Genomic DNA, 224,987 nt, shown 5'->3' with positions numbered 1-224,987 from the left:
CTTCTCGACGTCGAAGTCGTAGTAGAAGCCGTCCTTGACCGGCGGGCCGATGCCCAGCTTGGCCTCGGGGAAGAGCTCCTGCACGGCCTGGGCCATGACGTGCGCGGTGGAGTGGCGCAGGATGTTCAGGCCGTCCTCGGAGGAGATCTCGACGCCCTCGACCTCGTCGCCCTCGCGGAGCGGGTACGACAGGTCCCTCAGCTCTCCGGCCACCCGCGCGGCGACGATGGAGCGCTCGCCGGCGAAGAGGTCGGCGGCCGTGGTGCCCGTCGTCACCGTGCGCTCTTCCCGCTCGGAATCGCGTTGGATGATCACACGGACGTCTGACACCGGTCTCTCCTGACTGAAGGGGGTGCGGCGCCATACCGTGAGCGCGCGCAGGAGCCGATCGTACCGACCCGCACCCGCCGACCGCGAAATCATTCCCGCGGCTCATCCCCTCCGCAGGTCTCGTCGAAGACGTCGGCGCCCTCTGCGTTCCCCAGCCTCGACTTCATCAGCCGGTCCCGCTCGGCGTCGTCCACCTGCACGGGGACGACCTCGCGGGCGCCGGTGAGCCTGCGGAACCCGCCCCGGCTCTCCAGCCGGCCCCGCACCCGCACCGGCAGTCCGCACAGATGGGCCTCCCCGGCGACGCGGTAGGCCTCCTCGTCGAGGGTGAGCCGCAGGTGCGGGATCTCCGCGCCGGCCAGCACCCGCAGCCGTACGCTGCCCTCGCCGCGTGGTCCCGACCTGCGCAGGCGGACCACGGTGCCGGTGATCCGCACGGTCACGGAGGGCTCCTCGCGCAGATAGCGGGCGCCCGCCTCGCGCAGCACGGACAGGTCGCCCGGCGAGAACTCCACGGGCTCCCCGCCGGCGGCGCAGTCCGCGGGGACGCCGGCCGCGGGCGACCACTCGACGGCGATCCGGGCGCCCTGGGCGCCGCGCACGAGAGCGATCAGCGCCTCGGTGAGCTCGCGGCTGGCGCCGGCCTCCACCGCGCCGTCGAAGGCGTCCATGCCGCCGGTGGCCCGCTGGTAGTCGACGGCCTCGCGGACCGCGTAGAGGGCCTGGTGGAGACGGACGGCGAGGGAGCGGGCGCCGGCGACCGGCACGAGGGCGGTCAGCCGGCGTCCGCCGGTCGCGGAGCCGACCAGGACGTTCTCCAGCGTCGCCAGGGCGGCGCGTCGGTGCCGTGCGCCGTGGTAGCCCGCACGCGCCCGGGTGGCGAGCGCGCCGGCCAGCAGCATCTGACGGGCGGCGGCGCGCAGTTGCTCCTCGACGGCCCAGGAGGCGGCCCCGGCGGGCCCGGTCGGCGAGTCCCGCCACCAGCGGATCTCGTCGCTGGGCACCGCGAGGCCGACGAGCACCTCGCGCGCGGAGGGCGTGCCGCTGCGGGCGAGCGCCAGGAGCGCCTCGCCGAGCAGGTCGTCGCTGTCGGGAAAGGCGCGGCTCTCCGGCACGAGGAGGCTGGTCCCGGCGCCGCCGGGGCCGGGCGGGGTCCACCGGCCGTAGCGTCCGGCCGCCCCGCCGCGCCGCTGCCAGCCGTGACGGCGCAGCAGGGCGCCGAGGACGGCGGGGTCCACCTCGGTGGGGTCGGGGCGCCGGTTCCAGGGGGTCTCGGGGTGCGGCCGTACCGGCCGCAGCGGCTCGTCGAGGGGGCGGTGGGTCACGGTCTGCCTCCCGTCCCGGCCCGCGTCATGATCTCGCACAGCGCCCGGTCGTCGAAGATGCGTGTGGTCGGTATCCGCACGGTGGTCCGGGTCCGGCCGGTGATCGGGTGGCCGGCGAGATTGACCCAGTAGCAGCAGTGCCGCAGGTCGAGGCGGTCGTGACCGGCCCGCAGCCACTGGTCCTGCGACCGGGGGACGATCATCACGACGAGGATCTTGTGCACCGACACCGGGGTGCGGGCGAGCTTGCGCAGATGGTCGTTGTCGAGGGTGAAGGAGAAGAAGCGGCCCGGCGGGTCGGGGCGCACCTGGTAGGTCGCCTTGAGCTGCACCTTGATGGTGACCTCGTCGTCGACGGTGTGTCCGGGTGCGCTGTGGCTGACGTGCCAGTCGATGCCGTTGTCGGGGAACGGCTGGGAGAGCGAGCAGCCCGCGGCCGCCGCGACGGCGTGCAGATAGCCCACCTGCAGTGTCTCCATGCAGGCGGTGGTGGCGAGTGTGCCGCGGTGAACGCCCGCGCGCTCAGGCAGCAGCCCGCCCCGCTCGGGCTGCGCAATCGCCATGGCCAACAGCCTTCCCACCAGAGCCGGTCCCCGTGACGGGCCGCTGAACTGCAAAGACCCGTACTCGTGTTGTGTCCTTGCGGCGTACGGCGCAAACAGCCCGGGTATCACCGAACAGGCAGAAGACGGGACATCAGCTGCCGTGGGTGAACGAGGGGTTGAGAAGGTATGACGCACTGGTACGAGGGCCCTCTGGCCGCATTTGACACGGAGACGACGGGCGTCGACGTGGAGACCGACCGGATCGTGTCGGCCGCCCTCGTCGTCCAGGACGCGCCGGGCGCGAGGCCGCGGGTGAGCCGGTGGCTGGTGAACCCGGGCGTCCCGGTGCCCGCCGGGGCGACGGAGGTGCACGGGCTGACGGACGACCACCTGCAGCGCAACGGACGCTGGCCGTCGCCGGTGATGTCCGAGATAGCCGAACTGCTCGCCGAACAGGCGGCTGCCGCACGCCCGTTGGTGGTCATGAACGCGCCCTTCGACCTGACGCTGCTCGACCGCGAGCTGCGCAGGCACCGCGCCTCGTCGCTGGGCGACCGGCTGGGCTCGGCGCCGCTGCGGGTGCTGGACCCGCGGGTGCTGGACAAGCACCTGGACCGCTACCGCAAGGGGCGGCGCACGCTCACCGACCTGTGCGCGCACTACGAGGTGACGCTCGCGGAGGCGCACGACGCGGCGGCGGACGCGCTGGCCGCGCTGGAGGTCGTCCGGGCGCTGGGCCGCCGGTTCGCGGCCCGGCTGGAGCGGTTGTCGCCCGCCGAGCTGCACACCCTGCAGACGACCTGGCACGCGGCGCAGGCGCGGGGGCTGCAGGCGTGGTTCGCCCGCAGCGGCACGCCGGAGACGGTGGACACCTCGTGGCCCCTGCGGCCGGCGCTGCCGGCGGCGGCTTAGGACGCCCGCCCGGCGGACACGAAGAAGCCGGTCCGCTCGACGCGGACCGGCTTTTCCCGGTGGGCGATACTGGGTTCGAACCAGTGACCTCTTCGGTGTGAACGAAGCGCTCTCCCACTGAGCTAATCGCCCGGGAACGCACTGAACCATACAGGTCCCCGCACGCTTCCTTCAAACCGCTTCCAGGTATGCCGCCAGACCGCGCCGTCCGGCACGCATCATCAGCCGGTGGTTGAGGCGGAACAGCGGCCGTCCCGGCACGGCGAACCGCCTCAGGAGCGGTTTGTCCACGCGGACGGCCTGGTCGTAGCGGGCGACGGCGCCGGAGCCGTCGGCGGTGACCGTCCAGCGCGCCCAGCCCTCGAGATCCCCCGACAGCGCGATCTCCAGGACCCCGGCCGCCGGATCGCTGAGCACCGCGCGCACGGTGAAGGTCAGGTCGTACGGGAGGACGGAGCGGACGCGGACGACGCCGGCCGTGCCGTCGACGCGGCTCACCTCGCGCACCTGGGGCCACCAGCGCGGGTAGTCCTCGGCCCGCCCCAGCGCCTCGTACACGCGGTCGGGCGGCGCGGGCAGGGCCCACAGGCTGTGGAAGCGGTAACGGGTCCAGTCCATGGGCGGAGTGTGCCCACGCCCGGCCCGGGCAGTGCGGTGAGTACGTCATGAGTACGTGCGCTCATGCCGGCGGGCGTGAGGCGGGGCCACACTCCGGGGCATGACCCATTTTCCGTCCCCGGCCGAGGAACTGCGGTTCCTCGACGCCGAACTGCGCCGACTGGACGCCGCCCGGGCCCACTTGCTGGCCCGCCGCGCCTGGTTGGTCACCGTGCTCCAGCAGGCGGCGCCACCGGTCGCGCCGGGATGGCCGAACCCGCCCGCGGCGCCGGCCCGCCGCCCCGAGACCACCGCCCCCGGCGTGCAGAACGTTCTCCTGCTGCTCGGCGGGGTCCTGCTCACCGTCGCGGCAATGGTCTTCACCCTGGTCAGCTGGGGCCACCTCGGGATCACCGGGCGCAGTGCGGTGCTCGGCGCGGTCACGCTCGCGGTGCTCGGCGCGCCCCTGGCACTGCTGCGTCGGGGACTGCGTTCGACCGCCGAGTCGGTCGCGGGTCTCGGTCTCGCGCTGACGGCGCTGGACGCCTACGCCCTGCACGAGGTCGCGTTCGGCGCGGCGGACGGCCCGACGTACGCGGCGGCCGCCTCGACGGTGCTGGCGGCGCTCTGGGCGGCGTACGGCACGACGCTCGCCGCGCTGCCGGGCACAGCCGCGCTGCGGCTGCCCCGCCCCGCCGCCCTGGTGATCGCCCAGTTCGCGCTGCCTCTCTGGGCGTTCGCGGCCGGGGGCGGGGAGCACGCGGTCACGGCGGCGGTGCTGCTGACGGCGGCGCTCGACGCGGCGGTCGCGCTGCGGACCGCGCGGCCGCCGGTGCTCACGGTCGCGGTGGTGTGCGCGTTCGCCGCCGGCGGCGGGGGCGTGCTGGTGTCCGCCGGGCTTTCGCTGGAGGCGGCCGGTCCGGGCGAGGCGCTCCGTGCGGCGGCGCTTCTCGTTCTCGCGGCGGCGATCGCCCTGGGCGTGGCGCGGTTCGCCCCGCACCCCGGTTTCGCGACGGGCGGGGCGCTGGCCGGCGCGCTGTGCGGGGTCGCCGCTCTGGGCGGCGTCCTGCGGGCGTGGACGCCCGGCGACTGGGCGGCGCCCGGGTATCTGGCGTGCGGGATCGCGCTGTTGGCCGTGGCCCGGGGTTCGGAGGCGGTGCGCCGGGGTGTGTCCTGGGCCTCCGGTCTCGTCCAGGCCGGGGCGGTGCTGTGGGCGGTCCCGGCTGTCGGCGTCACGTTGCTGGGCCCTGTGGCGTGGCTGCGGCACATCTGGTCCGGGACACCTGCCGACGCCCGCGCCGCGGTGACCGTCGACGCCTTCTGGCCCCCGTACGCCGTCACGGCTCCCCTGCTCCTCGGCGCCGTCGCGGTGGTCCTGGCGACGGCGGTGCGGGACGGCGAGTGGCGTCCGCAGGCGCGGGCCGCAGCGCCGGCACTGCTGTGCGCCGCGGTGCTGGTGGTCCCCGTCGCACTGGAACTCCCTTACGTCGTGGCACTGTTCGTGGCGGGAGCCGTCGTGGCCGTGCTGCTGGCGACGGCGACGCGAACGGCCACCGGGGTCGCGCTGCTCGTCTCGCTCGCTCTCGCCTTCCTCTCCCTGGCCACCGAGACCGCGACGCTCACCGTTCTCGCGGCGCTGACCGCGATGTTCGCGGGGGCCGCGTGGCGCGGCCGTGCGGCGGCCGTCGTGGCCGCCGGCGCGTCCCTGGGCTGCGCCACGGCACTGGCCGCGGCCGCGGGCGCCGCCGCCGGCTGGCGGCCGGAGCACATCGCCCTGCTGGTGCTCGTGGTCCCCGTGGTCGCGGCGCTGGTCGCCCCGCGGACCGGCGACCGGGTGACGACCGTGGTGGTGGAGGCGGTCGGGGCCGCGGCGGGCCTGCTGGCAGTCGGCCTCGCGGCGTTCGACCCGCCGCTGCTCGCCCTGGTGCTGGCCCTGTGCGCGGTGATCGCCGCGGGCACGGCGGTACGCCCGGACCGGCGGGGCGTCGGGTACGCGGCCGTCGCGCTGTTCGTGCTGGCGTCGTGGGTGCGGCTGACTTCCTGGCAGGTCGGGGTCGTGGAGGCGTACACCCTCCCGGTGACGGTCCCGGCGCTGCTCGTCGGAGCCCTGCGCCGGCGCCGGGACCCGGCGGCCTCCTCATGGACCGCGTACGGTCCCGGTCTGACGGCCACGCTGCTGCCGAGCCTCGCCGTCGCCTGGGGCGACGCCGGGTGGACCCGGCCCCTGCTGCTGGGCGTGTCCGCGCTGCTGCTGACCCTGCTGGGGGCCCGGTATCGGCTGGGCGCCCCGCTCGTGCTCGGCGGCTCGGTCCTCACGCTGGACGCGCTGCACGAACTCGCCCCGTATCTGGTCCAGGTGGCCGACGCGCTCCCTCGCTGGGCGCCGCTCGCCCTCGCCGGACTGCTGCTGCTCGCACTCGGGGCGACGTACGAGCAGCGGCTGCGGGATGTCCGGCGGGTGCGGGACGTCCTGGGAAGGATGAACTAGCCGTGCGCTACGGCATCTTGTCCCCGAGCAGTGCCAGGTTCTCGATGGCGGCGAGGCCGTAGAGCGCGGTGTCGTTGGTCGAGACCCAGGCGGCCTCGCTGCCCGCGACCAGGGTGGCGGGGCCGCTGAGCGGCTCCGTCTTCCACGGCGAGGACTCGGTGTAGCCGTCGGAGCTGTAGAACTTCGTCCACGCCCGCTTGGCGAGCGCCGCGTCGCCGGTCTGGACGGCGGCGTAGGCGTCGAGGCGGGAGTGGCCCTGGAACAGCAGCAGGGTGCCGAAGTGGGAGCCGTAACGGGCCGCCTGTTCCGCCTTGGTGGCGTTGAAGTAGCGGCAGTAGTCGAAGTAGGCCTCGTTGAACTTCGGCATGTCGACCAGGTGGATGAGTTCGGCGCACAGCTCGTTCAGCCCGAAGACCGCCGACAGGTGGGAGACTCCGACCACCGGGGCGGTGGCGACGGCGAATCTGCCGGTGTCCAGGTCGTACAGGCCGCTGCCCTGGACGAAGCCGTTGGGCTGGTCGGCGATCGTCTCCATCGTCGACAGCACGCGGGCCCTGGCCTTCTCCCACTTGGGGCCTCTGCGTTCCCACTCGGTCAGCCAGGCCGACACCAGTCCGCTCCAGTCGGTGCCGAAGCCGATCGACAGGGCGTGCCGGTCGGGGGTGTAGGGCTCGGTGCGGATCTTGCGCAGCGGGTCCAGGGCGAGGAACGTCTCGTCGGAGTCGACGTTGGCGTGCATGAGGTCGCCGACGCGTTCGTCGGCGGTGAGGAAGTAGTAGTAGCGGCGGTAGGTGGTGTTGGCGATGCGCTGCTGCTTGGCGCTGTCGGCGTAGTGCTGGACGCCGTGCCGGGTGCCCAGCCCCGCCCACTGGCCGAGGTGGTAGACGTCGACCTCGCCGGTGTGCCGGGTCATCGCCTCGGCGAAGCGGAAGATGTCCGCCCGGCCGGACCGCAGGTACGCCATCCAGAGCCAGATGTCCGGCGACAGCTCGGAGTTGTCCCAGGCGTAGCCGCCGATGTCGTACCGCCACTGGTGCCGGACGGCGTCGTAGGTGTGCATGACGTCGCCGTAGTCCCAGAAGCCGTACCAGCGGCGCTGCTCGACCTGGTCCTTGTAGTAGGTGAAGAGGAAGTCGAGGTGGTCCTCGATCCTGGCCTTGGCCGGGGTGGAGCGGTCGGGCTCGGAGTAGAGGCCCGGGCCGAAGACCTTGGACCTGATGAGCTGCCGGGGCGGGGCCGCGAGCTGCGGGAGCACGCGCACGGCCTCGACCTGTGCGGCCAGTTGCTCGGGCGTCGGCGTCGACTCGTTGGCCCAGAAGAGCAGTTCGGAGGTGCGGGCGATGCCGTACGGGGTGCCGAATCCGGGCTCGTGGTCCTCGTAGGTGATGTTGAGGCCTTCGAGCTGTTCGGGGTAGGTGTCCTGGCCCATGCCGTCGTGGTAGAAGCGCAGGTCCATCGGCTGCGCCTCGGGCGACCAGAGCCAGAGGGTGACCTCGGCCTCGTCGGTGTGGGCGTCGCGGACGTCGAGCTGGGCGGGGTGCTTCTCCCAGAAGTCCCGCAGGCCGAAGGAGAACCCGCCGCCGACGCCGCCGACGTACCCGAAGCCGGAGGCCCGTCTGCCGCCGCCGGCGCCGATCCAGCCGTGGCCCTTCTTGGTGCGCTTGCGCAGCGTGAAGCCGTCGGCGGAGAGCTGCGCGAGGGTGTAGTCCCCCCACTCCGGGATGTACTGGAGCCGGGTGGTCACGCGCTGGTCCCAGGTGGACGGGTCGGGCAGCTTCCGGCCCGCGTACTGGGCCGCCTGGACCGCCGCGCCCGGGTCGCGGCGCAGTCCGGTGACGCCCTTGACCGCCTCGCGCAGCAGACCGGCGCCCTCGCCGCCGATCCGGATGTGCCGGTCGTAGGACTCGTCGCGCATGGGGACGGTGAAGCGGACGCCGAGGCCGCGGATGAAGTCGCCGCTCGCCTTGCCGGGCTCCTGCTTCCCGTCGTAGGTGATGGTGTGCACCATGCGGAAGGAGTCGGCGCCCGCGTAGAAGTAGAGGCGGACGGAGAAGGGCAGCCAGCTGCGGCTGCCCTTGCGGTGTTTGCCGTCGATGCGGACGACCGCGCGGACCGGGCCCGACTGCTCTACGGTGACGCCGCCGACGACCCCCTCGAAGCGCTCGGTCCTGACGGCGCCCTGGTCCTCGTCCTCGATCTCGGGCTGGCGGATCAGCACCAGCCGGCCGTTCCTGGCGATCTCGGTGGAGCCGCGGGTGACGGACTTGACGATGGTGGAGCCCGAGGTGCCGATCTTCGCCGTGATGACGCCCGTCGAGACGTCGATGGTGCCGCCGCGCCGGTCGACGGTGACCTTCCGGGCGGGGGCGGCGGGGACGCCGGCGGCGAGGGTGAGCTTGCCGGAACCCGAACTCACGGCGTGGGCGGTCCACTTCAGGGAGCCGTCGGGCCAGTAGGCGATCGGCCAGGACTGGACGGGGACGTCCTTGCCGTCGGCGTCGGTCAGCGCGAAGGTCTGGTCCTCCTGGTAGGCGCCCATGGGCCAGGGCACGCCCAGGGTAGAGCCGGGGGCGGCGCCGAGGCCGCCGTCCTCCAGCCAGTCCAGGGTGACGGGGTCGGTGTCCGCCGCCGCGGCTCCCGGCGCGGCCTCGGCGTCCTTGGCTCCGGGGACCCAGCTGAACTGCGCGGCGGCGCCGGCGACGGCCGCCGCCTTGAGCAGGGACCTGCGGGGGATGGGAGACATGGGATGCAGCCTTCCTTTCCGTGCGGCATACGCAGCGGGGTGATCAGGGGCATGACAGCAATACGAGGCCGGGTCGCCGGCCCTGGACGGGGGAACCGCCGTCAGCGGCGCCGGTACCGCACCTCGACGGCGACGGCCGCCGCGGCGACGGTCCCGAGGGCGGGGACCGCCAGCAGCGGGAGGAACCAGGCGGACAGGGCGACGACGGCGAGCCCGCAGACGATCAGGAAGGACCCGGCGGGGTCGCGAAGGGTACGCCGTCCGGCGTCCGCGAGCAGCGCCCGCCAGCGGGAGCCGGGCGTCCAGCCGGCCGCCGCCCGCAGCAGGGCCACGGCGAGCCCGATCAGCGCGAAGACGCCCACGGCCCCGGCGAACGGACCGCCGGGAAGCCCGGCCCGCGAGACCAGGACGTCCACCGAGACGGCGGCGGCCGCCGCCCAGCCGGCGAGCCCGACGGCCCAGCCGCCGCGCACGGCCGCCCGGAAGTCCGCGGCGAAGTCCCGCAGACCGCCGTCCCGGCCGGTCGTACGACGCCGCAGATGCCGTGCGCCCGCGGCGAAGGCCGCGGGGTAGGTGACGACCCCGAGGCAGGCCACCGCGATCCACACTCCGGTGAGCAGGCACTCGGCGAAGACGGCGAAGCGCTCGCCGAACACCGGCTCCCTGCGCACGGGGCGGGCCTTCACTCGTGCCTGCGTCATGGTGACCGCCTCAGCCCTTCAGTCCGGAGGTCGCCATACCGTCGATGAGGTGGCGTTGGAAGGCCATGAAGAAGGCGATGACCGGGACGAGCGCCACCAGCGACATCGCGATCATGCTGCCGTAGTCGGAGATGCCCTCCTGGTCGCGGAACATCATCAGACCGAGCGAGACGGTGTACTTGGAGGGGGTGTTGAGGTAGATCAACGGGCCCATGAAGTCGTTCCACGCGTTGATGAAGGCGAAGATGGCGCTGGTGATGATCGCGGGACGGCTCAGCGGCAGCACGATGGACCAGTAGGTCCTCAGGTGCCCGCACCCGTCGAGCCGGGCCGCCTCGTCCAGCTCGCGCGGCAGCCCGCGCATGAACTGCACCATCAGGAAGACGAAGAACGCCTCCGTGGCCAGGAACTTGCCCGCCACGAGCGGTACGAGCGTGTCGATGTAGCCGAGGTTGCGGAACAGCACGTACTGCGGGATGAGCAGGACGTGGTACGGCAGCAGCAGCGTGCCGATCATCAGCGTGAACAGCAGGTTCCGCCCGGCGAACCGGATCTTGGCGAAGGCGTACGCCGTCAGCGAGCTGGACAGCACCACACCGACCACGGCCAGGACGGCGTACATCAGCGAGTTGGTGAAGAAGCTGCCGATGGAGATCCCGGAGATGCCGTCGGCGAGCCCGGAGAAGTTCGCCCAGACCGGTCTGGCCGGCAGCAGGTCGAGGCTGGCGATGATGTCCTTGCTCGGCTTGAACGAGGCGCCGAGCACCCAGATCACCGGGTAGAGGACGACCGCGAGCACGAGCAGCGCGCCCAGGTGCCAGGCGACGGACCCGATGCGGCGCCGCTCGTTCGCGGCCCGCGCGACCGGAGTGGTGGCTGTGGTCACTTGGCGGCCTCCTCGTAGTGCACCCACTTCTTCTGCGACCAGAACAGCACCGCCGTGACCAGCGCCACCGCCACCACCAGCGTCCAGGCCATCGCGGAGGCGAAGCCCATCTGGGCCTCCTTGAAGCCCTTCTGGTACAGGTAACAGGTGTAGACGAGAGTGGCGTCCGCCGGCCCGCACCGGGTGTCGGAGACGACGTACGCCGAGCCGAACACCTGGAACGCGTGGATCGACTCCAGCAGCACGTTGAAGAAGAGAACCGGGGAGATCATCGGCAGCGTGATGTTCCAGAACCGCCGGAGGGGGCCGGCTCCGTCCATCTCGGCGGCCTCGTAGAGCTCCTGCGGCACCTGCTTGAGACCCGCCAGGAAGATCACCATGGGCGCCCCGAACTGCCAGATGCTCAGCGCCACCAGCGCGTAGAGGACGTAGTCCGGATTGCCGATCCAGCCGCCCACGTCGAGCCCGAAGACCTTCTGCGCACGGTCGACCACGGCGTCGTCGGAGAACAGCGCCCGCCACACGAAGCCCACGGAGACGCTGGCCCCGATGAGCGACGGCAGGTAGAACGCGGCCCGGTACAGGACCTGTCCGCGCCGTTTCTGCGCGAGCAGCAGCGCCACCCCTAGTGCGAGGAGCAGCTTCAGCGGTGTGGCCACGACGACGTATTTCAGCGTGACCTGCACCGACTTCTGCCAGCGCGGGTCCTGGAACATCGTGGTGAAGTTGTCGAGCCCCACCCACCGGGGCGGCGTGAACAGGTTGTAGCTGGTGAACGCGTAGTACAGCGAGGCGATCATCGGCCCGGCCGTGAGCAGCAGGAACCCCGCGATCCACGGCGACATGAAGAGATAGCCGGCGAGGTTCTCGCGCCGCCGCCCGCGCCGCCCGGCGACCGGAGCGGCGGACCGCTTCTTCGCCGGGCGGGCGGGCGCTTCCTTGACGAGCGTCATGGCGGTACGTCCCCTCAGCCCGCGAACGCGGCCTTGGCCTCACTGAACAGCGCCTTCGCGGCGTCGGCCGGCTTGGTCTTGCCCTGGGCGACCTCACCGCCGATGCGCAGGAAGGCCGCCTCGATGACGTCCGCGCCGGACGGGTGCGGAGTGATCTTCCCCAGCACGCCCGCCTTGGCGACCTCGTCCTCGTAGGCCGCGACGCCCTTGTTCTGCGCGTCCGCCGGCTTGAAGGCGTCGTACTGCTCGGTGGTGGCGAGGATGCCGCGGTCGTAGCCCATGATCTTGCCGACCTCGGGGTCGTGCACCATGAAGTCGATGAACTGGGCCGCTTCCTTCGGGTGCTTGGTCCCGGAGAAGGCGCTCAGCATCAGCGAGCCGAGGTACTGGCCGGTGTTCTTGCCGTCCGTGGTGGGAATCGGCGCGAGCCCGTAGTCCGAATCGCCCTCGCCCTGGTAACGGATGGAGAAGTTGTCCCAGGTGAATTCGGACGCGGCGAGGCCCGCCGAGAGTCCCGACTTCGGCTTGGCCTGCTCGATCTTCTTCGGGTCGGCGACGAGCCCGGACTTGACGCGTTTGTAGCCGTCCTCCCACCACTGGGTCACGTCTTCCTCGGTGAAACCGAGAGCGGAGTCGGTGAAGAAGGCCTTGCCGTTCTGCCGCAGGTAGAGGTCGTAGAGGTACATGATCGCGAAGTAGCCCGTGTCGCCGGCGATCTTCAGCTTGTCCTGGATCGTCTGCAGCGCGGCGAAGTACTCGGTCCAGGTCCAGCCGAACTTCGCCTCGACGCCCGCCCGCTTGAAAGCCTTCTGGTCGATCACCAGCGCCATGGTGTTGGCGCCGACGGGTATGCCGATCTGCTTGCCGTCGACCTGACCGTTCGCCAGAACACCGTTGCGGAAGTTCTCCAGCTTCAGATTCCCCGCGTCCGCCTGCGCCTTGAGATCCATCAGAACACCGCGCTTGTCGTACTTACGCAGAAAGCCGACCGCATTCTGGAAGACGTCCGGCGGATTCCCACCGGAGGCCTGGGTCTGGAACTTCTCCCAGAACGCCTCGTAGTCGGTGAATTCGGGCTTGATCTTGATCTTCGGATACTTCTTCTCGAAGAGCGCGATCGTCTTCTTGATGGCGATGGTGCGCGGCTCGCCGCCCCACCACGCGTAACGGATCGTCACCGTCCCGTCCGCGGAAGTCCCGCTGTCTCCCCCGCACCCGGTGGTCGTGGCCAGGCCCAGCGTGGCCGCCGTCGCCCCCGCGGCCTTGAGGATCGTTCGCCTCTCAACATTCCTGCCGGTTCCCACAGTCGGGCCCTCCCCGCAGCGTCGTTGCCGCTTGCATGAATCGTTTCAAGAAAGCGCTTGCTGGCACAAGGTACGAGGGGGTTGAGAGAGCGTCAATGATTCGGACAGGAATTTCTTGCGCGCCGACTCCGCGGCGGGGCGGCCACACCCGGACAGTTCGACGCCCTCCCGGGGGTGAACTACCTGGTGAGAGGCATCCGTTCGGCGCATCGAACAGAAGATCAGGCTTGGCACGCGAGTACCGCACTGCCGAAAACCTTCTGGAGAAAGATGGTTGACCTTGACCGGGAAGCAAGGACCGCGAACAGGACTGAAACTGACGGTCCGCCAGCGACGCGGCCAGTGGAACGGGGGGGCGGTGGTGAGGGCGGCACGCAAGGGCGGACGGTGAGGGTGACGGAGCGTACGGGGGGCGGGTTCGTCGGGGAGAGGTGAACTCCAGGGACGTTCTGGGGGTGGGGGTCGAACAAGCAAGCCGGAGGTCGGCCAAGGAGGCGCTCCGGATCACGCTGGGAGGCACGGGACCCTCGGGGCGGGGATCCGACGGAAGGCGGCACGGGGCACGACGGGGCACGTCGCAGGCTTCGCGCACCGTCGGCGCCCCGCGCGAGGAGCAACGGCGCGCGGAAGGTCACAGGGGCGCTGCTGACCAGCCACAGGGCCGTCGAGGGGACGGCGGGGCCGGACGGCAGAGGTCGACGGAGACGGACCAGGTCACAGGGACCGACGAAGGGGCCGGCGAAGGGGCGGCGAAGGGGCCGGTGGAACCGCGCGCAGGAGCCGACGGGAACGCCAGGAAGAGCGGCCGACGGGAATGCCGGGAGAGCCGCCGGCCAGGCCCCACGGGAGAGGTCGCGGCACCCGTCGCCAGAGCCGGCGGGAGGTCGCAGCACCCGCCGCCAGAGCCGGCGGGAGGCTAGCAGGATCAGCCGCCGGAGCCGATGCGGCACCCGGAAGACCTCGCCCACCCGGACCGACGGGAGGGGCCGCCGACATCCGCCGCCACCGCCGCGGGGAGGCCGGTAAGGGCCGTCCGCCGAAGCCGTCCGGAGCGGGGCGAGGGGCGAGAGAGGGCGCGAGGCTGGCCACAGGAGCCCCCGTGGCCCCACAGGCCACGACCGCCGCGGTAGTCAGGTTGTGGGAACTGCGAGAGCCGCGGGCCACGGGCCGCGACGGGACGCATGGGCGGCACGCGAGCCGCACAAGCCGCAGAGAGGGGACCGTCCCGCGGGTTCCTGTGTGTGGCCGTCAGGCATGAGCGGCCGCGAACGACGTCGGGCCGTCTGCGTTCTCGCAGACGGCCCGACGTTCCGGGTGGGCGATACTGGGTTCGAACCAGTGACCTCTTCGGTGTGAACGAAGCGCTCTCCCACTGAGCTAATCGCCCGGACGCAGGAAGAACATTACCCCATGTCAGGGGGTGACTGTGACCATGTACAGAGGCGGACGGAGGTCCCGGCGCCCAGGCCGCCGCGGATCACTGATCCTTGATCTTCCAGGGCATCTCCAGGCCGAACTTCCACAGGTAGACCCCCAGCAGCGCACCGATGACCACCAGGCCGATCGAGGTCAGGATGATGTTGCGGCGCCGGACCTTCGGGTCCAGGGCACGCTGGGCCGCCTCGGTGACCTTGCGCTTGGTCCAGCGGAGCACCAGCTGGGCCCAGACGAACTCGGTCGCCCAGATCGCCATGCCGCCGAAGATCACGACCCAGCCGGGGCCGGGGAGCGGCAGCATGACGATGCCGGCGCCCACCACGGCGAGGCCGAGCACGAAGACGCCGACCTGCCAGCTCAGGTGCAGCACACGGCGCGCCTTGACGAATTCGGGAGCCCTGGAGCCGAGCCCCTGTCCGTCCTGTTCCCGCACCGCTCCGTCCGGTTTCGCCCCGTCCGCCGCCACGACCGCGTCGCCGGACTCGTCACTCCCCGTATTCATACAGCCAGACCCTACCCGAGAGATTCCGGTCACCGGAATGGTGGCACTACGCGAACGAGCTGTCGGCCGGAAGAGTTACGTAAAGGCACGCAAAACACGCAGAGGGGTTTACAACGGCACCGTAGGTGGCATGTCGATTTCGCCGACGTGCGAATCCCCGAGCGCACACTGAGCGAAAGGCCCTGGCGCTTATGAACACCACGGTCAGCTGCGAGCTGCACCTGCGCCTCGTTGTGTCGAGCGAGTCCTCCCTGCCTGTCCCCGCAGGCCTGCGGTACGACACGGCCGACCCCTACGCCGTGCACGCCACCTTCCACACCGGAGCCGAAGAGACCGTCGAGTGGGTGTTCGCCCGCGACCTCCTGGCCGAAGGCCTGCACCGGCCCACCGGCACCGGCGACGTCCGTGTCTGGCCGTCGCGCAGCCACGGTCAGGGTGTCGTCTGCATCGCCCTGAGCTCTCCTGAGGGCGAAGCGCTCCTCGAGGCCCCGGCGCGGGCCCTGGAGTCCTTCCTGAAGCGGACGGACGCCGCCGTGCCTCCCGGCACGGAACACCGGCACTTCGATCTCGACCAAGAGCTCTCGCACATCCTGGCGGAGAGCTAGGGCGAGGCTCACACCGAGCCGCCCGGCGCCGTCCACTCGGGGAGACGGTTCGGGCTGGATACAACCGCATAGGGCATGGCCGACGCCGCGCCACGGGCTGCCGTGGGGCGGCGTCGGCGTGTCCGCGGCCGCCCTGGGGAGCTCTCCCGGGCGTCCGTGGTTCCCGGGCGCCCGAATCCGGGTCCCGATCGGCGGTGGTTCGGCGGCCCGGTGCGGCTACCATCGGCCAGCATCGGCGGGCACCCGCCCGACCTCCAGGCCAGGGAGCGAAACGTGCTGATCACCCACGACACCCGGTGTGCGCTCGACACCGTGGTCGATCTGGTGAACACCGCCCCGGAGGACGGCACGACCCCGGACGCGCTGCCGGATGTCGCCGCCCTCGAGGACTTCGTGCGAAAGCACGAAATAAGCGACGTCGGCGTGCTCTCCGAGTTCGACCTGTCGGCCGTGCGCAAGATTCGTGGGCGCTTCGCGGGGATCTTCGCAGCGACGGACCCACGGGTCGCGGCCGGACTGATCAACGACCTCGTGGCAGCCGCGGGCACCACCCCCCGTCTCACCGACCACGACGGCTACGACTGGCATGTGCACTATTTCGCGCCCGGCGCGTCCGTCGCCGACCACCTGGCGGCCGACTGCGGGATGGCGCTGGCGTTCTTCGTGGTGGCCGGGGAGCAGGAAAGGCTGCGGCGGTGCGAGGCTCCGGACTGCCGGCGTGCCTTCGTCGACCTCTCACGCAACAGGTCCCGCCGGTACTGCGACAGCCGCACCTGCGGCAACCGCCTGCATGTGGCCGCCTACCGGGCGCGCCGCAAGGAGGCCGCGGGCTGAGGATCTCGCCGCGCAGGGGGATGCCGGAAGGCCGCTCGATGCCGACGGGCCCCGGCGGGTGACGCCGGGGACCGCGGGTACGGCTCACAGCAGCAGCAGGTCATGCAGCGAAGCCATGAGCAGCAGACACCCGATCACCGCAAGGAAGATCATCAGCGGTGGCTGGGAAAGGGCGAAGAGGCACCCGCGCGGCTCGTCCTGAGGCGGCGCGGAGTCGCTCTGTGTCGTGTCCAGCATCTCGCGGGCGATGATGACGCAGGCAGCACCCCTTGCGCGATCAACACGCACGGATTGAGCGGGAGTTCGCCGGAATCCGTGACGTCGGTTTCAGGCCGTGATCATTTCCGCGCACGCGCGGGCCGACTGTGTCGTTTCGGGGCCGGCCCCGCCTGCCGTGGTTCGGGCGAGGCCGCTCACTGTGTCCGCCTCCACCGCCGCTTCATATGCCGTGCTTCTTGAGGATGGCCTCGATGTCGCTGAAGTCCTCGGAGCCGCCGGTGGTCCTGGGGGCGGCCGCGGGCCGGGACGCCGGGCGGGAGGGCTGACCGAGGGAGGGCGCCGAGGCGGCGGGGGCCACCGCGTCGTCCGCCCGCGCGGCCCTGGCCGCGGCCCGGCGCTCCTTGCGGGTGCCGCCGCGGCGGCGCTCCACGGCCCGGGTGGTGGCGAAGAGGGCCCAGGCCCCGGCGAGCACGACGAAGCCCGCCCAGGCGGTGGGGCTGAAGGCGGTGTCGGCGACCCATCCGACCGCGCCCGTCATCACCAGACCGAGCGGCACGAGGGAGTAGGCCGCGATACGGGCCGCGCTCAGGAAGCGCTTCCGATAGGCCGTGACCGCTGCGATGCCCAAGCCGGCCGCGGCGACGGCGGAACAGACGGTCTCGGCAATCATCCGGTCCTCCAGGCGTAACTCATCGGGGCGCGATCGGAGGACTCGGCAGCACGGCCGTGGCAGGCTCCTCGCGCCTTCCCTGTCCCCTCCATCCTGCACCTGCGCGCGCCTCTCGGGCCATGCTCCGGCCGGACATCAGGGACATCTCCGGGTCGGCTCCTCCGCAGGCGTCGTACCGGCTCGCCCCTGGTCGGGCCCCGGGCTCCCGCCCGACACCGGCGCGCGGGTGACCCTCGGGTCCGGATGGGGGCGGCCGGGCAGGGGCTGGGAGACTGGCCCCATGAGCGACTCGCCCCCGACCCCCTCGGCCTCCCCCGTCTCCTCCGGATCCACCGGATCCACCGCCGCCACCGGATCCTCCTCCCCCGTCGCACCGACGTCGGCCGCACCCGCCCCGGGGCCTGCCCGGGCCGTCGTCCTCGACGTCTGGTGCGAGCTGCAGTGCCCCGACTGCCGTGGCGCGCTCGACGATCTGCGCGCCCTGCGCGACCGCTACGGCGACCGGCTGGAGCTGCGGCTGCGGCACTTCCCCTTGGAGAAGCACAAGCACGCCTTCGCTGCCGCGCAGGCGGCCGAGGAGGCGCTGGAGCAGGGACAGGGGTGGTCCTACGTCGAGGCCGTGCTGGGCCGGGTCGAGGAGCTGGACCGTAGGGGTGAACCCTTCCTGGTCGAAGTCGCCGACGAACTGGGCCTGGACGCCGAGGAGTTCGACACCGCCCTGATCGACGGCCGGCACATCCTGATCGTGGACGCCGACCAGGCCGAGGGCAAGGCGATCGGCGTGACCGGGACCCCGACGTACGTCATCGGCGGCGAGCGGCTGGACGGCGGCAAGACCCAGGAGGGGCTGCGCCGGCGGATCGAGGAGATCACCGACCGGCTGCTGTCCGAACAGGCCTGACACCCGGCAGGGCGAGGGCGGCCGGCCGGACTGCCGGCAGGAGGACCGCCCGCCCCGCCCCCGGCCGACAGGCGGACCCGTCGCCCGGTCGGCGGGCCGATCGCCCGGCCGGGCGGTGTCTCAGAGCAGGCTCTTGTACATCGAGTAGCCGACCGGCACGTACCCGAGCGACTCGTACAGCCGCTCGGCCGGGGTGTTGCCGGCGAACACGTTGAGGCCGAGGACCGGCCTGCCGTTCCCGATCGCCTGCGCTTCGGCCAGCAGCATCAGGGAACGGCCGTGGCCGCGGCCCCGGTGGGCCTCGTCGGTCTCGACGTCGAAGACGAACGCCTTGTCGTCGGCCACCGACACCCAGAGGAAGCCGACCGGTTCGCCTTCGTGCTCCAGGATGCTGATCAGCGTGTCCGGCGTCGCCAGGCCCTGCGGCAGCAGCCGCTCGTGGTCCCGCCGCGATCTGGCCCACGCCTCGTCCCCGGGCACTCCGCGGTCGCGCCACTCCCGGGCATAGCCGGCCAGGGCCTGCTCCAGCCAGGGCCCGAACTCGGCTTCCGTCATGGGCCGGCCCAGGCTGCCGTCGGGCAGGGCGGGCGCGGTGGTGCCGAGGGTCTTCTCCATACCGCGGTTGCGGTGGACGTAGCCGAGCGCCGTCGCCAGGCGCAGCGCGGCCCCCGCGTCGGCCGGCGCCCTGAGCTCGATCCGGGTGCAGCCCCAGCCGCGGGCCACCTCCTCGGCGGCCAGCGCCGCCACCGTGCCCCGGCCCCGGCCCCGATCCCGCTCCTCGATGCGCAGGTCGGCGAGGCGGGCGACGCCGGGACCGAAGTCGGGGGACGTGGAAAGGCGGACCTCGCCGACGGGACGGCTGTTGACGCACACCTGGTAGTGGCGCGACAGCGCTCCGTCGGCGGCGCGTTGCAGCGGCTCGGTCGGCCGCAGGGTCGTGGTCATCAGAGGTGTTCTACCCCGTGCCGGGCCGGAAGGCAGCCGGTTTTCCCGGCTCCCACGGACCCGATCTCCCACGGACCCGGTCCGCCGTCGCTCAGGGGTCGAGGTCGTCCGCACTCCGCTCGGCGAAGATCCGCATCGCCTTGGCCGTCACCGGTCCGGGTGCGCCCGGCAGTTCACGGTCGTCGACGCGGTGGACGGCCTGGACGTCGCGCAGGGTGGACGTGAGGAAGACCTCGTCGGCGTGCTCCAGCACGTCCAGCGACAGGTCGGTCTCCTGGGCGCCGGTCCACTCGACGGTCAGCTCGCGCGTGATGCCCGCGAGGCAGCCGGAAGCGAGCGGCGGGGTGTGGATCTCGCCGTCCAGGACGACGAAGACGTTGGAGCCGGTGCCCTCGCAGAGCCGCCCGACCGTGTTGCCGAACAGCGCCTCGGTGGCGCCGTGCCGGTGGGCGCGGGCCAGGGCGACGACGTTCTCGCCGTACGAGGTGGTCTTGAGCCCGGTGAGCGCGCCGCGTTCGTTGCGGGTCCAGGGGACCGTGACGACGGCCGTGGAGTCGGCGCGCCGCGTGGTCTCGCCGAGGGCGACGACGAGGGTGGCGCCGTGTTCGCCGCGCTCGGAGCCGAGGGGGGCCCGGCCGCCGGTGTAGGTGACGCGCAGCCGGCCGAGCGGCACGGGGTTGGCTTCGAGGACGGCGGCGCAGGCGCGGCGGACCTCGTCGTGGTCGGGGTCGGGCAGGCCGAGGCCGCGCGCGGAGCGGGTCAGCCGGTCGAGGTGGCGGGTGAGCGCGAAGGCCGCGCCGTCCATCGCCTTCATCGTCTCGAAGATGCCGTCGCCCACGGTCAGCCCGTGGTCGAAGACGGAGACACGGGCGGCGTCGCTGTCCTGCAGCCCGCCGTCGAGCCATATCTTCACGTAAGCGTCCCTTCACTCACCCCGTACGCTCCCGACGCTACAGCGAGCAGTCGGGACGCCTTCAGCTCGGTCTCCTCCCACTCGGCCTCGGGGTCGGAACCCCAGGTGATGCCCGCGCCGGTGCCGAACCTCAGCACGGCGCCGCTCCCGGCGGACCGCTCGATCCAGAAGGTGCGGATCCCGACGGCCAGCTCGGCCGTGCCCCGGTCGGCGTCGACCCAGCCGACGGCGCCGCAGTACGGGCCGCGCGGCGCCGTCTCCAGCGCGTCGATGATGCGCAGGGCGCTGGACTTGGGGGCTCCGGTGACCGAGCCGGGCGGGAAGGCGGCGTCGAACAGTTCGGGCCAGCCGGCGTCCTCGCGCAGTTCGCCGCGGACCGTGGACACGAGATGGACCAGCCCGGGGTGCTTCTCGACGGCGCACAGGTCGGGGACGCTCACGCTGCCGGTGGCGCACACGCGGCCGATGTCGTTGCGGACCAGGTCGACGATCATCACGTTCTCGGCGTAGTCCTTGGCGAGGAGGTCCGCCTCGGTGCGCCCGGTCCCCTTGATGGGCCCCGACTCGACGACCCGGCCGTCGCGGCGCAGGAACAGCTCGGGAGACGCAGTGGCCGTCTCCACGCCGTGCGCGGGGAGGCGAATCGTTCCTGCGTACGGCGCCGGGTTGCCCCTGGCCAGCAACGCGGTCAGCGCGTCCACGTCGGCGTCGGGCGGCACGGGCGCGGTCAGGACGCGGCACAGGTTGGCCTGGTAGACCTCGCCGGCCGCGATGTGCTCGCGTATCCGCCGCACGCCCGCGATGTAAGCGGCACGGTCGAGGGAGGACGTCCAGTCACCGGCCGCGGGCCCCCGCCAGGCCCCCGGCACGGGGGCGGGCACGGGTTCCTCGCGCACGTCGGCGAAGCGGGCACAGGTCAGGCGGCCCTCGAAGTCCGCCGCGACGGCCCAGAACCCGCTGGAGTCCAGGGCCGAAGGATCGCCGGTCACGTCGAGGAGGCCGGTGGCGACGCGGCCGCCGAAGCGGGCGAGGGGAGGGAGGTCGGGCACGCTGCCGAGTCTAGGCCGGGCCGTCCGGAGGCGGTCCTCGCATGTCCCGGATGTCCCGGCCGGGGGGCCTGACCAGGTCCGCAGGCAGGCACAGCGCAGCACGCTGCACAAACGCGTTTTTGTACTGGCCCGGGAATCCGCTAGAGTTCAACTCGTCGCCGGGCCGTGAGAGCGGAACGAAACGACAAGCGGACGTAGCTCAGTTGGTAGAGCGCAACCTTGCCAAGGTTGAGGTCGCGAGTTCGAGCCTCGTCGTCCGCTCGAAGGAACAAGGGGTCTTCCCGGCCCCTACACTCCTGGTGGAGTGGCCGAGAGGCGAGGCAACGGCCTGCAAAGCCGTCTACACGGGTTCAAATCCCGTCTCCACCTCCAAGGACGATTAGCTCAGCGGGAGAGCGCTTCCCTGACACGGAAGAGGTCACTGGTTCAATCCCAGTATCGTCCACTGGATCTGCTCGACGATCCGAACCCGCGCGATTAGCTCAGCGGGAGAGCGCTTCCCTGACACGGAAGAGGTCACTGGTTCAATCCCAGTATCGCGCACGCAGTGCACACGGCCTTCGGGCCGTGTTCCCGAGGACGATTAGCTCAGCGGGAGAGCGCTTCCCTGACACGGAAGAGGTCACTGGTTCAATCCCAGTATCGTCCACACACCGAGAGCCCCCTGCCGCCGTCGCGGCCGGGGGCTCTCGCATGCGCCGGTTCAGCTGGAGAACAGCATGTGACCGAAGCTCTTGTGACGGTGGTGGCCGCCGTAGTGGCCCCCGTGGTGACCGCCGCCGTGCGGGGCGCCCCAGGCGGGCGCGGCCGGGGCCGACGGGTACGCCTGCGGAGCGGCCGGGGGCGGCGGCGCGGGCTGGGACCACTGGGACTCGACGCGGGTGAGCGCCTCCAGCTCGCCGTAGTCGAGGAAGATCCCCCGGCAGTTGCTGCACTGTTCGATCTGGACGCCGTTGCGGTTGTACGTGTGCATCTGAGCGTGACACTTCGGGCACTGCATGATTCGGCTCAACTCCTCGCCGGTCGGTGCTCTTTCGCCTACCGCCAGGACAGACACTGTCCGGCTGCGGTCGGTTGCACCCTACTTCGCCCGGTCCGACGCCAACTGCGGCGGGACGGCTCCCATTCGGGCACAGGCGTCGACCAGGCACTGCTCGATCTCGTCCAACGGCCTGCCCAGCGCCGCCGACTTGGTGACGGTGCGTGCAGCCGTCTGTACGGTGAGTGCGCGCGCCGGGGCGTCGAGGGCGGGCCACGGGTCCCCGGATCCGGGGACGGCGGGGCCGCCTCCGGCGCGGTAGGCGTCCAGGAAGCGGGTCCACTCGTCCGGCGGGAGCAGTCCGCAGGCGTACCAGGCGGCCGGGCGGGCGAGGTCCCAGGCCGGGACGCCGACGCCCAGATCGTCGACGTCGATCAGCCGCCAGGGGCCGTCCGGAGCGGGATGACGGACGAGCTGGCCGAGGTGTAGGTCGCCGTGACAGACGGCGCCCGGCTCGGGCATCGGGGCCTCGGCGCGCGCCCAGGCGGGCAGCGCCCGCCAGGCGCCCAGAACGGCCGCGACCGCGGGATGCGACCCGGCGGCGGCCAGGCGCGCCACGGCGTGGGCGGCTTTGGCGGGCCCGCGCATCGGCGGCAGGCCGGCCGGGGCGGGGACCCGGTGAAGACGGGCGAGCAGTGCTCCGGCGGCCTCCCAGGGAGCGGCGTCCGGATCGTCCGGGTCGACCGGGGAGCCGTACGGCCAGAAGGTCACGAGGCGACCGTGCAGCTCGGCCGGGGTCGCCGCGAGCGGGGGGAGCAGGACGTCGGGGAGGCCGGCGGCGACGGCGAGGCGGGAGGCGAGAGCGGCCGGGCCGGTGCCGGGGGCGTGCGCCTTGGCGACGGTGGCGGCGTGCCGGACGACGACGGCGTCGGGGCGGTCGGCGAGGGTGGCCGCGCCACAGGAGCAGGCCGTGCCGGCCCGGTGCGCGCGGGCTCCGGCACGGCGGGCGAGATCGGCGAGCAGGGGACGGTCGGTCACGGGGCTCCCGGAGCTGCGGCGTGCGGGTCTTCCCGTGAGGGTACGCAGCCGCGACGACGGCCGGCCGGGCCGCCGGGAAAAGCAATGCAGGCGCAGCTCCCCAGCTGCGCCTGCATTTCTTGCCGTCCGCCGCACCCCCGTCCCCACGGGGTTTCATGGGTGGATGTCCCCGCCCGGACCGCTCTTCCGGGCCTGGGGTCGCCGCTCAGCGCCCCAGCATCACTCCCACGGACGACGCCTGTGTGGCCACTGTCTCCCAGCCGTCGAAGACGACGAGGAGCAGGACCGCCAGGGGAAGGGCCATCAGCGTCGCCACCGCGGGGTGGCGACGGCCCGTGCGACGGGGGCGCGTGCCGCGCCCCGGTGTGCGGATCAGCGTCCGCGGTGCCGTGAGGGCCATGGTCCCTCTCCTGACCTGGTCGGTTGTCGTTGACAGCGGCGGGTGTCTGACCTCGGGGGACGAGTGCTGCACCCGCCGCTTGACCTCAAATCTAGGCGGACGGCGTTCGCCGCACGTCATGCCTTCGTACCGATTGCCGGGCCTCCCGGAGGATGAGCCGTGACCTGCGGAGTACTCCCCTGGGTGGAGACCGGGGCCTACGTCTCGGGGTCTTCCCGGAAGGGGTGCCCGCTCCGGGCCGGTATGTCCGAGCTCTCCTCTCGGGGGACCGGGTGTTCGACCAGGGCGAGCACCCTGTTCGCCATGAAACGGGCCGTCCGCACCGGGGTGCCGTTTCGCGTGACTTCGCTCACTTCCACCACCCCTCGGCGCACCGCCGTCTCCACGCGGCGGCCCGCCCTGCTCGCCGTCACCTCGTACGTCCGGGTCGTGTCGCCGGCGTCGACGACTATCTCCACGCGGTCACCCTTCACGGGTTCAATCCCCCTTCTGCGCCAGCCGGGTTGAGATCAGCGATCCGCCAATGCGCGCCTCCTCGCAGGACCCCTGACCACCCTTCAATTCTCCCACCGGGCACTGACAATCGATGGGGACCGGAGGGCGCGGCCTCTGCGCGCGAACGGCCGTGGAAACGTAAGCTGTGCCACGTCAAACGGACCGGGCAGCGGGGATGAACATGGCGATGATGCGCCTGAGGCGCGAGGACCCGCGTGTCGTCGGCTCGTTCAGGCTTCACCGACGGCTCGGCGCGGGCGGCATGGGCGTCGTCTACCTGGGATCCGACAAGAAGGGTCAGCGGGTCGCGCTGAAGGTGATCAGACCCGATCTGGCAGAGGACCAGGAGTTCCGCTCGCGGTTCGCGCGGGAGGTGTCGGCAGCCCGGCGGATCCGGGGCGGGTGCACGGCTCGGCTGGTCGCGGCGGATCTGGACGCCGACCGGCCGTGGTTCGCCACCCAGTACGTGCCCGGGCCCTCCCTGCACGACAAGGTCAACGACGAGGGGCCGCTCGGGGCCGCCGAGCTCGCCTCCATCGGGGCCGCGCTGTCGGAGGGGCTCGTCGCCGTTCACGAGGCCGGGGTCGTCCACCGGGACCTGAAGCCGTCCAACATCCTGCTCTCCCCCAAGGGCCCTCGGATCATCGACTTCGGCATCGCCTGGGCGACGGGGGCATCGACCCTGACGCATGTCGGCACGGCGGTCGGCTCGCCCGGGTTCCTGGCGCCGGAGCAGGTGCGGGGGGCTCTGGTCACCCCGGCCACCGACGTGTTCTCGCTCGGCGCCACGCTCGCCTACGCCTCGACCGCCGACTCGCCCTTCGGGCACGGCAGTTCCGAGGTCATGCTGTATCGCGTGGTGCACGAGGAGCCGCAGCTGCACGGGGTGCCGGACGCGTTGGCGCCGCTGGTGCGGGCCTGCCTGGCGAAGGATCCCGAGGAACGGCCCAGCACCCTCGATCTCTCCCTGCGCCTGAAGGAGATCGCCACCCGTGAGGCGCAGGGCCTCGCGGACGCGCGGCCTCCGGGGCCGCGGGCCGCCGAGGCGGACCGTCCCACCGGGCGGCTCTCGGACACCGGCCACTCGGAGCGCACGCTTCGCCACCAGGGCGGGCCCGTCACTCCGCCGCCGCGGGGCGGGTCGCCCTCCTCGCGCGGCCCGGTCCCCTCGCGCGGCGGCGCGTCCGCTCGTGGGGGGAGCCCCTCCCGGGGCGGCGGTTCGCCGTCGGCGCGGTCCGGCGCCGGTCCCGCTCCCGGCGCCCGCAACACCCGTCCCGGCAACGGCGGAAGACCCGTGCCGCGCGGCGGGGCCGGTCGGCCGGGGCCGAGAACCAACGGATCCTGGCGGCGGCCCGCCAACCCGCGGCTGCTGCGCCAGCGGCTCTTCGTGTTCGTCGTGGTGACGCTGTTCGTGGCGCTCGGCATCGCCGTCGTCCAGGGCTGTGAGGGGCCCGCTCGCGGACTCGGCGTGAACGACGGCGTCGTCCGGCACCGGCAGGAGCATGTGCGCCCGGCACCGGACGGGCCGGGCGGCGGGGCCGTGCCGAGCCGACCGGACGGGGCAGGCCCGCTCGAGGGCTGACCGGGGGCGGCGTCCTGCCGGATCCGACGAGGAGGCCCTACGGAAGGGGCCGGCCCGTCGCCACCGCGTAGAAGGCGACCGCCGCCGCCGCGCCCACGTTGAGCGAGTCGACGCCGTGGGACATGGGGATGCGGACCCATTCGTCGGCGGCGACGAGCGCCTGGGTGGAGAGGCCGTCGCCCTCCGCGCCGAGCATGAGGGCCACCCGGTCCATACGGTGCGGGGCTGCCTCGTCGAGGCTGCGGGCCTTCTCGTCCGGGGTGAGGGCGAGGAGGGCGAAGCCCGCCTCGCGGACCGAGTCCAGGCTCTTGGGCCAGCTGTCGAGCCGGGCGTACGGGACCGAGAAGACCGCGCCCATCGACACCTTCACGCTGCGGCGGTAGAGAGGGTCGGCGCAGTCCGGGGAGAGCAGCACGGCGTCCATGCCGAGGGCGGCCGCCGAGCGGAAGATCGCGCCGATGTTCGTGTGGTCGTTGACCGACTCCATGACGACGACGCGACGGGCGGTCTGCAGGAGTTCGGCGGCGGCGGGCAGCGGCTTGCGCTGCATGGAGGCCAGCGCACCGCGGTGGACGTGGTAACCGGTGACCCGCTCGGCGAGCTCCGGGCTGACGGCGTAGACCGGCGCCGGGAGTTCGTCGATGACGTCGCGCATGACGTCGACCCACTTGGCGGAGAGCAGCATCGAGCGCATCTCGTACCCGGCGTCCTTGGCCCGGCGGATGACCTTCTCGCCCTCGGCGATGAACAGGCCCTCGGCGGGCTCGCGCCTGCGGCGCAGCTCGACGTCGGTCAGGCCGGTGTAGTCGCGCAGGCGCGGGTCGTCGGGGTCGTCAACGGTGATGAGATCGGCCACAGGGTGATACTGCCTTGTCCTGGGTGTGGTGCCAACGGCTCGGATCGGTCAGGTTACCGCCGGTTACTCAATGGTCGGCGAGTTGACGGCGACGACGGCCCCGATGACGATCACCGCCGGCGGCCTGACCTCCTGGACACGGACCGTCTCGGCGACCGTCGCGAGGGTCGCGTCCACGCGCCGCTGGGCGGCCGTCGTGCCCTCCTGGACCAGGGCGACCGGGGTGTCGGGCGACTTGCCGTGCGCGACGAGCGTCTCGGCGATCTTCCCTATCTTGTCGACGCCCATCAGGACCACCAGTGTGCCGGTGAGCTTCGCGAGGGACGGCCAGTCGACCAGGGAGCGGTCGTCGTCGGGGGCGACATGCCCGCTGACCACGGTGAACTCATGGGCGACCCCGCGGTGCGTGACCGGGATGCCGGCCGCGCCCGGGACCGAGATCGAGCTGGAGATGCCGGGGACCACCGTGCAGGCGATGCCCGCCTCGGCGAGCGCCTGGAGCTCCTCCATGCCGCGGCCGAAGACGTACGGGTCGCCGCCCTTGAGGCGGACGACCGACTTGCCCTGCCTGGCGTGCTCGATGAGCGCGTTGTTGATGGCCTCCTGGGCCATGTAGCGGCCGTAGGGGATCTTCGCCGCGTCGATCACCTCGACGTGCGGCGGGAGCTCGGCGAGGAGGTCGCGCGGGCCGAGCCGGTCGGCGATCACGACGTCCGCCTCGGCGAGGAGGCGGCGGCCGCGGACCGTGATCAGGTCCGGGTCGCCGGGTCCGCCGCCGACGAGGGCGACGCCCGGGGTCCGGGTGCGGAAGTGGGGAGCCACGAGGGTGCCGTCGCGCAGACCTTCGACGACGGCGTCGCGGACGGCCGCCGTGTGGCGCGGGTCGCGGCCGCGGGCGTCCGTGGTGAGGACGGCGATCGTGACGCCCTCGCTGTGGCCGGTCGCCGGGGTCCAGGCGGTGGCGGCGTCGGCGTCGTCGGAGCGCACGCACCACACACGGCAGGCCTCCGCCTCGGCGGAGGCCTGCCGGTTGGCGACCGGGTCGCTGGTGGCGATCAGGGCGTACCAGGCCGCGGCGAGGTCGCCCTCGGCGTAGGCGCGCTTCGACCAGACCAGCTCACCCGCGTCCGCCATCGCCTCGACGGACGGAGTCGCCTCGGGTGACACGAGGTGCACGTCCGCACCCGCCGCGATCAGGGCGGGCAGCCGGCGCTGGGCGACCTGGCCGCCGCCGAGGACGACGACCCTGCGGCCGGCGAGACGGAGGCCTACGGGGTAGGCGGGGTGTTCGGCCATGAGGGTGCGGCTCCTCGTACGGGCAGAGAGCAGTGGACGGGCGCTGCGGCTCTGGAGCGGCCCTGACGTGCGCATTTTAGAGACGGGTTCAGCATGCGGCGGGGCCGGGGGCAGCACAAGGGCATGCCGCCCGGCCTCGGAGCAGGTTCTACTTCTCGGTCACACCCGCCGAGTCGAACGTCGCGACCTCGTGCATGGCGCGGGCCGTGCTCTGCACCAGCGGCAGAGCGAGCAGCGCGCCCGTGCCCTCGCCGAGACGCAGGTCCAGGTCGACCAGGGGGCGCAGCCCCAGCTTGTTGAGGGCCGCCACATGGCCGGGCTCCGCGCTGCGGTGGCCCGCGATGCACGCCGCGAGCACCTCGGGGGCGATCGCGCGGGCGACCAGGGCCGCCGCGCCGGCGCTGACGCCGTCCAGGATCACGGGCGTGCGCAGGGAGGCGCCGCCCAGCAGCAGGCCGACCATCGCCGCGTGTTCGAAGCCGCCGACCGCGGCGAGGACGCCGATCGGATCGGCCGGGTCCGGCCGGTGGAACTCCAGAGCGCGGCGGACGACCTCGGTCTTGCGGGCGAGGGTCTCGTCGTTGATCCCGGTGCCCCGGCCGGTGACCTCGGCCGGGTCCGCGCCGGTGAAGACCGAGATGAGGGCGGCCGACGCCGTGGTGTTCGCGATGCCCATCTCACCGGTGAGCAGCGCCTTGTTGCCGGCCGCCACCAGGTCGCGGGCCGTCTCGATGCCGACCTCGATGGCCTGCCTGGCCTCCTCGCGGGTCATTGCGGGGCCGGTGGTCATGTCGGACGTGCCCGCCCGGATCTTGCGGGGCAGCAGGCCGGGGGTGCCGGGCAGATCGGCCGCGACGCCGACGTCCACCACACAGACCTCCGCGCCGACCTGGGCGGCGAAGGCGTTGCAGACCGCTCCCCCGCCCAGGAAGTTGGCGACCATCTGGGCCGTCACCTCCTGCGGCCACGGGGTGACGCCCTGGGCGTGCACGCCGTGGTCCCCGGCGAAGATCGCGACGGCCGCGGGCTCCGGGATCGGCGGCGGGCACTGCCGGGACAGGCCGGACAGCTGGGCGGAGATGATCTCCAGCATGCCGAGCGCGCCGGCCGGCTTGGTCATCCGCTTCTGCCGCTCCCAGGCCTCGCCGAGCGCCTTGGCGTCGAGCGGGCGGACACTGGCGACGGTCTCGGCGAGCAGGTCGTGCGGGTCCTCGCCGGGCAGCGCGCGACGGCCGTACGTCTCCTCGTGGACGACCCAGGACAGCGGGCGGCGCTTGGCCCAGCCCGCCTGCATCAGCTCGGGCTCGTCCGGGAACTCGTCGACGTAGCCGACGCAGAGGTAGGCGACCACTTCGAGGTGCTCAGGCAGGCCCAGCGCGCGGACCATCTCCCGCTCGTCGAAGAAGCTGACCCAGCCGACGCCGAGGCCTTCGGCGCGCGCGGCGAGCCAGAGGTTCTCGACCGCGAGCGCGGAGGAGTACGGCGCCATCTGCGGCTGGGTGTGACGGCCGAGGGTGTGCCGGCCGCCGCGGGTCGGGTCGGCGGTGACCACGATGTTCACCGGGGTGTCGAGGATGGCCTCGATCTTCAGTTCCTTGAACTGCTTGGCCCGGCCCTTGGGCAGGGACTTCGCGTAGGCGTCACGCTGACGCGTCGCCAGCTCGTGCATCGCGCGCCGGGTGTCGGCCGAGCGGATGACGACGAAGTCCCAGGGCTGCGAGTGGCCGACGGAGGGCGCGGTGTGTGCGGCCTCCAGGACGCGCAGCAGCACCTCGTGCGGGATGGGGTCGCTCCGGAAACCGTTGCGGATGTCCCGGCGCTCGCGCATCACCTTCAGGACGGCCTCGCGCTCCGCGTCGTCGTAGGCGGGGGCGGCCGGGCCGGTGGACTCTCGCGCTGCTTCCACTGCGGCGGCCGGGCTCTCTTCCTGGTCGGCGGCCCCGGTCGGCAGGTCCTCCGGGCTCTGAGCGACGTCGCGGACGACGCCGGTCTCGTGCTCCACGTCGGCGGTGGCCGGTCCCGGGAGGGGATCGGCGCGGCGAGGGGCGGGGACCTGGACGGCGGCCGCCGCGGGCTGGACGGGCTGCGCCTGCGCGGTCTGCTCGGGGGCCGCCTGCTCGGGGGCCGGCTGCTCGGGGGCCGGCTGCTCGGGGGCCGGCTGCTCCGGCGTGGGGGCGACGACGGCGTGCGTCGGGGTCGGGGCGAGGTGCTCGGCGGTGGCCATGCCCTCGACCGGCACGGCCCGGCCCTGCGGCTGGTCCGGCCCGGGGTGGAGCGACGTCGGCCGGTCCGACGGGAGAGCCTGGGGGACAGCGCCGTGCGGGAGTCCGGCGTCGGGCTCGTCGGCTTGCGAGGCGGGAGCGGCCGCCGCGGGCTGGACGGGCTCCGGGTGCTCGGCGGGCGGCGCGTCCGCCGCGTGGGGCAGGTCGCCTTCGTGGACGGCGGAGGGCGCGGGAACCGCCTCGACAGGCGGCTCGGCGGGTCCGGAGGCCTGCGGCGCCTCTGCCGTGTCCGCCGTGTCCTGCGCCGGCTGCGCGGGCTGGGCCGCCTCTGCCGGGGACTGGACGCGGACGGCCTCGGGCTGCTGCTGGACGGGGCCCGCGGGGGCCGCGGCGGAGGCCTCGGGCTCCGGCGCGGGGGACGCGTCAGGGGCGGAGGCGTCGATGTCCGGGGTGTGGGATGCGGAGTCCGCCATCTGGACGGGGCGGACGGTGGCCGCGGGGGCCGCGTCCACGGCCTCGGCCGACAGCTCCGGCCCCGATTCCGGGCCCGTTTCCGGGCCCGGAGCCTGCTCGATGCCGGAGGCCCCCTGGACCGCCGGTTCGGCGACGGGTTCCGCCTGTGCCTCGGCGTCCGGCTCGACGACGATCGCCGCGTCCCCCGGTGTCACGGCGGGCGCGAGGGCGTCGGCTTCCGGGGTGGGGACGGAGACTGCGGGCCCGGGGACGGCCTCGGGCCCGGGGACCTCGAGGACCTGGCCGGCAGGCGTCTCCTCCGCGGACGCCGCCGGCTCCGGCGCTTCAGGGGTCGGGTCCGACGGCGGCTCGACGGCCGACGCGACCTCGGTCACGGGAGCGGCCTGGGTCACGGGAGCGGCCTCGGTCACGGGAGCAGGCCCGGGGGTGCCGGCGGGTTCGGGAACGAGCGCCGCGTCGGTCCCGGGCGCCTCGGCGGTCGCGGAGGCCTGCGGCCCCTGCGCCGACGGGTCGCCGGGGGCCGCAGCGGACTCCTGGGACTCCTGCGGCTCCTGGAACCCCTCGGTGGGGCTCGCCGCCGTCCCGCCCGCGTCGGCGACGGCCGGGTCCGCCACGGCCGGGTGGGCCACGGCGGCCTCTGCCGGGTCGGGCACGGCGGTCTCCGCCGCCGCTGCCTCCTCGACCGCATCGGCTACGTCGGTGGCGACCGGCTCAGCGGGCTGGGCGGGCGGGACCGGCTGTGCGGCTTCCCCGGCGACGGCCGCCTGTTCGGCGGGCGCAGCTTCGGGGCCGTCCGCGGTCTCCGGCGCCCTTTCCTCTTCGACCGGCTGCTCGACGGCGGCCACGGGGTTGTCCGCCGTCTGGTCGTCGGCGGGCTCCTCCCTGGCCTCCGCCATCATCGCGGCGCCGAGCAGCTCACCGGGGTCGACGACTCCGTAGCCCCGGCCGACCCGGGACTCACTCACGGCCTCGGGCTCCACCGGCTCCTCGGGCTCACGGGCCTCCGGGGCCTCCGAGTCCGGGGCCTCCTGCGGGGCGGTCGCCGCGATCGCCTCGGTAGCGACGCGGGCCACCACCGCCTGGGCGGCGCTCACCGGCTCGGCCTGCTGCGTCTGCGCGACCGCTGCGGGGGCAACCGTTTCCCCAGCCGTCCCCCCCGAAGCGACCTGCGCCGGGACCGGCGCCGTCACCCGGGCCGTGGCCTGTGCGGCGCCCCAGGGAGACGCGCCCTGCGGGGGCATGTCCCGCAGGTGCGGTACGTCCAGGTACTCGGGGCCGGTCGCCTGCGGACCGGGCTGACGCGGCGGCACGCCCGCGGGACCGCGGTCGGCGAGCGAGCGGACCGGGCTGGCGGAGGCGTCGGGGATCGGGGGGCCGAGGTGCAGGGGGCGGCGCGGGGTCGCCTGGGGCGCCGACGGGCCGGGCAGACGGACGCCGTTGAGGTCGACCGAACCGCTGTCACGGCCGGCCGTCTCGTGCGGCCCCGGTTCGTGGACCGCCTCGACCACCGGTTCCGGCGCGGGCGGGGCCACCTCGTTGCCCCACGCGCTCTGGGCACCCGGCAGCAGCAACAGGTCTTCGTCCTCGGCGGTGGTCTCGGAGAGGTAGGTGTACGCACCGTGCGCGGGGACGCCCGGCTGCTCCACCATGCCTGCGCTCTCCGGCAGTCCCTCGCCCGGGACCTGGCCGGTGTCGGTCATGCGTACCCCTCGCCCATCGGTTAGTGCTTCTGCGGCCGGCTCACCCGGAGCGGCGCACCGACCGCTCCGTAGTGAAGAACGAGCGTCCGTGCCCAGCGGCACGAACGACCCGCCCGAAAAAGCGACAAAGCCATTCAGTGGCATTGTCCCGGCCGTCGTCGCCTCGCGACAGCTTGATCGGCGAGGCTCCGCTGTGGACTGCGCCACGTTGCGCGTCCTCCGGTTCTGACGTACCACACGCAGCCCAAAAGGGATGTGTTTTCCGGACATTGACCGACGAAGCGCCGGGCGAACGGAAGCGGTACGACGATCGGCCAGCCTACCGCGCGCGGTACGACAACAGGATCACGGGGAGGGCGGACCCGGTCACGGCCGGCGGTCGCCGAGAACCCCGGTGAGCAGGAACGCGACGCTCCGCTCCGTCTCCGTCCAGGCCCGCGTGTCGAGTTCGACGGACTGGACGAGGGCACACTCGACGCCGTAGCCGTGCTCGGAGAGGTCGCGGCCCACGCGTTCGGCCGCGTCCCGGGTCGCCGCGTGGGTGACGATGCGCTGCGGGCGGCGGTCGACGACGGCGGAGACCACGGGCGCTCCCCCGCCGCCGACCCGGACGACGTCCGGTTCGGGCAGGTTCTCCAGGACGTGCGGGGCGCCCCCGTGGACGATCTGGAGCTGGACGCCGTGGCGGCGCGCCGCGGCGTCCGTGCGGGCGCAGGCCTCCAGGTCCCGGTCGACGGCGATGACGGCGGCGCCCGCCCGGGCGGCCTCGGTCGCGAACGCGCCGCTGCCGCAGCCGATGTCCCAGACGAGGTCGCCCACGCGCGGGCCCAGCCGGGCGAGTTGGGCGGCGCGCAGCAGCGGGGCCTCCCCCTCGCCGAGCCCGCCCTCGTACGCCTCGGCGGGCAGCGCCCAGCCGCGCGGGCCGGCGCCGGGGTCCCGGCCGGCGATCCAGCCGCCGTCGCCGGAGACGACCGGACCGGTGGGGCCGCCGATGACGATGACGACATTGGGGTCGCGCCAGCTGTGGTCGGCGGCCTTGTCCGAGGTGACGACGCTGACCTGCTCCCGGTCGGTGCCGAGCTCCTCGCAGACCACGAAGGTGCGGTGCACGCCCTCCAGCAGCAGGCCGAGCTCGGCGGGGCCGGCGCCCGGGGAGGTGAGGACGGCGACCTTGGGGTGGGCCCGGCAGACGTTCACCGCGCGGCGCAGGGTGCGCCGGTGGGCGACGACGACCTGGGCGTCGTCCCAGGGCATGCCGGCCCGGGCGAAGGCGGCGGCCACGGCGGAGACGGCGGGGACGACCTCGACCTCCAGGCCGAACTCGGGTGCGCGCAGGGCCCTGACGACGCCGAAGAAGCCCGGGTCGCCGTCGGCGATGACGACCGCGGTGCCGCGGTGGCCGGCGATGCGGGGGGCGGCGAGGGCGACGCTGCCGAGCGGGATGCGTTCCGCGGCGGGCGGCACCTCGGGCAGCCTCAGATGGTGGGCGGCTCCGGCCACCAGGGTGGCGGCGCCCAGAGCGGAGCGGGCCGCGGCGGTCAGCGGCGAACCGTCCCAGCCGATCACGGTGACGCGGTCGGCCATCGTCGTCAGTCTCCCCCGGGGTTCACGCAGGCAGCGGGCTCCGTGAGGGTACCTGGTCGGGGCGTCCGGGGGACGGCGGCTGTCCGGCGTCAGTTCCAGTCGGTGTACGAGGTGAAACCGCCGCTCTCCGCGAAGTGCTCGCCGCCGCCGTCCAGGTCCTCCGGGAGGAGACTCCACACGATGTAGTCGGTGCGCACCTCGCTCCACGTGCCGTCCTCGGCGCGGACGCGCGCTATGCAGGCGCCGCGCAGCACGCCCTCGCTGATGCATCCGATCTTCTGGGCGACCTGCTGGGAGGCGGTGTTGCCGGCGGCCGTGCGCAGCTCGATGCGTTCGAACTTCTGGTCGGTGAACAGCCACTGGGCGGTGGCCAGCGCCGCCTCGGAGGCGTAGCCCTCGCCGCGCGCCCAGGGGGCGATGATGTACGACAGCTCGGTGGAGCGGACGTGCCAGTTGGTCTTGGAGAGCTGGACGACGCCGACCAGGCGCTGGGTGAGGAACTCGGTGACGGCGAGGTCGAGGCCGCGGCCCGAGGTGCGTTCGGCGGGGGTGTGCTCGGTGATCCAGCGGCGGGCGGCCGCCTCGTCGTAGGGCTGCGGCACGGCGGTCCAGGCCGTGACCTGCTCGTCGTTCATCATGTCGGCCAGGGCGGGCACGTCGTCCTCGTCGAGGGGGCGCAGGCCCAACCGCTCCGTGCTGATGGAGATGGTGGGGAAGGTGCTCGTCATGCGCCGCTCCGTAACCTTCGGGGCCTCGTGAACCTGCCGACCCGTCAGGGCCCGCTGAACTGCCCAGCATGCAGCATGCGGCACGGAACCACACCACGGGGTCCACGCCGGTCGGAGGCGCGGACCCCGTGCACGGGCGTCGTCGGCGAAGGTCAGAACGCCGCGACGACGGCGCCGTCGTACTTGTCGGCGATGAACTTCCTGACCTCGGGCGAGGTGAGCAGCCGGGCGAGCTTCACCACGCGCGGGTCGTCCTCGTGGCCCTTCTTCACGGCGAGGAAGTTGGCGTACGGGTTGCCCTTGGCGGACTCCGCGACGAGGGCGTCTCTGGCCGGGCTGAGCTTGGCCTCCAGCGCGTAGTTGCCGTTGATGACGGCCGCGTCGACGTCGCCGAGGGAGCGGGGCAGCTGGGCGGCCTCCAGCTCCTTGAACTTCAGGTTCCCGGGGTTGGACGCGACGTCCTTGGGTGTCGCGTCGTAGCCGGCTCCCGCCCTGAGCCGGATGACTCCGTGGGCCTCCAGCAGCTTGAGCGCGCGGGCCTCGTTGGTGGTGTCGTTCGGCAGGGCGATCGTGGCGCCGTTGCCGAGGTCCGCGAGCTTCTTGACGCTCTTCGCGTACAGGCCGAGCGGCTCCAGGTGCACCGTGGCGCCGGGCACGGCGACGATGTCGGTGCCGTTCTTCTTGTTGAAGTCGTCCAGGTACGGCTGGTGCTGGAAGTAGTTGGCGTCGACCTCGCCCTGCTGGACGGCCGTGTCGGGCGTCACGTAGTCCGTGAACTCCTTGACCTCGAGCTTGAGGCCGGCCTTCGCCGCGAGGTGGTCCTTGACGTAGGTGAGGATCTCGCCCTGCGGGGTGGGGGTCGCGGCGACCGTGAGCGTGGCGTTCGCGTCGCCGCCGGACGCCTTGTCCGAGCCGCAGCCGCCGAGTCCGAGGGTGAGGGCTCCGGCGGCGAGGACGGCGGTGGTGATCTTGGTGGTGGTACGCACGAAAAGTGCCTTTCCTGAAGGGTGGTGCGCCCCGCTTCGGGTGGTGCGGGGAGTCTCGGGAGCGGCCCGGGCCGGGATCAGGCGGCCTTGCCGACGTCGGGGGCCGCGGGCTCCTTCGCCTTGAGCAGGCGCAGCTTCGGCGCGGGGCCGGAGCGGCCGCCGCGGCGGTGCAGTGAGCGGGCCGCGCAGTCGCCGGTGAACTGGATGAGCGCGATGACGACGGCGAGGATCGCGACCGTGATCCACATCAGCTCGGTCTCGAAGCGCTGGTAGCCGTAGCGGACGGCGATGTCGCCGAGGCCGCCGGCGCCGACCGTGCCGGCCATGGCGGAGTAGCCGATGAGCGCGACGATCGTGGTGGTCGTGCCGGCGATGAGGGAGGGCAGGGACTCCGGGACGAGGACCTTGCGCACGACGGTCCAGGCGGTGCCGCCCATCGCCTGGACGGCCTCGACGAGTCCGCCGTCCACTTCGCGGACAGCCGTCTCGACCAGGCGCGCGAAGAACGGGATGGCACCGATGGCGAGGGGCACGATCGCGGCCTCGCGGCCGATGGTCGTCCCGGTGACGGTGCGGGTGAAGTCCATCAGCGCGACCATCAGGATGATGAAGGGCATCGAGCGGGCGATGTTCACGGCCTGCCCGATCACCTTGTTGGCGACGGCGTTCTGCAACAGGCCGCCGCGGTCGGTCAGGACCAGCAGCACACCGAGCGGGAGACCGCCGACGACGGCGACGAGCGTGGACCAGCCGACCATGTAGAGGGTGTCCCCACAGGCCTGGGACAGCAGGGGCTGCATCTCGGACCAGGTCACTTGGCGCCCTCCTTCAGCAGGACGGGCGTGTTCGCCGTGTCCACGACGTCGATCTGCAGGCCCTGTTCGCGCAGGAAGCCGATGGGCACGACGTTGTCCTCGTAGCGTCCGGGCAGCTCGATGCGCATGCGGCCGATCTGGAGTCCGCCGACGGTGTCGACGGCGGCGCCGAGGATCGAGATGTCGATGTTGTAGGTGCGCGACAGCCGGGAGACGACCGGCTGGGTCGCGGCCTCGCCGTGGAAGGTGACGTCGACGACGGTGCGGTCGTCGTCGGTGGCCTCGCCGCCGACCGGGAAGAGCGCGGCGGCCAGTCGGGAGCCGGGGGTGGCCAGCAGCTCGCCGACCGTGCCGGACTCGACGATGCGGCCGTCGTCCATGAGCGCGGCGGAGTCACAGACCGACTTGACGACGTCCATCTCGTGGGTGATGAGCAGGACCGTCAGGCCCAGCTGCCGGTTGAGGTCGCGCAGCAGCTGGAGGACGGAGCGGGTGGTCTCCGGGTCGAGTGCGCTGGTGGCCTCGTCGGAGAGGAGGACCTTCGGGTCGCCGGCCAGGGCGCGGGCGATGCCGACGCGCTGCTTCTGACCGCCGGAGAGCTGGGCGGGGTAGGACCTCGCCTTGTCGGCGAGGCCGACCAGGTCGAGCAGCCCCAACGCTTTGGCGGAACGTTCCTTCCCTGAGAGGCCGAGGATCTCCAGGGGCAGCTCCACGTTGTCCTGCACGGTCCGCGTGGACAACAGGTTGAAGTGCTGGAAGACCATGCCGATCCGGCTGCGCGCCTGCCGCAGCTCCTTGCTCGCGCGTGGTCCGCGTCCGGCGAGCGCGGTGAGGTCCTGCCCGGCGACGGTGACCGTGCCGGCCGTGGGGCGCTCCAGGAGGTTGACGCAGCGGATGAGCGAGGACTTGCCGGCGCCTGAGCGGCCGATGACGCCGTACACCTCGCCTTCGCGGACGTGCAGGTCGACGCCGTCGAGGGCGGTGACCTCGCGGCCGCGCGAGCGGTAGACCTTGCTCAGGCCGGTGGTGGTGATCACGAGGGGGTTTCCGTCACTGTCGAGTGCGCGGGCGTGGGGGTGCCCGGGCGCACGGGATGCAGGCTGTCAGGGCGCGACACGGTTCTCGCCATGGCGGGAGACCGGGAGAAAAGTCCGTGCGCGGGGCGCGGCTCGGATCAGGTACGTCCGGCATGCGGCGTACGGATCTGCCACGGCGGCTCGCTTCGGGGCGCGGGCCAGGGGGTGGTGCGGGGCCCTCTAGAAGGCGCGCATTCGACACATACAACGAGCACCGGGCGTCATGGTCGCCTCGGTCGCAGGGATGCGGCTGCTCGTCGTGGTCATGTGCATCAGTAAAGCAGACGTACGGTCCTGACCGAGACCTCGTGTCCGGATGCTGGACAGCCGTGGACAGTGGTCCGGGGCAGGTCGGTCGCGGGCCAGGAGACCGGCGTGTCGCGGGCCAGGAGATGGCGTCGGATCCGTGGGCCCGGCGCGAGGAGGGCCTGCGCGCGGGCCGTCCGGGGGCTCCGGGTCGCCTGGGACGCCGGCCCCGCGTCGGGCCGCGGGGCCGACCGCGAGGGGCCGATCGCGGCGTAATAAAGTCGCTGCATGCTTGATGCCCTGACGCTGGCGACCGGCGTCGCCGCGTTGCTCCTCGCCGCCTGGTGCGGCTGGGCCGCCTACCGTGACCAGCCGACGAAGGACTGGCACTTCATCGGGATGGCCGTGGTCTCACTGCTGGCCGTGGCCCAGCTGGTGGTCGGGATCGTGCAGCTGGCGCGGGGCGGGAAGCCGGAGCAGGGGACGACGATCTTCGTGGCGTATCTGCTGGGGGCGTTCGCGTGCGTTCCCACGGCGGGCTTCATGTCGCTGGCCGAGCGGACCCGCTGGGGTTCGGTGACGGTCGCCGCGGCCGGTGTGGTGCTCGCCGTGCTCGAGGTGCGGCTCTTCGACATCTGGGGAGGCTGAGATGACGGTGACGCAGGAGAAGCCGGCCCGGCTGATCGGCGGCCCCGGGCTGCTGCTGGTGTGGTTCTACGGCGTGATGGTGGTCGGGGCGGTGTCCCGGTCGGCGTACCAGATCGCGACCGAGTTCGACCGGGCGCCGCTGTCGTACGCGCTGTCGGCGGTGGCCGGCGTGGTGTACGGGTTCATCACGTACTCGCTGGTACGGGGCGGGGAGACGGCCCGTAGGGCGGCGCAGTTCTGCTGCGCCGCCGAACTCGCGGGCGTGCTGGTCGTGGGCACCTGGACGCTGATCGAGCCGTCGGCGTTCCCCGACTCGACCGTGTGGTCGCAGTACGGGATGGGATACGTGTTCATCCCGGTGCTGCTGCCGCTGTCGGCCCTGTACTGGCTGCGGCGATCCCGGGCCGCCGCTACGCGGTAGCCGCGTACTCCCCCGCCTGCTTCTCCAGGACGATCATCGGCACGCCGTCCGCGCCCTCGGAGGTGCCGACGGTGCGGTAGCCGACCCGGCGGTAGAGGCGGAGGTTGCCCTCGCTGCGGTGGCCGGTGAAGAGGCGGAACTTCTTGGCGCCGCGCTCCTCGACGAGCGCCGACTCGGCGGCGCGCAGCAGCCTGGCGCCGATGCCGTGGCCCTGCAGACGCGGGTGGACGCAGAGTTTGCCGATGGCCGCGGCGCCGTCCTCGGTCAGGTTGCCGCGTACGCAGCCGACCACCTCGTCGCCCAGCCGGGCCACGAAGACGCAGTCGGTGGCCAGTTCCTCCCGGACCGACGCCAGGGTCTGGACGAGCGGGGCGATGCGGTAGTTGCCGTACAGCGCGGCTTCGCTCTGGAAGCACAGGTACTGCAACCTGAAGATCTGCTCGGTGTCCTGCTCGCTCGCCACCGAGATGGTCACGCTCATGCCCATGTGCGCACGCCTCCCGCTCACCTGATCGCCTGTGGTCCCTCACTCCTATCCCCGCACTTCGTGGGCCGCAACCTCCGGCGGAAGCAAACGTCGCAGACATTCCAGACATCGGGAACGTTCCGGTCCGAGACTGCCCTGTGAGATACCCAACTTCCCCGCGATCTCCCGGTAGGTGAGGTCCTCCGGTGACAGCAGAGCCTGCAGCAGCCGGGAGCAGCGGTCCGGTAGGCGGTGCACGGCCTCCCGCAGGGCGCGGTGGCGGGCGGCGGTGAGGACGCGGTGCTCGGGACCGCGTTCGGCGTCGTCGGACGGCTCGGTCGCGAAGGGCTGTTCGCGGCGGACCGTACGGCGGGCGCGGCGGACCTCGGCGCGCACGGCGCGGCGCAGCCAGTCCTGCGGGTCGCGCGGCGGGCCGTCGGTGGCGAGGCGTTCCAGGAGGCGGAGCCAGACCGCCTGTTCCAGGTCTTTGGGCTCGGCGCCGGCGGCGGGGGCCTCGGCGGAGGCCTCCGCGCTGAGCAGCGGGCGCAGGGCGGTGAGCAAGTCGAGCGTCATACGCTCCACGATGCGGCCGCCCGGGCATCCGGTCGCCCGGGCGGCCTGCTGTCACCCCAACGAGGACTCAGCCGTTGACGAAGTCGGCGCGGGCGAGCACTCCGGTGTCCGGGTTGTCCGTGAACACTCCGTCGATGCCGGTCGCGAAGTAGGCGCGGAACGCGCCGAAGGAGTCGCCGTAGGCGTCCGCGTCCGTGCCCTTGCGGAATTCCGCGGGCAGGAAGGGGTTCTCGTTGCGCATGGTGTAGGGGTGCAGGACCAGGCCGACCGCGTGGGCGTCCTTCACCAGGGTCGTCGGCTCGGTGAGGTTGCCGGCCGCGTCCTTCGGGACGACCAGGTCGAGGGTGGGGCCGATGCCCTGGGCGTAGCCCGCGATCTCGCGCAGGCCGGCCCGGGTGATCAGGTCGGCGACCGTGCGCGGGTCGCCCGTCTCGACGAAGTCCCAGGGCCGGGAGCCGGCGGAGGACAGGAGGACGACGAGGGGGTTGTCCACCAGCTTGTTGAGCCGCTGGATGCTGGTGGGCTCGAAGGACTGCAGGATGACCGGCGAGTTCTTCCGGTCCTTGCCGTGCTTGTGCAGCAGCTTGGCGACCCGCTCCTCGAGGCCCAGCCCGAGCTTGCGGAAGTAGGTGGGGTGCTTGGTCTCGGGGTAGATCCACACCTGCTTGCCGCGCCTGCGGGTCTGCTCGTCCTGCCACTTCAGGACTTCCTCGAAGGTGGGGATCTCCCAGCGCCCGTTGTAGAGCGTGTTGTGGGGGCGGTTGGCGGGGATGCGCTCGATCGCGCGCAGTCTCTTCAGCTCGGCGAGCGTGAAGTCCTCGGTGAACCAGCCGGTGGTGGAGACGCCGTCGAGCACCTTCGTCGTCCTGCGGGCGGCGAACTCGGGGTGGTCGGCGACGTTCGTCGTGCCGCCGATCTCCGGCTCGTGACGGCAGACGAGATGGCCGTCCCTGGTGGGGACCAGGTCGCCGGCCTCGACGATGTCGGCGCCCAGGTCGAGCGCCAGCTGGTAGGAGCCGAAGGTGTGCTCGGGGCGGTAACCGCTGGCGCCGCGGTGGCCGATGACCGTCGGCACCGGCAGGCTCTTCAGGCCGCCGCCGTGACCGGCGCCGGTCCGCGCCTCGGCGGCTCTCGCCGTGCCCGACAGGCCGAGAACGCCTCCGGCGGTGCCGAGCACGGCCGCGCCGAGGAGCGCCCGCCGTCCGGTTCCGCCCACGCCCGTCTGCTGGTTCGGCTCCTGCGTGTCCTGCGTGCCCATGGGGCCTCCTGCCGTCGGCTCGTCCGTGCGGGCCGATCGTAGGGGCGTGGACATGACTGTCGGGAGACCGCGGCCCCAACACGCGGATGACGGTGGATGGCGCCTGCCGTACATCGGGAGCGGGTGTCCCCTACGACAGATGCGGAGCCTGGCGTACCGCGATGTGACGGATCGTCCGATCCGCCGGAGCGGACGGATTCGCCGCGGGTCGCCGGGGAACGCGGTTCGGTGCGGGCCTCGGCGGTTCCGGCCACGAGGTCCCGGAACACGGCGTTCCCGGCCGCCGGCCCGGGTGGTCACGGCCCCGGTGGTCACGGCCGCCCGGGGTCCGGATCCACGCCGAAGCGGCGGCGGTCCCCGCGGACCGGGACCGGCGCGGCGCGGCGCGGCACGGCACGGCACGGCACGGCGCGGCACGGCGCGGCACGGCGCGGCACGGCGCGGCACGGCGCGGCACGGCACGGCACGTCGAGCATGCACAGCAGTACCGTGACGGCGCCGGACACGGCACACCCGGTGTCACGACGGTGTCCCCGTCGTTCCGGCCGGATGACGGACGGACGACGGCTCGGCCGTACAGGTGCACGTACGTCAACAGTGCGTAAGACCCGGGTGACCCGATGTGCGTCGGGCCCGCAGCCGCGAGTATCGTCCTCACCTGCACATACTCATACCGTTTTCCTTGACATCGGAGGGCCCGTTGTCCCGCTTCGCGCTCATCAAGGCAGTGCTCGGACCGGTCATGCGCCTGATGTTCCGCCCACAGGTCGAGGGCGCGGAGCACATCCCCGGCGACGGCCCCGTCATTCTGGCGGGCAATCACCTGACCTTCATCGACTCCATGATCCTGCCGCTCGTGTGCGACCGGCAGGTCTTTTTCATCGGCAAGGACGAGTACGTCACCGGCAAGAGCCTGAAGGGCCGTCTCATGGCCTGGTTCTTCACCGGGGTCGGCATGATCCCGGTGGACCGCGACGGCGGCCGCGGCGGTGTGGCAGCGCTGATGACCGGCCGTCGGGTGCTGGAGGAGGGGAAGGTCTTCGGCATCTACCCCGAGGGGACGCGCTCCCCCGACGGCCGCCTCTACCGGGGGCGCACCGGCATCGCCCGGCTGACGCTGATGACCGGTGCGCCGGTCGTCCCCTTCGCGATGATCGGCACGGACAAGCTGCAGCCGGGCGGCGCGGGGATGCCCCGTCCGGGGCGGGTCACCGTGCGGTTCGGTGAGGCGATGGAGTTCTCCCGTTACGACGGGATGGACCGGGACCGCTATGTGCTGCGGGCCGTGACGGACTCGGTGATGACCGAGGTCATGCTCTTGTCCGGGCAGGAGTACGTGGACATGTACGCCACGAAGGCGAAGGCGGCGTAGGCCTCCGCCGGTCGGGCGGGGGGTGGTCGGTCGCGGGCGCCGGCGGGCGGTTGCGGCTGTGGCTGCGCCCCGGAGCGGGTTCGAGTGCTGCGCCCCCGGGACTGGAGCCACGCCCGGGGTCGGGGCTGCGCGCGAGCGGCGAGCGCGGGTGCGCGTGAGCCGGTCGAGCAGTCCCGCGCCCCTGAGGGCCGCGGTCGTCCGCCGCCTCTCGCCATGTCCCGCACCCCGCGCCCCTCAGGGGCACGGGGTCTTGCCGCCGCTCGTTCCCGCCACCCCCGCGATCCTCAGGAGCCGCTGTCCAGGCGCTGGTTCCGCAGCATGACCCATGCCGCTGCCGCCGTCGCCAGCAGGACCGCCGCGCCCACCCCGGACGCCACGCTCAGGCCGTCGACGAACGCCTCGCGTGCCGATGTGAGCATCTCGCCGGCCGCGGCCGCCGGCATGTGTCCCGCCGCCTCCATCGCGCCCCCGAGCGACTCGTGCGCCCCTTGCGGGGTGCCCGCAGGGGCCGGGAAGTCGCGGTAGACGCCCGTCACGATCGAGCCGAGCACGGCGATGCCCAGGGCCGCGCCGAGTTCGTACGCCGTCTCGGACACCGCGGACGCCGCTCCCGCCTGGTCCTTCGGGACGGAGCCCAGGATGACGTCGGCGGTCACCGTGAAGGAGAGGCCCGCGCCCACGCCGACCGCCAGCAGGATGGCTCCCAGCACGGGATAGCCGGTGGACGCTCCGATCGTCGTCAGGGCCGCGAGGCCGAGGCCGATCGCCGTGAGGCCGCCGCAGACCGCGGCCCGCACCGAGAAGCGGCGGGCGACCCGGCCCGCTGCCAGGCCGGCCGCCACCGCGCCGATCGCGGCGGGCAGTTCGGCCAGCCCCGCCTCGAACGGGGCACGGCCCTGCACGAGTTGCAGGTACTGGGAGAGGAAGAACACCAGGCCGGACAGGCCCAGGACGGTCAGCAGGTCGGCCAGGACCGCGCCGCTGAAGCCGCGGTTGCGGAACAGGCGCATGTCCAGCAGCGGGGCCGGGAGGGTCAGCTGACGGCGGACGAAGCCGAGCAGTGCCGTGACGCCCAGCAGGCCCGTGCCGAGCGAGGCCCAGCTGAGGCCGTGGGTCGCGGCCTCCTTGACGGCGTACACGACGCCGATCATGCCGACCAGCGACAGGATCACGCTCGGCAGGTCCCACGGGCCCGGGTCGGGAGTGCGGGACTCGGGGAGCGTCCTGATGCCGACGAGGACGAGGACGGCCATCACCGGCACGTTGATGAGGAAGACCGAGCCCCACCAGAAGTGCTCGAGCAGCAAGCCGCCCACGATGGGGCCGACCGCGGTGCCGGCGGAGGCCGTCGCGCCCCAGATGCCGATCGCCAGGCTGCGTTCGCGCGGGTCGTGGAAGAGGTTGCGGATCAGGGCGAGGGTCGCGGGCATCAGGGTGGCGCCGGCCACGCCGAGCAGGGCCCGGGCGGCGATCATCGTCTCCGGGGTCGTCGCGTAGGCGTTGAGGACCGATATCAGCCCGAACGCGGTGGCCCCGGCGAGCAGGATCCGCTTGCGGCCGATGCGGTCGCCGAGGCTGCCCATCGAGACGAGCAGACCGGCGATGACGAACGAGTAGACGTCCCCGATCCACAGGAGCTGGGTGCCGGAGGGTGCGAGGTCCTCGCTGATGTAGGGGGTCGCGAGGCCGAGGACGGTCGCGTCGACGGCCACCAGCAGCACGGCGAGCACGAGGACGGCGAGCGCGAGCCAACGGTCGGGGCGCCTCACCGCCTCGGTCGTGGTCGTCGGCTGCAGGGTGCTGGTCATGGTTCCTCTCTTCGTCATGCGGGATCGTGTGGGCCGGGATCGTGTTCGGGATGTCTCAGTGCGCCGCCGAGCAGCAGTTCGACGACCATGTACGGGAAGTCCTTCGGTGCGCCCTTGCCGCTCTGCACCATCCAGGCTCCCGAGGCCAGCAGGCCGAACAGGGCCTCGGTGAGCCAGGCCGGCGTGAGGTCGATGCGGAACTCGCCGCCGAGCTGACCGCGCCGGAAGAGGGCGGAGATCCGGTCGTCGATCCGGGTCCAGCCCTCGTGCTGCTCCTCGCCCTCGAACAGCTGGCTCTCGGTGTAGAGGAAGGCGAGCAGACCGCTGGCGGACTCGATCTCGACGACGAGCCGGCGTACGGCGTCGCTCGCCGGGCCGTCGTCGAGGCGGGCCGCGTCCAGGGCCGACTCGCACTCGGCGATCCCGAGAGCCTCCAGGGCGCGGACGAGCGCGTCGCGTCCGGCGAAGTGCCGGTGCAGCGTGGCACGGCTGATGCCGGCCCCTTTGGCCACCTCGTCCATCGTCGCGGTGGATTTTCGGGTCAACAGGGCGGCTGCGCTGCGCAGCACGTGGTCACGATCGACAGCCATGAGACAACAATACCCCAAGTGAGACATCTTTGTCTCACCATAGGCATGCGTGCCTCACGATGTCGGGGTCGGCGGGCGGCCCCGGACGGCCGCGATCGGCCAGGTCCGTCAGTGCCAGGGCAGGCGGCCGCGCTGCTCCCAGTACGCGCGCGGCTCCTCGGCGAGGGCAGCGAGCCGGTCCAGCTGGTCGTCGTCCAGGTCCACGACGGCCGCGTGCAGGTTGGAGGCGAGCTGGGCGGCGGTCGCGGCGCCGGAGAGGACGACCCCGGCCCAGGGCCGGCGAAGGACCAGAGCGAGGGCGACGGCGTCGCACCCGAGGGAGGACTCGGCGGCGACCGCCTTCAGGACGTCCGGCGCGTGGGGCCCGGCGAGACGGCCGTTGGCCATGCCCTCCTTCACGATCACCGTGAGTCCGGCGTCGTGGGCCTCCGCGAGGGCGGGGCCGGCCGAGGTCTCCAGCGCGTTGTACGTCGACTGGACGGTGCGGAAGAGGGGCTCGCCGTCGACCGTCACGGCCAGGGCGGCGCGGATGGCGGCGGCCTGGGCGGGGCCGCTGGTCGAGAAGCCGACGGTGACCCCCTGGGCGGCGGCCTCGGCCAGCTTCGCGTGGAGTTCCTTGTCGGTGAGGGCCGGACTGTCCGGGGTCACCGAGTGGATCTGGTACAGGTCGAGCCGGTCGCCGAGCAGCTCGGCCGTCTCGGCGCGCTGACGTTCGTACGTGGCGAGACCGTGGTCCTTGACCTCGTGCTTCTCCGCGTCCGTGGTCCAGCCGGCGGTGTAGGTGTAGCCCCACTTGCTGCCGACGACGACGTCGTCGACGTCGGGCCTGGCCTTCAGCCAGCCGGCCAGGAACTCCTCGGATCGGCCGTAGGAGCGGGCCGCGTCGAAGTAGCGCACGCCCTGGGCGTAGGCCGCGTCGAGGAGTTCGTGGGTGCGGGCGCGCAGCGCCTCGACGCCGCGGTCCGCCCCGAGGTCCTCGTCGCGGCCGAGGGTGATGTAGCCGGGGCGGCCCACGGCGGCGAGGCCGAAGCCGATGTGGCAGGTGGGGGTCGTTGCGGCGGCCAGGCGGGCGAAGGGCATCGCGGGCTCCGTGGGGTCGGCTCCGGTTCGGCTCCCGACCAACGTAACCCGCGACGGCCTCGACCTCGGCCTCGACGCCGGGCCTTGGCGGACGACGCCCGGCCCGGCGGCGGGCGGATGCGCCCGGCCCGGCGACCGGGCCGGGCGGGGGATGCCGCCTACCGCTTCTCTTTGGCCGTCGCCCACTCGTGCTGAGCCGCCACGTTCCGCTTCACCTCGGCGAGCTGGACGGCGACCGCGGCGGGCGCGGTGCCGCCGCGGCCGTCACGGGAGGCGAGGGCGCCGGGCACGTTGAGGACGGAGCGCACCTCAGGGGTGAGGCGGGCGGAGATCTTCGCGAACTGCTCGTCCGTCAGCTCGTCCAGCTCCTTGCCGTCGGCCTCGGCGACCTTGACGCACTCGCCGGCGACCTCGTGCGCGACGCGGAACGGCTCGCCCTGCTTGACCAGCCACTCGGCGATGTCGGTGGCCAGGGAGAAGCCGGCCGGGGCCAGTTCCTCCATGCGCTCGCGGTGCACGGTGAGGGTGGCGATCATGCCGGTGAAGGCGGGGAGGAGGACCTCCAGCTGGTCGCAGGAGTCGAAGACCGGCTCCTTGTCCTCCTGAAGGTCGCGGTTGTAGGCCAGCGGCAGGGCCTTGAGGGTGGCCATCAGACCGGTGAGATTGCCGATGAGGCGGCCGCTCTTGCCGCGGGCCAGCTCCGCGATGTCCGGGTTCTTCTTCTGCGGCATGATCGACGAGCCCGTGGAGAACGCGTCGTGCAGAGTGACGAAGGAGAACTCCTTCGTGTTCCAGAGGATGATCTCCTCGGCGATCCGGGAGAGGTTCACGCCGATCATCGCGGTGATGAAGGCGAACTCGGCGACGAAGTCGCGCGACGCCGTGCCGTCGATGGAGTTGCCGACGCTGCCGTGCTCGAAGCCGAGGTCCTTCGCCACCGCCTCCGGGTCCAGGCCGAGGGAGGAGCCCGCCAGAGCGCCCGAACCGTACGGCGACACCGCCGTGCGCTCGTCCCACTGGCGCAGCCGCTCGGCGTCCCGGGACAGCGACTGCACATGGGCCAGGACGTGGTGGGCGAACAGGACCGGCTGGGCGTGCTGGAGGTGGGTGCGGCCGGGCATCGCCACGTCCGGGTGGGCCTCCGCCAGGCCGACGAAGGCGTCCTGGAGCTCGGCGATCAGGCCGCCGATGATCCGGGCGTGGTCGCGCAGGTACATCCGGAACAGGGTGGCGACCTGGTCGTTGCGGGAACGGCCCGCGCGCAGCTTGCCGCCCAGATCGGGGCCGAGGCGCTCCAACAGGCCGCGTTCCAGAGCGGTGTGGACGTCCTCGTCGGCGATGGTGCCCACGAAGGAGCCGTCCGCGACGTCCGCCGCGAGCCGGTCGAGCCCGTCGAGCATCCGGGTCAGCTCGTCCTCGGTGAGCAGGCCGGCCTTGTGCAGCACCCGCGCGTGGGCGCGGGATCCGGCGATGTCGTAGGGCGCGAGCCGCCAGTCGAAGTGGACGGACGCGGACAGCTTCGCCAGGGCCTCGGCGGGACCGTCGGCGAAACGGCCGCCCCAGAGCCTTACGTCACCGCTGTTGCTGCTCACTTGCGCTGCTCCTCACCGCTGCACCTCAACGTTATGCATGAGTATGCAGACCTCTGCATGATTCGTCAATCCGCCTCGCGCGGAAGGGCGGCGGCCGAAGCACGTCGCCCGGTCCCGCCCGGCCCGGTCCACGCGGCCCCGCCCGGCCCCGAAGACTTTTCGAAGACGCCTTGAACAAAGGCAACCGCTTACCCGTACTCACCCCTGAACGCCGGCGCCGCGTTGACACAGCCACTCCTGACCCAAGTGAGGCATCCGCATGTCCAGGGCTCTTCCGAAGTACAACAAGCGTCGTGTGGCGATCATCGGCGGTGCCGTCGCCGTGGCTCTGACCGGTGCAGTCGTGGTGAACAACGCCATGGCCGGGGAGTCCGGGAGCAAGGCGACCGACGCCCGGACGCTCGCCGCCGGTCCGGGCACCATCTCATGCCCGGACGTGGCCTCGAAGCTGCCGGCGATCCCCGCCTCCGCCCAGGCCGAGGTCGCCCGCAACCTCACCCTGCTGCAGACGCAGATCCAGGAAGCCAACACGCGGCTGCAGAACACCGTGGGCCAGGGCGGCCCCAACTTCGTCCAGAACGCGATCCTCGGCCCGCTGAAGGACAAGCGCGTCTCGACCGTCAACCGCATCGCCACGGCCATCGGCCGGACGGCGGCCAAGCCGACGGGCCTGGACGCGCTGGCGCCCTGCGCCCTCAACGGAGGCGGCGCGGCCAACGCCGGCGGCGCAGCGGGCAACAACGGCAACGCGGGGAACAACGGCAACGCCGGGAATGCCGGGAACAACGGCAACGCGGGGAACAACGGCAACGCCGGGAACAACGGGAACAACGGGAACGCCGGAAACAACGGCGGCAACGCCGGTGCGGTCGGCACGATCACCTGCCCGGACGTCGCCTCGCAGCTTCCCGCGATCCCCGCCACCGCCCAGGCCGAGGTCGCCCGCAACCTCACCCTGCTGCAGACGCAGATCCAGGAAGCCAACACGCGGCTGCAGAACACCGTGGGCCAGGGCGGCCCCAACTTCGTCCAGAACGCGATCCTCGGCCCGCTGAAGGGCAAGCGCGAGTCCACCATCGACCGCATCGCCATCTCGATCGGCCGCAAGGGGACCAAGCCGCAGGGGCTGAACGCCCTCGCCGCCTGCACGCTGAACAAGTGACGTGACAGGTGCGGTGACCGCCCCGGAAAGACTCCGGCCGGGGCGGTCACCTGCGGTCCGCGCGGCCGAGCCGCTCAGCGGCCGGCGCACGAGGCCGCGCGCGGGCGCCGGCAGAGCGGCTTCCGTGATCTCGTCAGAAACGCGAAACGCTTTCCCGAATAATCGTCAGACATGGGAAAGACCTATGAACGCATAGACGGCAGGCTCCGGACGTTCATCGAGGAGCAGCCCCTCTTCTTCACCGCGACCGCGCCCCTGGCCGGCGACGGCACGGTCAACCTCTCCCCCAAGGGACTCAGGGGTTCGTTCACGGTCCTCGACGAGCACACCGTGGCGTACCTCGACTTCGCCGGCTCCAACGCCGAGACGGTCGCGCACCTGCGCGAGAACGGCCGGATCACGCTGATGTGGTGCGCCTTCCAGGGGCCGCCGAACATCGTGCGCGTGCACGGCCGGGGCGAGCCGGTCTTCCGGGACGACCCCCGCTTCCGGGACCTCCTCGCCCGCTTCCCCGACATCGATGCGACCAGGCACGGGCTGCGCGCGATCATCGTCGTGCACGCCGAGCTCGTCCGGGACACCTGCGGGTACGCGGTGCCCTTCATGACGTACGACGAGGACCGCGAGCTGCACGGCACGCGGTTCGCGCGCGAGGACGACGACTCGCTCAGCACGTACTTCGCGAAGAAGGAGCACATCGCCACCAGCATGGACGGGCTTCCCGGGCTGCCGTTGCCCCTGCACCCGATGTGACGTGCGGAGGCTCTGCGACGAGGGCCGCCTGATGCTCCGTCGGGGACCGTCGCTCGGGGGAGACCGTTGCTCCGGCGGCGACAGCTGACGGGACGTCCTTCCGGCGCTCTCGTCCCCGGGTCCGGCTTCGCCGAGCGCACCGGCACCCGGCCCGCCACTCCGCCGACCACGTACGCAATCGCCCCCGGTGACCCGAAACGGCCGCCGGGGGCGGCTGCGTGCACGGTCGGCCCACCCGGCCTGCCGGTGCCGCCGCTCGCGCCTAGCGTCTGCATCATGCGCTCTCGTGTCGTCGCCGCCCTCCTTCTCTGTCCGTCCCTGCTCCTGCTCGGCGCCGCCCCGCACCGCACCGCGGAGCCGCTGCCGGCGCGGATGGCGGACACGGGCGGCGGCACACAGCTGATCACCGCCGTGGCGCCGGAGGCCGGCGCCGCCTCGGGCACGCTCGAGTGGTGGGACCTGCGGGACGGCCGGTGGGTGCGCGCCGGTTCCGCCCCGGCCCGGTTCGGTGTGAACGGCCTGGTCGAGGGGGCCGTGCGCCGACAGGGCACCAACACCACGCCGACGGGCCTGTACCGCCTGCCGTTCGCCTTCGGTGTGCGGCCGGCGCCGCGCGGGACGACGTACGCGTACCGTCCCGTGCGGCAGAACTCCTGGTGGTGTCAGGACGTCTCCTCCGCGGCCTACAACCGGTGGACCGAACCGCGGCCGGCCGACTGCCGTGCCGCGGAGTCCGAGCATCTGGTGACCTACCGGACGCAGTACGCGCACGCGCTGGTCATCGGGTTCAACTACGACAAGCCCGTGCGCGGCCGCGGAGCGGGAATCTTCCTGCACGTCGACGGCCGCGGGGCGACCGCGGGCTGTGTGTCGGCGCCGGCGCGGGCGCTGGGGCGGATCCTCGCGTGGGCCCGGCCGGAGGAGCGCCCCCACATCGCGATCGGCACGTCCGCCGGGCCGACCGCGATCACCCGGTACTGAGCCGCCGCGCCCCCGGGACGGTGCGTGCGCGGGCGGTCGGCCCGAACGCCGGCCACCGGCCTTCGCCCCGTCAGCGGGACGCTCTCGCCGTCTCGGCGCGCCGCTGAACGCTGCGCGCCCGGGCCCCGTATCTGAGGGCCAAGGGTCCGTACCCACGGAGGAACAGTGACCACGACGATCGCCGGCGGCCGTGCCGCCCGCCGCCAGACGATGCGCCGCATCCGTCCGCGCCGCTCCCCGGCCGTTCCGCTGCTGCTCGCCGTCTGGGCGGGCGCCGCGGGAGTCCTGTGGTTGTGGTGGAACAACACGCCGAACATCGCGGACGACAACAGCAAGATCCTCAACGCGGGACGGATCACCGGTCTGCTCGCCGGGTACCTGATGGCGCTCGTCGTGCTGCAGATGGCTCGGGTGCCCGCGCTGGAGCGGCGGGTGGGCTCGGACCGGGTCGCCCGCTGGCACGCGATGAGCGGCCGGTACACGCTCTGCCTGGTCTTCGCGCACGTCTTCCTCATCATGTGGGGGTACGCGCTGCAGGCCGGCAAGTCGCTCGGGGACATCGTCCAGCAGACGATCGACTCCATCAACCAGCTGCCGGACATGGGCAAGGCGGCCATCGGCACCGGTCTGTTCCTGCTGATCGGGCTCGTGTCGATCGCGCCGGTGCGCAAGCGGATGCCGTACGACACCTGGTACCACATCCACCTGATGACGTACGCGGCCGTGTTCCTGACCTTCTGGCACCAGATCACCACCGGCAACGACTTCGCCGTCGAGCCGACCGCGAAGACCGCCTGGTACGCGCTGTACGGGTCGGTCACCGCGCTGGTCGTCTGGTATCGCATCATCACCCCGCTCCGGCTGAACCTGCGTCACCGTATGCGCGTCGAGGCCGTCATCGAGGAGACGCCGGGCATCGTGTCCGTGCTGATCGGCGGGCGCAAGCTGCACCGGATGGGCGCGGAGGCCGGCCAGTTCTTCCGCTGGAGGTTCATGGCGCCGGGGATGCGCCTCAGCTCCCACCCGTACTCGCTGTCGGCGGCCCCCCGCCCGGAGCTGCTGCGGATCACCGTCAAGGCGATCGGCGACCACAGCGCCGCACTGCGCGAGCTGCAGCCCGGCACGAGGGTGTGGGCCGAGGGCCCGTACGGCGCGATGACGGCGTCCCGGCGCAGCCGCGGCAAGGTGCTGCTGGTGGCCGGCGGGGTCGGCATCACGCCGATGCGGGCGCTGTTCGAGACGCTGCCGGGCGCGGCCGGTGACATCACCCTGCTCTACCGGGCCAACAGCACCCAGGACCTGGCGCTGTGGGACGAGCTGGCGAAGATCGCCGACGAGCGCGGGGCGCGGCTGATGTACGCCGTCAACAGCCCCGACGGGGAGCGCCCCGACATCTCGGCGGAGTCCCTCCAGCGCAAGATCCCCGACATCGACAGCCACGACGTCTTCATGTGCGGGCCGAACGGCTTCGCCCAGGGTGTGTACGAGGCACTGCGCGGCGCCGGGGTTCCCGCCCGCCGCATCCACCACGAGTCGTTCGAGATGTGAGCGACCCGTACGCACGGGAACCTCGCCCAACGGAAACCAGGAGCTCAGGAAGCGATGAGGAAGAGCCACCCTCTTCGGCGGGTCGTGCTGGCCACTGCCGCCACCGTGTCAGGGATCGTGCTGCTGCTGTCGCTGAAGCCGTCGTCCGACCCCGGTTCCGCGCAGGCCGCGGGCTCGGGGACGGGTGCGGCGGCGGCGCAGGAAGCGGCCCAGGGCGGAGCCGGCGCGCCGGTGACCGGCACGATGACCGGCGACGCCGTCCAGACGCAGTACGGGGCCGTGCAGGTCCGGATCACCGTGGTCGCGAACAAGATCACCAAGGCCGAGGCGGTGCAGGCCCCCAAGGGCGGCACCAGCGACCAGAAGACGGCGCTGGCCGTGCCCAGGCTCAACGCCGAGGTCGTCGCCAAGCAGAGCCCGGACATCGACATGGTGTCGGGCGCCACGTACACCAGCGAGGGCTACAAGAAGTCGCTGCAGTCGGCGATCGACAAGGCGAACGCGAGCGCCGGGTCCGGGGCCTCCCAGGGCTCGGGCAGCGCCCAGGCCGCCGGCGCCTTCACCGGTGACGCGGTCCAGACGCAGTACGGAACCGTGCAGGTCAGGATCACCGTGGCCGGTGGGAAGATCACCAAGGCCGAGGCCGTGCAGGCCCCCAAGGGCGGCACCAGCGACCAGAAGACCCAGCTCTCCGTCCCCAAGCTCAACCAGGAAGCCGTCGCGGCGGGCAACGCCGACATCGACTCCGTCTCCGGCGCCACCTACACCAGCGAGGGCTACAAGAAGTCGCTGCAGTCGGCGCTGGACAAGGCGAAGGCGAGCGCGGGCAAGGGCGCGGGCTCGTCGTCGGGCTCCGGGAGCGCGGGATCCTCCTCGGGGGCCGCGCAGGCCAAGACCGTCACCGGCGCCGTCCAGCAGACGCAGTACGGGCCGGTCCAGGTCCGGATCACCGTCGCCGGCGGGAAGATCACCAAGGCCGAGGCCGTGCAGGCCCCCAAGGGCGGCACCAGCGACCAGAAGACCCAGCTCTCCGTCCCCAAGCTCAACCAGGAAGCCGTCGCGGCGGGCAACGCCGACATCGACTCCGTCTCCGGCGCCACCTACACCAGCGAGGGCTACAAGAAGTCGCTGCAGTCGGCGCTGGACCAGGCCGGTGGCTGACACCGTGACCGAGCCTGCGCCGGCGCCCGCCGTGGTGCGGCATGCCGAAGAGGTCATGGGGACCGTCTTCTCCTTCGACGTCCGCGGCGGCGAGGCCGAGGCCGTGCGGGCGGCGCTGGAGGAGGCGATCGCCTCGCTGCACCGGGTGAACGAGGTCTTCAGCACCTACCGCGAGGACAGCCAGGTGTCCCGGCTGGCGCGCGGTGAGCTGACCGTCGAGGAGTGCGATCCCGAGGTCGCCGAGGTGCTGGCGCTGGGCGAGGAGGCGGAGCGGGTCAGCGGGGGCTGGTTCAGCATGCGTTACCAGGGCCGGCTTGACCCGACCGGCGTCGTCAAGGGCTGGGCCGCCGAGCGCGCCGCCCGGCTGATCTCGGCGGCGGGCGTGAGCGGGGTCAGCGTCAACGGCGGCGGGGACGTGCAGCTGCTGGGCGTCCCCGGACCCGAGCGGCCGTGGCGCGTCGGGGTGTCGGACCCGCTGCGGCCGGGCGGCCTCGCGGCCGTGGTCTCGGCGGCGGGCGCGGACGAACTGGCGGTGGCCACGTCGGGCACGACGGAACGGGGCGACCATATCGTCGATCCCCGCACGGGGCGGTCCGCGGTGACGGACCTGGTGGCCGTGACGGTGGTCGCGCCCCGGCTGACCTGGGCGGACTGCTGGGCCACGGCGGCGTTCGCCATGGGGTCGCGGGAGGCGCTGGCGTGGCTGGAGGCACTCCCGGACGTCGAGGCGCTCCTGATCACGGCGGGCGACGAGGTCCGCTGCACGGGCGGTCTGGCACGACGCCTGGGCTGACGATCCGGCCCGCGCCCGGCACACGTCCCCGGGCCGGGTCCCCGCCCCAAGGGCGCGGGGACCCGCGCGACCGGCGTCCCGTAGAGGGCCGTGCGACCGGCCCCCCACTCGCCCGCACCCGGCACGTCTCGCGCAGCCCCGTCATGTTTTCCGCGGTCCCGCAGGGGCCGCGCCGAGCCGGGTGCTCCGGCTCCGGCCGGTGGGGTCCGACCGTCCGTCCCGCAAGCCCGGCGGAGGCGAGGCCGCTAGTGGCCGTTCTGGGCCAGTCGCAGCAGATGGTCGGCGAGCGCCTGTCCCCCCGTGGGCTCCCGGCTGATCAGCAGCAGCGTGTCGTCGCCCGCGATGGTCCCCAGGATGTCCTGCAGTTCGGCCTGGTCGATCGCCGAGGCGAGGAACTGCGCGGCCCCCGGAGGGGTCCGCAGGACCACGAGGTTGGCGGACGCCTCCGCGGAGATCAGCAGCTCCTGCGACAGCCGCCGCATCCGCTCCTCCTTCGCCGACTCCCCCAGGGGCGCCCGCGGGGTGCGGAAACCCCCCTCGCTGGGCACCGCGTAGATGAGGTCGCCGTCGTTGTTGCGGATCTTGACCGCGTTCAGCTCGTCCAGATCGCGCGACAGCGTGGCCTGGGTGACGCTCAGTCCGTCGTCGGCCAGCAGCTTCGCCAGCTGGCTCTGCGAGCGCACCGGCTGCCGGTTGAGGATGTCCACGATCCGGCGGTGACGCGCGGTGCGGGTCTGCGGCACGGCGGCCCCGCCCGCACCGGCCTGCTCATGGTCCTGCGCCTGGCTCATCGTCGTCTCATTCCCCGGATCCGTCCCCGTTCGCTGCGTCGAGGATGCCGGGCAGTGCCCCGAGGAACGCCTCCACCTCGTCGTCGCCGAGGTTCAGCGGCGGCATCAGCCGGACGACGTCGGGGGCGGGCGCGTTCACCAGGAACCCGGCCTCCTGAGCCGCCTGGCGCACCTGGGGCGCGCGGGGCTCGGTGAGCACGATACCCAGGAGGAGACCCGCGCCCCGGACATAATCGATCAACGGATGGCCCGCACCCGTGATTCCGTCCCGCAGCTTCTCGCTCTGCCGCTTGACGTTCTCCAGCAGCCCCTCGTTCTCGATGGTGTCGAGAACGGCGAGCCCGGCGGCGCAGGCGACGGGGTTGCCGCCGAACGTCGTCCCGTGCTGGCCGGGCTGCAGCAGCTCCGCCGCCCGGCCGAAGGCGACGGTCGCGCCGAGCGGCAGCCCGCCGCCGAGGCCCTTCGCCAGCGTCACGACGTCCGGCAGGACGCCCTCGTGGGCCTGGTACTCGAACCAGTGGCCGGTCCGGCCGACGCCGGTCTGCACCTCGTCCAGGACCAACAGCGCCCCGGTGGCGGCGGTGATCGCGCGGGCCGCCTTGAGGTAGCCGGCGGGCGGGACGACGACGCCGAGCTCGCCCTGGACGGGCTCCAGGACGACGAGAGCGGTGTCCTCGGTGACGGCGGCGGCCAGCGCCTGCGCGTCGCCGAAGGGCACATGGGTGACGTCGCCGGGCAGCGGCAGGAACGGCTCCCGCTTGCCCTGCTGACCGGTGAGCGCCAGGGCGCCCATGGTCCGGCCGTGGAAGGAGCCCTCGGTGGCGACGACGTGCGTGCGCCCGGTCAGCCGGCCGATCTTGAAAGCGGCCTCGTTGGCCTCGGCGCCGGAGTTGCAGAAGAAGACCCTGCCGTCCCGGCCGAAGCGCTCGAGCAGCCGCTCGGCGAGGGCGACGGTGGGCTCGGCCATGAAGAAGTTGGAGATGTGGCCGAGGGAGGCGATCTGGCGGCTCACCGCGTCCACGACGGCCGGGTGGGCGTGGCCGAGCGCGTTGACGGCGATGCCGCCGACGAAGTCGAGGTACTCCTTGCCGTCGGCGTCCCAGACCCGGCTGCCCGCGCCGCGCACCAGGGGCAGCAGCGGGGTGCCGTAGTTGTTCATGAACGCGCCCTGCCACCGCGCGGTCAGCTCGTCGTTGGCGTCGCTCACGGCTCCCCCTGTCCGTCCGGCACGACCATCGTGCCGATCCCCTCGTCGGTGAAGATCTCCAGCAGGATCGAGTGCTGGACCCGCCCGTCGATGACCCGGGCGGTGTTCACGCCGTTGCGCACGGCGTGCAGGCAGCCCTCCATCTTCGGGACCATGCCGGAGCTCAGGTCCGGCAGCAGCTTCTCCAGCTGCGCGGCCGTGAGGCGGCTGATCACCTCGTCGCTGTTCGGCCAGTCCTCGTAGAGACCCTCGACGTCCGTGAGGACCATGAGGGTTTCGGCGCCCAGAGCAGCAGCCAGTGCCGCAGCCGCCGTATCAGCATTGACGTTGTAGACATGCCCGTCGTCCTGGCTCCGGGCGATCGACGAGACGACCGGGATACGGCCGTCTGCGAGCAGGGCCTCGATGGCGCCCGTGTCGATCGCGGTGATCTCGCCGACCCGCCCGATGTCGACCGACTCGCCGTCGATCTGCGGCTGGTGCTTGGTGGCGGTGATGGTGTGGGCGTCCTCGCCGGTCAGTCCGACGGCGAGCGGCCCGTGCTGGTTGAGCAGGCCGACCAGCTCGCGCTGCACCTGCCCGGCCAGCACCATCCGTACGACGTCCATGGCCTCCTCGGTGGTGACGCGCAGGCCGGCCTTGAACTCGCTGACGATGCCGTGCCGGTCGAGGGCGGCGCTGATCTGCGGCCCGCCGCCGTGCACGACGACCGGCTTGAGACCGGCGTGGTGCAGGAAGACGACGTCCTGGGCGAAGGCGGCCTTCAGGTCCTCGTCGATCATGGCGTTGCCGCCGAACTTGATGACGACGGTCCTGCCGTTGTGGCGGACCAGCCAGGGCAGCGCCTCGATGAGGATCTGGGCCTTGGGAAGCGCGGTGTGTTTGCGGGTCACGTTGCTCATGAGGAGTAGGCGCTGTTCTCGTGGACGTACTCGGCGGTCAGGTCGTTGGTCCAGATCGTGGCCGTCTCGGAGCCTGCGGCGAGGTCGGCGACGATGTGCACCTCGCGGTAGCGCATGTCGACCTTGTCGCGGGCCTCGCCGACGCCGCCGTTCTTGCAGACCCAGACGCCGTTGATGGCGACGTTCAGCCGGTCCGGCTCGAAGGCGGCCTTCGTCGTGCCGATCGCGGAGAGCACGCGGCCCCAGTTGGGGTCCTCGCCGTGGATCGCGCACTTGAGGAGGTTGTTGCGGGCGATGGAACGGCCCACCTCGACGGCGTCGTCCTCGCTGGCCGCGCCCACCACCTCGACCCTGATGTCCTTGCTGGCGCCCTCGGCGTCGCGGATGAGCTGCCGGCCCAGGTCGTCGCAGACGGTGCGCACGGCGGCGGCGAACTCCTCGTACCCCGGGGTGACTTCGGAGGCGCCGGAGGCGAGCAGCAGCACGGTGTCGTTGGTGGACATGCAGCCGTCGGAGTCGACCCGGTCGAAGGTGACGGCGGTCGCCGCGCGCAGCGCCCTGTCCAGGGTCTCGCTGTCGAGGTCGGCGTCGGTGGTGAGGACGACCAGCATGGTGGCGAGGCCCGGGGCGAGCATGCCCGCGCCCTTGGCCATGCCGCCGACGGTCCAGCCGTCGCCCTGGGCCACGGACGTCTTGTGGACGGTGTCGGTGGTCTTGATGGCGATGGCGGCCTTCTCGCCGCCGTGCTCGGACAGCTGTGCGGCGGCGGTCTCGACGCCCGGCAGGAGCTTGTCCATCGGCAGCAGGACGCCGATGAGGCCGGTCGAGGCGACGGCGACCTCGGCCGCGTTGTGCCCCAGAACGTCCGCGGCCTTCTCGGCGGTCGCATGGGTGTCCTGGAAGCCCTTCGGCCCCGTACAGGCGTTGGCGCCACCGGAGTTGAGGACGACCGCACTCACCAGGCCGCCCTTGAGGACCTGCTCGGACCACAGGACGGGCGCGGCCTTGACTCGGTTGGAGGTGAAGACGCCCGCGGCCGCGCGGCGGGGCCCGGTGTTGACCACCAGGGCCAGGTCCGGGTTGCCGTTCTGCTTGATCCCGGCGGCGATGCCCGCCGCCGTGAATCCCTTGGCTGCCGTGACGCTCACTGCATCTCCTCGTTCGCTTCTCCGCCCGCGCGGCGCAGCGGTGCGGCAATCGTCGTCTGCGGCCCGGTGGCCGCGCGCGCGTCGCTCATGGTGCGACCCCGATGGTGGAAAGCCCGGTGCTCTCGTCGAGTCCGAGGGCGATGTTCATGCTCTGCAGGGCTCCGCCCGCGGTGCCCTTGGTCAGGTTGTCGATGGCACTGACGGCGATGATGCGGCCCGCGGCCTCGTCGTACGCGACCTGCACCTGAACGGCGTTGGAACCGTAGACGGACGCCGTGGCGGGCCACTGTCCCTCGGGGAGGAGACGGACGAACGGTTCGTCGGCGAAGGCCTTGGCGTAGGCGGCGCGGACGGCGTCGGCGCCGACGCCCGGCCGGGCCTTGGCGCTGCAGGTGGCGAGGATGCCGCGGGACATCGGCGCGAGGGTCGGCGTGAAGGACACGGTGACCGGCTCACCCGCCGCCGCGCTGAGGTTCTGGATCATCTCGGGGGTGTGCCGGTGGACGCCGCCCACACCGTACGGCGACATGGAGCCCATGACCTCGGAGCCCAGCAGGTGCGTCCTGGCCGCCTTGCCCGCGCCGGAGGTGCCGGAGGCGGCGACGACCACGGCCTCGTTCTCGGCGATCGCGGCGGCGTAGGCGGGGAACAGGGCCAGCGAGACGGCCGTGGGGTAGCAACCGGGGACCGCGATGCGCTTGGACCCCTCCAGCGCGGCGCGGCCGCCCGGCAGTTCGGGGAGGCCGTACGGCCAGGTCCCGGCGTGCGCCGAGCCGTAGAACCGCTCCCAGTCGGCCGGGTCCTTCAGCCGGAAGTCGGCGCCCATGTCGACGACGAGGACATCGGGGCCGAGCTGCTCGGCGACGGCGGCGGACTGGCCGTGCGGGAGGGCGAGGAAGACGACGTCGTGCCCGGCGAGCACCTCGGGGGCGGTCTCCTCCAGCACGCGGTCGGCCAACGGCAGCAGGTGCGGCTGGAGGGCGCCCAGTTTCTGGCCGGCGTTGGAATGGCCGGTGAGGGCTCCGATCTCGGTCCCGGGATGCGTGAGGAGCAGGCGCAGCAGCTCTCCGCCCGCATACCCGCTCGCTCCGGCCACCGCCGCACGTACCACCATGACTCCTCCTCCTGGATGGCATGACTATACGTTTCGCTGCACGTTTATGCAATCCAGGCGGAGCGGTCCGGCGTCGTACTGCTTCGTCCGCGTACCGGAGGACCGATCAGCCGACATCCTTCCCCAGGGACGGCGGCTGCTTGCGGACGGCGGCTGCTTGCTGCCGCTCACGAGCGCCCTGCGCCGTCCGCAGGGCGCCGGCCGCAGGGCCTCACGGCGGGCGCCCATGCGCTCTGCCGCCCGTGTATCCCGGCCGGGCGTTCAGCGCCCTCCCGAGAACGGGACTCCGGCACGGCAGAGCACGTTGGCGAAGAAGCTGTCCTCACCCGTGCGCACGGCAAAGCGTGCGGCCCTGACTCTCGCCTTGAACTCGTCGTGAGCGAGTGGCTCGGGGTCGAGCCCCAGAGAGCGCAGCCCGGTGTGGACAAGGGGGTTGACCTCGCGGATCTGGTCGGTCACCCAGCTGTCCTCGACCACGACCTGTGCCAGCACGGCCTCCACGACGTCCAGGAACGGGGGCTGGCCGTACCGGTAGCCGAGATCCACGACCGGGGTATCCGGCGCCAGAGGCAGGCCCGCGTCGCTGATCACGAAGGTGTCGGTGTGCCGGAGCCCGGCGATCAGGCCGGCCAGCTCCTGGTGGATGATGCCGTTTCGTATCACGGATTCAGCCCTTCTCTGCAGGGGTGACGGCGGCAAGGGTGGCGCGCAGGGTGTCGAGGTCGGCGCGGTGCTGCTGGGCGCCGGCGACCCGGACCGCCAGGGAGCCGGCGGCTGTCCCCAGCCGGGCGGCATCCAGAAGCGAGTCACCGGCGGCCAGCCGGGCGGCGAGCACCCCGACGAACGCGTCGCCGGCACCGGTGGTGTCCGTGACCGGGGCGGGGATCGCCGGGATCTCGGTGGTGGCGCCGTCCGTATCGGTGATGATCGCGCCCGCCCCTCCCAACGTGGTGATCACCGCCTTGGCGCCCCGGGCGCGCAGCGCGGCGTGCGCCTTCCGCACGGCGGACGGGTCCGCGGCCCTCTCCGGGTCTGGCTGCCCGGAGACCACCGCCTGTTCGTGCTCGTTCACGATCAGCACATCGCACCGGGAGATCAGCCGGTCCGGCAGCCTGACGGCCGGCGCGGCGTTGAGCAGGAACCGGCCCGTGCAGGCGGCCGCCGCGCGCTCCACCACGTCCAGTGGTATCTCCAGTTGGGCCAGCACGACGTCCGCGTCCGCGCCGGCGCCCTCCAGCGGGTCTCCCTCGGACGGCCACCGGTGATTGGCCCCGGGGATCACGATGATGGTGTTGTCTCCGGCCGCGACCGTGATCCACGCGGTTCCGGTCTCGGCGTCAGGCACCGGGACCACCCCGTGCACCTCCACATCCCTGGCGCGCAGCCCCTCGCGGGCGCGGACGGCCTCGGGATCGGCGCCGACCCGGGCGATCATCGCGGTACGCACCCCGGCGGCGGACGACGCCACGGCCTGGTTGGCGCCCTTGCCGCCGAGTGTGACCTGCGCGGTCCGGCCGGGGATGGTCTCCCCGGGGGACGGGAAGGCGTCGGACGCCACGACGTGGTCGATGTTCACCGAGCCGATCACCACGACCATCGGCGGCCGGGGCTCAGACACGAGCGTCCCCTTCGAGTGCTCCCGTGATCAGACCGACCAACTCGTCGCCGGTGGTGTCGGCGACGACCCGCCGGGCGGCGGTCTGCCCACGGCGCAGCACGTACGCGGTGTCCGCCACGCGCAGCACCTGTGCCATGTCGTGGCTGATCAGCAGTACGGTCACCGCCGCGTCGCGCAGCCGGCGGATCAGTGCCTCCACGGCCGCCGTCTCCCGCACGCCCAGCGCGGCGGTCGGCTCATCCATGATCACCAGTGTCTTGCCCCAGTTGGCCGCCCGGGCGATGGCTATGCTCTGCCGTTGGCCTCCGGACATACGGCGGACCGTGGCCCGTACGTTGGGCACGTTGACGTCCAGCCGGGCCAGGATGTCCCGGCTGTGGCCGATCATGGACTTCCTGTCCAGCACCTGGAACGGCCCGAATCCCTGGGTCAGTTCCCGGTTCAGATACAGGTTCTGCCACACCGGGAGGTCCTCGATCAGTCCGAGGGTCTGGTACACCGTCTCGATGCCCAGCCGGCGTGCGTCGTCGGGGGAGTTCAGCCGGATCTGCTCGCCCCGGAACCGGATCTCACCGGCGTCCGGGGGATGCACCCCGGTCAGGCAGCGCACCAGGGTGGACTTGCCCGCCCCGTTGTCTCCCAGCAGTGCGGTGACCTCGCCTTCGGCCAGCGTCAGGTCCACGCCCTGCAGTGCGCGCACAGCGTCGAAGGTCTTGCACAGTCCGGTGATGGCCACGAGCGGCGGGTCGACGGCCGAGGCTTCGCCCGCCCCGCGGGCTGCGGTGTCTGTCATGACTGTCCCTACTTCTGGAACCGGGAGATGAACGCGGCGCCGAGCACCACGGCGCCGACCGCGACGGGCTGGTAGTACTGCGAGATGCCGAGCAGGGTGAAGCCGTTGACCAGGGACTGCAGCAGCACGGCGCCGGCCACCGAGCCCAGCACGGAGGCCTTCCCGCCGAACAGGCTGGACCCGCCGAGCACGACGGCGGCGATGGAGCCGAGCAGCAGGTCGGTCTGCAGGCTCGGGTCGGCGCCGCCGGTGCGGGCCACGAACAGCACGGCGGCGATTCCGCACGCCAGCCCGGAGCTGGCGTAGGCGATGAGCCGCATGCGGTCGACGTGGACGCCGGCCTCACGAGCGGCCTCCCGGTTGCCGCCGGTGGAGAGCAGATACGTACCCGTGCGCGTGCGGAAGAGCAGGAAGCCGACGATCGCCGCCCCCAGGACGGCCACCAACCAGAACCAGCGCACCGGGCCGATCCCGTCCAGCGCCAGATCGCGCAGGAAGCCGGAGTTCACCGCGACGGTGTTGCCGCTGCTCAGCAGCAGGGTCAGGCCGCTGACCACGGACAGCGAGCCGAGTGTGACGATGAAGTCCGTCATGTTCAGCCGGGCCACCATGAGGCCGTTGACCACACCGACCGCCAGACCCGCCAGCAGCGCCAGGAGCACGGAGACGGGCAGTCCCCAGCCGTGGGTGTAGGCGTATCCGAGTACTGCCGCCGACCAGGGCAGGTTGGACCCCACCGAGAGGTCGATACCGGCCACGGTGACCACCAGCTGCTGGCCCATGGCGAGCACCAGCAGGATCGAGGTGGACACCAGCAGGTCGCTGATGTTGCTCACGGTGAGGAAGTCGGGCGTGGCGATGAAGAACGCCACGAACACCGCGACCACCCCGATCGGGGCGGCGAGACGCGCCGCCGCCCCGACTGAGAGGCGCCCTGTGAGGTGTCCGGGCGCCTGAGCGTCTGTCATCGTCGACTCACTTCCCGTCCGTGGTCAGCGGGTTGGTGAACGGCTCGATCGGCTGCGGGAAGGAGCTGATCGCCTTGTCCACGTTGCTGGAGTCGATCAGCGCCGTCGGGGAGACGATCCGGGTGGGCACGGTCTTGTGCTTGACCAGATTGATGCAGGCCTGCACGGCCATCTGTCCCTCGGCGTAGGGGTACTGCGAGATGGTGCCGCTCAGCGTGCCGGCCTTCACGGCCTGCAGAGCGGCGGTGATGCCGTCCACGGAGATGATGGACACCTTCCCGGTCAGCCCCGCGTTCTTCACCGCCTGTGCGGCGCCCAGGCCCATGGAGTCGTTGGCGGCGAAGATCCCGGTGATCCCCGGGTGCGCCTTCAGAACGGCCTCCGTGACCGTCTGTGCCTTGGCCTGGTCGTAGTCGGCCGGCTGGGTGGCCACGATCTTGAGCTTGCCCGCCACCGCATCGGAGAAGCCCTTCTGGCGGTTGATGCCGTTCTGCTCGCCGGCTATGCCCTGCAGGAGGGCCACGTCGCCATGTCCGCCCATGCGCTTCAGCAGCGCCTCTCCGGCCTGCTTCCCCGCGGTCAGGTTGTCGGAGCCGATGAACGACGCGTAGGACACGCCGGCCTGCTTCGAGGCGTCCGGGTCGATCTGGGTGTCCAGGTTGAGGATCGGGATCTTCTTCTGCGCCACCGGGACCAGCGGGGTGATCACGTTGGTGGCGTTCACCGGCACCACGCCGAAGCAGTCGTAGTTCTGCCCGGCCAGGGCGGACAACTTGGCGTTCTCCCCGGTGGAGTCGGTCTCCGACTGACCGGCCTGGACGTTCACCGTGACGCCCAGCTTCTTGCCCTCGGCCAGCGCACCGTCCCGCAGGGCCGCCCAGTAGGGGTTGGTGAAGTCACGGGTGACGATGGCGATGCGGGGGGCATCCTTGCTCTGACCGCTCCCGCTGCCGCCGCTCTGCCCGCCCCGGCCACAGGCCGCCACTGCGGTGAGCAGGGTGATGGCGATGGTCACGGTGGACAGACTGCGTCTGGTGTGGTTGGACATGGCGGTGTGCCTTTCTTCGCGTCATTGCGTCCGGTCGGATCTGTGCCGACCGGGAGAAAAGGGGACTCGGGCGGTGGGGTGAGGGGGGCTCTCCGACCGGCTACGGGCGGGCAAGCCGAGGCCTGGTCCGGTTTCTGACCGGCAGGTGGCCGAAGGTGCGGATGCGAAAGCGGCCCGCCGGGTCCGGGTTCGGCCTCGCCGGCGGGTGGGTGCGGTGGAGTGACAGCCGACCGGTGCTGACGTCCCGGAGGACCGGGCAGGCGGGCTGCGACGACAAGGGGACGTGGATCGGCGATCCGGCCGCCGTCGATCGTCGATCGGCAGCGGAACCGGCATGCGGCACGGCGGTATGGCGGTATGGCAGCACGGCGGTATGGCGGGTTCGGCGTACAGCGCGACGCGGCGGTGCCGCGGCCGGGCCGGCCGAGCACTCAGCGCCGAGCGGCGTCGGCGGACCGGCGGACTGCGGGAATCCCGTGGAAGTGATGAGCTTTGCTCATTCCTGTGCCACGGGGCATTGGTTCAGCTGATTCCCTTTGTCGCCTGCCCTCGGCCACCTGGTGGATGAGAAGTCAGAAGGAGGGTAAGCCGGGACGGTCGGACCGTAATTCCGCCGGAGTGAACGAGGTTCCGGTGCCGGATGGCCTCCGGCCGTCATTTCGGTACGGCAATGCCCACGGCCACTGGACGGTGGCGCGCGACAAGCCGGCTTTTTCGCAAGGCTGCATCACGCACGTCCCTTCCAGGAACAGTCAGCCAGGATGTGTATTGCCGCTACGTAATCGATTACGTTGCTGATGGCGAGTTATTTAAACCATGCGCCGTAAGGGGTGTCAAGGGTGGAATGCCATCGCATCGAGTTGGTTCCGGACCCTTGACGGCACCGGGCGTAATCGATTACAAGGGGGGTCTGATCTAGGTGTGGGAGGTGGCCGATGGCGGTGACCGTCGCAGACGTCGCTCGGCGTGCCGGGGTCTCGACGGCCTCGGTGTCACGGGCCCTCTCGGGGGCGGACGGCGTGAGCGCGGCCGTGCGGGAACGCGTCGTCGCGGCAGCCCAGGCCCTGGGTTACCGGCCGAACACCGTCGCTCGTTCGCTGCGGACCACACGGACGCAGACGATCGGACTGATCATCCCCGACATGGTGAACCCCTTCTTCAGCGAGCTCGCCTGGGCCATCGAAGAGGCGGCGCACGAGCACGGGTACAGCGTGATCCTGTGCAACGCCAACGAGGAGACCGACCGCCAGGACGGGTACATAGAGCTGCTGCTGGCCCGGCGTGTCGACGGTCTGCTGCTGACGCCGGTGCTGGAGGAGTCGGAGGCCCTGCGTGCCGTGGCACGCCAGGGCGTGCCCATGGTGTTCGTCGACCGGTCGTTGGCCAGCATGGAAGCCCCGGTGGTGCGTGCGGACGGGAGCCTGGCGATCTCACAACTGGTCGATCACCTGGTGGATCTGGGGCATGAACGGATCGCGGTGATCACCGGCCCTCAAGCGACGGTCACCGGCCGCGAGCGGCTGGCCGCCTTCCGCACCGCGATGCGGGCACGTTCGCTGGACCTTCCGGATGAGCTCGTGCGTTTCGGAAACTTCCAGGCGGACAGCGGCCGGCGTGCCGCTGTCGAGTTGCTCGATCTGGACGAACCGCCCACGGCGGTGTTCGCCATCGACAACCTGATGACCTTGGGAGTTTTTCAGGAAATGCGTCGGCGAGGCCTTCGCATCGGCAGCGACATTGCGGTGGCCGGGTTCGACGATCCGCCCTGGTTTCAGCTGCTGGATCCGCCACTGACCACGGTTTCGCAGCCGGTGACCAGAATGGGGGCACTGGCGGTGGACATGCTGCTCGAGGCGATCAACGCCGGATCGGTGGAATCCCATTTGCTCGACTGCGCATTGGTGATCCGGGAATCGTGCGGAGAGACCGCGGCCCCTCGGGAAACATTCCGGTCGCGACACATGCCACCGGACGAAAATCCCGTGAACGATTACGGCGACGACTGAAGACGACTGAATGCGGTACCCGGTGTCCGGAGTTCCAGGAGAAGGGGAGGCCTGCGACCCGCTCCGCCACCACGAGCACACCCGCACCCGCCCGCCCACGCAGGCGCGCCGCCCCGGCGGCCACGCCCCCCGCAGGGCGGGGCGTGACGCATCAGGCCGTACGGCAGCGGAAGTTTCGGGAGTGAACGGCGACGGGCGAGTGCTGCCCGGCACAGTGCCGGCCGGTCTCCGCCGCAGCGGCCCAGCTCTGTGGCGGACGGGCGGCCCGGCGAGCACCGGCCGCCGACGACCGGCTACGCGCGCGTGGGCTGGACCGGCACGCCTTCGAGCCGCAGGTTCCAGCGCCCGCCCCGGCCGGTGACGGTCGTCGCCGACAGGGGGCGCACGTCGATGTTCCAGTACGCCGCCGGCGGCGCCTTGAGCGCGTAGACCACGGCGGCGCGGATCACGCCGGGCTCGGCGACCGCGACGATCTTGTCGCCGTCGCCGATCGGCCGGGTGTCGAGCCAGTCGCCCACCCGCGTGATGAAGTCGAGCAGGGACTCGCCGCCGTGCGGGGTCGCCAGCGGATCGGCCAGCCAGGCGTCCACCGCCTGTGGCTCGCGGGCCATCGCCTCACCGAGGGTGAGACCCCGCCAGCGGCCCATGTCGCAGTCCCGCAGAGCGAGTTGCACCAGCGGTGCGTACCCGAGGGCGTCGCCGGTCGCACGGCTGCGCGGGGTGGGCGAGCAGTAGCGCAGCCCGGCGGCCGCCAGCGGCGGGAGGTCGGGGACCGCCCGCTGCACCTCGTCCCAGCCCGCCTGGTCGAGCGGGCGGTCGTCCTCGAAGCGTTCCGCGAGCAGCGAGGAGCTGCGAGCGGCGGCGACGAACGTGACCCGAAGTGGCATGCGGTGATGGTGGGCCGCGGAAGTACGCAGGTCAAGACGCGTTACCTGCCAGTTGTCAGGACTGCGCCGAACCCTGAGGGAAGGCCTGGACACGCCGGGGCAAGTCACTCGAAAACGAGCGCCATCCACCGGTCGGGCTCGGCGAGCGGCCGGAATCCGGCCTTCTCGTAGACGCCGTGCGCGTCGTGCGTGGCGAGCAGGACGCGGCGCAGCCCGTACGGCGCGAGGTGGTCCCGCGCCGCCTCGGCGAGCGCCGTGCCGATCCCCTTGCCACGCACGGCGGGGTCCACGTACACGTCGCACAGCCAGGCGAAGGTGGCCTGATCGGTCACCACCCGGGCGTACGCGACCTGCTCCCCCGACAGCGTGTCGTACACCCCGAAGTTGAGCGAGCCCGCGATCGCCCGCTCCTGTCGGCCCAGGGTCCGCCCGATCGCCCAGTAGGCGTCGGCCGACAGCCAGCGGTGCACGCGCTCGACGTCGAGCCGGTCGGGGTCGGCGGAGATCTCGTAGCCGTCGGGGAGGCCGGAAGTGTCGGTCATGGCGGGATCCTCACAGCGGGGGCGGCGTCATGTCGAACGGTTTGCGGGCAGTGCCTCCTCGCACGCGGTCTCCAGCCGCCGCACCCCCTCCGCGATCTCCGCCGTCCCGGCGACGGCGGCGAAGCTCAGCCGGACGTGGGCGGCCGGGGGTTCGGCGCTGAAGTAGGGGCGGCCGGGGGCGAGGGCGACGCCGGCGCGCAGTGCGGCGGCGGTGAACGCCGCCTCGTCCGTGCCGTCGGGCAGCCGCAGCCACAGGTGGTAGCCGCCGGACGGGATGTGCGGCAGGGCGAGCCGGGGCAGGCTCAGCCGCAGCGCCGCGGTCATCGCGTCCCGCCGGGCCCTCAACTCCGCTGCCACGGACCGCAGATGGCGGGGCCAGGCCGGTGAGCCGACGAGTTCGAGGGCCGCCTCCTGCAGCGGGCGGGGCACGAAGAAGCTGTCGACGACCTGAATGGCGCGCAGCCGTTCCAGGACCGGGCCGCGGGCGACGAGGGCGCTGACCCGGAAGCTCGGCGAGGTCGCCTTGGTCAGCGATCCGACGTGGACGACGACGCCGTCGGGGTCCTCGGCGGCGAGCGGACGCGGCAGCGGACCGGCGTCCTCGTGCGCGAGCCGGCGCACGAAGTCGTCCTCCACGACGAACGCGCCCGCGTCCCGGGCGATGCGCAGCACCTGGGCCCGCCGGTCGGCGGCGAGGACGGCCCCGGTCGGGTTCTGGAACAGGGGCTGGCAGACGAAGACCCGGGCGCCGCTCGCCCGGAAGGCGTCGGCGAGCAGCTTCGGCCTGACGCCGTCCGGGTCGACCGGGACCGGGACGGGCCGCAGTCCGGCCGACCGGGCGATCGCGAGCATGCCGGGGTAGGTGGGCGACTCCACCAGCACCGGCGCGCCGGGCGGGGCCAGGGCGCGCAGCGCGGTGGTCAGGGAGGCCTGGCCGCCGCCGCTGACCAGCACCTCGGCCGCGGTGACCGGACCGCCGACGGTGCGCGCGAACCACTCGCGCAGCTCCGGCAGCCCTTCCATCGGCGGCCGCCCCCAGGCACCGGGCCGGCGTCCCGCCCGCGCCAGGGCCGCGGCCATGGCCCGCTCCGGCTGGAGCGAGGGATGGAGGTAGCCGCCGTTGAACTCGATCACTCCGGGCGGCGGGGCGGAGAGCGAGACCGTGACGCCCGAGGCGTCCACCGAGCGCGGGACGAGGTCGCCCGTGCCGTCCGCGCTCAGCGACACCTCCTGCCAGGAGGTGTCGCCGACGGCGGTGGCGGCGCGCGACGGCCGGGCCCGGAAGGCGCCCGCGCCGGGGCGGGTGACCACGAGCCCCTCGGCGGCCAGGTGCGCCAGCGCCCGCGAGACGGTCACCGGGCTCACCCGGAACCTCTCGACCAGGGCCCGGCTCGACGGCAGCTTCCCGCCCGGCGAGTAGCGGTCGAACTCCCGGCGCAGCTGTTCCACCAGCTCACCCACACTGCTACGCTCTTGCATGAAGACACAGAGTAGCGCTATCGCACCGTCCGCGATAGCGGTCAGCACTCCGGACCTCGCTGACAGGCGGAGCGGCCCCGGCACCCTCCAGGCCGCCCTCGGTGTCGTCGCCTTCTCGCTGACCTTCCCCGCCACGGCCTGGGGGCTGGAGGGCTTCGGCCCCTGGACGCTGGTCGCGGCGCGCAGCGCCCTGGCCGCCCTGATCGCCGGTGTGTGCCTGCTGACCCTGAGGATCCCGCCGCCCGCCCGCCGTCACTGGGCGGGACTGGCCGTCGTGGCCGGCGGGGTCGTCGTCGGCTTCCCCCTGCTGACCACCCTCGCGCTGCGGACGTCCACCACCGCGCACGCGGCCGTGGTGGTGGGCCTGCTGCCGCTGACGACCGCGCTGCTGTCCGCACTGCGCACGGGCGCCCGCCCGTCCCGCGCGTTCTGGGCGGCGGCCCTGGCCGGCGCGGGCGCCGTGGCGGCTTTCACCGTGCAGCAGAGCGGCGGGGCCCTGACCAGCGCCGACCTCTACCTGTTCGGAGCGCTGCTGGTGTGCGCGGCCGGCTACACCGAGGGCGGCCGGCTGGCCCGGGTCATGCCGGGCTGGCAGGTCATCGGCTGGGCGCTGGTGTTCTGTCTGCCTCTCACCCTGCCCGCCGCCGCGCTCGCCCTCGCCCTGGACCCCGCCCGCCCCACCGCGCACAGCGTGGCCGGACTGCTCTGGGTCGCCGCGGGCTCGCAGTTCCTCGGCCTGGTCGTCTGGTACCGGGGCATGGCCGCCATCGGCGTCCCCCGGGCCAGCCAGTTGCAGTTGGCCCAGCCGCTGCTCACACTGGTGTGGTCGGTGCTGCTGCTGGGCGAACACCTCACCCCCGCCGCGCCGCTGACGGCCGCCGCCGTCGTCGTCTGCATCGCCGTCACCCAGCGGGCGCGCGGCTGACCGCGAGCCGCCGGCGCCCGCGACGGACGCGAGGATCAGGAACTCGACGGCACGGACCGCCGCTCGGCACAGTGAGGAGGCCCCAGATGCGCGCAACCACGGGCGACCAGCTTGTCCAGCATGGCAGGGTGGTCGGGCAACACGACAAGGTCGGCGAGATCGTCGAGGTACTGGGCCAGGGCGGTGACCCCCCGTACCGCGTCCGCTTCGAGGACGGGCACGAGGGCGTGTGCTCGCCCGGCCCCGACACCGAGATCCGCCACCGCAAGGCCGGAGAGCGGCGACCCTGACGCGTCGCGACCCGGCTCGTCCCTTTCGGCACACCACGGTCAGCAGACCACGGCCGGACCTCGGCGCGGCTCAGCGCGGGGGTTCGGCCGGCTGCCGGTAGTGGTCGGCGACCACCCTGGCCATCGCTCCGATCCGGTCCGTCCTCACGTCCTCGGCGGCGAAGAAGACGTGTCCGCGCACCGCGGGGTGCGCGGCGGCCAGATCGAGGTGGGCCGACAGTTCAGCCGGGTCCTGCCAGGCCGCCGGCTGTGTCGGGTCGCCCGCCCGGTACAGGGCCTCGCCGATGTACAGCCGGGTGCGGCTGCCCTTCGCCACCTCCGCCCACCAGGGCACGAGCTCGGCGTAGTCGGCGGCCGACAGCCCGATGTTCCAGTACAGCTGCGGCACCACGTAGTCGATCCAGCCCTCACGCACCCACTTGCGCGTGTCGGCGTGGATGTCGTCGTAGGACTGCAGGGCCCGGGTGTCCGAGCCGCGCGAGTCGGTGGAGGCGTTGCGCCACACGCCGAACGGGCTGATCCCGAACTGGGTGCCGGGCCGGGTGGCCTTGATCCGGGCGGCCGTCTCCAGCACCAGCCTGTCGACGTTGTCGCGCCGCCAGGCGGCCCGGCTGGTGAAGGCGCCGCCGTGGGCGTCGTAGGCGTCCGCGTCGTCGAAGGTCTGGCCGGCGACCGGGTAGGGGTAGAAGTAGTCGTCGAAGTGCACGGCGTCCACGGGGTACTTCTCGACGGCGTCGAGGATCGCGTCCTGCACGAAGGCGCGAACCTCGGGCAGGCCGGGGTTGTAGTAGAGCCTCCCGCCGAACGGCACCACCCAGTCCGGGTGGCGGCGCGCGGGATGCGAGGCGACCAGCCGGGAGGGATCGTCGTGGGTCGCGATCCGATAGGGGTTGAACCAGGCGTGCAGCTGGAGGCCGCGGGCGTGCGCCTCCGAGACGGCCGTGCCCAGCGGGTCCCAGCCCGGCGCCCTGCCCTGGACGCCGGTGAGCACCTCCGACCACGGCTCGTACGGCGAGGCCCACAGCGCGTCGGCCGTGGGCCGCACCTGAAGGATCACCGTGTTGAGCCGCCTGCGCACCGCCACGTCGAGCAGCGCGATCAGTTCGGCGCGCTGGGCGGCGGCGGTCAGGCCCGTCCGGGACGGCCAGTCGCGGTTGGCGACGGTCGCCAGCCACATCCCCCGCATCTCGGTCGTCGCCCGCCGCTCCCGCCCGGGAGCGGCCGCCGCGCCCGTCGTGGTGAACGCCGACAGCGCTGCCAGCGCGAACGCCCGCCGGGTCAGTCGCCCCATCACACACATCCCCACATACTCTGCGGATCCGTTCGGTCACGGATCGCGTCCGGGCCCCAGCATGCCCCCACCCCGACGATCGATCATCGATACCTGCTAGTAACGTGCACGATCGGAGCAGGCCGACCGGAACCCGGCAGACCTGCCACTGCCAACACAGTCAGCGCGGCGAAAGGTGCGATGTGACCGACATCGAACGGGTCGGAGTGGTGGGCTGCGGCCAGATGGGGGCGGGCATCGCCGAGGTCTGCGCCCGCGCCGGCCTCGACGTCAAGGTCGCCGAGACCAACGGCGAGGCCCTGGAGATCGGCCGGACCCGGCTGCTCAACTCCCTGGCCAAGGCGGCCGAGCGTGGCAAGATCTCCGAGGAGGAGCGGGACGCCGCACTGGCACGCCTGAGCTTCACCACGGACCTCGGCGAGTTCGCCGACCGCGATCTGGTCGTCGAGGCCGTGGTCGAGAACGAGCAGGTCAAGACCGAGATCTTCCAGGTCCTCGACCAGGTGGTGACCCGCCCGGACGCGATTCTCGCCTCCAACACCTCCTCCATCCCGCTGGTGAAGCTGGCGGTCGCCACCTCACGGCCGGACCAGGTCGTCGGCATCCACTTCTTCAATCCGGCCCCGGTGCAGCAGCTCGTCGAGCTGATCCCGGCGCTGACGACCTCGGAGGGGACGCTCGGCCGGGCGCAGTCGTTCGCCGAGAAGACGCTCGGCAAGCACGCGATCCGCGCCCAGGACCGCTCCGGCTTCGTGGTCAACGCGCTGCTGATCCCCTATCTCCTGTCCGCGATCCGGATGTTCGAGACGGGCATCGCCAGCCGCGAGGACATCGACAACGGCATGGAGCTGGGCTGCGCCCACCCGATGGGCCCGCTGAAGCTGTCCGACCTGATCGGTCTGGACACGGTCGCCTCGGTCGCGTTCTCGATGTACGAGGAGTACAAGGAGCCGCTCTACGCCGCTCCCCCGCTGCTGCAGCGCATGGTCGACGCCGGCCGGCTGGGCCGCAAGACCGGCTCGGGCTTCTACACGTACTGACCCCTCGTCACGCAGGGTCCCCCTGCCGGCCGGTCACGGGCCCGGCGCTCCACGGAGCGCCGGGCCCGTTCCCTTCACACGCCGTGTGCACGCTGGGCCCGCATATGCCGCGCGCACACTCTCCCCGCGGGCCCACCAGGCGGGTTCACTCATGATGCGCACGCAAGGGATGTGAGACGACCACGGAAAGGAGCGGACACGTGACCACCGATTCCGAGCATCCCGTCGCCCCTGGAGAACTCGCGGAGTTACGGCGCAGGCTCGACGTGGCGTACGCCCGCGTCGAGGGCGGCCTGGCTCTGCTGACGCACCGCACCGAGGAGACCGCCAAGGAGGTCGACGAACTGAGCTCGCGCGTCGTGACGTTGGAGCACGCCCGCTGGCCCTTGCCGGCCGTCGCCGCGCTCACCTCGGTCGGCGCCCTGGTCGTGACGGTCTGGCAGGCCGTCGGACGCTAGCGCCGGCAGGACGCCGGCTGGTTCATCCGAGCCTGATGTGGTGCAGCAGCATCAACGCGGCCGCCATGTTGGCGGCCGGGACCTCCCCCCGGGCGACCAGGCCGGGGACGAGTTCGAGGGAGACCCATTCCCGGCGGTCCGACTCGAAGTCGTCCACCGGGTGCCCCGTGTACTCGGCCTCGTCCGACCAGTAGATGTGGTGGACGGCGTCGGTGAGCCCGTTGGACGGCTCCACGCTCATCAGGTGGTGCAGGGGCCCCGGCCGCCAGCCGGTCTCCTCCTCGAGTTCCCTGGCGGCCGCCCGGGCGACGTCCTCGCCGTCCTCGACCACGCCCGCGGCGAGCTCCCACCCCCAGCTGTCGGTGATGAAGCGGTGCCGCCACAGCAGGAGGACCTCGTCGGCCTCGTTGACGACGGTCGCCACGGCGACCGGCCTCAGCCGTATGAGGAAGTGGTCGAGGTGCCGGCCGTCGGGCAGCTCCACATCTGCCAGGTTGACGCTGAACCAGCGGTTTTCATACACAGTTTGTTCGTTCTGTTTCGTCCACTGCACGGTTCTGCCACCTTCCGTCGGGTGAGTGGCAATATCGCAGCAGGAACCATCCAGCGTCGGCGCGGACGCCGGTGCCGGCGCCCTCCGGACGTCATGGTCCGGGCACCCCCTGACGCCCCCGCCTACAGCGGTACGCGCAGCGCTCCGTCGATGAGTCCGGCCGCCTCGGCCGTACCCGCGCAGTCGCTGCGCACCAGGTGCTCGCGCACCGTCCGGAGTCTGTCGCGCAGTCGCTGGGACTCCATCCCCCGGGCCTGCTCGGCCATCCGCACCGCGGTGACCACCGCCTTGTCGGCGTCGCCCTGACGCAGCTCTATGGTGCTGAGCATGGCGAGCCGGTGCACCCGGCCTCGGTCGTGCGCCGGGGTGTCCACGGCGGCCGCCGCGTGCTCGGCGGCCGCGGTGAGATCGCCGAGGCTGAGCAACGCCTCCGCCACCTGGACGTTGACCAGACCGGGCTGGACATAGCCGGTCTCGTCGGGCTCGTGTCCGGGCCGGATGCGATCGGCGGCCGTCTCGGCCCGCCGGATGCACGACAGGGCGCTCGTGCCGTCTCCGAGGTGCGCGTACGCCTTGGCCTGCATCGCGTACAGGTCGGAGGCGAGAGCGGGCGTGATGTGCCGGCCCGCCGCCCGCAGCGCCGCCTCCGCGAAGGCGACGGCCTGCCGGAAGTCCCGCATGAACAGCGACTGGTTCACCAGCAGGGCGATGACATACGCCCCCAGTCCACGGTCGCCACTGGCCTTGGCCAGCCTGAGCGCCTGGTGGAAGTAGCGCTGGGCGAGACCGTGCGCGTCGGAGTCGTACGCGCAGATGCCCGCGACGGCCACCAACCCGCCGGTGGCACGATGCAGTTGACGGCCCGTCTCGTCCGTGTAACTGCCGCGCAGCAGGGGCGCGGTCTCGGCGTTGAGGAAGCCGACGACACGGCTGCGGGTCGCGATGCCGCCCGCCTTGCGGTACAGCTGCTCGTAGTGGGTGCGGGCGGCGCGCAGCAGTTCGATGTCGGCGGAGGTCACGCGATGCCGGCCGCCGCGGGAGACGTCCACGTCCTCCGGCGGGTTCTCCCACTCCCACACCGGCATCACGGCCGGTGTGCCGGTGACGGCGGGCGCGCCCAGGATGTGCGGACGCTGCTGCTCGTCGGAGCGCCACAGGGCGGTGGCCCGCTCGACGAAGCCGGAGAGCGAGCCGCCGTGCGGGCTGGACGGCTCGCCCGGGACTCCGAGACCGATGTCGTCGAGGGTGACCGGCCGGTGCAGGCGCACCGCGAGCACCTCGCAGATCAGATCGGGCACCTGGCCGCGCGGCCGCTGGCCCTTCAGCCAGCGGGCCACCGCCGTGTGCTCGTACCGCAGGGCGAGCCCGCGGGTCCGTCCGGCCTGGTTGACGTGGGCGGCGAGGCCCGCGTGCGAGACGCCCGCCTCGTCGAGGATCGCGTCGAGCAAAGTGTTGGGCTGCATGGTTGCCCCCCGGTGCCTCGGTGCCGCCAGACTAGTGGGTCCGTCTTCACACGGGGTGTGAACGGAAAGCCCGCACCGACGGGGTGTGCGCGCTGTCGCGGGGCGCTCACGGCCGGTTGACTGAGACGCCTCGCAAGAGGTTCGCCGGGCCGTCGGCTCCCCCTCGAAAAGCGACGGCCCGGCGCAGCGCTCCGCGGGCCGGGCGGACGGTGACGTCCGGGGTGCGTGGACGGGTGCGGGTCCGTCGTGGCCGGCGACCGGCACACAACCCGGACCGGGTGCAGGAGCGCAGCCCCGCATTTCCGGGGCACGGGAACTGCGCGACCGGTCGTCACGGGCCCGCGGCCGATACTCAGCCCGAGCTCCGGGGCGCAGCCCCCCGCACCGCCAGGGGCGCGGGGAACTGCGCGATCCGAGGTCAGGCCCGCAGGGCCGCTCCCGTCCGCTCGCCCGCCAGGGCGACCGCCGCGTCACGGGCGGCCGACGCCTCGTCGACGGTCAGCGTCCGGTCCCCCGCGCGAAAGCGCAGCGCGTACGCCAGCGACTTCTTGGCGTCGCCGAGCTGCTCCGCGTTCTCGTAGACGTCGAACAGCCGGATGCCCTCCAGCAGTTCGCCCGCGCCTTCCCGCAGCGCGGCCTCGACGTCGGCGTGCGGCACGAGCCGGTCGACGACGAGGGCGACGTCCTGGGTGGCCACCGGGAACGTGGAGATGCTCGGCGCCTGGGGCGTGTCGTCGCCGACCTGCTCCAGGACGTCCAGGTCCAGCTCCATGGCGGAGGTGCGCGCGGGCAGGCCCAGGGCCTTCAGCACCCGGGGATGCAGCTCGCCCGCGTGTCCGACGACCCGCTCGGCGCCGTCGACGGTCACGACGAACTCGGCGCAGCGCCCGGGGTGCCACGGCCCGTACCGGCCGTTGCGGACGACGAGCTCGACGCCGGCCTCCCGGGCGACCGTGCGGCCCGCCTCGACGGCGTCGGCCCAGTCCGCCGGACGGCCCCTGCCCCACCAGCCGGCCTGCTCGCGGGCGCCCGCGAGGACGACGGCGACATGGCGCGGCTGCTCGGGCAGCACGGCGTCGAGCGAGGCCAGCTCCTCGTCGGTGGGACGGCGGTCGACGGGCAGGTGCCCGGCGACGCCCTGCTCCTCGCGCGGGAGGAAGACCAGCCCGGTCTCGAAGAGCGCCAGATCGTGCGAGCCCCGGCCGTCGTTGCGGCGCAGCGCGCCCAGCAGACCCGGCAGCAGCGACGTGCGGAGCGCGGGCTCCTCGTCGTTGAGCGGGTTGGTGAGCTTCACGACGCGGCGGGCCGGGTCCCCGGCGTCCAGACCGAGCTGGTCGAACACCTGCTCGCTGACGAACGGGTAGTTCGGCGCCTCGACGTAGCCGGCCCCGGCCAGCGCGCGGCCGACGCGTCGGTGCAGACGCTGGCGGTGGGTGAGCCCGCGGCCCGAGGGCGGCTTGGGCAGCGTGGAGGGCAGGTTCTCGTAGCCCTCCAGCCGGATGACCTCCTCCGCCAGGTCGTTGGCCTCGGCGAGGTCGGGCCGCCAGGACGGGACGGTGACGATCAGCTCGTCCTGCCCGTAGACGTCGCAGCCGATCTGCTGCAGCCGGCGGACGACGGTCTCCCGCCCGTACACCACGCCCGCGACCTTGTCCGGGTGGTCGGCCGGGACGCTGATCGTGTGCGGCGCGGACGGCGCGATGATCTCCGTGACGCCCGCGTCGGCGGTGCCGCCCGCGAGCAGCACCAGCAGGTCCACCGTGCGCTGCGCGGCGGCTGCGGCGGCCTGCGGGTCGACGCCCCGCTCGAAGCGCCGGGACGCCTCGGAGGACAGCTTGTGGCGACGCGCCGTGCGCGCGATCGACACCGCGTCGAAGTGGGCGGCCTCGATGACCACGTCGGTCGTCACGTTGTCCGCGTCGTCGTGGTCGGCGATCTCGGTGTTCGCGCCGCCCATGACGCCGGCGAGGCCGATGGGCCCGCGGTCGTCGGTGATGACCAGGTCCTCGGCGTGCAGCTCGCGGGTCACGCCGTCGAGGGTGACGATCCGCTCGCCCTCCGCCGCCCGGCGCACGCCGATCGTGCCCTGTACCAGGCCGCGGTCGTAGGCGTGCAGCGGCTGGCCGAGCTCCGTCATCACGTAGTTGGTGACGTCGACGGCCAGCGAGACCGGGCGCATGCCGACCTTCTGGAGCCGGCGCTTCAGCCAGATCGGGGAGCGCGCCTCGGGGCTCAGACCGGTGACGGTGCGGGCGGTGAAGCGGTCGCAGCCCATCGGCTCGGAGACCTGCACCGGGTAGCCGAAGGCGTTCGGCGCCGGTACGTCGAGCAGCGCCGGGTCGCGCAGCGCCAGACCGTAGGCGATGGCGGCCTCGCGGGCGACGCCGCGGATCGACAGGCAGTCGCCGCGGTTGGCGGTGACGGCGATGTCCAGGACCTCGTCGACCAGCTCGAGGAGCTCGATGGCGTCCTTGCCGACCTCGGTCTCCGGCGGCAGCACGATGATGCCGTGGCTGCCGTCGTCGCCCATGCCCAGCTCGTCGCTGGAGCAGATCATGCCGTGGGAGGTCTTGCCGTAGGTCTTGCGCGCGGCGATCGCGAAGCCGCCGGGCAGCACCGCGCCCGGGAGGACCACGACGACCTTGTCGCCGACGGCGAAGTTGCGGGCGCCGCAGACGATCTCCTGCGGCTCACCCGTCCCGTTGGCGGCGCCGACGTCGACCGTGCAGAACCGGATCGGCTTCTTGAAGCCCTCGAGCTCCTCGATGGTCAGCACCTGGCCGACGACCAGGGGGCCCTTGAGGTCGGCGCCGAGGTGTTCGACCGTCTCGACCTCGAGGCCGGCGGCGACGAGCTTGGCCTGCACGTCACGGCCGGTCTCGGTGGCCGGCAGGTCGACGTACTCCCGCAGCCAGGAAAGCGGGACCCGCATCAGATCTCCATCCCGAACGGCCGGGTGAACCGGACGTCACCCTCGACCATGTCTCGCATGTCTTCGACGTTGTGGCGGAACATCAGCATCCGTTCGATGCCGAACCCGAAGGCGAACCCGCTGTACTTCTCCGGGTCGACGCCGCAGGCGGCCAGCACCTTGGGGTTGACCATGCCGCAGCCGCCGAGCTCGATCCAGCCTTCGCTGGAGCAGGTGCGGCAGGGCCGGTCGGGGTTGCCGACGGACTCACCGCGGCAGACGTAGCACACCATGTCCATCTCGGCGGACGGCTCGGTGAAGGGGAAGAAGTTCGGCCGCAGCCGGGTCTTCATGCCCTCGCCGAACAGCGACTGGACCATGTGGTCCAGGGTGCCCTTGAGATCGGCCATGGTCAGGCCCTCGTCCACGGCGAGCAGCTCGACCTGGTGGAAGACCGGCGTGTGCGTGGCGTCCAGCTCGTCCGTGCGGTACACGCGGCCGGGGCAGATCACGTACACCGGCAGCTCACGGCCGAGCAGGGAGCGGATCTGCACGGGCGAGGTGTGGGTGCGCAGCACGACGCCGGACTCGGTGCCGCCCTGCGGGCCCTGCACGAAGAACGTGTCGGCCTCGCCGCGGGCCGGGTGGTCCGGGCCGATGTTGAGCGCGTCGAAGTTGAACCACTCGGCCTCGACCTGCGGGCCCTCGGCGACCTCGTAGCCCATGGCCACGAAGACGTCCTCGATGCGCTCCGACAGTGTCGTCAGCGGGTGGCGGGCGCCGGCGGGCACGCGGTCGTGGGGCAGCGTGACGTCCACCGCCTCCTCGACCAGGACGCGTGCGTCGCGCTCGGCCTCCAGTTCCTCCTGCCGGGCGGCCAGGCCCTTGTTCACGGCGCCGCGCGCCTGGCCGACCAGCTTGCCGGCGGCGGCCTTGGCGTGCGGGGGCAGGGCGCCGATCTCGCGGTTGGCGAGGGCGAGCGGGGAGGCGCCGCCGGTGTGGGCGACCTTGGCCTCCTGGAGCGCGTCGAGCGAGTCCGCGGCGGCGAAGGCGGCGAGCGCCTCGTCACGCATGCGCTCGATCTCTTCCGGTTTCAGGGCCTCGACCTCTACCGGGTCGTACGACTTGTTCGGTGCCGACATCTCTTCCCGTGCTTCCGATTCGCTGGCTGAAGGTCCCCGTCACCGACTCACGCAGAGGTCAGAGGGCCGTCCATGGGACACAAGGGTGCCAAAGGCCGAGTCTAACGGGGTGGGGCTGTACCGATGCGCCCGTGGGCCGCCCGGACCGGTCTCAGGAGAGATACGCCGGGGCGCTCACGGGCAACGTAAATCGGAACTCGGCGCCGCCGCCGGGGGCGCGGCCGACCGTGATGGCGCCGCCGTGGGCTTCGACGATGCCCTTGACGATGTACAGCCCGAGGCCGGTCCCGCCGCGCTTGCTGCCCCGCCAGAAGCGGGTGAAGACGCGGTTCATGGACTCCTCCGGGATGCCTGCGCCCTCGTCGCTCACGGTGACCGACGTGCCGGTGTCCTCCCCTTCCCGGGGGGACGCGGCGGGCGTGACGTCGATCGTGACGGTTCCCTCGCCGTGGCGCACCGCATTTTCGATCAGGTTGCTCAGCACCTGGTCGATCTTGTCGGGGTCGGCCCACAGCGCGGGCAGCGGCTGCTCGATGCGCAGCAGGAACCGGTCGGCGGGCTGGCCCGCGGCCACGTAGGCCTGGATGTGCCGTCCCACGGCCGCGCCCATGTCCACGGGCTGGCGGCGCACCTCCAGCCGTCCGGAGTCGATGCGCGAGATGTCGAGGAGCTCGGCGATGAGGCGGGTGACCCGGTCCGCGTCGGCGTCCACGGTCTCCAGCATCAGCCGCTTCTGGTCGTCGGTGAACCGCGACCACTTGGCGAGCAGCGTGGCGGTGAAGCCCTTGACGGAGGTGAGCGGGGAGCGCAGCTCGTGCGCCACGGTGGCGATCAGCTCGGCGTGACTGCGCTCCGTGCGGCGGCGGGCCTCGGTGTCGCGGATCGAGACGACGACCCGGCGGACGGGACCGGTGGGCTCGGCGCGGACGTACCGGGCGCAGACGAGCACCTCACGTCCGCCCGGCAGCAGGAGGTTGCGCTCGGGCTGGCCGACGCGGATGGCGAGGCCGCCGTAGGGGTCGGTCAGCTGCCACCAGCGGCGGCCCTCGAGATCCTCCAGCGGCAGGGCCTTGTCGAGGCGCTGCCCGAGGACGTCCTCGGCGGTGACGGCGGCGATGCGCCGGGCGGCGGCGTTGAAGCAGATCACGCGGCCGTTCTCGTCGGCGACGACGAGCCCGTCGGGCAGGTCGTCGGGGTCGATGCCGAGTCCGGTGAGGTCACCGGCCGGCGGGGCCGCTCCCGGTGCGCTGGTCGTGCCGACACTCATCCCCGTACTCCACCTCCCGCCCTCCCGGAAGAGGCCCGCGAACTCGTCACCCTACTAGCTGTCGGTGACGGAGCGGCACCCTCCGGAGGCGCGCTGTGCACGGGCCGACGCGTAGAGACATACGGCGGCGGCGGTCGCGAGGTTCAGACTCTCGGCTTTTCCGTGGATCGGGACGCGCACGACGGCGTCCGCCAGCTCGCGGGTCTCCACGGGAAGTCCCCAGGCCTCGTTCCCGAACACCCACGCGGTGGGCCCTCCCATGGCGCCCCGGTCCAGCTCGTCGTCGAGGTCGTCGTCCCCCGCGCCGTCGGCGGCGAGGATCCGCACGCCCGCGTCCCTGAGCCCCGCCACGGCCTGTTCGACGGGGACGCCGACGGCGACGGGCAGGTGGAACAGGGAGCCGACGGAGGCGCGGACGGCCTTGGGGTTGTAGAGGTCGACGGAGGCGTCTGTCAGCACCACGGCGTCGGCGCCCGCGGCGTCGGCGCACCGCAGCACGGTGCCCGCGTTGCCGGGGTCGCGCACATGGGCGAGGACGGCGACGAGTCGGGGCCGGGCGGCGAGGATCTGCGCGAAGGGCGCGTCCAGGAACCGGCAGATCCCGACGAGTCCCTGCGGGGTGACGGTGGTGGAGACGTCCTCGATGACCTGCTCGGCGGCGAGGTGCACCCGGGCGCCGGCGGAGCGCGCCTCGGCGACGACGTCGGCGTAGCGCTCGGCGGCCTCGACGGTGGCGAACAGCTCGACGAGCGTGGCCTGTCCGTCGGCGCGGTGCGCCGCGGCCTCCCGCACGGCCTGCGGCCCCTCCGCGAGGAACAGCCGCTCCTTGCCCCGGAAGTTCCGCCTGGCCAGCCGCCGCGCGGCGGAGACGCGGGGGGAGCGGGGGGAGATCAGCTCGGGACTGGCGGAGGGCATGTGGTTCACCTTCTGCGACGGGGTCGACCTGGTGGCGACGCGAGTGGACTTACCTGGGGGCGCGGAGCCCTGTCACGTGCGGCTCCGCCGCGCGGGCGCGACCGGCCTCGGCCCGCCGACGCGCCCGGCAGGCGGCCGGACGAGGCCCGGACGCCGGACGCCGCGGGCGTCGGCAAGCAAAGGACCCGCAGGCGAAGCCTGCGGGTCCTTTCACGTCGGCCGGAGCCGGCGCGGCGTCACGCGGCCTTGGGCGCGTTCACGTCCGCCGGGAGGGCCTTCTGCGCGACCTCGACCAGCGCGGCGAACGCGGTGGCGTCGTTCACGGCCAGCTCGGCCAGGATCTTGCGGTCGACCTCGACGTTCGCGGCCTTCAGACCCTGGATGAGGCGGTTGTACGTCATGCCGTTCTGGCGGGCCGCAGCGTTGATGCGCTGGATCCACAGCTGACGGAAGTCGCCCTTGCGCTTCTTGCGGTCGTTGTAGTTGTAGACCAGCGAGTGGGTGACCTGCTCCTTGGCCTTGCGGTACAGGCGCGAACGCTGACCGCGGTAGCCGGAGGCCGCCTCGAGGATCGCCCGGCGCTTCTTGTGGGCGTTGACTGCCCGCTTGACGCGTGCCACTTTTTAACTCCTTGTAGCGGGGCCGTGGTTGGACTCACACGACCCGGAAACGATTGGGTCCCGGTCAGAGGTCAGGCGCGACGCTTGCGCCCGACGTCACTTGCCGAGAAGCTTCTTGATCTTCGCGGCGTCGCCCGGGGCCATCTCGGCGTTGCCGGTGAGGCGGCGCGTCACGCGGGACGACTTGTGCTCGAGCAGGTGGCGCTTGCCGGCGCGCTCGCGGAGCACCTTGCCGGAGCCGGTGATCTTGAAGCGCTTGCTGGCACCGCTGTGCGACTTGTTCTTCGGCATAGCGCCGTTCTCTCCTCGTCGGTGGCGTTCCGGTGCCCGGTCGTGAAACCGGGCACGGTGGAACGTCGCTGGTATCGGTTATGTCCGCGGGACTCGCGTCCCTCGGATCACGCCTCGGCGGAAGCCTCGGCAGGGGCCTCGGCGTCCGCCGCCACGACCTCTTCGCCTTCGGCGTTCACGGCGTCGGAGTCCGCGGCGTTCTGCGAGCGACCGGGGTTGGCCTTCGCCTCGGCCTTGCGGGCCTCCTGCGCCTGCCGGGCCTCGGCCATGGCCTCGGTCTTCTTCTTGTGCGGACCGAGAACCATGATCATGTTCCGGCCGTCCTGCTTCGGGTTCGACTCGATGAAGCCGAGGTCCTCGACGTCCGACGCGAGACGCTGCAGCAGTCGGTAGCCGAGTTCCGGCCGGGACTGCTCGCGACCACGGAACATGATCGTGATCTTGACCTTGTCGCCCTGCTTGAGGAACCGGACGACGTGACCCTTTTTGGTGTCGTAGTCGTGCGGGTCGATCTTCGGCCGGAGCTTCATTTCCTTGATGACCGTGTGCGCCTGGTTCTTGCGCGCCTCACGGGCCTTCATGGCCGACTCGTACTTGAACTTCCCGTAGTCCATGAGCTTGCAGACCGGCGGGCGTGCGCTCGCCGCCACCTCGACCAGGTCGAGGTCGTACTCCTGCGCAAGCTCCAGGGCCTTGGCCAGCGGAACGATGCCGACCTGCTCGCCACTGGGACCGACAAGTCGCACTTCGGGAACGCGAATCCGGTCGTTGATGCGGGGCTCGGTGCTGATGGATCCTCCTCGGTAGCACCACACGGCAGTCTGGCGGACGGCCGCGTAACGTCTGTGTTCGATAGTTCGGCAACCACGTCGAAGCACAAAAAATGCCCCGAACAATCACATGCGGGGCTCCAAGCACTACCGGAGCACCGCCGCAAGGATCGCGGGGCGCACTACCGGGCGACTCCATCGTCCGTACGGAACGATGGTGGCCGCCTGACCGGGGTGACCCGCCGTCCTCCAGGGACAGTCGGGTGGGAGCTCGGAGTCTCCACTTGTGGGCCGGGCCCGCCTGCTGAGGGGCACGCGTGTCCGACCGGTCGTAAACCGAGATTACCAGCCCCCGCCACGAACGGCCAATCGAGCCTGGCCACCGGCCCCGGTGCGGCCTGCGCCTATCGTGTCCCGCATGAGTGACACCTCCCCCGCCGGCTCCGCCGGGACCCCCGACACCCCAGACTTCGACGAGATGACCCGCGACATCGCCGAGGTCCCCGCCGTCGAGGTGATCGTGACGGTCGCCGTCAACCTGATGAGCGCCGCCGCCGTGAAACTGGGGCTCACCGAGGAGGGCGACAAGTACAAGGACCTCGACGAGGCCCGCAAGCTGGTGACGGCCCTCGCCGGTCTGCTGGACGCGTCCGCGACCGAGATCAGCTCCTTCCACGCGGCCCCGCTGCGCGACGGTCTGAAGTCGCTGCAGCTGGCGTTCCGCGAGGCGTCGATCGTCCCGGACGAGCCGGGCCAGGGCCCGGGCGAGAAGTACACGGGCCCGGTCTACGGCTGAGCCGCGTCTCGGCGCACTCGGCTCTTCACGTACAGGGGCTCGCCCGGAGGCGTCGTCCCGGCCGGCAGCAGTGCCAGGTCGAGGCCGTGCACCAGGCGGGCCCTCAGCGTCTCGTCGGCCGCGAGACGGCCGGCCACCGCACGGGCCGTCTCGGCGGGGACGGCCGCCGGGTCCAGGACGAGGGCGAGGGTGCCGTCGGCCTGCCCGGGGCCGAGGTGGGCGCTGAGGATCTCCGGTTCCGCCGCCACGGCGGCCCGGACCGCCGCGACGACCGCCGGGTCGGCGAGCGGGTCGGTGGACGTACGCCCCTCGGCGAGCGCCAGCAGCGCGGGCCCGGTCAGCTCGAAGGCCACCGGCCCGGCCAGGTCGAGGACGACCGTGTCGGCCTTCTCGTGCGCGGCCGCCTGGAGCGCCTGGTGCAGCGGGACGGCGACCGGGCGGGCCGCGGGATCCCAGCGGGCGAGAGAGTCCGTGGAGGTGAACGCGGGCAGCGCGGTGCGCGAGCCGGCCTTCAGGGTGGGAACGGCCATGTCGCTGGTCTTCTCACGGCGCAGCCCGTTCTCGTCCTCCTCGACCTCCCCCAGCACCGCCACGACGGGGACGAGCAGCCGGGCGCCCTTGAGCGCCGCCAGCACCGGGGCCACGGCGGTGCGGTCCTCGGCCCAGGCGGCGAGCGCCGCGCTCAGCCGGGGGTCGGCGGAGCCGTCGTCGTCGGAGAAGCCGGGGTCGGGAATGTTCTTGTTCGCCACGGTCGTCGACCCTATCGGGGGCGGGCCCGTGGGCCTGTGCGGGGCCCCGGTCACCGTGACGACGCCGTTCACGGGATTCTCAGGCTCCCCTGATCCGGCTCTCACGTCCGTCCCACGGCCCGCACAGGCCTCGCCCCGACCATCACGGCCATGGAGTCCCCCAGGTCACGTCGCGGCCGCCGCGCTCGTCCCGCCCCGCGCCGTCCCCTTCGCTTCCTCCCTCTCGCGCTCGCCGCGGCCGCCGTGCTGGGTGCGACGGCCGGCGGCGCCGTCTGTGCGGAGGTACGGGCCCGCTTCGGCGGGTGGGCCGTATCGTCGTCGTCCGTGACGCCGTCGGCATCGGCGTCGGAGGCGGGGGACGAGGAGGTGTCGGTGGAGGACGGGGCGGCGCCCGAGGAGGAGCGCGACGCGCTGTTGGCGGCGGCGATGAGGTCGGTGCCCGTGCCGGCAGGCGCGGCCGTGTCCGTGGCCGTGCTCGACCTGGCCTCCGGTGAGAGCGCCGCGTACGGCGGGGGCGTCTTCGACACGGCGAGCATCGTCAAGGCGGACATCCTGGCCGCGCTGCTGCTCCGGGCGCAGGACGAGGGCCGTCGTCTCACGACGGCCGAGAGGACGTACGCCAAGGCCATGATCGAGAACAGCGACAACGACGCGGCGTCGGCGCTGTGGCGGACCATCGGCGAGGCCGAGGGCCTCGACGCGGCGAACGAGCGGTTCGGCCTGACCGGGACCCGGGGCGGCCAGGACATGCTGTGGGGGCTCACCCGGACCACCGCCGCCGACCAGCTCACCCTGCTGCGGCAGGTGTTCGGGGACGACTCGGAACTGAGCGAGGCGTCGCGGGCGTATCTGCGGGATCTGATGGGGCAGATAGCCGCAGGCCAGGACTGGGGCGTCTCGGCCGCGGCCGACGGGTCCTCGTGGGCGCTGAAGAACGGCTGGCTGCCGCGCAGCACGACCGGGCTGTGGGACGTCAACAGCATCGGCCGGGTGAGCGCCGGCGGGCGCGACTACCTGGTGGCCGTGCTGTCGGACGGCAACGCGACGCAGGCGGCGGGCATCTCGCTGGTCGAGGCCGCGGCGAGGGCGGCGGTGTCGGCGTTCTCCGACGGCGGCGGCACGGCGTCGGCGGCCACGCCGGTGGTCACGGACTCGGCGCGGGCATCGTCGTCCGCGTCATAGCGTCGTCGGCGTCCCCGTCCGAGCGGGCACGCCGGCCGCCGCCTCCCCCGCGGGACAGCCGGACAGCCGGACAGGGGACAACCCGGCCGGACGCTGGAGGCTAGTGCCGCGGCAGGCAATGTTCGCCCGAGAAGGAGCGGCGTCTGGTGCGTGCTGTCGGCGTGCCGGGCGGAAGCACCCGTACTGGACGTACTCGGGCTTTCGCCCGGTGCGGCGAGAGTGCGTGCCAGGCGTCGTGACGGGGCGAACATTGCCTGCTGCGGCACTAGAGGGGCTCGTAGGCCTCGTAGGCGTCCCGGGCCTCGTGCCGGTCGCGTTCCCGGCGGCCGCGCCACAGGACGACCGAGGCCAGCAGCAGCACTCCGCCGGCGCCGGCCGCGAACAGGCCCGCCCAGCTCGACGTGTCGTCGTCCGCGTCCGCCCGGTCGGGGCCGGAGCCGAAGTACCGCTCGGCGTAGGCGGCTGACTGCAGGCCCTTCGGCTCGAGGACGCCGGCCGCACGGATCGCGGCGGCCGGGTCGATGAAGCCGTAGCCGCGGGAGTCGTCGCGGCCCCCGGCGGGGGCGTTGCGGGCCGTGTCCTCCAGGAGCTTCTTGATCTGCGCCGGGGTCAGACCGGGATGCGCGGCCTTGACGAGCGCGACGGCTCCCGAGACGAAGGCGGAGGCGGCGCTGGTCCCCCAGCCCTGGTAGTACTTGTGGTCCGGGTCGGCGATGACGACGTCGACGCCGGGCGCGCTGACGGTCGCGTACCAGCGGCGGGTGGAGAACGAGGCGCGCGTGCCGTAGCGGTCGACCGCGGTCGCGGCGATGACGCCCGGGTAGGCGGCCGGGTAGGAGATGTGGTCGCCCTTCTCCCCGCCGTTGCCGGCCGAGGCGACCACGACCGAGCCCTTCTTCAGGGCGTACTGGACGGCCTCGTCCTCGGCGGGCTCGGGGTGGGCGGAGGCGGAGTCGTCTCCCAGGGAGAGGTTGATGACGTCGGCGCCCTGGTCGGCGGCCCAGCGGATGCCGTCGGCGAGGGCGTTGCCGCGGGTGTTGCGGGCCTTGGTGCGCTGCGGGTCGCCGTCCTCCAGGATCACGCGGACGGGGAGGACCTTCGCCTCGGGGGCGATCCCGAGCACGCCCTCGTCGTCGCCGTCGCCGTGTCCGTGACCGACGATGATGCTGGCCATCGCGGTGCCGTGGCGGGCCCAGGCGCGGTCGCCGCGCTGCGCCCCGAAACCCACCATGTCCTTGCCGGGGAGGACGTTGCCGACGAGGTCGGGGTGGTCGGCCTCGACGCCGGTGTCCAGGACGGCGACGGTGATGCCCCGGCCTTTGGTGGTCTGCCAGGCCTGCTGGGTGTGCAGGGCGTCCAGCGCCCACTGCTGGGCCCGGATGCCGTCGGCGTGGGCGACGGAGGGCGGCGTCAGGACGACGGCCGCGGCGAGAAGGCAGCTCAGGAGCCCGGCCCTGCGGGGCGTACGCGTCGCACGGGCCGTACGGGCCATGGGCGTCGCCAGGGTCGCAGGCGTCGCACCGGTCGTAGGCGTCGTACGGGTCCTTCGGATGGTCATGAGGGCTGCTCCGAGGGCGTGACGGCGGTCTTGCGCAGGCCGCGCTCGACGCGGTCGGCGAGACCCTGGGCCTCGTTGCCGAGGCCGGCCTGGGCGGGGGCCGTGGTGGCGCCGGTGGCGGCGGCCCGGGGAGCGGGCTGCGGGGTGTCGACGGTCCGGCCGTCGGCCCAGCCGGAGACGGCGTAGACGACGACGGGCGCGTCGGTGAGGACCGAGACGGTCCACGCGGCCCGCTGCCGGTCTCCGAACCCGGCGGCCACGGTGCCCTTGGCGGCGTACGGACGCGGCATCAGATCCGCCCGCTGGGCCAGGCCTTCCTTGGCGAAACGGGCGTCGAGCGCGCGCATGGCGGCGGCGTCCGCGTCGGTGAACAGCAGGCCGACGGTGGTGACATAGCTCTGGGTGGCGTCGGTGTAGGTGGCGCGCAGCACGCGCCGGCAGCCGGCCGGCGCGAGCACCTTGAGCAGCAGGGGGTCGAAGACCCCGGCGCAGCCGCTGTCCGGCGCGACGGCGATCCGCGTCCAGGTCCGGTCGGCCCCGCCGGGGCCGGCGCCCTGCCCGTCCACGGTGGGCGGGAACAGCTGGTCCACGGGCACGTTGTGCCACAGGCCGCCGGCGGCCGTGTAGGCGCTGCGTTCGGCGCTGTCCCCCGAGCCGCCGACGAGCCAACTGCCGGTCAGCGCACCGCCGATGAGCCCCAGTCCGAGGACCGCGCAGGCGGCGGCCGCCACGGTGCGGCCGTGTCTGCCGAGGATGCGGGGCGTGTATCCCTCGGGCCGGGCGAACCTGACCACGGGCCGGGTGGAGCCGGTGACGCCGCCGGGCGTCATGGGAGCGCTCCAGGAGAGCGCCGGATCGGGTCCGTTCACCGTCCCCTGGGTGCCGTCGGGGCGACGTGGGGCCTGCGGCGCGGGCGGCTCGGGGGCGAGGGTGAAGTCGGGTTGCCGCACGGCCGCCCCGGGACTCCAGGCCGGAGCCTCGCCGGCCGCCGGTTCCGGGCGCGAGTCGCCGCGCGGCCCGGCTCCGGCGCCCTCCGCCGGCGTCTCGTGGCGGGCGGGCCCCGGCGCGGGCACCCAGCCACGGGGCAGGGGCGACCAGGCCCGCTCGGAGCCGTGGTCCGCGACGGGTCCGGCGACCGGGGCGTCCGCCCGACCGGCGGACCGGGTGTCCCCGACGTCGGCGGGACGGGCGCTGCCCCCGCCGAAGCCACCGGGAGCCGTCGGACCGGTTCCGGGCGCACCGGGCGCCGGCGGGCCGTACGGGCGGGACGGGGGCGCGCCGAAGAGACGCGGGGCGGACACATCGGCGGAGGCCGGGGCGTCCGTGGAGGCCGGGGCGCTCGTGGGTGCCGGGGCCTTCGTGGAGGGCGGGGCGCTCGTGGGCGCGGGGCGGGGGGCGGGCCTGGTGGGGCGTGGGGGGCGACGGAAGTCGTGCGGCGGGCCGGGACGCGGGACGTTCGGGGCGGGGGGTCCGTCCTCGGCGCGTCCGGGCGGCGAGGTCTCGTCGCGCCGGGCGGCGGCCGGGGCGGGGCGGCTCGGCCGCGGCGGGGTGTCCGGGAAGCGTGCCGACGCGGGCGGCGGGGGCGGGGGCGAGGTCATGGCGTCCGTGTGCTGGGCCCGCAGCCTGACGAAGCGGGGGGCGGTGCGGGAGGAGGAGCCGGCGGGGCCGGAGGCGGCCGGGGCGCCGTCGCCCGCGCGGTCCTCGGCGGCCGTCGCAGGCGCCGGGCCGGTGGGCGTCCGGCGGGCGGGATCCGCTTCAGCGGCGGCGGGCGCGGTCCGGCGCGCGAAGTCGCGCTCCTGCGGGCCGGGCGTCGGACGGGGCGCGGGATCCAGCTCGGGATCCCGCTCCGGCCGGCCGTCGGTCGCCGGGCGGGCCGTGCCGGCGTCCTCGGAGGCGGCCGGGCCTGTCTCGACCATCGTCGGGACGGCGTCCGGCGTCGGAGGCCTGGACGGGCGGGGCGGAGATGTCGGACGCGGGGGCACTCCGGGCTGGGGAGGCACGTCGGGTCGCGGGGGGACCGGGGCGCGGCGTGCTTCCGTGCTCATGCACCCCCCGTTTCCTCGTCCCCGGGCCGTCGTTCGGGTACCCGGGCCGTCGTTCCCGTCGCCGCGCGGCCCGGGCGGACGCGGCGATCCGTTCCGGGCAGCCATACCCGCACGGGCGGGCCGGCATCCCGACGCGGTCGTCCCGGTCGCAGCCGTCCCTGCGTGCGTGCGCGTCACTCTACGGCTTGTCGCCCGGCAAACGGGAACCAGTCCGCGCCGCCGTGGGCTTCTGCCCGGAACGTCCCCCTACCCTGCGGTAATCCTGTCTGGCAGGCTGCCTCCATGACTGCGCGCGCCGCCGACCGGGCCCGATACGACCGGGCCACCGCCCATCTCGACGCCCCCCTCGCCCTCGTGGACCTGGAGGCGTTCGACGCGAACGCCGACGATCTGGTGCGCCGGGCCGGCGGGAAGCCGATCCGCGTCGCCAGCAAGTCGGTGCGCTGCCGGACGCTGCTGGAGCGCGTCCTGTCGAAGGACGGCTTCGCCGGGATCATGTCGTTCACCCTCGCCGAGTCCCTGTGGCTGGCCCGCTCGGGATTCGAGGACGTCCTCCTGGCCTACCCGTCGGCCGACCGCGCCGGTTTCGCGGAGCTGGCCGCCGACGCCAAGCTGGCCGCCGCCGTCACCGTCATGGTCGACGACGTCGCCCAGCTGGACCTGATCGACGCGGCGCGCGGCGAGGGCGCCGAAGTGATACGCGTCTGCCTGGAGTTGGACACCTCGCTGAAGCTGCTCGGCGGTCGGCTGCGGGTCGGCGCCCTGCGCTCCCCGCTGCACTCCCCCGCCCAGGTGGCCGACGTGGCAAGGGCGGTGTCCCGGCGGTCCGGCTTCGAGCTGGTGGGGATCATGGCGTACGAGGGGCACATCGCCGGGGTGGGGGACGCCGTCGCCGAGCGGCCGTTCCGGTCCCGGGCCGTCCGGCTGATGCAGGCCGCCGCGCGACGCGAACTCGCCGAACGGCGTGCCGCGGTGGTGCGTGCGGTGCGGGCCGTCGTCCCGGACCTGGAGTTCGTCAACGGCGGCGGTACCGGCAGTGTGCAGCACACGGCCGCCGAGGACGCGGTCACGGAGATCGCGGCCGGGTCGGGGCTGTACGTGCCGCGTCTGTTCGACAACTACACGTCGTTCAACGGGCGTCCGGCCGCGCTGTTCGCCCAGCCCGTCGTGCGGCGGCCCGGGGTGGGAATCGTGACCGTCCTCGGCGGCGGGTATCCCGCCTCCGGCGCCGCCGGTCCCGACCGGCTGCCCGTGCCGTATCTGCCCGAGGGGCTGCGGTACGACCCCCAGGAGGGCCCCGGCGAGGTGCAGACCCCGCTCATCGGCTCCCCCGCCGACGATCTGCTGATCGGCGACAAGGTGTGGTTCCGGCACGCGAAGGCCGGTGAGCTGTGCGAGCGGTTCGACGAACTGCACCTCGTCGAGGGCGAGTCGGTCACGGCGACCGTGCCGACCTACCGGGGCGAGGGCCGGACGTTCCTGTGACCCGGGTCGCCGTCTACAGGGGGGTCACGTAGGCGCCGGAGATCCCGCCGTCCACCAGGAAGTCGGTGGCGTTGACGAAGGAGGAGTCGTCGCTCGCCAGGAAGGCGACGGCGGCGGCGATCTCCTCGGCCTCGGCGAACCGGCCCACCGGGATGTGGACCAGGCGGCGGGCGGCCCGCTCCGGGTCCTTGGCGAACAGCTCCTGCAGCAGCGGGGTGTTGACCGGGCCGGGGCACAGGGCGTTCACCCGGATGCCCTCCCGCGCGAACTGCACGCCCAGCTCGCGGGACATGGCCAGGACGCCGCCCTTGGACGCCGTGTACGAGATCTGCGACGTCGCCGCGCCCATCCTCGCCACGAACGACGCCGTGTTGATGATGGAGCCCCGGCCCTGCCGCCGCATGTAGGGGATGGCGGCCTTGCAGCACAGGTAGACGGAGGTCAGGTTGACCTCCTGGACCCGCTTCCATGCCTCGAGGCCGGTCTCCAGGATGGAGTCGTCGTCGGGCGGTGAGATCCCGGCGTTGTTGAAAGCGATGTCGACGCTGCCATAGGTGTCGTGGGCGGTCCTGAACAGCGCCTCGACCTGCTCGGGGTCGGTGACGTCGACCTTCACGAAGACGCCGCCGATCTCGTCGGCGGCGGCCTTGCCGCGGGTCTCGTCGACGTCGCCGCAGACCACGTGCGCGCCTTCGGCGGCGAGCCGGCGGGCGGTGGCGAGGCCGATGCCGCTGCCGGCTCCGGTGACGACGGCGGTACGGCCTACGAGCCGGCGGCAGACGATCTCTCTGGTCACTGTGCGGGGCCCTCCGTGCTGATGAAGACGTTCTTGGTCTCGGTGAAGGCGGTCAAGGCGTCCGGACCCAGCTCACGGCCGACGCCGGACTGCTTGAAGCCGCCGAAGGGGGTCCAGTAGCGGACGCTGGAATGGGAGTTGACGGACAGGTTCCCGGCGCGCACGGCCTGTGAGACGCGCAGGGCGCGGCCCACGTCCCGGGTCCAGACGGAGCCGGAGAGGCCGTAGGGGGTGTCGTTGGCGAGCCGGATCGCGTCCGCCTCGTCGGTGAAGGGGAGGAGGACGGCCACGGGCCCGAAGATCTCCTCGCGGGCGGCGGGCGAGTCGGACGGGAGGCCGGTGAGGACCGTCGGCGGGAACCAGAAGCCGGGGCCCTCGGGCGCGCTGCCGCGCAGCGCCTCGGCGTCGTCCGGCACGAACGACCGCACACGATCGACCTGCTGACGGGAGATCAGCGGACCCATCTGGGTGCCCTCGGCGGCCGGGTCGCCGACCACGACGGCGGCCAGCTCCCGCGCCAGGTGGTCGGCGACCTCGTCGTACACCGACTCCTGGACCAGGATCCGGGTGCGGGCGCAGCAGTCCTGGCCGGAGTTGTCGAGGAACGAGAACGGGTCGACGGCCCGCTTCAGGTCGGCGTCCGCGAAGACGACGTTGGGGCTCTTGCCGCCGAGCTCGAGGGTGACGGGCTTGATCCGGGCGGCGCAGCGCTCCATCACCTCGCGGCCGGTGCGGGTGGAGCCCGTGAACACGATCTTCGCCACGCCGGGGTGGTCGACGAGCGCCCGTCCGGCGACCGCGCCGTAGCCGGGCAGCACCTGGAAGAGGTGCTCCGGCAGGCCCGCGTCCAGGGCGAGTTCGGCCAGCCGCAGGGCGGTGAGGGGGGTGGTCTCGGCGGGCTTGAGAAGGACGGCGTTGCCGGCGGCGAGAGCCGGGAAGGAGCCCCAGGCGGCGATCGGCATCGGGAAGTTCCAGGGGGCGATCACACCGACCACGCCGAGGGGTTCGTGGAAGGTGACGTTCCAGCCGCCGGGGGCGGGGATCTGCCGGCCCATGAGCCGCTCCACGCCGCCGGCGGCGTAGAGCAACAGGTCACGGGCGTTGCCTGCCTCCCAGCGGGCGTTGCCGAGCAGATGACCGGCCTCGCGGACCTCCAGCAGCGCCAGTTCCTCGACGTGGGCGTCGACGACGTCGGCGAAGCGGCGCAGCAGCCGGGCCCGGTCGGCGGGGGCGGCGGCCGCCCAGGCGGTCCGGGCGGCGGCCGCGCGGGTGACGGCGCGGTCGACGTCGGCCGCGTCGGCGGCCGGGACGGTGGCGATGACCTCTTCGGTGGCCGGGTCGAGGACGGTCAGCTCGGGCGCTGCCGGATGGTGCGGGGACGGCGTGTGCGGGTGGGACACGGCAGGACCTTTCACAGGCGTTCGAAGGAGCGGCGCAGCTCCCAGTCGGTGACCGCGGCGTCGAAGGCGGCCAGCTCGACGCGCGCCATGTTGCGGTAGTGGGCGACGACCTCCTCGCCGAAGGCGGCCCGCGCGATCGGGCTGTTCTCCCACAGCTCGGCGGCCTCGCGCAGGGTGGTGGGCACCTGCGCGTGGCCGGCGGTGTAGGCGTTCCCGGCGCAGGCCTCGGGCAGCTCGAGTTTCCGCTCGACGCCGTACAGGCCCGCGGCGACCAGTCCGGCCACCGCGAGATGCGGGTTGACGTCGCCGCCGGGCAGCCGGTTCTCGAAGCGCAGGGAGCGGCCGTGGCCGACGACCCGCAGCGCGCAGGTGCGGTTGTCGTGTCCCCAGGCGACGGCGGTCGGGGCGAAGGAGCCCGGCTGGAACCGCTTGTAGGAGTTGACGTTGGGGGCGTAGAGCAGGGAGAAGTCGCGCAGGGCGGCGAGTTGTCCGGCGAGGAAGTGGCGCATGAGCTCCGACATGCCGTCCGGGTCCTGGTCCGTGCCCGCCATGACGTTCGCGCCGTCTGCGTCGGCGAGCGAGAGGTGGATGTGGCAGGAGTTGCCCTCGCGCTCGTTGTACTTGGCCATGAAGGTGAGCGAGACGCCCTCCTGGGCGGCGATCTCCTTGGCGCCGGTCTTGTAGATCGCGTGCTGGTCGCAGGTGACCAGGGCCTCGTCGTAGCGGAAGGCGATCTCGTGCTGGCCGGGGTTGCACTCCCCCTTGGCGGACTCGACGGTCAGACCGGCGCCCGCCATCTCGTTGCGGATGCGGCGCAGCAGCGGCTCCACCCGGCCGGTGCCGAGCACCGAGTAGTCGACGTTGTACTGGTTGGCCGGGGTGAGGCCCCGGTAGTTCGCGTCCCAGGCGGCCTCGTAGCTGTCCTTGAAGACGATGAACTCCAGCTCGGTGCCGACCTGCGCGGTGAGGCCGTACTCGGCCAGCCGTTCCAGCTGGCGGCGCAGGATCTGGCGCGGGGCGGCGGTCACGGGCGAGCCGTCGTGCCAGGCCAGGTCGGCGATCAGCATCGCCGTGCCGGCGTTCCAGGGCACGCGGCGCAGCGTGGACAGGTCGGGACGCATGGCGAAGTCGCCGTAGCCGTTCTCCCAGGAGGACATGGCGTAGCCGTCGACGGTGTTCATCTCCGTGTCGACGGCGAGGAGGTAGTTGCAGCCCTCGGTGCCGTGCCGGAGGACCTCGTCGAGGAAGAATCCGGCGGCGAAGCGCTTGCCCTGGAGCCGGCCTTGCATGTCGGGGAAGGCGAGGACGACAGTGTCGATCTCACCGCCCGCGACGAGGGCGTGCAGTTCCTCGACGGCGAGCGGGGGTGTGCGGTCTGCCACGGGAGGGCCTCCTCAGGCTTCCTGGCTTCTGTCGCCTTCTGCGGGTCGGCGGCCGACGGCCGGCAGCCATAAGGTATTGCGGAGAACCATTGCTTGGGAAGGGGGCGCGACCTGATGTCGGTGAACGCGGACGGCGGCGCGGACGACCGGCTGACGCCGGTGTTGCGGCCGGTGCGGACCGGCAACGGCTTCGAGGAGGCGCTGGAGCAGATCCTTCAGGTCGTCCGGCTGGGTCTGGTGCCGGGGGGTGAGCGGCTGCCGGCCGAGCGGGAGCTGGCGGAGCGGCTCGGCATCAGCCGGGTGACGCTGCGCGAGGTGCTCAAGGTCCTCCAGGACCAGGGGCTGGTGGAGTCCCGCCGGGGCCGGTACGGGGGGACGTTCGTGCTCAGGCGTCCGGATGCCGGCGGCGAGGACGAGCTGCGGCGGCGCGTCGCCGAGACCGACATCGAGGACGTGCTGCGCTTCCGGGAGGTGCTGGAGGTGGGGGCGGCGGGGCTGTGCGCCGCGCACGGCCTGTCGGACGAGCGGGCGGGGCGGCTGCGCGAGGCCCTGGCCCGCACGGCGGACGCCCCGCTGGCCGACTACCGGCGCCGGGACACGATGTTCCACCTGACCCTGGCCGAGCTGTGCGGCTCCCCCTCGCTGACCGAGCGGTACGCGGCGGTGCGGGCCACGGTGAACGACCTGCTGGACTGCATACCGCTCCTCGTCCGCAATCTGGAGCACTCCCAGCGTCAGCACACGGCGCTGGTGGAGGCGGTGCTGGACGGCGACGCGCACGGCGCGCGGGAGACGATGCGGGAGCACTGCGCCGGGACGGCGGCCCTGCTCAGGGGCTTCCTCACGTGAGGGCACCGCGCGCGGAGGGGTCGCACAATGGTATGAAGGCCGTCCATTGAACGTCCGGAGGGGCACATGACGACCACGGCGGAGGCGACGGCGTCCGGGACCGACGCGACGGGCGGCAGGCCGCTGGTCGGCGTCAGCACCTATCTGGAGTCCGGTGCGCGCTGGGGGGTCTGGGAGCTGGACGCGGCATTGCTGCCCGCCGCCTACCCACGGCTCGTGCAGCGGGCCGGCGGGCTGGCCGCGATGCTCCCGCCGGACGCGCCCGGACACGCGGCTGCGACGGTGGCACGCCTGGACGCACTGGTGATCGCGGGCGGGCCCGACGTCGAACCCGGCCGCTACGGCGCGGAGCCGGACCCCCGCACCGGGCCGCCCGCGCGTGAGCGCGACGCATGGGAGCTGGCCCTGATCGAGGCGGCACTGGCGGCCGGACTGCCGTTGCTCGGCATCTGCCGGGGCATGCAGCTCCTGAACGTCGCGCTCGGCGGCACGCTGACGCAGCACCTCGACGGGCACATCGAGGCCGTGGGCGTGGTCGGCCGCCACCCGGTCGAGCCGGTCCCGGGGACGCTGTACAGCCGGGTGGTCGCGGAAAGGACCTCCGTGCCGACCTACCACCATCAGGCGGTGGACCGCCTGGGCGCGGGCCTGGTCCCGTCGGCGTACGCGGCGGACGGCACGGTGGAGGCCGTCGAACTGCCCTCCGCCGACTGGGTGCTGGGAGTCCAGTGGCATCCGGAGATGGGCGAGGACGTCCGGGTGATGCGCGCCCTGGTCACCGCCGCGTCCCGGCCCACCGCACGCACGCGCCCACCCGCCTCCTGACGCAGCCGGGACACGCGACACCGAGGGCGGGTACGTCGGCGTCGGCGTCGGCCGGGACGGGGGCGGGGCGGCTGACCGGCCGGCCCGTCAGCCTCGGGTCAGGGTCAGGAGCTCTCTCGCCGGGCCTGTCGGGCGGTGGCCCGCGGGCCATACGGCGCGCAGGTCCCGGGCCAGCGACACCCCGTCCACCGGTACCGCCACCAGCCGTCGCAGCGCCAGCTCCTCGCCCACCGCCAGTTCGCTCAGCACCGCCGGGCCGGCCCCGCTCACCGCCGCCGCCTTCACCGCCGTCGTCGAGGAGAGCTCGATCAGCGGGCGGGCCAGTCCGCCCAGAGCGGTGTCGAGGACCTGACGGGTTCCCGAGCCCTTCTCCCGCAGGATCAGCGGCGTGGAGGCCAGCTCGGAGGCGTCCAGCGGCCGACGGCGGCGGGCCCACGGGTGCACGGGCGCGACGACGACCACGAGACGGTCGTGCGCTATCACGGCCGAGTCCAGGCCGGACGGCGCGTCGAGCCCCTCCACGAAGCCGAGATCCGCCTCCCCCGTCAGCAACCGCTCGGCCACGGCAGCCGAGTTGCCCGCGAGCAGGGACACCGCCGTGTCCGGCCGCCCCGCACGCAGCGCGAGCAGCCAGCCGGGCAGCAGGTACTCCGCGATCGTCATGCTCGCCGCGACCCGCAGCCGCGAGTCCCGCCGGTCCCGCAGCGCCTGCGCCCCCGCGTCGAACGCCCGCGCCGCCTCGACGATCCGCCCCGCCCAGTCCGTCACCAGCGCGCCCGCGTCGGTGAGCCGGGAGCCGCGCGGCGAACGGTCCACCAGGGCCACGCCCAGCTGGCGTTCCATGGAACGGATCCGGCTGCTCGCGGCGGGCTGGGTGATGCCGAGCTCCCGCGCGGCCGCGCCCAGGCTGCCCAGCCGGGCCACCGCCAGCAGCAGCTCCAGCGCGCCCAGGTCCGGGACCCGGTGCGCGATCGAGCCGACGCCGTCCGGTCGCTCTTCCTCCACGCTCCCCATAAGCCCAGCTTATGCCCCCATAGAGACATCCTCCCTGGTCGCGGCCGCGACGGCGGGCGACCGTGGAGTCATGGTCACCGCCGCCCCGCCCTTGTCCGCCCCCCGCCCGCGCGCCGAGGCCGTCCGTCACCTCGGGCCGAACTGGTACGCCACGGTGATGGGCACCGCGATCGTGGCGACCGCGGGCGTCGCGCTGCCGGTCCGGGTCCCGGGGCTGCGGCCGCTGTGCGCGGCCTTCTGGGCGCTCTCGCTGGCCCTTCTCGCGGCGCTGCTCATCGCCCGCGCCCTGCACTGGCGTCACCATCGCGACCAGGCCCGCGCGCACCTCCTCGACCCGGCCACCGCCCCGTTCTACGGCTGCCTCGCGATGGCGCTGCTCGCCGTCGGGGGCGGCGCGCTCACCGTGGGCCGGGACTGGATCGGCGTCGGCGCCGCGGTCGCCCTCGACGCCGCGCTGTTCACCGTCGGCACGGCCGTCGCCGTCACGGCCGCCGTCGTCGTCCCGTACCTGATGGCCGTACACCACCGCGTCGCTGCGTCGCAGGCCACGCCGGTGTGGCTGCTGCCGCTCGTCGCGCCGATGGTGTCCGCCGCGCTCGGCCCGCTGCTGGTGCCGTACCTGCCGGCCGGGCAGCCGCGGCAGACGCTGCTGCTCGCCTGCTTCGCCCTGTTCGGGCTGAGTCTGCTGGCCACGTTCGTCATGCTGCCGCTGATGTTCGGGCGTCTGGTGACCCGCGGGCCGCTGCCCCTCGCGCTCACCCCGACCCTCTTTCTCGTGCTGGGGCCGCTCGGACAGTCCACGACGGCCGCCGGAAAGTTCGCCGAGGTCGCTCCGGGGGTCCTGCCGGGGCCGGACGGCCGCGACGCCGGCGCTCTCGCCGTGCTGTACGGGGTGCCGGTCATGGGCTTCGCTCTGCTGTGGCTGTGTCTGGCCGCCGCGCACGTGGCGCGGGCCCGCAGGCAGGGGATGGGCTTCGCGATGACGTGGTGGGCGTTCACCTTCCCGGTCGGCACCTGCGTGACCGGGGCGGCCGCGCTCGCCCGGCACACCGGGCTGGTCGTCTTCGACGTGCTCGCCTGCGCGCTGTACCTCGTGCTGGTCGCCGCCTGGGGCGTCGTCGCCGCGCACACCGCCCGCGGGCTGCTCAGCGGAGCGCTGCTCGCAGCGCCTCGCCCAGCGCCTTCGGGGCCTCGGCGAGCGACGGGCCGTACCACGTCAGGTGCCGTCCGCTGACCAGCGCGCAGGGCAGTCCGGGGAAGGCCTCGGGGCCGTCGTCGGCGGTGAAGCGGTAGGGCTCGTCCGGCAGCACGACGAGGTCCGGCGCGGCCGCCCGCAGTTCCTCGACCGGGATCCGCGGATAGCGCTCGGGGTGACCGGCGTGGAGGTGGTCGACGCCCAGGCGGGCCAGCACGTCCCCGGCGAAGGTGTCCCGGCCCAGCACCATCCACGGGCGGCGCCAGATCGGCACGACGGCCGTCCGGCGCCCGGCGAGGGGCGGGGGCGCCGCCCAGGCCTCCTCGGCCTCCTCCAGCCAGTTGGGCCGGGAGGGCGCCCCGCAGGCGTCGAGGACCCGCGCCAGCTCCCGGAAAGCCTGTGGAACGTCCCGGACCTCCGTGACCAGGACCCGCAGTCCGGCCGCCCGCAGAGCGGTCAGGTCCGGTTCCCGGTTCTCCTCCTCGTTGGCGATCACCAGATCGGGGGCGAGGGCGACGATCCGGTCCACGGCCGGGTTCTTGGTGCCGCCGATGCGGGTGACGTCGAGGTCCGCCGGGTGGCTGCACCAGTCGGTGGCCCCGGCCAGGACGCCGGGCACGGTGGCGGCCACGGCCTCGGTGAGCGACGGCACCAGGGAGACGACCCGCACTACCGCTTCCGCCCGCGGTCCCGGACCGCCTCGATGTGCTCGGCCACCGCGACGACGACCACGCGGGTGTCCGCGACGGTCGCCCGCCAGCGGTGGCGGACGCCGCCGGTGAGGTACAGGGTGTCACCGCGGCCGAGCCGGTAGGCGCGGCCCTCCGCCTCGATCTCCACCGCACCGTCGGCGACGTACATCAACTGGTCGTTGCGGTACTGGAATTCACGGCCCGCGTCGTGATCGCCGGTGAACTCGGAGGCGTGCATCTGGTGGTGCCCGCGCACCAGGGAGCGGGAGCGGGGCTCCGCTTCGGGCGCCTGTCCCTGAAGCGGTTCGGCGACCTCGGCGCGCACGACGTCGACGCTGCAGGCCGGGTCGGCGGCGGCGAGGAGTTCGACGGCGGTGGTGCGCAGGGCGTCGGCCACCTTCTCCAGGGAGCCGGTGCTGGGCCGGGCGCGATCGTTCTCGATCTGGCTCAGGAAGGGCACCGACAGGCCGCTGCGTTCGGCCACGACGGCGAGGGTGAGCTCCAGGGAGCGGCGCCGGTGCCGCACGGCCGCGCCCACCCGCAGGGGCTGTTCTTTGTGGTCGCCCATCGCTCCGGCTCCCTCCTTCGCTCGTCGCCGTGTGCCCGGTGCGCTCTCGGACACGTCCGCCGGTGAGTTCTCTGCCTCTGGTGAGTTCTCTGCACCCTATGCATGTTCGGCAAACCGTTTCACGTGCCCGTCACAACGAGGACACACGGGGTGACGCCCGCCCTCACGGTTCACGCCAGTCGACCGGAGCCCGAGGACCGCGGGTACGGCGCCGCCCTGCCGCTCTCCGGTTCAATGCGCGAGCGGCCACGAGTGTTCCCGCTCGTCCCCGGCGTCGCCGGCGTTACGGCTCAGGGATGAGTGTAGCTCTGCGTGGTTGGCCGAAACCCTCCCATGGCTTCCCACGCGGAGGCGCCCCGCCCCGGGCTCGGCACGAACCTGCCGGTCGGGGCGGGAGAGGGCGCGGACGGAGCGCGGACCGAGCACGGACGGCGCGAGGGGCGTGCCCCGGCGCAGGCCGCGAGGCCGTGCGCCGACGCCCGCCCCTCGTCGGACGGCCACGGTGCTGTCAGGTCACCGGGCCGTCCGGTTCTCGTGCCCCGAACCGGCGACCGCTACCCACCTGGCGACCGGACCGGTGTCGTCCTTCGGCCAGGTCCGGACCGCGTCCCGCCCTTTTCCCTCGTCCTCGTCCTCGGCCTCGCCGCTGCCGGCTCCCTTCCTCTCGCCGGCCTTCCGGATCAGCGCCGCGAGTCCGGCGAGCCGGGCCCGGCCGTCCGGGAGGCGCACACGGGCCGCGGGAGCGCCCGGGCGCCGGTCACCCGGGCGCCTGTGCGGCATGATGCGTGGCGTGACCGGACGACTGATGCTCCTCGACACCGCCTCGCTCTACTTCCGCGCCTACTTCGGCGTCCCGGACTCCGTGAGGGCGCCGGACGGCACTCCGGTGAACGCCGTGCGCGGTCTGCTGGACTTCATCGACCGGCTGGTGAAGGACCACCGGCCGGACGAGCTCGTCGCCTGCATGGACGCGGACTGGCGGCCCCGGTGGCGGGTCGACCTGATCCCGTCCTACAAGGCGCACCGCGTCGCCGCGGAGCGTGAGGTCGGTCCCGACGAGGAGGAGGTGCCCGACACGCTCTCGCCGCAGGTGCCGGTCATCGAGGCGGTCCTGGACGCCCTCGGCATCGCGCGCGTGGGAGTGCCGGGCTACGAGGCGGACGACGTCATCGGCACGTTCACCGGCATCGCGAAGGGGCCGGTGGACATCGTCACCGGCGACCGCGACCTCTACCAGCTCGTGGACGACGCGCGCGGGGTGCGTGTGCTGTACCCCCTCAAGGGCGTCGGCTCGCTGCAACTGACGGACGAGGCCTGGCTGCGCGAGAAGTACGGCGTCGACGGGCGCGGGTACGCCGATCTGGCGCTGCTGCGCGGCGACCCCAGCGACGGGCTGCCCGGCGTGCCGGGCATCGGGGAGAAGACCGCGGCCAAGCTGCTGGCCGAGTTCGGCGATCTCGACGGGATCATGGCGGCGGTCGACGACCCAGGGGCGAAGCTGACGCCGTCACAGCGCAGGCGCCTGGACGAGTCCCGGCCGTACGTGTCCGTCGCGCCGAAGGTGGTCAGGGTCGCCGATGACGTGCCCCTGCCGGAGGTGACCACCGCACTGCCCCGGGCGCCGAGGGACGGAGCGACACTGGAGGCACTGGCGCAGCGCTGGGGGCTGGGCGGTTCGCTGCAGCGACTGCTGACGACCCTGGCGCACTGAGGACCGCTGACGCCCCTCGGCGCTCGGGACGGGGACGTCCCCGCGAAGCGATGCTAACTTAGGTTGACCTAACTACATCGGCATGGGAGGCCGTCATGGCAGAACGTCCGGCACGGAAGCCGCGCAAGCCTCACTCCGCGCAGGTCGTCCGCACCGAGCGGCTCACTCCTCACATGCAGCGCGTCGTGCTCGGCGGCGACGGCCTGGCGGAGTTCACCGCGGGGACGTGCACCGATCACTACGTGAAACTGCTCTTCGGCCCCGAGGGCGTGACCTATCCGGAGCCGTTCGACCTGGAGCGGATCCGTGCCGAGCTCCCCCGCGAGCAGTGGCCCGTGACCCGGACGTACACCGTGCGCCACTGGGATGCCGAACACCGCGAGCTGACCCTGGACTTCGTGATCCACGGCGACGAGGGCCTGGCCGGCCCGTGGGCGATGCGCGTCCAGCCCGGCGAGACGGTCCGCTTCATGGGCCCCGGCGGCGCCTACATGCCCGACCCGGCCGCCGACTGGCATCTGCTGGCCGGCGACGAGAGCGCCCTGCCCGCCATCGCGGCCGCCCTGGAGTCGCTGCCCGCCGGTGCCGTGGCCCACGCGTTCATCGAGGTGGCCGGCCCCGAGGAGGAGCAGAAGATCGAGTCCGACGTCGAGGTCGTCTGGCTGCACCGCGGTGAGCGGCCCGTCGGTGAGCTGCTCGTCGAGGCCGTGCGGGCGCTCCGGTTCCCCGAGGGCCGGCCGCACGCGTTCGTGCACGGTGAGGCGGCGTGCGTGAAGGAGCTGCGCAGACTGCTGCGCGTCGAGCTGCGGATTCCGCGCGAGGACCTGTCGATCTCCGGCTACTGGCGGCTCGGCCACAACGAGGACGGCTGGCAGGCCTCCAAGCGGGAATGGAACGCCCGCGTGGAACAGGAGCAGGAGGGCGTGACGCCGACCCCGTGACGGCGACGGGCGGGCCGCGGTCGGCTCAGTCGCCCTGCACGCGCGCGTGGACGTGCATGTCGTGCCAGCCGTCCGGATGGAGGCACGCGCTGCGCCTGGTGCCCTCCAGGGTGAAGCCGGCCTTGACGGCGACACGGCAGGACGCCTCGTTGGCGGTGGCGTGCTGCAGTTCGAGCCGGTGGAAGCCGATCTCGTCGAGGGCCCAGCGCGTCAGCGCGGTCGTGGCCCGGGGAGCGACCCCCCGGCCCCGGGCCGCCCTGGTGGTCCAGTACGCGACCTCCGCGACGCCCTCGTCGAGCAGGATGTCGCGCAGCGCCACCCGGCCCAGCAGTTCGTCGGCGCCGGCGTCGACGACGGCCCACTGGGCGCTGCGCTCCTCTTCCCAGGCCGCACGCCATTCCCTGATCCAGCCGGCCACCTCCTCCTCGGAGTCGGCGGTCCGGATGTGCCACTGATGCATCGCCGGGTCCTGGAAGGCGGCGTGGACGGCGGGGGCGTCCGTGTCCCGCCAGGGGCGCAGGAGGAGCCCGTCACCGGTGGGAAGCACGGGTTGCGGGGCGCCCGAGAGGGTCCGGGCGGGCAGGACGGGGCCGGCTGTGCAGGGCATGCCCCGCATCCTGCCGACGACGCGCGAGGAGTCAACCGGGTTTCCCGTCGCCGTACGCTTGACCCCGATGAGACGCCGCACGCCTCCCCCGCCCTCTCCCCTGCCGCAGCGCGAAGGGATCGACCCGGTGCGGATGCGGCTGCCGGGCGAGGGCTCCTGGGCCACCGTGCGCGAGCACCTGGTGGAGCGGCTCGGCGCGGCGCGCGCCGGGGTCGTGGACGCGATGCTCGAGGCCGGGCAGATCGTCGGCGCCGACGGGCGGGCGGTGACGGCGGACACGGCTTACGCGCCGGGGACGTTCCTCTGGTACCACCGCGAGCTGCCGCCCGAGGCCCCCGTGCCGTTCCCGCTGGAGATCGTGTACCGCGACGAGCACCTGGTCGTCGCCGACAAGCCGCACTTCCTGGCCACCACCCCGCGCGGCAGCCATGTCGCCGAGACCGCGCTGGCCCGGCTGCGGCGGGAGCTGGGCGTTCCGGCGCTGGGCGCGGCGCACCGGCTCGACCGGCTCACGGCCGGTCTGGTGCTGTTCGTCGTACGTCCCGAGGAGCGCGGCGCGTACCAGTCGCTCTTCCGCGACCGCCGGGTGCGCAAGGTGTACGAGGCGGTCGCGCCGTACGATCCCGGGCTCGTCCTGCCCCGGACGGTGCGCAGCCGCATCGTCAAGGAACGGGGGGTCATGGCCGCCTACGAGGTGGCGGGCGAGCCCAACGCGGTGAGCCGTGTCGAGCTCGTCGAACACGGGGCGCGGGAGCTCGGCCGGTACCGGCTGCTGCCCGCCACCGGCCAGACCCATCAGTTGCGCGTCCACATGAACGCGCTCGGCCTGCCGATCCTCGGCGACCCGCTCTACCCGGAAGTGACCGGCCCCGTGCCGGCCGGCGACTTCCGGCGTCCGCTGCAACTGCTGGCGCGGGAGCTGGAGTTCACCGATCCGGTCACGGGGAGACTGCACCGGCTGCGCAGCGGTCGCGTCCTGGACGCCTGGGCGTCGTACGACCGTTGGGCGACCGCCGCGCAGCCGGCAAGCGCCCCGCAGCCGGCGGCCGTCCGGCAGCCGGGCGCCGCTCAGTAACCGCGCCACCAGGCCAGGAAGCGGCGCCAGGCGTTCGGCCGGCGGGCCGGTCCCGTCGGCTGCGGGACGGGCGGGGCGGGCTGCGGCGCAGGGGCCGGCGCAGGCACCGGCGTCGAGAGGTCCGGCGTCTCGCGCTCGGGCGCCGGAGCGGGCCGCGGCGGCGCGCCCGCCGGCCGCGTCAGGCGCTGCGGCGGGATCGGGGCGTGGCTCGGCTTGTGCTTGACGTCCTGCTGCTCCCTGGGCTCGAAGCGCACCGGCAGCTCGACCAGGTGCCGCGAGGCGATCGACATCGTCCACCGCAACTCGTCTTCAGCGCAGTCGAGTTGCACGTCGGGCAGCCGCATCAGCAGCGCGTCGACGCCGACGTCGGCGATCGCGCGGCCGATGTCCTGGCCGGGGCACTCGTGCGGGCCGCTGCCGAAGGCCAGATGGGAGCGGTTGCCCTGCATGTGGGCGGACAGGTCGGGGCGCACCCGGGGGTCCACGTTGCCGGGCGCGGGCGCGAAGAAGAGGCCGTCGCCCCGGCGGATGCGCTGGCCCCCCAACTCCGTGTCCTGCTTGGCGAAGTAGCCGAAGATGGTGCTGAACGGCGGCTCGTCCCACAGGGACTGCTCGACCGCCTCCGCCACCGTCATCTGCCCGCCGTTGAGCCGGGCGAGGAAACGCGGGTCGGTGAGGACCATGCGCAGCACGTTGGAGAGCAGGTTGACCGTGTTCTCGTAGGCGGCGAAGAGCACCAGGCGCAGATGCTCCCTGACCTCGTCGTCGGTGAGCCCCGCCGGGTGGCGGACGAGATGACCGGTGAAGTCGTCCTCGGGATCGGCGCGGCGGCGGGCGGTGAGCCTGGCGAGGGCCTCGACGACGTACTCGTGGCTGGCGACGGCGGTCTCGCTGCCCTTGAGGGCGTCGCGCGCGGCGTGCACCATCGTGTCGTTGTACTCGTCGGGCATGCCGAGGACGTGGCACATCACCGCCATCGGGAGGTGCTCGGCGAAGTCGCCGACCAGGTCGGCGCGGCCCTCCTCGCAGAAGCGGTTGACCAGGCGCTGGCTGGAGCGGTTGATGTAGCGGCGCACACTGCGGTCGTCGATGGTCGCCATGGCCGCCGTGACCGCCCCCCGCAGCCGCTTGTGCTCGTCGCCCTCGGCGTGCGCGCAGATGGGCTGCCAGGCGATGTGCGGCATGAGCGGGTGGTCGGGCCGGACCTTGCCCTGCAGCAGTTGCGACCAGATGCGGCTGTCCTTGGTGAAGTGCGAGGGCGTGCGCACCATGCGCAGGTTCTCGGCGTGTCCGAGGACCATCCACATCGGCAGGTCGTCGTGGAGCAGGACCGGCGCCACGGGGCCGTGTTCCTCGCGCAGCCGCTCGTACAGTTCGTTCAGGTCCTCCGCGCCGGGGCCGTAGAGGCGGGCCAGTCCGCCGGGGCCCCTGACGTGCGCGGGGCAGCCGGGCGGCGGGTCCAGGGCGAGGTCGTGCGGGCCGGTCGGGGTGGGGTGTTCGGGAGTCACAGGGGGTCGCTCCGCAACTGTGCTGACCCGGTGCCGTGCTGGACCGGGTGTCGGTGGGCGGTGGTGCCGTGCGGGTCAGGTCAGGCTGCGGCTCAGGGCCAGCGAGTGCAGGAAGCGCATGAGGGTCATCAGGACGTCCCGGCTGGAGGCGCGGCGGCGGACGTCGCACTCCACGATCGGGATCTCCGGCGGCAGGTCGAGCGCGGCCCGCAGGTCCTCGACCGGGTAACGGGGCCCGTCGGGGAAGGTGTTGACGGCGACGACGAAGGGCACGCCGCCCTCCTCCAGCCGGCCCATCACCTCGAAGCTGACCTCGATGCGGCGGGTGTCGACCAGGACGACCGCGCCGAGCGCGCCCTCGAACAGCCCGTTCCACAGGAACCAGAACCGTTCCTGGCCGGGCGTGCCGAAGAGGTAGAGGACGACCTGCTCGGTGATCCGGATGCGGCCGAAGTCCATGGCCACGGTGGTGGCGGTCTTGGTCTCGGAGCCGTAGTCGTCGTCGACCCCGATGCCCGCCTGGGTCATGGTCTCCTCGGTGGTCAGCGGCCTGATCTCGCTGACGGAACCGACCATGGTGGTCTTGCCGACGCCGAAGCCGCCCACGATGACGATCTTCGCCGCGGCCGTGGTGGTGTGCGGCAGGTGGTCCTCGGCCCGTGGGCCGGGAATCGTGTCAGAGCCGTTGAAGTCCATGCATCACCGCTTCGAGAAGGGAACGGTCGGGGAGCTGCTGCCGGACGATGGGGGCCCGTGCCTGGACGAGTTCGGCTGCCAGCATCTCGGTGAGCAGCACCGTCACCACGCTGAACGGCAGGCGCAGATAGGCCGAGATCTCGGCCACGGACAGCGGGGCGGCGCACATCCGCAGCACCGCCGTCTGCTCCGGGGTCGCCGACGAGGGCGCTTCGGCACGCGTCACGATCAGCGTGACGAGGTCGACGGGCGCGCGTTCGCCGTCCGCGCCCGTGATGATGTACAGCCGCTCGGGGTTCTTGCCCTCCCCCTCGCCCCCGTTCTGGCCCTCCGCCGGGGACGGCGCGGACTTCGGGACCGCCGGGGACGGCGGGGGCGGCGGGGGCGGGGGTTGTCGCCGGCGGCGTTGCGGAGGGGTCATACGCTCTGCCCGTTGCGGCGGGGCGGACTGGTGAGATGGGCGCCGATACGGACCACGAGGTCGCGCATCATGCCGCTCATCCGGCCCGCCTCGCAGCGCACGTCGGCGAGGACGGCGAGGTAGGCGTTGGCGCCGGCCGACATCATGTAGAAGTAGCCGCCGCTCAGGTCGATGACGACCATGTCCATCTCGCCGCTGCTGGAGTGGATCTCCTGGGCCACCGCGGCGGCCAGGCTCTGCATTCCCGCGCAGGCGGCGGCGACCCGGTCGGCGGCGTCGGGGTCGCCGGCGTAGCGGGCGATGCGCAGTCCGTCGGCCGAGAGCACGACGATCATCTCGATGCCGGGAACCCCGTCATAGAGCTCCTTGAGCAGCCAGTCGAAGTTTTGGCGCTGCTGGATCACGTGAGGTCCCCTTCATCGTCGGCCTCGGTCTCGGCCTTGTCTTCGAGCAGGTGGAGGTATGCGGTGGGATTGCGGGTGAAGTCGGTGGGGTGCGCTCCCGGCGGGGCCGCCTTCACCAGGCCCTCCCAGAAGGCCTCGAACGCCAGGCCGGGCTCGCGCCTCTTCTCCTCGGGCTGCGGCTCGGGCTCGGGCCGCGCGAACGGGTCGGGCTTGCCCTCGCGTGCGGCGTCCTGGGCGGCGTACGCCTCCCGGTAGCGCTGGGCGATGGAGATGGTGGCCTTGCTGCGGCGTTGCGGCAGGCCCTGCTCGGTCCACTCGGTGACCTCGGGCACCTCGTCGTCGGTCAGGGACACTCCGGCGGGGATGCGCGCGTTGGTGGGGCGGCGCTTCTTCGGCGGGCGCTTGGGGCCCTCGCCGATCTGACTCAGGTCGATCTGCGGCACGGCGGTGGCGCCGATGCCGTGCGCGAAGCCGGGGGCGGGGTCGGAGGTCTGCATCTCGCTCGGCACGATGAGAACGGCCCGGACGCCGCCGTAGGCCGAGGTGCGCAGGGAGACCTCGAGGTTGAACGACGTGCACAGACGGCCGACGACGGCGAGGCCCAGGCGCGGGGTGCCGCCGACGTCCTGGATGTCGACGCCCGCCTTGGCCTGCTCCAGCATGCGCTCGGCCTTGGCGCGGGCCTCCTCGCTGAGGCTGACGCCGGCGTCCTCGATCTCGATGGCGATGCCGGTCTGCACCTCGACGGCGTTGACGTGGACCTTGCTGGTCGGGGGCGAGTACCGGGTGGCGTTGTCGAGGAGTTCGGCGAGCGCGTGGATGAGCGGCTCGACGGAGAGGCCGCCGATGTTGACCTTGGCGATGGAGTCCAGCTGAATGCGCCGGTACTCCAGGATCCGGGACATGGCGCCGCGCAGCACGCTGTACAGCGGGACGGGCTGCGGCCAGTTGCGGCTGGGGCGGCCGCCGCCGAGCACGCCGATGGAATCGGCGAGGCGGCCGATCAGCGCGGTGCCGTGGTCGATGCGCAACAGGTCGTCGAAGACCTCGGGGTTGCGTCCGTGGTCCTCCTCCATCTCCCGCAGTTCCGCGGCCTGTTGGTGGACGAGGGCCTGCATGCGGCGGGCGATGCTGACGAAGGAGCGCTGGGCGGAGTCACGCAGGGACTCCTCGTGGTCGACGATGTCGAGGATCTTCCTGACCACGGCGCGCTGCGCGTCGTCCAGTTCACGGAAAACGGGGTCGCTCCGGCTGAGGTCGCGCATCACCTCCCGGGGCGAGTTTCCGGCACGCAGCCAGGCCACGGCGCTCGGCACGTGCTCCTCGGCGAGGCGGCGGTTGTCCTCCGCGTGATCGGCGACGCGCCGTTCCAGGCAGGCGATCCGCCGGTCGGTCTCCGCGCGCAGCGCCCGCAGCAGCCTGCCACGGCGGACCGACTCGGCTCCGGCCGCGATCACCAGGAGGGTCGCGACGGCTCCGCAGACGCCGACGGCGAGCCGGGCCTGCGTCGCCACCAGGGCGTCGGCGGCTCCGGTCGCCGCGGCCATCAGTATCGCCGGCAGCAACAGCACGCGCGCGTAGGGAAGTTCTCGGCGACCGGGTGGGGACTGAACACTCACCATGTGGGCACCCTCTGTAGGGATCTGTCGGCATCTTCGGGACTCTTGGGGAACAAGCGCACGAATACGCCTCAACTCGGTGCGCCGCGGGCGAGCCTAGTCCGACAGGATCAACGCCGTGTCATATTCGGCAACCGCCTGAAACCACTCCCGTACGTGGAGTAACCTCAGCCCCATTTGCACGCTGCGCGATCTCGCGAACACATGGCGTGACGGCAAACTGGCGTGCGAAACAGTTCACCGGAACGGATGAGGCGACCGCCGACCGGCGGTCCTCCGTCGCGGCCGGGTCCCTGCAGAACGACTCCGCGGCAGCCGCCGGCGGTCGGGGAGCCGTCAAGAGGTCAAGAGCGCCGTCACCAGCCGCGGACGACGGGTGTCACGTGCGGCGACGCGCGGCGGGGGTCGCGTTCCGCGACATGTCGGGCCACCGCGCCGACTCCGGGACGGGCGTACCGCTCCGGGGAGCGGACACAGGCGTGGCGGGAGCGGGCCGGCGGCATCGGGTGGACGTGCCGTCTACGGCGTCGAGGCCGAGGTCGCTGGGGCGGAAGCCTGCGGAGGCCGCAGTCGTCCGGGCGCCGACGACCAGGGCGACGATACGGTGCGTGCTCTCCACCGTCAGCCGCCCCGGGATCATCGCCGTCAGCGCCTCCTCGGCCACTCGCGGCGCGGCGCCCACGATCCGGTCGCACCGCCCCGGAGTCGGCGGCTCGACACTCTCCCCGCGCCCGCCGTCCCGCTCACCCCACGGACGAGTAGGCCACGACGCCCCGCAGCAGTGCGTCGACCGCCTTGCGGGCGTTCTTCGCCACCGCCGAGCCCTCCACGGGAGCCGCCGCGGCGATCTGCCCGAGGACGTCGATGACCTGCTTGCACCAGCGCACGAAGTCGCCGGCGGGCATCTCCGCCTCGCGCAGCACCTCGTCCAGGCCCTTCCCCGAGGCCCACATGTACGCGGACCAGGCGAAGCCCAGGTCCGGCTCGCGCTGTCCGACGCCCTCGGTCTGGCGGATGCGGAACTCCTCCTCCAGCGCGTCCAGCCGGCCCCAGATGCGCACCATCTCGCCGAGCGCGGCCTTCGCCTTGCCCGAGGGCAGCTTCGGCGCCATCGCGTCGTCGCTCATCCGCGCCTCGTACACCAACGCCGACACACAGGCGGCGAGTTCGGCGGGGCTGAGGCCCTCCCAGACGCCCGCGCGCAGGCATTCGCTGGCGAGCAGGTCGAGTTCGCCGTAGAGACGGGCGAGCCGCTTGCCGTGCTCGGTGACCTCGTCGCCGCGCAGGTAGTCCAACTCGGTCAGCAGCGCCACGATCCGGTCGAAGGTACGGGCGATGGTGTTGGTGCGTCCCTCGATGCGGCGTTCCAGCTGCGAGGTGTCGCGCAGCAGCCGGTGGTAGCGCTCGGCCCAGCGGGCGTGGTCCTCGCGCTCGGAGCAGCCGTGGCACGGGTGCGCCCGGAGCTCGGTGCGCAGCCGGGCGATCTCCCGGTCGTCCGCGGCCTGGGAGCGCTGTTTGCGGGCCCGTTCCGGCGGGATGTGCCCGGCCTTGGTGCGCAGGGCCGAGGCGAGGTCGCGGCGGGACTGCGGCGAGCGCGCGTTGAACGACTTGGGGATCCGCATCCGCTCCAGCGCCTGGACCGGCACCGGGAAGTCCATCGACGCCAGCCGCTTGACCTGCCGTTCGGCGGTCAGGACCAGCGGGCGCGGACCGTCGAGGTGATCGAAGCCGCGATGCCCGTTGGCCCGCCCGGCGGGCAGGCCCGGGTCGAGCACCAGCGCCAGCCCCGCGTACTTGCCGGTGGGCACGTGGATGACGTCGCCGGGCTTGAGCTTCTCCAGCGCCACGGCGGCCTCCGCGCGCCGCTGGGCCGCACCCTGCTTGGCCAGTTCGGTCTCGCGGTCCTTGAGGTCGCGGCGCAACCGCGCGTACTCATCGAAGTCGCCGAGGTGGCAGGTCATGGAGGCCTTGTAGCCCTCCAGCCCCTCCTCGTTGCGCTGCACCTGCCGGGAGATCCCGACCACCGACCGGTCTGCCTGGAACTGCGCGAACGACGTCTCCAGCAGTTCGCGCGAACGATGCCGCCCGAACTGCTCGACGAGGTTGACCGCCATGTTGTACGACGGCTTGAAGCTGGAGCGCAGCGGGTAGGTGCGCGTGCCCGCCAGCCCGGCGAGATGGTCGGGGTTCATGGCACGCTGCCACAGGACGACGGCGTGCCCCTCGACGTCGATGCCGCGCCGGCCGGCGCGCCCGGTGAGCTGGGTGTACTCGCCGGGGGTGATGTCGGCGTGCTGTTCGCCGTTCCATTTGACGAGCTTCTCCAGGACCACCGACCGGGCGGGCATGTTGATGCCCAGGGCGAGGGTCTCGGTCGCGAAGACGGCCTTGACCAGACCGCGCACGAACAGCTCCTCCACGACCTCCTTGAACGTCGGCAGCATGCCCGCGTGGTGGGCGGCGATGCCTCGTTCCAGGCCCTCCAGCCACTCGTAGTAGCCGAGGACGTGCAGGTCCTCGTGCGGGATGGCGGCGGTGCGCTCCTCGACGAGCGCGCGGACCTCGGCCCGCGCCTCCTCGTCGTTCAGCCGCAGCCCGGCGTACAGGCACTGCTGGACGGCGGCCTCGCAGGCGGCACGGCTGAAGATGAACGTGATGGCGGGCAGCAGCCCTTCGGCGTCGAGCCGCTCGATGACCTCGGGCCGCCCCGGCGTCCACACCCGTGAACGCTGCCTGCGCTCGCGCTCACGGTCGGCCTCGCGGACGTTCCGGCCGCGCCTGCGGTCCTGGTAGGAAGGCCTGGAGGCCTCCATGCGGGCCAGGCGCGCGAGGTCGGGGTTGACGGCCCTGCGGTGGCCCTCGCCTTCCTCGAACAGGTCGTACATCCGCCGTCCGGCGAGGACGTGCTGGAACAGCGGCACGGGCCGGTGTTCGGAGACGATCACCTCGGTGTCGCCGCGCACGGTGTCCAGCCAGTCGCCGAACTCCTCGGCGTTGGACACGGTCGCGGACAGCGAGACCAGGGTGACCGACTCGGGGAGGTGGATGATGACCTCCTCCCACACGGCGCCCCGGAAGCGGTCGGAGAGGTAGTGCACCTCGTCCATCACCACGTAGCCGAGGCCGAGGAGCGTCTGCGAACCGGCGTAGAGCATGTTGCGCAGCACCTCGGTGGTCATCACGACCACCGGGGCGTCGGAGTTGACGCTGTTGTCGCCGGTGAGCAGGCCGACCTTCCCACTGCCGTACCGGCGGCACAGGTCGGAGTACTTCTGGTTCGACAGCGCCTTGATGGGCGTCGTGTAGAAGCACTTCTTGCCCTGCTGGAGGGCGAGGTGGACGGCGAACTCGCCCACGATCGTCTTGCCCGAGCCGGTGGGGGCGGCCACGAGGACGCCCTTGCCCGCCTCCAGCGCCTGGCAGGCCTCGATCTGGAAGGGGTCGAGACCGAAGTCGTACATCTCGCGGAAGGACGCGAGCGCGGTGGCCTGCTCGACAGCACGCTTGCGCGCCGCCGCGTACCGCTCGGCCGGTGAGAGATCCTCTGTCATCGTGCTTTCGAGCGTACCGGGCCGCACTGACAACAGGACGATCATTATCCGGATCAGACCGGAGACCGCACCCCGGCCGATATTGATCTTGCACTACAAACAGGGCGAGGACTACCGTTCGAGCCGTTGCGCGCAATCGACCAAGTAACCATGAGTAAACAAAAGAAAACAAAGGGGGAACATGTACCTCTTGCGTAGGAGTGCTGTCGCCGCTGCCGCCGCCAGTGCGGCTCTGATACTCGGGGCCGCCGCCGCTCCCGCGTCCGCCGCCACCGGCGGCGCGGACGCCGTACACCGTGGGTCGGCGAGCTGCGTCAACTACTCGTGGGGCGACGGCACCGCGACGTGGACCGTCTACTACCACAGCACCTGCGACGCCACGGCGCAGTTCTGGGTGAAGACGGGCGCCACCTCGGTCTTCGAGACGTGCATCACCGTGAAGCCGGACGCCAAGGGCTCCAAGGTCTTCTACAACAAGCCGCTTAGCTTCGGCTACAAGAAGGGTTCCTGCTGAGGCGGAACGGCTGAACCAAAGGAAAGTGGGCCCACCGGCGTACCGGTGGGCCCACTTTGTCACTTCACAGCCTCGGCGGCGTGTCACCGCTCACGTCACATCGTCGTAGCCGTTCGCCCTGTCGTGTGCCGAGTCACTCTGCTCGGGCACAGTACGCATGGCCGACACCGTCTCGACCTCGCCGATGTCCTCGGGGGTGAGGTCCAGTTCGGAGGCCTCGTCGTCGGCGGGGCCCATGGCCTCGCGGCGCTGCTTGCGACGGTCGTTCATGATCGAGAAACCCACCGCCAGGAAGTACAGGACGACGATGGGCGCCGCGAGCGACAGCATCGACACCGGGTCGACCGTAGGCGTGGCGAAGGCCGCGAAGATCGTGACCCCGAGGATCATGCCGCGCCACCAGCCGAGCATCCGACGGCCGGCGATGACTCCGGTGAGGTTGAGCATGACCAGCAGCAAGGGCAGCTCGAAGGAGAGACCGAATACGATCACCATACGGGTCACGAGGTCGAGCAGATCATCGAGCGGCAGCAGGTTGACGGCGTGATCGGGGGTGAAGTCGAGCAGCACGTTGGCGGCCGTGGGCAGCACGTGGTAGGAGAACCAGGCGCCTGCCATGAACAGCGGGAAGCCGGCCGCCACGAAGGCCATGGCGTACTTCTTCTCGCTGCGGTGCAGTCCCGGTGCGACGAAGGCCCAGAGCTGGTAGAGCCAGACCGGGCTGGCGCCCACCACGCCGGCAGTGAGGGACACCTTGATCATCAACGTGAAGGGGCCCATGAGACCCGACATGGTGATGTTGCCGCACGCCCCGTCACTCTGCTTGGCGAGCTCGGTGAAGGGCTTCGTGCATCCCACGGACTGCTGGATCGGATCCGTGAGCAGGTTGATGATGTCCTGGTAGTACATCGCGCCGACGATCGCGCCGACCATGATCGCCAGCATCGCCTTCGCGAGCCGGTTGCGAAGCTCACGAAGATGATCCGCGAGGGGCATCCGCCCCTCGGGGTCCTTCTCCTGTTTGCGGGCAGACTTCAGCAACCCACGTCCCCATCTCGTACGGCGGGCCGGAGGTCACCGGCCCTCGGTCAGCGCTTGGTCGTGTCGGTCGGCTCGGTGACCGGGCGGGAGCTGGTCACGTCGCCGGGCGCGGCCTGGATGGTACGCGTCGCCGGGGGCTGCTCGTCGGTGTGGGGCGGGCCGGCCGGGGTGGTCGTGCTGCCGCCGTCCTCCTTCATCGCCTTGGCCTCGCTCTTGAGGATGCGAGCGGACTTGCCCAGCGAGCGCGCCATGTCGGGAAGCTTCTTCGCGCCGAACAGCAGGATGACGACGACGAGGATGAGAATGATCTCGGGGGCGCCGAGCCTTCCGAACATAAGTCTTTACCTTCTCACCGAGGCTGCGGGGGCGGGTTGCCGTACGACCGGTCGGACGCCTGTCCGAACGGTCGTGTTGACAGCGATCGTAACGCTCAGGGGTAAACGTGAGGCAATCCCCGTGCGTACTCCCGGTATGCGGTCCGGGCCTCGTTCTCCGAGCCGCGACCAGCAGCGTACCCGCCCCCGCCATCGGCGCGGGAGGTCGAACCGGCCCAAAACGCGACGGTCGCGGAAGGCACGGGAGCCGCGGACACCGCACCCCGCCCGGCGAGACCGACCGAGGCAGCGGTCACAGAGTGTCCGCGGCGCGCGCCGCGCTCACCGCCGCCCGCTCCAGGTCCTGAGCGGCCCGGTCGACACGGCGCGCGGACTCGGCGACCTGCCGCCCCAGCCGCTGCGCCTCGACGAAGACCCGCACGGCGAACACCGCGAGGACGGCGAGACCTGCAAAACCCAACGCAACCGCGAACATCGCCCAGAACATGGGGCGAGCCTAGACCCCTACGGGGCGTGCAGCCGCAGGGTCCTGACCCCGCCGCCGGTCAGCAGCTCCACGATCCGCTCGCCCGCCGGCTTGCGCACCGCCGCCCCGCAGTCCGGACAGGTGAACGAGTAGAACGTGGTGCGGCTGGAGGCGCCGATGGCCAGCCGCAGTGCGCTAGCGGCGAGCTCGAAGGCGCCCCGGCAGTCCGGACACCCGGCTCTGAACCGCACCGGGGCCACGCTGCGCATCCCCGCGAACGCGGAAGCCGCCGAGATGCCCCGCACCCCGGACGCCGTCGACTCGCTCACTGCTCCCCCTGCTCCCGTCCGTCCGACCGACCCTCGCCGTGCGCCGCGAGCGGCCCACCGGCCGCGCCGCCCGCCTCGATCCCGTCGTACGCCGCCAGCGCCTCGCGGGCGGCCCGGCGGGCGCTGTCGGCGAGCTCGGGCGGCGAGACGATCCGGCCGTCGCCGCCGAGGCGCAGGGCCAGCCGCCTCAGCGAGGCCGGGTCGGGCGTACGCAGAGCAATACGCAGACCGCCGTCGGGCAGTTCATCCGCGCTGTCGTGCGGGTAGTACTCGGCGACCCAGCGACCGCCCGGACCCACCTCGACCACGACCTCCGGATCCTCCGCGGCCGGCTGCACCAGTCCCTCCGACAGGTCCCGCAACTCGATCTCGGGCGGGGCCGAGGGCTCGTCGAGGATCTTGATCTCGGCGACCCGGTCCAGCCGGAACGTGCGGCGCGCCTCCGAGCGGCGGCACCAGGCCTCGACATAGGTGTGCCCGACGCTGACCAGTCGGATCGGGTCGATCTCGCGCTCGCTGAGCTCGTCACGAGCCGGCGAGTAGTAGCGGATCCACAGCCTGCGCCGCTCGGAGATCGCCCGGTCGACGTCAGCGAACACCCCGCCCTCCGACTCGAACGTCACCGACAGACGCGCACTCGCCCCGGCCGCCTCGCCGGCCGCCGCCTCCACCTTCGCCGTGGCCCGCAGCAGCGCCTGTCGGTCGCCCTCCCGCAGCCCCGGCAGCGTGGCCACGGCACGGGCCGCCACCAGGAGCGCAGTCGCCTCGTCGGCGGCCAGCCGCAGCGGCTCGGCGGCGTCCGCACCCAGCGCGGCCGGGTTGTGCCACCAGATCCGCTCGCCGTCGGTGTCGATGTCGAGAAGGTCGCCGCCGCGGAAGCTGGTCCCGCACATGGGCAGCACGTCGAGGTCCGAGACCAGCTCGTCCTCGGTGATGCCGAAGGCGCGCGCCACGTCCTCGATGCGCGCGCCGGGCCGCTCCCTGAGATACGTCACCAGGGAGAGCATCCGCCGGGTCTGGTCGATCGCGTTCGCCGGCCTGACCGGTTTGCCTGCCACTGTGTTGCTCGCTCCCCCTCAGCCCTTGGCCACGGCCCGCAGCCGGTCCACGACGTCCGCCCGCAGTTCGGCCGGCTCCATGACCACCACGTCCGGCCCGAACTCCACCAGCCAGGCGTCCAGCCCGTGCCCGTACGGAATCTCCAACTCGTCCCAGCCGTCCCCGAGTTCCCGCACCGAGCCGGCCTTCGCCCGCAAGGGGTACCCGGCTCCCGTCCGCAGCCGGATCAGCGCACTGCGGTCGGCGGTCTCCCCCGCCCAGCTCGCGACCGTCTCCCGCACGGTGACGACATCGGGAACCGGCGCGGTGAACGCCGCCGCGCGCGAGCGCACCCGCCCGGTGATCCTCGACAGCCGGAACACCCGCTCGGCGCCCCGGTCACGATCGAAACCGGCCAGATACCAGTGCCCACGCCAGCACTCCAGCGCCCACGGCTCGACATTGCGCGGCTCCGGGCGCGCGGCGGTGGCCTTGCGATAGTCGAACAGCACGGGCCGACGGTCCCGGCAGGCCAGCATCAACGGCTCGAAGGCGGCCTCGTGCACGGGGATCCGGGGCTCCAGCGCGCCATGGGCCTCATAAGGGTCCACGTCCTCGGGAAGACCTGCCGCCCGCAGCTTCTGCAGCGCGCCGCTGGCCGCTCCCGCCAGCCGCGCCTGCTGCCACACCTTGGCGGCCAGCCCCAGGGCCGCGGCCTCCTCGGCGTCGAGCGTGATGGGCGGCAGCCGGTTGCTGTCCCGGCGCGCGAGATAGCCGATCTCACCGTCCAGGCTCTCCACGGTCTCGATGACCAGACCGAGCTCGCGCAGATCGTCCTTGTCCCGCTCGAACATGCGGTTGAAGGAGTCGTCCGACGCCGCGGCCCCGCCCCCCGACCGGACGAAAGCACCCCTGCCCGGCCCGAAGGCCGCACCCCTGCCCGGCCCGAAGGCCTCGACGTATGCCTCGATGGAGTCGCGCAGCTCGCGCTTGCTGAGCGGCCGCCGCGTCCCGAGCAGACACAGCGCCAGGTTCATCAGCCGCTCGGCCTTGGCAATGGCCATCGACGCCCTTCGCCTCCCCTTTGGTGCTTACGATCGAGACCGTACCGCCCCGTGCCTCCCGGACAAAAGCCGAGGGTCCATGCCCGGGCGGGCATGGACCCCAGACGATCGACACCGGTCACACCGCGATCAGCGCGGACCGGCGGCACGACGATCAGACGCCGAGCAGGTCCACCACGAAGATCAGCGTCTCACCGGGCTTGATCGCCGGCGTCGGGCTCTGGTTGCCGTAGGCGAGGTGCGCCGGGATGGTCAGCTGGCGACGGCCGCCGACCTTCATGCCCTGCACGCCCTGGTCCCAGCCCTTGATGACCCGGCCGCCGCCGAGCGGGAAGCGGAACGGCGTCCCACGGTTCCAGCTGGCGTCGAACTCCTCACCGGTGCTGAACGCGACACCCACGTAGTGGACGGAGACGGTCTGACCGGCCTGCGCAACCTCGCCGTCGCCCTCCCAGATGTCCTTGATCTCGAGGTCCGCCGGGGGCTCGCCGCCGGGAAAGTCGATCTCGGGCTTGTCAATGCTCACGTCACTGGCTCCTGCGTGTCTCACGGAAATGCAACAACACGGACAGTCTTGCACCTCGTCGCGCAGCCTCACGCCTTGGCGATGATGTCCACCGAGAAGACCATCGTGGAATCCTTCTCCAGGCCGCTGCCGCTCGGCGGGCTGTCGCCGTAACCCAGCGACGGCGGAACGACGATGACGACGCGGCTGCCCACCTTCTTGCCGGTCAGGCCCTGCGCCCAGCCCTTGACGACCTGCTGGAGCGAGAACGACGTCAGCGTCTTGCGGCTGTACGACGAGTCGAACTCCTTGCCCGTGTCCCAGACGACGCCCTTGTACTGCACCAACACCGTGTCGTCGGCCTTGAGCTCGGCGCCGTCCCCCTCGATCACGTAGTTCGACACCAGCTTGGCCGGCGCCTTCGTCTTGGGGACCTCGATGGAGGGAGCCTTGCCGTCGGTGTTCGTGCCGACCTTGGGGACACCGGCATCGTTCTGCGGCACGTCCTTGCCCTTGGCCGAGCTGTTCGGACCGAACACGTCCTTGACGTCGAACACGAACACCAGCGTGTCGGTGCCCGAGATCCCCGCCTCCTGGTTGCCCTGCTTGCCGAAACCCCAGGCCGGCGGCACGGAGAACAGCACCCTGCTGCCGGCCTTCTTCCCGGTCAGCGCATAGGTCCAGCCCTCGAGGCTGCCGCCCTTGGCGAGCTGGGTGAACTGCATCTTGTTGCTGTCGTAGGAGTTGAGGAGGACCTTCGCGCTGGTCCAGATCTGGCCGAGACAGTGCGCCTGGATGTAGTCGCCCTCCGCGACCGTCTTCCCGCCGCCCGCGATCACCGTCTTCACCGCCAGCTGGTCCGAAGGCTGCCCCGGGCCCTTGGCGACGGTGGGCTTCTCACCGAACTTCACCCCCGCCGTGATGGCGGGCAGCGGACCGTCGACGATCTTCGGCGGAGGCACCGCCGACGGCGCCGCGGCCGAGGGCGACGCCTTGTCGCTCGCCTTGCTCGAATCGGACTTGTCGTCACCGCACGCGGACAGCGTGACCAGTCCCGCGGGAACGGCGGCAAGGATGAGGGAGCGTCGGCGCACGATGAAGCCTCGTAATCGGTCGATCTTCGGATGGCGTGCGCGCCACTCTACGACGTGCAACGGGCACCGTACGGGAAACGTACGGTGCCCGTGTTGCGTTCCGCACCCGCGCCCAGCACGCGCGGAACACCTGCTCACATGCCGGCGATCAGCTTCTCCACCCGGTCGTCCACCGAACGGAACGGGTCCTTGCACAGCACGGTGCGCTGCGCCTGGTCGTTGAGCTTCAGATGCACCCAGTCCACCGTGAAGTCACGGCGCTGCTCCTGCGCACGGCGGATGAAGTCACCGCGCAACCGCGCCCGAGTCGTCTGCGGCGGCACCGACTTGCCCTCGAAGATCTTCAAGTCGTTGCAGATCCGCGCCGCTTGACCCTTGCGCTCCAGCAGGTAGTACAGACCACGACGACGGTGGATGTCGTGGTAGGCGAGGTCTATCTGCGCCACCCGCGGATGCGACATCGTCATGTTGTGCTTGGCCCGGTAGCGCTCGATCAGCTGGTACTTCATCACCCAGTCGATCTCGGTGCCGATCCGGTCGAGGTCCTCCGCCTCGATCGCGTCCAGCGTCCGGCCCCACAGCTCCAGGACCTGGTCGACCGTGCCGGTGCGGATCCCGCGCCGCTCGACGAAGTCCACGGCCTTCTCGTAGTACTCCCGCTGCACCTCCAGCGCGGAGGCCTCACGGCCGCTGGCCAGCCGCACCTTGCGACGGCCCGTGATGTCATGGCTGACCTCGCGGATCGCCCGGATCGGGTTCTCCAGCGTCAGATCCCGCATGACCGTGCCCGCCTCGATCATGCGCAGCACCAGATCCGTCGCGCCGACCTTCAGCAGCATCGTCGTCTCGGACATGTTCGAGTCGCCGACGATGACATGCAGACGGCGGTACCGCTCGGCGTCCGCGTGCGGCTCGTCACGCGTATTGATGATGGGCCGCGAGCGGGTCGTCGCCGAGGAGACGCCCTCCCAGATGTGCTCGGCCCGCTGGCTGACGCAGTAGACCGCCCCACGGGGCGTCTGCAGCACCTTGCCCGCCCCGCACAACAGCTGCCGGGTCACCAGGAACGGGATCAGGATGTCCGCGAGCCGGGAGAACTCCCCGTGTCGCGCCACCAGATAGTTCTCGTGGCAACCATAAGAGTTGCCCGCCGAGTCCGTGTTGTTCTTGAAGAGGTAGACGTCGCCCGCGATTCCTTCCTCGTGCAGGCGTCGCTCCGCGTCCACCAGGAGTCCCTCGAGAATGCGCTCGCCGGCCTTGTCGTGGGTGACCAGCTCGGTCACGTTGTCACATTCCGGTGTCGCGTATTCCGGATGCGAACCCACGTCGAGATAGAGGCGGGCGCCGTTCCGCAGAAAGACATTGCTGCTTCGGCCCCATGACACGACACGGCGGAAGAGGTACCGCGCCACCTCGTCGGGAGACAGCCGGCGCTGTCCCCTGAACGTACATGTGACGCCGTACTCGTTCTCCAGCCCGAAAATGCGGCGGTCCATGAGTGAACATTACGCCCGATCCCCTGAACTGAAACGGGGTTCGGCAGCACGGTTCGGATCATTTTCCGATGAAGCCGCAACCACCCCACTTCCTGCGGGAGCTGCCATTACCCGCCCCGTGGCCAGCAAAACCACCAAGGACACGGCGCCCGCGGCGCCCGGAACCGCGAATCCCCACAAGGCGCCACCCGCCTCCACGACCGGACCCGCCACGCCCGTCCCCACCGACGCCCCCACCGTGAACGTCGTCACCAGCCACGAGAACGCCTCCGTCACCGTCCCGCGCGGCGCATGCCGGTCCACGATGACGAACGCACACGCGATGGCAGGAGCCAGGAACACGCCCGCCAGGGCCGTCAGCGCCACCATGGCCACGGCGCCCGGCATCAGCGTCAACGGCAGATAACACACCGCCAGAGCGGCCACCAGAGCGCGCAGTCGCCGCTCCGGAGCCCCCGCCCACCGCCGCGCCCCGTACACCACACCGCCCACCAGCGCCCCCAGCCCCAGCGCCGCCATCAACCAGCCGTAGACCGCATCCCCGCCGTGATCGTCCGCATACGGCACCGAGGCCACCGTGATCGAGCCCAGCGCCACCCCCACGAACAGGAACGCCCCCAGCAGCGCCAGCAGACCCGGCGACCGCAGCGCGCCCAGCCAGTGCGCCTCACGCGGGGCCGACCGCCACGCCCGCGAGGGCGGCGACACGACCACCCACAGCGCCCCCAGTACCCCCACGGCGTTCAGCACCAGCAGCGCCGCCTGCGCCGACCACACCGACACGCAGACCGTCACCAGCAACGGCCCGACGGTGAACATCACCTCCTGCGCCACCGCGTCCATCGCGTACGCCGTGTGCACCTGGTCCTCGCGCCGCAGCACCGCCGGCCACAGCGCGCGCAGCCCGCCCTCCAGAGGCGGCGTGAAGAGCCCCGCCGCGGCCACCGCCCCATAGGCGACCGGCAGCAGACCGGTGCCCGCGCACGCGAACACCGTCATCGCCAGTGCCGAGGCCAGCGCCGCCGGCAACTGGACCCGCGGCTGCCCGTACACGTCGACCAGCCGCCCCAGCAGAGGCTGTCCCACGGCGTTCGCGACCCCGTACACCGCCGCCAGCGCCCCCGCCAGGCTGTACGAGCCGCCCGCCGCCCGCACGAACAGCACGATCGCGATCGCGGCCGTGGCGTTGGGCAGCCGGCCCACCAGCGTGCCGGCCAACAAGCGGGCCGCGTGCCTCGCCCTGAGGATCTCCAGGTATCCCGCGGACAATGTCCCGCCTCCGTCGGCTCGCCCGAGGCGGTGAGCCACCCCGAAGTTTTACGTATAACGCCTCTTGTCATACGTACCATGTGCGCTGTTCGCCCGTCCAGACGAAGGAGCAGGCCCACCGTGGCACGAGGTAGCACCCGACCCACGAGCCGCGACGTCGCCCAGGCCGCAGGCGTCTCCCAGGCCGCCGTCTCTCTCGTCCTCGGCGACAAATGGCGCGGCCGCGTCTCCGAGACCACCGCCCGACGCGTACGCGAAGCAGCCCGTGAACTCGACTACCGCCCCAACCTCGCCGCCCGCAACCTCCGCCTCGGACGCACCCGTACCGTCCTCCTCGTCGTCCCCGCCCTCACCACCGAATTCTTCGCCGGCGTCTACACCGGAGCCGCACGCGTAGCCGCCGAACACGGCTTCGGCGTCGTCCTCTACCCCTCCCCCGAAGGCGTCGGCCCCGCCCGCGACCCCTTCGCCTCCGCCCAGGCCGCCCTCGACGGCGTCCTCGCCTCCTCCATGGCCGCCGACGCCCTCACCGCCATCCGCGGCGACCAACTCCCCCTCGTCATGCTCGACAGCGACCCCGCCGGAAGCCTCGGCGCCGCCACCGTCAACCTCGACATCGCCGACGGGGCCCGCCAGGTCGCCGACCACCTCCTCGGCCTCGGCCACCGCCACTTCCTCCACCTCGCGGCCGACGTCCCCTCCTGGACCTTCGACGTCCGCGCCCGCGAACTCACCGCCCGCATCACCGCAGCCCCCGGCACCACCCTGCGCACCGCACCCGCCCCCATCTCCATCGACGAGGCCCGCACCGCCACCGAAACCGCCCTCTCCACCCCCGGCCCCCGCCCCACAGCCGTCATCTGCGACGACGACAAACTCGCCGCCGGCGCCTACAAAGCCCTCCGCCGCCTCGGCCTGCGCATCCCCGACGACATCTCCGTCACCGGCCTCGACGACCTCGCCCTCGCCACCGCCCTCGACCCCGAACTCACCACCGTCCGACTCGACGCCGAACTCTTCGGCGAACGCGGCATGCAAGCCCTCCTGGACGTCCTGGAAGGCCGTACGCCCGACGCGGCGGACATCCCCGTCCACCTCGTCGTACGCGCCTCCACAGCCCCGCCCCGCACCTCCTAGGACGCCCTGTGCCCCGGCCGACGACCCGACCGGGGCACACAGGACGCGTCACACAGGCGGCAGACCTACTCCTCCTCGGAGCTCTCCGCCTCCGTCGACGCGCCGTCCGTCTCCAGCAGGCGGCCCAGCTGACGCCCCACGATCCGCTTGAACTTCCGCGCCTGCGGCCGCGTCCGATCCAGCACCGCCACCTCCAGCCGCTCCGCCGGGATCTCCCGCTGCGTGCCGTTGGTGTCCCGCGACAACGCCTGGACAGCCAGCTTCAGCGCGTCCGCCAGACTCATCCCGTCCTCGTGACGCTGGTCCAGATAGCTGCTGATCTGCTCGGCGTTGCCGCCCACCGCGACCGAACCGTGCTCGTCCACGATCGACCCGTCGTGCGGCAGCCGATAGATCTGATCGCCGTCCGGAGTCTCACCGACCTCAGCAACGACCAACTCCACCTCGTACGGCTTCTCACCCGCCGAGGAGAAGATCGTGCCCAGCGTCTGCGCGTACACGTTCGCCAGACCACGCGCGGTCACGTCATCACGGTCATAGGTGTAACCCCGCAGATCGGCATACCGCACACCGCCGATCCGCAGATTCTCGTACTCGTTGTACTTGCCGGCGGCCGCGAAACCGATCCGGTCGTAGATCTCGCTGAACTTGTGCAGCGCGCGGGACGGGTTCTCACCGACGAACACGATGCCGTCGGCATACTGCAGCACGACCAGGCTGCGACCACGAGCGATGCCCTTGCGCGCATACTCCGCGCGATCCGCCATCGCCTGCTGGGGTGAGACATAGAACGGCGTCGACACCGGTTAACCGTCCCTTTCTGTCGAAGTCACTGGATCACCTGGGACAAGAACGAGCCCGCCGACTACAGCAGAGCGGCACGCGGGCCGTCCGGCTGCTCCAGGCGACGCTCGAGAATGGAACGGGCGATCGCCGACGACTCCTCGTCGGTCAACCGACGGAAACCGTCCTCGGTGATCACGGTGACGATCGGGTAGATCCGACGCGCGACATCAGGACCACCGGTCGCCGAATCGTCGTCCGCCGCGTCGTACAGAGCCTGCACCACCAGCGTCGTGGCCTGCTCCTCGGAAAGATCGTCGCGGTACAGCTTCTTCATCGCACCGCGCGCGAAGATCGAGCCGGATCCCGTCGCCGCGAAGTGGTGCTCCTCGGAACGGCCACCCGTCACGTCGTACGAGAAGATCCGGCCCTTGTCCCGGTCCACGTCGAAACCGGCGAACAACGGCACCACCGCCAGACCCTGCATCGCCATGCCCAGATTCGACCGGATCATGGTCGACAGCCGGTTCGCCTTGCCCTCCAGCGAGAGCTGCGCCCCCTCGACCTTCTCGAAGTGCTCCAGCTCCAGCTGGAAGAGCTTCACCATCTCCACGGCCAGACCCGCCGTGCCGGCGATGCCGACGGCCGAGTACTCGTCCGCCGGGAACACCTTCTCGATGTCCCGCTGCGCGATGACGTTGCCCATCGTCGCGCGACGGTCACCGGCGAGCACGACGCCCCCGGGGAACGTGACGGCCACGATCGTCGTCCCGTGCGGAGCCTCGATCACACCCTGCGTCGGGGGCAGCTGCCGCTTGCCGGGCAGCATCTCCGGCTGGTGCTCGGAGAGGAAGTCCATGAAGGACGAGGACCCAGGCGTCAGGAAGGCAGCTGGTAGACGCCCGGTGCTACGAGTGTTGGCTTCCACGAAGTTCCCTCCAGGTAGGCGGCTGCCCGACGCACAGCGTCGGGGTCGTCTCCCAACTTGCCGATGGCCGAATTGCAGTTGAAGCACAGTACGCCTCGGACCCTACCCGTCTCGTGGCAGTGATCCACATGGACGGCTGGAGCTTTCAGGCAGATCACGCACAGCCCCTTCTGCGCGGCGACCATGGCGTCACGCTCGGCTTCTGTGAGGCCGTACTGGCGTTTCAGATGCCCGCGCCGCCCCTTGACGGCTTTGCAGGCCTTGCAGCAGGTTGCAAGGCCGTCGGACGCCGTGGCGTTACGGTGCCACTCACTGTGCGGCTTGACCTCCTCGCAGGTGCGGCAGAACTTGTGCCCCTCGGGCGCATCCACGCGCGGCCGCACGTTCTTTCCCTTGGCCACCTGCCGGGCCTGGTGGTAAGCCGCCCAGCACTCACGGCAATAGGCCTGTAACCCGTCCCGGGCTGCTTTGTTACTGGCGAAGGCTGCCCGCGACCTGAGCTCATTGCACCGCGAGCAACGCTTCACGCCATCGTTGCTTACCAACTCGACGACCCCCGGACCTTCGATTCGAAGGCTACTCGCCGCCCTTCTGAACGAAGCTTCGAACGAAGTCCTCGGCGTTCTCCTCGAGGACATCATCAATCTCGTCAAGAACCGAGTCCACGTCGTCGCTCAGCTTCTCGTGGCGCTCCTTGAGGTCCTCGGAGCCCTGCGTCTCCGCCGCCTGCTCCTCGACCTCCTCCGTGGAGTGCGTCGCCTTCTGCTGGCCGCCGCCGGTGTCCTTGGTCGCCATAACCCTCACCCCGCTCTTTCGCCCGACATGGTCGACAGGTCGGCATTCCTGCCGATCGGTGATGATCAGACCCTACAAGCCGGGTCCGACATCGGCCCCGCAGTTGCGTCAACGTACGAGGGTCATCTCGATGATTCCCGGACGGGGGGCGTTCCACCCGTCCCGCTGGTTCCGTCCGGGTCACGGTTCAGCTGCCGGAGAGGACCCTGACCAGGTCTTCTGCGGTCCTGCAGCGGTCCAGGAGCTCCTTGACGTGATTTCGCGTTCCGCGAAGGGGTTCCAGGGTTGGGACGCGTTGGAGCGAGTCCCGGCCCGGCAGGTCGAAGATCACGGAGTCCCAGGAGGCCGCGGCGACGTCGTCGGCGTACTGCTCCAGGCAGCGGCCGCGGAAGTAGGCGCGGGTGTCCTCCGGGGGCTTGGTGACGGCCCTTGCGACCTCGGACTCGTCCAGGAGGCGTTTGATGCGGCCACGGGCCACGAGACGGTTGTAGATGCCCTTCTCGGCCCTGACGTCGGCGTACTGGAGGTCGACGAGGTGCAGCCGGGCGGCGTCCCAGTCGAGGTCGTCCCTGCGCCGGTAGCCCTCCATGACCTCCCGTTTGGCGACCCAGTCCAGTTCGCCGGCGAGGCTCATGGGGTCGTTCTCCAGGCGGGTGAGCGTGTCCTCCCAGCGGGCGAGGACGTCCTTGGTCTGGTCGTCGGCGTCCGCTCCGAAGCGTTCCTCGACGTACTTGCGCGACAGCTCGTAGTACTCCATCTGGAGCTGGACGGCGGTGAGCGTGCGGCCGCTGCGCAGGGTGACGAGTCGCTTGAGGCCCGGGTCGTGGGAGACCTGGTGGAGCGTGCGGACGGGCTGGTCGACGGCGAGGTCGACGGCGATGAAGCCGTCCTCGATCATCGACAGGACCAGGGCTGTGGTGCCGAGCTTGAGATAGGTCGAGATCTCGGAGAGGTTGGCGTCGCCGATGATCACATGGAGGCGGCGGTACTTCTCGGCGTCGGCGTGCGGCTCGTCGCGGGTGTTGATGATGGGGCGTTTCAGCGTCGTCTCCAGGCCGACCTCGACCTCGAAGTAGTCGGCGCGCTGGCTGAGCTGGAAGCCGTGCTCGTGGCCGTCCTGGCCGATGCCGACGCGGCCTGCGCCGGCGAAGACCTGGCGGGAGACGAAGAAGGGCGTGAGGTGGCGCACGATGTCCGAGAAGGCGGTCTCGCGCTTCATCAGGTAGTTCTCGTGCGTGCCGTAGGAGGCGCCCTTGTTGTCGGTGTTGTTCTTGTAGAGGTGGATGGGCTGGGCGCCGGGGAGTGCGGCGGCGCGTTCGGCGGCCTCGGCCATGATGCGTTCGCCGGCCTTGTCCCAGAGGACGGCGTCACGGGGGTTGGTGACCTCGGGAGCGCTGTATTCGGGGTGTGCGTGGTCGACGTAGAGGCGTGCGCCGTTGGTGAGGATGACGTTGGCGAGGCCGATGTCCTCGTCGGTGAGCTGGCTGGAGTCGGCGGTCTCGCGGGCGAGGTCGAAGCCACGCGCGTCCCGCAGCGGGTTCTCCTCCTCGAAGTCCCAGCGGGCCCGGCGGGCCCGGTGCATCGCCGCCGCGTAGGCGTTGACGATCTGGGACGAGGTGAGCATGGCATTGGCGTTGGGGTGGCCGGGGACGGAGATGCCGTACTCCGTCTCGATGCCCATTACTCGCCGTACGGTCATGCGGCCCTCCTTGCCCGGCGGCACCCTCGGTCGTGGGCGCCGCTCAGATACCGGTGGTGCTCCGGTGCGTGTGCGGTGCCCGTCCCCGCGACAAGCGACCCGGCGGTACGGAAGAGCCTAGAACGCCTCTGCGCTGGGTGGGAGATCATTTGCGTCATTGCCTTGCTCCAGCCGTGGCGCGGAAAGCAGTCGGCTGCGGGTACCCGTGGTGGGCACCCGCAGCCGCCCTGTCTTTACAGGTACTGTCCGGTGTTCGCCACCGTGTCGATGGAGCGTCCGGTGTCCGCGCCCTGCTTTCCGGTGATGAGGGTGCGGATGTAGACGATCCGTTCGCCCTTCTTTCCGGAGATGCGGGCCCAGTCGTCCGGGTTGGTGGTGTTGGGAAGGTCCTCGTTCTCCTTGAACTCGTCCACACATGCCTGGAGGAGGTGGGAGACGCGCAGACCCTTCTGGTTGTGGTCGAGGAAGTCCTTGATGGCCATTTTCTTGGCGCGGCCGACGATGTTCTCGATCATGGCGCCGGAGTTGAAGTCCTTGAAGTAAAGGACTTCCTTGTCGCCGTTGGCGTAGGTGACTTCCAGGAAGCGGTTTTCCTCGGATTCGGCGTACATGTGTTCCACTGCCGTCTGGATCATGCTCTGGACGGTGGTGGTCTTGTCGCCGCCGTGTTCGCCGACGTCCTCGGAGTGCAGGGGGAGGCGTTCGGTGAGGTACTTCTGGAAGATGTCCTTGGCCGCTTCGGCGTCCGGGCGCTCGATCTTGATCTTCACGTCGAGTCGGCCGGGGCGCAGGATGGCGGGGTCGATCATGTCCTCGCGGTTGGAGGCGCCGATGACGACCACGTTCTGCAGGCCTTCGACGCCGTCGATCTCGGCGAGGAGCTGCGGGACGATGGTGTTCTCGACGTCGGAGCTGACGCCGGAGCCGCGGGTGCGGAAGAGGGATTCCATCTCGTCGAAGAAGACGATGACGGGGGTGCCCTCGGAGGCCTTCTCCCTTGCGCGCTGGAAGACGAGGCGGATCTGGCGCTCGGTCTCGCCGACGTACTTGTTGAGGAGCTCGGGGCCCTTGATGTTGAGGAAGAAGCTCTTGCCGGTGGCCTGGCCGGTGACTTCGGCGACCTTCTTGGCCAGCGAGTTGGCGACGGCCTTGGCGATGAGCGTCTTGCCGCATCCGGGGGGTCCGTAGAGGAGGACGCCCTTGGGCGGGCGGAGCTCGTGCTCCTTGAAGAGGTCGGGGTAGAGGTAGGGCAGTTCGACGGCGTCGCGGATCATCTCGATCTGTCCGCCGAGGCCGCCGATCTGCTCGTAGCCGATGTCGGGGACCTCTTCGAGGACGAGTTCCTCGACCTCGCTCTTGGGGACGATCTCGTAGACGTATCCGGAGCGGGGTTCGAGCAGGAGGGCGTCGCCGGGCCGGATGGTGACGTCCAGCAGAGGCTCGGCGAGCCGGACCACTCGTTCCTCGTCGGTGTGTCCGAGCACCAGGGCTCGTTCGCCGTCCTCGAGGATCTCCTTGAGGGTGACGATGTCGCCGACGCGCTCGTATTCCATGGCCTCGACCACGTTGAGCGCTTCGTTGAGCATGACTTCCTGGCCGCGTCGGAGTTCGTCGAGCTCGACGCCGGGGCTGACGTTCACGCGGAGTTTGCGGCCTCCGGTGAAGATGTCGGCCGTGCCGTCCTCGTTCGCGGTGAGGAAGACTCCGAAGCCGGCCGGCGGCTGGGCGAGCCGGTCGACTTCTTCCTTGAGGGCCACGATCTGGTCGCGGGCCTCGCGGAGTGTGTTGGCCAGTCGCTCGTTCTGGGCGGACACGCCGGCCAGGTTGGTCTGCAGCTCGACGATCCGCTCTTCGAGAATCCTCGTGTGTCGCGGAGAGTCGGCGAGCTTGCGTCGCAGGACGGCGATCTCCTGCTCAAGGTAGGCAATCTGCCCGGACGGGTCGTCGGACCCTCGTCCCGGGCGGATGCCGCGGTTCATGTCGTCGTCGTGGGCTGCCACGGTCCTCACCTCCTCCAAGGGGAGCTGGACGCTTCCAGACCCTACCTGGGTGGGTGTCGATTGAAACCCCTAGATCACAAAGACTGTCGGGGTGTGTCCGATCTTCACCCTTGCGCTCTCCCTCACGCCAGGGGAATACCCACCGAACATGATTGGAAAGCGGCCGAGGGTAGGGTCGAAGTGTTCAACACCCGTCAGAGCCTGCATGGTTCCCTGGCGGTTCGACGGTAAACGGCAGGAGTCATGGGCGTGCAGCAGGAGACCGGTGTCGACGGCGAGGCCCTGGAGGTGTGGATCGATCAGGATCTCTGTACCGGTGACGGGATCTGCGCGCAGTACGCGCCGGAGGTTTTCGAGCTGGACATCGACGGGCTCGCGTACGTGAAGAGTGCGCAGGACGAGCTGTTGCAGGCCAAGGGGGCTGTGACGCCGGTCCCGTTGCCGTTGCTGGGGGACGTGGTGGACTCGGCGCGGGAGTGTCCGGGTGACTGCATTCATGTGCGTCGGGTTTCGGACAGGGTCGAGGTCTACGGTCCCGACGCGGAGTGAGCCTCCTGGTTCACGGCGTGACGGCTGTCTGATTTCTCACAGGGCGAACGGCCGGATTCAGACGTTGCGGGCGCCCGCGGGGGTCGTGCGGACGAACTTGTGGTCCTTCCACTGCCATCTGGCGCTGTCCTTGACGTCGGGACAGCAGCTGGGCACGTCGGCGGTGGAGTAGCCGAGGAGGGTGGCGAGGACGGCTCCGTCGGTGACCCTGAGGCCGGTGACGGTGTTGCGGGCCTTGGGGTCGACGAGGGTGGCGACCACGCGTGCGTGGGTGTCGTCGGCTCCGTGGGTGAGGACGTAGACGCCGTCGGGCGGGGTGCCCATGGGGGCGTCGCAGTGGACGACGGCGACTGTTTCGGGGGCGCCGTCGCCGTCGAGGTCGCCGGTGGCCTTCTTCACGACGAGCGCGGTGACGGGGCCGCACTGGAGGGGGAAGTCGACGCCGGTGGTGGCGGGGGCTGCTGCGGGGCGGGCCGGTGAGCCGGCGGTCTGGGCGGCTGTGGCGGGTCTGGGCTGCAGCAGCGAGGAGAGGGCGACGACGCCGGCGACGGCGGTGGCCGTCGCGACCCAGTGGATGGGCCGGGTGTGGGTGTGTGCCAGTTCCGGGACGGCGGAGTGCTGCACTAGGAGTGTCTCCTGCGGTGGCTGTGCCGGTGGGCGTGGGATCGGCCAGCATCGTGCCACACGTCACAGGGTGGGGGAACGGCGGGGTGCGGGATTTCGGACGACCCGGGTGTGATGCCGGGGTGTGGTGCCGGGGTGGTCTTCCGGGCGGGGGGGCGAACTGGCGAGGCGCCGTGGTGGAGTTCCCGGTGGGTGGAGGGAACTCGGCCACGGCGCCTTGTCGTTGTGGGTGGTACGGGGTCGGTCAGCGGCCGTTGGCTCCGTCGGCGTTGGGGCCGGCGTAGTCCTCGCCGTAGGCGCCCTTGGCCGGGCGGCGGCGGCGCATGGGGGGCTCGACGCCGTCGGCGAGGCGACGGGCGGTGAGGAGGAAGCCGGTGTGGCCGATCATGCGGTGGTCGGGGCGGACGGCGAGGCCTTCGATGTGCCAGTTGCGGATCATCGACTCCCAGGCGGTCGGCTCGTTGAAGGAGCCGATCTCGCGGATGGACTCGACGGTCCGGGCGAGCTGGGTGGTGGTGGCGACGTAGCAGCAGAGGATGCCGCCGGGGACGAGCGCCTTGGAGACGGCTTCGAGGCATTCCCAGGGCGCGAGCATGTCGAGGATGACGCGGTCGACGTCGGTGTCGCTCAGGTTGTCCTGGAGGTCGCCGACGGTGAGCTGCCAGGCCGGGTGCGGGCCGCCGAAGTAGCGCTCGACGTTCTGCCGGGCGATCTCGGCGAAGTCCTCGCGGCGCTCGTAGGAGTGCAGCATGCCCTGGTCGCCGATGGCGCGCAGCAGGAAGCTGCTGAGGGAGCCTGAGCCGACGCCGGCTTCGACGACGCGTGCGCCGGGGAAGATGTCGGCGAAGGCGAGGATCTGCCCCGCGTCCTTGGGGTAGACGACGGCTGCCCCGCGGGGCATGGACAGGACGTAGTCGGGGAGCAGGGGGCGCAGCGCGAGATAGGCGACGTTCCCGGTGGTGCGGACGACGCTGCCCTCGGGTGAGCCGATCAGTTCGTCGTGCGGGAAGGAACCCTTGTGGGTGTGGAAGTTCTTCCCGGCCTCGAGCGTGAACGTGTAGTGGCGGCCCTTGGGGTCGGTCAGCTGAACCTGGTCCCCGACCTTGAAGGGCCCGCGCCTGCGGGCGGCACCGGTCGGTTCGGACATGTGACCAGCCTACCGGCGTTTGGCGGGGTCGCCGACCATCGCTCGGGAGGAGCGGTGATCAGTTGGGGCGGGCCATGGCCTTGACGAAGGCGCGCTCGACGTCGGCGGCGGAGAGGACGCCGAAGATCTCTCCGGTCTCCTCGACGACGAGGTATTCGGTGGCGGGGGTGGCGCGCAGGACGTCGAGGAGGTCTTCGCCCGCGAGTTCGGCGGAGACGCGCATGCCGTCGGTGAGGTCCTGGGCGAGGCCGCTGACGGCGACCCAGGGGCGGCGGTGTTCGGGTACGCCGACGATGGCGGCCTCGCGGACGAGGGAGAGGGGTTCTCCGTGGGCGTCGACGACGACGAGGGCGCGGGCGCCGGCGTCGTTGGCGCGGCGGAGGGCTTCGGAGAGGGGGGTGTGGGTCTCGACGGGGACGGCGCGGCGGGTGAGGGTGCGGGCGCGCAGTTCCGGGAGGTGCTCGCGCAGGCGGGCCATGCGCAGGCTGTTGCCGGCGCCGGTCCAGATGATCGCGGCGAGGATGGCGGCCAGGAGGGCGTCGGTGACGGTGTCCATGCCGACGCTGTCCTCGGCGCGGGAACCGAGGGCGCCGGACTGGGTGAGCAGGGGGAGCCCGATGAGGACGGAGACGGCGAGGGCCCGGCCGACCCAGGCGGCGGCGATCGTGCCGTTCATGGGTTTGCCGGTGATCTTCCAGACGGCGGCGCGGAGCATGCGGCCGCCGTCGAGGGGGAGGCCGGGCAGCAGGTTGAAGATCGCGACGATGAGGTTGGAGATCATCAGGCCGGCGAGCAGGACGCCGGGGACGGTGCCGCGTTCGACGGGTTGCATGGCCAGGTAGAACAGGCCGGAGAGGGCGAGGGAGAGGAGGGGGCCGACGAAGGCGAGCCAGAACTCGCGGCCGGGGGTCTCGGCTTCCTTCTCGATCTCGGAGACGCCGCCGAAGAACTGGAGCTGGATGCGGCGGACGGGGAGTTCGAAGCGGAGGGCGACGACGGTGTGGGCGAGTTCGTGGATGAGGACGGAGGCGTAGAAGGCGACGGCGAAGAAGAGGGAGACGAGGTAGCGGGCGGCGCCGAGTTCCGGCAGCACGCGGTCGAGCTGGCCGCCGAAGACCCAGGTGATGAGGGCGGCGACGAGGAACCAGCTGGGGGCGACGTAGACGGGCACGCCGAAGGGGCGGCCCATGAGGAGGCCGCCGCGGGGCTGCTCCGGGGGGCGTGCGGGCGGGGGGCCTTTGGGGAGGGCGAGGGGTGTGGGGCGCGGAGCCCTGGCCCGGTCGGCCACGGCTGCCGGTTCGGTCTGGGCTGCCGGTTCGCTCTGGTCCGCGGAACCCGCCTGGCCTGTCTGGCCCGCCCGGTCGGCTTCGTCCGCCGGTTCCGCGGGGGACTTGTGGGGGGTCGTGGATGCGACGGTGGCGGCGTCGTCCGGGGTGGTGCGGGGGGCGTGGTCGGGGTCGTCGGTCTGGGGGGTGCGGCCGTCGTCGGCGGGGGCCGGCTGCTGCCGGGGGGCGCCCGTGGGGCCGTCGGCCGGGGGTCGGCTCCGCTGGGGGTCGGTGGCCGGGGACGCAGGTGTCGCGGGGTGCTCGGCCGACTGATCGTTGTCCGGCCGCGGCCGCCCGCTCCCGCCGCTTTCCACCACGGTGTCCCCTCGATCGAAGCGTCTCCCGCCGGTGCCGGGCGGGAGGGTCTGTGACCGATGGTATGCGGCGGTGGCGATGTGTTCCGCCCCGGCACCCCCTGTGTTTCCCCGCCGGTCGTCGCTGTCCGGGGCGGGGGCGGGGTGCGGGCGGGGGTGACTGTCGGTGTCGGGCCGTAAGGTCTGTGGTCATGGAGAGCAGCAGCGAGGACGTCGTCCGGGTGGACGGCAGCGGTGTCGTGGAGGGTCCGGCGAACACGGTGGCGGGCGAGGTCGCGGTCGGGCCGGAGGCGGTGGCGCCGGTGGTCGGGGCGGTGGCGCCTGCCTCGCTGTCGCCGTCGCGCGCCGGTGATTTCATGCAGTGCCCGCTGCTGTACCGGTTCCGGGTGATCGACCGGCTGCCGGAGAAGCCGAGTCCGGCTGCGACACGGGGGACGCTGGTGCACTCGGTCCTCGAGCGGTTGTTCGACGCTCCGGCGGCCGAGCGGACGGCGCCGCGGGCCAAGTCGCTGATCCCCGGTCAGTGGGACCGGCTGCGGGAGAGCCGGCCGGAGGTGGTGGAGCTGTTCGCCGACGATCCGGAGGGCGAACGGCTGGCGGGGTGGCTGGCGGAGGCGGAGCAACTGGTGGAGCGCTGGTTCACGCTCGAGGATCCGACGCGGTTGGAGCCGGCCGAGCGGGAGCTGTTCGTGGAGGCGGAGCTGGAGTCGGGGCTGCGGTTGCGCGGGATCATCGACCGGGTCGACGTGGCGCCGACCGGCGAGGTGCGGATCGTCGACTACAAGACGGGCAAGGCGCCGCGGCCGGAGTACGCCGAGGGCGCGCTGTTCCAGATGAAGTTCTACGCGTTGGTGGTGTGGCGGCTGAAGAACGTGGTCCCGCGGCGGCTGCAACTGGTCTATCTGGGCAGTGGGGACGTGCTGACGTACGACCCGGTGCTCGCGGATCTGGAGCGGGTGGAGCGCAAGTTGCTCGCGTTGTGGGAGGCGATCCGGCAGGCGACGGAGACGGGCGAGTGGCGGCCTCGGCCGACGAAGCTGTGCGGGTGGTGCGATCACCAGGCGCACTGTCCGGAGTTCGGCGGCACTCCCCCGCCGTATCCGCTGGCGGTGACGCTCTCCGCGCCGGAGCCGGTGAGGGCGGCCGAGTCGGAGGGTGGGGCGCAGGGCAGAATGGGGCCGGGCTAGAGAAGGAGATTCACGTGGCCATCCGTGTCCTACTGGTCGACGACCAGCCGCTGCTGCGTACCGGCTTCCGGATGATCCTGGAGGCCGAGCAGGACATCGCGGTCGTCGGCGAGGCCGGGGACGGTCTGCAGGCTCTCGACCAGGTGCGGGCGTTGCAGCCCGATGTGGTGCTGATGGACATCCGCATGCCGCGGATGGACGGGGTGGAGGCGACCCGGCAGATCACCGGTCCCGGGCGGGACGGGCCGGCGAAGGTGCTGGTGCTGACGACGTTCGATCTCGACGAGTACGTGGTGGAGGCGTTGCGCGCGGGGGCGAGCGGGTTCCTGCTGAAGGACGCGCCGGCCGTCGAACTGGTGCAGGCGATCCGGGTGGTGGCCGCGGGCGAGGCCATGCTGGCGCCGAGCATCACGCGCCGGTTGCTGGACAAGTACGCGACGCATCTGCCGTCGGGCGACGAGCCGGTGCCGGACACGCTGCACACGCTCACCGACCGGGAGGTGGAGGTGTTGAAGCTGGTGGCCCGGGGTCTGTCGAACGCCGAGATCGCGGCGGACCTGTTCGTCAGCGAGACGACGGTGAAGACGCATGTGGGGCATGTGCTGACGAAACTGGGGCTGCGCGACCGGGTGCAGGCCGCGGTGTACGCGTACGAGAGCGGTCTGGTGCGTCCGGGCGCTCAGTAGCACTGAGCACTGAGCACGGGTACGACGGTGAAGGGCGCCCCTCGAGTTCTCCTCGAGGGGCGCCCTTCGTGGCCCGTGGTGTTCGGGGGTGGGTCAGTTGCTGGATCCCCGGCCGAGCTCCCACAGCTGCAGGGTCGCGGAGGAGTTCAGCACGTAGGCCGTGCCCGTGACGTCGTTGTTGGCGGCGACGTACTGCTTGCCCTGCCACAGGGGCAGGATCGGGACGTCCTTGGCGACGATGTTCTGGACCTCGGTGAGGGTCTTGGCGGCGGTCATGCGGTCGGCCTCACGGCGGGAGGCCGGGATGAGGTTGGTGATGATGTCGCTGTTGGAGTAGGGCGACTTGAGGAAGTTGTCCTTGTCCAGGAACGGCGCGACGAAGTTGTCGGCGTCCGGGAAGTCGGGGAACCAGCCCATGCCGTAGACGGCGTACTCGCCCTTGCGTTCGGCCGGGACGAACGCGTCCCAGGGTGTGCCCTTGATGCTCACGTCGAACAGGCCGCTGCCGTTGAGCTGCTTCTGCAGCGTCTCGAACTCCTGCTTGGTGGCCGGGCCGTAGTGGTCGGTCGTGTAGTTCAGCGTCAGCTTGACCGGGGTGGCGATGTCGGCTTCGGCCAGGAGGGACTTGGCCTTGCCGACGTCCGGGTCGCCGTAGGTGTTGAAGAACGAGTTGGAGTGGCCGGTGACGGTGGCCGGGACCAGCGAGTAGAGGGGCTCGGCCTGGGAGCCGTACACCTCGGAGACGAGCTGGCCGCGGTTGACGACCTGGGCTATCGCCTGGCGCACGGCCTTCGACTTGACCGTCGAGTCGGTGGTGTCGAAGGCGAGGTAGCGGATCTCGAGGCCGTTGAGCTCGACGAGGTCGATGTCGCCGGAGGTGGAGGACTCCGAGAGCTTGCGGATCTGCTGGGGCGACATGGTGCGGGTCATGAGGTCGATGTCGCCCTTTTGCAGGGCGGTGCCCATGGCGTCGGCGTCCTTGAAGGAGACCATGTCGACCTCGTCGTTGTTCACCGTCAGCGTCCCCTTGTAGTGGGGGTTCTTGGTGAAGACGGCCTTGGTCATCTCGTCGCCGTCGGTCTCGGCCTTGAGTATGTACGGGCCGGATCCGTCGACGTCGAAGCCGTCGCGCAGCTTGTTCTTCTCGTAGTCGTCGGGGTTGACGATGCCGGCGACCGGAGTCGACAGCTTGAAGGGGAACGTGGCGTCTGCGGTCTTGAGATGGAAGATGACTTCGTTGTCGCCCTGCGTTTCGACGGTGTCGATGGTGGACAGCAGGGCGAAGACGCCGGAGTCGGCCTTGATGCTGCGGGCGCGCTCGATGGAGAACTTGACGTCCTTGGCGGTGACGGCGTCACCGTTGGCGAACTTCAGGCCGCTGCGCAGCTTGCAGGAGTAGCGCTCGTTGCCGGTGTCGGTGAAGCCGCAGCTCTCGGCCGCCTCCGGGACCGGCTCGCCCTCGCCCTTGGGCTGGATCATCAGGGTCTGCACCGTCTGGCGCAGGATGTTCCAGGTGCCGACGTCGTAGGAGTACGCCGGGTCGAGCGGGGCCGGGGCGTCCTTCGTGGCCGTGAACCGGTCGGTGGTGCCGACGACGATGGCGTCGCCGCTTCCGCCCCCGCTGTCGGTTCCGCCGCAGGCCGCGAGTGCGGGCGCGAGCAGACCGACCACGGCCGGCAGCACCAAAGTCTTACGGTTCATGCTCGAGTTTCTCCAGAGCTGTCGGTCCGTGTACCCGGCATGCAAGGGTGGCAGCGCGGATCACGGGGTCAGGGCGATGTTCTCGCGACGAGATTAGTCCGGACCGGCAGGACGGTTGGCGGCCACCGGAGTTGAAAGCCCATCACGCAGTGAAACCGGCCGTGGACGCACTGAACAGCCGTCAGCGGAAGGATTCGTACAGCCGACCACCAATCGGGACACAAGGATGCACCCGAGGGTGCCCCGCGAGGCCTTACTGCACACAAAGCGTCATCTGTCGACCCTTAGGGAGGTGGGGAACGTCACATGCATAACGGGTTCAGGCGGAGCGGAATTCGGCTGTCGGGGAGATCCGAATTCGACCGGTCGCACACCCGCGGAATTCCTCGTTATCGGCGGTGCACGCTGGGTGAACGCCTATCGCATTTCCGTCATCGACGACTCTCCGATGATCGCGGTGGCGATCATCGGAGCGGCATCAGGCCGCGCAGAAAAGTCAGGTCGACCTGTTCCAGCGAGGAGACGACGGTGCGGCGCGGGGCGGCCGTGATGGGTGCGACGGAGGGCACGGCGACCACGTGGCACCCGGCCGCCTCCGCCGAGGCGACACCGGTGGCGGTGTCCTCGACGACCGCGCACCGGGCGGGGTCCACTCCGAGCCCCGAGGCCGCGAGCAGGTAGGGATCGGGGTGGGGCTTGGTGCGCGAGACCTCGTCGCCGGCCACGGTGAGCCGGAAGTGCTCCGCGCCGAGCGCGGTGAGGACGCGGTCGATGATGCGCCGGTGGGAGGCGGAGACGAGGGCGGTGGGCACCTCGTGCTCGGCCAGTTCCGCCAGGAGCCGGGCGGCTCCCGGCATCAGGGGCAGGGCGCGGGCGATGCGGTTCTCGAACCCCTCGTTGAGCAGGAGGGTGAGTTCGGCGAGGGTGACGTCGGCCCCGGTCGCCTCGACCAGGAACCCGGCGCTGCGGCTCATGGGGCCGCCGACCACGACATGGCGCCAGGAGTCGTCGAGGGTGTGGCCGAGGCCGGCGAAGACCTCGACCTCGACGTCCCACCAGAAGCCCTCGGTGTCCACCAGGGTGCCGTCCATGTCGAGGAGCACGGCCTGCAGGGCAGAGCCCTGGGCCGTACGGGTCACGGGCGCGGGAACCGTACTGGTCATCCACGTACCTCCTTGAGGGACGAGCAGGCCGGTTCCCGCTGGGGGAACCGGCCTGCAGTGGACCGACCAGTGTACGACTTATCCGATCAGTGTGCCGGGTGGCGCGCTTGTCGGGGGCCGCGCGTCACGGCGTCACCGTGCGTTGAAGTACTTCGCCTCGGGGTGGTGGATCACGATGGCGTCGGTGGACTGCTCGGGGTGGAGCTGGAACTCCTCCGACAGGTGCACGCCGATCCGCTCGGGCTGCAGCAGCTCGGCGATCTTGGCGCGGTCCTCCAGGTCGGGGCAGGCGCCGTAGCCGAGGGAGAAGCGGGCGCCGCGGTACTTCAGGGCGAACATGTCCTCGACGTCCGCCGGGTCCTCGCCCGCGAAACCGAGTTCGGAGCGCACGCGGGCGTGCCAGTATTCGGCAAGGGCCTCGGCCAACTGGACGGACAGGCCGTGCAGTTCGAGGTAGTCGCGGTAGGAGTTCGATTCGAAGAGCCGGGCCGTCTCCTCGCCGATCCGGGAGCCGACGGTGACGACCTGGAAGCCGACGACGTCCGTCTCCCCCGACTCCTCCGGGCGGAAGAAGTCGGCCAGGCACAGGCGACGGCCACGGCGCTGGCGCGGGAAGGTGAAGCGGGTGCGCTCGTTGCCCTGCTCGTCCAGGACGATCAGGTCGTCGTCCTTTGACACGCAGGGGAAGTAGCCGTAGACGACGGCGGCTTCGAGGAGGTTGTCGGTCTGGAGCCTGTCCAGCAGACCGCGCAGCCGGGGGCGGCCCTCGCTCTCGACGAGTTCCTCGTAGCTCGGTCCGTCGCCGGCGCGGGCCTGCTTCAGACCCCACTGGCCCTTGAACAGGGCGCCCTCGTCCAGCCAGGAGGCGTACTCCTTGAGCGGGATGCCCTTGACGACCCGGGTGCCCTCGAACGGCGGCTTCGGGACGGGGTTGTCGGTGGCCACGTCGGAGCGGACGTGGCCCTCCTGCGGGCGTTCCTCGACCTCTGCCGTGGTGGCGCTCGCGCGGACCCGGCGCTGCTTCAGCTCCGGCAGCTTGGCCCCCGGCACGCCCCGCTTGACGCCGATCAGGGCGTCCATCAGGCGCAGGCCCTCGAAGGCGTCGCGGGCGTAGCGCACCTCGCCCTCGTAGATCTCGTGCAGATCCTGCTCGACATAGGCCCGGGTCAGGGCGGCGCCGCCGAGGATGACCGGGTAGTCGGCGGCCATCTTGCGCTGGTTGAGCTCCTCGAGGTTCTCCTTCATGATCACCGTGGACTTCACCAGCAGTCCCGACATGCCGATGACGTCGGCCCGGTGCTCCTGGGCGGCGTCCAGGATCGCCGAGACCGGCTGCTTGATCCCGAGGTTGACGACGTTGTAGCCGTTGTTCGACAGGATGATGTCGACGAGGTTCTTGCCGATGTCGTGGACGTCGCCGCGCACGGTGGCCAGCACGATCGTGCCCTTGCCCTCCGCGTCCGACTTCTCCATGTGCGGTTCCAGGTAGGCCACCGCGGTCTTCATCACCTCGGCGGACTGCAGCACGAACGGCAGCTGCATCTGCCCGGAGCCGAACAGCTCGCCGACCACCTTCATGCCGTCCAGCAGCGTCTCGTTGACGATGTCCAGGGCGGGGCGGGTCTGCAGCGCCTCGGCGAGGTCGGTCTCCAGGCCGTTCTTCTCGCCGTCGATGATGCGGCGCTTGAGGCGTTCGTCCAGCGGCAGGGCGGCCAGTTCCTCGGCCTTGCCCGCCTTGAGGGACTTGGTGGTGGCGCCCTCGAACAACGCCATCAGCTTCTGCAGCGGGTCGTAGCCCTCACGGCGGCGGTCGTGGATCAGGTCGAGGGCGGTGGTCACCTCCTCCTCGCTGAAGCGCGCGATGGGCAGGATCTTCGACGCGTGCACGATCGCCGAGTCCAGCCCCGCCTTCACGCACTCGTCCAGGAAGACCGAGTTGAGCAGGATGCGCGCCGCCGGGTTCAGCCCGAAGGAGATGTTCGACAGGCCCAGCGTGGTCTGCACGTCGGGCCGGCGGCGCTTGAGCTCGCGGATCGCCTCGATGGTGGCGATGCCGTCCTTGCGGGACTCCTCCTGACCGGTGCAGATGGTGAACGTCAGGCAGTCGATGAGGATGTCCGACTCCTGGATGCCCCAGTTGCCGGTGAGGTCCTCGATGAGCCGCTCGGCGATGGCCACCTTCGTCTCGACGGTGCGGGCCTGGCCCTCCTCGTCGATGGTCAGCGCGATCAGCGCCGCCCCGTGCTCCCGCGCCAGGGCCGTCACCTTCGCGAACCGCGAGTCGGGCCCGTCGCCGTCCTCGTAGTTCACCGAGTTGATCACCGCTCGGCCGCCCAGCTTCTCCAGGCCCGCCCGGATGACCTCGACCTCGGTGGAGTCCAGCACGATCGGCAGGGTCGATGCGGTGGCGAAGCGCCCCGCCAGCTCCTCCATGTCGGCGACACCGTCGCGGCCCACGTAGTCGACGCACAGGTCGAGCATGTGCGCGCCCTCACGGATCTGGTCCCGCGCCATCTCCACGCAGTCGTCCCAGCGGCCCTCCAGCATCGCCTCGCGGAACTTCTTCGAACCGTTGGCGTTGGTGCGCTCACCGATCGCCATGTAGGCGGTGTCCTGGCGGAACGGCACGGTCTGGTACAGCGAGGCGGCGCCCGGCTCGGGGCGCGGGCTGCGCTCGGCCGGCGAGGCCTCCCGCACCCGCTCCACGAGCCGGCGCAGGTGCTCGGGCGTCGTTCCGCAGCAGCCGCCGACCAGGTTCAGCCCGTAGTCGCGGACGAAGTTCTCCTGGGCGTCGGCCAGGCCTTCGGCGTCGAGCGGGAAGTGGGCGCCGTCCTTGGTGAGGATCGGCAGCCCGGCGTTCGGCATGCACAGCAGCGGGGTGCGGGAGTGCCGGGCGAGATAACGCAGGTGCTCGCTCATCTCGGCGGGGCCGGTGGAGCAGTTCAGACCGATCATGTCGATGCCGAGGGGCTCCAGCGCGGTGAGCGCGGCGCCGATCTCGGAGCCGAGCAGCATGGTGCCGGTGGTCTCGAACGCCATCGAGACCAGCAGGGGCACCTCGGCGCCGGTCGCCTCCATCGCCCGCCTGGCGCCCAGGACCGACGACTTCGTCTGCAGGAGGTCCTGTGTGGTCTCGACGATCAGCGCGTCGGCGCCGCCGGCGAGCAGGCCCTCGGCGTTGGCCTGGAAGCCGTCGCGCAGCGTGCCGTAGCCGATGTGGCCGAGGGTGGGCAGCTTGGTGCCGGGGCCGATGGAGCCCAGGACCCAGCGGGTGCGTCCGTCGCGGGCGGCGAAGGCGTCCGCGGTCTCCCGGGCGATGCGGGCGCCCGCCTCGGACAGCTCGTACACGCGGTCGGCGATGTCGTACTCGGCCATGGCGGAGTGGTTTGCGCCGAACGTGTTGGTCTCGACGCAGTCGACGCCCGCGCCGAAGTACTCCTCGTGCACCGAGCGGACGATGTCGGGCCGGGTGATGTTGAGGATCTCGTTGCAGCCCTCGAGGTTCTCGAAGTCCTCCAGGGTGGGCTCCTGGGCCTGGAGCATGGTGCCCATCGCTCCGTCGGCCACCACCACACGGGTGGCCAGGGCCTCTCGGAGCGCGGACACACGGGTCCGGCTGTCGGCGGAAGGGGTCGGCGGCACAGAGGCCATGAAAGGGCTCCCTCAGATGCGACGGCTGTCGGCTTTGCGTCTTCTCAGGATGCCGGTGGTGAGGCTTCCCGAGGAGCGCGCACGCCGTCAGGGTAGCCGGGACGGAGGCCTTATGGTCAGGGGCGTCCACGGGGCGGACGAGTCGCGAGGCGGCGAGCACGGCTCCGGCGGGGGCGGCGGACGACCGGGCACGGCCGTGCGACGGGCGCGTCACCCCCGGGAGACGACTCGTGTAACACAGATCGACCGACCATTAGCGGGAGGTCGGCATGGACCGGTAGTGTTCGACATTGCCGAACGACGGCAGCGGATGCCGCGCGTTGACGGTCGAAGGGGACGGAGGCAGGACGGCGATGGCACGGAACATCCAGTCGGTCGAACGTGCGGCCGCGATGCTGCGACTGCTGGCGGGCGGCGAGCGGCGACTGGGCCTGTCGGACATCGCCTCGTCCACGGGCCTGGCCAAGGGCACCGCGCACGGGATCCTGCGCACCCTCCAGCAAGAGGGCTTCGTCGAGCAGGACGACGCCTCCGGGCGCTACCAGCTGGGCGCGGAGCTGCTCCGCCTGGGGACGACCTACCTGGACGTGCACGAGCTGCGCGCGCGTGCCCTGGTGTGGACGGACGACCTGGCCCGCTCCAGCGGCGAGAGCGTCCATCTGGGAGTGCTGCACCAGCAGGGCGTGCTGATCGTGCACCACGTCTTCCGGCCGGACGACAGCCGGCAGGTGCTGGAGATCGGGGCGATGCAGCCGCTGCACTCCACAGCCCTGGGCAAGGTCCTGTCGGCCTACGACCCGGTGGCCCACAGCGAAGCCCTGGAAGCCGACCGCAAGCCGTTCACGGACCGCACCGTGTGCGAGCTGGACGCCTTCGAGCACATCCTCGACCTCACCCGTGCGCGGGGATACGCGGCCGACGTGGAGGAGACCTGGGAGGGCGTGGCGTCCATCGCCGCGCCCATCCACGACCGGCGGCGCATGCCCGTGGGCGCGGTGGGGATCACCGGCGCCGTGGAGCGGCTGCAGCGGGACGGCGAACTGCGTCCCGAGCTGATCGCGGCGGTGCGGGACTGCGCCCGCGCGGTCTCGCGGGACCTGGGCGCCGGGCGCTTCTGAGCCGCCCGCCGGCCGACTCTCCCGAGGGGTGCGCCCTGCGCCCCTGATGCGGCGTCCGAGCGGTGCGCCAGATACCCGGTGCGACCAGAGCGACGATGCGACCGGTGCCGGTGCGCCGGCGACGGGTGCCCGCGCAGCCCGTCCGGGAAGCGTCTGCCGAGCAGCGCCTCCCCACAAACACGTGAGACCTGGCCGGGACGTCGGACGACGTCCCGGCCGCCGCCGTGCCTGACATGAAGCCATCCGAAGTGGACATCAGGGGCGAGTGCGTGCGCACCCACGCGAAGATCGACGCCCTGCCGCGATCAATAACGATCGCGTTTTCGATAACAGCACTCTTGACGCACGCGTAACGCCCGAGCAAGACTCCCGTCCATCGGTCGGCATTGTCGAACACCTAACGGCAATACGCGCTAGAGTGTGACAACGCCAAAGGCCGGCATCGCTCTCACCCCGAGGGCGCTCGAACCCCCGGTGGGACCCGGGGTTCGGCTTCCCTGGACGAAGGACAAAGGAGTCGCGGGTGTCCAGCTCCGACATCTTCATCGGCGAGACCATCGGTACCGCCATACTCATCCTGCTGGGCGGTGGCGTCTGCGCCGCCGTCACGCTGAAGGCCTCCAAGGCCCGCAATGCCGGCTGGCTCGCCATCACCTTCGGGTGGGGTTTCGCCGTTCTGACGGCCGTCTACACCTCGGCGCCTCTCTCCGGGGCCCACCTCAACCCCGCGGTCACCCTCGCACTCGCGATCAAGGACGACGACTGGAGCAACGTTCCGGTCTACTGGGCCGGGCAGCTGCTCGGCGCCGCCATCGGCGCCGCCCTGGTCTGGGTCGCCTACTACGGCCAGTTCCACGCGCACCTGACCGACAAGGAGATCGTCGGCGGTCCGGGCGCCCAGTCGACCGAGGCCAAGGCCGTCGAGGCGCAGGAAGCGGGCGCCGGCCCGGTCCTGGGCGTCTTCTCCACCGGTCCGGAGGTCCGGGTCGTCTGGCAGAACCTGGCCACGGAGATCATCGGCACCGTCGTGCTGGTGCTCGCCGTCCTCACGCAGGGCCTGAACGACAAGGGCAACGGCCTGGGCATTCTGGGCGCCCTGGTCACCGCGCTCGTCGTCGTCTCGATCGGTCTCTCGCTCGGCGGCCCGACGGGTTACGCCATCAACCCGGCCCGCGACCTCGGTCCGCGCATCGTGCACGCCCTCCTGCCCCTGCCCAACAAGGGCGGCTCCGACTGGAGCTACGCCTGGATACCGGTGGTCGGCCCGCTGATCGGCGGCGCGATCGCGGCAGGCATCTACAACGTCGCTTTTGCTTGACAGCACCAGCTGCACCGCGTAGTGAGCAGCGCCGTACAGACGACCACCCATCCTTGGAACCCCAGGAGCACACCGTGACCGACGCGCACACCGCCGGCCCCTTCATCGCCGCCATCGACCAGGGCACCACCTCCTCGCGCTGCATCGTCTTCGACCGGGACGGCCGCATCGTCTCCGTCGACCAGAAGGAGCACGAGCAGATCTTCCCCAAGCCGGGCTGGGTCGAGCACGACGCCACCGAGATCTGGACCAACGTCCAGGAGGTCGTCGCCGGAGCCATCGAGAAGGCCGGCATCACCCGCGACGACATCAAGGCCATCGGCATCACCAACCAGCGTGAGACCACGCTGCTGTGGGACAAGAACACCGGTGAGCCCGTCCACAACGCCATCGTCTGGCAGGACACCCGCACCGACGCGCTCTGCCGCGAGCTCGGCCGCAACGTCGGCCAGGACCGCTTCCGCCGCGAGACGGGCCTGCCCCTCGCGTCCTACTTCGCCGGCCCCAAGGCGCGCTGGCTGCTCGACAACGTCGAGGGCCTGCGCGAGCGCGCCGAGGCGGGCGACATCCTCTTCGGCACCATGGACACCTGGGTCATCTGGAACCTGACCGGCGGCGTCGACGGCGGCAAGCACTACACCGACGTCACCAACGCCTCGCGCACCATGCTGATGAACCTCCACACCCTGGAGTGGGACGAGAAGATCGCCGAGTCCATCGGCGTGCCGCTGTCGATGCTCCCCGAGATCCGCTCCTCCGCCGAGGTCTACGGCGAGGTCTACGGCGGCCGCCTGGGCGACCTGCTCGGCGGGATCCCGGTCGCCTCCGCGCTCGGCGACCAGCAGGCCGCCCTGTTCGGCCAGACCTGCTTCGCCGAGGGCGAGGCCAAGTCGACGTACGGCACCGGCACGTTCATGCTGATGAACACCGGCGAGAAGATCATCAACTCCTACTCGGGCCTGCTGACCACGGTCGGCTACCGCATCGGCGACGACAAGCCGGTGTACGCCCTGGAGGGCTCGATCGCGGTCACCGGTTCGCTGGTGCAGTGGATGCGCGACCAGATGGGCCTGATCTCCACCGCCGCCGAGATCGAGACGCTCGCGCTCTCCGTCGAGGACAACGGCGGCGCCTACTTCGTGCCGGCCTTCTCCGGTCTGTTCGCCCCGTACTGGCGCTCCGACGCCCGCGGTGTGATCGCCGGCCTCACCCGGTACGTCACCAAGGCGCACCTCGCGCGCGCCGTCCTGGAGGCCACGGCCTGGCAGACCCGTGAGATCACCGACGCCATGACGAAGGACTCCGGCGTCGAGCTCGCGGCCCTCAAGGTCGACGGCGGCATGACCTCCAACAACCTGCTGATGCAGACCCTCTCGGACTTCCTGGACGCCCCCGTGGTGCGCCCGATGGTCGCCGAGACCACCTGCCTCGGCGCCGCCTACGCCGCCGGCCTCGCCGTCGGCTTCTGGACCAGCACCGACGACCTGCGCGCCAACTGGCGGCGGGCCGCCGAGTGGACCCCCCGCATGGACGCGGACACCCGCGACCGTGAGTACAAGAGCTGGCTCAAGGCCGTCGAGCGGACCATGAGCTGGCTCGAGGACGAGGAGTAAGACCCGACATGACCAGTCAGCCCACCCTGCAGTCCGTGCCTGCCCTGGGGACGCGCCGGGCGTCCGGCTCCAACCCGAGCCGCGCCGAGACCCGGGAGCAGCTCTCCAAGGCGTCGTACGACCTTCTCGTGATCGGCGGCGGCATCCTGGGCATCTCCACCGCCTGGCACGCCGCGCAGTCCGGCCTCAGGGTGGCTCTGGTCGACGCCGGCGACTTCGCCGGCGCCACCTCCTCCGCCTCCTCCAAGCTGCTCCACGGCGGTCTGCGCTACCTGCAGACCGGCGCGGTGAAGCTGGTGGCGGAGAATCACTTCGAGCGCCGTGCGGTCTCCCGCCAGGTGGCCCCCCACCTGGCGAACCCGCTCACGTTCTACCTCCCCGTGTACAAGGGCGGGCCGCACGGCGCGGCGAAGCTCGGGGCGGGCGTCTTCGCCTACTCCGCGCTGTCGGCGTTCGGCGACGGCGTCGGACACCTCCTGTCCCCGGCCAAGGCCGCGCAGGACGTGCCCGAGCTGCGCACCGACAACCTCAAGGCCGTGGCCGTCTACGGCGACGACCAGATGAACGACGCGCGCATGGCGCTGATGACGGTCCGCGCGGCCGTCGAGGCGGGCGCGGTCGTCCTCAACCACGCCGAGGTGTCCGGCCTGCGCTTCACCAGGGGCCGGGTGACCGGCGCCGAGCTGCGCGACCGGCTCTCCGGCGACGAGTTCGGCGTCGACGCCCGACTGGTGCTGAACGCGACCGGCCCCTGGGTGGACCACCTGCGCAGGATGGAGGACCCGAACGCGGCGCCGTCCATCCGCCTGTCCAAGGGCGCGCACCTGGTGCTGAAGCGGACCGCGCCCTGGCGGGCCGCGCTCGCCACGCCCATCGACAAGTACCGCATCACCTTCGCCCTCCCCTGGGAGGACATGCTGCTGCTCGGCACCACCGACGAGGAGTTCGAGGGCGACCCGGCGGACGTCTCGGTCACCGAGAAGGACACCGCGCAGATACTCGACGAGGCCGCGTTCTCCATCCGCGACCAGCAGCTCGACCGCGACCTGATCACCTACGCCTTCGCCGGTCTGCGGGTGCTGCCGGGCGGCCCCGGCGACACCGCGAAGGCCAAGCGCGAGACCGTGGTCACGGAGGGCCGTGGCGGCATGCTGTCGGTCGCGGGCGGCAAGTGGACGACGTTCCGGCACATCGGCCGCACCGTCATGCAGAAGCTGGAGGCGCTCCCGGGCCGCCCGCTGGGCGACGATTTCGAGCCGGTCTCCTCGCTGCCGAGGAAGCTGCCGCTGCCCGGCGTCGCCAACCCGCGCGCGATCGCCCACCGGCTGCTGGTCGACCACCCGGCCCCCGGCCCGCGTATGGCGGCCGACACCGCCAAGCACCTGGCCACCCACTACGGCTCGCTCGCCTTCGACATCGCCCGGCTGGCCAACGACGCCCCGGAGCTGCGCGAGCGCGTCCACCCGGAGGCTCCCGAGATCTGGGCGCAGGTCGTCTACGCCCGCGACAACGAGTGGGCCGAGACGGCGGACGACGTGCTGCGCCGCCGTACGACGCTGACGATCCGCGGCCTGGCCACGGACGACGTCCGCGCCAAGGTGCAGGACCTGCTCGACAAGAAGTAGATCCGCCGCTGGACGTTTCCTCTGCACCAGACCTCCGCCGGCCCTCACTCCCCTGACCGGGCCGGCGGGGACGGCCCCTCCGTACCGGGCCGGAACCGGGAAAGGGGCGGCTCCCTGTGGAGCCGCCCCTTTCGCATGCCCGTCCCCGTCCGGGTGGATCCCGCGGACCCGGCGGCGTGCTGCGCCGGGCGTTTCACCGTGGGCCACAGCGGCGCCCGGCCCCACCGGGAGGCGCACAGGACCGCTGGGGACGCCCGGCGAGGGAGCGCTGAGGAGGACCCGGCGAGGGGCGGTGCTCGCGGTTCTGGAGGCAGTCCGCCGATCTGGCCTCATAATGGCGCTGAGACATCGGATGTCTCGGCAGAGAGCGACAGGAGGACGGACATGGCAGTCACCGACGAGGCGATCGAGCGGATCAAGGGCATGATCGTCTCGGGTGCGCTGCGCCCCGGGGACCGGCTGCCCAAGGAGAGCGAGCTGGCCGCCGAGCTGGGCCTGTCCCGCAACTCGCTGCGCGAGGCGGTGCGCGCCCTGTCGCTGATCCGCATCCTGGACGTTCGGCAGGGCGACGGCACGTACGTGACCAGCCTCGACCCCCAACTGCTCCTGGAGGCGCTGAGTTTCGTCGTCGACTTCCACCGCGACGACACCGTCCTGGAGTTCCTGGCGGTGCGCCGCATCCTGGAGCCGGCCGCGACGGCGATGGCCGCGCTGCGGGTCAGCGAACAGCAACTGGACGCGCTGGAGGCCCAGTTGGATCGGCTCGGGGGCGCTCCGTCGGTGGAGGAACTGGTCGCAGGCGACCTGGAGTTCCACCGGGGGATCGTGCAGAGCACAGGCAACTCGGTCCTGTGCTCGCTGCTCGACGGGCTGTCCGGTCCCACCACCCGGGCCCGGATCTGGCGCGGGCTGACCCAGGAGGACGCCGTCTCGGGAACCCTGCGCGAGCACCGGGCGATCCTCGCGGCGCTGCGCGACCGCGACGCGGAGGCGGCGCGTTCGTGGGCGACGGTGCACATCGCGAGCGTCGAGCAGTGGCTGCGGTCCTCGCTGTAGACCGGACGGACCGGGTAGACCGGGTAGACCGGTCACGGTGAACTCGGGGCGTCGGTGCGGGCGGTGACCGGGCATGGCGCGGCCCGCTGGCGGGCATGGCGCGGCCCGCGCGGGCAGGTGACGGGCGGCTCGCGCGGGCGGTGCCGCGGAGGCTCCGGGAGTCGGCCACAGATCCGATCACCGTGGGGTGTTCCGGGGTGATGATCGGGGCATTGATCCGGTCACTCCCCCGTGCAAGGGGGCTGCGAGCGCCCCCGCAGAACGCCGTAAGGTTGGGTGGTCAAGCGAGGGCACGTCGGAAGGAGGCGCTGGGTGATCGAGCTCGAGGGGGTTCCCGAGCTGATCGACCCGGTCATGGTGGCCGCGTTCGAGGGCTGGAACGATGCCGGCGACGCCGCCTCCACCGCGGTCGCGCATCTGGAGCGGGAGTGGAAGGGCGAGGTGTTCGCGGCGCTGGACGCCGAGGACTACTACGACTTCCAGGTGAACCGCCCCACGGTGTGGATGGACGCCGGCGTGCGCAAGATCACATGGCCGACGACAAGGTTGTCGGTCGTCCGGGTCGGCGGTGACAAGCCGCGCGACCTGGTGCTCGTACGCGGCATCGAACCGTCCATGCGCTGGCGCTCGTTCTGCAACGAGCTGCTGGGCTTCGCCCACGAACTGGGTGTGGAACTGGTGGTCATCCTGGGCGCGCTGCTGGGCGACACCCCGCACACGCGTCCGGTTCCGATCAGCGGCACCACGTCGGACGCCGATCTGGCGCAGCGGATGGACCTGGAGGAGACCAAGTACGAGGGCCCCACCGGCATCGTGGGCGTCCTGCAGGAGGCGTGCACGCACGCGGGCGTGCCCGCGGTGAGCCTGTGGGCGGCGGTGCCGCACTACGTCTCTCAGCCGCCGAACCCCAAGGCGACGCTGGCCCTCCTCAACCGCCTGGAGGACCTGATCGACGTGCGGATCCCGCTGGGCGAGCTGCCCGAGGACGCGCGGGCCTGGCAGGTGGGCGTGGACCAGCTGGCCGCCGAGGACACCGAGGTCGCCGAGTACGTGCAGACGCTGGAGGAGGCACGGGACACCGCGGAGTTGCCGGAGGCGTCGGGCGAGGCGATCGCCCGCGAGTTCGAGCGCTACCTGCGCCGGCGGGACGGCGGTGGCCCGCCCGACCCCGGAGAGCGCACCCGGCCCCCCAAGCCGCCGAAGGCGAGCGGGGAGACCCCGGACGACAGCGATTCGTCGGACGACTGAGCGGAACCGGTCGGCCCGGCCGGGCCGACGATCGTACGGACATGACGGTCGCGCGGGGGTGACGCTCACGCGGGACGGCTGACGCCGCGCCGCGAGCGGCGAAGGCCGCGTCGACCGCGCCGACGCGATCGCACGCCGACGGACGCACCGTGGAGCGGACCCGGATACCGAGTGGGGCGCCTCCCGGGATCGGACGCCGTTGGTGACCAACAGCGTCCGGGATCGGGGGGCGCCCTGTCGTGACGGTGCCGAGGTGCCGGACCGCCGGGGCCGCCGCTAGAGCGCGACGCCGAGCAGTGCGTCCACCGCTCGCGAGACGACGCCGGGGGCGCCGGCGTCGGTGCCGCCCGTCTCCTGCTGGAGCGCGGCCCAGCGGTCGACGGCGACGAGCGCGGCGGGGGCGTCGAGGTCGGAGGAGAGGGCTTCGCGGATCTCGTCGACGAGCGCCTCGGCGGGCGGTCCGTCGGGCCGGGAGACGGCGGCGCGCCAGCGGCCGAGCCGGGCCTCGGCGTCCGCCAGCACCTGGTCGGTCCACTCCCAGTCGGCGCGGTAGTGGTGGGCGAGGAGGGCGAGCCGGATGGCGGCGGGGTCGACGCCGTCCTGGCGGAGCCGGGAGACGAAGACCAGGTTGCCCTTGGACTTGGACATCTTCTCGCCGTCGAGGGCCACCATGCCCGCGTGCACGTACGCCTTGGCCATGGGGAACTCGCCGGTGAGGGCCTGGGCGTGGGAGGCGCCCATCTCGTGGTGGGGGAAGGCGAGGTCGGAGCCGCCGCCCTGTACGTCGAAGCCCATCCCCAGGTGGTCCAGGGCGATGGCCACGCACTCGATGTGCCAGCCGGGCCGGCCGCGGCCGAGCGAGCCGCCGTCCCAGCTGGGCTCGCCCTCCCGGGCGGCCATCCAGAGCATGGGGTCGAGGGGGTTCTTCTTCCCCGGGCGGTCCGGGTCGCCCCCGCGCTCGGCGGACAGCGTCCGCATGGTGGCGGCGTCCAGGTTGGCGACCTTGCCGAAGTTCGGATCCGCCTCGACGGAGAAGTAGACGTCGCCGTCGAGTTCGTAAGCGGCGCCCGCGTCCCGCAGCCGCTCGACGAGCGGGACGATGCCGGGTATGGCCTCCACCGCGCCTATGTAGTGCTGCGGTGGAAGCATCCGCAGGGCCGTCATGTCCTCGCGGAAGAGGGCCGTCTCCTTCTCGGCGAGGGCGACCCAGTCGACGCCGTCGCGTTCGGCCCGCTCCAGGAGCGGGTCGTCGACGTCGGTCACGTTCTGGACGTACTGAACCTGCCGCTTGGTGTCGAGCCACACGCGCTGAACGAGGTCGAACGCGTTGTAGGTCGCCGCGTGACCTATGTGGGTCGCGTCGTACGGCGTGATGCCGCAGACGTAGATACGGGCGACGGGACCGGGGTCGAGGGAGACCGTACCGCCGGTCGCGGTGTCGTGGATCCTCAGGTCGCGGCCCTGACCAGGCAGGGCGGGGACCTCGGAAGCGGGCCAGGCATGCATGTCATGAGCCTAACCGGACGGAAGTTGCGGGTACGAACCGGAGCGGACCAGATGGCCGGGAAGGCGCTCTTGCGGGTTTCCGCCCGATGTGCCCCTGGGACTCAGAAGCCCGCGGAACGGGCCCGGGGGCCCGGCCCGCAGAGCCGGACCGCGGACCCGGCCCGCGCCCGGTCTCAGACCGGCGGCCAGGGGATCGCCGGCCACTCGCCGCTCGGCTCCGGGTGGGTCCCCGAGACGAGCAGGGCGCCGGTCCGCGCGCGGGTGGCGTCGAGCTCGGCCGGGGTGATGAGCCCGCTGAGCACGGCGGCCAGCCGTCCGCCGGGTTCCAGGGCGCTCTTGAGGACCTGGAGGACCTCGACGGCCTCCGGGGTCAAGGGCTCCCCCGCCCAGCCCCACAGGAGCGTGCGCAGCTTGTTCTCGGCGTTGAAGGTGACGCCGTGGTCGATGCCGTACAGGCGGCCGTCGGCGGTGGGGAGCAGATGGCCGCCCTTGCGGTCGGCGTTGTTGATCACCGCGTCGAGCACGGCGAGCCGGCGCAGCCGTTCGTCGTCGGCGTGCACCAGCAGCGCGGTACGGCCCTCGCCGACCTCGGCGAACCCGATCGCCTTCCAGCCCGGCTCCGGCTCCTCGCCGTCCACCAGGGCCAGCAGCTCGGACTCGGGGGCCGTCTCGACCCACAGCTGGCACATGCCCTCGCCGTACGGTCCCTCGCGCAGCACGGTGGGCGGGACGAGACCCCAGCCGGTCGCCTCCGAGACCTCGTAGGCGGCGACCTCACGCTGGGCGAGGGTCCCGTCGGGGAAGTCCCACAGGGGCTGCTCCCCGGCCACGGGCTTGTAGACGCAGACGGCCTCGCGGCCTTCGTGCGCGACGGTGCAGTACAGGGCCGCGTTCGAGGCGTCGCGGATCCGTCCGCGGACCGTGAGCCCGCCGCGGGCGAGGAGGTCGGCGAGGGCCGGGTCGGTGGCCTTCACGCTCCCCGGCGGTATCCGTTCTGGCGCGGACATACGTGTCCTTCCGGGTCGAGCGGCAGGCTGCACAGCGGGCACGGCGGCCGGCCGGCGTTGACGACGTCGAGGGCGCGCTTGGCGAAGGCTCTCGCCTGTGCGCCGGTGAGCCGGACGCGCAGCATCGGGGGCCCGTTCTCCTCGTCCTGGAGGAGCCTCTCCTCGGCTTCGGCGAGGTCCTCCTCGGAGTCGGCCTCGAGCTCCACCAGGGCCTGCGCCTCGACGATCATGCGCTGTTCCTCGCCGTCCCAGGCGAGGGCCATGGTGCCGACCCGGAACTCCTCCTCGATCGGGGTGTCGAGGGGAGCCGTGTCGCTGTTCTCGGCGGGTGGCACGGCGGGTACCAGGGCGCTGCCGCCGCTACGGCGTACGACTTCGTCCAGCAGTTCGTCCATGCGCTCGGCGAGCGCGGCGACCTGGGTCTTCTCCAGGGCCACGCTGGTCACCCGACCGCCGGCGGTGGCCTGGAGGAAGAAGGTGCGGCGCCCGGGCAGCCCGACCGTACCGGCCACGAAACGGTCCGGGGGGTCGTAGAGGAACACCTGACGGGACACGTCCTGTCTCCATGGGAATCGTGGGTCATCGTGGTTCGGGGAACGAGTGGGGGAACGTCCCTGCGGGTACGCGCGCGTCTGCGGACCGCTTCACCCTACTGCGGCCGACGATCACGGTGCGCCCGCACCGCCTCCGACCGGGGCGTGCCCCGTGGGCGGCTCCTCGCGCGGCGCCAGGGAGGCGAGGTCGCCGGTGTCGCCGAGACGCACGAGAAAGGGACGCAGCCTGGTGTAACGGATCGCGGTGACGGAACAAGGCTCCACAGAGATTCGCTGGAAGAGGTCGAGATGAAGTCCGAGTGCGTCCGCGACGAGCGACTTGATGATGTCGCCGTGCGAGCACATCAGATAGACGGCGTCGGCGCCGTGGTCGCGCTCCACGCGCGCGTTCCACTCGCGCACCGCCTCGGCGGCGCGGGTCTGCATGGCCCGCAGGGACTCGCCGCCCGGGAAGGCGGCCGCGGAGGGGTGCGTCTGCACCACCTCCATCAGCGGTTCGTCCATCAGCTCGGCGAGTTTGCGCCCGGACCAGTCGCCGTAGTCGCACTCCCCGATGCGTTCGTCGGTGTGCGCGCGCAGTCCGGGGCGGGCGTCGAGGAGGGGGCGGAGGGTCTCCTGGCAGCGCTGCAGTGGGCTGGTGACGACCTCCGCGATCGGCAGCGACGCGAGCCGCCCGGGCAGCGCGGCGGCCTGGGCGGCTCCGCGCTCGTCGAGGGCGACGCCGGGCGTCCGGCCGGCGAGCACTGCGGAGGTGTTGGCGGTGGACCGGCCGTGCCGGACGAGGATCAGCGTGGGCATGCGGCCCAGGGTAGGCGCACGCGCGTGTGCGCCGGTGAGCGCTCGAGGGGAGGACGCGCCCGGTGATCGTGGACTGCGCCATCTACCGCGAAGGACGTCGCAGGGAGGGGCCGGAGGACTTCTCCGACGCCGTGGACGAGGCACGTGCCGGGGGCGGCTTCGTGTGGATCGGGCTGCACGAGCCCACCGAGGAGGAGTTCGACCTCGTCACGCGGGAGTTCGGGCTGCACCCGCTCGCCGTCGAGGACGCGCTCAAGGCCCACCAGCGGCCCAAGCTGGAGGTGTACGACGACTCGCTGTTCCTGGTGTTCAAGCCGGCCGTCTACGAGCAGGAGAGCGACACCGTCTCCTCCGGCGAGGTGATGGTCTTCCTCGGCGACTCGTTCGTGGTGACCGTCCGGCACGGTGAGGGCGCGCCGCTGGCGGCCGTGCGCCAGCGGCTCGAGCACGAGCCTCAACTGCTCGCCGAGGGGCCCACGGCGGTGGTGTACGCGATCGCCGACGCCACCGTGGACCACTACCTGGACGTGGCGACGGAGTTGCAGACCGACCTGGAGGAGCTGGAGGCGGAGGTGTTCTCGCCGGACGGCGGCGGTTCGCGCCACACCGCTTCGCGGATCTACACCTTCAAGCGGCAGATCCTGGAGTTCCGCCGGGCCACCGGCCCGCTGGGGCCGCCGCTGGCCCGGCTGGCGGGCGTCGGGGCGTCCGGCCCCGGCGTGCCGTTCGTGAACGACAAGGCGCGGCCCTTCTTCCGGGACGTGAGCGACCACCTCACGCGGGTGAACGATTCCGTGGAGGGCTTGGACCGGCTGGTGACGGACATCCTCTCGGCGCATCTCGCGCAGATGAGCGTCCGGCAGAACGACGACATGCGGAAGATCTCGGCGTGGGCGGCGATGGCCGCGGTGCCCACGATGATCGCGGGGATCTACGGCATGAACTTCGAGCACATGCCGGAGCTGCACTGGGTGTGGTCGTATCCCGCGGTGATCGTGGTGATGGGCGTGCTGGAACTGCTGCTGTTCCGGCTGTTCAAGCGGCGCGGCTGGCTCTAGAGGGGCGCTCGTGGGGCAGTGGGGCGGTCCTGGGGGGCCTGCGGGTCTGGGGGGCCTGCGGGTCTGGGGGGCCTGCGGGTCTGGGGGTCCTGGCCGGCGTGGGATCAGGCGTACTCGGGGGCCGCGGTCGCGGGGCCGCCGAGCGCGTCGCGGCGTTCGGGGGTCTCCAGGGAGACCATCCGCCGCCAGCCGGCGAACCGCTCCCACGCGTACATGGCGTGGATGCCCGCCGCCAGGACCGCCGAGCGCGTCCTGGGCCAGCCGAGGATGCGGCCCATGCGGGCCATGACGGCCAGGCTGACGTCGCGGTGGACGCGGATCTCGGCGAGTGCGCACGCGCGGAGCGTCCGCTGGATGACCGGCCCGTGCCCCGTGCCCCGCGCGCGCGAGGCGCAGCAGTTCCTCGTGGCAGTAGGCGAGGTGGTTGTCCTCGTCGTCGGCGATCATCCTGACCGCGCGGCCGATGTCGGGGTGGTCGCCGAAGTGCCTGCGCAGCAGGGCCATCTGCTCGGCGGCCCGCTGTTCGGTGACCCGGCTGTGGGAGAGGTAGGTGACGACGTCCCGCACGGTGAGGGGCCGCTCGGTCCTGAGGCGGTCGTGGGAGAGGCCGATGCCGGCCCGCTCCAGGAGCATCGTGTAGTCGGTGTCGGGCGGGACGGGCACCGGCTCGAGGCCGCGTCTGCGCATCAGCGCGACGAAGATCCGTCCGTGCTTGTCCTCGTCGGCCCCGTGCCGGGCGATCCTGGGAGCGAGGCGGCGCTCGGCCGGTGGGACGAGCGCGGCGATCCGGGCGTTCTCCCAGCCCCCCTGCGATTCGCCGCCGGCGGCGATGGAGCAGAAGAGGGCGAAGGACTCGTCGTCGTCGACGATCTCCTGGAACAGGCTCTTGGCCGAAAGCATCCTGGGCCCCTCTCCGTGCTGTGCAGGGTTTCCGCTACATCTCGCAACATTCCGCAAGGAACGAGTCAAATACGGTCCGTCGGACGCTGCAACAGCAGCGGTCGGGAGACTCCGCCGAAAGAGGGACGCCGTCCGTCGGCCGGAGGGCGTAACCGCGCGCCGCGCGGCGCGTTGTTCCCCGTGACGGCCGTGGCGGGGAAGACCCCCGAGCCCCCACCACGGCCGCTGAAATCCCTCTCCGCGATTCGCTCTCCGTGCCCCTTTCCGCGATCCCCTTCCGCCCGGCTACGCCAGGCCGGCCAGCTCCGCGGCCTGCACACCCGCCCGCAGCGAGGCGAGGCGCTCCTCCAGGGCGAAGCCCGCGGGGGCCAGGGTGAGGGTGGTGACGCCAGCGGCCGCGTAGGCCTTCATCCGGTCGGCGATCCGCTCCACCGAGCCCAGCAGCGTGGTGCGGTCGATCAGCTCGTGGGGAATCGCGGCCGCCGCGCCCTGCTTGTCACCGGACAGGTACTTGTCCTGGATGTCGGCGGCCGCGGCCTCGTAGCCCATCCGCTGCGCGAGCTGGTTGTAGAAGTTCTGCTTGCGGCTGCCCATGCCGCCGACGTAGAGCGCGGTGTAGGGGCGGAAGGTGTCGGCGAGCCGCTCGACGTCCTTGTCCTCGCCGAGTGCCAGCGGCAGCGTCGGGCAGACGTCGAAGCCGTCCAGGGTCATGCCGGCCTTCTCGCGTCCGGCCCGCAGGTGCCTGATCGCGGTGTCCTCGAGGTGGTCGGCGGAGGGGAAGATGAGCAGGGCGCCGTCGGCGATCTCGCCGGTCTGCTCCAGGTTCTTCGGCCCGATCGCCGCGATGTACAGCGGGATGTGCTCGCGCTCGGGGTGCACGGTCAGCTTGATCGGCTTGCCGGGGCCGTCCGGCAGCGGCAGCGTCCAGTGCTCGCCCTCGTAGGACAGCCTCTCGCGCGTCATCGCCTTGCGGACGATCTCGACGTACTCGCGGGTGCGGGAGAGCGGCTTGTCGAACTTGACGCCGTACCAGCCCTCGGAGACCTGCGGCCCCGAGACGCCGAGGCCGAGACGGAAGCGGCCGCCGGAGAGCGAGTCGAGCGTGGCGGCGGTCATCGCGGTCATGGCGGGCTGACGCGCGGGGATCTGGAAGATGGCCGAGCCGACGTCGATCCGCTCGGTCTGCGCGGCGACCCAGGTGAGCACGGTGGCCGCGTCCGACCCGTAGGCCTCGGCGGCCCAGCAGACGGCGTACCCTAGGCGGTCGGCCTCCTGGGCGACGGCGAGGTTGTCCCCGTCCATTCCGGCACCCCAGTAGCCGAGGTTGATCCCGAGCTGCATGGCCGATCCCCTTACTGATCAGTAACGACGCTGTTGCGCAGACCTTAGCGCGCGGGACCGGGGCCGGGGAGGGCGGTGTGGCGAGGGTCGCGCGTACCGGCTCCGGCGTCGCGGCCTGCACGGACCCGGTCCGCCGCCTCGGAAACCGGTTGTCCACAGGCAACCCACTGCCCAGTTCTGGCCAGTAATCTCGGCGTCCATGGAGCAGAGGCATCTCGGCCGCACCGGCCTGCGTGTGTCCCGCATCGGGCTCGGCACCCTCACCTGGGGCCGCGACACCGACGAGCACGACGCCGCGGACGTCATGAAGACGTTCTGGGAGGCGGGCGGGACCCTCGTCGACACGGCCGACGTGTACGGCGACGGGGATGCCGAGTACCTGCTCGGGCGGCTCATGGAGGGGCTGGTGCCCCGCCGGGACCTGATCGTCTCCACGAAGGCGGGCAGCGTGCCCGACCCGGACCGGCGCTTCGACGGCTCACGCGGTCATCTGCTCGCCGCTCTCGACGCCTCCCTCTCCCGGCTGGGCACGGACTACGTCGACATCTGGCAGGTGCACGCCTTCGACCCGGACACCCCGCTGGAGGAGACCCTCCAGGCCCTCGACATCGCCGTCGCCAGCGGTCGCGCGCGGTACGCGGGCGTCTCCAACTTCTGCGGCTGGCAGCTCGCCAAGGCGGCCACCTGGCAGCTCGCCGCGCCGGGCGCCCGGACACGGCTGGCGGCGACGCAGATGGAGTACTCACTGCTGCAACGCGGCATCGAGCGCGAGGTACTGCCGGCCGCACTCGACCTGGGCATCGGTCTGCTTCCCTCCTCTCCCCTCGGCCGAGGCGTCCTGACAGGCAAGTACCGCAACGACGCCCTGCCGCCCGACTCGCGCGCGGCCTCGGAACACTTCGCGCCGTTCGTCGAGCCCTACCTGGACGACACCGCGAGCCGCGTCGTCGACGCCGTGTCGACCGCTGCGGACGGGCTCGCGGTGACGCCGCTGCAGGTCGCCCTGGCCTGGGTGCGCGACCGGCCCGGCGTGGCCGCCCCGATCGTCGGCGCGCGCAACGCGCAGCAGCTCACGGCGGCTTTGTCAGTGGAGGCGCTTAGTCTTCCTGACGAGATCTGCCGGGCCCTCGACGACGTGTCGGCGCCCGTGCACCGCTATCCCGATCACGACTGGAGCACGCTGTGAGCACGGAGCCGGATTCCCCGCAGAGCACGGAGAACGCCGCGACGGCGGAGCCGGACGCCGCCGAGGAGCCCTGGACTCCGGTCGCCGCCCCCGGAGCGGAAACGGAAGCGGAAACCCTGGCCGAAGCAGCGGCGGATTCGCGGGGGGAGGCGGAACCTGAGTCGCACGCGGAAGCCGGGTCGGTGGCGGTGCTCACCGACGGGGCCGACGGGGCCGACGGGGCAGCCGACGACGCGGGCGACGCGGAAGCGTCCGAGGCCGGCGGCGACGGCGGTGCTTCCACGACCGCGGAGGCCGCCGCGGTGGAAGCCGCCGCGCAGCTCTCCGAGGCGCAGGCCGAGCTCGCCGCGCAGAAACGGGAGCGGGAGCGGATCGAGCGGCGCAAGGCCGAGAAGGCGGCGCCCATCGCCGCCGGGGCCAAGCTCAGCGGCAAGGCCGCCGACCTGCTGGCGGCGGTACGGGCCGTGGAGGGCGGGGCCACGCCCCCGGCCACCGTCTTCGACGAGGAACCCGCGCCGCGCCGCGCCGCGCCGGAGCCGGTGCGGCGACCGCAGCCGGCGACCGCCGAGGCGGTCGCCCGGCCGGCTCCCGCGGCGGACGCCGTCGAGGGGGTACGGCGCGTGCTGGCCGGCGGCGGCGCTCCGGAGGCGCTCGCGCCGCAGGCAGCCGCCGTGCTCGGCGAGGGCGCCGAGCACCTCCTGCGCGACGATCCGTGGCAGCTGCTGCGCGTCCCCGGCGTGCGCCCCGAGCAGGCCGACGGGTTCGCGCGGGCGCTGCTCGGACCGGAGTGCGCCCCCGACGACGAACGGCGCGGCCGTGCGGTGACGGTCTGGCTGCTGGAGCAGGCGGCGCTGGCCGGGCACACCGCCCTGGAACTGCCCACGCTCACCGACGCGCTCGCCCGGCAGGCCGTGCCGGACGCCGACGCGGCCGTGCAGAGCGCCCTGGCCGAAGGAGAGGCCCTCGTCTTCCAGGACGCCCTGGACACGCCCGGTGCAGCTCGGCAGGCGGCGGACGCCGCGACGGGCGAAGAGGCGGAGGAGAGCCAGGAGGGCGAGGAGACCCGGCCGGTCCGTGTCCTGGTCGGCCTGGAGCGGTACGCGCTCGCCGAGGAGAGCCTCGCCGACGCGCTGGCCCGCGTCGTCAACTCCCCGGCCAAGGAGGCGTCCGCGCGGTGGGAGCCGGCGGCCGACGCCGCGCCCGGCAGCGCCGGCGAGCTGATCCGCGCCGTCGCAGGGCACGGTCTGGTGCTGCACACCGGGGGCGAGGCCGCCCGCGCCGAACCCGCCGCGCTGCTCACCGCGGCCCGGAAACTGGGGCTGCGCTCCGTCGCCGCCTCTCACACCCCGGACGGCCGGCGCCGGTTCTCGGCCCTCCTCGCCGATCCGGCCGCGGACGACGCGGTCGTCACCGTCCCCGGCCTCCTCTCCGGCGCCGAGGGCCCCGGACGGGACGGCGACGGGACCCTCGCGCTCGACCTGCTGATCGTGCTCGACGCGCCGCAACTGGATGTGGAGAGCGCCGCGATGCTGGCCGAGTCCCTGCCGGACGGGGCGCGGCTGGTGCTCAGCGGCGATCCGGGGGTCCTCTGGTCGGCGGGACCCGGCCGGGTCTTCGCCGACCTGCTCGCGGCGCGCGCCTGCCCGCAGGTCGCCTCGCGCACCCCCGACCCCGGACCGCTCGGTGAGCTGGTCTCCGGTGTCGGCGTCGGTGAGCTGAACCAGGTCGACGCGCCGGGCAGGGAGATCGTGATCGTCCCGGTGCGCGACGCGGGCGAGGCCGTCCACCGGACCGTGCAGATCCTCGCCGACTCGGTGCCGCGAGCCTTCGGGATCACGTCCGACGAAGCGGTGGTGGTCACGCCGGGGCACGGGGGCGCGGCCGGCACGCGCGTGCTCAACGCCGCGCTGAAGGAACGGCTCAATCCCGGCCCCGGTCGCTTCGGCGGCTTCGACCCCGGCGACCGGATCGCCTACTCTCCCGTGCCGGGGCGCACGGTGGCGGGGCGGGTCGTGACGGCCGACGCGGACGGGCTGCACCTGACCTGCGCGGACGTCTCCGTCGTCGTCCCGAGGGAGCGGGTGGAGCAGACCGTGCGCCACGGGTGGGCGCTCACCGCGCACCAGGCGGTGGGCAGCCGATGGCCCGCGGCGGTCGTGGTGCTGCCCGGGGACGCGGCGCAGGCCCTGTCCCGCCCCTGGGTGTACACGGCCTTCGGCCGCGCGGAGCGCCATCTGTCCGTGGTGCACGGAGTGGAGCAGGCCCTGCCCCGAGCGGTCGCCGAGGTTCCGGCGAAGCCGCGCACGACCCGGCTGCCGGTGCTCCTGCGCACCCAGCTGCCGGTCGCGGAGCAGGGTACGGAGCGGCACGAACAGCGGCGGTCGTGAAGGGGCCTCCCCCCTGTGCGACCGCCGCCGTCCCGCAGCCGTCCGGCAAAACCGTCCTTCAGCCGTCCTGACGTCCGAAGGACGCCTGCGGACCCCCGCGACCGGCATCGGCCGGCGCCGGTCGCGGTGCGCCGGTCAGCGGTCCGCGTCCAGCGTCTCCAGTTCCTCGTCCTCGATGTCGTCCGCGAGATCGTCGTCGGTGTCGTCGTCGATCTCGTCGAAGACCGAGCTCACGTCGAAACGGCAGACCACGCGCCCGGCGTCGGTGTCGTCGAACGGCGCCTCGAGCCACTCGCCGGGCTCGGCCGGTTCGTCGGCGGCCAGCACCCACAGTGTGGAGTCGCCCTCCTCCAGGCCGAACTCCTTGTGACGGGAGGCGATCTCGTCCGCTTCGAACTCGCCGAACAGGATGCCCAGCGCGCCGTGCACGGTGCTCGCGACCTCGGCCCCCACGGCCTCGGCGTCCGCCGCCTCCACCCGCTGGGCCTGCGCCAGCAGCCGCTGCGGCTCGGCGACGGCGTAGTCGCGGCGGATCAGCACGCTCAGCGCGTTCGGCTCCTCGGGGCCCTCATAGGGCGGCAGGGAGTCCTCCGCGCCAGGAATCTCGAAGGGCGTGACCTCGTCGTACCGGTCGTAGAGCAGTTCGTCGTAGACCTCGGCGGCCGCGGCCAGCTCGTTGAACGCCTCGTTGACGGCCGGGTCGTCCTCCCCCGTCCTGCGTTCGACCGCGGCCAGGTGGCGGTCGAGCGCGGTCTTGACCGCCTCGGCGGCGGCGCGTACCTCGGCAGCGGTGGGCTGCGCAGCATCAGACATAGTGCAGACGCTATCCGTACCGGGCCCCAGCCCGCACAATAGATGCGATGCCGGAATACGAATTCGTCGACGTCTACGTGCCACGCGGGGTCTCCCGCAAGGAGGCGACGCGACTGCTGACCGACCATGCCGAGTACGGACACTGGGAGTTGGACCGCCTGAGCCTGCTGCGTGACGGCAGCCGCAGGGTGCGGTTGCGCCGGCGGATCATCCGCCAGGTGCGTGCCACGTGGTGAGGTGAGAGACGGAAAACGGAGCGGGCCCCGCCGAGGCGGGGCCCGCTCCGTTGTCGGGGCCTCGGTGCTTACGCGGAGGGACGCGCCTTGCGGTACAGCACCGCGCCCGCGAGCAGAGCGCCCGCGCCGACCGGCAGCACGAGGCCCATCGGCATCTCGCTGCCCGTGTGCGCGAGCTGCGCGGCGGGACGGTGGACGGAGGAGGCGCCGACCGGCGTCACGTGATGCGGGGTGGACGGCACGCCGCCGGGGCGGGACGGGCTGGACTGTCCGTGCCCGCCCGGCTTGTCGTACCCGCCGGGCTTGCCCGGGGTCTCGTGGCCGCGGGACGGGGGCGTGTGCACGCCGGAGCCGCTGTCGTCGCCGCAGTCGTTGCCGAAGGCCGGGTTGAGGATTCCGACGGCGTCGATGCTGTTGCCGCACACGTTCACCGGCACGTCGATCGGCGCCTGGACCTGGTTGCCGGAGCCGACGCCGGGCGACCCGCCGGTGTGGCCGCTCGCGTGCGCGCCACCGGAGCCGCCGTGGTGACCGCCGCCGTAGCCGCCGTCATGGCCGGCGTTGTGGTTCCCGCGCTGGCTTCCGGCGTGGCTGCCGCCGCCCCGGTGCTCGCCGTATCCGCGCGACGGGGCGCCGCCGCCCTTGTTGACGCAGGAGTTGCCGAAGGCCGGGTTGAGCGCTCCGACGATGTCGATGGTGTTGCCGCACAGGTTGACGGGAACGTTGACCGGTGCCTGCACCGAGTTGCCCGACAAGAGGCCGGGCGAGTCGGTGGCGTAGCCGTTCGCGCCGGAGTCGGCGTGGGCGTAGCCGCCGGCGGCGGCGATCACCCCCGTTGCCGCCGCCACGGTCATGAGGCTTTTGCGGGTGACCTGTCGCATTGCTGAATCCCTGCTTTCCATTTCGTCCGCGTCCCGAATCGCTCGCATCATTGCAGCTGTTCGATTTATTCGGGATTTTCGAAGTCTTCGGCCTTTCCTTCGGGAAAAGACCGGTCGGCCCCGGAGCGCATGGCGTGCGCTCCGGGGCCGACGGTGTGGACGACCCCTCAGCGGGCCGACGTCAGTCGTTGACGCAGATGTTGCCGAAGGCGGGGTTCAGCAGCCCGATCACCGAGATCGTGTTGCCGCAGACGTTCACCGGGACGTGCACGGGAACCTGGATGACGTTGCCGGACGCGACACCCGGGGAGTGCACCGCGGCACCCTGGGCTCCGGCGTCGGCGACGGCCAGGCCCGCACCCGCGAGAACCAGCCCACCAGTGGCAGCCGCAGCAGCGACGACCTTCTTGATCATTATTCCTCCTCGTTGGCAAAGCGATCCCAAGCAACGGATCGCATGTCACCAGTAACGAGGCAGGATTAATGGGGCTACGCGCTTATCGGCGCATTCACTCTTCCCAGTCGCGCCCGTACAGGCGGTCGATTTTCTTCGTCCCGTGAACGCCCGTCTCTCACCGGGACGTCTCACCGGGACGTCTCAGGACGCGTCGATGAAGCGGTCCAGCACGCGCACCCCGAACTTCAGCCCGTCCACCGGGACCCGCTCGTCGACGCCGTGGAACATCCCGGCGAAGTCCAGCTCCGGCGGCAGCTTGAGCGGGGCGAAGCCGAACCCGCGGATGCCGAGGTCGTCGAAGGACTTGGCGTCGGTGCCGCCCGAGAGCATGTAGGGGACGGCCTTCGCCGTCGGGTCCTCGGCGAGCAGCGAGGACTGCATCGCCTCGACCAGCGCTCCGTCGAAGGACGTCTCGAGGGCCTTGTCGGAATGCACGTCCTCGCGGCGCACGTTCGGACCGAGGATCCGGTCGAGGTCGGCCAGGAACTCCTCCTCGTACCCGGGCAGGAAACGCCCGTCGACGTGCGCGGTGGCCTCGCCGGGGATGACGTTGACCTTGTAGCCGGCGCCGAGCTGGGTCGGGTTGGCGGTGTTGCTCAGGGTCGCGCCGATCAGCTTGGCGATGCCGCCGAGCCGGACCAGGGTCGCCTGCATGTCCTCGGGGTCCAGCTGGGTGCCCAGCGCGTCGCCGAGCTCGTCGAGGAAGGCCCGGGTCGTCTTGGTGACCCGCACGGGGAAGGTGTGCCGGCCGAGCCGCGCGACGGCCTCGGACAGCTCGGTGATGGCGTTGTCGCGGTGGATCATCGAGCCGTGTCCCGCGGTCCCGGCCACGGTCAGCTTCATCCAGTGCATGCCCTTCTCGGCCGTCTGGACGAGGTAGAGCCGGCGCTCCTCGCTGACGGTGAACGAGAACCCGCCCACCTCGCTGATCGCCTCGGTGACGCCGTCGAACAGATGGCGGTGGTGGTCGACGAGGTGGCGGGCGCCGTAGGTGCCGCCCGCCTCCTCGTCGGCCAGGAACGCCAGCACGATGTCGCGCGGAGGCCTGCGCCCGGAGCGCAGCCGGTCGCGGACGACGGCCAGCGTCATCGCGTCCATGTCCTTCATGTCGACCGCGCCGCGGCCCCACACGCAGCCGTCGGCGACCTCCCCCGAGAAGGGGTCGTGGGTCCAGTCGGCCGCGTTGGCCGGGACGACGTCGAGGTGGCCGTGGATGAGGAGCGCGGGCCTGGACGGGTCCTCGCCCGCGATGCGGGCCACCGTGGAGGCGCGGCCCGGGTGGGACTCGAAGATCTCCGGTTCGAGACCCACCTCGGCGAGCTTCTCGGCGACCCATTCGGCCGCCTTGCGCTCGCCCGGGCCCGAGTGGTCTCCGTAGTTGCTGGTGTCGATCCGGATCAGCTCGCGGCAGAGGTCCACGACCTCGTCCTCGCCGGTGACGCTCCTGGCCGTGTCGTCCGTCGCGCTCACGATGGTTCCTCCCGCTGTCGCCGCTGGTGGGTCCCCCTCATCCTCCCCCTCCCCCGGGCCCCCGCCCAAGACCGGTCCCGGCCCGTCACCCGCCGCCCGCGCCGGACCGCCCGCCGGGGCCCCGCCTCCCGTGATCGGGCACCCCGGAAAGCCTGGTAATGTTTACGACGTCGCCGCGAGGGAAACCGCGCACGACAGACACCTTGTCCGGGTGGCGGAATGGCAGACGCGCTAGCTTGAGGTGCTAGTGCCCTTTATCGGGCGTGGGGGTTCAAGTCCCCCCTCGGACACAGATCCAGAGAGGGTGGTTCCGGCCGGTCGGCCGGGGCCACCCTCTTCGGCGTTCGGACGGCGCGCTCCGGGGCCGGCACGGCCGTGCCCGGACGGACGGTGCCAGGGGACGCACGGCGTCCTTCCCGCCTGTGTGGGGCAGATCTCCCCGTGGCGGTGGCCGCGCAGGTCAGCGGTGTGCCGACGATCTTCCCGGGCCCCCCGGACGGCCCGCCCGGGTGGCCGTCGCCGGTGGGCGTGCCTAGCGTCGTACTAAAATATCCGGCTTGTTACGGAGCTGGACCGGACAACCCCAGGCAGACCTGCGGGCCCGCCGGCGCCCCGGAGGCTTCCGGGATCGAGACGCGAGGACCGATGGCAGCCACACACGAGGGCAGTGCTCTCGGCCTGCTCGACGAAGAAATCCGCGCACAACTCGGCGACACCGCCCGCTTCTCCGGCGGCCCCGCCGCCTCTCCCCGCACCCTGGTCGACGTCCTCGACGCGACGGTGCGGTCCTTCCCGGACGAGCCGGCCCTGGACGACGGCGTCGTCTCCCTCACCTATCGCGCCCTCGCCGTCGAGGCGGAGAACCTCCGGCGCCGGCTGGCCGCCGCCGGGGTCGGGCTCGGCGACCGGGTGGGCGTGCGCGTCCCGTCCGGAACCAACGACCTCTACGTGGCGATCCTGGCCGTCCTCGCCGCCGGCGCTGCCTATGTCCCGGTGGACGCCGAGGACCCCGACGAGCGGGCCGAGCTGGTGTTCGGCGAGGCCGGGGTGCGGGCCGTCGTCGGCGCCGGGCGCGAGATCACCGTCCACGGGACGTCCGCGACGGCCCCCGCCGCGCGCCCCGGCCCCGAGCACGACGCCTGGATCATCTTCACCTCCGGCTCGACGGGCAGGCCCAAGGGCGTCGCCGTCAGCCACCGCGCCGCGGCCGCCTTCGTGGACGCCGAGGCCGCCCTGTTCCTCGCCGAGGAGCCCATCGGGCCGGGCGACCGGGTCATGGCCGGGCTGTCGGTCGCCTTCGACGCCTCCTGCGAGGAGATGTGGCTCGCCTGGCGGTACGGCGCCTGTCTGGTGCCCGTCCCGCGCTCCCAGGTCCGCAGCGGCGCAGATCTGGGGCCGTGGCTGGTCGAGCAGGAGATCACGGTGGTCTCCACGGTGCCCACGCTTGCCGCGCTCTGGGAGCCCGGGACCCTCAACGACGTCCGCCTGCTGATCTTCGGCGGCGAGGCCTGTCCGCCCGAGCTGGTACAGCGCCTGGTGACGGAGGGGCGCGAGGTCTGGAACACCTACGGTCCGACCGAGGCGACCGTGGTCGCCTGCGCCTCGCTGATGTCGGGCGAGGAGCCGATCAGGATCGGGCTGCCGCTCAGGGGCTGGGAGCTGGCGGTCGTGGACGAGGCCGGCGAGCCCGTGCCGCTGGGCGGCAGCGGACAGCTCGTGATCGGCGGGGTCGGGCTCGCGCGCTATCTCGACGCCGAGAAGGACGCGGAGAAGTACGCGCCGCTGGAGTCGCTGGGCTGGGAACGGGCGTACCGCAGCGGCGACCTGGTGCGCGCGGACGCCGAGGGACTCGTCTTCCTCGGCCGGGCCGACGAGCAGATCAAGCTGGGCGGACGGCGCATCGAGCTGGGCGAGGTGGACGCTGCGCTGCAGGCGCTGCCGGGCGTGGCGGGCGCGGCCGCGGCCGTGCGGACCGCGCGCGGCGGCAACCAGCTGCTCGTCGGGTACGTCGTCACGCAGGACGGCTGGGACCAGGCGGCGGCCGTGGAGCGGCTGCGCGCCGAGCTGCCCGCGGCCCTGGTGCCGCTGCTGGCGCCGGTGCCGGACCTGCCGACGCGCACGTCGGGGAAGGTCGACCGCAACGCACTGCCCTGGCCGCTGGCGGGGCTGGAGAGGGGCGGCCGGGCCGAGCAGCTGTACGGCACCGAGGCCTGGCTCGCCGAACAGTGGACGGAGGTCCTGGGCGTCCCGGTCGCCTCCGCCTCCGACGACTTCTTCGCGATCGGCGGCAGCAGTCTGGGCGCGGCCCAGCTCACCACCCGGCTGCGTACCCGCTATCCCGGCGCCGCGGTGCTGGACGTCTACCAGCAGCCGACGCTGCGCAAGCTGGCCCGCCGGCTGGAGGCCTCGGCGCAGGACGACGCCGGCAGCCGCGCGATCGCGCCCGTGCCGAAGCGGACCCAGTTCCTGCAGCTCGTGCTGCTCCTGCCGCTGTTCACGCTGGTCGGGCTGCGCTGGACGGTCGCGCTGGCCGCGCTGGGCGATGTGCTGCCCGCCTACGGCTGGCTGCCGACCGCTCCGTGGTGGCTGGTGGCCGCCGGGATCCTGCTGTTCTTCAGTCCGCCGGGACGGCTCGCGCTCGGTGCGGGCGGGGTGCGGCTGCTGCTGCGGGGTGTGCGGCCCGGCCGTCATCCGCGGGGCGGCTCGGTCCATGTGCGGCTGTGGGCGGCCGAGCGGCTGGCCGAGTTCAGCGGGGCGACCTCGCTGACCGGGGCCTGGCTGCAGCGGTACGCGCGGGCGCTGGGCGCCAGGATCGGTCCCGACGTGGACCTGCACACGCTGCCGCCGGTCACCGGCCTGCTGAGGCTGGGCCGGGGCGCGGCCGTGGAGTCCGAGGTGGACCTGTCCGGGTACTGGCTGGACGGCGACCGGCTGGAGGTCGGCTCGGTAAGGGTGGGGGCGCACGCGGTCGTCGGCACGCGCAGCACGCTCTTCCCGGGCGCCCGCGTCGGCAAACGGGCCGAGGTGGCGCCGGGTTCGGCGGTCACCGGGCAGATCCCGACCGGTCAGCGGTGGGCGGGAGCGCCCGCGGTCAAGCTCGGCCGGGCCAAGCGCAACTGGCCAGAGGAGCGGCCGCCGCAGAGCCGGTACTGGCGGGCGATGTACGGCGTGTCGGGGCTCGGGCTCACGCTGCTTCCGGCGCTGTCGGGCGCGGCGGCGCTGCTGGTGGCGTCGCTGTTCGTGACGCCCGGCGACGGGCTCGGGCAGGCCGTGCGGGGGGCGGCCGTCGCGCTCGTGCCCGCCACGCTGGCCTACGGGGCGGCGTACGCGCTGCTGGTGCTGGTCGCCGTCCGGCTGCTGAGCCTGGGGCTGCGGGAGGGTACGCACCCGGCGCACGGCCGGGTCGGCTGGCAGGCCTGGACCGTCACCCAGCTGATGGACCGGGCGCGCGAGACGCTGTTCCCGCTGTACGCGGGGCTGGTCACGCCGGTGTGGCTGCGGCTGCTGGGCATGCGGATCGGGCGGGGCGCCGAGGTGTCGACCGTGCTGGCCCTGCCGAGCCTGACGACGGTCGGCGAGGGCGCGTTCCTCGCCGACGACACGCTGACCGCGCCGTACGAGCTGGGCGGCGGCTGGGTGCGCGTCGGGCGGGCGGAGATCGGGCGGCGGGCGTTCCTGGGGAACTCGGGAATGACCGCGCCGGGCAGGTCGGTGCCGGACGGCGGGCTGGTGGGCGTGCTGTCGGCGACGCCGAAGAAGGCGAAGAAGGGCACCTCGTATCTGGGGCTGCCCCCGGTGAAGCTGCCCCGGCACGCGGCGGACGGCGACGACAGCCTGACGTACGAGCCGCCCACGCGGCTGTTGTGGGCGCGGGCGCTGGTGGAGCTGTGCAGGATCGTGCCCGTGCTGTGCTCGACCGCGCTGGGCGTGACGACGGTGGCCGTGCTGTGCGCGCTGGGGGCGTGGGCGCCCCTGCTGGCGGGCGTGGTGCTGCTGGGCGTGGGCTTCGCGGCGGCGGTGGTGTCCGTCGTCGCCAAGTGGCTGCTGGTCGGCCGGCATCGCGCCGGGGAGCATCCGCTGTGGAGCGGTTTCGTGTGGCGCAACGAGCTGGCGGACACGTTCGTCGAGGTGGTGGCCGTGCCGTGGCTGGCGGGCGCGGTGCCGGGCACTCCGGTGATGACGGCGTGGCTGCGCGGGCTCGGCGCACGGATCGGCAGGGGCACGTGGGTGGAGAGCTACTGGCTGCCCGAGTCGGACCTGGTGACGCTGGAGGACGGCGTCACGGTCAACCGTGGGTGCGTGCTGCAGACTCACCTCTTCCACGACCGGATCTTGCGGACGGATACTGTGGTCCTCCGTGAGGGCGCCACGCTGGGCCCTGGCGGGATCGTGCTGCCCGGCAGCACGATCGGGGCCCGGACGACCCTGGGTCCCGCGTCGCTCGTCATGGCCGCGGAGTCCGTCCCGGACGACACCCGCTGGCTCGGCAACCCGATCGAGGCATGGCGTCCCTGAAAAGGGGCTACTCGGAGTCGGTGAGCGGTGGACCGGCGGCGGGTGGTTCGAGCACAGGTCAGGGAGCGGACGGGGACGTGGCAGTTCAGCAGACGGTCGGGCCGGATCCGTATTTCCCGGCCAACGGCGACCCCCGGTACCGGGTGCACCGTTACGAGCTCACGCTGGACTACCGGCCGGGTCCCAACCGGCTGTCGGGGGCGGCGCGGATCAACGCGATCGCCGGGCGTGCGTCGCTGGCCGAGTTCCAGCTGAACCTGGCCGACTTCAAGATCGGCCGGGTGCGGGTGGACGGCCGGCAGCCGCACTACACGCACCGGGGCGGCCGGCTGCGCATCCGTCCGGCCAAGCCGATCCGGGCCGGGGCGGCCTTCACCGTCGAGGTGCACTGGTCGGGCAACCCCAAGCCGGTGAACAGTCCGTGGGGCGGCATCGGCTGGGAGGAGCTGGACGACGGGGCGCTGGTGGCGAGCCAGCCCGTGGGCGCGCCGTCCTGGTACCCGTGCAACGACCGGCCCGCGGACAAGGCCTCGTATCTGATATCGGTCACGACGCCGTCCGCGTACTCGGTGGTGGCGGGCGGGCGGCTGCTCACACGGACCGCGAAGGCCTCGACGACGACCTGGGTGTACGAGCAGTCGGCGCCGACGTCGAGCTATCTGGTGGGTCTGTCCATCGGCGAGTACCAGACCGTCCTGCTGGGCGATCCGGGGCTCGGCGGGGTGCCGCAGCACGGACACATTCCGGCGCATCTGCTGGCGGAGTTCTCACGGGACTTCGCGCGACAGCCCGGGATGATGCACCTCTTCCAACAGCTCTTCGGGCCTTACCCGTTCGACGAGTACGCGGTCGTGGTGACGGAGGAGGAGCTCGATGTCCCGGTCGAGGCGCAGGGGTTGTCGCTGTTCGGCGCCAACCACGTGGACGGGGCCCGGGGTTCGGAGCGGCTGGTGGCGCACGAGCTGGCGCACCAGTGGTTCGGCAACAGCGTGTCCATCGCCGACTGGCGGCACATCTGGCTGAACGAGGGGTTCGCCAAGTACGCGGAGTGGCTGTGGTCGGAGCGGTCGGGAGGGCGCAGCGCGCAGCAACTGGCCGCCGTGGCGCACCGGACGCTGTCGTCGCTGCCGCAGGATCTGCGCCTGGCGGACCCCGGCCGCAAGTCGATGTTCGACGACCGGCTCTACGAGCGCGGCGGCCTCACGGTGCACGCGGTGCGCTGCGCGCTGGGCGACGAGGCGTTCTTCCGGATGCTGCGCGCCTGGCTGTCCCTGCACCGGGGCGGGGCCGTGACGACGTCGACGCTCGCCTCGCACGTGGCCCGGTTCGCCCCGGAGCCGCTGGACGACCTGTTCGAGGCCTGGGTGCACGGGACGGCGCTGCCCCCGCTGCCGGTCCTGTCGGCGGGCCGGGGCGCGGCCTCGGCGTGACACCCCGCCGGGGGTGTCGTGCTCCCGTCGTCGCCGGGACGCGGTGATCCGAGATCCGGTGGCGCCGTACTTCCGTCGCTGCCAGGACGCGGTCGTTCCCGCGACGCGGTGATGCCGGGATGCGGTCGGGCCAGGATGCGGTCGTACCGGTATGCACTCGAACCGGTATGTGGTCGTGCCGGTATGCGGTCGCGCCGCGACGCGGTGATGCCGGGACGCGGTCGTGCCGGGACGCGGTGCCGAGGCGGCACGGTCACCGTGGCGGGCCCGGCACAATGGGCTCCATGGCCCGACGTTCCGCCCGCCCGCGCCAGGGCGCCTCCGCCGCCGTCCGCACCGTCCCCGCCGCTCCCGACGGCTGTCCGTGCGGTCGGTCCGAGCCGTACGGGGCGTGCTGCGGCCGCTACCACGCGGGAACCGTGACCGCCCCCACCGCCGAGGCGCTGATGCGTTCGCGCTACAGCGCGTTCGTGCGGGGAGACGTGCCCTACCTGCTGCGGACCTGGCATCCGCGGACGCGGCCGGAGCTGCTGGAGCTGGAACCGGGAATGCGGTGGACGGGTCTGGAGATCCTCGCCACGTCGGAGGGGAGCGCGTTCCACCAGGCCGGCGTCGTGGAGTTCCGGGCGTCGTACCGGGGTGGGGCGCTGCACGAGCGCAGCCGGTTCGAGCGGGTGGACGGGGCCTGGGCGTACGTGGACGGCGAGTTCCCCGGGTAGCCGGCCCCGACGGGGGGCCGCGGGCCGGTCAGGGCGCGAGGATGTCGAGTTCCTGTAGGGCGCCGACCGTGATCTCGCGGGTGAGCCGCTCCGCGCGCACCGGGTCGCCCTCGCGGACCGCTTCGGCGACCTGCACGTGCAGCGTGACGGCGGCCGGGTCGGGGTCCTCGAACATGACCTCGTGATGGGTGCGGCCGGCCAGCACCTCCGCGACGACGTCGCCGAGCCGGGCGAACATCTCGTTGCCGGACGCGGTGAGGATCACCCGGTGGAAGGCGACGTCGTGGACGAGGTAGTCCTCGAGGCGGTTGCCGCGTGAGGTGGCCACCATGCCCAGCGCGCAGCGCGTCAGCTCGGCGCACTGCTCCGCCGTGGCGTGCGTCGCCGTCAGCGCCGCCGCGACCGGCTCGACCGCCGAGCGCAGGACGGTGAGCGAGCGCAGCTGCTGCGGGCGGTCGGAGCCGGCCAGCCGCCAGCGGATGACCTGCGGGTCGTAGACGTTCCACTCTGCCCTGGGGCGCACCGTGACGCCCACGCGGCGGCGGGACTCGACCAGGTGCATGGATTCCAGCACACGCACCGCCTCGCGCATCACGGAGCGGGAGACGTCGAAGCGCTGAGCCAGTTCGTCGGTGCGCAGGACGCTGCCCGGCGGGTACTCACCCGCGGTGATGGCGGGGCCCAGGGCGTCCAGTACTCGGCCGTGCAGACCCCGGCCCGGAGTGGTCATGCACACAGAGTACGCGGTAGATCACGAAGCCAAAAAGTCAGACTTATTTGTCACAGCCTCTTGAATTCGTCGTACCTAATCGGTTTCAGTGTCGTCGACGTCAGGTGTGGCGTCAGGTGTCGACGAAGACAGCGAGGCGAAGATGCGCACCCCCCATGTCGTCGTGGTGATGGGCGTCGCGGGCACGGGCAAGACCACCATCGGTCCGCTGCTCGCCGCCCGGCTGGGCGTCCCGTACGCCGAGGGCGACGACTTCCACCCGCCGGCCAACATCGCCAAGATGTCGGCCGGCACCCCGCTCGACGACGACGACCGGTGGCCGTGGCTCGACGCCATCGGCGCCTGGGCGGACGGGCGGGCCGGGCTCGGCGGGGTGGTCAGCTGCTCGGCGCTGAAGCGGTCGTACCGCGACCGGCTGCGGGCAGCGGCCCCGGGAGTCGTCTTCGTGCACCTGGCCGGCGACCGGTCCCTGATCGAGGACCGCATGGCGCACCGGCGGGGGCACTTCATGCCGACCGCGCTGCTGGACTCCCAGTTCGCCACGCTCGAGCCGCTCCAGGCCGACGAGGCGGGCGTCGTCGTCGACGTCTCCGGGGGCCCCGAAGCCATCGCCGGCCGGGCCGTGACGGCGCTCGCCGCCCTTCCCGACCCGCCCGCGTGAACCCGCTCCCCCTCCCGGCCGGGTGACCTCCTCCGGCCGCGTACCCCTCTCTCCTCTCCCCTCCCCCGTCCCGAACAACCGCAAGGGAACCCCCGTGAGACTCAGCGTCGAGATGCTGGCGGCGGACGCGGTCGAGCCGATCACCTCGGCCGGCCACGCACGACTGGGCATCGCCGTTCTGGCGGGCATCGCCGTGATCGTCCTGCTCATCACCAAGTTCAAGCTGCACGCCTTCCTGGCGCTGACCATCGGCTCGCTCGCGCTCGGCGCGTTCGCCGGGGCGCCCCTCGACAAGGCCATCGCCTCCTTCACCACCGGGCTGGGCGCCACGGTCGCCGGGGTGGGCGTGCTGATCGCGCTGGGCGCGATCCTCGGCAAACTGCTCGCGGACTCCGGCGGCGCCGACCAGATCGTGGACACGATCCTCGCCAAGGCCGGCGGCCGCTCGATGCCGTGGGCGATGGTGCTGATCGCCTCCGTCATCGGCCTGCCGCTGTTCTTCGAGGTCGGCGTGGTGCTGCTGATCCCGGTGGTGCTGATGGTCGCCAAGCGGGGCAACTACTCGCTCATGCGGATCGGCATCCCGGCGCTGGCCGGTCTGTCGGTGATGCACGGACTCGTCCCGCCGCACCCCGGCCCGCTGGTCGCGATCGACGCGGTCGGCGCCGATCTGGGCGTCACGCTGGCGCTCGGCGTTCTCGTCGCCGTGCCGACGGTCGTCGTGGCCGGCCCGCTGTTCTCGAAGGTCGCCGCCCGCTGGGTCGACGTCCCGGCCCCCGACCGCATGATCCCGCAGCGGCCCTCCGAGGAACTGGAGCGGCGCCCAGGCTTCGGCGTCACGCTGGCGACCATCCTGCTGCCGGTCGCGCTGATGCTGTCCAAGGCGCTCGTCGACATCGTCGTGGACGACCCCGAGCAGACCGTGCAGCGCGTGTTCGACGTCGTCGGCTCGCCGCTGATCGCGCTGCTCGCCGCGGTGCTCCTCGGCATCTTCACGCTGGGCCGGCCCGCGGGCTTCAGCAAGGAGCGGATCTCACGGCTCGTGGACAAGGGGCTCGCGCCCATCGCGGGCATCCTGCTGATCGTCGGCGCGGGCGGCGGCTTCAAGCAGACGCTGATCGACTGCGGCGTGGGCCGGATGGTCCTGGACGTCTCCAAGGACTGGTCGATACCGGCCCTGCTGCTGGCCTGGCTGATCGCCGTGGCGATCCGGCTGGCGACCGGTTCGGCGACCGTGGCGACGATCTCGGCGGCCGGCCTCGTCGCGCCGCTCGCGGCCGACATGTCGACGACGCACACCGCCCTGCTGGTCCTGGCCGTCGGCGCCGGCTCGCTGTTCTTCAGCCATGTCAATGACGCCGGCTTCTGGCTGGTCAAGGAGTATTTCGGGCTGAGCGTCGGCCAGAACGTCAAGACCTGGTCGGTCATGGAGACCATCGTCTCGGTGGTCGCCGGCGGCGTGGTCCTGCTGCTCTCGCTCGTCCTCTAGGGAGTGCGGGGCCTGCGGAGCGGACGGGGAGGGGCGGGAGCACACGACGAGTCGCCCCCGTCCCGCATCGGCGGCCGGGCCCGCCCCGGTCACCGGGCCGGGCCCGGCTCGCCGCGGTCCTGCGCACGGGGACCGGCCGGGGCGTCCCGAGGTGACCGACGGGAGTCAGGGCCGCCACAGACGGTGTTCCCGCTCCGCCCATTCCCGGCTCACCGACCCGGTGCGCATGCCGCGGCGGGCCTCCGGGTCGCCCAGGGCCATGCCGATGTGGCCGGCCAGGACCACGCCGATGGTCAGGGCCAGCCAGTCGTGGACGAAGGTCGCACTGGTGCGCCACATGATCGGGGTGAGGTGGGTGAACCACATGAGCAGGCCCGTGCCGAGCATGACCAGGGTCGCCCCCGCGATCCAGGACGCGTAGACCTTCTGCCCGGCGTTGAACTTGGCCGCCGGCCGCGACTCCCGGCGCTTGTCCCGGTGCAGGGCCGCCCGCAGCCAGCGCCGGTCGTGCGGGCCGAAGCGGTTGAGGTGTCCGAGGTCGGCGCGGAACGCGCGGGAGAGCAGGCCGGCCAGCACGGGCACGGGCAGGGCCAGCCCCGCCCACTCGTGGACGCGGACCACCAGCTCACGGCGGCCCACGAGCTGGGCGAACTCGGGGACGTACAGGAAGGACGCGGTCACCACGCACACGCCCATCAGCAGGGCCGTGGTGCGGTGCACCCACCGCTCGGCGCGGGTGAAGCGGCGCACCTCCGCGGCGGGCCGCGCCTCAGCTCGTAGGATCATCGTCCCGCCCGTTCGAACGGCCGACCCAGGCGTCGACGTCGTAGCCGCGGTCCTCCCAGTAGCCGGGGCGCACCTTCTCGGTGACGGTGATGCCGGAGAGCCACTTGGCGGACTTGTAGAAGTACATGGGGGCCACATACAGGCGGACGGGTCCGCCGTGGTCGTGGCCGAGGTCCTTGTCCTGCATCCGCAGCGCGACCAGGACGTCGGCGCGACGGGCCTGGGCCAGCGTGAGGCTCTCGGTGTAGGCGCCGTCGAAGCAGGTGAAGCGGATCGCGCCGGCCGCGCTCCGCACGCCGGCCGCGTCCAGCAGCGCGGACAGCCGTACGCCCTCGAAGGGGGTGCCCGGCACCCGCCAGCCGGTGACGCACTGGACGTCCTTGACCATCCGGGTCTGGGGCATGGCCCGCAGCTCGGCCAGCGTGTAGGTGGCGGGCCGCTCGACCAGGCCGTCCACGGTGAGGCGGTAGTTCGCGGCGTTCTTGTGCGGCACGGACGAGGTCACCGAGTAGTAGCGGAAGCCGCCGCCGTTGGGGAGCAGCCCGGTGAGACCGGTGGGGTCCCTGTCGGCCGCGCTGCCGAGGAAGGCCTCGAGGCCGCGCTGGAGCGGGGGCGCGGCGATCACGCCCATGGCGCCCAGGGCGAGCGTGCCGAGGAACACCCGCCGGCCGACGGGCGTACCGCGTTCCCCGGACGGCTCGGGAGAGTCCGGGCGCTCGGACCGCCCCGGCCGCTCGGGGGGTCCCGGCGGTTCGGACGGTCCTGGTTGTTCCGGCGGTGCGGGGCGTCCGGGTCGCTCGGACGGTTCGGGGTTCACCCTTCCATTCGAGCACCCGGGGGCCCGCCGGGGCCAGGGATCCCGGGCCGACGTCAGACTTCCGTCATCACTTCCCGCCCGCCTCCGGGCAGCGGCGCGCCCCGCCGGTCCGGAGCGCGGCTGCCCGGGCCGTCCGGAAGGCCTCGCCCGGGTCGCGGTCCGGGTACGACCAGGGCTGGTGGGTGACATGCCGGCCGATGCGCTGGAAGAGGGCGGCGGCCTCGGCGCCCCGGCCCTCGCACACCTTGGCGTGGGCGAGGAAGTTCAGGTCGACCAGACGCCGGGGGTGGCCGTCGTGCTCCCACTCCAGCCACCAGTCGAAAGCGGCCTTCATCACGTCCCGGGCTCGGTCGTCGCGCCAGTGCCCGGACGCGGCTGCGTCGGCCGGCGCGAAGCCGTGGGCGGCCAGCACGCGGTAGCGCTCGGCGTGCGCGACGACCGGGAGGATGACCAGCGGGGAGTCCGCGGGGGCCTGCTCGGCGGCCCAGGCCGCGAACTCGTACACCTCGTGCAGCGGGTCCGGGCCGCCGTCCGCACGGCGTTCGGCGAGCCGGGCGACCATGAGGTGGTGCGCGTGGTGGTGGTCGCGGTGCCGGGAGCGGATCTCCTCGAAGATCCGCACCGTCTCCGCCCCGCCCGTCCGCTCCAGTTGCAGCAGACCGAGCCAGGGAGTCGGGTCGGCGGGGGCCAGCTCGGCGGCCGACCGGCACGCGGCGCGGGCGAGGGCCGGGTCCTCCTTGCCGCGCAGGGCCCGGCGGACCCGGGCCAGGGCCAGCAGAGCGGCGGCGTCGGCGCAGCCGGGTTCGGCGGTCAGCCAGTCGTCGGCCCAGGCGGCCGCGTACGGCTCGAGGGCGAGGACGGCGACCCGGTGTGCGCGCCGGTCCCAGTCGTCGCCGGTACGGGCCAGCAGGGAACGCACCGGCTGTCGGCGGCCCTGGGTCAACGCGGCACGGGCGACGCCGAGTTGGACGTCGTCCAGGGCCGGATCGGGAGTCGGGGCCGGGCACTGCCGGTCACGGCCGAGGGGTGGCGGGGGTAAGGGCACCGCGAGACTTCCTCATCCTCGTCGGCGGCGGCTCTGGCATCGGCCCGCGATCGGCCGATCACACACAGCCAATCCCCAGCCGGCGCCCAGCGTCAAGGGCCGGGAACCGTGACGCGCGTCGGCCGCCGCACGGCGGAGAACGCCCGGGCGGCGCCCCGCCGCTGGTGGGACCGGTCGCGGCCGGGACCCTCCGGCGCGGGTGTGGCGTACGCCATGGCGCGGCCCGGCCGCAGCCCACACCATGGCGATACGGCCTCCACGGCCGTACGGTCGCGCCCCGGCCCCTCGGCCCCGGCGCCGCGGGCGAGTCGAACGCCCGGTCAGGGGTACTCCCGGAAGCATCGGCCCGGGGCGTGCCCGAAGCGAAGACTCCCGGCACTCCCAGGGCACTGGGGGCGCTGAAACGCTACAGTCGGCCCCACGCACCCCGTCCGTGGTCCGACCGGATGATCGAGGTACGCAGCGTGTCGGTTCTGGTTCTGGTTCTCGCCGTGAGCGCCGCCTGCTGTCTGGGCTTCGGGTTCGTGCTCCAGCAGAACGCGGCCCAGAGGGCGCCGCTCGGCGACTTCCTCTCCCCCCGGCTGCTGCTCGACCTGATGAAGGTGCCGCGCTGGCTCGGCGGCATCGGCCTGATGGTGGCCGGCATGGGGCTGGGCGCGGTCGCCCTCGGCCAGGGCGAGATCTCCCTGGTGGAACCGCTGCTCGCGACGAACCTGCTCTTCGCTCTCGCGCTCTCCCGGCACCAGACGAAGCAGCCGCTCGGCCGCCAGGGCTGGTCGGGTCTGCTGCTGCTCGCGGGCGGGGTGACCGCCTTCATCGTGGCGGGCCAGCCGCGCGGCGGCACGGCGGTCGCGAACCCGCTGCGGCACTGGCTGATCATCGGCGTGACGGTCGGGCTGGCGCTGCTGCTGACGGCGTACGCCAAGCGTTCCCGGCTGAGTTCGGGCCCGCTCCTGCTCGCCCTCGCGGCGGGTCTGCTGTACGGCGTCCAGGACGCCCTGACCCGGATCAGCGGGCAGCGTTTCGGCGCGGGCGGCCTCGGTGAGCTGCTCACCGGCTGGCAGCCGTACGCGGTGGTCGCGCTCGGTGTGACCGGGCTCGTGCTCGTCCAGAGCGCTTTCGAGACGGCGCCCCTGCGGATGTCGCTGCCCGCGCTGACCGCGGCCCAGCCGCTCGCGGGGATCCTCTGCGGCGTGGGCTTCCTCGGCGACCGGCTGCACACCGACACCGGCGCGCTGGCCTGGGAGGCGGCGGGGCTCGCGGCGATCGTCGCGGGCATCGTGCTCCTCGGGCTGCATCCGGCGATGCCGCGCGGCACGACGCAGAGCGAGCGCGTGCCGGACTTCCAGCCGCAGTGACCCGGCCGCCGTCGCCCCACCGGCCGGCCCTGTCCGAGCACCACCGGCTCGCCCCCCGTCCGCACAGCACGCCCCGGCCCGCACAGCCCGCCCTCCGGCGACGGCGGCCTGCTTGGATGGGGGCATGAGCGCTGCTGACGAGATCCTCGACGTCGTCGACGAGAACGACCGGGTCGTGGGGCGGTCTCCACGGGGGCGGGTGTACGCCGAGGGGCTGCGGCACCGCTGCGTCTTCATCCGGGCCCGGGACACCGAGGGCCGGCTCTTCGTGCACCGCAGGACCGCGACCAAGCTGGTCTTCCCCTCGCTGTACGACATGTTCGTGGGCGGGGTGGTCGGCGCGGGCGAGGCCTACGACGACGCCGCCCTGCGCGAGGCCGAGGAGGAGCTGGGCGTGAGCGGTCTGCCCCGGCCGGAGTTCCTCTTCAAGTTCCTCTACGACGGCGGGCCCGCGGGAAGCTGGTGGTCGGCCGTCTACGAGGTCCGCTGCGAGCTTCCGGTGCGCCCCCAGGCGGAAGAGGTGGCCTGGCATGCGTTCCTGTCCGAGGAGGAGGTCGAGCGTCGTCTGTCCGTCTGGGAGTGGGTGCCGGACGGACTGGCCGCGTACCGGCGTCTGAAGGAGTTCCGTCCGACGGGCTGAGCGGGGTCCGCCGGACGGCTCGGGACGGGCGTCGGACGGCGGGTAGGGTCCGTCGGGTGATCGAGTTCGTGCAGAACGTCAGGCTGTGGTTCGCGCCCGAGCAGGTGCGGGAGGAGGGCGACACGCCCGACTACCGGTTCTCGCTGGCCAACGAGCGCACGTTCCTGGCGTGGATGCGTACCGCGCTGGCGCTGATCGGCGGGGGTTTCGCGGTGGACCAGTTCCTGCCGGACCTGCGCTGGGGCTGGCGGGTCGGGCTGGCGCTGGCCCTGCTGGCGGCGGGCGTGCTGTGCTCGTTGCGCGCCGTGAACCACTGGATGCTCTGCGAGCGGGCGATGCGCCGGGGCGAGGACCTGCCGGCGTCCCGCTTCCCGGCGCTGCTGGGCGTGGTGGTGGCGGTGGTGGCCGTGGCGATGGTCGTGGTGGTGCTGGTGGGGTGGGAGGGGTGAGCGGGGAGGCGCTGTCCGCGCGCGACCCCGGGCTCCAGCCGGAGCGGACCCGGCTGGCCTGGCGGCGTACGACGCTGGCGAGCACCGTCACCGCCGTGCTGGCCGGGAAGACGGCGCTGCACGGCGGCCCCTCTTCCTTCGGGATCGTCGCCTGCGCGCTGTGCAGCGGCCTGTGGCTGGCCTTCCTGGCGCTCGCCCACCACCGGATCCGGGCCCTCGCCGCCACGGCGAGTCCGGCACCCCTCGCTCCGCGGCACGCCACGTCGGTGGTCCTGTGCGCCATCGCGACGGCGGTGTGCGCCCTGGCACTGGTGGTCTAGGCCAGGTCTGGGCCCCGGCCCGGACGCCGTCGACCCGCTTTCCCGCCCCGGACTCCGCCCGAATCCCCGACACGGAGTCCGCACGGATTCCCGGCCCGGAGCGTCCCGGCGCGGGCCCCGGCCGTCACCCCGTGCTCTTGCTCGGGTCCGCGCTCGCGGCGTCCGCCCTGCCCGTGCCGTCCGCGCCGTCGGCCTCGTCCTGGGCGACCGTGACGACGATCTTGCCGCGGGTGCGGCCCTCCTCGTTCAGGCGGTGCGCGTCCGCCGCGCGTTCCAGCGGGAACGTCTCGGAGACGTGCACGGACACCACGCCCTGTTCGGCCAGTTCGGACAACCGGGTGAGGTCCTCGGCGTCGGGCCGGACCCAGTAGTAGCGGCCGCCGTAGCCGACGACGTCGCCGTCGGCGATCGACACCAGGCGCCCTTCCGGTGCCAGCAGGTCGGCGGAGACCCTCAGGGTGTCCCCGCCGACCGTGTCGAAGACGGCGTCCACGCCCTCGGGTGCCAGCCCGCGCACCCGCTCGGCCAGTCCCCCGCCGTAGGCGACCGGCTCGCCGCCCAGCGAGCGCACGAAGTCGTGGTTGGCCTCGCTCGCCGTGCCGATCACCCGTGCGCCCAGGTGGCGGGCGAGCTGCACGGCGATGGAGCCGACCCCGCCCGCGGCCGCGTGGACGAGGACGGTCTCGCCCCGCTTCACCTGGAGGGCCCCGGTCAGCACCTGGTAGGCGGTGAGGCCGGCCAGCGGCAGGCCCGCGGCCTCCTCCCAGGTGAGATTGCGCGGCTTGCGGGCGAGGGTGCGCACCGGCGCGGCCACGTACTCGGCGAAGGTGCCGCGCGAGAGGAAGTCCTCCCGGACGTAGCCGATGACCTCGTCGCCGACGGCGAACTCCACGACGGACACCCCGAGCCGGACGACGACCCCCGAGACGTCCCAGCCGGGGATCACCGGGAAGACGGCGTCGAGCATCGGGTCCAGGTAGCCCTCGCGCGCCTTCCAGTCGACGGGGTTCACCGCCGCCGCCCGGACCTTCACCAGCACCGAGTCGGGACCGATCTTGGGCTCGCGGACGTCCCCGTACTCGAGCGTCCCGGGGCCGCCGTAGCGGGAGTAGCTGATGGCCTTCATGCGTCCGACCCTCCGGTGTCCCCGCACGCCACGCAAGCGGAATCACCCGATACGGGCGGTTCGCGTGGCAGCCTGTGCGACGTCATCGCCCGCAGCGCCGAAGGGGAGCACCCCATGACCACCGCCCACGCCGAACACCCCGCCCACGCGCACGCGCACGGCCCGGACTGCGGGCACGACCGCATCGACCACGGCGACCACGTCGACTGCGTCCACGACGGGCATCTGCACCGGGAGCACGGCGGTCACTGGGACGAGTGCGAGCCCGCGGGCCACGTGACCCACGGCGGGCACGAGCACCGGCACGGCGAGGGCTGCGGGCACGCGCGCGTGCGGCACGGCGACCATGTGGACTACCTGCACGACGGCCACCGGCACGCCGAGCACGAAGGCCACTGGGACGACCACTGACGTCGCGGGGCGCGTCCGCAGGAGGGCGGGCGCGCGGCCGGGAACCGCCCGTCCACGGCTCCCCCGGGCACCGCCCGGGGGGCCGTCGCCTATCGTGGCCCCGATCACGTCGGGCGGGACCACTGGACGGCATACCGACCGGTCGGCATCATGGGGCGGGTCCTGTTCACCCGTCCCGCCCACAGGAGCGACGCATGAGCCCCGACCATCCGCCCGGACTCGACCTCGACCGGCTGCGCGCCCTGTTGGAGCGCGAGCGTCCCGGCCTGGTCCACGGGCCCCTGACCGGCCGGCTGATCGAGGGCGGGCGGTCGAACCTCACCTACGCGGTCTCCGACGGCACGAGCAGGTGGGTCGTCCGGCGGCCTCCGCTCGGGCACGTCCTGGCCACCGCGCACGACATGAGGCGCGAGCACCGGGTGATCAGCGCGCTCCATCCGACGAGCGTGCCGGTGCCACGGCCGGTGCTGCTGTGCGAGGACGAGCAGGTGCTCGGGGCGCCCTTCTACGTGATGGAGTTCGTCGAGGGCACTCCGTACCGGACGGCCGACGAACTCGTCCCGCTCGGCGAGCGGCGCACCCGGGACGCGATCCTGTCACTGGTCGACACGCTGGTGGAACTGCACGCGGTGGACCCCGCCGGGGTGGGCCTGGCCGACTTCGGCCGCCCCGAGGGCTTCCTGGACCGGCAGCTGCGCCGCTGGGGCAAGCAGCTGGACGCCTCCCGCAGCCGCGACCTGGCCGGGGTCGACGAACTCCACGCGGCCCTGGGCCGCGAGCTGCCGCAGTCCCCCGCGCCCGCCGTCGTGCACGGTGACTACCGGCTCGACAACGTGCTGATCGGCCCGGACGACAGCATCCGGGCCGTCCTCGACTGGGAGATGTCGACGCTCGGCGACCCGTTGACGGACCTGGGCCTGCTGGTGATGTACAGCGTGCCGCTGCGGCTGCCGGACTCCCCGATCTCCACGACGGCCGCCGCCCCCGGGCATCCGTCGCCGGCCGAGCTGATCGAGCGGTACGCGGCCCGCTCCGGGCGGGACGTGTCGGCGGTCTCCTGGTACACGGCGTTCGCCTGGTTCAAGCTCGCGGTGATCCTGGAGGGGATCCACTACCGGTACACGCTGGGCCAGACGGTGGGGCGCGGCTTCGACCGCATCGGCGAGCTCGTCCCCGTCTTCATCGAACACGGACTGACCACTCTCCAGGAAGGCTGACCGGCATGGACTTCACGTTCGACGCCCGTACCGAGGAACTCCGCGCCCGGCTGCTCGCCTTCATGGACGAGTACGTCTACCCGGCCGAGTCCGTGGCGGAGGAGCAGCGCGCGCTGCTGGCCTCGCCGTGGGACACACCCGCCGTGGTCGAGGACCTCAAGGCGGAGGCGCGCAGGCAGGGGCTGTGGAACCTCTTCCTGCCCGACGCCGAGCACGGCGCGGGTCTGACGAACCTGCAGTACGCGCCCCTGGCGGAGATCACCGGCCGTTCCCCGCATCTGGCGCCGACGGCCCTGAACTGCGCCGCGCCCGACACCGGGAACATGGAGGTGCTCGCGCAGTTCGGGGACGAGCGGCAGAAGAAGCAGTGGCTGGAGCCGCTGCTCGCCGGGGAGATCCGCTCGGCGTTCGCGATGACCGAGCCGGAGGTGGCCTCCTCCGACGCCACCAACATCACCACGCTCATCGAGCGCGACGAGGGGGGCGCCTCCCGTTCGAGCGGAGCCGAGAGCGGGGGGGAGTACGTCGTCACGGGCCGCAAGTGGTACATCTCCGGGGCGATGAACCCGGACTGCCGGATCTTCATCGTGATGGGCAAGACGGACCCGGACGCCTCCGACGTCCGCCGCCAGCAGTCCATGGTGCTCGTGCCGCGCGACACCCCGGGCGTCACCGTCGAGCGGGCCATGAAGGTCTTCGGCTACGAGGACCACTCCCACGGCGGCCACGCCGAGGTGGTCTTCGACCACGCGCGGGTGCCGGCGGCGAACCTGATCGGCGAGGAGGGCGGCGGCTTCGCCATCGCCCAGGCCCGGCTCGGCCCCGGCCGCATCCACCACTGCATGCGGCTGATCGGCATGGCCGAGCGGGCGATCGAGCTGATGTGCCGCCGGGCCGTCTCCCGCGACGCCTTCGGCAAGGCGCTGGCCCGGCAGGGCGTGGTCCACAACTGGATCGCGGACGCCCGTGTGACGGTCGAGCAGCTGCGGCTGCTGGTGCTGAAGACCGCCTGGATGATGGACACCGTCGGCAACCGGGGCGCCCACACGGAGATCCAGGCCATCAAGATCGCGACGCCCCGCGCGGTCGTCGACATCATCGACCGGGCGATCCAGCTGCACGGCGCGGGCGGCGTGAGCCAGGACTTCCCGCTGGCCGAGCTGTACGCCAGTGCGCGCACGCTGATGATCGCGGACGGGCCGGACGAGGTCCACCAGCGGTCGCTGGCCCGCCGGGAGCTGAAGAAGTACCTGTAAGTAGGCGCGGGGAGCCGGTGGGGGCGGTCGTCCTGGACGACCGCCCCCGTCGTGGTCCTCGCGGTCCGGCTTTCCTGTCCGCCGGGCCTACGGCCGCAGCGCGCGCAGCAGCAGGTCGGCGAGGTGGTCGGCGACCTCCTGCGCGCCCATCGGGCCGTCCGGGCGGTACCAGGTCGACAGGTGGTGCACGGACCCGAAGTGGTAGTCCACGACCAGGTCGGCCGGGGTCGCCGTGGAGAAGACGCCGGCCCGCTGGCCCTCCTCGACCAGTGCGCGGAAGCGTTCGTGGTAGCGCCGCCGCTCCGCGCGCACCTGCTTGTTCTTCTCGGGGCTCAGATGGTGCATCGAACGGAAGAAGATCATCGCGTCGTCGAGGTTCTCGATCGTCGTGACGACGACGTCCGCCGCCGCGCCCCGCAGCCGCTTCTCGATCGGCTCGTCGGCGCCCGCGAACGCGTCGAGCCGCTCCTGCTGGACGCGCAGCACGCGCGCGTAGACCTCGTGCAGCAGGTCGTCCTTGGACCCGAAGTAGTGGTACAGCGCGCCCTTGGTGACGCCCGCGGCCTCGACGATCTCCTGCACCGACGTGCGGTCGTAGCCCTGCTCGGCGAAGAGCCGGGTGGCGGCGGCGAGCAGCCGCTGCGGCACCGGCGTCCCGTCGCCGTCCGTAGTCCTGGGCACTGCCGCCACCTGCCTTCTTCCTCGATGTGTCACCGGCCGTCATGTGCGCGGGAACGCAGTTCCCGACGGAGGATCTTGCCAGTCGCCGTCTTGGGCAGATCGGGCAGGATCTCCACCTGACGCGGATACTTGTACGCCGCCAGCCTGTCCTTGCAGTAGGCCGCGAGCGTACCGGCATCCGCCTCGGCGCCGGGACGCAGGCTGATGTAGGCCCTGACGGTCTCGCCGCGGTAGCCGTCCGGCACCCCGACGACGGCCGCCTCGCGCACCGCCGGATGCGTGTACAGCACGTCCTCGACCTCGCGCGGCCACACCTTGAACCCGGACGCGTTGATCATGTCCTTCTTGCGGTCCACGACGTACAGCCAGCCCTGTTCGTCCATGAAGCCGATGTCGCCGGTGCGCAGCTCGCCGTCGGGGAAGGTCTCGGCCGTGGCCTCGGGCAGCCGCCAGTATCCGGGCACGACCTGCGGACCTCGTACGACGATCTCGCCCTGCTCGCCGAAGGGCGCCTCCACGCCCTGGTCGTCGACGATGCGCACGACCGTGTCGGGGCCGGGCACGCCGACGGCGAGGGTCCCGGAGGCGGGGTCGACCGGCGCCTCCAGCTGCGCCGGGACGGAGGCGCACGGCGCGGTGCACTCGGTGAGCCCGTAGCCGTTGCGGATGTAGGGCCCGAAGCCGGCCCGGAACTTCTCCACCAGGGCCGGCGGCAGCGGTGCGCCGCCGGAGGAGATGTGCGCGAAGGACGCGAAGTGGTCCCGCGTGCAGGCCGGGTGGGCGGCCAGCGCCATGAAGGCGGTGGACGGGCCGACCGTGTAGTGCGGCCGGTGCTCGGCGAACGCCTCCAGCACGACGCCCGCGTCGAAGCGGTACGTCAGGACGAGCGTGCCCGCGCTGTTCAGACAGGCGGCGAGCTGGCAGACCATGCCGGTGATGTGGAACAGGGGCGCGAGCGCGTAGTACACGGGAGCATCGGGCAGGCGCAGCCCGGTGCGCTGGCGCTCGGCGTTGTGCATGATGTTGCCGTGCGTGTTGGTGGCGCCCTTGGGGGCTCCGCTGGTGCCCGAGGTGTAGCTGATCAGGGCGATGTCGGCGGGGCCGGCGGCGCGGCCCTCGGGCGCCTGGTGTCCGGCGCGGGCGACGGCGGTGAGGTCGTCGGCGTCTGGGGCCTGCGGGAGGCGCTCGAAGGCGAGCACGCGTGTGTCGCCGCGTGTCTGGAAGTCCAGCTCGCAGCCGGTGAGCACGATCCGCACGGGCGAGTCGGCGGCCGTGTCGCGCAGATACGTCTCCCACGCGCGGTCGGAGCAGATCAGTGCCGTGACCTCGCCGTCCCGCAGGACATGGGCGACCTCCGCGGACTTGTGCATCGGGTTCACCGGCACGACGGTCGCGCCGGCCTTCCACGCGCCGAGCAGGGCGATGACGAAGAGCGGGGAGTTCTGCAGCACGACGGCGACCCGGTCGCCCCGCGCCAGGCCGCGGGCGGCGAGGTGCCCGGCGACGGAGTCGCTGAGCTCGTCGACCTCGCGGTAGCCGAGCCGGCCGTCGAAGTAGGCGAGGCAGACGCGGTCGGGGGCCTCGGCCGCGGACCGGCGGAAGGCGTGCACGAGGGTGTCGGCGGGCTGGATCGGGGCGCGCTGGGCGTCGTCGAGGAGGGCGAGCCAGGGCTTGGTCGCGTACCGGGAGGCGGACGGGGTCATTCGGCGGTCTCCCACTTCTGCTGCAGGTGGTTCATGTTGGTCAGCCAGCGGTCGGGGTCGGCGGCGCGCGCCTGGTAGTACCCGGCGACCTCGGGGTGCGGCAGGATCAGGAAGCGGTCCTCGGCGATGCCCTCGAACAGGGCGTCCGCCACGTCCTGCGGGTCGATCGCGGTCGGCTTGAGAACCAGGTCGCCCGCGCTGCCGGTGGCGTCCAGCATGTCGGTGCGCACGCCCTGGGGGCAGATCGCGTGGACCTGGATCCCCCGATGGCGGTAGGTGAGCGACAGCCATTCGGCGAAGGCGTACGCGCCGTGCTTGGTGACGCTGTAGGGGGCGGCTCCGATCATGGTGAGCAGACCGGCTGCGGAGACGGTCGACACGAACCGGCCGCGGCCGCGCTCCAGCCAGTGCGGGAGCAGTGCGTGGGCCGCGCGGACGTGGGCCATGACGTTGACGTCCCAGGCCTCGGCCCAGACGGCCGCGTCGGCCGCCTCGGAGCCGCCCGAGGCGACCCCGGCGTTGGCGCAGTACACGTCGACGGCGCCGCCGAGCGCCTCGCGGGCGCGCTCGACGATCGTGGAGGCGTCGCCGGGCACCGCGACGCCGCCGATCTCGGCGGCCACCGCCTCGGCCCGCCCGGCGTCCAGGTCGTTGACGACGACCCGGGCGCCCTCGGCGGCGAAGCGGCGGGCCAGCGCGGCCCCGATGCCGCCTCCGGCTCCGGTCACGACCACTGCGGCATCCTGCACGGCTTCCACCATCGGTCTCCTTAGACGCGGCTGCGGCACGAATCGGCTCTGCGCGCCAGACTAACCAGTCGGTATGTTGCGACGGAAGGGTTGCCGGGGATCGCCGCCGGGCCCGGCGGCCCCGACGGGACACCAGGACCCCTTCTCGTCCGTGCGAGTCGTGACGTACGCCGAGGCCCCATGGTCGCAGGCCGCAGCCCGCGCGCGGGCGCGAACGCGGGCGGATGCCCGGGGGCGCCCAGGGTGCGGTTGCCGGCGTCGGGCGGTCGCCAGGGGCAGGCCCGGGTGCGGACCGTGCCGGGCACACGCGCGTGTGCACTCGCCGGGACGTGACCGTCGACGCGGCGACGGCTCCGGCGGGGCGGGACTCCGGCAGGGGGCGGCGCTTCGGCCGGGGCGGGACTCCGCGCCCGGGGCGACGGCGACGTCGTGCACTCCGAACCGGCGCGGCGGATGCCGACGGCGGGCCGCGTCCATCAGGACACGGCCCGCCGTCGCGGGTACTACCGGTGCGAGGTGAACTCCACCACCTGCTGGAAGGTGGGGCGGTTCTGCCAGCTGATGTTGCCGTGCTTGATGCCGCCCAGCGTGCGCTGGACGATCGAGTCGGCGCACCACTGGTTGCCCGCCGCGCACAGGGCGTCGCCGGGGTAGACCTGGGCCGCGGTCTTGCCGGCCGCCGTCTTCAGGGTGCTGATCAGAACGTCACGGCAGCCGCCGAGGGTGCCGCCGCCGCAGTACTTCTGCGTCAGTCCGCCCTGCACCGGCTCGCCGAGCACCGCTCGGACGTCCTTGTCGACATAGCTCCACCAGCCGTACTGGAAGGAGCTGCCGGCGTGCGCCCCGGTCGGTCCGTGGGCGGCCGACGGCGCCTCGTCCACGGGCAGGTTGACGGTGAACGCGCTGTACAGGTCGGCGCCGAGACCGGGTTCGAACTCGGCCTTCACCAGCAGCGGCCACCAGGCGTCCAGGATGCGGATCGCGTCGGCGTCGGCGTAGGTCTTGGAGCCGGCCTTCGTCTCCGTGCGCCTGCCGCCCGCCGTGAGCCAGGTCTGGAGCTTGGTCACCGCGGCAGCGGCCGTGGAGTCGGTGACCGGGGAGCTGTTGACCACCTTCAGCAGGTCGGGCAGGACGTCCTCGGCCCGCAGGTCGACGAGGGCCGCGTCGGCCATCGCCTTCGTGAGGGACGCGCGCGTGACGCCGCCGGCCGCGACCAGCTTCTTCACCCGGTCCTCCAGCAGGTTGCCGCGGTGCACGGACCCGTCGCCCCACGAGGCCGTCGCGTAGTCCTTGGCCTGCTTGTTGTTCCAGGAGATGTAGTAGTCCTGGTCGATGGAGTTGGGGTGCGCCGAAGGAGGCGTGTACGCGGCCGTGTTGGTGGCCGGGACCCAGTTCTTCCACTCGTACTGCGCCTGCGCCCACACCGGGAACTCGGCGTCTACGCCGCTCGCGCGCACCGGGTTGTCACCGCTGTTGTAGTAGGCGGTGTGGGAGGAGTCGGCGTAGAACCAGTTGAAGGTGTAGTTGATGTGCTGCACCGCGTTCTGGAAGGTCTGCGGGCTCTTGACGTAGTCCGGGTCGTTCAGCATCTGGAAGCCGATGATCGAGTCGGCCTCGTGCATGAAGGACGAGCGCAGGGTGGTGTAGGCGACCTTCTTGCCGCCGACGGTCGCCCGGTACTGCACGGGGCCGTACTTGGTGCGGTAGACGCGCATGGTGTACGAGCCGGCGGCCGTCGCGTCGGCGGTCGTCGGCTTCCAGGCGTTCTTCTGCTCGACGACGTCCATGGCCGTGCAGACGCCGTGGTACAGGTAGTGGTAGTCGTCCTGGCACAGTTCGACCGCGTAGGAGTCGATGATGTCCTGGCCGGACGTCGTGGCGCTCCACGCGTAGTCCTGGCCGCGGCCGAGCTCGACGTACATGCTCAGGCCCGCGAAGGAGGCGCCGCGGGCGCTGATGCCCGGGCCCTGGATCTCCTGGAGCATGAGCAGCTGGGGGGCGAAGTAGCCGGTCTGCGGGCCGAAGACGGCGATCGGGTGGCCGCTGGCCGTCGACCGGCCGCTCACCACGAGGGCGTTGGACATGCCGCGCCGGGCCGAGCCGAGGGCGGACGCGGTGGCCGCGGCGGCGGTGGCGGAGGCGCTCTGGGTGCCGCCGGTGCCGGTGGCATCGTAGACCAGCGGCTGCGTGGTCACCGATCCGTCGTCGGGCAGCGCCGCGCCCTGCGGGCTCGCCGGCTTGGCGGCGTACGGGAAGCTCTCGCCGTCGTGGACGGTCAGGACGGCCTCGGGGTCGTTGCGCTCGCGGAAGGCCTCCCAGACCTGGGTGCCCTGTTCCACGCCGTACTTCTCCTGCGCGGCGAGCAGCGACACGGCGTTGTCGACCTCGCCGCCGCCGCCGGAGCCGAAGAGCGTGCCGATGACCGAGGCCAGCGCCACCAGGTCGGTGATCTTGAAGTGGTCGATGGTGCCGGCGTTGGTGATTGAGTCCTTGTGGCCGGTCAGGACGTATTCACCGGGGAAGTAGCGGCCGCTGTCGGATGCGTCGATGTACGCGTTGATGCCGGCCAGGTAGGCGCCCGCGTCGGCGAGGGCCTGCTGACCGCGGGCGCCGTTGGTCGCGACGGCGTTGTCGATCTGGGCCTGGAGGTCTGCCTCGGTGTACGGAGCACTGCGCCAGAACTGCTGTTCCAGGCCCTGGTTGGAGGGGGCGCCGCCCGCGAAGGCGGTGAGCTGGCCGCGGCCGACATGGCGGAACACGTCCATGAGCCAGAGCCGGTCCTGGGCGGCGGCGTATCCGGCGCCGAACTCGGTGCCGTACCGGGTGGTGCCGGTGATGTGCGGGACGCCCGTCTTCTTGTCGCGGACGATCGTCACGTCGTCGCGGCCCGCCGGGGCCAGGGTGGAGGCGACTTGATCGGAGGGAACGCCGAAGGACGCGTCGTTGAAGAAGGTGTTGATCGTCGCGTTGGTGAGCGTGGGGTAGCCCTTGGCGAGGTTGGCATAGGGGCCCAACTGGTCCTCGGCATGGTCGGGCTGGACCCCGAATGCCTGGTTGAGCAGGACCTGGGCGAGCGTGGCGTTGCCGTTCTCGCCCGGCGGCAGGATGTCGGAACACTGGCCGCCGCAGTAGTCGTTCGAGGCCGTGGCCTCGGCAGCTGCCGCGACTTGCGTGATCGGCGACAGAAGACCGGCGATCAGTGCGCATACGGAGGCTGTCTTCAGGAACCCGGGGAATCTGCCGGGAGTTCTCAGTCTGTCGAGAGTATTGCGTGGGGTTCGCCGAGGCATCGGCTGCTCCTAGCGATGGGGGTGGCCGGAAGGTTACCGCCGGTAGCACCAGAATTTGAAGATGAACAAGCGTCAAGTTTTCGGCTGGTGGGGGCCGTCGGAGATCGGATGGAGCCGAATCGGATGTCGATACGTCTATTCGACGACGTCCGTACGACGACGCCGAAGTGACCGAAGTGCAGGTACAGATGTGACGGAGGTGCAAGGCGATGGCCGGTTTCCGGAGTCTGGCGAGACAGGTGCGAGACTCGCGCTGCGATCTGGCGCTGAGGCGGTACTCCCTGCGCAAGTGCCTTGAGCGGTTCGCCCCCTACGGACACAGAGCGACGTGGGACCACCTGTGCTCGCGGGCCGGGTTCGGTCCGGAGGACCGCTCCCCCGATCCGGCGCGGCTCGTGGCCGCGTTGGACGAACTGGAGGAGGCACGGGCCGTATGGCTGGCCTACGAGGTCGAGTTCGCCGAGCGCCGCAGGAAGGAGAAGCACCTCGGACTGCGCAGGCCCGGCGCCGTGGACGACTGGCACCGGCTGACCTGGGGCGGTTTCGGCGTCGCCTGGTGCGACGACCCGCGGGTCCACCCTCGGGAGCCGCTGGCCGAGGTGCTGCGCAGGCTGATCGCCGCGCTGGAGCGTGAACCGGGCGCCGAGTGCCCGGTGTGCGGCGGCGACCGGCTGCCCTGGAAGTACGAACTGGACCACGAACCCTCGTCGGGCCCGGTCTGCGCGGACTGCGGGATCCTCGTGCCGCGCCCGGTCCTCACCCCCGAGGCCCTGGCCTACGCCAGGCGTGGACGACTGCTGATGTCGGCCTGAGAGCGCGGCGGGGCCACCGGGCGGCGGCGGGGTGCGCCGGGGATGCCGCATCCCCTGTTCCGCCGGTCGCCCCGGGTGCCGGCGACGGTCCTCCCCGGCCCGTCGTCGACGGCGGATGTACCCCCGCGTGCCGGACCAGGCCCACGGCACCTGGCCCACCGCGCGGGCGGACGGCGCGGACCCCCGGGCACGCGGGTGCCGGCGTCTGCGCGCGCCTCGACGTCATGGGGCGGAACCGAGGATCTGCACGTCCGCCGACGACCTGGAGCACGGTCCGCCGACCGGTCTCCACCCATCTGCCGGGACGCGGACTACCGCTGGTCCCCAGCCCGTTCGGGGGGCTCACGGCAGCGAGCGGATCCTGCGGATCCTGGAGACCGCGACCGGACGCGCGACGGTGTCGGGACGCGGGCCGCGCCCGCGCGAGGGCGTGGCGATCCGACCGGCCGTCGACCGCCGGAACCCCGCGCCCTGGGGCAGGGCGGCCGGCGGGGCGGCGCAGCCGACGCGCGAGGGCGGCGCCGGGCAGGAACGGGACGGCTCAGCGCCCCCCGCACGCGCCGCCCTCGCACACGCCGTCGCCGGACTCCTTCCGCTCCACCAGCAGCCGTGAGCCGGAGGCCTGTCGGCCGAGCACGTCGTCGGGGTTGGACAGGACACAGGTCGCCAGGGACAGGCAGCCGCAGCCGATGCAGTCGGTGAGGTGGTCCCTCAGGCGGTTGAGCTGCCGGATCCGCTCGTCCAGTTCCGCGCGCCACGCCCGGGAGAGGCGGGCCCAGTCCTCCCGGGTGGGGGTCCGCTCCTCGGGGAGCTCGGCCAGGGCGTCGCGGATCGTGGCCAGGGGAATGCCGACCCGTTGCGCCGCGCGGACGAAGGCGACACGGCGCAGCGCGTCGCGGTCGTAGCGGCGTTGGTTGCCGGCCGTGCGCCGGCTGCTGATCAGGCCCTTGGACTCGTAGAAGTGCAAGGCGGAGACGGCGGCGCCGCTGCGCGCGGCAAGCTGACCGACCGTGAGCTCGTGGATCTTCCCGGGAATCTGCGGCACCCCCGGAACCCTACCCACCCCGCTCGCCGCCGGGTCCGTTGACATCGACCCGGCGACATACCATGCTAAGCAGTCGCTTAGACCCATGGCGCGGTGACATGGGCAGCCGGTGACGCGAGAGGGCCGCAGACATGGCAGAGCCGAGGATCTTCACGTCCGCCGACGACCTGAAGGCGGCGGTGGGCGAGCAACTGGGGTACACCGACTGGGTCCAGGTCGACCAGAAGCGGATCGACCTCTTCGCGGAGGCCACCGGCGACCACCAGTGGATCCATGTCGACCCGGAGAAGGCCGCCGCCGGCCCCTTCGGCACGACCATCGCGCACGGCTATCTCACTCTCTCCCTGCTGCCTCTCTTCGGCCCGCAGCTGATCACGGTCGAGAACGTGAAGATGGGCGTCAACTACGGGACGAACAAGGTACGTTTCCCGGCGCCCGTCCCGGTCGGCTCGCGGCTGCGCGCGACAGCGACGATCACCGGCGTCGAGGACGTGACCGGCGGCGTCCAGGTCGCCGTCGCCTTCACGGTGGAGCGCGAGGGCGGGGACAAGCCGGTGTGCGTGGCGGAGTCGGTCTCCCGGTACTACCTCTGAGCCCGGGCGGCGGCCGCCGCGGCGGCGCGGCTACTTCGCCGCGCCCACCATCCGCAGCACGAGGTCGGCGTACAGCGCGCCGACCTCCTCGGGCGTGCGGGGGCCGTCGACGTTGAACCAGCGGGCCACGTCGATGCAGAGGGACAGCACGGCGAGGGTCGTGCCGTGCACGTCCGGCACGTCGAACTCACCCGTGGCCGCACCCTCTTCGATGATGCCGCGCACCTCGGCGTCGACCTGCCGGCGCAGGTCGAGGATCTCGGCGCGGGCCTCGGGGCCGAGCGCGTCCAGTTCGTACTGGACGACCCGGGCCGTGGTGCGCCGCCCGGCGTGCCAGCGGACGAACGAGCTGACGGCATCGGCGAGCCGCCGGGTGGCGTCGCCCTCGCCCGCGGCCGCCGTGCGCAGGATGTCCAGCGCGCGGTCGTGGCCGATCCGGCTGATGCGGTGCAGCAGCTCTTCCTTGGTCTTGTAGTGGATGTAGAGGGCGGCCGGGCTCATGCCCGCACGGCCCGCGATGTCCCGGGTCGTCGTCGCGTGGTAGCCGCGCTCGGCGAAGGCCTCCACGGCGGCGACCAGCAGTCGCCGCGCCGCGTCAGGGGTGACCTCGTCCCACGGCTCGATCTCGCCGCCGGCCGTCTCCTCCGCCGCACTCATCGCTGGTCCGCCCCTCTCGATACAGGAGCTCCACCATACCGCCGAAGGTGAGCGGCCGCTTAGTGTGCCTGCTCAGATCTTCTCGAAGGGGTCGTGGTCGGCGAGGAGCTTCTCCAGGCGGGCCTGGTCCACCCGGCTCACGATCTGCCCGGCCTCCTGACGGTCGCGGATCACCTTCGCCAGCGTGAAGGCGGAGGTCACGAGGTACAGGACGGCGATCGCCAGGAACCCGCGCACCCAGGCGTCGGTGTGGAGGTTGTAGATGCCGATCGCGGTGGCCGCGATCGCGATGCCGAAGGAGGCGACGGCCTGTCCGTAGAACGCCGCCGTGCTCTGATGCTTGACCGGTGTGTCACTCATGGGGACAAGCTTCGGCGGAGGCGGTCCCCGCCACCTCCGCGCACCTACTCAGACACGTACTCAGGTGCTCCGGCTCAGAACGCCGAAACCCCGGTCAGCGACCGCCCGATGACGAGCCTCTGGATCTGGCTGGTGCCCTCGTAAAGGGTCATCACCCGGGCGTCGCGCAGCAGTTTGCCCGCCGGGTACTCGTCGATGTAGCCGTAGCCGCCGAAGACCTGGAGGGCGTTGTTCGCGGCGCGCACGGCGGCCTCCGAGGCGAAGAGCTTGGCCTTGGAGGACTCGGTGGCGAAGGGCAGGCCGCGGTCGATCAGGTCGGCGACCCGCCAGGTCAGCAGCCGGGCCGCGTCCACGTCGACCGCGATGTCGCTGATCAGCTCCTGGATCAGCTGGTGATGGGCGATGGTCCTGCCGAACTGCTCGCGCTCGCCCGCGTACCGCACCGCCGCGTCCAGGGCTGCCTGCGCGATGCCGACGCAGCCCGCGGCGACCGACATCCGCCCCTTGGCCAGGGCCGACATCGCGACGGAGAACCCCTTGCCCTCGGGCGCCAGCAGCGCGGAGGCGGGTATGCGGACGTCCTCCAGGACCAGTTCGGCGGTCGCCTGGCCGCGCAGTCCGAGCTTGCCGTGGATGGCGCGGCGGGTCAGGCCGGGGGTGTCGGTGGGGACCAGGAACGCGGAGACGCCCTTGTGGCCCGGGGCGTCGGTCGAGCGGGCGAAGAGCAGGACGACGTCGGCCCAGGTGCCGTTGGTGATGAACGTCTTGACGCCGTTGACGACGTAGTCGCCGCCGTCGCGGACCGCGCGGGTGGCGAGGTTCCCGGCGTCCGAGCCCGTGCCGGGTTCCGTCAGTCCGAAGCAGCCCACGTACTCGCCGGACGTCAGCCCCGGCAGCCAACGGCGTTTCTGCTCCTCGCTGCCCCAGGCCGCGACGGTCTTGGCGACCAGCCCCAGGGAGACGGACACGATCCCGCGCACGGACGAGTCCCCGCGGCCCAGCTCCTCCGTGACCAGGCAGTAGGCGAGATGGTCGCCGCCCGAGCCGCCGTACTCCTCGTCGACGGTCAGGCCGAGGAAACCGATCTTGCCGAGTTTCGCCACGATGGACCGGTCGACCTCCTCGGCCCGGTCCCAGGCGACCACGTGGGGGGCGATCTCACGGTCCACGAAGTCCCTGGCGAGCCGCTGGACGGCCACCTGCTCCTCGCTGAGCCCCAGATTCACCACGAGATCACCTCACCGACGAAGTTCCACATTAAATTAGCACTGCTAGTTTCCATGGCGCAGCCCTACTATGTGCGCCATGGCCCGACCGCGCAAGCCCCTTCTCAGCACCGACCGGATCGTCCAGGCCGCACGGGCGCTCGTGGACGCGGAAGGGCTCGCGGCCGTCTCCACGCGCCGGCTCGCCGCCGAACTCGGGGTCAGCGGGCCCTCGCTGTACAACCACTTCCGCACGAAGGACGAGATCCTGGAGGCCGTGGCCGACTCGGTGAGCGCCCAGGTCGATCTCTCGATGTTCGAGGACGACCGCGAGTGGCGCACCGCGCTGCACGACTGGGCGGTCTCCTACCGCGCCGCCCTGCGCGACCATCCCAACATCGTTCCGGTGCTCGCCCGCGGTCCCGGCCGGCGTCCCGCCGGGCTGCGGCTGGCCGACGCCGCGTACGGCGCGATGGTGCGCGCCGGCTGGCCGCCCGCGCAGGCCACCTCCATCGGCGCGCTGATGCGGTACTTCGTCATGGGCTCCGCGCTCGGCTCGTTCGCCGGCGGCTTCGTCGACGACGTGAGCGCGTACGACCCCGCCGACTATCCGCACCTCGGCCAGGCCCACCTGCTCGCCGACCAGCAGGAGAAGATCGACGAGCGGGCCTTCGAGACCGGTCTGACGGCCCTGCTGGACGGGCTCGCCCGGCAGTTCGAGCAGCTGCCGTAGGGGGAGGCGGGGCGAGCACGGTTCGGCGCCCGTCGAAGCACCGGGCCCGCGTGCCGGACCACGCGGGCGACGCACACGCGGATGATCACCGGGACGCACGGGCGCCGGGGCCGGCCGCGCTCGCCGGGCCGGCCCCGCCGGGACTCGGGCCGCCTCGCCGCCGGCACTGCCCCGACGAGCGGGCCCGGCCACCAGGCGGGCCAACCCGGCTCGCAGGCCCGGCTCGCAGGTCCGGCCGCGTCGACGTGTCGTCTCGATCCGCGACCCCGGGGACGCGTACTCGCCCCGGGGCGCCGGCGCTCGGGCGGCCGCTGTACGGCTCGGCGGCGCCGCGAGGCGTCTGCGCGATGCCGCACGGAGGGCGGCCGCGGGGTCCGCCTGCCGCGGGAGCGGCGGGCCGGTCCCCGACGCACGCCGTCAGAAGATCACCGCTGCCCGCTCGCCCTTGCCTGCCCGCATGCGGTCGCAGGCCGCCTGGGGCAGCCCGACGATCACCTCGCGTCCCTGTCGCACCCGCGGCAGCCCGTGGTCCGCAGGGCCCGGACAGCCGCGGGGCGCTTGCCGAGGCTGATCGTCGTCGGCCCGTCCAGGGGCCCGGAGCAGGCCGCACACCTGGTCGACGGAGAGACCGGACCGCCCGGTTCCCCGGTTGCCGGGCCGCGGGCCTGCGCGCCCCGGACCGTGGCGGCGTCCAGGTGCAGGTCACCTCGGGCGCGGCCGCCGAGGACGGCTCCCGGCGGATCGCCGTCGCCTCGCGGACGGACGAAATCATGGCCGGCGGCCCGTCAGCGGGTCTGCGTCAGATGGGCGAAGACGACGACGTTGCTGGTGTAGCCCGTAGCGCGGCGGAAGAGTCCCCCGCAGGTGAGGACCCTGAGCTCGGGCCGCTTGCTCGGACCGTACACCTCCTTGTCCGGGAAGCCGGCCTTGTCGAAGACCCGTACCCGGTCCACGGTGTAGACGGCGGTGCGGCCGTCGGCGCGCCGCGCTTCGATCCGGGCTCCGCGCGCCACGCGCGCGAGGCCGGCGAAGACCGCGGGGCCGGTCTTGGTGTCGCGATGGCCGACGGCGACGGCCGTGCCCCGCTCCCCCGGCGTCGGACCCCCCGCGTACCAGCCGACGAGTTCGGGGTCGTCGACCGGCGGCGTCCCGAGGTGCCGGCCGGGGCCGAGCCGGAGCGGGACGATCGGCGCGTCGATGCCCAGGGAGGGCACGCGCAGAGTGGTCGCCGGAGACCGGGGCAGCGGACGTGGCGCGGGCCCGGGCCGCCCGGCCCCCTGCTTACCTTCCGTCCGGTCGCCTTCCCCGTCGGCGGAGGCTGCCGCCGCCCGGGCCGCGGCGCCCGGAGCCTCGTGCCCCCCGCACCGGACTCCGACCGTCACCAGGACGACCGTGAACACGGCCGTCCTGGTGAGGCGAAAGGCACGCGTCCGGTACCAGGGCCTGCGTACGCGCCTACGCGGCACCATGGTTGCGCCGACGGGTCAACCGGACGTAGGCGACGCCGCCGAGGGCCACCAGGCCGACGGCCGCGGCCCCCGCCAGCGGGGTGAAGGAGTGCGAGGCGTCGGCGAGGCCGCCGCCGCCGGCGTGCACGCCGCCCTCCGGACCGCCGCCGCCCTTCTCACCGCTCCAGCCGCCGCCCTGGCCGTTGGCGCTCTGGCCGTTCCCGCTCTGGCCGTTCCCGCTCTGGCCGTTGGCGCTCTGGCCGTTGGCGCTCTGAGCGTTTCCGCTCTGGCCGTTGGCGCCCTGCTCGTTGCCCTCCCGGCCGCCGCCGTTCGGACCGCCGCCGTTCGGGCCGCTCGGACCGTTCTGGGCGGCGTTCTCGCGCCCGTCGTCGGCGATCGGCCGGTTGGGGCCCTCGTGGCCGCGCTGGCCCTCGGGGCAGTTGATCTTGAAGATCTTCGTCTTGGGCGTGAGCGGGGGTACGCCCGGGGAGGCCGGGTTGGGCCACTGGAGCGTGTACGACCCCTCGGCCAGCCCCAGCGTGGCGGTGTGCCCGGCCCCGTCGGTCAGCGCGATGGTGCCGCTCACCGTGGCCGTGTCGGAGGCCGGGGGTCGCGCCTTGATCTCATAGCCGATGGTCTTGAGCTCGCCGAAGTTGGCGGCGTCGAGGTAGAACCGGCAGGCCACCGGGTCGTCCTTGGAGACGCCGGGGGGGACCTGCTCGCGGTGGATCCGGATGTCGCCGGCATCCCCCTCTACGGCCGCGGCGGACGGTGCCGCGAGGAAGGTGGACCCCGCCGCGGCGAGCACCGTGAGAGCCGCGGCGCCGAGGCGGGTGCCGAAGGCGGGCGGGAGCGTCGAGCTGGACATGCGCATTCCTCCGAGTCAGGACGATTTTCATACAAAACGCCTTTGCACCTGACTCTCTTTCACATCCACGCCCGCGATGGTAGGACCGTCGCCCGACGCGCCGTCAGACGTCGCTCGACCGGCGCAACCCCGCCTCGGCCCGGCGGCCGCGCCCGACCGCGCCCGTACCCTCGTCCCCCCGCGGATCTCCCGACGACCGCACGGCCACCCCCGACGACAGCAGCAACAGCGCCCCCAGCATCACGAACGGCGCGGCCACCCCCGCGGCCCCGGCCACCAGACCGGCGGCGGCCGGCGCGGCGACCTGACCGAGCCGGTTGCCGGTGAGACGCAGCGCGAGGGCGGTCGAGCGGGCCCCGTCCGGTGCGGCCTGGACGACCGTCGTCATGGACAGCGGCTGCCCGACCCCGAGGCAGAACCCGAGCGCCGCGAGAATCACGCCCAGCGCCCAGACCGGTGTCGGCAGCGCGACCCCCGCGCACAGCAGGGCCGCCGCCAGACAGGTCACGCGGAGCAGAACCGTCCGGCCGAGCAGCCGCAGCAGCGGGGTCAGGACGAGCCGGCACGCCAGGGAGGCCGCGGCGCGGACGCTGAGCAGCACGCCGATCACGGCCGGCGCGATGCCCCGGTGCTCGCCGACCACCGGCAGGTAGGCGGTGAGGACGTCGGTCGCGGACAGCACGGAAAGGCTGATCAGGATGCCGGCCGGGACGCCCCGCGCGCGCAGGATGCGGCCGACGGGGACCCGGTCGCCCGGCCCCCAGCCGGAGCCGGGCGCGGTGTCGCGGTGCTCGACGCGCCACAGCGAGGTGAACGCCATGGCGCAGCCCGCGCCCGCGACGAGCAGGGCCAGTGTGCTGCTGCGCGCCATGTCGGCGCCGTCGATCAGCGCTCCCGCCGCGGCCGGGCCGGCCAACTGGCCGAGGGAGGCGCCGATGGTGAAGTGGCCGAAGTCGCGGTCCTGTTCGCGCGGCGCGGACCGACGTGCCACGAGCGACTGGGAGCCGATGACGAAGCAGAGATGGCCGAGCCCCGTCACCCCGCTCCACAGAGCCATGGTCCACAACGAGCCGGCCACACCGCTCAGCACGCAGCCACCGGATATCAGGACCACGCCGACGGCCAGCAGGGGTGCGCAGCGGCCGTGGTCGGTGCGCCGCCCGAGCGGCACGGCGGCGAAGAGCGGCAACAGGGCGTACACGCCCGCGATGACGCCGACCGCCCGCTCGTCCGCGCCCAGCGCGAGGGCCCGGTAGGAGACTGCCGGCCGGGCCATCGACACCGCCCCCTGCGCGAAGCCGAAGGCGATGACGAGACGGAGCAGCCAGCCGCGGTTCCCACCGGGCCTCACAAGTTCCTCCACAGCGGGGTCAGATGATCCCGAACAGGATGCCCGCGCCGAGGATGACCAGGCAGGTGCAGGCGGCCCACTTGACCACGAACCGGGTGTGGTCGCCGAACTCGACCCTGGCCATGCCGACGAGGACGTAGACGGCCGGGACGAGCGGGCTCGACATGTGCAGGGGCTGGCCGACGAGCGAGGCGCGGGCCATCTCCAGCGGGGTGACGCCGTGGGCCGCGCCGGCCTCGGCGAGGACCGGCAGGACACCGAAGTAGAAGCCGTCGTTGGACATGAAGTAGGTGAGCGGGAGGCTCAGGACGCCGGTGACCAGTGCCATGTGCGGGCCCATGCCCGCGGGGATGACGTCCACCATCCACGTGGCCATGCGGTCGACCATGCCGGTGCCCTGCAGGACCCCGGTGAAGACGGCGGCGGCGAAGACCATGCCGGAGACGTTGAGGACGTTGTCCGCGTGGGCGGCGAGCCGCGCCTTCTGGTCGGGGATGTGCGGGAAGTTGACGGTCAGGGCGAGCGCGGCGCCGAGCAGGAACAGCACCGGGATCGGCAGCCACTCCATGATCATGGAGGTCAGCAGTCCGACCGTGAGCAGCGCGTTGAACCAGTACAGCTTGGGGCGCAGGGTGGCCCGTTGCGGGTCGAGGCCCTGGAAGCCGTCCTCGCTCTCGTCGTCGTCGCCGAGGTCGACGGCCGCACCGGAACCCCCGGCGGAGGCGCGGGTCGTGCCCGGGCCGGAGCCGCCGGCGCCCACGAGGACGGTCTCGGTCTGCTCGGCCTTCTCCGTCTCCTTCTCCTGGACGCGCCCCTCCACGAGCACGTCGTCCAGCGTCAGCACGCCGAGCCGGGTGCGCTCGCGGCGGCCGAGGACGTAGGAGAGGACGAAGACGAAGAGCAGGCCCACGGCCAGGGCCGGGATCATCGGCACGAAGATGTCACTGGCGTCGAGCTTGAGCGCGGTGGCCGCACGGGCGGTCGGGCCGCCCCAGGGCAGCGTGTTCATCACGCCGTTGGCCATGGCCGCGACGCCGGTCATCACGACCAGGCTCATCTTCAGGCGCTTGTACAGCGGGTACATCGCCGAGACGGTGATCATGAAGGTGGTGGAGCCGTCGCCGTCGAGGGAGACGATCGCGGCGAGCAGCGCCGTGCCGACGACGATGCGGAGCGGGTCGGCCTTGCAGAACTTCAGGATGCCCCGGACGATCGGGTCGAAGAGGCCGACATCGATCATCACACCGAAGTAGACGATCGCGAACATGAGCATCGCCGCGGTCGGGGCGAGGCCGGTGACGCCGTCGAGGACGTAGTCACCGAGTTTGGCGCCCTTTCCGACGAAGACGCAGAACAGCGCCGGGATCAGCACGAGCGCCGCGATCGGCGACATCTTCTTCAGCATGATCAGGACCAGGAAGGTCGCGATCATGGCGAAGCCGAGGATGGTCAGCATGTATGGATACCTAACGTTCGCCCTTGAACATCCCACCTGGGGGTCGGCGGTGGGATGACGTTAGGTCCGTTCAAACGGTGTTAACAAGACGTTGACCTGCGAGCAATAAGCGCAAAACTCCAGGTCACAGCTTTACTCGGCTCACGGGGCCGGCACGGCGGCGACGTCCACCGGCACTCCGTTGAGGACGGCGTTGCCCGACAGCGGGTCCAGCAGGCTGCCGTCGAGGAGCTGGTTGACGTTGACGCCGGGGTCGGCCGCGGCATGGTTGAGGCGGGTGCCGGGGCGGTCGTGGCCCCAGCCGTGCGGCAGGCTGACGACGCCCCTGCGCACGCTGTCGGTGACCTCGGCCGGCGCCGTCACCTCGCCCCCGGCGCCCTTGACCCGCACCGGCGCTCCGTCGCGCACCCCGAGCCGCTCGGCGTCCTCGGGGTGGATGTGCAGGGTGCAGCGGTTGGTGCCGCCGGTGAGGGCCGGGACGTTGTGCATCCAGCTGTTGTTGGAGCGCAGATGCCGCCGGCCGACGAGGACGAGTCCGTCCGTGCGCCGGCGCATGCCCTCCCGCAGGCGCGGGAGGTCGTCGACGATCGGCTGCGGCAGCAGTTCGATCCGGCCGCTGCGGGTCTTCAGCGGCTGGGGCAGGCGCGGGCGCAGCGGCCCGAGGTCGATGCCGTGCGGGGCGGCGAGCAGCCGGGCCAGGCTCAGTCCGTGCGGGCGGGCGCCGAAGCCGTCGCCGTAGGGACCGAGGCGCAGCATCATGTCCAGGCGGCGCTCGGGGCCGGTGTCGCCGGTGAGCTGCTCGGCGAGTTCGCGCGGGTCGCGGCCGTGCACGGGCGAGTGCGGGTCGCCGACCGCCTTGCCGAGGGTCTGCCCGACGACCAGGTCGTCCACGGCGCGGGGGTCGGCGCCGTGCATGCCGGTGGCGGCCAGGGTCAGCCGGGCGAGGATCTCGGTCTCGGCCATCCGGCCGGGCTCCAGCGGGACGGCCGGACGGGTGTAGCGGACCTGGTTGCGCACGGCGAGGGCGTTGAAGGCGAAGTCGTGGTGCGGGCTCTGCGAGGGCGGCGGCGGGGGCAGCACGACGTCGGCGTGGCGCGAGGTCTCGTTGAGGTAGGGGTCGACGCTGACCATGAAGTCGAGGGCGTCGAGGGCCTTGTCGAGCCGGTCGCCGTCCGGGGCGGACAGGACCGGGTTGGCCGCCACCGCGACGAGCGCCCGGATCGGCTCGCCCTCGTCGGTGGCGGTGTCGATCTCCTCGGCGAGGGCGGAGAGCGGCAGTTCGCCCTTGGCCTCGGGGTGCCGGCTCACCCGGGAGTGCCAGCGCGCGAGCTGGAAGCCGTGCCCGGGGCCGGCCGGGCGGGGGGTGCGGCCGGTGGCGGCCTGCGGGAAGAGCGCGCCGCCGGGCCGGTCCAGGTTGCCGGTGAGGATGTTGAGGACGTCGACGAGCCAGCTGGCGAGGGTGCCGTAGGGGACCGTGCAGCTGCCGATGCGGCCGTACACGGCGGCCGTGGGGGCGGCGGCGAGCTCGCGGGCCAGGGTGCGGATCAGCGCGGGTTCCACGTCGCAGGCGTCGGCGACCGCCTCGGGGGTGAACTCCCGCACCGCCTCGGCGAGTTCGGCGATCCCCTCGACGTGCGGCGTCAACTCGCCGAGGTCGACGAGGGATTCGTCGAAGAGGACGTGGGTCATGGCGGCGAGGAGCAGCGCGTCCGCGCCCGGCCGGACGGGGATGTGACGGTCGGCGAGCTTGGCGGTGCGGGTGCGGCGCGGGTCGATGACCGTGAGGGTGCCGCCACGGGCCTTCAGCGCCTTGAGCTTGCCCGGGAAGTCGGCCGCGGTGCACAGACTGCCGTTGGACTCCAGGGGGTTGGCGCCGATGAGCAGGAGGTGGTCGGTGCGGTCGAGGTCCGGCACGGGGATCGCGCCCGCGTCGCCGAAGAGCAGTCCGCTGGAGACGTGCTTGGGCATCTGGTCGACGGTGGAGGCGGTGAAGAGGCTGCGGGTGCCGAGGCCGGCGATCAGCACGGGCGGGTAGAGCGCGCCGGCCATGGTGTGCACGTTGGGGTTGCCGAGGACGACTCCCACCGAGTTCGCACCGTACCGCTCGACGACCGGCCGGATCCCGGCGGCCACGGCGTCGAAGGCCTCTTCCCAGGTGGCCTCGCGCAGTTCCCCGTCCTTGCGCACCAGCGGGGTCCGCAGCCGGTCGGGGTCGCCGTCCACGGCGCCGAAGGAGGCGCCCTTCGGGCAGATGAAACCCTTGCTGAAGACGTCCTCCCGGTCGCCGCGGGCGCCGGTGACCTTCGTCCCCTCGATGGTGAGCGTGAGCCCGCAGGTGGCCTCGCACAACGGGCAGATTCGCAGGGCGGTGCGGGACACGGGTCCTCCTGGGGCCGGCATTGCCTGGTCCCGGATCAGCATACCGAGCGGTATGCCCTCTGGGGAGGGGGTCGGCCGGGGGGCGTCAGTCCAGGGTCCGCGCCAGGTACGCGCGCAGCAGCTCGCGGGTCTCGTCGATCACCTTCGGGTCGCCCTGCGGATCCACCCGGAAGGCCAGCTGGACGAGGGTGTCGGCGGCCTCCACGGCGATCAGGAAGGTGCGGCGCAGGTCGTCGTCGGGAGCGCGGACGAGGTGGTCCGAGAGCAGGTCGGTGAGGCGGTCGGCGACGCGGTGGTTCGGTTCGGCGTGCCGGGCCCCGACCGGGATCTGGTTGCCGAAGTCGACGAGGGAGAAGCCGGGCGCGGTGCGCTTCATGGCCAGGTACTCGTCGAGCACCGCGTCCATGGCGGCCCGCCAGTCCCCCCGGCCGGCCCCCTTCAGACGCTCGGTGACGCGCTCGGCGTAGCGTTCGAGGTTGCGCTGCGCGAGCGCGTCGGCCATCTGCCGCTTGTTGCCGAAGAAGCGGTAGACGGAGCCGATGGGGACGCCGGCGCGCTCGGCCACGGCCCTGGTGCTCAGCGCGTCGTAGCCGACCTCGTCCAGCAGGTCGGCGCAGGCGTCGAGGATTCTGGCCAGCCGTTCGGCACTGCGCCGCTGCACGGGCGCACGACGGAGCGATGTCGCTTGGGGCACGGACCTCATGATGCCTTTCCGCCGCGTCCGGGTGAACCTCACCCCGGTGTACGGAGAAAGGTGCCCGATGCACTCAGGAGGACGGCGGCCCTGACGGCGATCCGGTCGGCGCCCCCGACGGCGATCCGGTCGGCGATCCGCCTGGAGAGACGCCCGGAGAGGCTGCGGCCGACTGCTCCGACGCCGTGACGTCCGCCGTGGCCTCCACCGCCCTGCCCTCCACCGCCCACACCGTCGCGTCGTCCGCGTAGAGGCGGACGGTCACCTCGTGCGTGCCGTGCGGAAGATAGCCGGCCGGAATGCGGTACGAGGGGCTGCGCAGGTCGACGACCCACCGGCTGTCGACGTAGAGCCGGGCGATGCCGCGGCCGGTGACCGCTTCGCGCGGCGTCCCCGTCGGCGAGAGCCGGAACCGCGCCAGCTTCACCCGCACGTCCCAGCCGCCGTGGGCGTCCGGCTGGACCTCCACGCCCACCTCGGGCGCCCCCTTCTTCGCCACCTCGCGGTAGTGGCGCCCGTCGCCGTCGGTGTGGTCCAGCACCTTGCCCACGGGCGCGGGCGATGCGGCGTTCCCACCGTCGCGCGCGCCGCTGGAGCCGCAGCCCACGGACCCGGCCAGCAGCAGGACACAGACCGCGAGCGCGGCGGGAAGGGTACGCGTCCACGACATGATCGGGACACTAGAGCACCGGCCCGGCACACGGATCCCCCTGAAGTCTGGTTCCGGCCGTGCCGTGATCGTCCTACGAGAGGAGGACCCACGACCCTCTTGCGTCCGGGAAACCGCAATCCTACGGTAATGCACAGGAATCAGTCGGCAAGGGAGCCACGATGAACAGCGGGGACGCACGCAAGACGGCCGAGGGGCCGGCCTACCTCTCCGGGTTCGGCAACGAGCACGCCTCCGAGGCGGTGCCGGGCGCCCTGCCGGACGGCCGCAACTCCCCCCAGCGCGCGCCCCTCGGGCTGTACGCGGAGCAGCTCAGCGGCACGGCGTTCACGGAGCCGCGCGCCCACAACCGCCGCTCGTGGCTGTACCGGATCCGCCCCTCGGCCGCGCACCCGGCGTTCACCCGGTCCGGCGACGGCGCGATCCGCACCGGCCCCTTCGGCCAGACGGTCCCCGACCCCAACCGGCTGCGCTGGGACCCGCTGCCCGAGCCGCCCGCCGGCACGGACTTCCTCGCCGGTCTGTGGACCCTCGGCGGCAACGGCGACGCGGCCCAGCGCACCGGCATGGCCGTGCACCTGTACCACGCGAACGCCTCCATGGACCGCGTCTTCGGCGACTCCGACGGCGAGCTGCTGATCGTCCCGGAGGAGGGCGGGCTGCTGCTGCGCACGGAGTTCGGAGTGCTGCACGCCGAGCCCGGCGAGGTCGCGCTGGTCCCGCGCGGGGTCCGCTTCCGCGTCGAGCTGCCGGACACCGCGCCGGACGGCGGGCGGAGCCCGGCCGCACGCGGCTACGTCTGCGAGAACTACGGCGCCCACTTCCGTCTCCCCGACCTCGGGCCGATCGGTGCCAACGGGCTCGCCAACCCCCGGGACTTCCGGGCGCCCGTCGCCGCCTACGAGGACGTCGAGGGCCCGGTCGAGGTGGTCAACAAGTTCTGCGGCCACCTGTGGAGCGCGACCTACGACCACTCCCCGCTGGACGTCGTGGCCTGGCACGGCAACCTGACGCCGTACGTCTACGACCTGCGCCGCTTCAACGTCATCGGGACCGTGTCCTACGACCACCCCGACCCGTCGATCTTCACCGTGCTGACGTCCCCCTCGGACACGCCGGGCCTGGCGGACGTCGACTTCGTGGTCTTCGCCCCGCGCTGGCTGGTCGGCGAGGACACCTTCCGGCCGCCGTACTTCCACCGCAACGTGATGAGCGAGTACATGGGCCTGATCGAGGGCGCGTACGACGCCAAGACGGCCGGCAAGGGCGGCTTCGTGCCGGGCGGCGGTTCACTGCACAACATGATGTCGGCGCACGGCCCGGACCGGGAGACCTTCGACCGTGCCAGCGCCGCCGAACTGCGGCCGCAGAAGGTCGACGACGGGCTGGCGTTCATGTTCGAGACGCGACGGCCGCTCGTCCTCACCCCGCAGGCCGCCCGCGCCGACCATCTGCAACAGCGCTACGACGACGTCTGGCAGGGCCTCGAACGCCACTTCCGGCGCTCCGACGACACATTGCACTGAACGGTGCCGACCGGTACGGATAGCCCGTGACCTCCTTCGCCCCGGACTCGATCGTCCTCACCCGAAAGCTGCCGCTCTGGTACCAGGTGTCGCAGTCGCTGCGCGCCTCGATACTCGGCCGCTCGCCCCGCGACCCGCTCCGGCTGCCGACCGAGGAGCAGCTGGCCGGGCACTACGGGGTGAGCGTGCTGACCATGCGGCAGGCGCTGAAGGAGCTGGAGGACGAGGGGCTGATCACCCGGCATCGCCGGCGTGGCACGTTCATCGAGCCGACGGCGCTGCGGGGCGCGCCGGTCCGGCTCCTCGGCTCGGTCGACGCGATCGTGGCCCAGCAGTCCGGCATGACGACCGAGCTCCTGGAGCACGGCCGCACGGCCGTCCCGGCCGAGCTCGCCGAGCACTTCCCGGACCTGACGGAGGTGGCGGCCTACCACCGTCTCAGAAGCGACGAGGAGACGGGCGAGCCCACCAACCACGCCCGCAACTACGTCCGCCCCGAGCTGGCCGCCCGCATCGACCCCGACGACCTGGTCCGCTGGCCCATGACGAAGGTGCTGCGGGACGTCGTCGGCGCGGACATCGGCAGGATCACGGACACCGTCGAGGCACGGCTGGCCGACCCGGAGACGGCGCGGCTGCTCCGGGTCCCGCTGCTGAGCCCGATCCTGCACTACACGGGGGTCACCCACGACACCTCGGGCCGGGTCCTCGACGCGGCCGTCATCCACTACCGGGGCGACCGTTTCTCCTTCACCGTGACGCTGGACGCGACATGACGCGCCGTCTGCGAAGCGTCGTACGATGCCCGGCGTGACGCCCGACGACGCTCCGCCGCTGGCGGACCTGATGCCGTGGTCCGTCGCACCGCCACGGCTCGGCCGGGGGTGGCCGGCGGCTCCCGACCCGGCGGCACTGAAGGCCCGCTGGGACGCTCTGCTGAAGGCCGACGGCGCGGACCGCGAGGCCCTGTTCGAGCCGACGCGCTCGCGCACCCTGCACTCCGCCGTCGGACAGCTGCCCGGTCTCGCCGGCGGGACGGAGAAGCTGGTCCGCGCCTCGGGCCCCTGTCCGGAGCCGGTGCGGGTGCTGGCGGCGCCTTTCGACGAGCAGTGGCTGATCCCCGACCAGCGCCTCATCGACGCGGCCAGACCGGAGTTGTGGCGGGTGGCGGACGAGCGGCAGGTCTTCGTGGTGGAGACGCCGGAGCCGTCCCTCCTCGTGTCCTCGCTGCTCCCGCTGGTGCGGCCGGGCCGGATCCGGCCCCTGTACCGGCGGCCCGGCGGCGAGGAACCCAATCTGGCGCCGGGCCTGCCGGACCTGCTGCGTCGGCTGGGCCACTCCCCCGATCCAGTGGACTTCCTGGCCTGGACCCTGACCGTCGTCCGTCCCGACCTCACCGTCCCGCTCACCCGCGACCCCGAGGTCTGGGCCGAGGGGGTGGAGTCGGGCCGACGTGCGCTCCGGCTGCTGCGCCGCGACGGCGAGCGGCCCAGACTCCCCGGCGGGCGCCGGCCCTATGTCCGCGCCCCGCTCCCGGCCCGCCCCGTGACCCTTCGCTACGACCGCGACGAGGAGACCCTGCACCTGGACGAGGGCCGGATCTCCCCCGTCCCGACTCAGGCCTGGGACTTCGAGGCGGGCGGGGCCCGGGTGCTGGAGCGGTGGTTCACGGCGCGGACGGCGCAGGGCGCCGGGTCCGGCGCCCTGGCGGTGATCCGCCCGGCGGCCTGGCAGCAGACCTGGACGTCCGAGCTGCTGGAACTGATCACCGTGCTGACCCTGCTGGCCGAGGTCCGTGCCCGGCGCCCGGAGTGGGACGCGACCGACACGGTGACCACGGCGGAGCTGCGCGCGGCGGGCGTACTGCCGGTCCCGGCCTCGGCGCGTCGCCCGGCGACCGTGCTGGACCATCACGAGGAGGGCCCGGAGGGCCAGTTCGCGCTGTTGTGAGACGGGGTCGCGGACGCCGGGAGGAGCGGCCAGGGGCGTCAGGGCGCGCGGACGGCCCTGCGGGCAGGCCTCCTCGACGCCTCCCTCGTTCCGCGCGGGGAGGAGCCCTCTCGCACCGCCGGTCGCCGTGCGTACGGCCCGCCCGCGCGGCGGTACGCGCGGGGTGAGGGCCGCCCTGGCTGACAGAACGACCGGGCAGGGGACATGATCCCCCTCATGGACCAGCCCGCTCAGCCCTCGCCCCGGCCACTGTCCTTCCCCCCGCCCCTGCCCCTGCCTCTGGAGGGGCTCACCGTCGTCGCCGTCGAGCAGGCCGTCGCGGCGCCGTTCGCGACCCGGCAGCTCGCCGACCTCGGCGCCCGGGTGATCAAGGTCGAGCGGATCGACGGCGGCGACTTCGCACGCGGCTACGACACCGCCGCCGGCGGCCTCGCCTCCCATTTCGTGTGGTGCAACCGGGGCAAGGAGTCCATCGCGCTGGACCTGAAGGACCCGCGCGGGCTGGACGTCGTACGGCGGCTGATCGCCGGCGCGGACGTCTTCGTGCAGAACCTCGCGCAGGGTGCGGCGGCCCGGCTGGGCCTGGACGCGGCCACCCTGTGCGCGACGCATCCGCGGCTGGTCGCGGTGGACGTCTCCGGGTACGGACCGAGCGGCCCCTACGCCGGCAAGCGGGCCTACGACATGCTCGTGCAGTGCGAGGCGGGGCTGGTCGCGGTCACCGGGACGCCCGGACAGCCGGTGAAGGCGGGGATCCCGGCGGCGGACATCGCGGCGGCCATGTACGCCTTCTCCGGCGTGCTGGCCGCGCTGGTGCGGCGGGGCACGACCGGACGGGGCGGTCCGGTGGAGGTGTCGATGCTGGACTCGCTCGCCGAGTGGATGGGCCACCCCCTGCACCACACGATGCACGGCGGCGCAGCCCCGGCCCGCACCGGTCTCGCACACGCGGTGATCGCGCCCTACGACGCCTACGCCACGGCCGACGGCGGACGGGTCCTGCTGTCGGTGCAGAACGACCGGGAGTGGCGGCGGCTGGCCGAACGGGTGCTCGGACAGCCCTCGTTGGCGACGGATCCGGCCTGTGCGACGAACGCGGCGCGGGTGACGAACCGGGAGCGCACGGACGCCCTGGTGGCAGAGGCGCTGGGCGCGCTGAGCACGGACGAGGCGCTGGCGCGGCTGGAGGGCGCGGGCATCGCGTGCGCGCGCCTGCGGGATCTGCACGAGGTGGCGGAGCATCCGCAGCTCGCGACCCGTGAGCGCTGGCGGGAGGTGGGGACGCCGGTGGGACCGCTGCGGGCGCTGCTGCCCCCGATCACGCTGCCGGGCGGGGCGGAGGCACGGATGGGGGACGTGCCCGCGCTCGGGGAGCACACCGAAACGCTGCTTCGTGCCGTGGGGATGACGGACGAGGAGATCGCAGCGCTGCGCCGGGACGGTGTGGCCGCCTGAGCACGGGACTTCAGGACTTCAGTACATGACGACGTGCCGGCCGGTCAGTGCTTGTTGCCGCCGAACAGGGAGCGGCGCAGTCGACGCAGGGGCGCGAAGAGCGAGACGCGGCTGACCCGGGCCCGGGTCGTCCTGGAACCGTGGTCGCGCACGGGCTCACGCGCGGTCAGCTCCCGCATGAGCGAGGTCGCCTCGAGCGTCTCCCGCTGCGGTATGGCGGGACCCGCCAGCACCGAGAGATGGCGGTCGAGGCGCGAACTGGTCGCGCTGCTCCCGCAGGTGATCGCAGGAACCCGCGCCCTGCTCTGCATCGTTATCTGTTCCATGTCACTCCCCACCCGTACGAGTCACCCGGCCCGGGCAGGGTAACCCTATCGCCCCGTCGCGGCACACGTGTATCGAGCTCACGTGATTCACCTTCCCCGTAAGGGGGTTGACGAAGCCTCCCCGATCACTCTCCGAATCCGACCGATTTCAGGGTGAGTTGGACAACCGGCTGTGTAGTGGGCTGCCGCGATCCCCCGGCCGGCTCGACGGTCACAGCGAGTGACGTCGCCGCCTTGTCGAGACCGGTGGCGACCAGGGGCGTGTCACCCGCGAGGAGGCCGAGGGAGCGCGGTTGCGCGTCCGGGCGCATGAGCCACAGCTGATGCACCCGCCCGGCGGGCAGCGCGTCGTATCCGCTCAAGGTGACGATCGCCTGCCCCTCCGAAGCGGAGGCGATCACTCCGATGTTGCCGCCCTCGGCGGCCTTCCCGTTGCCCGCCCGCGCGTCCGGAGCTGCGAGAACGTGGGCGATCTCACGTGCCTGGGCGCGCTCGGCGGCCAGTCGGTCCTGGGCTCGTCCGGCCTGGACGGCGAAGAGGGAGGCGACCACGAGGGCCGCGGCGGCGGTGGCCGTCGCCAGCGGCACGAACAGCGGGCGGCGCGCGCGGGGCGCATGGGAGCGTCTGGGCGGCGGCTGCGTGCCCCAGACGTGCGGGGGCAGTTGGGGTGAACGGTCCCGCACCGGCGCACGCGACGTCTCCTGCGGGGTTCTCTGCACGGCGGCCAGCACCCGCTCGCGCATCGCGGCCGGCGGCGGGGCGGCCGTCGACCAGGCCAGCCGGACGGCGTCCTCGGTCATCGCCCGCACCTCGGCGGCGCAGCGGTCACAGCCGCTGAGGTGCCGTTCGAAGCGGCGGCGCTCGTCGGCGTCGAGGGCGTCGAGCGCGTAGGGGGCGGCCAGCGAGTGCAGGTCCCCGCGGCGGAACAGGCCGAACAGACTCATGCGGCGCCTCCCAGGCAGTCGCGCAGCCGCGTGAGCCCGTCGCGCATCCGTGTCTTCACCGTGCCCAGGGGCAGCGAGAGCCGGTCGGCCACCTCACGGTACGTGTAGCCGTCGTAGTAGGCGAGGGTGACGGACTGCCGCTGAAGGGCCGTCAGCCGGGTCAGGCAGCGACGGACCAACTGCCGCTCCAGTCCCGCCTCGACCTCCTCCGCCACCTGGTCGAAGGCGGGATCGTGGTAGCGCGAGGCCTCGCGCTGCTCGCGGTCGACGGCCGCGCGGGCGCTGCGCACCCGGTCGACGGCACGGCGGTGGGCGAGGGTGAGGATCCACGAGAGGGCGCTGCCGCGGTTCGGGTCGAAGCGGCCGGCGGAGCGCCAGGCCTCCAGGAGCACCTCCTGGGCGACCTCCTCCGACTGCGCGGGATCCCGGACGACCCGGCGCACGAGCCCGAACACCGGCCCGGAGACGAGGGCGTAGAGCCGTTCGAACGCCCGCTGGTCGCCCCCTGCCACGAGCACCAGAAGCTCGTCCGCCTCCATGCCGCTCCCCTCTCTGCGACCGCCGCATCCGGGCCGCCCCGTCACACCAGGCATCCGCAAACGAACACACCTCCGGTGGATGGGTACGGATCGGAGCGGCGAAAACGCGGGTGAGCAGGAAAGAAAAAGTTTTTCGCTCCGGACCAATCCGAACCCGCCCTCCGTTCCGTATCACTGTCCGTCAGGCAACTTGGCACAGAGGACGGACGGCATGACAGCTTTCTCCAGGAACGGCAACGGACGCAGGAGCGTGGCGACCCTCATATGCGGTGCGTTGGCCGCCGGGGGGCTCGCAGCCGCCGGCGCCGCCGCGCTGGCCCCGGGGGCCGCCTACGCCTCCAGCCACCGTGAGGCTCCTCTCATCTCGGGCACCCCGCAGTACGACAACACCGACGTGTACGCCTTCGTCAGCCCGGACCATCCGGACACGACGACGATCGTCGCGAACTGGATCCCGTTCGAGGAGCCCGCGGGCGGCCCGAACTTCTTCCCGTTCGCCGAGGACGCCCAGTACGACCTGCACATCGACAACAACGGCGACGCGAAGGAGGATCTGACCTTCCGGTACACGTTCAAGACGCACACGAAGAACAAGAAGACGTTCCTCTACAACACCGGCGCCGTCGACAGTCTGTACGACCCCGACCTGAACGTGACGCAGACGTACGACCTCGAGCTGCTCAAGCTGAAGAAGGGGAAGGTCGAGCACAAGACGAAGATCGCGGACGACGTGCCGGTGGCGCCGTCGAACGTGGGCAAGGCGTCGATGCCGAACTACAAGAAGCTGCGCGACCAGGCGATCTACAAGCTTCCCAACGGCGCCAAGACCTTCGCCGGCCAGGCCGACGACCCGTTCTTCCTCGACCTGCGCGTCTTCGACCTGCTGTACGGCGGCGACCTGTCCGAGGTCGGCAACGACACGCTCAAGGGCTACAACGTCAACTCGATCGCGCTGCAGGTCCCGAGCGACATGATCACCGAGGCGAAGCACCAGCCGATCGTCGGCATCTGGTCGACCACCCAGCGCGAGAACGCCCAGGGCTACTACACGCAGGTGTCGCGCCTGGGCAGCCCGCTGGTCAACGAGGTCGTCAACCCGATCAAGGACAAGGACAAGTTCAACGCGTCCCAGCCCAAGGACGACGGCCAGTTCCTGAAGAACGTCACCAACCCGGAGCTGCCCAAGCTCATCGAGGCGATCTACAAGATCAAGGCGCCGGCCGAGCCGCGCAACGACCTCGTCGACGTGTTCCTCAAGGGCGTCAAGGGCCTCAACCAGCCTCCGTACGTGACGCCTTCGGAGGAGCTGCGCCTCAACACCTCGATCAAGCCGAGCATGCACCCCAAGCGGCTGGGCGTGCTCGACGGCGACAACGCGGGCTTCCCGAACGGCCGTCGCCTCACCGACGACGTGATCGACGCCTCGCTGCAGGTCGTCGAGGGCGAGCTGGTCGGCTCCAAGAACGACCTGGGCGACGCGGTCGACAAGAACGACAAGAACTTCGAGAAGTCCTTCCCCTACGTCGCTCTGCCCACCGAGGGCTCGCGCGGTTCGAGCGCCAAGAACGCCGCCGTCCGCAGCCAGCTCGGTGACGCCCTCACGGGCACGGACGACAACACCGCGCTGATCGCGTCCTCCGCGGGCGCCGGCGCTGCGGGCATCCTCCTCATCGGCGGCGGCCTGATGTGGTGGCGGGGCCGGCGACGGGCCTACTAGGCCCTCGCCCCTGAGCGGGCCGGGGAGAATCCTGCACTCCCCGGCCCTGCCCCACCGACTGGCGCGGCCCGCGTATTCATCCCCCACGGCGCGGGCCGCGCCGCCCCCGTACGAGCAGGCGGAACCACCCCAGGCGACCTAGGAGAGGGCATGTCCCCGCGGACGAACGACGGCGAACCGGAGCGCACCCGACCGGCCTCTGCCCGACCGGCACCGGTCACCGGCAGGCCGGTCTCCGGCGAACCGGCCTCCGGCACGCAGGTCTCGGACCAAGGACAGCCGGCGCCGGCCACCGCCGCGGCGCCCGAGCCCCCCTCCGCTCCAAAGAGCGCTTCCGGTCCGAACGCCGGGACCACCGATGCGCAGAACCGCGCGGACGCGGACACGGACGTCGAGGGTCCAGCCGGCTCGGAGGCCGGTGCCGAACCCGGTGCCGGCCCGCTCGTCGGGGACGCATCCGACGTCGCAGCCGGCGCGGGCGGCGGCGACGCCCGTGACGACGTGGTCGGAGCGGACGCGGGCGCGGACCAGAACGCGGCCGCGGATGAGCGCGACACGGCCGGGGCCGGCGCCGACGAACGTGTCGCGGCCGTGCGGCGGGCAGGGGCCGCGGGCCGCCGCTGGCGGGCCGCCCAGCTCACCGCCTGCGCGGCCATGCTGGCCGTGGCGCTGACCGCCGGAGCGATCGCGGTCGGCGCGGCGCGCGACGGACGGGACATGCCCGTGACGACCGCCGCGGCGGTGTCCCCCGGCCTGCTCGCCAGCGGCGACCTCGACGCGAGCATCACGGCCCTGCAGGCCCATCTGCGAGCCCAGCCGAAGGACTTCGGCGGCTGGGCCACCCTCGGGCTGGCCTACGTCGAGCAGGCCCGTACCAAGGGAGACCCCTCCCGGTACCCGCAGGCCGAGCAGGCCCTGAAGCGTTCCCTCTCCCTGCGCTCCGACAACGACCAGGCCCTGGCAGGCCGGGCCGCCCTCGCCGCCGCGCGGCACGACTTCGCGAACGCCCTGGCCCTGGCCGACCTGGCCCTGAAGCAGAACCCCTACAACGAACGCGCCCTGTGCTCCCGTGTCGACGCCCTCGTCGAGCTGGGCCGCTACGACGACGCCGAGGCGGCCGTACAGGTCGCGGACCAACGGCGGCCCGGGGTGCCGGTGTTCACCCGCTACGCCTACGTCCACGAGCTGCGCGGCGACGTCGCCACCGCCCGCCGGGTCCTGGACCGGGCGCTCGCCGCGTCCACCTCGCCCGGCGACATCGCCTACGTCGCCGCCCAGCTCGGCCAACTCGCCTGGAACCAGGGCGACTACGCCGACGCCCTCACCCACTACGCCCGCGCCCTCGCCGCCGACGAGAACTACCTCCCCGCGTTGGAGGGCCGTGCCCGCGCCCAGGCAGCGAGCGGACAATCGGCTCAGGCCCTCAAGGGGTTGGAGCTGATCGTCGCCCGCTATCCGCTCCCCGGACCGCTGGTGGAACTCGGCGAGCTGTACGAGGCCCGGGGCGGCGCGGGTGACAAGGAGAAGGCAGCGGAGCAGTACGCGCTCGTCGACGCGTGGACGGCGATCGCCCGCGCCAACGGCGTCAACGCCGACCTGGACACCGCGCTCGCCGCCGCCGACCACGGCGACCGGGCGACGGCCCTGCGCGCGGCCCGCGACGACTGGTCCCGCCGGCACACCGTGCACACGGCGGACGCCCTGGCCTGGGCCCTGCACGTCAACGGCAAGGACGCCGAGGCCCTCCCCTACGCCCGGCAGGCCACGGCCACCGGCTACCGCAACGCGGCCTTCCTCTACCACCGCGGCGTGATCGAGCAGGCCACAGGCCACCCCGCCGAGGCCCGTGCCCACCTGGCCGCCGCCCTGAAGCTGAACCCCGGGTTCTCGCCGCCGGGGGCCCGTCACGCCCGCGCGGCCCTCACGACGCTGGAGGCGAACAAGTGAGCACCCGTCGCCTGTTGGCCTCCTGCGCGGCCGTGCTCACGGCCGGCTGCGCGCTCGTGCTGGTTCCTTCCACCGGCGCGAGCGCGCACCCTCTCGGCAACTTCACCGTCAACCGCTACGACGGTCTCGTCGCCGCCCCGGGACAGCTGCGGGTCCACCACGTCGAGGACCTCGCCGAGATCCCGGCCACCCAGGCGAAGCCCGACATCGAGCGGCTCGGGATGAGCGCCTGGGCCCGGGAGCGCTGCGCCGCGGCCGCCTCCGGCAGCAGGCTCACCGTCGACGGCCGTGCCGTGACCCTCACGCCGGGTGCGAGCAAGGCGACCGTGCGGCCCGGCCAGGCGGGGCTCGACACGCTGCGCGTCGAGTGCCGGCTGACCGCCCCGATGTCCGACGTCGCCGACGGGGACACCGTCTCCGTCGGCTTCCACAGCGCGGGCGTCTCCTCGGGGCCGGGCTGGCGGGAGATCACCGCGCGCGGCGACCGGATGACGCTGACCGCGTCCGACGTCCCGAAGACGTCGCTGTCGGGGGAACTGACCAGCTACCCCAAGGAGTTGCTCTCCTCTCCTGCGGACACCTCGACCGCGTCCGTGCGGGTGCGGCCGGGCGGCGCGGCGCTCGTCGAGGAGAACCGGGACGCACCGGCCGCCTCGGTGCTGCCACGCGGCGCCGACCGCTGGACACGGGCGCTGGACGACCTGGTCGCCCGGCAGCACCTGACGCTCGGGTTCGCCGCACTGGCCCTGGTGATCGCCGTCGGCCTCGGCGCGCTGCACGCGGTCGCCCCCGGCCACGGCAAGACCATCATGGCCGCGACGGCGGCCGCCCGGGGCGGCAGGGCGCGGATGAAGGACGTGCTCCCGCTCGCCGCGTCGGTCACCGTCACGCACACGCTCGGCGTCGTCGCCCTGGGCCTTCTCGTCACCGCCGGTTCGGCCGCGGCGCCCTCGGTGATCGCCTGGCTGGGGCTGGCGAGCGGTGCGCTGGTGCTCTTCGCGGGTGTGACCCTCGCACGCCGGGCCTGGCGCGGCCGCGGCGGCTCCGGCACGGCGCACGGACACGCCCATCCACACCCACACCCGCACCCGCACCCGCACCCACACCCGCAGGGCAGTCACTCCCCCGCCCACGAGCCCGCGAAGGCCGCGGACCGTCAACTCGCCCTCGTCGGGGCCACCCCTGCGCACACCCATGCCCATCGCGATCACGACCACGCGCCCGACCACGGTCACGGCCACAGCCACGAACCCGGTCACGATCATGATCACGGTCATGAGCACGAGCACGATCGTCACCGCGAAGACAGGCACGGGCACGAGCACACCCACACGCACACCCACGGCGGCCACACGCACACCCACGACGTCGCCCCCACGCTGCGCGGCACGCTCCTGCTCGGGTTCGCCGGCGGCATGGTGCCCAGTCCGTCGGCGGTGGTCGTACTGGTCGGTGCGGCCGCGCTCGGGCAGGCCTGGTTCGGGCTGCTGCTCGTCGTCGCGTACGGCGTCGGTCTCGCGCTGACCCTGACCGCCGCCGGGTTCGCCGTCGTCAGGCTGGGCGCGGGGGCGACGCGCCTCCTGGACCGGCAGCCGCGCTGGACGACCCACCCGGCCGTGACGCTCGTGCGTCGCAACCTGCCCCTGTGGTCCGCCTTCCTCGTGGTGGTCCTCGGCGCCGGACTGGTGCTCAGGGGGGCCGCATCCGTGCTGGGCTGAGCTACGTTGGTGGGGTTGCGGAGGTTTTCGCCCGGATGCGAAGAGCGAATGGGGGTCGCGGTGTCCGAAGAACCGGGCAGTGAACGTCTGATCGCGGGCCGCTACCGTCTGCTGACCCCGCTCGGCGAGGGCGGCATGGGCACGGTGTGGCGAGCCCGGGACGAGGTGCTGCACCGCGAGGTCGCGGTCAAGGAGGTGCGCGCGCCGCACGGGCTTGCCGGCTCCGACGTCGAGCGCCTGTACGCGCGGCTGGAGCGCGAGGCCTGGGCCGCGGCCCGGGTCGCCAACCGGAACGTCGTCACCGTGTACGACGTGGCCTCCCAGGACGGACGGCCCTGGATCGTCATGGAGATCGTGCACGGGATCTCCCTCTCCGAACTGCTCGACGCGGAGGGCCCGCTCGAACCGGCACGCGTCGCGCACATCGGCGCCGAGGTGCTGGCCGCGCTGCGGGCCGCGCACGAGGCGGGCGTGCTGCACCGGGACGTCAAACCGGCGAACGTGCTGATGTCGAACGACGGCCGGGTGGTGCTCACCGACTTCGGCATCGCGACCGTCGAGGGCACCTCGGCGCTGACCATGACCGGCGAGGTCATCGGCTCTCCCGAGTTCCTCGCGCCGGAGCGCGCGCTGGGCCGTACGCCGGGACCGGAATCGGACCTGTGGTCGCTGGGCGTGCTGTTGTACGCGGCCGTCGAGGGCAACTCCCCCTTCCGGTACGACACTCCGCTGAGCACGCTCCGGGCGGTCGTCGACGAGGAGCTGCCGCCGCCGCGCCGGGCGGGGCCGCTCGCCCCGGTGATCGAGGGGCTGCTGCGCAAGGACCCGGCCGAACGGCTGTCCGCCGACCTGGCCGAGCGGGACCTGCGGTCGATCGCGGCCGGGGGCACGCCCCGAGGGGCGGGGGATCCCGGTGCGGGCGCGGCCCCCGGGGCGCCGTACGCGCCGTATCCGCCGACCGCGGCGACCACCGCCGCCGAGTCCTTCCGGCACGAGCCCGCGGCAGCGACCCCGCCCCAGCCGTGGACCACCGCCCCGGGAGACCCGCCGGAGAGGTCCGCCCTCTCGACGGAGCCGGACCGGGGACGGCACGCCGGTGTGCTCCTCGGCGCGGGGGTGGCGGTGCTGGCACTCGCGGTCGGCGGACTGACGTACGGGCTGCTGAACCGCGACGACGGCCACAGGGGCGGCTCCGGCGATGTCACGAACAGCGCCTCGGGGGCGGTGAGTTCGCCCGCGCCGCAGCGGGAGTCGAGCGAGTCGGCCGCCGCGTCGCCGGGCACGGGCGCGAGCGGGAGTCCGTCCTCCGCCGCGCCGGAGCAGACGGTGACGGTCAGCGTCGCCGGCGCGCACACGGACTACAGCGGCTCGTGTCCGCCGAAGGACGCCGACGCGCCCGCCTTCACCGCGACGATCAGGGTGGGGCGGCTGCCGGCGACGGTGTCCTACCGCTGGGTGTCGAAGGAGGGCGAGCTGTCCGGGCAGACCTGGAAGACGCTCGACTTCCCGTCGGGCGGCGGGAAGTCGAAGCAGGACACGGTGATCGTGTCGACGTACGCCGAGAACGGCACGTACCGGAACGCCATCTCCGTCGAGGTACGGGACCCGGTGAAGGCGACGTCGGACGCGGTGCCGTTCTCGGTCACCTGTGAGACGGAGACCCCGTCGAACGGGGCCTCCCCCTCGCCCTCGCCGTCGTCCTCGCCGTCCGGGTGAGCCGGACGGCGGGCGTCAGGCCACGCTGTCGAGGACGGGCAGATAGCCGCCGGACTGGCCGGATGCGGTCGGGTGGTAGGACTCGCCGATGTTCAGCAGGTTGAGACTGTGCAGCCAGGAGCTGCCGGAGCAGATCTCGTGGCCGCCGAACGGGGCGCGGACGTCGCCGAAGACGAAGCCGTGGGCGGCGGCGCGCCGGGCGACGGCGGCGTCGAGGTAGTCGGCCGCGCCGTTGATGGCGGAGCGCTTGGTCTCGGACAGGCCCAGGCAGAGTGCGCCGAGCCGGTAGAAGCGGGGATAGCCGATGACGACGACGCGCGCGCCGGGCGCCTTGGAGCGGATCGCCGAGTAGACGCCGTCGAGTTTGCCGGGGAGGGTCGAGTCGACGTAGGCCCTGGCGATGTCGATGCGGCTCAGGCAGCCGCTGTCGGAGCTGGTGACACAGGTCGTCATGACGTCGGCGAACCCTGCGTCGTTGCCGCCGACGGTGATCGAGACGAGGCCGGTGGAGGAGTTCAGACCGCCGAGCTGACTCGCCAGAACATCACCCGTACGGGCTCCCGAGCAAGCGGCGAAGGTGAACGAGGCGGGGGCGTGGGCGGCGTTCCAGAGGTACGGATACGCCTTGGTGCTGCGCTTGCAGGCGCCGCTGGAGCTGAGGTAGCTCCCTGCGCCGACGCCGGAGGAGTAGGAGTCGCCGAGGGCCACATAGCCGCCGGTGGCGGCGAGTTGGGAACCCTGCGCGGAGCCCGCCCCGGTGAGGGCGGCGCCGAGGGCGAGGAGGACTGAGCTGACGAATACGACAAGTCGGGAACGTCTCATGGAACCTCCTTTAGCAGGTTCTCTGCCACAACTTTCGTAGCAAGCAGCCGCATTGACGGGAAGTGTCCATGCCAAAACTTTCGGGTCCGGACGCCGCTCGGTCGCCGGCGGCGCCGCGCCCTCCGGGAGCAGCCCGGACCCGTTCCCGCCAAGCGAGCCGAGGGGTGCGGTCTCTTGACCGGCCGTCAAGCGGGCACGGCGACGGGAGGAACGGCGGTACCGGCCGCCGTCCCCTCGCTCCGGCCGTCCCCTCGCTCCGGCCACCCTGTCGGTACCGGCCGCCCAGCTCGCCCCGGCCGGTCCCCCTCGGACCCGTCCGGTCCCTCTCAGCGCGGTCGGCCCGCCTCGGCGCGGTCGGCCCGCCTCGGCGCGGTCGGCCGCCCTCACCGAGCCGGTTCGTTCCGCCGGACGGGCCAACACGGCGCTCCCGAGGCGTCCGGCACGCCCGACACGCCACGCGCACCGCGGAAACCGGGTGCGGACGGGGCCCGGGTGCCGGATCATGGCCGCATGTCTGCCCAGCCCCAGGACGCTCTGCCGATCCGGCTCACCGTCGACGACTCCGACTCGCCGTCCGATGTCGTCGACGCGCTGTTCCTCGGCCGCTTCGCGACCGGCGAGCAGCCCTACTCGCACGCCACGAACATCGACCGCGTACGCTCCGGCGCGACCCTGCTGCCGCCGCACGCCCGTGTGCTGCGGGTCGCCCGCGACGAGGACCGCAGCGCCACCCTGGCCGAGGGGGACGGCTGGACGCTGCTGGTCTCCCGCTGGAACCGTGGCGCGGACGTCACGGTCACGGCGACCACCGCCGAACTGGCGGCCAAGGTGCTCGACGAGGCCACCGAGGGCGCGGTGGACGAGCCCGAGCCCCAGCCGGAGAACGTGACCATGGGGTTCTGGTACGTCTCCCCGCGTCGCGGCCCGCACCGCACGACCCGCCAGATCTCCGCGGGCACCTGGGACGAGGTGCGCGCGAACTACACGGCCCCCGTCGCCGAGGCGATGGACGGCCTGATGGCGACGACCCCACAGGACATCGCGGGCCGGCTGCTCCTGCTGCACGGCCCGCCCGGCACCGGCAAGACCTCGGCGCTGCGCACCCTGGCCCGTTCCTGGCGGGAGTGGTGTCAGGTGGACTGCGTCCTGGACCCGGAGCGGCTGTTCTCCGACGTCGGCTATCTGATGGACATCGCGATCGGCGAGGAGGACGGCACGGGCAAGGGACGCTGGCGGCTGCTGCTCCTGGAGGACTGCGACGAACTGATCCGCGGCGAGGCCAAGCACACCGCGGGCCAGGCCCTGTCCCGGCTGCTGAACCTCACCGACGGTCTGCTCGGGCAGGGGCGGAACGTCCTGGTCGGGGTCACCACCAACGAGGACCTGGAGCGGCTGCACCCCGCCGTCGTGCGCCCCGGCCGCTGTATGGCCCGCATCGAGGTCGGCCCGCTGACCCGCCGGGAGGCCGTGGACTGGCTGGGCACGGAAGAGGGGCTCGGCCGCGAGGGCGCGACGCTGGCGGAGCTGTACGCGCTGCGCCGGGGCGTCTCCCCCACCTCGCTGCCGGAGCCGCGGGGCGGGGCGGACGCGGGGCTCTACCTGTGAATCCTGCGGGACACACGGAGCGGGCCCGGATGTTTTGATGGAGGTATGACGCTCTACGTCGGTACGTCGGGCTGGCAGTACAAGGACTGGAAGGGCGTGCTGTACCCGGCGGACGTCCCCGTGCGGCGGTGGCTGGAGGAGTACGCGGCGCACTTCGCCACCGTCGAGATCAACAACGCGTTCTACCGGCTGCCCTCGCGGGAGACCTTCGCCTCCTGGGCCGCACGCGTCCCGTCGGACTTCACCGTCACGGTGAAGGCGAGCCGCTATCTGACCCACATCAAGCGGCTGCGCGACCCCGAGGAGCCGGTGCACCGGCTGATGACCCACGCGGCCGGTCTCGGATCCCGCCTGGGCCCGGTCCTGCTGCAGCTGCCGCCGACCCTGCGGGCCGATCCCGGGCTGCTGGACGCCTGTCTGGCCTGCTTCCCGGCGGACACACGCGTCGCGGTGGAGCCGCGGCACGACTCCTGGTGGACCCATGAGGTGCGGGAGGTGCTGCGGTCCCGGGGCGCGGCCCTGTGCTGGGCCGACGTCGCGTCCCGCCCGGTCACTCCGCTGTGGCGGACCGCCGACTGGGGGTACGTCCGCTTCCACCAGGGCCGCGCCCGTCCGTGGCCGCGCTACGGGCACCGCGCGCTGGAGACCTGGATCGACCGCGTCGCGACGACCTGGGCGCGCGACGCCGACGTCTACGCGTACTTCAACAACGACCCGGGCGGCGCGGCGGTGGGGGACGCGGCGCTGTTCGGCAGGACGGCGGAGCGGGCGGGCCTGAGGGTGACGCGGACCCCGCGCGCGCTCGCCACCCGCGTCTGATCACCCGCGGCCGGTCACGGGCGGCCGGTCCCCTGGGCGGCCGGTCCCCTGGGCGGCCGGTCCCGAGCGGCCGGTCACAGGCGGCCGGTCACAGGCGGCCGGTCATGCCTGATAGGCCGCCCGCAGGGCCTCCCGCACCGCGGCCGAGGCCTCCTCCTCGGTGAGCCCCAGCCGCAACGCCCGCTCGGCGTAGGCGCCTGCGGCCGCCGCCGCCTCCCGCTGCGCGGCCGGGCCCGAGGCCGCGACGAACGTGCCGTTGCGCCCCCGGGTCTCGATCACCCCGTCCGTCTCCAGCGCCCGGTAGGCCTTCGCGACGGTGTTCGCGGCGAGGCCGAGCGACTCGGCAAGTCCCCGCACCGTGGGCAGCCGGTAGCCGACCGGCAGCGCTCCCGACCGGGCCTGCTCTGCGATCTGCGCGCGCACCTGCTCGTAGGGTGCGGCGCCCTCATCGATATGGATCTTCAAGGTCACGGGCCGATTGTCCCGCACCCGCGAAAAAGGGGAGGCGCGCCCGGGCCGTCCGCCCGTAGCGTGCGCCGCATGACCGTCATCGTGCGCGAGCTGCGCCCCGACGCGCCCGCAGACATCGAGGGCTTCGTCCGGGCCCGCCACCTCGCACTGCCCTACGTGCACTTCAGCCCGGCCTCGGTGCTGCACGGCCTCACGCTCTCCCACCCCGGCGCACACGCCCGCAAGCTGGTGGCCGTGGCGGACGGCGAGGTCGTCGGCACGGCCCAGGTGGGCCTCGTCCACGACAGCCCGGAGCCCGGCCAGGGCACCCTCAACGTCTACGTGGACCCGGCGCACACCGGACGCGGGGCGGGCGCGCTGCTGGTGCGGGTGGCCGAGGAACATCTCGCCGCGCACGGGGCGACGAAGCTGTTCACCTGGGTGCTGGACGAGCCCGGCAACCGGGCCTTCGCCGAGCGGCGCGGCTACCGGGCCGGGCGCAGCGCGTACTTCCTCCGTCTGGATCTGGCCGGGGCCGCGCTGCCGCCGCCGCAGGACCCGCCGCGCGGGGTGGAGGTGCGCACCGCCGCCGACTTCGCCGACGACCCGCGCCCGCTGTTCGAACTGGACGCGGAGGCGGGCTCGGACGAGCCGGGCGACGTCGCCGTCGAGTTCACCGACTACGAGGCCTGGGTGGACGAGTACTGGAGGCACCCGCACCTGAACGCGGACCTGACCTCGGTCGCCGTGGCCGACGGCCGTCCGGTGGCCTTCAGCGTGGCCCACACCGACGGCGCCGGCAGGTACGGCACGGGCATGACGGGGACCGCCCGCGCCCACCGGGGCCGGGGCCTGGCCAAGCTCGTCAAGACCCACTCCCTGCACCGGGCCCGCGCCGCGGGGTACACGGAGGCGTACACGGGCAACGACGCGGGCAACGGGCCGATGCTCGCGATCAACCGGTGGCTCGGGTACGAGATCTGCGCGACGGAGGTGCGGTATGTCCGCGACATCGGCTGAGCCGGTGCGTTCGGTGGAGGTCGTCCTGGTCAAGGCCGGGCGGACGAAGATCCGGTACACGGCCGAGCTGCTGTCCGACGACGGCGCCCGGATCGCCGTGCGCGCGCCCTGGGCCGGTACGGGCGTACGGGACTTCGGCTTCGTCCGGTTCGAGGCGGGCGACGTCTTCACGGAGCACTACTGGCGCGAGCGCTGGTACGCGATCAAGGAAGTGCGCGACGCGACGGGCGCGCTGAAGGGCTGGTACTGCGACGTCACCCGCCCGGCCACGCTGTCGGGCGCCCGACTCGTCGTGGAGGACCTCGACCTGGACCTGTGGCGTTCCGCCGACGGGACGGACGTCCGGCGGCTGGACGAGGACGAGTTCGAGGAGAGCGGGCTCGCGCGGCGGGACCCGGCGGCCGCCGCCGCGGCGATGGCCGCCCTGGACGAACTGGAAGCGCTCGCCCGCCTCGAGGGCGGCCTGGAGTCGCTGCTGGCGTGAGCGGCCGGCCCCGGAGCCTCAGACCATGGCCACCACGGCGTACCGCTCGTCGGTCACGGGACCGCCCCACAACCGCGCGTCCTGCGACAGCCGCTCCACCCGCACCCGGTCCGTCAGCGGGGCCAGCAGGCCGGCGAGGCGGTCCGCCGGTATGCCGACCGGGGCGGCGCTCCCCCACACGCCCTCGACCAGCACGAGCCGCCCTCCCGGGCGCAGCAGATCGCGCCAGTGCCGCAGGACGCGCGCGGGGCCGGGCAGGGTCCACAGCACGTGCCGGACGAGCAGGACGTCGAAGCGCTCCTCCCCCACGGGCGGCGCCGCCGCGTCGCCGACCAGGAACGCGGCGTCATGACCGGCGAGTTTGGCGCGGGCCAGGTCGATCATGGCCGGGGAGAGATCGACGCCCGTCACCCGGTGTCCCTGTGCGGCCGCGAGGAGCGACAGGCTGCCGGTGCCGCAGCCGAGGTCGAGCAGGTCGCAGCGGCGCTCCGGCAGCCAGTTTCGCAGCCGCCCGGCCCAGGCGGCGCGCACCTCGGGGTCGCGCAGACCATGGTCGGGCTCCTCGTCGAAAGCGGCCGCCATGGCGTCCCAGTCGACACCGGGCGGCGTCCTTTCGTCACTCTTTTCGCTCATGTGCCCAAGAGTGACACCTGCCACTGACACTCGAATCGTGACAGCCGCCACTGACAGAACAGGGGACGATGAGGAACTCTCCCCCCACGGGTCTACCTCCGTGAGAACGCGGAACTCGGTAGGTCCTCAAGGAGGCAGCCATGCGCCGCACGACCGTGCAGAAGCCCCTGAAGAAGACGGACTCCCGCCGGATCCGCGAAGAGGCCGACGAACGGCCCGCCGGACGCCCCGAGGTGCGCAAGGACATCGCGCGCACCTGGTGGCCCGACGGCTGACCGCCGCCCGCGCGGGTCCACGCGGCGCGGGCCCGCGCTCAGTCCAGCCGCTTGCGGTAGTGGAGGCGGTCGTACGGCCCGTCTGCCCGCTGCTCCACCAGCTCGTAGCCGAACCTCGGATAGATTCTCCGGTTCTCCCACATCAGCGCGTGCGTGTGGAGCCTGATCTCGGGCAGGCCGAGGGCACGCGCGTGTGCGTCCACGAAGTGCAGCAGCCGCCGTCCGACGCCCCTGCCCTGGGCGTCGGGGCGGACGGCGATGCTGTCGAGGTACAGATGATCCCCGAACGCCTCGACGACCACGAGACCGGCCACCTCGCCACCGGCCTCGTCTCCACCGGCCGGGTCGCCGGTCACGAAGACCCTGCCCGCGGCCACGTTCGCCGCGTGGTCCGCCTCCATGGGCCGCGGCACCAGTCCGATGCGCTCGGTGTAGTGGGTGTACGCCGCGTCCGTCACGGCCTTCACGGCCGGGACGTCGGCCGCCGTCGCGGGCCGGATCTCCTCGCTCGTCACGCGGTCGAGCGTACCTGCCTGATCCCTGCCTCAGCGCTCCCTTAAGGCAACCCTAAAGATCGCCGGCGACCGCCTCCAACAGGGGTTTTCGCGGTTTCCTTGGTGCTGCGCACCTCACGTCGCCATCCGTTCCGGCTCCGGCTCCGGCTCCGGCTCCGGTTCCGGTTCCGGTTCCGTTCCGAGGAGACCCCCCATGCCGGCACGCGGCCACGGCCGCGGAGCGGCCGCACGACTCCGGGGCCTGACCGGCGGCTCAGGCCGGTCAGGCCCCGGCGGAACGATTCCGCTGAGCGGACCCGTCGTCAGCTCAGCGCGGACGCGCAGGTGGTGGCGGTGGCGTGGGCCGGGTCGAGGGCGTTGGCCACCTCGTGGAAGGCGATCCGGTCGAACAGCGCGATCGCCACGTGCTCGGAGAGGTCCAGCGGGCACAGGTCCTGCAGCAGGACGTTGCGCACGCCGGAGCCGCTGAGGTACTGGCTTCGCCAGGGGGTCGCCACCTCGTCGTACTTGGTGGCGATGACCGTGTAGCGGACGCCGGGAACGGTGTCGCCGCCGGCGTTGAGCTTGGTGAGGAACGCCGATCCGGGCAGCTGGTCGGCGAGGCCGGGGGTGGCGGCCGTGATCAGGTCCTCGGCGCCCGGGAAGTACGGGAGCAGGTTGGCGAGTCCGCTGAGGGTGGCGCCGTGGTTGTCGGGGGCGATGCCGACGAGCGCGTCGACCTTGGCGGCGCCGCCGAGGAACTTGAGGTAGTAGCGCGGCATCATGCCGCCCTGGGAGTGGCCGACGAGGTCGACCTCGGCCGCGCCGGTCGCGGCGAGCACCTTGTCGACGAAGGCGGAGAGCTGCCCCGCCGACTCGTCGATGGGGCCGAGGCCGTGGAAGAGCGGGACGCCGGGCAGTCGGCCGTAGTCGACGGAGAAGACGCAGTACCCGCGGACCGTGAGGTAAGGGGCGAGGGCCAGCCAGTTGTCGACCGAGTTCCCGAGCGTGCCGTGCACGAGGACGACGGGGCGGGGGTGGGCGGCGGAGGGCTTGCAGCGATAGTCGTTCCAGCCACTCGCCGAGGCGGTGACGGCGGCGGTCTCGGTGGCGGCGGTCTCGGTGGCGGCGGAGTCGGCGTGGGCGGCCGTGGCGGCGGGGACGGTGGCGGCCGCGGCGGCCAGCAGCAGGGCGGCGAACGGTCTGAGCACGCGTTTCCAGGGCAGCATCGGGTGATCTCCTTGCGGCTCACGGGAGGGGCGATGGCCTTGCGCCTGTGATCCGGATCACGAGGATGCTGTTCACTCGTCAAGTTACGGGCGAGTAGGTGAAGTGTGAAGTTACGCGTCAGTAAAAACTTCCAGCGATAACCGCGGACCGCCGCCGCCACTGATACGCCATCACCAGACCGGACGAATCGGCCCACTGGGGGCAATGCGCGCCAACTGGTCGCGCAGAGAGTCGAGTTGATCTTCGCCGAGCACCTCGCCCCACGCCCGCACCGCCTCCGCGGCCGCTTCCTCCGCCGCCCGGGTGCACTCCCGGCCGCGCTCGGTGAGCACGATCAGCCGGGCGCGCGCGTCCCCGGGATGCGGCAGGCGCTCGACGTACCCCTTGCGCACGAGCTCGTCGACGAGCTGGCTCGCCGCCTGCTTGGTGACCCCGAGGTGGACGCCCAGCTCGGTGACCGTCGCGCCGCCCCGGGCGAGCCGCGTGAAGGCGAAGCCATAGGAGGGCCGTCCCTCGAAACCGCGGGCGGCGACGCCGTCGTCGATGCGCCGGGCGAGTTCCCCGGCGGCGGCGAGCAGGGCGGCGGACAGGGCGAGAGCTTCGGAGTTCTGCACGGCTGCATTGAAACACCCTTGACAACATAGTCAAGCAGCTTGACCATAGAGGAATTCGGTCAAGCTGCTTGACCATCTCTCTGTCAGGAGGCACCCATGCCCGTCGTCCGCTCCGCGGAGGCCGTCACGCACGAGATCCACGGCGCCCGCTTCGTCTCGTACGCCACCCCCCTCACCGGCAGCAAGGAGCTGTGCGCCTGGCGGGGCGAGATCCCCGCCGGGACCGAGGCGCCCGCGCACACCGTCGACCGGGAGGAGATCTTCCATCTGCTCGTCGGCGAACTGGTTTTCACCCTCGACGGCCGCGCCGAGCGGATCAGGGCGGGCGACACGGTGATCGTCAATGCGGGGACGACCCTGGCCGTCGAGAACCCGACCGATCACACCGCGCTCTCCTGGGTCACCACGTCCATCGGGCTGGAGGCGGAGCTGGCCGACGGGACCCGGATCGCTCCCCCGTGGGCCAACTGATCCCGCCGCCGCTCACGCCGCCAGCGTCCCCGGCTTCACCGCATCCGGACCGAACTTCGCCCGCACCCGGTCGGCGACCTCCTCGATCCGGCGGACCTTCTCGTCGG

209 protein-coding genes, 8 tRNA genes and 1 pseudogene (2 of these 218 cut by a window edge) are annotated in these 224,987 nt (G+C 72.4%); 79 read left to right on the top strand and 139 right to left on the bottom strand.

Features of this window, described 5'->3' with window-relative positions:
- The 3 genes from thrS to IE239_RS09300 all read right to left on the bottom strand — a co-directional run.
- A protein-coding gene (gene thrS, locus IE239_RS09310; protein WP_190148800.1) for a threonine--tRNA ligase crosses the window boundary here: on the bottom strand, window positions 1–330 show its 5' portion. 1,647 nt of this gene lie to the left of the window's left edge; the window shows 330 of its 1,977 coding nt (coding positions 1–330); it begins with the start codon at window positions 328–330; the stop codon falls past the left edge of the window.
- 89 nt (window positions 331–419) lie between these two features.
- Complete coding sequence (locus IE239_RS09305; protein ID WP_190148799.1) at window positions 420–1,655, bottom strand: hypothetical protein; 1,236 nt, start codon at window positions 1,653–1,655, stop codon at window positions 420–422.
- Complete coding sequence (locus IE239_RS09300) at window positions 1,652–2,218, bottom strand: DUF4365 domain-containing protein (RefSeq protein WP_190148798.1); 567 nt, start codon at window positions 2,216–2,218, stop codon at window positions 1,652–1,654. Before IE239_RS09300 ends, IE239_RS09305 begins: the two co-directional genes overlap by 4 nt.
- A gap of 168 nt (window positions 2,219–2,386) precedes the next feature.
- Here IE239_RS09300 and IE239_RS09295 point away from each other — a divergent pair, with 168 nt between their 5' ends.
- Entirely contained in the window at window positions 2,387–3,112 is a 726-nt protein-coding gene (locus tag IE239_RS09295; protein WP_190148797.1) for a 3'-5' exonuclease, read from the top strand.
- A 60-nt stretch (window positions 3,113–3,172) separates the two neighbouring features.
- On the opposite strand, the gene IE239_RS09290 is transcribed toward IE239_RS09295, so the two are convergent.
- Both IE239_RS09290 and IE239_RS09285 read right to left on the bottom strand, forming a co-directional pair.
- Window positions 3,173–3,244, bottom strand: a tRNA-Val gene (locus IE239_RS09290).
- A 39-nt stretch (window positions 3,245–3,283) separates the two neighbouring features.
- Window positions 3,284–3,730, bottom strand: a complete 447-nt coding sequence (locus IE239_RS09285; RefSeq protein ID WP_190148796.1) for an SRPBCC family protein — start codon at window positions 3,728–3,730, stop codon at window positions 3,284–3,286.
- Window positions 3,731–3,830: 100 nt separating this feature from the next.
- On the opposite strand from IE239_RS09285, the gene IE239_RS09280 reads away from it, so the two are divergent.
- Window positions 3,831–6,197, top strand: coding sequence for an SCO7613 C-terminal domain-containing membrane protein (locus tag IE239_RS09280; protein WP_190148795.1), 2,367 nt, complete (start codon window positions 3,831–3,833; stop codon window positions 6,195–6,197).
- 7 nt (window positions 6,198–6,204) lie between these two features.
- Here IE239_RS09280 and IE239_RS09275 read toward each other — a convergent pair whose 3' ends face one another.
- The 7 genes from IE239_RS09275 to IE239_RS09245 all read right to left on the bottom strand — a co-directional run bounded on the left by IE239_RS09275 (window position 6,205) and on the right by IE239_RS09245 (window position 14,723).
- Complete coding sequence (locus IE239_RS09275) at window positions 6,205–8,940, bottom strand: exo-rhamnogalacturonan lyase family protein (RefSeq protein WP_190148794.1); 2,736 nt, start codon at window positions 8,938–8,940, stop codon at window positions 6,205–6,207.
- A 101-nt stretch (window positions 8,941–9,041) separates the two neighbouring features.
- On the bottom strand, window positions 9,042–9,641 hold the full coding sequence (locus IE239_RS09270) for a hypothetical protein (protein WP_190148793.1): 600 nt from the start codon (window positions 9,639–9,641) through the stop codon (window positions 9,042–9,044).
- A 10-nt stretch (window positions 9,642–9,651) separates the two neighbouring features.
- Window positions 9,652–10,527, bottom strand: a complete 876-nt coding sequence (locus IE239_RS09265; RefSeq protein ID WP_190148792.1) for a carbohydrate ABC transporter permease — start codon at window positions 10,525–10,527, stop codon at window positions 9,652–9,654.
- On the bottom strand, window positions 10,524–11,480 hold the full coding sequence (locus IE239_RS09260) for a carbohydrate ABC transporter permease (RefSeq protein WP_190148791.1): 957 nt from the start codon (window positions 11,478–11,480) through the stop codon (window positions 10,524–10,526). Before IE239_RS09260 ends, IE239_RS09265 begins: the two co-directional genes overlap by 4 nt.
- A 14-nt stretch (window positions 11,481–11,494) precedes the next feature.
- Window positions 11,495–12,784, bottom strand: coding sequence for an ABC transporter substrate-binding protein (locus IE239_RS09255; RefSeq protein WP_190148790.1), 1,290 nt, complete (start codon window positions 12,782–12,784; stop codon window positions 11,495–11,497).
- Window positions 12,785–14,099: 1,315 nt separating this feature from the next.
- Window positions 14,100–14,171: transfer RNA gene (locus tag IE239_RS09250), tRNA-Val, on the bottom strand.
- A gap of 90 nt (window positions 14,172–14,261) precedes the next feature.
- A complete protein-coding gene (locus tag IE239_RS09245; protein WP_190148789.1) occupies window positions 14,262–14,723 on the bottom strand; it encodes a TIGR02611 family protein in 462 nt (153 codons plus the stop codon).
- 191 nt (window positions 14,724–14,914) lie between these two features.
- Here IE239_RS09245 and IE239_RS09240 point away from each other — a divergent pair, with 191 nt between their 5' ends.
- On the top strand, window positions 14,915–15,328 hold the full coding sequence (locus tag IE239_RS09240; protein ID WP_004002642.1) for an SsgA family sporulation/cell division regulator: 414 nt from the start codon (window positions 14,915–14,917) through the stop codon (window positions 15,326–15,328).
- Between the two features lie 273 nt (window positions 15,329–15,601).
- A complete protein-coding gene (locus tag IE239_RS09235) occupies window positions 15,602–16,162 on the top strand; it encodes a CGNR zinc finger domain-containing protein (protein ID WP_190148788.1) in 561 nt (186 codons plus the stop codon).
- A gap of 84 nt (window positions 16,163–16,246) precedes the next feature.
- Here IE239_RS09235 and IE239_RS09230 read toward each other — a convergent pair whose 3' ends face one another.
- On the bottom strand, window positions 16,247–16,399 hold the full coding sequence (locus tag IE239_RS09230) for a hypothetical protein (RefSeq protein ID WP_190148787.1): 153 nt from the start codon (window positions 16,397–16,399) through the stop codon (window positions 16,247–16,249).
- A gap of 202 nt (window positions 16,400–16,601) precedes the next feature.
- Window positions 16,602–17,051: a hypothetical protein gene (locus IE239_RS09225; protein WP_190148786.1), complete on the bottom strand. Its 450-nt coding sequence runs from the start codon at window positions 17,049–17,051 to the stop codon at window positions 16,602–16,604.
- Window positions 17,052–17,331: 280 nt separating this feature from the next.
- On the opposite strand from IE239_RS09225, the gene IE239_RS09220 reads away from it, so the two are divergent.
- Window positions 17,332–17,952, top strand: coding sequence for a DsbA family protein (locus IE239_RS09220; protein ID WP_229877957.1), 621 nt, complete (start codon window positions 17,332–17,334; stop codon window positions 17,950–17,952).
- Between the two features lie 120 nt (window positions 17,953–18,072).
- On the opposite strand, the gene IE239_RS09215 is transcribed toward IE239_RS09220, so the two are convergent.
- The 3 genes from IE239_RS09215 to IE239_RS09205 form a co-directional block, all read right to left on the bottom strand.
- Window positions 18,073–18,897 carry a GNAT family N-acetyltransferase gene (locus IE239_RS09215; RefSeq protein ID WP_190148784.1) on the bottom strand — a complete coding sequence of 275 codons (825 nt, stop codon included), beginning with the start codon at window positions 18,895–18,897 and terminating at the stop codon, window positions 18,073–18,075.
- A gap of 91 nt (window positions 18,898–18,988) precedes the next feature.
- Window positions 18,989–19,810 carry an aminotransferase class IV gene (locus tag IE239_RS09210; RefSeq protein WP_190148783.1) on the bottom strand — a complete coding sequence of 274 codons (822 nt, stop codon included), beginning with the start codon at window positions 19,808–19,810 and terminating at the stop codon, window positions 18,989–18,991.
- Window positions 19,807–20,859 carry a chorismate-binding protein gene (locus tag IE239_RS09205; RefSeq protein ID WP_190148782.1) on the bottom strand — a complete coding sequence of 351 codons (1,053 nt, stop codon included), beginning with the start codon at window positions 20,857–20,859 and terminating at the stop codon, window positions 19,807–19,809. Before IE239_RS09205 ends, IE239_RS09210 begins: the two co-directional genes overlap by 4 nt.
- A 188-nt stretch (window positions 20,860–21,047) precedes the next feature.
- Between IE239_RS09205 and IE239_RS09200 the strand changes: the two genes are divergently transcribed.
- The 5 genes from IE239_RS09200 to IE239_RS09180 all read left to right on the top strand — a co-directional run bounded on the left by IE239_RS09200 (window position 21,048) and on the right by IE239_RS09180 (window position 21,508).
- Window positions 21,048–21,120 (top strand) — tRNA-Gly (locus IE239_RS09200).
- 37 nt (window positions 21,121–21,157) lie between these two features.
- Window positions 21,158–21,231 (top strand) — tRNA-Cys (locus tag IE239_RS09195).
- Between the two features lies 1 nt (window position 21,232).
- Window positions 21,233–21,304 (top strand) — tRNA-Val (locus IE239_RS09190).
- A 26-nt stretch (window positions 21,305–21,330) separates the two neighbouring features.
- Window positions 21,331–21,402: transfer RNA gene (locus IE239_RS09185), tRNA-Val, on the top strand.
- A 34-nt stretch (window positions 21,403–21,436) separates the two neighbouring features.
- Window positions 21,437–21,508: transfer RNA gene (locus IE239_RS09180), tRNA-Val, on the top strand.
- A gap of 54 nt (window positions 21,509–21,562) precedes the next feature.
- On the opposite strand, the gene IE239_RS09175 is transcribed toward IE239_RS09180, so the two are convergent.
- The 4 genes from IE239_RS09175 to IE239_RS09160 form a co-directional block, all read right to left on the bottom strand.
- Window positions 21,563–21,859 carry a TFIIB-type zinc ribbon-containing protein gene (locus tag IE239_RS09175; RefSeq protein WP_190148781.1) on the bottom strand — a complete coding sequence of 99 codons (297 nt, stop codon included), beginning with the start codon at window positions 21,857–21,859 and terminating at the stop codon, window positions 21,563–21,565.
- A gap of 81 nt (window positions 21,860–21,940) precedes the next feature.
- Window positions 21,941–22,876, bottom strand: a complete 936-nt coding sequence (locus IE239_RS09170) for a phosphotransferase enzyme family protein (protein ID WP_190148780.1) — start codon at window positions 22,874–22,876, stop codon at window positions 21,941–21,943.
- 205 nt (window positions 22,877–23,081) lie between these two features.
- Complete coding sequence (locus IE239_RS09165) at window positions 23,082–23,276, bottom strand: hypothetical protein (RefSeq protein ID WP_190148779.1); 195 nt, start codon at window positions 23,274–23,276, stop codon at window positions 23,082–23,084.
- 197 nt (window positions 23,277–23,473) lie between these two features.
- Entirely contained in the window at window positions 23,474–23,749 is a 276-nt protein-coding gene (locus tag IE239_RS09160) for a DUF8836 family protein (protein ID WP_190148778.1), read from the bottom strand.
- 197 nt (window positions 23,750–23,946) lie between these two features.
- Between IE239_RS09160 and IE239_RS09155 the strand changes: the two genes are divergently transcribed.
- Entirely contained in the window at window positions 23,947–25,353 is a 1,407-nt protein-coding gene (locus IE239_RS09155; RefSeq protein WP_190148777.1) for a serine/threonine-protein kinase, read from the top strand.
- Window positions 25,354–25,390: 37 nt separating this feature from the next.
- Here IE239_RS09155 and IE239_RS09150 read toward each other — a convergent pair whose 3' ends face one another.
- From IE239_RS09150 to IE239_RS09115, 8 genes are all read right to left on the bottom strand, one after another.
- Complete coding sequence (locus tag IE239_RS09150) at window positions 25,391–26,209, bottom strand: TrmH family RNA methyltransferase (protein WP_190148776.1); 819 nt, start codon at window positions 26,207–26,209, stop codon at window positions 25,391–25,393.
- Between the two features lie 63 nt (window positions 26,210–26,272).
- Complete coding sequence (gene cobA / locus IE239_RS09145; RefSeq protein WP_190148775.1) at window positions 26,273–27,505, bottom strand: uroporphyrinogen-III C-methyltransferase; 1,233 nt, start codon at window positions 27,503–27,505, stop codon at window positions 26,273–26,275.
- A gap of 148 nt (window positions 27,506–27,653) precedes the next feature.
- A complete protein-coding gene (gene cobT, locus IE239_RS09140; RefSeq protein WP_190148774.1) occupies window positions 27,654–31,901 on the bottom strand; it encodes a nicotinate-nucleotide--dimethylbenzimidazole phosphoribosyltransferase in 4,248 nt (1,415 codons plus the stop codon).
- 366 nt (window positions 31,902–32,267) lie between these two features.
- Window positions 32,268–33,485 carry a precorrin-6y C5,15-methyltransferase (decarboxylating) subunit CbiE gene (gene cbiE, locus IE239_RS09135; RefSeq protein WP_190148773.1) on the bottom strand — a complete coding sequence of 406 codons (1,218 nt, stop codon included), beginning with the start codon at window positions 33,483–33,485 and terminating at the stop codon, window positions 32,268–32,270.
- A gap of 89 nt (window positions 33,486–33,574) precedes the next feature.
- A complete protein-coding gene (locus tag IE239_RS09130; RefSeq protein ID WP_190148772.1) occupies window positions 33,575–34,213 on the bottom strand; it encodes a GNAT family N-acetyltransferase in 639 nt (212 codons plus the stop codon).
- A 152-nt stretch (window positions 34,214–34,365) separates the two neighbouring features.
- Complete coding sequence (locus IE239_RS09125; RefSeq protein WP_190148771.1) at window positions 34,366–35,199, bottom strand: MetQ/NlpA family ABC transporter substrate-binding protein; 834 nt, start codon at window positions 35,197–35,199, stop codon at window positions 34,366–34,368.
- Between the two features lie 77 nt (window positions 35,200–35,276).
- A complete protein-coding gene (locus tag IE239_RS09120) occupies window positions 35,277–36,014 on the bottom strand; it encodes a methionine ABC transporter permease (RefSeq protein ID WP_190148770.1) in 738 nt (245 codons plus the stop codon).
- Window positions 36,011–37,051: a methionine ABC transporter ATP-binding protein gene (locus IE239_RS09115; RefSeq protein ID WP_190148769.1), complete on the bottom strand. Its 1,041-nt coding sequence runs from the start codon at window positions 37,049–37,051 to the stop codon at window positions 36,011–36,013. The genes IE239_RS09120 and IE239_RS09115 overlap by 4 nt, the downstream gene beginning before the upstream one ends.
- Before the next feature lie 573 nt (window positions 37,052–37,624).
- On the opposite strand from IE239_RS09115, the gene IE239_RS09110 reads away from it, so the two are divergent.
- Together IE239_RS09110 and IE239_RS09105 are read left to right on the top strand one after the other, a co-directional pair.
- A complete protein-coding gene (locus IE239_RS09110) occupies window positions 37,625–37,984 on the top strand; it encodes a hypothetical protein (RefSeq protein ID WP_190148768.1) in 360 nt (119 codons plus the stop codon).
- A 1-nt stretch (window position 37,985) separates the two neighbouring features.
- A complete protein-coding gene (locus tag IE239_RS09105) occupies window positions 37,986–38,405 on the top strand; it encodes a hypothetical protein (protein WP_190148767.1) in 420 nt (139 codons plus the stop codon).
- Here IE239_RS09105 and IE239_RS09100 read toward each other — a convergent pair.
- From IE239_RS09100 to IE239_RS09090, 3 genes are all read right to left on the bottom strand, one after another.
- Entirely contained in the window at window positions 38,395–38,892 is a 498-nt protein-coding gene (locus IE239_RS09100; protein WP_190148766.1) for a GNAT family N-acetyltransferase, read from the bottom strand. The two genes, IE239_RS09105 and IE239_RS09100, sit on opposite strands and share 11 nt — an antisense overlap.
- Window positions 38,893–38,937: 45 nt before the next feature.
- On the bottom strand, window positions 38,938–39,444 hold the full coding sequence (locus IE239_RS09095) for an RNA polymerase sigma factor (protein ID WP_190148765.1): 507 nt from the start codon (window positions 39,442–39,444) through the stop codon (window positions 38,938–38,940).
- Window positions 39,445–39,511: 67 nt separating this feature from the next.
- Window positions 39,512–40,702, bottom strand: a complete 1,191-nt coding sequence (locus IE239_RS09090; protein ID WP_190148764.1) for a glycerophosphodiester phosphodiesterase — start codon at window positions 40,700–40,702, stop codon at window positions 39,512–39,514.
- Between the two features lie 700 nt (window positions 40,703–41,402).
- Between IE239_RS09090 and IE239_RS09085 the strand changes: the two genes are divergently transcribed.
- The gene (locus IE239_RS09085) at window positions 41,403–42,074 is read left to right on the top strand and encodes a lysophospholipid acyltransferase family protein (RefSeq protein ID WP_190148865.1); all 672 of its coding nucleotides are present in this window, start codon (window positions 41,403–41,405) and stop codon (window positions 42,072–42,074) included.
- A 284-nt stretch (window positions 42,075–42,358) separates the two neighbouring features.
- Here IE239_RS09085 and IE239_RS09080 read toward each other — a convergent pair whose 3' ends face one another.
- The 4 genes from IE239_RS09080 to argH all read right to left on the bottom strand — a co-directional run bounded on the left by IE239_RS09080 (window position 42,359) and on the right by argH (window position 47,144).
- Window positions 42,359–43,882 (bottom strand): MFS transporter, encoded by a 1,524-nt coding sequence (locus IE239_RS09080; protein WP_190148763.1) that lies wholly within the window; start codon window positions 43,880–43,882, stop codon window positions 42,359–42,361.
- A 14-nt stretch (window positions 43,883–43,896) separates the two neighbouring features.
- On the bottom strand, window positions 43,897–44,472 hold the full coding sequence (locus IE239_RS09075; RefSeq protein ID WP_190148762.1) for a TetR/AcrR family transcriptional regulator: 576 nt from the start codon (window positions 44,470–44,472) through the stop codon (window positions 43,897–43,899).
- Window positions 44,473–44,580: 108 nt separating this feature from the next.
- Window positions 44,581–45,552 carry an aldo/keto reductase gene (locus tag IE239_RS09070; RefSeq protein WP_190148761.1) on the bottom strand — a complete coding sequence of 324 codons (972 nt, stop codon included), beginning with the start codon at window positions 45,550–45,552 and terminating at the stop codon, window positions 44,581–44,583.
- Between the two features lie 158 nt (window positions 45,553–45,710).
- Window positions 45,711–47,144, bottom strand: a complete 1,434-nt coding sequence (gene argH / locus IE239_RS09065; protein ID WP_190148760.1) for an argininosuccinate lyase — start codon at window positions 47,142–47,144, stop codon at window positions 45,711–45,713.
- Between the two features lie 259 nt (window positions 47,145–47,403).
- Between argH and IE239_RS09060 the strand changes: the two genes are divergently transcribed.
- The 6 genes from IE239_RS09060 (at window position 47,404) to IE239_RS09035 (ending at window position 53,542) form a co-directional block, all read left to right on the top strand.
- A complete protein-coding gene (locus IE239_RS09060; protein ID WP_190148759.1) occupies window positions 47,404–48,306 on the top strand; it encodes a hypothetical protein in 903 nt (300 codons plus the stop codon).
- A gap of 171 nt (window positions 48,307–48,477) precedes the next feature.
- The gene (locus IE239_RS09055; RefSeq protein ID WP_190148758.1) at window positions 48,478–49,059 is read left to right on the top strand and encodes a pyridoxamine 5'-phosphate oxidase family protein; all 582 of its coding nucleotides are present in this window, start codon (window positions 48,478–48,480) and stop codon (window positions 49,057–49,059) included.
- Between the two features lie 276 nt (window positions 49,060–49,335).
- Entirely contained in the window at window positions 49,336–50,040 is a 705-nt protein-coding gene (locus IE239_RS09050; protein WP_190148757.1) for a L,D-transpeptidase family protein, read from the top strand.
- 165 nt (window positions 50,041–50,205) lie between these two features.
- The gene (locus tag IE239_RS09045; protein ID WP_190148756.1) at window positions 50,206–51,588 is read left to right on the top strand and encodes a ferredoxin reductase family protein; all 1,383 of its coding nucleotides are present in this window, start codon (window positions 50,206–50,208) and stop codon (window positions 51,586–51,588) included.
- Window positions 51,589–51,642: 54 nt separating this feature from the next.
- Window positions 51,643–52,749, top strand: coding sequence for an FMN-binding protein (locus IE239_RS09040; protein ID WP_190148755.1), 1,107 nt, complete (start codon window positions 51,643–51,645; stop codon window positions 52,747–52,749).
- A 4-nt stretch (window positions 52,750–52,753) separates the two neighbouring features.
- Window positions 52,754–53,542: an FAD:protein FMN transferase gene (locus IE239_RS09035; RefSeq protein WP_190148864.1), complete on the top strand. Its 789-nt coding sequence runs from the start codon at window positions 52,754–52,756 to the stop codon at window positions 53,540–53,542.
- Window positions 53,543–53,787: 245 nt separating this feature from the next.
- On the opposite strand, the gene IE239_RS09030 is transcribed toward IE239_RS09035, so the two are convergent.
- The 10 genes from IE239_RS09030 to IE239_RS08985 all read right to left on the bottom strand — a co-directional run bounded on the left by IE239_RS09030 (window position 53,788) and on the right by IE239_RS08985 (window position 63,131).
- Entirely contained in the window at window positions 53,788–54,333 is a 546-nt protein-coding gene (locus IE239_RS09030; protein WP_190148754.1) for an arginine repressor, read from the bottom strand.
- Between the two features lie 7 nt (window positions 54,334–54,340).
- Entirely contained in the window at window positions 54,341–55,540 is a 1,200-nt protein-coding gene (locus IE239_RS09025; RefSeq protein ID WP_190148753.1) for an acetylornithine transaminase, read from the bottom strand.
- Window positions 55,537–56,442, bottom strand: a complete 906-nt coding sequence (gene argB / locus IE239_RS09020) for an acetylglutamate kinase (RefSeq protein ID WP_190148752.1) — start codon at window positions 56,440–56,442, stop codon at window positions 55,537–55,539. Before argB ends, IE239_RS09025 begins: the two co-directional genes overlap by 4 nt.
- On the bottom strand, window positions 56,439–57,590 hold the full coding sequence (gene argJ / locus IE239_RS09015; protein ID WP_190148751.1) for a bifunctional glutamate N-acetyltransferase/amino-acid acetyltransferase ArgJ: 1,152 nt from the start codon (window positions 57,588–57,590) through the stop codon (window positions 56,439–56,441). Before argJ ends, argB begins: the two co-directional genes overlap by 4 nt.
- Window positions 57,591–57,675: 85 nt before the next feature.
- Complete coding sequence (gene argC, locus IE239_RS09010; protein ID WP_190148750.1) at window positions 57,676–58,704, bottom strand: N-acetyl-gamma-glutamyl-phosphate reductase; 1,029 nt, start codon at window positions 58,702–58,704, stop codon at window positions 57,676–57,678.
- Between the two features lie 261 nt (window positions 58,705–58,965).
- The gene (gene rbsD, locus IE239_RS09005; RefSeq protein ID WP_190148749.1) at window positions 58,966–59,367 is read right to left on the bottom strand and encodes a D-ribose pyranase; all 402 of its coding nucleotides are present in this window, start codon (window positions 59,365–59,367) and stop codon (window positions 58,966–58,968) included.
- Window positions 59,368–59,371: 4 nt separating this feature from the next.
- Window positions 59,372–60,322, bottom strand: coding sequence for a ribokinase (locus IE239_RS09000; RefSeq protein WP_229877955.1), 951 nt, complete (start codon window positions 60,320–60,322; stop codon window positions 59,372–59,374).
- Complete coding sequence (locus IE239_RS08995) at window positions 60,315–61,115, bottom strand: ATP-binding cassette domain-containing protein (protein ID WP_190148748.1); 801 nt, start codon at window positions 61,113–61,115, stop codon at window positions 60,315–60,317. Before IE239_RS08995 ends, IE239_RS09000 begins: the two co-directional genes overlap by 8 nt.
- An 8-nt stretch (window positions 61,116–61,123) precedes the next feature.
- Window positions 61,124–62,083: an ABC transporter permease gene (locus tag IE239_RS08990; RefSeq protein WP_190148747.1), complete on the bottom strand. Its 960-nt coding sequence runs from the start codon at window positions 62,081–62,083 to the stop codon at window positions 61,124–61,126.
- Between the two features lie 7 nt (window positions 62,084–62,090).
- The gene (locus IE239_RS08985) at window positions 62,091–63,131 is read right to left on the bottom strand and encodes a sugar ABC transporter substrate-binding protein (protein ID WP_190148746.1); all 1,041 of its coding nucleotides are present in this window, start codon (window positions 63,129–63,131) and stop codon (window positions 62,091–62,093) included.
- Between the two features lie 935 nt (window positions 63,132–64,066).
- Between IE239_RS08985 and IE239_RS08980 the strand changes: the two genes are divergently transcribed.
- A complete protein-coding gene (locus tag IE239_RS08980; protein ID WP_190148745.1) occupies window positions 64,067–65,137 on the top strand; it encodes a LacI family DNA-binding transcriptional regulator in 1,071 nt (356 codons plus the stop codon).
- Window positions 65,138–65,430: 293 nt separating this feature from the next.
- Here the strand turns inward: IE239_RS08980 and IE239_RS08975 are convergent, their stop codons facing one another.
- The 3 genes from IE239_RS08975 to IE239_RS08965 all read right to left on the bottom strand — a co-directional run bounded on the left by IE239_RS08975 (window position 65,431) and on the right by IE239_RS08965 (window position 68,045).
- A complete protein-coding gene (locus IE239_RS08975; protein WP_190148744.1) occupies window positions 65,431–66,024 on the bottom strand; it encodes a histidine phosphatase family protein in 594 nt (197 codons plus the stop codon).
- A gap of 104 nt (window positions 66,025–66,128) precedes the next feature.
- Window positions 66,129–66,566, bottom strand: coding sequence for a GNAT family N-acetyltransferase (locus IE239_RS08970; protein WP_190148743.1), 438 nt, complete (start codon window positions 66,564–66,566; stop codon window positions 66,129–66,131).
- Between the two features lie 27 nt (window positions 66,567–66,593).
- The gene (locus IE239_RS08965) at window positions 66,594–68,045 is read right to left on the bottom strand and encodes an aminotransferase-like domain-containing protein (protein ID WP_190148742.1); all 1,452 of its coding nucleotides are present in this window, start codon (window positions 68,043–68,045) and stop codon (window positions 66,594–66,596) included.
- On the opposite strand from IE239_RS08965, the gene IE239_RS08960 reads away from it, so the two are divergent.
- Window positions 68,044–68,970 (top strand): DMT family transporter, encoded by a 927-nt coding sequence (locus tag IE239_RS08960; protein ID WP_190148741.1) that lies wholly within the window; start codon window positions 68,044–68,046, stop codon window positions 68,968–68,970. The genes IE239_RS08965 and IE239_RS08960 overlap by 2 nt on opposite strands.
- Before the next feature lie 86 nt (window positions 68,971–69,056).
- Window positions 69,057–69,260 carry a DUF1918 domain-containing protein gene (locus tag IE239_RS08955; protein ID WP_190148740.1) on the top strand — a complete coding sequence of 68 codons (204 nt, stop codon included), beginning with the start codon at window positions 69,057–69,059 and terminating at the stop codon, window positions 69,258–69,260.
- A 70-nt stretch (window positions 69,261–69,330) separates the two neighbouring features.
- On the opposite strand, the gene IE239_RS08950 is transcribed toward IE239_RS08955, so the two are convergent.
- Window positions 69,331–70,551: a glycoside hydrolase family 10-like protein gene (locus IE239_RS08950; protein ID WP_190148739.1), complete on the bottom strand. Its 1,221-nt coding sequence runs from the start codon at window positions 70,549–70,551 to the stop codon at window positions 69,331–69,333.
- A gap of 182 nt (window positions 70,552–70,733) precedes the next feature.
- Here IE239_RS08950 and IE239_RS08945 point away from each other — a divergent pair, with 182 nt between their 5' ends.
- A complete protein-coding gene (locus IE239_RS08945; RefSeq protein WP_190148738.1) occupies window positions 70,734–71,591 on the top strand; it encodes a 3-hydroxybutyryl-CoA dehydrogenase in 858 nt (285 codons plus the stop codon).
- A gap of 200 nt (window positions 71,592–71,791) precedes the next feature.
- Entirely contained in the window at window positions 71,792–72,049 is a 258-nt protein-coding gene (locus IE239_RS08940) for a hypothetical protein (protein ID WP_190148737.1), read from the top strand.
- Between the two features lie 22 nt (window positions 72,050–72,071).
- Here IE239_RS08940 and IE239_RS08935 read toward each other — a convergent pair whose 3' ends face one another.
- From IE239_RS08935 to infC, 9 genes are all read right to left on the bottom strand, one after another.
- A complete protein-coding gene (locus IE239_RS08935; RefSeq protein ID WP_190148736.1) occupies window positions 72,072–72,602 on the bottom strand; it encodes an NUDIX hydrolase in 531 nt (176 codons plus the stop codon).
- 122 nt (window positions 72,603–72,724) lie between these two features.
- Entirely contained in the window at window positions 72,725–74,065 is a 1,341-nt protein-coding gene (locus IE239_RS08930; RefSeq protein ID WP_190148735.1) for an NsdA family TPR-like regulatory protein, read from the bottom strand.
- Between the two features lie 418 nt (window positions 74,066–74,483).
- Window positions 74,484–76,997 carry a phenylalanine--tRNA ligase subunit beta gene (pheT, locus tag IE239_RS08925; RefSeq protein ID WP_190148734.1) on the bottom strand — a complete coding sequence of 838 codons (2,514 nt, stop codon included), beginning with the start codon at window positions 76,995–76,997 and terminating at the stop codon, window positions 74,484–74,486.
- Window positions 76,997–78,118, bottom strand: coding sequence for a phenylalanine--tRNA ligase subunit alpha (gene pheS, locus IE239_RS08920; RefSeq protein WP_190148733.1), 1,122 nt, complete (start codon window positions 78,116–78,118; stop codon window positions 76,997–76,999). Before pheS ends, pheT begins: the two co-directional genes overlap by 1 nt.
- A 151-nt stretch (window positions 78,119–78,269) precedes the next feature.
- Window positions 78,270–79,385: a sensor histidine kinase gene (locus IE239_RS08915; protein WP_190148732.1), complete on the bottom strand. Its 1,116-nt coding sequence runs from the start codon at window positions 79,383–79,385 to the stop codon at window positions 78,270–78,272.
- A 54-nt stretch (window positions 79,386–79,439) separates the two neighbouring features.
- Window positions 79,440–80,300, bottom strand: a complete 861-nt coding sequence (locus tag IE239_RS08910) for a TrmH family RNA methyltransferase (RefSeq protein ID WP_190148731.1) — start codon at window positions 80,298–80,300, stop codon at window positions 79,440–79,442.
- A gap of 236 nt (window positions 80,301–80,536) precedes the next feature.
- Complete coding sequence (gene rplT, locus IE239_RS08905; RefSeq protein WP_046707390.1) at window positions 80,537–80,920, bottom strand: 50S ribosomal protein L20; 384 nt, start codon at window positions 80,918–80,920, stop codon at window positions 80,537–80,539.
- A 96-nt stretch (window positions 80,921–81,016) separates the two neighbouring features.
- The gene (gene rpmI / locus IE239_RS08900) at window positions 81,017–81,211 is read right to left on the bottom strand and encodes a 50S ribosomal protein L35 (protein WP_003977225.1); all 195 of its coding nucleotides are present in this window, start codon (window positions 81,209–81,211) and stop codon (window positions 81,017–81,019) included.
- 107 nt (window positions 81,212–81,318) lie between these two features.
- The gene (infC, locus tag IE239_RS08895; RefSeq protein ID WP_190148730.1) at window positions 81,319–82,026 is read right to left on the bottom strand and encodes a translation initiation factor IF-3; all 708 of its coding nucleotides are present in this window, start codon (window positions 82,024–82,026) and stop codon (window positions 81,319–81,321) included.
- Between the two features lie 373 nt (window positions 82,027–82,399).
- On the opposite strand from infC, the gene IE239_RS08890 reads away from it, so the two are divergent.
- Window positions 82,400–82,777 carry a DUF1844 domain-containing protein gene (locus IE239_RS08890; protein WP_190148729.1) on the top strand — a complete coding sequence of 126 codons (378 nt, stop codon included), beginning with the start codon at window positions 82,400–82,402 and terminating at the stop codon, window positions 82,775–82,777.
- Here IE239_RS08890 and IE239_RS08885 read toward each other — a convergent pair.
- Complete coding sequence (locus IE239_RS08885) at window positions 82,768–83,526, bottom strand: SseB family protein (RefSeq protein WP_190148728.1); 759 nt, start codon at window positions 83,524–83,526, stop codon at window positions 82,768–82,770. The two genes, IE239_RS08890 and IE239_RS08885, sit on opposite strands and share 10 nt — an antisense overlap.
- Before the next feature lie 150 nt (window positions 83,527–83,676).
- Here IE239_RS08885 and IE239_RS08880 point away from each other — a divergent pair, with 150 nt between their 5' ends.
- Window positions 83,677–84,708 (top strand): serine hydrolase, encoded by a 1,032-nt coding sequence (locus IE239_RS08880; RefSeq protein WP_190148727.1) that lies wholly within the window; start codon window positions 83,677–83,679, stop codon window positions 84,706–84,708.
- Between the two features lie 265 nt (window positions 84,709–84,973).
- Here IE239_RS08880 and mycP read toward each other — a convergent pair whose 3' ends face one another.
- Together mycP and IE239_RS41920 are read right to left on the bottom strand one after the other, a co-directional pair.
- On the bottom strand, window positions 84,974–86,200 hold the full coding sequence (gene mycP / locus IE239_RS08875; RefSeq protein WP_229877966.1) for a type VII secretion-associated serine protease mycosin: 1,227 nt from the start codon (window positions 86,198–86,200) through the stop codon (window positions 84,974–84,976).
- Window positions 86,201–86,262: 62 nt separating this feature from the next.
- Entirely contained in the window at window positions 86,263–88,182 is a 1,920-nt protein-coding gene (locus IE239_RS41920) for a hypothetical protein (RefSeq protein ID WP_229877954.1), read from the bottom strand.
- Window positions 88,183–88,593: 411 nt separating this feature from the next.
- Between IE239_RS41920 and IE239_RS08865 the strand changes: the two genes are divergently transcribed.
- A complete protein-coding gene (locus IE239_RS08865) occupies window positions 88,594–89,796 on the top strand; it encodes an amino acid deaminase/aldolase (RefSeq protein ID WP_190148725.1) in 1,203 nt (400 codons plus the stop codon).
- Between the two features lie 13 nt (window positions 89,797–89,809).
- On the opposite strand, the gene IE239_RS08860 is transcribed toward IE239_RS08865, so the two are convergent.
- The 3 genes from IE239_RS08860 to IE239_RS08850 are packed head-to-tail and all read right to left on the bottom strand — an operon-like array spanning window position 89,810 to window position 93,374.
- Complete coding sequence (locus IE239_RS08860) at window positions 89,810–90,592, bottom strand: 3-oxoacyl-ACP reductase (RefSeq protein WP_190148724.1); 783 nt, start codon at window positions 90,590–90,592, stop codon at window positions 89,810–89,812.
- On the bottom strand, window positions 90,589–91,992 hold the full coding sequence (locus IE239_RS08855; RefSeq protein WP_190148723.1) for an aldehyde dehydrogenase family protein: 1,404 nt from the start codon (window positions 91,990–91,992) through the stop codon (window positions 90,589–90,591). The genes IE239_RS08860 and IE239_RS08855 overlap by 4 nt, the downstream gene beginning before the upstream one ends.
- An 11-nt stretch (window positions 91,993–92,003) precedes the next feature.
- Entirely contained in the window at window positions 92,004–93,374 is a 1,371-nt protein-coding gene (locus tag IE239_RS08850) for a glutamine synthetase family protein (protein WP_190148722.1), read from the bottom strand.
- A gap of 114 nt (window positions 93,375–93,488) precedes the next feature.
- Between IE239_RS08850 and IE239_RS08845 the strand changes: the two genes are divergently transcribed.
- Both IE239_RS08845 and IE239_RS08840 read left to right on the top strand, forming a co-directional pair.
- Entirely contained in the window at window positions 93,489–94,223 is a 735-nt protein-coding gene (locus IE239_RS08845; protein WP_190148721.1) for a FadR/GntR family transcriptional regulator, read from the top strand.
- 66 nt (window positions 94,224–94,289) lie between these two features.
- The gene (locus IE239_RS08840) at window positions 94,290–95,048 is read left to right on the top strand and encodes a gamma-glutamyl-gamma-aminobutyrate hydrolase family protein (RefSeq protein ID WP_190148720.1); all 759 of its coding nucleotides are present in this window, start codon (window positions 94,290–94,292) and stop codon (window positions 95,046–95,048) included.
- Between the two features lie 87 nt (window positions 95,049–95,135).
- On the opposite strand, the gene IE239_RS08835 is transcribed toward IE239_RS08840, so the two are convergent.
- Complete coding sequence (locus IE239_RS08835) at window positions 95,136–96,062, bottom strand: LysR family transcriptional regulator (protein ID WP_190148719.1); 927 nt, start codon at window positions 96,060–96,062, stop codon at window positions 95,136–95,138.
- Between the two features lie 70 nt (window positions 96,063–96,132).
- Here IE239_RS08835 and IE239_RS08830 point away from each other — a divergent pair, with 70 nt between their 5' ends.
- Window positions 96,133–97,296 carry a TDT family transporter gene (locus IE239_RS08830; RefSeq protein ID WP_190148718.1) on the top strand — a complete coding sequence of 388 codons (1,164 nt, stop codon included), beginning with the start codon at window positions 96,133–96,135 and terminating at the stop codon, window positions 97,294–97,296.
- On the opposite strand, the gene IE239_RS08825 is transcribed toward IE239_RS08830, so the two are convergent.
- The 3 genes from IE239_RS08825 to IE239_RS08815 form a co-directional block, all read right to left on the bottom strand.
- Window positions 97,208–97,927 carry a helical backbone metal receptor gene (locus IE239_RS08825; RefSeq protein ID WP_190148717.1) on the bottom strand — a complete coding sequence of 240 codons (720 nt, stop codon included), beginning with the start codon at window positions 97,925–97,927 and terminating at the stop codon, window positions 97,208–97,210. The two genes, IE239_RS08830 and IE239_RS08825, sit on opposite strands and share 89 nt — an antisense overlap.
- The gene (locus IE239_RS08820; protein ID WP_190148716.1) at window positions 97,927–98,517 is read right to left on the bottom strand and encodes a helix-turn-helix domain-containing protein; all 591 of its coding nucleotides are present in this window, start codon (window positions 98,515–98,517) and stop codon (window positions 97,927–97,929) included. Before IE239_RS08820 ends, IE239_RS08825 begins: the two co-directional genes overlap by 1 nt.
- 513 nt (window positions 98,518–99,030) lie before the next feature.
- Entirely contained in the window at window positions 99,031–99,297 is a 267-nt protein-coding gene (locus tag IE239_RS08815) for a hypothetical protein (RefSeq protein ID WP_190148715.1), read from the bottom strand.
- A 25-nt stretch (window positions 99,298–99,322) separates the two neighbouring features.
- Between IE239_RS08815 and IE239_RS08810 the strand changes: the two genes are divergently transcribed.
- Together IE239_RS08810 and IE239_RS08805 are read left to right on the top strand one after the other, a co-directional pair.
- The gene (locus tag IE239_RS08810) at window positions 99,323–100,228 is read left to right on the top strand and encodes a 5'-3' exonuclease (RefSeq protein ID WP_190148861.1); all 906 of its coding nucleotides are present in this window, start codon (window positions 99,323–99,325) and stop codon (window positions 100,226–100,228) included.
- A gap of 95 nt (window positions 100,229–100,323) precedes the next feature.
- On the top strand, window positions 100,324–101,169 hold the full coding sequence (locus IE239_RS08805) for a siderophore-interacting protein (RefSeq protein WP_190148714.1): 846 nt from the start codon (window positions 100,324–100,326) through the stop codon (window positions 101,167–101,169).
- A 25-nt stretch (window positions 101,170–101,194) separates the two neighbouring features.
- Here IE239_RS08805 and IE239_RS08800 read toward each other — a convergent pair whose 3' ends face one another.
- Window positions 101,195–101,776, bottom strand: coding sequence for a GNAT family N-acetyltransferase (locus IE239_RS08800; protein ID WP_190148713.1), 582 nt, complete (start codon window positions 101,774–101,776; stop codon window positions 101,195–101,197).
- A 67-nt stretch (window positions 101,777–101,843) separates the two neighbouring features.
- Between IE239_RS08800 and IE239_RS08795 the strand changes: the two genes are divergently transcribed.
- Window positions 101,844–102,851, top strand: a complete 1,008-nt coding sequence (locus tag IE239_RS08795; RefSeq protein WP_190148712.1) for an RluA family pseudouridine synthase — start codon at window positions 101,844–101,846, stop codon at window positions 102,849–102,851.
- On the opposite strand, the gene IE239_RS08790 is transcribed toward IE239_RS08795, so the two are convergent.
- The 7 genes from IE239_RS08790 to IE239_RS08760 all read right to left on the bottom strand — a co-directional run bounded on the left by IE239_RS08790 (window position 102,845) and on the right by IE239_RS08760 (window position 111,095).
- Entirely contained in the window at window positions 102,845–104,359 is a 1,515-nt protein-coding gene (locus tag IE239_RS08790) for a cytochrome P450 (RefSeq protein ID WP_190148711.1), read from the bottom strand. The two genes, IE239_RS08795 and IE239_RS08790, sit on opposite strands and share 7 nt — an antisense overlap.
- Before the next feature lie 75 nt (window positions 104,360–104,434).
- Window positions 104,435–105,055, bottom strand: a complete 621-nt coding sequence (locus IE239_RS08785; RefSeq protein ID WP_190148710.1) for a GTP-binding protein — start codon at window positions 105,053–105,055, stop codon at window positions 104,435–104,437.
- Window positions 105,036–105,476, bottom strand: a complete 441-nt coding sequence (locus IE239_RS08780) for a DUF742 domain-containing protein (RefSeq protein ID WP_190148709.1) — start codon at window positions 105,474–105,476, stop codon at window positions 105,036–105,038. Before IE239_RS08780 ends, IE239_RS08785 begins: the two co-directional genes overlap by 20 nt.
- Complete coding sequence (locus IE239_RS08775) at window positions 105,473–105,880, bottom strand: roadblock/LC7 domain-containing protein (RefSeq protein ID WP_190148708.1); 408 nt, start codon at window positions 105,878–105,880, stop codon at window positions 105,473–105,475. The genes IE239_RS08780 and IE239_RS08775 overlap by 4 nt, the downstream gene beginning before the upstream one ends.
- Window positions 105,877–107,451 carry a sensor histidine kinase gene (locus IE239_RS08770; protein WP_190148707.1) on the bottom strand — a complete coding sequence of 525 codons (1,575 nt, stop codon included), beginning with the start codon at window positions 107,449–107,451 and terminating at the stop codon, window positions 105,877–105,879. Before IE239_RS08770 ends, IE239_RS08775 begins: the two co-directional genes overlap by 4 nt.
- Before the next feature lie 427 nt (window positions 107,452–107,878).
- Window positions 107,879–108,181, bottom strand: coding sequence for a hypothetical protein (locus IE239_RS08765; protein WP_190148706.1), 303 nt, complete (start codon window positions 108,179–108,181; stop codon window positions 107,879–107,881).
- A gap of 61 nt (window positions 108,182–108,242) precedes the next feature.
- On the bottom strand, window positions 108,243–111,095 hold the full coding sequence (locus tag IE239_RS08760; RefSeq protein WP_190148705.1) for a DEAD/DEAH box helicase: 2,853 nt from the start codon (window positions 111,093–111,095) through the stop codon (window positions 108,243–108,245).
- A 136-nt stretch (window positions 111,096–111,231) separates the two neighbouring features.
- On the opposite strand from IE239_RS08760, the gene IE239_RS08755 reads away from it, so the two are divergent.
- Entirely contained in the window at window positions 111,232–111,564 is a 333-nt protein-coding gene (locus tag IE239_RS08755; protein ID WP_190148704.1) for a hypothetical protein, read from the top strand.
- A 90-nt stretch (window positions 111,565–111,654) separates the two neighbouring features.
- Here the strand turns inward: IE239_RS08755 and tatC are convergent, their stop codons facing one another.
- The 10 genes from tatC to IE239_RS08705 form a co-directional block, all read right to left on the bottom strand.
- Window positions 111,655–112,605 carry a twin-arginine translocase subunit TatC gene (gene tatC, locus IE239_RS08750; protein ID WP_190148703.1) on the bottom strand — a complete coding sequence of 317 codons (951 nt, stop codon included), beginning with the start codon at window positions 112,603–112,605 and terminating at the stop codon, window positions 111,655–111,657.
- A 47-nt stretch (window positions 112,606–112,652) separates the two neighbouring features.
- Window positions 112,653–112,940, bottom strand: coding sequence for a Sec-independent protein translocase subunit TatA (gene tatA, locus IE239_RS08745; protein WP_190148702.1), 288 nt, complete (start codon window positions 112,938–112,940; stop codon window positions 112,653–112,655).
- Between the two features lie 292 nt (window positions 112,941–113,232).
- Window positions 113,233–113,427: a hypothetical protein gene (locus IE239_RS08740; RefSeq protein ID WP_190148701.1), complete on the bottom strand. Its 195-nt coding sequence runs from the start codon at window positions 113,425–113,427 to the stop codon at window positions 113,233–113,235.
- Between the two features lie 17 nt (window positions 113,428–113,444).
- Entirely contained in the window at window positions 113,445–113,735 is a 291-nt protein-coding gene (locus tag IE239_RS08735; protein ID WP_190148700.1) for a hypothetical protein, read from the bottom strand.
- Window positions 113,732–114,793: a helix-turn-helix transcriptional regulator gene (locus IE239_RS08730; RefSeq protein WP_190148699.1), complete on the bottom strand. Its 1,062-nt coding sequence runs from the start codon at window positions 114,791–114,793 to the stop codon at window positions 113,732–113,734. The genes IE239_RS08735 and IE239_RS08730 overlap by 4 nt, the downstream gene beginning before the upstream one ends.
- A gap of 18 nt (window positions 114,794–114,811) precedes the next feature.
- A complete protein-coding gene (locus tag IE239_RS08725) occupies window positions 114,812–115,837 on the bottom strand; it encodes a helix-turn-helix transcriptional regulator (protein ID WP_190148698.1) in 1,026 nt (341 codons plus the stop codon).
- Window positions 115,838–115,991: 154 nt separating this feature from the next.
- Complete coding sequence (locus tag IE239_RS08720; protein ID WP_190148697.1) at window positions 115,992–116,363, bottom strand: FKBP-type peptidyl-prolyl cis-trans isomerase; 372 nt, start codon at window positions 116,361–116,363, stop codon at window positions 115,992–115,994.
- 68 nt (window positions 116,364–116,431) lie between these two features.
- A complete protein-coding gene (locus IE239_RS08715; protein WP_190148860.1) occupies window positions 116,432–117,436 on the bottom strand; it encodes an FKBP-type peptidyl-prolyl cis-trans isomerase in 1,005 nt (334 codons plus the stop codon).
- Window positions 117,437–117,570: 134 nt separating this feature from the next.
- A complete protein-coding gene (pafA, locus tag IE239_RS08710) occupies window positions 117,571–118,932 on the bottom strand; it encodes a Pup--protein ligase (RefSeq protein WP_069771814.1) in 1,362 nt (453 codons plus the stop codon).
- A 9-nt stretch (window positions 118,933–118,941) separates the two neighbouring features.
- Window positions 118,942–120,201 (bottom strand): MFS transporter, encoded by a 1,260-nt coding sequence (locus tag IE239_RS08705; protein WP_190148696.1) that lies wholly within the window; start codon window positions 120,199–120,201, stop codon window positions 118,942–118,944.
- A gap of 120 nt (window positions 120,202–120,321) precedes the next feature.
- Here IE239_RS08705 and IE239_RS08700 point away from each other — a divergent pair, with 120 nt between their 5' ends.
- Window positions 120,322–121,338, top strand: coding sequence for a LacI family DNA-binding transcriptional regulator (locus IE239_RS08700; RefSeq protein ID WP_190148695.1), 1,017 nt, complete (start codon window positions 120,322–120,324; stop codon window positions 121,336–121,338).
- Between the two features lie 65 nt (window positions 121,339–121,403).
- Here IE239_RS08700 and prcA read toward each other — a convergent pair whose 3' ends face one another.
- The 6 genes from prcA to arc form a co-directional block, all read right to left on the bottom strand.
- Entirely contained in the window at window positions 121,404–122,141 is a 738-nt protein-coding gene (prcA, locus tag IE239_RS08695) for a proteasome subunit alpha (RefSeq protein ID WP_190148694.1), read from the bottom strand.
- Window positions 122,142–122,203: 62 nt separating this feature from the next.
- Window positions 122,204–123,049 (bottom strand): proteasome subunit beta, encoded by an 846-nt coding sequence (gene prcB, locus IE239_RS08690; protein WP_190148693.1) that lies wholly within the window; start codon window positions 123,047–123,049, stop codon window positions 122,204–122,206.
- Window positions 123,001–123,594, bottom strand: coding sequence for an endonuclease VII domain-containing protein (locus IE239_RS08685; protein ID WP_373308073.1), 594 nt, complete (start codon window positions 123,592–123,594; stop codon window positions 123,001–123,003). The genes prcB and IE239_RS08685 overlap by 49 nt, the downstream gene beginning before the upstream one ends.
- Window positions 123,595–123,625: 31 nt before the next feature.
- Complete coding sequence (locus tag IE239_RS08680; protein ID WP_190148692.1) at window positions 123,626–123,844, bottom strand: ubiquitin-like protein Pup; 219 nt, start codon at window positions 123,842–123,844, stop codon at window positions 123,626–123,628.
- A gap of 187 nt (window positions 123,845–124,031) precedes the next feature.
- Window positions 124,032–125,543, bottom strand: coding sequence for a depupylase/deamidase Dop (gene dop, locus IE239_RS08675; protein WP_350817451.1), 1,512 nt, complete (start codon window positions 125,541–125,543; stop codon window positions 124,032–124,034).
- Window positions 125,544–125,776: 233 nt separating this feature from the next.
- Window positions 125,777–127,543 carry a proteasome ATPase gene (gene arc / locus IE239_RS08670; protein ID WP_109001848.1) on the bottom strand — a complete coding sequence of 589 codons (1,767 nt, stop codon included), beginning with the start codon at window positions 127,541–127,543 and terminating at the stop codon, window positions 125,777–125,779.
- Between the two features lie 243 nt (window positions 127,544–127,786).
- Here arc and IE239_RS08665 point away from each other — a divergent pair, with 243 nt between their 5' ends.
- Window positions 127,787–128,092, top strand: coding sequence for a ferredoxin (locus IE239_RS08665; RefSeq protein WP_190148691.1), 306 nt, complete (start codon window positions 127,787–127,789; stop codon window positions 128,090–128,092).
- Window positions 128,093–128,149: 57 nt separating this feature from the next.
- On the opposite strand, the gene IE239_RS08660 is transcribed toward IE239_RS08665, so the two are convergent.
- The 3 genes from IE239_RS08660 to IE239_RS08650 all read right to left on the bottom strand — a co-directional run bounded on the left by IE239_RS08660 (window position 128,150) and on the right by IE239_RS08650 (window position 131,505).
- Window positions 128,150–128,716 carry a hypothetical protein gene (locus tag IE239_RS08660; protein ID WP_190148690.1) on the bottom strand — a complete coding sequence of 189 codons (567 nt, stop codon included), beginning with the start codon at window positions 128,714–128,716 and terminating at the stop codon, window positions 128,150–128,152.
- A gap of 244 nt (window positions 128,717–128,960) precedes the next feature.
- Window positions 128,961–129,863 carry a tRNA (adenine-N1)-methyltransferase gene (locus IE239_RS08655; protein ID WP_190148689.1) on the bottom strand — a complete coding sequence of 301 codons (903 nt, stop codon included), beginning with the start codon at window positions 129,861–129,863 and terminating at the stop codon, window positions 128,961–128,963.
- A 58-nt stretch (window positions 129,864–129,921) separates the two neighbouring features.
- Window positions 129,922–131,505, bottom strand: coding sequence for a site-2 protease family protein (locus tag IE239_RS08650; protein ID WP_190148688.1), 1,584 nt, complete (start codon window positions 131,503–131,505; stop codon window positions 129,922–129,924).
- 188 nt (window positions 131,506–131,693) lie between these two features.
- Here IE239_RS08650 and IE239_RS08645 point away from each other — a divergent pair, with 188 nt between their 5' ends.
- A complete protein-coding gene (locus IE239_RS08645; protein WP_229877949.1) occupies window positions 131,694–132,689 on the top strand; it encodes a RecB family exonuclease in 996 nt (331 codons plus the stop codon).
- A gap of 14 nt (window positions 132,690–132,703) precedes the next feature.
- The gene (locus IE239_RS08640; protein ID WP_044380401.1) at window positions 132,704–133,375 is read left to right on the top strand and encodes a response regulator; all 672 of its coding nucleotides are present in this window, start codon (window positions 132,704–132,706) and stop codon (window positions 133,373–133,375) included.
- A gap of 93 nt (window positions 133,376–133,468) precedes the next feature.
- Here the strand turns inward: IE239_RS08640 and IE239_RS08635 are convergent, their stop codons facing one another.
- From IE239_RS08635 to metH, 3 genes are all read right to left on the bottom strand, one after another.
- Entirely contained in the window at window positions 133,469–135,076 is a 1,608-nt protein-coding gene (locus tag IE239_RS08635) for an ABC transporter substrate-binding protein (RefSeq protein ID WP_190148687.1), read from the bottom strand.
- Window positions 135,077–135,540: 464 nt separating this feature from the next.
- The gene (locus IE239_RS08630; protein ID WP_190148686.1) at window positions 135,541–136,239 is read right to left on the bottom strand and encodes an HAD family hydrolase; all 699 of its coding nucleotides are present in this window, start codon (window positions 136,237–136,239) and stop codon (window positions 135,541–135,543) included.
- A 132-nt stretch (window positions 136,240–136,371) separates the two neighbouring features.
- Entirely contained in the window at window positions 136,372–139,890 is a 3,519-nt protein-coding gene (gene metH / locus IE239_RS08625) for a methionine synthase (RefSeq protein WP_190148685.1), read from the bottom strand.
- Between the two features lie 353 nt (window positions 139,891–140,243).
- Here metH and IE239_RS08620 point away from each other — a divergent pair, with 353 nt between their 5' ends.
- From IE239_RS08620 to IE239_RS08595, 6 genes are all read left to right on the top strand, one after another.
- Window positions 140,244–141,008 carry an IclR family transcriptional regulator gene (locus tag IE239_RS08620; RefSeq protein WP_190148684.1) on the top strand — a complete coding sequence of 255 codons (765 nt, stop codon included), beginning with the start codon at window positions 140,244–140,246 and terminating at the stop codon, window positions 141,006–141,008.
- A 523-nt stretch (window positions 141,009–141,531) separates the two neighbouring features.
- A complete protein-coding gene (locus tag IE239_RS08615) occupies window positions 141,532–142,326 on the top strand; it encodes an MIP/aquaporin family protein (RefSeq protein ID WP_190148683.1) in 795 nt (264 codons plus the stop codon).
- A gap of 74 nt (window positions 142,327–142,400) precedes the next feature.
- Window positions 142,401–143,939 (top strand): glycerol kinase GlpK, encoded by a 1,539-nt coding sequence (glpK, locus tag IE239_RS08610; RefSeq protein WP_190148682.1) that lies wholly within the window; start codon window positions 142,401–142,403, stop codon window positions 143,937–143,939.
- Window positions 143,940–143,947: 8 nt separating this feature from the next.
- Window positions 143,948–145,564 carry a glycerol-3-phosphate dehydrogenase/oxidase gene (locus IE239_RS08605; protein WP_190148681.1) on the top strand — a complete coding sequence of 539 codons (1,617 nt, stop codon included), beginning with the start codon at window positions 143,948–143,950 and terminating at the stop codon, window positions 145,562–145,564.
- 384 nt (window positions 145,565–145,948) lie between these two features.
- Complete coding sequence (locus IE239_RS08600; protein ID WP_190148680.1) at window positions 145,949–146,620, top strand: FadR/GntR family transcriptional regulator; 672 nt, start codon at window positions 145,949–145,951, stop codon at window positions 146,618–146,620.
- Window positions 146,621–146,932: 312 nt separating this feature from the next.
- Window positions 146,933–147,868, top strand: a complete 936-nt coding sequence (locus IE239_RS08595) for a PAC2 family protein (RefSeq protein WP_190148679.1) — start codon at window positions 146,933–146,935, stop codon at window positions 147,866–147,868.
- 276 nt (window positions 147,869–148,144) lie between these two features.
- Here IE239_RS08595 and mshC read toward each other — a convergent pair whose 3' ends face one another.
- From mshC to IE239_RS08575, 4 genes are all read right to left on the bottom strand, one after another.
- The gene (mshC, locus tag IE239_RS08590; RefSeq protein ID WP_190148678.1) at window positions 148,145–149,374 is read right to left on the bottom strand and encodes a cysteine--1-D-myo-inosityl 2-amino-2-deoxy-alpha-D-glucopyranoside ligase; all 1,230 of its coding nucleotides are present in this window, start codon (window positions 149,372–149,374) and stop codon (window positions 148,145–148,147) included.
- A 173-nt stretch (window positions 149,375–149,547) separates the two neighbouring features.
- Window positions 149,548–150,381 carry an SCO1664 family protein gene (locus IE239_RS08585; protein ID WP_190148677.1) on the bottom strand — a complete coding sequence of 278 codons (834 nt, stop codon included), beginning with the start codon at window positions 150,379–150,381 and terminating at the stop codon, window positions 149,548–149,550.
- Complete coding sequence (locus tag IE239_RS08580; protein WP_190148676.1) at window positions 150,345–150,935, bottom strand: DUF3090 domain-containing protein; 591 nt, start codon at window positions 150,933–150,935, stop codon at window positions 150,345–150,347. The genes IE239_RS08585 and IE239_RS08580 overlap by 37 nt, the downstream gene beginning before the upstream one ends.
- Window positions 150,936–151,046: 111 nt before the next feature.
- Entirely contained in the window at window positions 151,047–151,733 is a 687-nt protein-coding gene (locus IE239_RS08575; RefSeq protein ID WP_190148675.1) for a histidine phosphatase family protein, read from the bottom strand.
- A gap of 62 nt (window positions 151,734–151,795) precedes the next feature.
- On the opposite strand from IE239_RS08575, the gene corA reads away from it, so the two are divergent.
- The gene (corA, locus tag IE239_RS08570; protein WP_190148674.1) at window positions 151,796–152,791 is read left to right on the top strand and encodes a magnesium/cobalt transporter CorA; all 996 of its coding nucleotides are present in this window, start codon (window positions 151,796–151,798) and stop codon (window positions 152,789–152,791) included.
- Window positions 152,792–152,895: 104 nt separating this feature from the next.
- Here corA and IE239_RS08565 read toward each other — a convergent pair.
- Window positions 152,896–153,691, bottom strand: a pseudogene (locus tag IE239_RS08565) (ferritin-like domain-containing protein).
- Window positions 153,692–153,976: 285 nt separating this feature from the next.
- Window positions 153,977–155,032, bottom strand: coding sequence for an LLM class F420-dependent oxidoreductase (locus IE239_RS08560; protein WP_190148673.1), 1,056 nt, complete (start codon window positions 155,030–155,032; stop codon window positions 153,977–153,979).
- Between the two features lie 199 nt (window positions 155,033–155,231).
- On the opposite strand from IE239_RS08560, the gene IE239_RS08555 reads away from it, so the two are divergent.
- Together IE239_RS08555 and IE239_RS08550 are read left to right on the top strand one after the other, a co-directional pair.
- The gene (locus IE239_RS08555) at window positions 155,232–156,218 is read left to right on the top strand and encodes an aldo/keto reductase (RefSeq protein WP_190148672.1); all 987 of its coding nucleotides are present in this window, start codon (window positions 155,232–155,234) and stop codon (window positions 156,216–156,218) included.
- Window positions 156,215–158,605 carry a helix-hairpin-helix domain-containing protein gene (locus IE239_RS08550; protein WP_190148671.1) on the top strand — a complete coding sequence of 797 codons (2,391 nt, stop codon included), beginning with the start codon at window positions 156,215–156,217 and terminating at the stop codon, window positions 158,603–158,605. Before IE239_RS08555 ends, IE239_RS08550 begins: the two co-directional genes overlap by 4 nt.
- Before the next feature lie 135 nt (window positions 158,606–158,740).
- Here the strand turns inward: IE239_RS08550 and IE239_RS08545 are convergent, their stop codons facing one another.
- Window positions 158,741–159,418: a hypothetical protein gene (locus IE239_RS08545; protein ID WP_190148670.1), complete on the bottom strand. Its 678-nt coding sequence runs from the start codon at window positions 159,416–159,418 to the stop codon at window positions 158,741–158,743.
- A gap of 47 nt (window positions 159,419–159,465) precedes the next feature.
- On the opposite strand from IE239_RS08545, the gene IE239_RS08540 reads away from it, so the two are divergent.
- Entirely contained in the window at window positions 159,466–159,654 is a 189-nt protein-coding gene (locus IE239_RS08540; RefSeq protein ID WP_014671721.1) for a DUF5703 family protein, read from the top strand.
- A gap of 68 nt (window positions 159,655–159,722) precedes the next feature.
- On the opposite strand, the gene IE239_RS43105 is transcribed toward IE239_RS08540, so the two are convergent.
- From IE239_RS43105 to IE239_RS08525, 3 genes are all read right to left on the bottom strand, one after another.
- Entirely contained in the window at window positions 159,723–160,535 is an 813-nt protein-coding gene (locus IE239_RS43105; RefSeq protein ID WP_190148669.1) for a chaplin, read from the bottom strand.
- Between the two features lie 181 nt (window positions 160,536–160,716).
- The gene (gene chpH / locus IE239_RS08530) at window positions 160,717–160,950 is read right to left on the bottom strand and encodes a chaplin ChpH (RefSeq protein ID WP_190148668.1); all 234 of its coding nucleotides are present in this window, start codon (window positions 160,948–160,950) and stop codon (window positions 160,717–160,719) included.
- 183 nt (window positions 160,951–161,133) lie between these two features.
- Complete coding sequence (locus IE239_RS08525; RefSeq protein ID WP_190148667.1) at window positions 161,134–162,462, bottom strand: M20/M25/M40 family metallo-hydrolase; 1,329 nt, start codon at window positions 162,460–162,462, stop codon at window positions 161,134–161,136.
- Between the two features lie 205 nt (window positions 162,463–162,667).
- On the opposite strand from IE239_RS08525, the gene IE239_RS08520 reads away from it, so the two are divergent.
- From IE239_RS08520 to IE239_RS08505, 4 genes are all read left to right on the top strand, one after another.
- Window positions 162,668–162,752 (top strand) — tRNA-Leu (locus IE239_RS08520).
- A gap of 355 nt (window positions 162,753–163,107) precedes the next feature.
- The gene (locus IE239_RS08515; protein ID WP_190148666.1) at window positions 163,108–166,977 is read left to right on the top strand and encodes a Pls/PosA family non-ribosomal peptide synthetase; all 3,870 of its coding nucleotides are present in this window, start codon (window positions 163,108–163,110) and stop codon (window positions 166,975–166,977) included.
- A 77-nt stretch (window positions 166,978–167,054) separates the two neighbouring features.
- On the top strand, window positions 167,055–168,407 hold the full coding sequence (locus IE239_RS08510) for a M1 family metallopeptidase (RefSeq protein ID WP_190148665.1): 1,353 nt from the start codon (window positions 167,055–167,057) through the stop codon (window positions 168,405–168,407).
- Between the two features lie 284 nt (window positions 168,408–168,691).
- Window positions 168,692–169,126: a YchJ family protein gene (locus IE239_RS08505; protein ID WP_190148664.1), complete on the top strand. Its 435-nt coding sequence runs from the start codon at window positions 168,692–168,694 to the stop codon at window positions 169,124–169,126.
- Between the two features lie 28 nt (window positions 169,127–169,154).
- Here the strand turns inward: IE239_RS08505 and IE239_RS08500 are convergent, their stop codons facing one another.
- The gene (locus tag IE239_RS08500) at window positions 169,155–169,856 is read right to left on the bottom strand and encodes a FadR/GntR family transcriptional regulator (RefSeq protein WP_190148663.1); all 702 of its coding nucleotides are present in this window, start codon (window positions 169,854–169,856) and stop codon (window positions 169,155–169,157) included.
- Between the two features lie 142 nt (window positions 169,857–169,998).
- Here IE239_RS08500 and IE239_RS08495 point away from each other — a divergent pair, with 142 nt between their 5' ends.
- Together IE239_RS08495 and IE239_RS08490 are read left to right on the top strand one after the other, a co-directional pair.
- Window positions 169,999–170,517 (top strand): gluconokinase, encoded by a 519-nt coding sequence (locus IE239_RS08495; protein WP_190148662.1) that lies wholly within the window; start codon window positions 169,999–170,001, stop codon window positions 170,515–170,517.
- 112 nt (window positions 170,518–170,629) lie between these two features.
- Window positions 170,630–172,006, top strand: coding sequence for a GntT/GntP/DsdX family permease (locus IE239_RS08490; RefSeq protein ID WP_190148856.1), 1,377 nt, complete (start codon window positions 170,630–170,632; stop codon window positions 172,004–172,006).
- Window positions 172,007–172,171: 165 nt separating this feature from the next.
- On the opposite strand, the gene IE239_RS08485 is transcribed toward IE239_RS08490, so the two are convergent.
- The 3 genes from IE239_RS08485 to IE239_RS08475 all read right to left on the bottom strand — a co-directional run bounded on the left by IE239_RS08485 (window position 172,172) and on the right by IE239_RS08475 (window position 174,654).
- Window positions 172,172–172,792 carry a cytochrome b/b6 domain-containing protein gene (locus IE239_RS08485; protein WP_190148661.1) on the bottom strand — a complete coding sequence of 207 codons (621 nt, stop codon included), beginning with the start codon at window positions 172,790–172,792 and terminating at the stop codon, window positions 172,172–172,174.
- Window positions 172,776–173,609 carry a molybdopterin-dependent oxidoreductase gene (locus tag IE239_RS08480; RefSeq protein ID WP_373308072.1) on the bottom strand — a complete coding sequence of 278 codons (834 nt, stop codon included), beginning with the start codon at window positions 173,607–173,609 and terminating at the stop codon, window positions 172,776–172,778. Before IE239_RS08480 ends, IE239_RS08485 begins: the two co-directional genes overlap by 17 nt.
- 67 nt (window positions 173,610–173,676) lie before the next feature.
- Complete coding sequence (locus IE239_RS08475; protein WP_190148660.1) at window positions 173,677–174,654, bottom strand: hypothetical protein; 978 nt, start codon at window positions 174,652–174,654, stop codon at window positions 173,677–173,679.
- Window positions 174,655–175,118: 464 nt separating this feature from the next.
- On the opposite strand from IE239_RS08475, the gene IE239_RS08470 reads away from it, so the two are divergent.
- The 4 genes from IE239_RS08470 (at window position 175,119) to IE239_RS08455 (ending at window position 177,421) form a co-directional block, all read left to right on the top strand.
- Window positions 175,119–176,012, top strand: a complete 894-nt coding sequence (locus IE239_RS08470; protein ID WP_229877947.1) for a DMT family transporter — start codon at window positions 175,119–175,121, stop codon at window positions 176,010–176,012.
- 124 nt (window positions 176,013–176,136) lie between these two features.
- Window positions 176,137–176,652, top strand: coding sequence for an NUDIX hydrolase (locus IE239_RS08465; RefSeq protein ID WP_190148658.1), 516 nt, complete (start codon window positions 176,137–176,139; stop codon window positions 176,650–176,652).
- 56 nt (window positions 176,653–176,708) lie between these two features.
- A complete protein-coding gene (locus tag IE239_RS08460) occupies window positions 176,709–177,101 on the top strand; it encodes a YidH family protein (protein WP_190148657.1) in 393 nt (130 codons plus the stop codon).
- Entirely contained in the window at window positions 177,098–177,421 is a 324-nt protein-coding gene (locus IE239_RS08455) for a DUF202 domain-containing protein (RefSeq protein ID WP_190148656.1), read from the top strand. Before IE239_RS08460 ends, IE239_RS08455 begins: the two co-directional genes overlap by 4 nt.
- 124 nt (window positions 177,422–177,545) lie before the next feature.
- Here the strand turns inward: IE239_RS08455 and IE239_RS08450 are convergent, their stop codons facing one another.
- On the bottom strand, window positions 177,546–178,547 hold the full coding sequence (locus IE239_RS08450; RefSeq protein ID WP_190148655.1) for an NADP-dependent oxidoreductase: 1,002 nt from the start codon (window positions 178,545–178,547) through the stop codon (window positions 177,546–177,548).
- A 114-nt stretch (window positions 178,548–178,661) separates the two neighbouring features.
- Here IE239_RS08450 and IE239_RS08445 point away from each other — a divergent pair, with 114 nt between their 5' ends.
- From IE239_RS08445 to IE239_RS08435, 3 genes are all read left to right on the top strand, one after another.
- Window positions 178,662–178,958 carry a hypothetical protein gene (locus tag IE239_RS08445; protein WP_190148654.1) on the top strand — a complete coding sequence of 99 codons (297 nt, stop codon included), beginning with the start codon at window positions 178,662–178,664 and terminating at the stop codon, window positions 178,956–178,958.
- 194 nt (window positions 178,959–179,152) lie between these two features.
- A complete protein-coding gene (locus IE239_RS08440; RefSeq protein WP_190148653.1) occupies window positions 179,153–180,175 on the top strand; it encodes a phosphotransferase family protein in 1,023 nt (340 codons plus the stop codon).
- A 5-nt stretch (window positions 180,176–180,180) separates the two neighbouring features.
- The gene (locus IE239_RS08435; RefSeq protein ID WP_190148652.1) at window positions 180,181–181,431 is read left to right on the top strand and encodes an acyl-CoA dehydrogenase family protein; all 1,251 of its coding nucleotides are present in this window, start codon (window positions 180,181–180,183) and stop codon (window positions 181,429–181,431) included.
- An 87-nt stretch (window positions 181,432–181,518) separates the two neighbouring features.
- Here IE239_RS08435 and IE239_RS08430 read toward each other — a convergent pair whose 3' ends face one another.
- From IE239_RS08430 to IE239_RS08415, 4 genes are all read right to left on the bottom strand, one after another.
- Window positions 181,519–182,112, bottom strand: a complete 594-nt coding sequence (locus IE239_RS08430; protein ID WP_109001994.1) for a TetR/AcrR family transcriptional regulator — start codon at window positions 182,110–182,112, stop codon at window positions 181,519–181,521.
- A 29-nt stretch (window positions 182,113–182,141) separates the two neighbouring features.
- Window positions 182,142–183,815 (bottom strand): class I adenylate-forming enzyme family protein, encoded by a 1,674-nt coding sequence (locus IE239_RS08425; protein ID WP_190148651.1) that lies wholly within the window; start codon window positions 183,813–183,815, stop codon window positions 182,142–182,144.
- Window positions 183,812–184,576 carry an SDR family oxidoreductase gene (locus tag IE239_RS08420; RefSeq protein WP_190148650.1) on the bottom strand — a complete coding sequence of 255 codons (765 nt, stop codon included), beginning with the start codon at window positions 184,574–184,576 and terminating at the stop codon, window positions 183,812–183,814. Before IE239_RS08420 ends, IE239_RS08425 begins: the two co-directional genes overlap by 4 nt.
- 491 nt (window positions 184,577–185,067) lie before the next feature.
- The gene (locus IE239_RS08415) at window positions 185,068–187,854 is read right to left on the bottom strand and encodes a penicillin acylase family protein (RefSeq protein WP_190148649.1); all 2,787 of its coding nucleotides are present in this window, start codon (window positions 187,852–187,854) and stop codon (window positions 185,068–185,070) included.
- A gap of 209 nt (window positions 187,855–188,063) precedes the next feature.
- Between IE239_RS08415 and IE239_RS08410 the strand changes: the two genes are divergently transcribed.
- A complete protein-coding gene (locus IE239_RS08410; protein WP_190148648.1) occupies window positions 188,064–188,666 on the top strand; it encodes a hypothetical protein in 603 nt (200 codons plus the stop codon).
- Window positions 188,667–189,207: 541 nt separating this feature from the next.
- Here the strand turns inward: IE239_RS08410 and soxR are convergent.
- The gene (soxR, locus tag IE239_RS08405; protein ID WP_190148647.1) at window positions 189,208–189,711 is read right to left on the bottom strand and encodes a redox-sensitive transcriptional activator SoxR; all 504 of its coding nucleotides are present in this window, start codon (window positions 189,709–189,711) and stop codon (window positions 189,208–189,210) included.
- Window positions 189,712–189,842: 131 nt separating this feature from the next.
- Here soxR and IE239_RS08400 point away from each other — a divergent pair, with 131 nt between their 5' ends.
- Window positions 189,843–190,304 carry a MaoC family dehydratase gene (locus IE239_RS08400; RefSeq protein ID WP_190148646.1) on the top strand — a complete coding sequence of 154 codons (462 nt, stop codon included), beginning with the start codon at window positions 189,843–189,845 and terminating at the stop codon, window positions 190,302–190,304.
- 30 nt (window positions 190,305–190,334) lie between these two features.
- Here the strand turns inward: IE239_RS08400 and IE239_RS08395 are convergent, their stop codons facing one another.
- The 3 genes from IE239_RS08395 to IE239_RS08385 all read right to left on the bottom strand — a co-directional run bounded on the left by IE239_RS08395 (window position 190,335) and on the right by IE239_RS08385 (window position 192,547).
- Window positions 190,335–190,961, bottom strand: a complete 627-nt coding sequence (locus IE239_RS08395) for a TetR/AcrR family transcriptional regulator (RefSeq protein WP_190148645.1) — start codon at window positions 190,959–190,961, stop codon at window positions 190,335–190,337.
- 72 nt (window positions 190,962–191,033) lie between these two features.
- On the bottom strand, window positions 191,034–191,321 hold the full coding sequence (locus IE239_RS08390; RefSeq protein ID WP_190148644.1) for a YiaA/YiaB family inner membrane protein: 288 nt from the start codon (window positions 191,319–191,321) through the stop codon (window positions 191,034–191,036).
- A gap of 74 nt (window positions 191,322–191,395) precedes the next feature.
- A complete protein-coding gene (locus IE239_RS08385; RefSeq protein WP_190148854.1) occupies window positions 191,396–192,547 on the bottom strand; it encodes an acyl-CoA dehydrogenase family protein in 1,152 nt (383 codons plus the stop codon).
- Window positions 192,548–192,626: 79 nt separating this feature from the next.
- Between IE239_RS08385 and IE239_RS08380 the strand changes: the two genes are divergently transcribed.
- Complete coding sequence (locus IE239_RS08380; protein WP_190148643.1) at window positions 192,627–193,259, top strand: TetR/AcrR family transcriptional regulator; 633 nt, start codon at window positions 192,627–192,629, stop codon at window positions 193,257–193,259.
- Between the two features lie 785 nt (window positions 193,260–194,044).
- Here IE239_RS08380 and IE239_RS08375 read toward each other — a convergent pair.
- The 7 genes from IE239_RS08375 to IE239_RS08345 form a co-directional block, all read right to left on the bottom strand.
- Window positions 194,045–194,728 (bottom strand): class F sortase, encoded by a 684-nt coding sequence (locus IE239_RS08375; protein ID WP_190148642.1) that lies wholly within the window; start codon window positions 194,726–194,728, stop codon window positions 194,045–194,047.
- Window positions 194,715–195,575, bottom strand: coding sequence for a hypothetical protein (locus tag IE239_RS08370; RefSeq protein ID WP_190148641.1), 861 nt, complete (start codon window positions 195,573–195,575; stop codon window positions 194,715–194,717). Before IE239_RS08370 ends, IE239_RS08375 begins: the two co-directional genes overlap by 14 nt.
- A gap of 103 nt (window positions 195,576–195,678) precedes the next feature.
- Window positions 195,679–196,926, bottom strand: coding sequence for an MFS transporter (locus IE239_RS08365; protein ID WP_190148640.1), 1,248 nt, complete (start codon window positions 196,924–196,926; stop codon window positions 195,679–195,681).
- 19 nt (window positions 196,927–196,945) lie between these two features.
- Entirely contained in the window at window positions 196,946–198,382 is a 1,437-nt protein-coding gene (locus IE239_RS08360; protein ID WP_190148639.1) for a CitMHS family transporter, read from the bottom strand.
- 141 nt (window positions 198,383–198,523) lie between these two features.
- Entirely contained in the window at window positions 198,524–200,761 is a 2,238-nt protein-coding gene (locus IE239_RS08355) for a molybdopterin oxidoreductase family protein (RefSeq protein WP_190148638.1), read from the bottom strand.
- An 85-nt stretch (window positions 200,762–200,846) separates the two neighbouring features.
- Window positions 200,847–201,464 (bottom strand): TetR/AcrR family transcriptional regulator, encoded by a 618-nt coding sequence (locus tag IE239_RS08350; protein WP_190148637.1) that lies wholly within the window; start codon window positions 201,462–201,464, stop codon window positions 200,847–200,849.
- A gap of 64 nt (window positions 201,465–201,528) precedes the next feature.
- On the bottom strand, window positions 201,529–202,125 hold the full coding sequence (locus tag IE239_RS08345) for a hypothetical protein (protein ID WP_190148636.1): 597 nt from the start codon (window positions 202,123–202,125) through the stop codon (window positions 201,529–201,531).
- A 161-nt stretch (window positions 202,126–202,286) separates the two neighbouring features.
- Between IE239_RS08345 and hmgA the strand changes: the two genes are divergently transcribed.
- The 4 genes from hmgA to IE239_RS08325 all read left to right on the top strand — a co-directional run bounded on the left by hmgA (window position 202,287) and on the right by IE239_RS08325 (window position 207,056).
- A complete protein-coding gene (gene hmgA, locus IE239_RS08340) occupies window positions 202,287–203,651 on the top strand; it encodes a homogentisate 1,2-dioxygenase (RefSeq protein WP_190148635.1) in 1,365 nt (454 codons plus the stop codon).
- A gap of 26 nt (window positions 203,652–203,677) precedes the next feature.
- Window positions 203,678–204,427 (top strand): GntR family transcriptional regulator, encoded by a 750-nt coding sequence (locus tag IE239_RS08335; protein WP_190148634.1) that lies wholly within the window; start codon window positions 203,678–203,680, stop codon window positions 204,425–204,427.
- Window positions 204,428–204,452: 25 nt separating this feature from the next.
- On the top strand, window positions 204,453–205,601 hold the full coding sequence (locus IE239_RS08330) for a type ISP restriction/modification enzyme (RefSeq protein WP_190148633.1): 1,149 nt from the start codon (window positions 204,453–204,455) through the stop codon (window positions 205,599–205,601).
- 216 nt (window positions 205,602–205,817) lie between these two features.
- Window positions 205,818–207,056: a CaiB/BaiF CoA transferase family protein gene (locus IE239_RS08325; RefSeq protein WP_190148632.1), complete on the top strand. Its 1,239-nt coding sequence runs from the start codon at window positions 205,818–205,820 to the stop codon at window positions 207,054–207,056.
- Between the two features lie 44 nt (window positions 207,057–207,100).
- Here the strand turns inward: IE239_RS08325 and IE239_RS08320 are convergent, their stop codons facing one another.
- From IE239_RS08320 to IE239_RS08310, 3 genes are all read right to left on the bottom strand, one after another.
- Complete coding sequence (locus IE239_RS08320) at window positions 207,101–207,382, bottom strand: hypothetical protein (protein WP_190148631.1); 282 nt, start codon at window positions 207,380–207,382, stop codon at window positions 207,101–207,103.
- A gap of 125 nt (window positions 207,383–207,507) precedes the next feature.
- Window positions 207,508–208,326, bottom strand: coding sequence for an anti-sigma factor (locus IE239_RS08315; protein WP_190148630.1), 819 nt, complete (start codon window positions 208,324–208,326; stop codon window positions 207,508–207,510).
- Window positions 208,323–208,865 carry a sigma-70 family RNA polymerase sigma factor gene (locus IE239_RS08310; protein ID WP_190148629.1) on the bottom strand — a complete coding sequence of 181 codons (543 nt, stop codon included), beginning with the start codon at window positions 208,863–208,865 and terminating at the stop codon, window positions 208,323–208,325. The genes IE239_RS08315 and IE239_RS08310 overlap by 4 nt, the downstream gene beginning before the upstream one ends.
- Before the next feature lie 211 nt (window positions 208,866–209,076).
- On the opposite strand from IE239_RS08310, the gene IE239_RS08305 reads away from it, so the two are divergent.
- The 4 genes from IE239_RS08305 (at window position 209,077) to IE239_RS08290 (ending at window position 215,963) form a co-directional block, all read left to right on the top strand.
- The gene (locus IE239_RS08305; protein ID WP_190148628.1) at window positions 209,077–210,582 is read left to right on the top strand and encodes a DUF4331 domain-containing protein; all 1,506 of its coding nucleotides are present in this window, start codon (window positions 209,077–209,079) and stop codon (window positions 210,580–210,582) included.
- A 150-nt stretch (window positions 210,583–210,732) separates the two neighbouring features.
- On the top strand, window positions 210,733–212,529 hold the full coding sequence (locus IE239_RS08300) for a tetratricopeptide repeat protein (RefSeq protein ID WP_190148627.1): 1,797 nt from the start codon (window positions 210,733–210,735) through the stop codon (window positions 212,527–212,529).
- Window positions 212,526–214,247, top strand: a complete 1,722-nt coding sequence (locus IE239_RS08295; protein WP_190148626.1) for a sulfite exporter TauE/SafE family protein — start codon at window positions 212,526–212,528, stop codon at window positions 214,245–214,247. Before IE239_RS08300 ends, IE239_RS08295 begins: the two co-directional genes overlap by 4 nt.
- Window positions 214,248–214,307: 60 nt before the next feature.
- Window positions 214,308–215,963 carry a serine/threonine-protein kinase gene (locus IE239_RS08290; protein WP_190148625.1) on the top strand — a complete coding sequence of 552 codons (1,656 nt, stop codon included), beginning with the start codon at window positions 214,308–214,310 and terminating at the stop codon, window positions 215,961–215,963.
- A 15-nt stretch (window positions 215,964–215,978) separates the two neighbouring features.
- On the opposite strand, the gene IE239_RS08285 is transcribed toward IE239_RS08290, so the two are convergent.
- The gene (locus tag IE239_RS08285) at window positions 215,979–216,785 is read right to left on the bottom strand and encodes an SGNH/GDSL hydrolase family protein (protein WP_190148624.1); all 807 of its coding nucleotides are present in this window, start codon (window positions 216,783–216,785) and stop codon (window positions 215,979–215,981) included.
- A 510-nt stretch (window positions 216,786–217,295) separates the two neighbouring features.
- Here IE239_RS08285 and IE239_RS08280 point away from each other — a divergent pair.
- Together IE239_RS08280 and IE239_RS08275 are read left to right on the top strand one after the other, a co-directional pair.
- Window positions 217,296–218,390: a DUF5925 domain-containing protein gene (locus IE239_RS08280; RefSeq protein WP_190148623.1), complete on the top strand. Its 1,095-nt coding sequence runs from the start codon at window positions 217,296–217,298 to the stop codon at window positions 218,388–218,390.
- A 45-nt stretch (window positions 218,391–218,435) separates the two neighbouring features.
- The gene (locus IE239_RS08275; RefSeq protein ID WP_190148622.1) at window positions 218,436–219,209 is read left to right on the top strand and encodes a DUF72 domain-containing protein; all 774 of its coding nucleotides are present in this window, start codon (window positions 218,436–218,438) and stop codon (window positions 219,207–219,209) included.
- Between the two features lie 102 nt (window positions 219,210–219,311).
- Here the strand turns inward: IE239_RS08275 and IE239_RS08270 are convergent, their stop codons facing one another.
- Window positions 219,312–219,680: a GntR family transcriptional regulator gene (locus IE239_RS08270; protein WP_190148621.1), complete on the bottom strand. Its 369-nt coding sequence runs from the start codon at window positions 219,678–219,680 to the stop codon at window positions 219,312–219,314.
- A 69-nt stretch (window positions 219,681–219,749) separates the two neighbouring features.
- Here IE239_RS08270 and IE239_RS08265 point away from each other — a divergent pair, with 69 nt between their 5' ends.
- Window positions 219,750–220,679, top strand: a complete 930-nt coding sequence (locus IE239_RS08265) for a GNAT family N-acetyltransferase (protein ID WP_190148620.1) — start codon at window positions 219,750–219,752, stop codon at window positions 220,677–220,679.
- Entirely contained in the window at window positions 220,660–221,163 is a 504-nt protein-coding gene (locus IE239_RS08260) for a ribonuclease FAU-1 family protein (RefSeq protein WP_190148619.1), read from the top strand. The genes IE239_RS08265 and IE239_RS08260 overlap by 20 nt, the downstream gene beginning before the upstream one ends.
- A gap of 18 nt (window positions 221,164–221,181) precedes the next feature.
- Here IE239_RS08260 and IE239_RS08255 read toward each other — a convergent pair whose 3' ends face one another.
- Window positions 221,182–221,796: a class I SAM-dependent methyltransferase gene (locus IE239_RS08255; protein ID WP_190148618.1), complete on the bottom strand. Its 615-nt coding sequence runs from the start codon at window positions 221,794–221,796 to the stop codon at window positions 221,182–221,184.
- Window positions 221,797–221,936: 140 nt separating this feature from the next.
- Between IE239_RS08255 and IE239_RS42920 the strand changes: the two genes are divergently transcribed.
- Window positions 221,937–222,071, top strand: a complete 135-nt coding sequence (locus IE239_RS42920; RefSeq protein WP_133913577.1) for a hypothetical protein — start codon at window positions 221,937–221,939, stop codon at window positions 222,069–222,071.
- Window positions 222,072–222,109: 38 nt separating this feature from the next.
- On the opposite strand, the gene IE239_RS08250 is transcribed toward IE239_RS42920, so the two are convergent.
- From IE239_RS08250 to IE239_RS08240, 3 genes are all read right to left on the bottom strand, one after another.
- Window positions 222,110–222,586, bottom strand: a complete 477-nt coding sequence (locus IE239_RS08250) for a GNAT family N-acetyltransferase (protein ID WP_190148617.1) — start codon at window positions 222,584–222,586, stop codon at window positions 222,110–222,112.
- A gap of 302 nt (window positions 222,587–222,888) precedes the next feature.
- Window positions 222,889–223,794 (bottom strand): esterase/lipase family protein, encoded by a 906-nt coding sequence (locus IE239_RS08245; protein ID WP_190148616.1) that lies wholly within the window; start codon window positions 223,792–223,794, stop codon window positions 222,889–222,891.
- A 171-nt stretch (window positions 223,795–223,965) separates the two neighbouring features.
- Complete coding sequence (locus IE239_RS08240; RefSeq protein ID WP_190148615.1) at window positions 223,966–224,409, bottom strand: MarR family winged helix-turn-helix transcriptional regulator; 444 nt, start codon at window positions 224,407–224,409, stop codon at window positions 223,966–223,968.
- A 96-nt stretch (window positions 224,410–224,505) separates the two neighbouring features.
- Between IE239_RS08240 and IE239_RS08235 the strand changes: the two genes are divergently transcribed.
- Window positions 224,506–224,880 (top strand): cupin domain-containing protein, encoded by a 375-nt coding sequence (locus tag IE239_RS08235; RefSeq protein WP_190148614.1) that lies wholly within the window; start codon window positions 224,506–224,508, stop codon window positions 224,878–224,880.
- 12 nt (window positions 224,881–224,892) lie between these two features.
- Here the strand turns inward: IE239_RS08235 and IE239_RS08230 are convergent, their stop codons facing one another.
- Window positions 224,893–224,987: the final stretch of a DNA polymerase Y family protein gene (locus IE239_RS08230; protein WP_190148613.1), read on the bottom strand. 907 nt of this gene lie beyond the right edge of the window; only the last 95 of its 1,002 coding nucleotides appear in the window; the start codon falls outside the window, past its right edge; its stop codon occupies window positions 224,893–224,895.

The organism is Streptomyces humidus, assembly GCF_014649655.1.
Taxonomy (GTDB): domain Bacteria; phylum Actinomycetota; class Actinomycetes; order Streptomycetales; family Streptomycetaceae; genus Streptomyces; species Streptomyces humidus.
Note: the sequence above shows the minus strand (reverse complement) of the source record. Positions and strands in the feature narration are given on the sequence as shown.

What these genes read in the sequence shown, in the direction of transcription:
- IE239_RS08820 (WP_190148716.1), bottom strand. Translation starts at nt 98,517, where the DNA reads ATGGGCGACCACAAAGAACAGCCCCTGCGGGTGGGCGCGGCCGTGCGG.
- IE239_RS08285 (WP_190148624.1), bottom strand. Translation starts at nt 216,785, where the DNA reads ATGAGACGTTCCCGACTTGTCGTATTCGTCAGCTCAGTCCTCCTCGCC.
- IE239_RS08370 (WP_190148641.1), bottom strand. Translation starts at nt 195,575, where the DNA reads ATGTCCAGCTCGACGCTCCCGCCCGCCTTCGGCACCCGCCTCGGCGCC.
- IE239_RS08585 (WP_190148677.1), bottom strand. Translation starts at nt 150,381, where the DNA reads ATGTCCGCGCCAGAACGGATACCGCCGGGGAGCGTGAAGGCCACCGAC.
- IE239_RS08540 (WP_014671721.1), top strand. Translation starts at nt 159,466, where the DNA reads ATGCCGGAATACGAATTCGTCGACGTCTACGTGCCACGCGGGGTCTCC.
- IE239_RS09100 (WP_190148766.1), bottom strand. Translation starts at nt 38,892, where the DNA reads ATGGGCATGAGCGTGACCATCTCGGTGGCGAGCGAGCAGGACACCGAG.
- IE239_RS08930 (WP_190148735.1), bottom strand. Translation starts at nt 74,065, where the DNA reads ATGCAGCCCAACACTTTGCTCGACGCGATCCTCGACGAGGCGGGCGTC.
- IE239_RS08415 (WP_190148649.1), bottom strand. Translation starts at nt 187,854, where the DNA reads ATGCCTCGGCGAACCCCACGCAATACTCTCGACAGACTGAGAACTCCC.
- dop (WP_350817451.1), bottom strand. Translation starts at nt 125,543, where the DNA reads ATGACCGTACGGCGAGTAATGGGCATCGAGACGGAGTACGGCATCTCC.
- IE239_RS09050 (WP_190148757.1), top strand. Translation starts at nt 49,336, where the DNA reads ATGCGCTCTCGTGTCGTCGCCGCCCTCCTTCTCTGTCCGTCCCTGCTC.
- IE239_RS08390 (WP_190148644.1), bottom strand. Translation starts at nt 191,321, where the DNA reads ATGAGTGACACACCGGTCAAGCATCAGAGCACGGCGGCGTTCTACGGA.
- IE239_RS08755 (WP_190148704.1), top strand. Translation starts at nt 111,232, where the DNA reads ATGTACCTCTTGCGTAGGAGTGCTGTCGCCGCTGCCGCCGCCAGTGCG.
- IE239_RS09110 (WP_190148768.1), top strand. Translation starts at nt 37,625, where the DNA reads ATGCTTGATGCCCTGACGCTGGCGACCGGCGTCGCCGCGTTGCTCCTC.
- IE239_RS09245 (WP_190148789.1), bottom strand. Translation starts at nt 14,723, where the DNA reads ATGAATACGGGGAGTGACGAGTCCGGCGACGCGGTCGTGGCGGCGGAC.
- IE239_RS08805 (WP_190148714.1), top strand. Translation starts at nt 100,324, where the DNA reads ATGGCAGAACGTCCGGCACGGAAGCCGCGCAAGCCTCACTCCGCGCAG.
- mycP (WP_229877966.1), bottom strand. Translation starts at nt 86,200, where the DNA reads ATGGCCCGTACGGCCCGTGCGACGCGTACGCCCCGCAGGGCCGGGCTC.
- IE239_RS09270 (WP_190148793.1), bottom strand. Translation starts at nt 9,641, where the DNA reads ATGACGCAGGCACGAGTGAAGGCCCGCCCCGTGCGCAGGGAGCCGGTG.
- IE239_RS08425 (WP_190148651.1), bottom strand. Translation starts at nt 183,815, where the DNA reads ATGACCCCGTCCGCCTCCCGGTACGCGACCAAGCCCTGGCTCGCCCTC.
- IE239_RS09130 (WP_190148772.1), bottom strand. Translation starts at nt 34,213, where the DNA reads ATGACGAGCACCTTCCCCACCATCTCCATCAGCACGGAGCGGTTGGGC.
- IE239_RS08955 (WP_190148740.1), top strand. Translation starts at nt 69,057, where the DNA reads ATGCGCGCAACCACGGGCGACCAGCTTGTCCAGCATGGCAGGGTGGTC.
- IE239_RS09105 (WP_190148767.1), top strand. Translation starts at nt 37,986, where the DNA reads ATGACGGTGACGCAGGAGAAGCCGGCCCGGCTGATCGGCGGCCCCGGG.
- IE239_RS08840 (WP_190148720.1), top strand. Translation starts at nt 94,290, where the DNA reads ATGACGACCACGGCGGAGGCGACGGCGTCCGGGACCGACGCGACGGGC.
- IE239_RS08575 (WP_190148675.1), bottom strand. Translation starts at nt 151,733, where the DNA reads ATGCCCACGCTGATCCTCGTCCGGCACGGCCGGTCCACCGCCAACACC.
- IE239_RS08985 (WP_190148746.1), bottom strand. Translation starts at nt 63,131, where the DNA reads ATGTCCAACCACACCAGACGCAGTCTGTCCACCGTGACCATCGCCATC.
- cobA (WP_190148775.1), bottom strand. Translation starts at nt 27,505, where the DNA reads ATGGCCGAACACCCCGCCTACCCCGTAGGCCTCCGTCTCGCCGGCCGC.
- IE239_RS08325 (WP_190148632.1), top strand. Translation starts at nt 205,818, where the DNA reads ATGGACCAGCCCGCTCAGCCCTCGCCCCGGCCACTGTCCTTCCCCCCG.
- IE239_RS09295 (WP_190148797.1), top strand. Translation starts at nt 2,387, where the DNA reads ATGACGCACTGGTACGAGGGCCCTCTGGCCGCATTTGACACGGAGACG.
- chpH (WP_190148668.1), bottom strand. Translation starts at nt 160,950, where the DNA reads ATGATCAAGAAGGTCGTCGCTGCTGCGGCTGCCACTGGTGGGCTGGTT.
- IE239_RS08375 (WP_190148642.1), bottom strand. Translation starts at nt 194,728, where the DNA reads ATGGTGCCGCGTAGGCGCGTACGCAGGCCCTGGTACCGGACGCGTGCC.
- IE239_RS08260 (WP_190148619.1), top strand. Translation starts at nt 220,660, where the DNA reads ATGTCCGCGACATCGGCTGAGCCGGTGCGTTCGGTGGAGGTCGTCCTG.
- IE239_RS09080 (WP_190148763.1), bottom strand. Translation starts at nt 43,882, where the DNA reads ATGACCAGCACCCTGCAGCCGACGACCACGACCGAGGCGGTGAGGCGC.
- IE239_RS08740 (WP_190148701.1), bottom strand. Translation starts at nt 113,427, where the DNA reads ATGTTCTGGGCGATGTTCGCGGTTGCGTTGGGTTTTGCAGGTCTCGCC.
- IE239_RS08665 (WP_190148691.1), top strand. Translation starts at nt 127,787, where the DNA reads ATGGGCGTGCAGCAGGAGACCGGTGTCGACGGCGAGGCCCTGGAGGTG.
- IE239_RS08725 (WP_190148698.1), bottom strand. Translation starts at nt 115,837, where the DNA reads ATGGCCATTGCCAAGGCCGAGCGGCTGATGAACCTGGCGCTGTGTCTG.
- IE239_RS08815 (WP_190148715.1), bottom strand. Translation starts at nt 99,297, where the DNA reads ATGCCGCACAGGCGCCCGGGTGACCGGCGCCCGGGCGCTCCCGCGGCC.
- IE239_RS08950 (WP_190148739.1), bottom strand. Translation starts at nt 70,551, where the DNA reads ATGGGGCGACTGACCCGGCGGGCGTTCGCGCTGGCAGCGCTGTCGGCG.
- IE239_RS08800 (WP_190148713.1), bottom strand. Translation starts at nt 101,776, where the DNA reads ATGCCCTGCACAGCCGGCCCCGTCCTGCCCGCCCGGACCCTCTCGGGC.
- IE239_RS08980 (WP_190148745.1), top strand. Translation starts at nt 64,067, where the DNA reads ATGGCGGTGACCGTCGCAGACGTCGCTCGGCGTGCCGGGGTCTCGACG.
- metH (WP_190148685.1), bottom strand. Translation starts at nt 139,890, where the DNA reads ATGGCCTCTGTGCCGCCGACCCCTTCCGCCGACAGCCGGACCCGTGTG.
- IE239_RS08400 (WP_190148646.1), top strand. Translation starts at nt 189,843, where the DNA reads ATGGCAGAGCCGAGGATCTTCACGTCCGCCGACGACCTGAAGGCGGCG.
- IE239_RS08410 (WP_190148648.1), top strand. Translation starts at nt 188,064, where the DNA reads ATGGCCGGTTTCCGGAGTCTGGCGAGACAGGTGCGAGACTCGCGCTGC.
- IE239_RS08915 (WP_190148732.1), bottom strand. Translation starts at nt 79,385, where the DNA reads ATGAGTGTCGGCACGACCAGCGCACCGGGAGCGGCCCCGCCGGCCGGT.
- IE239_RS08680 (WP_190148692.1), bottom strand. Translation starts at nt 123,844, where the DNA reads ATGGCGACCAAGGACACCGGCGGCGGCCAGCAGAAGGCGACGCACTCC.
- IE239_RS08235 (WP_190148614.1), top strand. Translation starts at nt 224,506, where the DNA reads ATGCCCGTCGTCCGCTCCGCGGAGGCCGTCACGCACGAGATCCACGGC.
- IE239_RS08630 (WP_190148686.1), bottom strand. Translation starts at nt 136,239, where the DNA reads ATGACCAGTACGGTTCCCGCGCCCGTGACCCGTACGGCCCAGGGCTCT.
- IE239_RS08810 (WP_190148861.1), top strand. Translation starts at nt 99,323, where the DNA reads ATGCTCCTCGACACCGCCTCGCTCTACTTCCGCGCCTACTTCGGCGTC.
- IE239_RS41920 (WP_229877954.1), bottom strand. Translation starts at nt 88,182, where the DNA reads ATGGTCGAGACAGGCCCGGCCGCCTCCGAGGACGCCGGCACGGCCCGC.
- cbiE (WP_190148773.1), bottom strand. Translation starts at nt 33,485, where the DNA reads ATGGCCGACCGCGTCACCGTGATCGGCTGGGACGGTTCGCCGCTGACC.
- IE239_RS08975 (WP_190148744.1), bottom strand. Translation starts at nt 66,024, where the DNA reads ATGCCACTTCGGGTCACGTTCGTCGCCGCCGCTCGCAGCTCCTCGCTG.
- rpmI (WP_003977225.1), bottom strand. Translation starts at nt 81,211, where the DNA reads ATGCCGAAGAACAAGTCGCACAGCGGTGCCAGCAAGCGCTTCAAGATC.
- IE239_RS08445 (WP_190148654.1), top strand. Translation starts at nt 178,662, where the DNA reads ATGACCACCGCCCACGCCGAACACCCCGCCCACGCGCACGCGCACGGC.
- IE239_RS09230 (WP_190148787.1), bottom strand. Translation starts at nt 16,399, where the DNA reads ATGCTGGACACGACACAGAGCGACTCCGCGCCGCCTCAGGACGAGCCG.
- IE239_RS09260 (WP_190148791.1), bottom strand. Translation starts at nt 11,480, where the DNA reads ATGACGCTCGTCAAGGAAGCGCCCGCCCGCCCGGCGAAGAAGCGGTCC.
- IE239_RS08970 (WP_190148743.1), bottom strand. Translation starts at nt 66,566, where the DNA reads ATGACCGACACTTCCGGCCTCCCCGACGGCTACGAGATCTCCGCCGAC.
- IE239_RS08265 (WP_190148620.1), top strand. Translation starts at nt 219,750, where the DNA reads ATGACCGTCATCGTGCGCGAGCTGCGCCCCGACGCGCCCGCAGACATC.
- IE239_RS09070 (WP_190148761.1), bottom strand. Translation starts at nt 45,552, where the DNA reads ATGCCCTTCGCCCGCCTGGCCGCCGCAACGACCCCCACCTGCCACATC.
- IE239_RS08395 (WP_190148645.1), bottom strand. Translation starts at nt 190,961, where the DNA reads ATGAGTGCGGCGGAGGAGACGGCCGGCGGCGAGATCGAGCCGTGGGAC.
- IE239_RS08305 (WP_190148628.1), top strand. Translation starts at nt 209,077, where the DNA reads ATGACAGCTTTCTCCAGGAACGGCAACGGACGCAGGAGCGTGGCGACC.
- IE239_RS08490 (WP_190148856.1), top strand. Translation starts at nt 170,630, where the DNA reads ATGCTGGCGGCGGACGCGGTCGAGCCGATCACCTCGGCCGGCCACGCA.
- IE239_RS09175 (WP_190148781.1), bottom strand. Translation starts at nt 21,859, where the DNA reads ATGCAGTGCCCGAAGTGTCACGCTCAGATGCACACGTACAACCGCAAC.
- IE239_RS09215 (WP_190148784.1), bottom strand. Translation starts at nt 18,897, where the DNA reads ATGACCACGACCCTGCGGCCGACCGAGCCGCTGCAACGCGCCGCCGAC.
- IE239_RS09280 (WP_190148795.1), top strand. Translation starts at nt 3,831, where the DNA reads ATGACCCATTTTCCGTCCCCGGCCGAGGAACTGCGGTTCCTCGACGCC.
- IE239_RS08990 (WP_190148747.1), bottom strand. Translation starts at nt 62,083, where the DNA reads ATGACAGACGCTCAGGCGCCCGGACACCTCACAGGGCGCCTCTCAGTC.
- IE239_RS08280 (WP_190148623.1), top strand. Translation starts at nt 217,296, where the DNA reads ATGTCTGCCCAGCCCCAGGACGCTCTGCCGATCCGGCTCACCGTCGAC.
- IE239_RS09300 (WP_190148798.1), bottom strand. Translation starts at nt 2,218, where the DNA reads ATGGCGATTGCGCAGCCCGAGCGGGGCGGGCTGCTGCCTGAGCGCGCG.
- IE239_RS08360 (WP_190148639.1), bottom strand. Translation starts at nt 198,382, where the DNA reads ATGCTGACCATCCTCGGCTTCGCCATGATCGCGACCTTCCTGGTCCTG.
- IE239_RS09275 (WP_190148794.1), bottom strand. Translation starts at nt 8,940, where the DNA reads ATGTCTCCCATCCCCCGCAGGTCCCTGCTCAAGGCGGCGGCCGTCGCC.
- pafA (WP_069771814.1), bottom strand. Translation starts at nt 118,932, where the DNA reads ATGGACCGCCGCATTTTCGGGCTGGAGAACGAGTACGGCGTCACATGT.
- IE239_RS08890 (WP_190148729.1), top strand. Translation starts at nt 82,400, where the DNA reads ATGAGTGACACCTCCCCCGCCGGCTCCGCCGGGACCCCCGACACCCCA.
- hmgA (WP_190148635.1), top strand. Translation starts at nt 202,287, where the DNA reads ATGAACAGCGGGGACGCACGCAAGACGGCCGAGGGGCCGGCCTACCTC.
- IE239_RS08440 (WP_190148653.1), top strand. Translation starts at nt 179,153, where the DNA reads ATGAGCCCCGACCATCCGCCCGGACTCGACCTCGACCGGCTGCGCGCC.
- IE239_RS09090 (WP_190148764.1), bottom strand. Translation starts at nt 40,702, where the DNA reads ATGGGCACGCAGGACACGCAGGAGCCGAACCAGCAGACGGGCGTGGGC.
- IE239_RS08795 (WP_190148712.1), top strand. Translation starts at nt 101,844, where the DNA reads ATGAGACGCCGCACGCCTCCCCCGCCCTCTCCCCTGCCGCAGCGCGAA.
- IE239_RS08350 (WP_190148637.1), bottom strand. Translation starts at nt 201,464, where the DNA reads ATGAGGTCCGTGCCCCAAGCGACATCGCTCCGTCGTGCGCCCGTGCAG.
- IE239_RS43105 (WP_190148669.1), bottom strand. Translation starts at nt 160,535, where the DNA reads ATGCGACAGGTCACCCGCAAAAGCCTCATGACCGTGGCGGCGGCAACG.
- IE239_RS08620 (WP_190148684.1), top strand. Translation starts at nt 140,244, where the DNA reads ATGGCACGGAACATCCAGTCGGTCGAACGTGCGGCCGCGATGCTGCGA.
- argB (WP_190148752.1), bottom strand. Translation starts at nt 56,442, where the DNA reads ATGAGCAACGTGACCCGCAAACACACCGCGCTTCCCAAGGCCCAGATC.
- IE239_RS08450 (WP_190148655.1), bottom strand. Translation starts at nt 178,547, where the DNA reads ATGAAGGCCATCAGCTACTCCCGCTACGGCGGCCCCGGGACGCTCGAG.
- IE239_RS08330 (WP_190148633.1), top strand. Translation starts at nt 204,453, where the DNA reads ATGCCCGGCGTGACGCCCGACGACGCTCCGCCGCTGGCGGACCTGATG.
- pheT (WP_190148734.1), bottom strand. Translation starts at nt 76,997, where the DNA reads ATGCGGGTCCCGCTTTCCTGGCTGCGGGAGTACGTCGACCTGCCGGCC.
- IE239_RS08845 (WP_190148721.1), top strand. Translation starts at nt 93,489, where the DNA reads ATGTCGGTGAACGCGGACGGCGGCGCGGACGACCGGCTGACGCCGGTG.
- IE239_RS09220 (WP_229877957.1), top strand. Translation starts at nt 17,332, where the DNA reads ATGAGCGACTCGCCCCCGACCCCCTCGGCCTCCCCCGTCTCCTCCGGA.
- IE239_RS09060 (WP_190148759.1), top strand. Translation starts at nt 47,404, where the DNA reads ATGTCCAGGGCTCTTCCGAAGTACAACAAGCGTCGTGTGGCGATCATC.
- IE239_RS08245 (WP_190148616.1), bottom strand. Translation starts at nt 223,794, where the DNA reads ATGCTGCCCTGGAAACGCGTGCTCAGACCGTTCGCCGCCCTGCTGCTG.
- IE239_RS09155 (WP_190148777.1), top strand. Translation starts at nt 23,947, where the DNA reads ATGAACATGGCGATGATGCGCCTGAGGCGCGAGGACCCGCGTGTCGTC.
- IE239_RS08655 (WP_190148689.1), bottom strand. Translation starts at nt 129,863, where the DNA reads ATGTCCGAACCGACCGGTGCCGCCCGCAGGCGCGGGCCCTTCAAGGTC.
- IE239_RS08495 (WP_190148662.1), top strand. Translation starts at nt 169,999, where the DNA reads ATGCGCACCCCCCATGTCGTCGTGGTGATGGGCGTCGCGGGCACGGGC.
- IE239_RS08420 (WP_190148650.1), bottom strand. Translation starts at nt 184,576, where the DNA reads ATGGTGGAAGCCGTGCAGGATGCCGCAGTGGTCGTGACCGGAGCCGGA.
- IE239_RS08545 (WP_190148670.1), bottom strand. Translation starts at nt 159,418, where the DNA reads ATGTCTGATGCTGCGCAGCCCACCGCTGCCGAGGTACGCGCCGCCGCC.
- IE239_RS09075 (WP_190148762.1), bottom strand. Translation starts at nt 44,472, where the DNA reads ATGGCTGTCGATCGTGACCACGTGCTGCGCAGCGCAGCCGCCCTGTTG.
- tatA (WP_190148702.1), bottom strand. Translation starts at nt 112,940, where the DNA reads ATGTTCGGAAGGCTCGGCGCCCCCGAGATCATTCTCATCCTCGTCGTC.
- argC (WP_190148750.1), bottom strand. Translation starts at nt 58,704, where the DNA reads ATGGTGGTACGTGCGGCGGTGGCCGGAGCGAGCGGGTATGCGGGCGGA.
- IE239_RS08560 (WP_190148673.1), bottom strand. Translation starts at nt 155,032, where the DNA reads ATGCAGCTCGGGATCAACCTCGGCTACTGGGGTGCCGGAATGGACGGG.
- IE239_RS08780 (WP_190148709.1), bottom strand. Translation starts at nt 105,476, where the DNA reads ATGACCCCTCCGCAACGCCGCCGGCGACAACCCCCGCCCCCGCCGCCC.
- IE239_RS08965 (WP_190148742.1), bottom strand. Translation starts at nt 68,045, where the DNA reads ATGCAAGAGCGTAGCAGTGTGGGTGAGCTGGTGGAACAGCTGCGCCGG.
- IE239_RS09240 (WP_004002642.1), top strand. Translation starts at nt 14,915, where the DNA reads ATGAACACCACGGTCAGCTGCGAGCTGCACCTGCGCCTCGTTGTGTCG.
- IE239_RS08500 (WP_190148663.1), bottom strand. Translation starts at nt 169,856, where the DNA reads ATGACCACTCCGGGCCGGGGTCTGCACGGCCGAGTACTGGACGCCCTG.
- IE239_RS08465 (WP_190148658.1), top strand. Translation starts at nt 176,137, where the DNA reads ATGAGCGCTGCTGACGAGATCCTCGACGTCGTCGACGAGAACGACCGG.
- IE239_RS08960 (WP_190148741.1), top strand. Translation starts at nt 68,044, where the DNA reads ATGAAGACACAGAGTAGCGCTATCGCACCGTCCGCGATAGCGGTCAGC.
- IE239_RS09055 (WP_190148758.1), top strand. Translation starts at nt 48,478, where the DNA reads ATGGGAAAGACCTATGAACGCATAGACGGCAGGCTCCGGACGTTCATC.
- IE239_RS08600 (WP_190148680.1), top strand. Translation starts at nt 145,949, where the DNA reads ATGGCAGTCACCGACGAGGCGATCGAGCGGATCAAGGGCATGATCGTC.
- IE239_RS08515 (WP_190148666.1), top strand. Translation starts at nt 163,108, where the DNA reads ATGGCAGCCACACACGAGGGCAGTGCTCTCGGCCTGCTCGACGAAGAA.
- IE239_RS08835 (WP_190148719.1), bottom strand. Translation starts at nt 96,062, where the DNA reads ATGGGGAGCGTGGAGGAAGAGCGACCGGACGGCGTCGGCTCGATCGCG.
- IE239_RS09225 (WP_190148786.1), bottom strand. Translation starts at nt 17,051, where the DNA reads ATGATTGCCGAGACCGTCTGTTCCGCCGTCGCCGCGGCCGGCTTGGGC.
- IE239_RS09040 (WP_190148755.1), top strand. Translation starts at nt 51,643, where the DNA reads ATGAGGAAGAGCCACCCTCTTCGGCGGGTCGTGCTGGCCACTGCCGCC.
- IE239_RS09285 (WP_190148796.1), bottom strand. Translation starts at nt 3,730, where the DNA reads ATGGACTGGACCCGTTACCGCTTCCACAGCCTGTGGGCCCTGCCCGCG.
- IE239_RS08300 (WP_190148627.1), top strand. Translation starts at nt 210,733, where the DNA reads ATGTCCCCGCGGACGAACGACGGCGAACCGGAGCGCACCCGACCGGCC.
- IE239_RS08785 (WP_190148710.1), bottom strand. Translation starts at nt 105,055, where the DNA reads ATGGACTTCAACGGCTCTGACACGATTCCCGGCCCACGGGCCGAGGAC.
- IE239_RS09095 (WP_190148765.1), bottom strand. Translation starts at nt 39,444, where the DNA reads ATGACGCTCGACTTGCTCACCGCCCTGCGCCCGCTGCTCAGCGCGGAG.
- IE239_RS42920 (WP_133913577.1), top strand. Translation starts at nt 221,937, where the DNA reads ATGCGCCGCACGACCGTGCAGAAGCCCCTGAAGAAGACGGACTCCCGC.
- IE239_RS08255 (WP_190148618.1), bottom strand. Translation starts at nt 221,796, where the DNA reads ATGAGCGAAAAGAGTGACGAAAGGACGCCGCCCGGTGTCGACTGGGAC.
- cobT (WP_190148774.1), bottom strand. Translation starts at nt 31,901, where the DNA reads ATGACCGACACCGGCCAGGTCCCGGGCGAGGGACTGCCGGAGAGCGCA.
- IE239_RS08485 (WP_190148661.1), bottom strand. Translation starts at nt 172,792, where the DNA reads ATGATCCTACGAGCTGAGGCGCGGCCCGCCGCGGAGGTGCGCCGCTTC.
- IE239_RS08310 (WP_190148629.1), bottom strand. Translation starts at nt 208,865, where the DNA reads ATGGAGGCGGACGAGCTTCTGGTGCTCGTGGCAGGGGGCGACCAGCGG.
- IE239_RS09030 (WP_190148754.1), bottom strand. Translation starts at nt 54,333, where the DNA reads ATGAGCCAGGCGCAGGACCATGAGCAGGCCGGTGCGGGCGGGGCCGCC.
- IE239_RS08315 (WP_190148630.1), bottom strand. Translation starts at nt 208,326, where the DNA reads ATGAGTCTGTTCGGCCTGTTCCGCCGCGGGGACCTGCACTCGCTGGCC.
- IE239_RS08320 (WP_190148631.1), bottom strand. Translation starts at nt 207,382, where the DNA reads ATGGAACAGATAACGATGCAGAGCAGGGCGCGGGTTCCTGCGATCACC.
- IE239_RS08635 (WP_190148687.1), bottom strand. Translation starts at nt 135,076, where the DNA reads ATGAACCGTAAGACTTTGGTGCTGCCGGCCGTGGTCGGTCTGCTCGCG.
- IE239_RS08505 (WP_190148664.1), top strand. Translation starts at nt 168,692, where the DNA reads ATGGCCCGACGTTCCGCCCGCCCGCGCCAGGGCGCCTCCGCCGCCGTC.
- IE239_RS08830 (WP_190148718.1), top strand. Translation starts at nt 96,133, where the DNA reads ATGGTCACCGCCGCCCCGCCCTTGTCCGCCCCCCGCCCGCGCGCCGAG.
- IE239_RS08275 (WP_190148622.1), top strand. Translation starts at nt 218,436, where the DNA reads ATGACGCTCTACGTCGGTACGTCGGGCTGGCAGTACAAGGACTGGAAG.
- IE239_RS08760 (WP_190148705.1), bottom strand. Translation starts at nt 111,095, where the DNA reads ATGATCGTCCTGTTGTCAGTGCGGCCCGGTACGCTCGAAAGCACGATG.
- IE239_RS09165 (WP_190148779.1), bottom strand. Translation starts at nt 23,276, where the DNA reads ATGGCCCTCACGGCACCGCGGACGCTGATCCGCACACCGGGGCGCGGC.
- IE239_RS08995 (WP_190148748.1), bottom strand. Translation starts at nt 61,115, where the DNA reads ATGACAGACACCGCAGCCCGCGGGGCGGGCGAAGCCTCGGCCGTCGAC.
- IE239_RS08910 (WP_190148731.1), bottom strand. Translation starts at nt 80,300, where the DNA reads ATGCCCTCCGCCAGTCCCGAGCTGATCTCCCCCCGCTCCCCCCGCGTC.
- IE239_RS08555 (WP_190148672.1), top strand. Translation starts at nt 155,232, where the DNA reads ATGGAGCAGAGGCATCTCGGCCGCACCGGCCTGCGTGTGTCCCGCATC.
- IE239_RS08380 (WP_190148643.1), top strand. Translation starts at nt 192,627, where the DNA reads ATGGCCCGACCGCGCAAGCCCCTTCTCAGCACCGACCGGATCGTCCAG.
- mshC (WP_190148678.1), bottom strand. Translation starts at nt 149,374, where the DNA reads ATGCATGCCTGGCCCGCTTCCGAGGTCCCCGCCCTGCCTGGTCAGGGC.
- IE239_RS08865 (WP_190148725.1), top strand. Translation starts at nt 88,594, where the DNA reads ATGACTGCGCGCGCCGCCGACCGGGCCCGATACGACCGGGCCACCGCC.
- IE239_RS08435 (WP_190148652.1), top strand. Translation starts at nt 180,181, where the DNA reads ATGGACTTCACGTTCGACGCCCGTACCGAGGAACTCCGCGCCCGGCTG.
- IE239_RS08605 (WP_190148681.1), top strand. Translation starts at nt 143,948, where the DNA reads ATGACCAGTCAGCCCACCCTGCAGTCCGTGCCTGCCCTGGGGACGCGC.
- IE239_RS08880 (WP_190148727.1), top strand. Translation starts at nt 83,677, where the DNA reads ATGGAGTCCCCCAGGTCACGTCGCGGCCGCCGCGCTCGTCCCGCCCCG.
- pheS (WP_190148733.1), bottom strand. Translation starts at nt 78,118, where the DNA reads ATGTCGGCACCGAACAAGTCGTACGACCCGGTAGAGGTCGAGGCCCTG.
- IE239_RS08645 (WP_229877949.1), top strand. Translation starts at nt 131,694, where the DNA reads ATGGAGAGCAGCAGCGAGGACGTCGTCCGGGTGGACGGCAGCGGTGTC.
- IE239_RS08345 (WP_190148636.1), bottom strand. Translation starts at nt 202,125, where the DNA reads ATGTCGTGGACGCGTACCCTTCCCGCCGCGCTCGCGGTCTGTGTCCTG.